Genomic DNA, 230686 nt, shown 5'->3' with positions numbered 1-230686 from the left:
TCACAAAATAAAATGGCTGAATTTTTGTCATGTAGTCTATTAATTCGACAATATTAGGGATGCCCCAATAACTTAATAAAATGATAAGCAGACTTAAGGGAAACACAATCAGTCGGTAATCCGAAAGCCTTAATAATTGCGCAAGTCCCAAACTAGCTACATATAAAAAAACAGTTACTTTAACAAAATTCCCGAGTACCCAGGAAGCCGTAATGATCACTTCAAAGTTTTCAAAAAATCCCATTACACTTATGGCACGGACGATCGAGTATACAGGATAAAATTGATTGACGGATGAAATACCTAATAAAGTGAGTACAAAAAAGTGAATATATAAAAGAAAAAGCATGATGAAAAGAGCGATTTTCATCCCTGACTTTAGACCCGTCTTGGGGCTATTGATATAAGGATAAATGAAGGCTAAAAGAAACAATTCACTGAACCAGGCTGTATGTACAAATCCTCCCTTCATAACCGGGAGGAGCCCATTCTCTAAAATAGGTAGCATAAAAGTAACATCAATATCCTTCAATAATAAAAGGAGCGACACAGATGTACTCATGTATAGTGTCGTGCAAATAACGGCGGACCTGGCAATCACTTCAATCCCGCCCCTCACCGCTAGTGCGCTGACAAACATGATGCTGATGGAAAATACAAGGCTAGGGGTTTCAAACATCACGTTGCCAGAGATGAAATCAGAATATTGTCTGATGATTAGCCCTGTATCATGAATATAAAAGGAAACGAGGAAAACACTAAATAGCTTTCCGACTGCTTTCCCAAGAATTTTTTCACTATATTGTATGGGATTCAACTTTGGAAACAATTGATGAAGCTTCCAGACGATGTATACCGTTATAAATCCGATTAAAGAACCTGCGATCGGCGTCATCCACATGTCATGCCGTGCAAATCTTCCAGCTATAGACGGAATGGAAAGAATACCTGTAGCAATAACGGTTGGAACCATCATTATCTCCATGTGAAGGTTTGATATTTTACCTTTTTCTAGCATGTCAATTTCACCGCCATTTGTACCTTATTCACCGCCGCCATTATTAGGACCAGGCTTTATGTTTGTTCCTTGTCTTACCGCATTAATTTCACCTGTCAGTTGAGGGCGTCTGTTCATTTTCCATAAGGGAGAACGAATGAGAGTATCCTTCAACGGATGTTTTTGTAGTGTAGCGATTGGACTCAAGTAGGGGAGCCCAAAGGACCGTAAAGTTGATAGATGGATCACGAGCAGAATTAACGCAAGCATGACCCCGATTAGCCCGACAAAGCCTGCTAGAATGATAATTGGGAACCTTAGTAATCGGATGGCTAGACCAATCGAATAGCGAGGTACCATAAAGGAGGCAATCCCTGTAATACTCACCACAATAATCATGGGTGCAGAAACAATCCCCGCCTGAACAGCTGCCTCTCCAATGACAAGTGCCCCTACGATACTGACAGCTGAACCGACTTGTCTAGGAAGACGTACTCCAGCCTCCCTTATGGCTTCAAAGGTAATTTCCATCATAATCGCTTCAACAATGCCCGGAAAGGGGATGCCTTCTCTAGCCGATGCTATACTTAGCAACAAGGCAGACGGGATCATTTCCTGATGAAACGTGACTATGGAAACATAGATGGAAGGGAGAAATAGGGCGATTACTAAAAAAAGAAACCTGAGAGATCGGATAATGGCCCCTATCCAAAAACGTTCGTAATAGTCTTCTGGGGATTGAAATAAACTAAAAAAACTCACTGGTGCCACCAAGGAAAAGGGGGTCCCTTCAATAAGCAAAACGGCTCTGCCCTCTAGTAAATTACCGCAAACCACATCAGGGCGCTCGGTATACAAAACTTGCGGAAAGGGAGAATAGGGATTATCCTCAATGAATTGTTCGATATACCCACTTTCCAACACTCCATCAATATTTATTCGATTCAGACGGTTTTCTATTTCCTCAATTAGAGCTTTATCTACTATTCCCTCTATAAAAGAAATTACCACCTTTGTCTTTGTATATTTTCCTATATAGACGGTCTTCATTTTCAAAGCAGGGTCTTTTATAATTCGACGCAATAATGATGTATTTACACCAAGAGATTCAGTGAAACCTTCTCTTGGTCCTCGAATGGATGTTTCCGCCTGTGGCTCTTCAATGGTGCGTTTTTCAAATTTCACTAAACCTAAGGAGAAAGCCTCTTCAAATCCATCAAACAACAAAACTGGGTTTCCAGTGGAAATGGCATCGATACAGGCGGAAATCGTCGTGACCCGGTTGATGTTTGAAATGGGTAATCTATTTTTTATAGAAAGCAGGAAGTCTGTTTCATCAAATTCACTTGTATCTAACAGTGTCTCAAGCACTTGTTGTTCTAACTGTTGAGTATCGCTTAATCCCTCTATATAGATAATAGCAGCGTCTTTCTTATCAACAATAAAGGTTCGGAAAATGACATCTGAACTTTCCTTGTACAGAGAGGAGAAGTATTGTATATTGCTTTCAAGTGTTTTCGATAAAGGGCTGTCCTGTGATAAAGTCTGATGTGGAGCTTTATGATCTTTCACTTCTTTCTTCATGAAAGGACTCCTTCTAACACGAATCACCTCATTTTCCTCCTTTTTCTTCACATATTATTAATTTCCTTATATTTTTGAAAAGTATTCAGAATGGAAGGATATTAAATCTTTTCTAATCGGATATTGTTTTTTAGATTTCCGCCCCCCATCCATTTGTCCTTTTTGTCACGAAGTGTTCAAATCTTTTTGACTTGTTTATGAACAGATTCCTTAAGAACTCCAAATTTAAAATCAATGAATTTATAATGACAATGTAAATAAGTTGATTACATTTATAATTGCTATTAAACCTTATTCAATCTTTCCCACTAACTAAGAACCTAGAAAAATTAAAAAATTAGCAATCATTCACAGGAGGAAATTATAAATGAGTATGTTTTGTTTTCAATGTCAAGAAACTGCAAAAGGAACAGGTTGTACAGTTGTTGGAGTATGTGGAAAAAAAGATGATTTAGCCAATATGCAAGATTTATTGATTTATACAATGAAGGGATTAGCGATTGTGAATACAATGGCACGTGGAATCGGGATTAATCAAAAGAAAACCGATGAATATATTGTAAATGGTCTTTTTATGACGATTACCAATGCCAATTGGGATAAAAATGAGTTTTTTCATACAGTAAGAAAAGGTTTAAACCTCCGGGAAGAAATTAAAGCGGCCATTACCAATGCTGGGTACACGTTAGACAATAATAGCGATTATGTTACATGGGATGCTGAAACCAATCATCAACTAGAAATGAAATCTGCTTCGCAGGAAGTTAGTATTTTAGCCACAAAGGATGAAGATATTCGTTCATTAAGAGAGTTAGTAACATACGGTTTGAAAGGAATGGCTGCCTATTTAGAGCATGCGGCAAACCTTTACTATGAAAATGATGAGCTAAATGCGTTTATGCAAAAAGCACTAGCCATGATTACAGATGATTCTGTAAGTATGGAACAATTGATTGAACTTTCAATGGAATGTGGAAAGTATGGCGTTCATGCCATGGAGCTTTTAGATACCGCCAATACATCCACATATGGTCATCCGGAAATGACGAAAGTAAACATTGGGGTACGTCAAAATCCGGGAATTTTAGTGAGTGGCCATGACCTGAAAGATATGGAACAGTTATTAAAACAAACGGAAGGCACGGGAGTAGATGTGTATACACATAGCGAAATGCTGCCGGCACACTATTATCCAGCCTTCAAAAAATATGACCACTTTGTCGGTAACTATGGAAATGCATGGTGGGAACAAACTCGTGAATTCGAAAGCTTTAACGGTCCGATTTTAATGACAACCAACTGTATTGTTCCGCCAAAGGAATCTTATAAAGGAAGAATGTATACCACTGGGGCAACGGCAGTTGAAGGTGTAACCTATATTCCTAAAAATGAAGATGGAACAAAAGATTTCTCTGTTATCATTGAGCATGCAAAGAATTGCCAGCCGCCAGTAGAAATTGAAACAGGTGAAATTGTTGGAGGATTTGCCCATAATCAAGTGGCTCAAGTAGAGGATCAAGTGGTAGAAGCGGTGAAAAATGGTGATATTAAACGATTCTTTGTCATGGCTGGCTGTGATGGCCGCCATAAGAGCAGAACGTATTATAAAGAGTTTGCCGAAGAGCTTCCACAAGATACGATTATTTTAACAGCAGGTTGTGCAAAATATCGATATAATAAGCTGGATTTAGGTGATATCAACGGAATTCCAAGGGTACTGGATGCAGGGCAATGTAACGATTCCTACTCTTTAGTTATGACGGCATTGAAGCTGAAAGAGGCATTCGGATTAGAAAGTGTAAATGAATTACCGTTATCTTACAATATCGCATGGTATGAGCAAAAAGCGGTGATCGTATTCTTATCTTTACTATACTTGGGTGTGAAAAATATTCACGTTGGCCCAACATTACCAGCTTTCTTATCACCAAACGTAACGAACTTCTTTATTGAGAATTTTGGTGTAGGCGGCATTTCCAATACGAAAGCCGACTTGGAAATGTTCATGAACAGCACCATTGAAATGCAAGAAGGAACATTAGTTTAATCATAAACGAAGGTCCCGACTGTTATAAAGGAGTAAAGAAAGGGAAAGTATCAATGGCTTTCCCTTTTAACTATTTTACTTCTAAGGAGAAGGCATAAAAAGCATCGCCATGAGATAAATTCTCTTCCTTTTCATCCATCCACCATACTCCATAAGAGTAATAATAAAGCCCTTTTTGTATAGGTGCAGAAAAATGATTATCCTTAACAACAATTTCAGTTTCTTGGTTATTGCTTATCTGCAAAACATGGAATTTATTTGGTTTTGGTTCATAATCCATCACGAAAGTTATTTTCTCTCCAGGTTTTACTTCTATTGGCTTTTTACTTTTTAATAGTTCAATTGTTCCAACAGAATCGACGCATTCACCTTTTCCATTCTCTTGCCAACAATAAGTACCAAGCACAGTTTCAAATCTTTTATTATTGATTTCTATAAAGGCTTTAGGCGGCTTTCCTCCTGCCGATCCATTATTTGAACAACCTATTATGGCAAGTCCAAAAAGAGCTATGAATATTAAAAACCATCTCTTCATACACATTCCCCCTTTTACTGTATATGACGGACTAGTTTGTATTAAGTTACGAGACAGTTTTGACGTTTATTTTGGATTTAAAAAAAAGGTGCATTAGAAATACACAAATTCATTCCAGGTTGTCCTTAAAAGTGTAAGAAATAATAAAACAGACTACACACTTGGTGCGGTCTGTTTACTTTATCATTTTTGGTTACCAATATGAACTTTTATCCATGATCGTTTGAACTCTCATTATGAACGTCTGACTCTTCCTCGACAAAATCCTCGAATACACTGTAATCCACAACAATAGGGTGTGGATCGTTTTTAATAAACCTTACAGCATTCAATCCGATCATTTGTGCTGCCATGGAAGTATTTCCGTCTGGTAAGATAGGCGCAATAGAAAGATCCGCGACCTTCAAGTTTTTGGTTCCAAAGACATCTAGAAAAGCATTGACAACCCCATTTCCAATGCTTGTCCCCATTTTACATTGTCCTCCGAAATGGGTGAAGATGGAATACGAGGCTCTAACATACGCTTTTAATATAGCCCGCTTTTCCTTCTCATCATCCATTTTAAATATTCTTTCATCAGGATAGACTACCTTATAGATACCATCCTTATCAAGCTTGCGAGCCTTAACAATCATTTTATAAGTCTCAATATATCGATCGACCATGAAATTTAAGTCAGCTTCATTTGACAGCGGGTTTAAATCAATTGATGGATATGCCTCTGGATCGCTATGGGCGACCAGAATGGTGCCCCGTGTTCTTGGATTTACATCTACAATTCCAATACTCATGACATTACTTTTATTTTTTTCGTTAAATCCCCATCCATTTATTTCCACTACCTGACTAGGTATAAAAAGTGGATTATACACACCTAATAATTGAAGGCGCCTTCCTCCTTCTGGGTTATCCACCTTTTTAAATGCCTTAAGTGTCAGAGGTTGATTAGGGTCAGCATCCCTAACCTGAAGAAGTCTGCTTGTTTCCACTCTAACCCCCATACCAACATAAAAATGCGTTTGGAAGTTGTGGCCTACTTGAGGGCTTTCCACCAAAGGAATAATTCCGGCATTAACTAAATCGTCAATTTTCCCAATCCCTGATCGTTGAAGGATGACGGAGGAAAATTGTCCGGCAGAGACGATAATGCCTTTCCGCGCGAACATGGTTTGCGACTCCCCGTCCTTAACAAATTCAACACCAACCGCGACTTGAATCCCATTTTCCTGTTGAAATAGTATTTTGTTTACAGTCGTTTTAGCAAAAATGATTAATTTTCTGCCGCCAACTCCAAATTCGTCAGCTTGGAATTCATTTCCTTGCGTTACAACACTGACGTTTAAATATCCAGTGGCCGTAGAAGAACGAACCAGATTGTTACCTTCCATTTTTTGAGTAAATTGACCTTTTAGTGAGGTGACATCTCTTATCCCTGTATTATAATCCTCCTTAATCGGGATATCAAAAACCTTTGAGGTGGCTTGTGTTAAGGTTTGAATAACTCCTTTTTTGGGAATATTTTGTTGTCCTACAAAAATAGGACCATGTTCCCCGCGTTCATGTTCGCATTGCGTTTTTCCTGTGTACGTTTCGTTTTCTATAAATAATGAGCGAACACTACTGTAACTCCAGGCAGGATTTTCAACTATTTCTGCCCAGGTATCATATAGATCGCTGCTTCCACGTACAGCGAACATAGCATTATGTTCAGAACTCCCGCCAATAGCTCGTCCACTTGAAGTGATCAGCTGACGTGAGATAATTTGCTGAATTTTAGTTGCGACATTGAAAGAAAATTTGTTATCTGTGGAATTTCCAAGCGCAACAAATAGATTAGGGTTGCTAAACTGATTCGTCATGTTAGTTCCTGCTTCCAGCACTAGAACACTAGTATTAGGGTCATCTGATAGTTTTTTTGCGACAATTCCTCCTGCCGTTCCTGCTCCTATAACAATATAATCAAAAACATTTCCATTTGTTTTATTTGTCAAAAAATCATCTCCTTTCTCCTAGTAAGTTATGTTGACTAACTAGTTAAAGAAATAATTTTTCTACCTATTTTTCACAAAATGTGCTATTAACTTATTTAATAATTTTCTTTAAAAATGATACTACTCTTCAACAAACCTTCTTCTTTGAATAAGAAAAATCACTCTAGAAACTCATCACTTAGACTAGGGACTGAGCTCATTCGAATGCCTTTTTTGCTTTTTTGACTCGTAAGAGGAGAGTTTAGAACAATCCTATTACTTAAGTTGTTAAATTTACAACTAGTCCAACATAAAGTCTTTATTTTTTAAAAGGTGGGCTCTGTTAAATTATAGTGTTGATATTTAAATATCTAATTCAAGGACAACAAATACGGTCCTTGATTTTATTCTTATTGAGGAGAAGTACCTCGATAGTAGGTATATTTCGTCACTCTCTCTATTAAAACTATTTCACAATTAATACTTTTTCAAAGCAATGACTGCATTATGCCCGCCAAACCCAAATGAATTGGAGATCCCTATTTTGAGATTTGTTTGTCTGGCTACGTTAGGTACATAATCTAAATCACATAATGGATCGGGGTGTTCTAAGTTAATCGTAGGCGGAATGATGCCCTCTTGAAGACTTTTTGCTAATGCAATAGCAGGATGCAGGGAAACAGTTTCTAAAAATAGCACTAGCGCCGTTCCATTTTTCTGTTTGGTACATACTTTGTGATTACGAGTGAAAAGAAGGCAATTAAAGGGGTTAAGTTTCATGATCAACGTTTTATTTGTATGCTTGGGGAATATTTGCCGTTCACCGATGGCTGAAGCTTTGTTTCGCAACTTAGTCAAAAAAGCAAATTTGACAAACAAAATCGCAGTTGATTCCGCTGCAACCAGTTCATGGCAAATCGGCTTCCCACCGCACGAAGGAACTCTTGATATTCTGAAGAAATACAATATCTCTTCAAATGGGCTTGTTGGACGACGACTAAAGAAAGAAGACTTTTGGAAATTCGACTATATTATCGGTATGGACGAAAGCAACATAAAAAATATTTACAGGATAACCGGGAAGCCTAAACATCCAAAGATCATTAGGCTGCTGGACCTGACCAAATATAGGAAAGATGTCCCCGATCCATTTTATACAGGTGATTTTGATGAAACCTATCGTCTTGTTTCAGCTGGCTGCCTGGTATTACTCAAGAAAATACGGAGCGAACAAAACTTATAACAACAAGGCATCCACTTTTTTATGTAAATAAAGAAAAATTGAATTGCATTTCTACTTCAACTAACCTCTTTTCATCTCCCATTAAGAAATGAGATAAATATAGCATTAACTATCCCTGATAATGTATTAGCAGTTCCATGACAAATCCAACTTGCTAAAAACCCGTACTTTAAATAGACAAAGCTAAATAGTATACCAGGTAAAAAATAGAGCGGAAATGAATAAAGGTCAGGTCCATGAACGAAAGCAAAGAAACATGAAACTAGTATCACCCAGCCACTTATTAATTTTTTATCTTTCCTTTCAAATACTCGGTAGTAAACCTTATTCGCTGCATTTACTAAGAATATAAAAGGTTTAGAAATAATTTTATTCACGTTTTTCTTTGTTTCGAGAGGCTTTTTTATAAACGTGTGATGGAGGGCTAGGTACGGCAAATAAACAATAAGAAGGAAGCGGAATAGAAATTCTTCACTAAAAGGTCCTATGATCCCTAACAATAAAATCTCGCCAGCAGTAGTAAGTTCTTGATGCCCTAAATATTGAGCATTACCAACCGATAATGGCTCTTTAGCAAAAAATGCTGGAAAATAGAAATAGGAATACAACAAAAAAAGCACCAATATTGCTAATAGAACGGGTAACAATACCACTCTATCAAAAGCCTTGACTCTAATGAATTGTATATAGAAGTGCTTCCTTAGGTCCGGAGAAACAATCCAGAAGTAAATTAACATAATTGAAGGTCCAAGAAAAATGTCTATATCGTTATCAGAAATACCTAAATTAAACCTATCGTTCAAAAACATAATTGTTAGCATTAGTAATATAGAGGCTAGAAAAAATAAAGATACATTCTTTAATATTCGCATGAATTTTTCACACCCTATGCCTTTTATACATAGTTATGTAGACAAGCTATTCCGTATAACATTTAATTGCAAACTTCTTTACCACACAAAAAGAAAGCCACCAAGAATTTTGGCAGCTGGTTCTTCAACTTTTACACCGTTACTTTAAATGTATTAGTTCACAAGAAAACTGGTATTTTTATGTTTTTTATAGGCCAATGGGGTCATGTTCACCGACTTTCGGAATTTATCAATGAAATAGCTTGTGCTGTTAAATCCTACTTGATAGGCAACATCTGTGACATTGGCTTCTGGTTGTTGTAGTAATACTAAACTTTTTTGAATTCGAAAATCGGTTACATAGTTCAAAGGGGATGTCTTTAAAATTCGTTTGAAGTATCGACAACATTCAGAGCGGCTTAATTGACCTGCTCGTGCAATATCTTCTAAAAGGATTTTTTCAGCATAATGGAGGTGAATCCAATGTAACATTTGCTTCATTCGGTGATTCTTCACCATTTCCGGCTGTTCATACTCTAATTGAATCCCATTCATTATGAGGTTTTTCCACATTAACGTGAGATGGTGGCTGATGTCAATTTCATAATATGGTGGAGATTCTTTTATCAACTGGTTGATTTTCATTAAAGAACTCAAAATATTATTCGCCCAAAGTTCCTTAGGAATCAAAGGTAAATATGGAATGTTAGTCGCCTGTATATATGGGGATACAAAGGTTGAATAAAGCTCTTGTGATAAAACGAACCTTGGAGAAACATTTAAACAAATATAGGTGCAGGCCGAATCATTCAGATCTTTGGCCATGTGCAGACAGCCACTATTTATAAAGAGCCCCTCTCCTTCTTGAACAATCAGATTTTCCTCATTTATTTGAAAAATAGCTTCTCCTTTTACAACGAGAACAAACTGAATTTCATCATGCCAGTGAAGCGGTATATATCCATTAATATTTTGGTTAATCGTGGTTTCGTAACATGCAATAGGTAAGACAGTTGTTCGATGTTCCGTTAATTCTTTTAAGCTTTGGTCGACCAGAAAGTCTTGCATTTGCATTTGCCCACCTCAATATATTTATATTTTTTTATTCAATTAGGGTATTATTTCAGAGATTTTCCCTTTATGATTGAAAATATTATAACACTATTTTTATATTTTAAGGTGGAGTATCTATCATGAATAGACAAAAGGGAATACTTCTTGTTATCACAGGAGCAGTATTTTGGGGAATTGGTGGCACCGTAGCAAAAAAGCTTTTTCATCAATATCAAATCGATGTAGATTGGCTGGTAACCACCCGCTTGCTTATAGCAGGGTTATTACTCTTAACCGTTCAATTTTTCGGAAAAGACCGGTCCCAGATATTTGGTGTTTGGAAAACTCGAAAGACTGCGATTCAATTAATTATCTTCGGATTAGTCGGAATGCTTGCGGTACAATATACCTACATGGCTTCCATTAAACATGGAAATGCGGCTGTTGCAACACTACTACAGTATTTAGCACCTGTTATGATTATCGTTTACCTAATTTTCCGTAAACAAACGGTTATAACACTAAGAGATTTGATTACTGTTATTCTCGCATTAGTTGGTTGTTTTTTCTTATTAACAAATGGCTCCATCTCTCAATTATCTGTGTCTACACCTGCCATCGTTTGGGGTGTTTTATCTGGAATCGCTCTAGCTTTTTATACGCTATACGCCGTTCCACTCCTTGCGCAATACGATTCCCTTGTCATTGTCGGATGGGCAATGATGATCGGTGGTTTTGCCTTAAGTTTTATCCAACCGCCTTGGCAAATGGACTTTACAAGCTTACCGCTCGAAGCTTATTTTTATTTAGTCTTCGTGATCATCTTTGGTACGATGATTGCCTTCTGGTTTTATATAGAAAGTTTACAAAGTCTGGCACCTAAAGAATCCAGTCTTCTTGGCAGTATTGAGCCGCTTGCTGCCGTTATAACAACAGTCTTTTGGTTAAAAGAACCCTTTGGTCCTTTCCAATGGGTTGGGACAGCTTGTATCATTGGATTGATATTATTGTTGGCGATGAAAAAAGAGTCTTCATCAACGCGTAAGCAACTTTCTAAACAGCAAAAGCCCCTCAAAATCAGCTAGATTGGCTGATTTTGAGAGGCTTTATTTTTACTAGAATAATCATTTGGCCTTGCTTTGTTATTTCACGATTACTGTTCCAACCATTCCTGACTGGAAATGGTACCGGCAAATCAGGTCATATGTACCTGGATTTTTCGGTGTCACTGTAATGGTTGCTTCAGTTCCCGGCTGGACTTCGGTGTTAATTCCGAGCTTTTCCACGGTGAAGGTGTGCTTTTTCTTCCCTTGGTTTTTCAATATTAACGTTGTCGTTTGTCCACTTTGCAAAGTGATGGCTTTCGGATTAAAGTAATCATCGTGAAGTTGAACCTCTATCGCATTCACTGTCTGTTCAGGCTGTGCTGCGACGCTGGATTTAGCGAATACCGAGAGTGAACCTGGAGCTGCCATCACCACCATCATCGCAAGTACAACCACCCATCCAGTTAACCACTTTTTCAAATACATAACCAAGCCCTCCTTTCTTAAGCACTATTGTTTTCCAATTCATACAATTTTATCAAATTAAATTGGGGTCCAACGTACTTCAACTTAGTACAAAAAAAGAGGATTACGCATGAAAAAGAGAAAATATTATTTCTTTACTATTGCTTTCATAGGATAAAATTCCGTTGTCATTATACCTGCAACAACGGCTGGATCTTCTGAGACAAGATTTGGAACTTGTTCCTCATTCTCGACTTCAATAATTGCTAGTCCGTGTGGGGCTGAAGGATTAAGAACTGGTCCGAATACCAAGGCAATCCCTTGATTCTGTTTGTCCATCCAATAGGAAATATGTTGTTGCATAATACTCCGCTCTTCTTCCGTCATATCCTGATGAAACGTTATTCTCGGCGGAGTGGATTTTAACATAAAATGTATTTTTTCTATAGGATTGCTAGAGCTGTTAGGCGACATTAACAATCTCCTCCATCAACATAAAATTGTTTTTCCCTGTTAACTAGACTTTCGATGTCAATTATTCCATAAAGCCCTTACGAATACAATGAACGACTTTTAGTGTTAGAACCTCTTAAAATTACATGACTGAGGAGTTGTTATTTTTTTACACTTATTAATTCTTTCCTTTTCATGATGGCATTTAATTTCTCTGATCCTAAGAGCATGATTGCAATGAAACCTGCAATGACAAATGGAAAGATTCCTATTGTTATGTGTGCTGCAAGGAGACCAAGCAAAGGCGGCAGGAACGTACTACCTGTATAAGCAACAGCCATTTGATACCCCATGATGGTCTGCGATTGTTCCTGCCCAAATCGTGTTGGCGTTTCATGCAACATACATGGAAAAATCGGTGCCAATCCTACTCCAACCATCATAAATCCAACAAGAGAGAACGTGGACGGCAATGGCAGGAATAGGAAGGCGGCACCAGCCAATGCGATTATTTGCCCCGCCCGAATGAGCGTCCGACTCCTTATTTTTAGGGTAATAAAGCCTGTTATTAATCTACCAAAGGTTATTCCACCATAATAGATGGACACCCATTTTGCCGCGGTATCTACCGATAACTCTTTCACATGGATCAAAAAGCTGCTTCCCCATAGTCCCATCGTTGCCTCTGCGCCACAATAAAACAAGAAAGAGATTAAAGCTAGCTTAACTCCCCTAATTTGCAATGGTTTTTGATTTTTACGATCTGCTCCACTAAATCTTTGGTCCATATTCTCTTGTTCATTTACTGAGCTCACCGTGCTGTTTCCTCCAACCTTGTTCCATAAAGGCAACGTGAAGAAAAGAATGACAACTAATACTAACTGTAGACCAGCGATGGCAAGATACCCGCTTCTCCAAGAATGCTGCCCTGAAATAAACTGAGCCATAATGACGGGACCAAGTGTAGCTCCCACTCCCCAAAAACAATGCAGCCAACTCATGTGATGTGCTTTGTAATGTGAAGCAACGTAATTGTTTAATCCTGAATCCACTGCACCTGCCCCTAAGCCCAGTGGGATGGCACAAATGAATAACCAAAAAAGCGAAGGTGCAAAATGAAAGCCGAGCAGTGCTCCAGCTGTCATTAAACAACTAAAAAATGTGACAATCCCTGTCCCGAAGCGTTTCAATACAGCTCCGCTAGCAAAACTTGAAATAATCGTTCCTCCTGCAATCGTCATAAAAAGCAATCCAGCCGTCTCAAGCGGTGCTCCAAACTCCGATTGCATCATTGGCCATGACACGCCCAACAATGAATCAGGTAGCCCTAAGCTAATAAATGCCAAGTAAATAATTAATAAAAAGAATGTTGCCATACTAGTCCCCCCTTTACATTTTTTCATATGGTATTGATTTTTCTTAACTGCTTATCCGGTAATCATGAGATCAAGCCCCAGACTTTGTAATCCCAATAAATAGTCTTGTTGCCAATCACTCAAGATAAGTTCTGGAAGATGTTCAGATGGGATATACTTTGAACTTTGATCAACAATTTGCTCTAAGGTATTTGCGTTGACTTCATCATCACAGAAAATAAATGTATAAGGATTAATGATAGCTACAAATGAAGCTACTAACCTACTAATGGCGTCAATCTCATAGTCTTCACCTATAAACGCTTTCTTCGTCCTGGTTTCATTTTGCAAAGCCTGGCCAAAATTTTTGTCATCGTACTGTGGAACGAATGAAACCTCTCCTGAAAAATTAGTACTTCCTCGTACCACGACTCCATTTACCATAATTCCAGCACCTGGACCATTATGACCTGAATAGATATAAACAAGAGATTTATCTTTCTTAATCCCCTTACTTTTGTGATATCCAAGCACGGCTGCATTCATATCGTTCTCAATGACAACAGGTATGAAGAAACGATTTTCTAGGTATCCCTTTAAGTCAATGTTCTGAAGATGTTCATACCCTGGTATATAAAAAATCCGTCCCTTATCAACGGAACCTGGTACACCGATGGCTATAGATCTTATCTTCGGATAGCTCCTTAGTATCTCGTCAACACATACAGTTAATAAACTTAAATCTCCAGCAGCTAAGAGACTTGAGGTTTTTCCAACATCCTTCACTTCACCTAAACAGTTAAAGACAATATAATTTGTCTCTGTTCTTTCTAAATAGATAGCCAACCCTAACATATATTCCGGATTATATGTATATCTTTTTGCCCTTCTTCCCCCACTCGAATTATCAAGACCAACTGAAATAAGTTCCCCATCCTTTTCCATTTGGGTTAAGAATTTGCTGATCGTAGGGAAACTAATCCCTAATTTTTCGCTAAGTTCAACTTTTGTTGCATTTCCAAGTTCTAGAAGAGATTTCCGAATACCGCGGAGGATTTCTTTCCCCATCGATTTTGGAGTCGTATTCACAAGAGTCACCACCTCTTAAAATAATCTTATTAAAGAACTTTAATAAGTATTGAACAAAAAACTTATTAAAGTTCTTTAATAAGTTATGTTGATAATATATCATATAAAATTTCCGAAAACAATGGAGTTTATTTAATGTTGGAAACTAGCCTTCCTTCTTTGCAAGTATAGGAAAAAACAAGGAAAAGATACCTATATTAAGTGTAACTCTACGGAACGTTTGTTGTTGACAAACGAATAAACCTCTAAGATGAAAATAGAGCAGGAGGAGACAATGATGGATAATAGTAAAGTTGGAGAGTTAATTTATCATTTGCGAAAGGAAAAAGGACTAACACAGAAACAATTAGCTGATCAAATGAACATTTCTGATCGAACGATTTCAAAATGGGAGCGTGGGTATGGCTGCCCAGATGTAACGCTATTACCAAGCTTATCTACCCTATTGGGAGTAAATATAGAAAATATTTTAGATGGTGAATTATCGTCGAATCAATTTGTAGGGGGAAATATGAAAAAGTCGAATTATTTTGTTTGTCCGTCATGTAATAATATTGTGTTAGCAACTGGAGATATCAGCATATCTTGCTGTGGGAGAAAGATAGAACGATTAGAAGCGAAGAAAGCAACAGTCGAAGAAAAACTATTAATTACAGAAGTTGATCATGAATGGTTTATTTCAAGCGACCATCCTATGACAAAAAATCATTATATATCATTTATTGCTGTTGCTACGGGTGATCAAGTTCAGATTATTAAACAGTATCCTGAATGGAGTTTCCAAACACGTATCCCAAAACGTAAACATGGCAAACTGTTATGGTATGATACCAAATTTGGTTTATTTTATCAGCTTTTATAAACAGGTTATGACTTAAATATTCATACTCGATTATTACAGTTCATTCGTATACAATTTTAGTCAATGTCGAACAAATATTTTAATAAACTCAATGTTTGTCCATGACCTTTTGAAACAAGCTATCATAATATAAAGTAATCCTTTAACTATAACATTTACAATACCTCTTACCTAGAAAGCGTCTAATTGACGCTTTTTTCTTTTCTGACGCAATTTAAGTGAAAGAACTTGCAATTACATACCATGCCACAGAAGTGCGATCCTTCACAATCTCTTTTTTAAAACTATGGGTTGATTACTTTTAGATATTTTAGTAAATTAATAATGAATCAAAAATGTATAAAGAAGAATTGTTTGGGAACGTCGAAAGGTAAATTTATCAACAATGAACAATGCTTCTTAATAACCCCCATACTCGGAATTCGATTTGGGGTGTGTCGGAAAATTAATTCCGTTACTAATTATCGTTGAATTATCAATGAAAACTGTATAAGAGTAGATCGTTCCCGTCTCTTTTCATGAAGAGGCGGGATATTTTTTTATAGAAAAGGAGAATTTACATATGAAAATGACTAAATCAATGGCAAACGTGCTACTATTGATAGCCTCTGCATTTTGGGGTTCAGGGTTTGTTGTAACGAAAATAGCTCTAGATGCAAATGCGTCTGCCGGACTCATAAATTTTTTCAGAGGCTTTCTCTTTGTTGCTTTGATCCTTATGTTTTTTTATAAAAAGATATTTAAAATGACCATTACGGACTTTAAAATTGGGCTAATTGCCGGATTGCTTAATTTTGGCGGATTTATAACACAGACTATTGGTGTTCAGTATACGACTCCATCCAATAACGCCTTTATTTCGGCAATATATGTAGTAATTATACCTTTCTTTGCCTGGGCTATTTATCAAAAGAAACTCCCAGGAAAAAGCTTTCTTTCCATCGCCTTATGTTTAATTGGAATGACCATATTAACTGGAATATTAAATAAAGAACTAAACATAAATATCGGTGACGTGTATTCTTTTATTTGTGCGTTTTTTTATGCAGCATCTATTGTTTATCTCGGCTACGGAGCAAGAGCAACTGATGTCAGCATTGTAGCTTTTATGCTTGCGGCTGTACAAGCCATAGGAGGATTGATTTTTTTCTTGTTCGTTGAGGATAACCAGCTTACTCATATCAATTGGTCTGTTGCATTAGTGCCATTGTTATATATGGGAATTATATGTTCGTTTGTTGGTCAAACTGTTCAGGTTTTAGCTCAAAAGCATACTTCCGCAACTTCTGCTGGATTAATTATGATGCTTGAAGGGGTTTTTGGAAGTATTTTTTCAGTAGTGTTTGGATTTGAATCATTTACAGTTCAGTTAGTTGTTGGAGGAATGCTTATTATGATTTCTATTATTCTTATGGAAGTGGATTTCAAGCAGATGGTGATCAAGAACAAAAGAACAGCTTAGATCATCAAGGTTCATAAAAATATGAATTTTAAGTTATCATCATTATATTCATCACATAATGATTAACAAGCGAATTAACACAATAATCATCATAAATAAATGCTCAGGGTGTATAAACTCTGAGCATTAATATTTGTATACATCTTTTAACAGAAACAAACTGCACCAACAATGATTAATAAAATAAACAACACTACAATGAGTATAAAATCATCGCACCTACGTGCAGGAAAACAACCTGCATAAACAGGAGCTCCATAGGAGTAAGGCAATGTAGGTTGGGGTAGGGCATTAGTAATCGGTAAGGCATTACTAATCGGAAAGGCATTGTTCATTTTTTTCACTTCCTTTCGAATGTATAAAGAGTAAGAATTACCTTACACTATATAATACACTCTAAGAGGAAATTGGAGCCCGTCTATACTATATATGGGCGTGACTTGGTGACGATCCACTAAGATCCTACAAAATTAAAAATTCACTTCATTTTTTAATTCTTGAACGGCATTTCGTCCTCCATAGATTCATATCTTATTCCAGAAATATATGTGTGATGCCTTGTTAGTTTCCCTGGCACTTATTTGAGACTAATAGAACAATTTTAATCATATTCTTATAAGAAAACCATACGAAGGGGTGTAAAGTTGATTGAAAAAAGTCAAGGTTCGTTTACTGCCCATTGTTAGTAAGTTAAATTTACCCACAGTTTTGAAAACAACTGTCCTTCCAGGTGACTCTATTGAACGATTATTCATTGCAACCCAGGTTGGAGAAATCTTTTACATAGGAAATGGAGTGATAAGGACATTTTTAGACATTCGCCCACAGATCATAAAACTAGGCAGTTCTGGCGGCGGATATGATGAACGTGGATTATTGGGGCTGGCGTTTCATCCTGAATTTTATCGTAACGGACTTTTTTATCTTCATTATTCAGCAGCCGGTTCACAAGGTCCCGGTGCCCTTTCGGGAGGTTTTACCCCTGATCCTTGTGATCCCAAAACTTTAAACTTGAAATGGATAAATAGAGAAAACCATTATGATCATATTGATACGGTGGAAGAATGGATTCTACCATCGAATGGTCAACCTCAAAAACGACGGACATTACTCAACATAAGAAGACCATTTTTAAATCATAATGGGTTCAATAGCTTAAACTTTTCCCCTGAAACAGGGAAACTTATATTAACAACTGGAGATGGTGGATCAGGCTATGATCCCTTTAATTTAAGTCAGGACAATATGGAAATAGCTGGTAAAATTATTGAAATTGACGTAGATAAGAATACATTTATCACTAACCCACCAGTTGTCACACGTTTTAATGAACTTCCCCCATCTATTTATGAAACGCTAACGTTATTGGCTAAAGGAGTACGCAATATACCAGGGATTTCATTTCAAAGGTTAAATAATCAATATATCAAGTATGTGGGAAATGTCGGACAAGATTTAGTAGAGTCGATTTTTTCATTCGTTCCCTATAAACCAATACCCGTTACTCAGCTTGTTCAATCTTTTTTACTGAAAACTGAACTTGACCAAGAAGGATTTATTAATTTTGGCTGGAGAGGCTGGGAAGGTGCTTTTCCTACTTCTATTAAAAGAGATTGCTCCGGAAATCCGGCTTTGGATGAGAAAACCATCGCTTATTTCAATGAAGCCGTAACCACTTCAGTGAAGCGTATTCAGCCTCTAACTAGTTATTATCATAAAGATCAAAGGCCCGATAAGTTTGGAGGAACTGCTCTTACAGGGGTGCAAGCCTTTATGGGGAATGGCATCCCTGAATTAACAGGAAGCGTTGTGTTTACCGATCTTGCCCGGAAAGAAGAATCTCAATCGGCGGTTAGAGGTGTTTTAGCTTATTCCAGGGTCAGAACGGATGGTAAACTAAATGATTATAGCGTGATCGAAACCGATTATAATTTTGGGTCTCAATCTGCTTATTTTGTTGGTTTGGGAACGAATCTGAATCAAACCAAACTTTATCTAGGGGTTTATGGCTCTATGAAAGTGACCGACTTTAACCAAGGTACAATTTTTGAAATTGTTTCTTAAATTCATACGGTTCAATAACTTCCCGTGAGCAGGAGGTATGCAAAATTAATAAGATCCATTTCTTAACCCGAGAAAACCTGAGACAAAAAAAAGTCTCAGGTTCTTTTAGGTCCTTTCAATAGTTACTCTTACAATCTTTATTAGGCACTTCATTTTGTTAGTTCTAGGTCCCATCGCTCTTCTACTAATTTCGCTCCAGTCCATTCATAATTTTGTTTTTCCTCTGTTTTTCTAAAATTATATTTTTGATATAGACATCGAGCAGTCTCTAAAATACTTACTGTCCATAGGAAAACATGTTCGTATCCTTGATTTTTGCAGAAATCGATAGCTGTGTCCATCAGTTTCTTACCTATACCCTTTCCATGATAATTTTCATCCAAAATAAACCATCTTAATTGGGCAACATCTTCATTGGATTTAGTAATCGCTATCGAACCTGCCATTTTACCATCTACTTCAGCAATCCACAATTCTCCCCCATCGGCATTAATCATAAATTCAGTTAAGCCCTTCATCACGTAATATTCAAACACGGGTCCGAACTTATAAGTATTTCCGTATAAGGTTCCATGAAGATGTGCTATGAAACCAACATCTCCCGATTGAAAAGTTCGAATGTTTACCCCTGATTGAGATGGACAATCTTTAGTAAAAATAGATTCTATGGTTTCCATAGAACTGATCAGCTTGGCCAAATCATGATTAGATATTTCTTGAATCATTTTTCCAACTTCACGATTTGCATTTTCAACTAAGTCATTAAAAATTTCTTTACCATGGTCAGTCAGATAAAGCAGGTATTGGCGTTTATCATCTAATGCTTGCTTTTTAAAAATAATGTTATCTTCCTCAAATTTTTGAACGATTCTGCTCATTTGCCCACGGTCAATTCCCAGATTTTCTCTGACTTCCGTTGCAGTACAACCATTTCTAAAATTGATTTCAGTTATAACACGTGCTTCTGTTAAAGGAAAAGGTTTATTATAGATTTCTTGGTCAATTTTCCCTAGAACATTTGCATAATACCGATTGAATTTCCGAATTTTTTCTACATATTGATTATTTTCCATCTATTTTCTCCTCAATATTCAGAATATTTCACATTAATAATAGTATACGAAAATTAGTTGATTAAGTCAACTAAATGCAGAATCACCTTAAAAGATACAACTATACAAAGAGTACAGAAAGTAAATTAAATATTTTACAAGGAAAAGAGCGCTCCTGCTTCTGGCAGCGAACGCACCGTTTGTTCAACAAGATTGATATGAATCCAAGAAACTACCCCATTGCTCTTCCTAATAAAATTATGCCCCCTCCATAGAAACAGCAGCTCGTTAAATAAGATTTATTTCATCTATAAGGAAATTACTGCTGAACTATTTCTCCTTGTTCTGTAATGTAAATAGCTTTTCGATTGTTATAATTGTCGTTCTCGGTCGCGTAATAGAATTTCGTCATTACAGGGAAATGATTCGTTTGGAGGTAGTCCGCTATTTTTTGGATATTTTCCTATTCGGACTTTTGTTCATCTGTCGTTTTTTGATACCAATCATCCTTTAAATATATTCGTAATACACTTTGATAACCTGAGTCATAATTAAGCGATTCCAAAGTAGGTATATGGGGACCCACTTCTTCCTCTAGCTGACGGTCAATTGTGAATTGAGATGGGTCTAAATCAGGGAACAGCGTTAAAATATATTGTTTAATGTGATCGACAGCAGGTGAAGTCCATAATACTGACGGAAACAAATCAGCATAACCAGATTCAGTTGACTGAGAAACAGAAACATCAAAAGCCATATCCGGATGCTTATTTGAAAAGGCATTTGCATGGTAGCCGGAACCAAGCGGATTATATCTCATTTTTTCGATTGAAAAGTCGTCTGAGTATTTGTCAGATAAATATTCAAGCATTGCCTCTTTTTGCTTGGCCTTCCCCCACGGTGTCCCATTAAACGAGATATAAACAAAGATTACTAACGAAATGATGAGAATAGAAACAAGAAATAATAACATTTTCCCAAACCTCACTGTCATCACTCCCCTTCATACAGTTTATTCGTGATTATTTTTATTAAACATTAAGATTAACGGCCAATCTTTGTCTCAAAAAGATAATTGTTAATAAATTCGATTTACGGATTTAAAATCCTTTTTTATTTAATCCTTAAGACCTACTATTAAATTATGAAAAAAGCCCTTATATATCCTTTTTTACAATTAAAAAGGCAAGTAACTAGTCTACCCTAGTCACCTGCCCCTTCGTTTCAAATAATAAAGAGTTCTTTTTATTTCTTTTTCTACTTTTTGAAAAAATGTTTCCATATTCTTGTTTGCTCCGCTCTCTAAAAAGCGTTGGCCCGCTAAGGCAATTGCCCCGGTTACCTGTGCCTCAGCTTTACAGTGCAGCTTAGCCGTCCTCTCGAGATCTTTAATAAATAGATCGGCTTTACCTGCGATTTCCCCGATATTACCTGTACCCCTCACATACAGCCGGTACAAGGAAGCGGACTTCTTTTCCTCGAGCCGAATCTTAAGAGTAAAGAGATCTTGAATCGGACCCATCTTTATCTCCAATTCCGCTTGGTATACACCATTTGAGGTTTCAATAATAGACTTACACCCCGGGATGGCGTTCCTTAGAACGTTTTCATCCTTTATATACTTCCAAACAATATTCTTTGGCAATCCGAACGTATACTCGTGCTCAATTTTCAAAGTTTCCCCTCCTCAACCATCGGCTAAAAAGTTCCATCGATATTATATAAAATTGCAATCATTTATTTATATTCAAAGAAATCCAGATTGTTAAAAAATAATCAAAAAAACACAATAAATAAGATGTCTTATCTTATCGAGTAACCAGCAAAAGGAAAATAATAATACTAAGCGGAATTTTTCCGCTTAAATGCAGAATAGAGCTCATTTCGGAGTAAATAAGGGGAGATTTTCCGGTTATGTAAACCAAAGTCTCCTATTTTCGTATTTTTTGAGTCAACAGGCGGAATCTCTCCGTCTATTTTAAGCTTTTTTTAATAATAATTTCCAACTAAGCGGAATTTTTCCTTCTATTTATCAACTCGGGTGCTTAACCTGATCCCCCTAGCGATAGGTGCGGACCCTCTGATCCTGGATACGGTAAGCAGCAGGTTATTAGACAGAAAATCTCATTTCTATGTAACTAAACTGTAAAACTAAACTCTCTTAATTGTAATACTAATCTAGTATTTCAACTCATAGTAATAGATTTATCGATAACCAACTAGGAGGACTTGAAAAATGAAAAATCTTACTATGGTATTTCTATTACTCACAATACTTTTATTTGCTTCCCCTGCTTTTGCTTTTCCGATTAAACAAGGAGACACACTGTCTAATAGTTTAAAAGTACATAAAATCAATCAACAAGAGAACATAGCTGCCAATCCACAGAAAAATGAATTGAATTTGCTTTCTATTCGTCAGAAAGCAGCTATAAAACGGCATACCTCTATTGAATCCCCCAAAAAAGAATCCGACAAAATACGTCTTTCAAACAATGAAATAGACCTTCTCGCTAGGTTAGTTCGGGCGGAGGCACAAACGGAGCCTTACAAAGGGAAAATTGCGGTGGCTTGTGTGGTACTTAATAGAATAGAAAGTAAGAAATTCCCTGACACCTTAAAAGAAGTTATTTATGCCCCTGGTCAATTTCAACCTGTTCAAAACGGTGAAATCAACAAGCCAGCTGACAAGGAATCTATTAAAGCTGTAAAAGCAGCTTTATCTGAACAACGCCATCTGGCACCAGGAGCTTTATTTTTCTATAATCCCGCTATCGCAACCAGTCGCTGGCTCGATACAAGAAAAACAACATTGGTTATTGGACAACATGTCTTTAAAAAATAAGAAGGAAACATCTTAACGTGTTCCGTTTCCTATCACAAAACTTGTATTTATAGTTAAAAATGTAAAGTAAAATGCTTATCAATTCGCACCGTATTTGCTGTGCTTTTTGTCTAGTCAAATTTAATAGCCTAGTTCCGTATGGACTAAGCTATTCCTTGTATTTGTTTTGAAGCCTATTCAGTTAATACACCCGATAGTTTATTACCCCTTAGTAAGATAAATGGACATTGTGAAAAAAATGGTAATCATCCATTAAAAATATTTATTTCCGTCAATATAAAAGGTAATGCTTTTTTTATATATTGTTCTGCTGAAAGAGAACTATTATTTTCCCAATCCACAGAAGCTCCGTAAATTCCCCAACTCAACACAGTAGTACCAATTTTTAAGGCTTCCGAATCCAAGTTAAGTTGTTGTTTTAATAATAGGGAATAAAATAATTCTCCCAGTTCTTTTTTTATTTTTTGTTCAATTATTGAATAAAAGGATTCCACACTTCTTCTACATTGTGAGCTATATTCTGTACGTTTTTTTGTAAGAAACTTAGTTAATGTAAAAAAGATATTTACAATAGTCTCTTCATTTAACCTATCGTAATGATTCAAGTGTTTCACAATGCTTTCTAATATTTCTTCTGTAATAGCCGCATCCATTAAGTCGTATTTATCTTGAAAATGAGAATAAAAAGTTGCACGATTTACGGTTGCTTCCTCCGTAATGTCCTTTATTGTAATGTCTTTGAACTCCTTTTTTTGAGCTATTTTCATAAAGGCATCCATTAACAATTTTCTTGTCCGTATAATACGTGGATCTACTTTCATCTCTTCCATATTTATCCCTCACTTTTCTATGAATAGACAACAATTTTATTTGTTTGTTGTTTAGGCGATAAAACACCAAAACTGATGATTGAGAATAAGTACCTTCTATTTTAGAATCGAGTATACAACATCCATTGTTTAAACAAAAGATGTTGGCTAGCTTATCTAAAACAACTAAGAAGGAAGTGTTTGTTTATGACACATAGAGTGATAAAAAGACAAGAAATTCTTGATGCGTTTAATTTTAGACGTGCTATTAAAACGTTTGACCCAACAAAAAAAATCTCAGAGGAAGACTTTAATATAATCTTAGAAGCTGCCCGACTTTCACCAAGCTCATGTGGCATTGAACCTTGGAAATTCCTCGTTGTCCAAAATCAGGAATTCAGAGAAAAGCTAAAAGAAATTTCTCCAGGCGCACAAGGTCATCTGCCAACTGCGAGCCATTTCGTTATCATTCTTTCAAGAACAAGTGAGAATACAAGGTACGACTCAGAATATGTAAAAAATCAAGTGCTTAATGTTATGGGTGTTCCAGATAAAATATCTGATCAAGTGATAGAGGGTATAAGAAATTTCCAAGTAAGTCAACAAAATGTGTTTGAAAATGAGCAAAAAGCGTTGGATTGGGCTAAAAGACAAACCTTTCTCCCCTTTGCCAATATGATGACTGTCGGGGCGTTACTAGGAATTGACTCTTGTCCAATAGAAGGATTTTATATCGATAAGGTGGAGAAACTCCTTGCGGAAGAAAGCTTACTAGAGGATGGTCACTTAGCTGTTTCGGCTATGGTCGCATTTGGATACCGAGCATATGAACCTGAATTCCCTAGAGGAAGAAAAGAGATGAAGGATATTGTGCAGTGGATTAATTAATGATTTCAGAATGGTTGGAAATAGAGTTCATTTTAAAAAAACAGATGCTTCATATAATTTCAATTATTCAATTGATTGAGTAGATCAATAACATATCTAATATTTAAGGAGGAAGTATTTATGGGTGCAATAGAACTAACAAAGGATAATTTTCAAAACTACGTTCAATCAGGAGTGACATTGGTTGATTTTTGGGCTCCGTGGTGTGGACCATGTAAAGTTCAACTTCCTATAGTAGAAGAATTAGAGGGAGAAATGAAAGATCAAGCGACAATTGCAAAAGTAAATGCAGACGAAGAACATGAATTAACTTCACAATTTGGCATAAGAAGTATTCCGACATTGCTACTATTTAAAGATGGCAAGGTGGTCGATACGATGGTAGGAGTAAATCAAAAGGATGTACTAAAAGAAAAAATATTAAAACTTGTTAATAATTAAATCCAAGGCTTATGGAAATTCATAATAGGAGGAATAAAAATGTATAAATCAGTTATCGTTGGTACAGGCCCTGCTGGGTTGACTGCAGCCATCTACTTAGCTCGTGCCAATATGAGGCCCCTTGTGATTGAAGGACCAGAACCAGGAGGACAGTTAACAACGACGACTGAAATTGAAAACTTTCCGGGTTTTCCTGAAGGAATCACAGGTACTGAATTAATGGACAACTTGCGAAAACAAGCAGAGCGCTTCGGAGCTGAATTTTATACAGGTTGGGTGAAAAGTGTGGATTTGTCGAAACGTCCATTTAAATTACAACTAGAGGGTAAGGGTGAAATTGTAAGTGAGACCCTTATTATCTCAACAGGAGCAAGCGCTAAATATTTAGGAATTCCAAATGAAAAGGAAAATATTGGTCGAGGCATTAGCACTTGTGCAACATGTGATGGTTTCTTCTTTAGAGACAAAGAAATAATAGTAATTGGAGGTGGGGATTCTGCATTGGAAGAAGCAAACTTTTTGACGCGTTTTGCATCCAAAGTAACCTTAATTCACCGACGTAAAGAATTAAGAGCTTCAAAAATCATGCAGGATCGCGCTCGTGCTAACGAAAAAATCCGTTGGTCATTAGATAAGACCCCAGTTGAAGTAGTCATTGATGAAAGTAGTGTAACTGGATTGAAAGTGTTAAATAATTCAACAGGTAACGTAGAAGTTATCCAAGCAAATGGGATTTTTGTAGCAATTGGTCATCGTCCCAATACAAGTTTCCTTATTGGACAAATTAATATGGATGATAATGGATATATCTTAACTAAACCCGGCACAACCGAGACAAATATTCCAGGAGTATTTGCATGTGGCGATGTACAGGACAGCCGTTACCGGCAGGCTATCACTGCAGCAGGAAGTGGTAGCATGGCAGCGATTGATAGTGAAAAATTCATGGAATCATTAGAACAATGATATCTGCAATGGGCATTTATAAAAAATGTCAGTCCATTCAGTGTAGTAATGAAGAACCAGACTATTCTAGTAAATAAGATAACATGTTGTAGTTCGCTTTGTAACCATCGTATTAATTCTAGTTAATCATACTGGAGGAATTTATATGTTGAATTGGAAAGAATTAACGACACTCAAAGAATGGGAAGAGGTATTTAATCGTTCTGATGAGAAACCGGCGGTGGTTCTGAAATATAGTACAACTTGTCCAGTAAGCGCGAGTGCAATGGAAGAATATGAGGAATACCTGGCAGATAAGCCAAATAGTAATGTTGATTACTACATGGTGAAAGTCATTGAATCGCGTCCAATATCTAATCGGATTGAGGAAGATCTTGGCATCAAGCATTCCTCGCCACAAATAATATTTTTCAAAAATCAAAAATCCATTTGGAATACTTCACATTGGTCGGCAACGAAAAAACATATGACAGCTGTATTGGATTAATCTTATAAATGCCCTTAAAGCCTTTAAAAATAAATAATCACCATAATATAGAAGAATAATTTGAATGAACCGAGGTGGAAATTTTACTCAATGGGCGGGAATGTAGTTAAGTGTTGCAGTATAAAGTAAATGGTTTTATGTAACCGAGCCCTATTAAGATTAATGAAGTAATGAAATACAAAAACTCATAGTTATACCAAACTATAAAAAAATGAGAGCTTACGATTTCCCTATTCGCAATCAAAAACAAAATTGTACTGATACCGCTAAAGTTTAATTTCTGTAATACTAAATTGAATTTCAAATTGAGCATATAAAAATTTTTAGGAGGAATTGAAATGGAAAAAAATCTATTTGACTACTTAGCATTCAACAGAACTCAAACATTAAAAGCTATGGAGGGCGTAACGGAGGAGTTAGCAGATCGAATTCCTGCAAATTTCCGCAATAATATCCGTTGGCAACTAGGACACATCTATACTGTTACGGAAATATTAGCGTTTTTACAATTAAAGCTTCCTATGAATCTGCCGGAAGGGTTTTTGGAGCGCTTTACAAAAGGATCTCCACTAGACGATATTGACAAGACAGTCCCATTGCCGACTTTACTGGAACTCGAGAGCCTATTAAAGGAACAGCATGAGCGAGTTCGCGAGGTATTGACTGGCCGCTTGGACGAAAGCACACCTGTTCTTACAACGTCAGAGGGACTTGATTTGCATAGTCCAAAGGAATTACTCACTTATAATTTGTATCATGAAGGAATGCATTTTGGAATCATCAAAACTTACAAAAAAATGTTATCCCAGTAACAACCGAAAGTGAGAAAAACCTCTTTATGGGAGGTTATCGAAATTGTTAGACAAATAAGAAAAGGTACAATCCACTTCTCTTTTAAAATAGAAGTGGATTGTACCTTTTTCTTATGTGCATTAATAATTGTAGTAGATGATTTTGACAACCTGTATTACTAACCCATATCGCTTCATTTTTATTTTCATCTTTATGTCTCATGAAAAAATAATAAACGAACATTCGATAGTATCAAAACGAGTATATAATTTAGAAACTTACAAAGGATAACATAATGGTAAATTAATTTAATCATAGTGCTTTTTAAAATGAAATATAGGCTTTAAGAAAATAATAAACGACTGTTCGATTAAAATGAAATTATGAATGATATTCTATTTCCCTGAAAAACTAAATTATTATTGCTTTCTTGGAGTGGTTATATTTGTTTAGAAAACAAAATCATAAGAATAAACCAATAAAAAATATAGATGAATTTTTGATACAAGCATCAAAATCTAGTGATTTCAAAACACTTCATTTAGATAAGCCTAATATTGAATTATTCTTTTTCAGCACATTAATCGATGAAGAAACACTTAAACATTTTCTTTTACTACCACTACAAGAGCACTCACCTTTTGAGAACCTAAAAGATGTAATTCAATATATACCAATAAGTGAAATTCACCTATGTTCCGAAAACCCAGAACAAGCGGGAGAAAAGATTCGCAAAGGTCACATTTTAATTCGGTTAAAAAGTGATAAAACAAATTTTGCTCTTGTTAATGTTAAGAACAGTAAACGTGGGCTTAGAGAAGACAACGATACAGAGAATGAATTTAGTGTTGTGGGACCAAAAATTGGCTTCATTGAAGATCTCGAAACGAATATGAAATTATTAAGACACCAATTTTCAGGCTCAAAATTAATATTTGAAGAGTTGACACTTGGTTCCATGACTACCACACGGGTTATTATTGGATATATAGAAGATATAACAAACTCAGAACATGTAAATACTGTTAGGCAAAGACTACGTGACCTGGATCTTGATTTTGTCGAAAGTGCCTTGATAGACCAAACAATCTCAGATCATTCGAATACCCCTTTCCCTTTATTCTTATCCACAGAAAGAGTAGATAGGGTGGCGTATACCTTACTTTTAGGCCAAGTGATTATTATCTGTGATGGCTCTCCCTATGTCGTTACAGGTCCCTCCACCATTTTTGATTTCTTTATCTCTCCAGAGGATTACTACTTACCTTGGATTGTGGGGTCTTTTTTTCGAATCATCCGTTTCTTTGGAGTGTTTTTTTCGATCTTTGCTACACCTATATATGTCGCCGTTCTCACACATCATTACGTTATTATTCCAAAGGATCTTCTCGGTCCAATCATTGAGTCTCGAGCGAATGTACCATTTCCTCCCTTTTTAGAGGTGATATTTCTAGAAATAACAATTGAATTACTACGTGAGGCTGGGGCCAGATTACCTACTAAGGTAGGTCAAACGTTAGGGATTGTTGGTGGAATCGTTATAGGACAAGCTTCAGTTGAAGCAGCATTGTCAAGCAATGTCCTTCTGATTATTGTTGCACTTTCAGCTTTAGCCTCTTTTACCACGCCCATTTTTAAAATGGCAAATACGATTAGGCTACTAAGATTTCCATTGGTATTATTAGCAGCCGGTTGGGGCGGATTCGGAATAATTGCTGGTTTTACATTGATGCTGGGTCATTTAATGCGATTAAAATCATTTGGCACACCATACTTAGCTCCAATATACCCTTTTAGAATTACTGACTTCAGGGATGGCCTTATTAGATCTCCATTTCGATATACAACTACAAGACCTAGCTTCTTACGCCCCAAAAAGAAACATAGGTATCAGGTTAACGAGGGTAAGGATGAATTTGACGATGAATAAAACTAATTTTTGTGTGTGCTTTCTGTTTATACTTTTGTTATTCCCATCAACAGGATGTACACGCGACAAGGTTATAGATGAAATTATAGTTATCGATAATATGGGATTTGATTTAGAAGACGGAAAAATTATTGGAAGCGCAACTTATCCAAGTTTTGATGTACCAGGCCATAAGGGGCCTGATGTTGTACATGGTATTGCTAGTACTAATACCGGTATATTAACTTCTTTTAACAACCAAGCCGCTTCTCCTATAGAGGTTGGTCAAACAAGGATAATTGTAATAAATGAACGATTAGCTCAAAAAGGAATCGGAGATTTAATTACTACCCTTAAGAGAGACCCTATTATTGGAAGTAATACTTATTTAGTCATATCAAAAGATAAGGCTGATCAGATTTTGTCTGTATCAGTTGATAAATCCCCATTCTATCTATCAAATCTAATAAAGCAGAATGAGGAAAACAACAATACACCTCCAACAAACCTCCATTCAGTTTTTTATCAGTATTATGGGACCGGACAAGATGTCTATATACCTTTTATTAAGATAAACAAGAATAAGATAGTTGAATTGGATGGATTAGCTATTTTTAAACAGGATAAAATGAAAATGAAAGTTAGCCAAAAGGACTCGATATTCTTCAAATTATTAAAAAGTAAAAAGAAAAATGGGAATTTTGAGTTCCCCTATTCAGTTAGCGGTGAAAAAAGGATGTTAGATATTCGAACGGTGAATGGTAAATCAAAATTCACTATAAGTGATCAAACATCTAAACAACCAAAAGTTAATATTACATTAAGACTGAGTTGCTTAATTAAAGAGGCACCTGAAGATATTAACCTGAGTGACCCCAAAAGAATGAAATCTATTCAGAACCAAATAGAAAAAAGGGTTTCCAAAAAAACGAAAGATTTAATTATCAACTTACAGTCCCAAAATACAGATCCCTTTGGTTTTGGAGACTTATTTAGAGGAAGAGATCGAAATTGGAACGAGAAAGAATTTTATAGGATTTATCCCGACATTAAATTCAAAGTTAACGCACATGTTAATTTACTACAATCGGGGGTAGGAAAGTGAATGTCACGAAGATAGATGAAAAATATTTAGTATCATCCTTTTATGTTTTTTTCCTTATCCATGCTTCCCAAACTGGTATTGGTATGCTGAACTTTCAAAGGGTTGTCGCCCAATATACGGAACAAGACGCATGGATATCTGTAATTATTATGGGTTTAAGCACACATCTTATAGTATGGATGATTTATAAGATGTTGTTACCCTCCTATGATATTTTAGCTATTCATGACCTATGTTTGGGTAGAATTCTTGGTAAAGTAATTTCAACTGGTCTCGTATTGTATTTTCTTCTATTGTCTGTTGTGGTATTTAGAACCTATATAGAAATTATCCAACTTTGGATATTTCCATGGATAAGTACTTGGGAGCTGGGCTTATTTATTGGGTTTATTATTTATTACTTTGTGTCTGGAGGATTTCGTATATTAACCGGGTTAGCATTTTTTGGTGTAGTACTGCCAAGTATTTTATTTTTCACTCTTTATTTTCCACTCAAGTATGCACACCTAGATAACTTAATACCAATACTTAATCATTCTTTTATTGATATATTAAAGTCTTCAAAATCAGCAAGCCTAGTATTTGTTGGTTTTGAAACTTTGGTGGTCTATCTTCCTTATATTAAGAATCCCGAAAAATCAAAAAAGTGGGCTCATATCGCTCTTATATATTCGACGTTTTTATATGTAGTAATCACACTCGTTACATTAGTGTTCTATAGCCAGGGACAGTTACAGGAGACACTTTGGCCAACAATTTCGATGACAAAAATCATTGAATTACCCTTAATAGAAAGGTTTGAGTATATCTTCATTTTCACTTGGTTTTTAGTGATCCTCCCTACTGTTTGCATTCCGATTTGGTCATGTACACGATTATTAAAAAAAATGTATAAAATGAGACCTAAACTATCTTTACCCTGTCTTATGATATTCATTTACATTGTGTCGATCTGTATTAAGAATCGTGCAATGGTAGATACCTTAGAAAATCTAACAAACGAAATAAGTTTTTACTTTGTTTTCCTATACATACCGGCACTTTTTTTCTTGTTTTCCATAAGAAGAAGACTTACTAACAGATAATTACTACTATACGCTATAAACTTTAAGAAATATCAAAATAAAATTCAATTTCCGTACAAATCTCTTTATGCCAATAAAAAATGAGTGTCACATTCATATCCGATTGGACACTCATTTTAATTTGCATTTTTAATGTTTGTAATAAGTAACGGACCTCGTTAGAAATATCATTATTCCCTTTTTTATAAAATAAACCCCTAATTTCAACGGGAACATTTTCTCATAAAAATTATTGCGAGAGTAGCTTCTGGTCAACTATATAGCCCGATCCGCCATTCACTCCGTGTCCAAGCCAGGTTGCGGCACCGAGCATATACACATTTGGAATAGCTTTCTGATGACCCGGTTGGCCTGGAAATGGTCTAAACAGATAACTTTGTGCCAAATCGTGTGCACCGCAGTATGAATCCCCCGGTCCTGAGTTCGGGTTATATCTGGCAATGTGTCAGGAGTGACGACTCTACTTCAACGCCAACACACGTTTCTCCACAGCATAGACATCAAGTGCAGCCTGTAATGCTTGTCCACGATTTACATTTACTCCATGACGAATCAACACTGCTTCTAATCCACCAAGAACTGACAATACATTTTCCTTTCGGCAACTATACCCCATTGTTCCAATTCTCCAGATTTTTCCGTGGAGTGGTCCAAAGGAGGATGCTATTTCTATACTAAAGGCATCAAGCAGCATTTTTCGAACGGATTCACCGTCTACCCCGTTTGGAATTTCTACACAGGTGACGCATGTCAGTTTATGTTCCGGATCGCCAAATAGGTTCAATCCCATCGCCTCAAGCCCTGCGACTAACGCGGTTTCGTGATACTTGTGGCGTTCAAATCGCTGCTCAAGCCCTTCCTCTAACACTAAACGCAGCCCCTCGTATAGAGCATAAATCATCGAAGTGGCCTCGGTATGATGGTTGAGTCTTCTTGGGCCCCAATAATCCTGGAGCATGCTTAAATCAAAATAGTTGCTCGCTATCGGATGACTGCTTCGCGAATAGCGAAAATCCTCCTCTGTCGCGATCCCGCGTTCGACCTTTTTACGGGCCGCAAGAATAGTTTCAATTCGTTCATTAAAGGTAATTGGTGCCATCCCAGATGGAACGGATAAGCATTTTTGCGTACCGCCAATTAAACCGTCAATACACCATTCATCGGTTTTGACATCAACACCACCGATGGAAGCGACCGCATCCACCACGAGTAACACGTCCTGTTCACGGCATGCTTGCCCAATCTCTTTCAGGGGCTGCATTCGACCAGTTGATGTCTCGCCATGAACAATCGCTAGTATTTTCGGCGCAACCCGCTCCATTTCATCAATGACTGTTTGCGGATCAAATACTTCTCCCCACGGACATTCCATTGTATACACTTCTGCACCATATCTTTCACAGATTTCCACTAACAAATGTCCGAATCTCCCAAAAATCGGCACAAGCACCCTGTCTCCTGGTTCGATGATGCTGCAAAGGATTGCTTCATTTCCGGAACGGGACGTGCCATCGATGGGAAAAGCCCAGCGATTCTTTGTTTGGAAAACTTGGCGTAGCATTTCCATAACTTGGTTCATAATGTCAGTAAAAGCTGGATCGAATTGCCCTAAAATAGGTGTGCTCATCGCACGCAATACTCGAGGGTCAACTTCCACGGGCCCTGGGGTCATTATCGTTCTCATTGGTGTGTGCAACTCAGAAAAAGCCATCTCTATCCACTCCCTAATATGCTAGTTTATATAAAACTTCAGTTAATAGATCAATTCCTGTTTCTAAATCTTCCAAACTCGTAAATTCTTTTGGTGAATGGCTGATTCCCTTTTGACTCGGGACAAATATTAAAGATGTGGCGCATTTCGTACCGAATACTTGTGCATCATGACCTGCACCCGAGATCATGTCTTGATAACGATAGTTCTTCCGCTCTGCGATTTCGCGAGTCCACTCACACATCTCTCCGTCCATCTTAACTGGCTGTACATCCATCCATTGGGAAATCGTCACTTCGATTTGTAAGCTTTCAGCAGATCGTTTAAATTCCGTGAAGATCTCATTGCAATATTGATCAATCACCTCTTCCTGATGATGGCGAATATCCAGGCTAAACTCTACCTCACCAGCGACCACATTCGGCACATTCGGTTTTACCTGTAATCTTCCCACCGTTGCCACTAATTGCGGGTCGATCGCTTTCGCTTTTTCCGTTAAAAAAGAAATAAACTGGGAAGCAGTAGTAACCGCATCCTTCCGATAGGACATCGGGGTCGTCCCTGCGTGGTTACTTTCTCCCTTTATCTGAATGGTATAACGGCGTTGTCCGACAATATGAGTGACGATTCCCACTTGTTTCTGATTTTTCTCAAGGACCATCCCTTGTTCAATATGAACCTCAACAAACCGTTCCACATCATCACGAACGGGAGATGAATACTTTTCAGGATCAAATCCTGCCTTTTTCATCGCTTCTAAAAATGGAATTCCTGCTGAGTCTTTCACCTCTTTTACTCGGTCAAGGGTGTACGTACCACAGATATTTCTTGATCCCCAAAAGGTAAGGGGAAAACGACTCCCTTCTTCTTCACTCAGAGAGACCACTTCGATCGTTTTCTTAGGGTACCCATATGCTTGAAAGAGCCTCCTTACCGCTATAAAACTGGCAAGAATTCCATAAGCACCATCGAATTTCCCGCCATCGATGACCGTATCAACATGAGAGCCGGTTAAGATTGTCTTCCCGTGTAAATCAGTCCCTGGTAATCGTCCAAATAAATTCCCGACACTGTCAAAGTACGTATGCAGTTTCGATTGTTCCATTATATTTTTTAATGCCAGCTGCGCCTCTAGCCAGGATGGAGAATACAAAAGTCTTGTTACTCCCCCGTTTTCTGTTTCTCCAATCGAAGCAAGCCATTCAATCATGGCTCCCACCTGACCTTTATCCAAGTTGTCTACTTGAATGTCCATTCACTTCACCCCTCACCATAAATACTTATATTCCTATTTTACAATCATTAAAAATGAACAACATTAGAGGAAACGTAAAAATTATTGTATTTTTTTATACAAATTAACTAAAGCATGCTAAAATAAATGAAATATTTTCAGTGTTTTGATTTTTTCACAAGGAGTGTTTTCCATGAAAGTACATGAAGTCTTAATAATCCCATATTTATCAGGAATGACGGTTATCGCCGGAGAATCTGGAACTACTCGTGAAGTGAAATCGGTCAATATGATGGATGCACCCGATATTATTCCATTCTTACATGAGAATGAATTTCTTATCACAACTGCTTATCATTTCAAAGATCAGCCCTCTAAGCTAACCGAGCTGGTTCAAGCGATGGCCGATCAAGGGTGTGCTGGACTAGGAATCAAGACAAAACGCTTTCTAGATAAAGTACCATTAGAAGCTATAAATCTGGCAAACGAGCTGGCCTTCCCCATTATTGAACTCCCATTAGAATTATCACTTGGGGAAATTGTCAATCATACATTACGGGCAATGCTTGATCAACGGGCTGCTGAATTGACGCTTGCATTAGAGATCCACAAGCAATTTACCAAGATCATTATGGAAGGAAAAGGGATTGAATTCTTACTGCAAGATTTATCTCAAGTGATCGAGCGTCCTGTTATATTATTGGATCAATATGTTAAGCCGATTTATCAACCTATGACCAACCTAGACTTGCCCTTCATTCTGGATGGTCTCAAGATTCCTTATTCGATGACTTCACCCTTTTCCATGTCAGTCCGAGCCACTAAACAGACCTGTACTTTATTCCCTGTACACATGAGTGAAAAGAAACAAGGATTTCTTATGATTATAGGGGAGATTGAGAAAACCAATCATCTGATTTCATTAACGATCGAACAAGCTACCAATGTAATCTCGTTTGCACTTATGAAGGAACATGCACTACGACAGAAAGAACAAAGTATACGAAATGATTTCTTTCTTCATTTTTCAGATGGTACGTTTTCTTCTCAAGAGGAAATCATCGGTCGAGCAGCGGAGTTTTCATTACCCAATGACCAGAAGTATATTTGTGCAGTGGGTCAAATCGACAGGGACGAACATCACCCTACCTATACTGAGCGCCTTGAAAAAGCAGATGATATTTATGATTTTATCGAAGGCGAAGTCTCTGTTATCACTCCCTACATCCACTTTTTCACAAAAGGTGAAACTTGTATTCTTTTGTTTGAAATTCAAGAAACCATCTCAACGTCCAGCAGTTACTGTGAATCTACTTTGCTTTCCCTTCAGGAAAAAGTATCTACTTACTTCCGGAATACGATATCCTTCGGGGTGAGTAATTTAAGTCATTCGTTTCTTGATGTAAAAAATGCTTACAAAGATGCGGTAGACGCCTTATCACAGGGGCAGCTTTCAAGGAAAACGGCCTATATCCAAACCTATCATACCAAGGATGTCATGGAATTATTGCGAATGGTCCCCAGAGATGAGTTAAAGAATTTCTATACATTTGCCCTAAGTCGATTGGCAAACACAAAAGTGGAAGATGAACAAACACTGCTAGATACGTTGTCTGTCTATTTAGAAACACACTGCCAAATTTCCGAAACGGCCAAACGGTTGTTTGTTCATCGTAACACGGTCATCTATCGAATTGAAAAGTGTGAAGAGATCCTTGGAAAAAGCTTAAAGGATTCAGAAACAACGATGCAAATTAGACTTGCCTTACGGATCAAATCCTTGTTTGAAGCTTATTTCGACTAACCTTTTTACCATAAGAAAAAGAGTCTCTTACCATTACAGAAAATATCGAAAAAAAAGCCATGTCCTCTACTATTCTTTAGTAGTTGGGCATGACTTGAGTTTTTCCTTTTGTTATCTATTTACTAAATTTGGCAAAAGAAAAGCTTAGATAACACGCGCTGTGACAATACCTTCAATTTGATTGATTTTTTCTAACAAACCAGGAATGACATCGCCATTTACTTTATTATCAATATCGATCATCGTATAAGCATAATCTCCGCGGCTTCTATTAATCATGTCAGCGATGTTTAGATTATAACTTGAGATTGCTAGTGTCAACTGGCCTACCATGTTTGGAACGTTTTTGTGGAATGCTGCCACACGGCGCTTTCCTGTATAATCAAGTGATGCGTTTGGAAAATTCACAGAGTTTTTGATATTTCCTGTTTCTAGAAAATCCTTCACTTGACGTGCTGCCATGACGGCACAGTTTTCTTCTGATTCTTGGGTAGAAGCACCAAGATGTGGAATCGGAATAACATTTTTCATTCCCAATACATTTTCATTCGGGAAATCTGTAATAAACTTACCAACCTGACCGCTTTCTAAGGCAGCAGCCATATCCTTTTCATTCACTAGCTCTCCACGGGAGAAATTTAAAATATGAACGCCAGGCTTCATGATGCTGAAAGTTGCTTCGTTAAACATCCCTCTTGTATCATCAGTAAATGGAACGTGCACAGTGATATAATCAGAATTAGCAAAGAGTTGTTCAATGGTCATTGCACGCTGAACATTACGGGACAAATTCCAAGCTGTATCAACAGAGATAAACGGGTCAAAGCCAATGACATCCATGTCTAAATCAAGAGCATCATTTGCAACCAGTGCACCGATCGCACCTAATCCAATCACACCTAGTGTTTTTCCTTTAATTTCTTTTCCAACAAATTGCTTCTTACCAGCTTCGACAAGTTTCGGAATTTGTTCGCCTTCCCCAGCTAAATTCTTTGTCCACTCGATACCGTCAAACAGGTTACGTGATGAAGCCATTAATGAAGTAAGAACGATTTCTTTTACCGCATTCGCATTTGCACCAGGAGTATTAAACACAACAATCCCTTGCTCTGTACATTTATCGACTGGAATATTATTGACTCCCGCTCCGGCACGTGCAATTGCCTTTAATTCATTGCCCAATTCAAGGGCATGCATATTAAAACTGCGAACCACAATAGCATCTGGATTAACACTGTCATTATCAATCGTGAAGGTATCCTGATTGAAGACCTTTAGCCCGCTCTCAGCAATATTATTTAACGTTTTAATTGTTTGCTTTTTGTCTAGGATAGTTGTGCTCATTTTATATTCTCCTCTACTCTTCTGTTATAGTTTTCAATATCTCTTTTTCTATAAGGATCTGTTTCTATTAGAATGAAGAAATTTTTAACAGTCTTTCCAGCCGGTCCTATCCCCCCCTAATATACAGAAAGAGGCAAGGATTTGTTTCCTTACCTCTGCCCAGGCGAACGGCTACGACTTATATGTGCTCCCTCACGGTAATCCGTGTTTCGCCAGTTACACATCGTCTTTTTTTATTTCTCTAAAAATAACAAATTTTTAGAGAATATTCAAGCATATTGAACTTTTAAAAGATTAATTTTTTTTTATAAAACTTATTGACTTCACAATTTTGTTATTTTGATTTCCTATTAATCTTCTCAATAATTCCCTTTAAATCCTCAAGAAAGGCTGCTACCCCCTCATCTTTTGTTGCCCAAGATGTCACAAGGCGAATGGCCGCGTGTTCCTCATCCACCTTTTCCCAGAAATGAAACCCATAGTTTTTCTCTAATTCTGTAATCAATTTATTAGGTAATATCGGAAAGATTTGATTCGATGGTGAATGGGTTAGAAATGGAATATTTGCTTTGCTGATTCCTTCTCTAAGTGTTGCTGCCATCTTATTTGCATGAGTGGCTAATTCAAAGAACAAATTGTCCCGGAACAGTTCAAGAAATTGAATGCCCAATAGTCTCCCTTTTGCTAGCAGCGCCCCTTTCTGCTTCATGTGGTACCGAAAATCTTCCTTTAATGAATCACGGCAGATGACTAGAGCCTCACCAAGAAGTGCCCCGTTCTTTGTTCCTCCGATATAGAATGCATCGACCAGTTTAGGGATATCGCTTAACTGCAGATCATTCTCTTCCGAGCAGAGAGCTGAGCCAAGTCGTGCCCCATCCATATACAATATAAGATGGTTCTTTTTGCAAAAATCACTTAACTGCTCCAGTTCATTTCGGGTATATATGGAACCTATTTCAGTTGAATTTGATATGTATACTAATTTCGGCTTGACCATATGCTCATCAGGATGACCATCAAGTACCTCTTGTACATCTGATGGAGTTAATTTACCATTTTCGGCTTCAATCGAGAGGATTTTATGGCCCGTCGCTTCGATTGCCCCTGTTTCATGGCCAAGAATATGGCCGGTACTAGCCGCCATGGCCGCTTCATGCGGTCTTAAGAAAGCTGAAATCGCAATCAAATTGGTTTGTGTGCCGCCTGATAAGAGATGAACATCAACATCCGGCTCTCCCATTCTCTCTTTTAGCAGTTCAACCGCTTGTCGAGAAAATTGATCTTCCCCATATCCATCATCTTGAACGAGGTTGGATTCTATTAATGCATTTAAAATTCTAGGATGTGCGCCTTCGCTATAATCGTTCTTAAAGCTGTACATGATTGTGCCTCCATATAATATTTGAATTTATCTCTTCCTTTCCATCGTAGCATAATATGAAAAAAGCTAAAAACAAGAGGAATATTAACGTCAAATAAAAAATTAAAATATAACGATCCTGTATCTAGTGAAACTCTTTGATAGAATGAAACGTATACGATATTTGAGGTGAAATAAATGTACATACAAATAGAGGAACCCACAGAAACTATTTCGGCTGATGCGGTAAAAATGTGGAGAATATCAAATTCTGTTGGGCATGGAATCGTCTTTCTTATTATTGGGGTTTTAATTGTTTGCACGGAGATATTGAACTGGTATGGATGGATTGGTGTCGTTCTTTATATAATTGGTGGAATAACCATCTTATCCGCGATCTATTCCATACTGATTGAACCAGTCTTTCTGCAGAAGACGTGGCGGTATAAAATTGACCCCCAATTTATTCAATTGAAACATGGGAAATGGCAAACACAACACACGTTAATCCCGATGGAAAAAGTTGAATACGTTCGCACTGAACAAGGACCCATCATGCGGCATTATCAACTATACAAAATAGAAATTGGCACCACTACTTCTAGTCATGTCATACCTGCCATTGCTTCGGAACAAGCAAAAAGACTACAAGCAGAAATTGCTGTTTATGCAAAAATCCAGGATTCACAAGTAGGAGGAGGAGAAAGAGCATGAACCAAACGGCAAAAAGGTATCACCCCGCCATTATGGTTGTTGAAACGGTAAAGTTAGTCAAAAATTCGATTTGGTTCTTTCTCTTTTTATTTGTGCTTAAAGCTTCCTCCACTTCGAATTGGGTCATTTGGGGCCGTTATCTCTTTCTCATTATTACATTATGGGGATTGGTTTCGATTCTATTGAGATGGTTTTTTCATCGCTATGAAATTGACCGGGATTCCATTGTTCTATATGAAGGGGTATTTGTTAAAGAAAAGCGTACATTTGCTTTAGACCGGGTCCATAACCAAACTTCGAGTACCACTTTTGTACATCAATGGTTTGGTCTTACTTCCCTAACTCTTGAAACAGGTACAAGTGGTGAAAATGCCTCTGCTGAGTTTCCCGTGATTACAAACGAAGAAAAAGAACGAATTATCATCCATTTGCAGCAAAAACAAGATTTGATTGAGGCGAGAGATGAAGGAGTAGTCGATCAAACCGAACGACGTAAGGTTCATTTCCGCTCCACCAAAAAGGATATCGTAAAAGCATCTTTCACTTCACTCAGTTTCTTAGCTATTTTCCCTTTATTAGGTGCGATTTATACCAATCTAGCGGATTATTTACATATCGAGAAAACTGCGAAGAATGCGCTTGATTACTTACTGATCCATTGGTGGGTAATGATAATTCTTTTTGTCATTGCACTTGGATTATCCGCTGTGTTAGGCTTTTTCAAAACCATGTGGAAGTATGGGAATTTTGTCATTAGTGACGATGATGAACGGATTTATATTGAAAAAGGCGTTGGCCGTTTTGTCAGCTTTTCCATCCCGAAACATAGAGTACAAGCCATAGTCGTTGAACAATACATTCTGAAGCGGATACTCGGACTCGCTGCTATCAAACTTATCAGTGCAGGGGGCTTCGAAGATGAAGGAAAGGAAGAAACCAGTTCATTATATCCTTTTATGCCTAAACAGGAAGCCTATCGGGTTTTACACACAATCCTGCCTGAATATCGGATTGAAGAACACATGGAGCGATTCCCTCTGAAAGTCCTCTGGCTTAAACTCCTCCATCCCTATTATTTAACGATTCTGGCGATTATTGGGTTATGGATTTTTAAACCGGAGTGGCTTTGGATCGCTGCTATTGTCTTTGTCATTTCCGTTTTACTTCGGATCCTAGACTACTGGTTTACTAGTTATCTGCGTGAAGGAAATACCATCCAAGTCAGAAAAGGCGGTTTAACAAATGAAACCTTTGTTACCCATCGTGAACGGATTCAACAGATTACGGTAAAACATACATGGCTGCAGCGTCGCTTTGGTGTAGCAACCCTCCAATTCACCACTTTTTATACCTGGTACAAGAAAAAATCCGCCTCATAACAATAAATTAAGTATAATTGGTACTATCAGATACTAAAAGTAACAGGGGGATTATTATGTCATTAGCAAATATAAATTTATACACTTGGAAGCCATTTTCAACATCGCCACCACCGCCATTTACTCTATCTGTCCGATCAGCACTGAATAAGCTTATATTAAAAACAGATTAAGAATCTGCGAAATATAAGCTGTTTCGCAGATTCGAAGGAGTAGACGATGAGATCTAACATACAGTTTATATTATCAATGATTATTTTCGGTACCATTGGTTTAGTGGTAAGGTGCATTGATTTATCTTCGAGTGAAACAGCTTTACTAAGTAGTTCAATTGGATGCTTATTTTTAACGTTTGTATTTTTTGTGATGAAAAAATCCATTCCGTGGAAATTAGTGAAAGCTAATGCTTCCGTCTTATTTCTTTCTAGTATTGCATTAGGAGGGAATTGGATTTTCCTGTATCAATCTTACGACTATACAACAGTTACTAACGCAACATTAGCATATTACTTCGCACCAGTGTTTGTCATGATCCTCTCACCAATCATCCTCAAAGAACAATTACCTAGAAAAAAAATTGTTTGTATTGGTGCAGCAATATTGGGGATGTTATTGATTGTTGGAAATGGCATAAGTGCATCTGGAAAAGGTGATCTACTTGGGATCTTTTTTGGGTTAGTAGCAGCTGCATTTTACGCTGTATTAATGTTAGTGAATAAATTTATTCAAAACATATCCAAGTTAGAGATTACAATCATCCAACTTGGAACAACTGCTTTGCTTCTCTTGCCATATGTGCTTTTTACGGAAGGATTCGGTATCGTGGAAGTATCAAGATCATCCATTCCCTTTATCTTGCTGTTAGGGATTATTAACACTGGTATTGGATTTTGGTTATTTTTCTCGGGTATGGAAAAGTTAAAGGGACAGAGTATTGCGATGCTAAGTTATGTAGACCCATTTGTAGCTATACTCATTTCAGGGGTAATCTTACAAGAACAATTGACTGTTATTCAAATGTTCGGCGGGGCATTGCTTTTAGGCTCCACATTTGTTAGCGAAAATAACGGTTACCTTTTTTTAAAGCATGCTGGAAATCGATCAAGCCGTATATGATAGGAAAAAGGAAGAGTCTGATGGAATTACAATAAAGGAAGGCCCGAAATCATTTGGTTTCGGGCTTTTTCTTGGTATATTTTGATTTTGAATTACATCACACTCGACTAATTGGTAGCTAATTTTTCTCTTTCTGGTGCATGTGGTACTTGTTCCATCCACCCCTTCTCAATATAGATTTTTGCTGCACTTTCAACAAAAGAAGCAATTTTCGTAAACGATTTAGTATAAACGAGCCCAACATCGTGTCTACCATTTACAGCTATCGAATTTCCAAATCCCCTTATTTTCATTGAAAACATATCCATTTTATGAAATAGCATTATCTTATCGGAAAAGGGAGAAAAAGTAGATGTTGTCACTAAATCATCAAGAAAAGATGGTGCAGGCAAATTTTCATCATGTAGTTTTTGCATATAGTTTTGAATATTTGTTGTTGTAAGATCTCTTCCTTTTTCAAATAATTTCCGAATCTTTTCATCCTTTGCCACTTGGGCAAAAGCCATAATTAATGCCTTACTCGTTACATTATTTTCAATATTATCGTAAAAGTGTGCGATTTCTAATGCGTGCAAAGGTCTTACATGTCCAAAGAAACCATTTAAAAAATCCTGATGAACAAATTCCACTTTATCTGGAATTGGAATTAAAGGCGGCTTAATTATTAGACCTTTATTCATTAATATTTCTTTGATTTGGTTCATTAAATCCATAGTACAATCCATACAATATCTGAAAAATTCACTTACATCCTTTCGATAAACAAGAGGGATGGCGACGTTATAAATACTCATCCCTGCTTTCGACGCATATTTAAGATAGTGAACATAAAATTCATCTTGAAATAACCGTGGAGCCCCTAGGTTTACGTCCTCTTCAGAAAATCCCTTCGGTATAGGGAAATTCTCCTTTTTAAAAATCCCTTCAGTGTTTTTCATAAATTCTACGCTTAATTTTAAGGCATTTTCTAACAAAGTCTTAATATCACTATCCTCAACATGTTGAAGATAATAACTTAAAATGCACTTTCCCATGCTGTTTCCCATATAGGTAGCCCACAGTTTACCCATTTCTGCTGACGTTAAATTTTCATTTATATCGGTTTTATATGTGTTTAATTTAATCGGCTTAATTGTTTTCATGAAGACTCCCTTAACCTACTTTTCCTACTAGTTTTTCCTTTATTCTCAGTCATATTCTAAGATAATATTTTATATCCCTACAACAGCACAAAAAGAACCAGCGGCCAAAACGGCGGCTGGTTCTTTAATTCTTACATCCGTCACTTAAAGTCATTTCCTAGTAATCAATTCTAACTGTGTTTATTCCCTGCTATTGAAAATAATCATACGTATTTTTTGCTAACAATAAAAAGGTAACGACGATAAAAAGGGCACGGACATAGCCACTGCCGCGTTTGATTGCAAATTTCGAACCCACAATAGCTCCAGCTACTTGTGCCAGACCCATTGGTATCCCGTAGGCATAATTAACTTGTCCTAGATAAATGAACATCAACAATGCAGAAATATTACTTCCAAAGTTTAAAAACTTGGCATTTCCAGCCGCCTTTAAAAAATTAAAGCCCATCATTAAAAAGGCAAAGATTAAAAATGAACCTGTTCCAGGACCAATAAAGCCATCATAGAATCCGATGGCAAAGATGGCCAACATAAACAAGATTTGATGGTGGATGGCGAATTTTTTGTCCGTCGAAATACTGCCCCAATCCTTTTTAAAAATCGTATAAATTGCTACCACTGCGAGCATGATTAGCATCAATGGCTTTAACAACTCGGGATTCATTAAATGAACCGTCCACGCACCAATCATCGAACCAATAAATGTTAGTGGAAACAATTTATAGACCGATTTTAAATTAAGCTCTCCTGACCGATAAAACATCACTGTGCTTGTTAAGGAACCAATTGTTCCAGCAAGTTTATTGGTTGCCACGGCAGCCGCTGGCGTCAAACCGGTAAATAACAAGGCCGGCAAGGCAATCAGCCCCCCGCCGCCAACCACAGAGTCAATAAATGCAGCTAAAAAGCCAAAAACAACTAAAATAAATAATAACGATGGATCTAAATCAAATAACATATAATCAGCCTTTCTTGTTGTCACAACTAACTAATTTTCCTTTTCGAAACCCAAGTGGATAAACTTCATCAGTTTAAATAAATCAATCAACCTTACCATTACACGCGTTCCACTTTCCCACTCTTTCCTAGCAGGGATTCCTTTGAAGTACGATACAGAGGAAAGTAACTTTATGTTTGGCGACCAGCCTTCAAGCGCCTTAGGATTATTTACATAAAAATACATCTCCGCACCTTTATTCCCTGTTTTTTCCACGGTTCGATTAGAGATATTTAGCATCATTTTTGACTCTGCATCAAAGTACACCTCGCCGCCTGGAAAAAAGAGCGACATTTTCTGAAAGATTTCTTTTAATTGACTTTCCTGAAAATAATAGAAAACCCCTGCAGATATAAAAAGTATACCGTCTTCCTTATTAAAGATTACATCATCAAACCATGACACATCAAAAAATGATTTGGCGATACTGATGTTCCGAGGTGTATCCGGGATAAGAGATTGGCGGAAAGCGATGGCATCAGGTAAGTCAAGGTTGTACCAGTTTATTGTCCCATTATCTACTCTTGAAAAGGTTGTATCAAGTCCAGAACCAATGTTAACAATGGTCGCCCGAGGGTGCTTATTGATAAATTTGCGTATGGTATCTTCCATTTTCCGTGCACGAACGAGATAGCTAATCCCGCCGTATTCACCAAAAGTTTTGGCTATTTCGGTAAAATCAAAGTGGCAGCCTGCAATGATCTCTATTGCTTCTTTGTCATATAAAATTTCTGGATTCTTCTCACTTGCTGTTGCGCGTCCCCAAAGGGGTATTAGCATCGTGCCCTGAACGGATTGTAAATCTAATTTCATACTATCTTTCCTCCATTTTTTTAAGCAGGTAATTAGCTTTATGCAAAGCATATTGAAGATCCAGCTGCTCTTCACTCGTTAGCTTCGACAAATCATTCATAAAATTTTGGTGAATTTTCGTCCATTTTTCTTGCTGTGAGGCTTTTCCTTTTTCCGTTAGCTCGATAACAAACGACCTTTTATCATCTTTATTTTGACTTTTCGTAATAAATCCTTGCTCAAATAAACGCTTAACTAAGTCGGTCATTTGCTGTTTAGGTATATTCAGTCCATCGCTTATTTGTTTGATTGTCAGGGCACGTTGATTCATAAATACGAATTCTAGGATTTGGTTCTGTAAATGCGACAGGTTACTAGCTTTTTGATTTATACGCTGAAAACTGTTAAATACATTCGGAATTAACTCGATATATTCTTTACTAATTTCAGACATGATCATTGATCAACTCCTATTATAGTAATAAATTATATACCAAATTGATAAAAAAACAAATATTTTTTTGTAATTAGTACATTATTATTTACTAATATCCCGTCTTTTTTGTCCAATTCAAAAACTCCCTTCTTAATTCAGAAGAGAGTCGTAAATGGTGTTTTTTTGTCTTAAATGTCAGCGTCTAAACTTCCGAACGAACCAAAGAATTCATAATGAATTTGTTCATCCGGTATCCCCCATTGTTTTAATGATTTATTGACCACTTTCATGAAAGGCTCTGGTCCACAAAAATAAAAATCGGCATCCTTGGAAGGCACCACTTGTTGAATCCAATCAAGAGTTATATACCCTTCCTTATCAAATCTTTTCATTTCCCGATCTTCTTCTGATGGCTTTTCATAAATAACAAATGATTTAACGTTCTTATGCTCTGCTGCCAAATCATTTACATGTGTTTTAAATGCATGAAAATGACTATTTATCGCGGCATGGATAAAATAAATTTCACGATCTGGTTTTTCTTTCACTGTTGTATTTAACATACACATCATTGGGGTAAGTCCGACCCCTCCACTAATTAATATTAATGGACGTTTTGATTCTATATCTAAATAAAAGTCACCTGCAGGCGCAGTAATCGGGATAATATCCCCCTCTTTGACATGATCATGAAGATAGGATGATACCACTCCGGCCGGTATGTCCCCTTTCGAATCCTCCCGCTTTACACTGATACGATAATAGTCTAAACCGGGACTATCAGACAAACTATACTGCCTAAGATGGGTATATTTTTCATCTGGACTCTCCATTTTCACCGTTATGTATTGCCCTGGGATAAAGGTAGAAATTTGTTTTCCATCCTTTGGCTTTAAATAAAAGGACGTAATCACATCGCTCTCCTTCACTTTTTTCTCGACCGTGAAATCCCTAAATCCTGCCCAACCTCCCGGCATCGACTCTGTGGTTTGATACATTTTATTTTCCATTCGGATAAACACATCGGAGATGACACCATAGGCATCTGCCCATGCGTCCATGATTTCATTGGTAGCTGCATCGCCCAATACTTCCTTAATAGCCCCCAGAAGATTTTCCCCCACGATGGGGTAATGCTCAGGCTTTATTTGTAAGCTCCGGTGTTTCTCCCCAATACGCTCTAGAACTGGCATGATCTGACTAAAATCTTCAATATTTGCGGCAGCTCCATAAACTGCATCTGCCAATGCTTTCGGCTGATGCCCCGTAATCTGGTGTGTTTGATTAAAAATGTTTAGAAGTTCTGGATGCTCTTTAAACATTCGCTTGTAAAATTGCTTGGTAATAGCCTCACCATGCTCTTTAACTACAGGTAAAGTTGCCTTAATAACCTCAAGTTTTTTCGGATCAAGTGCTTTTACTACCTTTAGCACTTCTTGCCAAGAATTCTTTTCTTCCATTTTTGTTACAGGCATTTTTTTGGACCCCTTTCTTCTTTCAATAATAAGGTTGTCCAAGTACCTATTCACTATGAAGGTAATTTCTGTAACGGAATGATTATTATTGTTATTGGAATAAGGTTTGTTTGAACTGTATCAGCAGTGGTACAAAAAACCGCCCTCACTTTATTGTGAGGACGGCATATAAGAGTATCAATGGTTTACACCATTATTTTACATATATCATTTGTAAATTCTACTGGGTCACTGATTGGTAGTCCTTCGATCAATAGGGCTTGATTGTATAATAACTTGGTGTACAAGTCCAATTTACCTTTATCATTTTCGAAAGCCTCTTTTAAGGATTGGAAGACTTCATGGTTTTTATTGATTTCTAATACTTTGTCGGCTTTGATATTTTGATTATCAGGCATAGCTGCAAGAATTTTTTCCATTTCAATTGAAATGTCTCCTTCTGTTGCCAGGCAGACTGGGTGGGACTTCAGTCTTTTGGAGATTCTTACATCCTTCACTTTATCCGCTAAAATGTTTTTCATATAATCAAAGAGTTCTTTGCTTTCTTGCTCTTTGGATTCGGAATCATCTTTGGTATCTTCCCCTTCGATTCCTAGGTCACCACTAGAGATTGATTTGAATTCTTTCTCTTTGTAGTTCATTAACATTTTGATGGCAAATTCATCGATATCCTCAGTAAAGTAAAGGATTTCGTAGCCCTTTTCTGACACGAATTCAGCCTGTGGTAATTTCTCAATTCGATCAATTGATTCACCGGAAGCATAATAAATGTACTTTTGATCTTCAGGCATTCTTGACACATATTCATCCAGCGTAACGAGTTTCTTCTCTTTAGATGAGTAGAACATGATCAAGTCTTGTAATAATTCTTTATTGGCACCAAAGTCGCTATAGACTCCGTACTTTAATTGACGACCGAACGATTGATAAAATTCTTCGTATTTTTCTCTTTCTTTTCTTTGCAGGCTTAGTAATTCGCTCTTGATATTCTTATTAATATTTTTCGCAATCAGCTTCAACTGGCGGTCATGCTGGAGCATTTCCCTTGAAATGTTAAGCGATAAATCCTCGGAGTCCACCATCCCTTTGACAAAACTAAAATGGTCAGGCAGCAAGTCTGCGCATTTATCCATGATCAGAACGCCATTTGAATAGAGTTCTAGGCCCTTTTCAAACTCTTTCGAATAGAAGTCGAAAGGCGTTTTTTCAGGGATGTAAAGAATAGCATTGTACCGGATGGACCCTTCTACGCTGATATGGATATGTTTGATCGGTTTATCAAAACCATAGCGTTTTTCCGCATAGAAGTTCTCGTAATCCTCATCAGTTAACTCACTTTTATTCTTTTTCCAAATTGGAACCATACTGTTGATGATTTGTTCTTCTTGATATTCCTCGTATTCGGACTCACTGCCATCCTTAAGTTTTCTGCTAGTAACATCCATTTTAATCGGATAACGAATGAAATCAGAGTATTTCTTAATGATAGATTTTAAGCGATATTCCTGTAGATACTCATCATAGTTTTCATCTTCGGTATTTTCTTTAATCTTTAAAATAATTTCTGTACCGACGGAATCTTTTTCAACCGGTTCTATTGTATAGCCATCGGCACCTGTGGATTCCCATTTATAGGCCTCATCACTGCCTAATGCCTTACTAATAACGGTAACAACATCAGCTACCATGAATGCAGCATAAAAACCCACCCCGAATTGACCAATTATGTCATAGCCATCTTTAATTTCATTTTCCTTTTTAAAGGCTAGGGAGCCACTTTTGGCAATTGTTCCAAGGTTCGTTTCCAAGTCTTCCTTTGACATTCCAATCCCAGTGTCTAGAATCTTCAATGTTCGGTTCTCTTGGTCTGGAATCAATTTAATAAAATAGTTATCTTTGTCGAAACGTAAAGAATCGTCAGTTAAAGCCTTGTAATAGATTTTATCAATCGCATCACTTGCATTGGATAGTAACTCTCTTAAAAATACCTCTTTGTGTGTATAGATGGAGTTAATCATCATTTCTAGTAATCGTTTCGATTCTGCTTGAAATTGTTTCTTCGACATAGAAAAATCCCCTTTCCACTTTAAAATGCGATTATGTAATCACTGATTTAGGCGTAAATCAGAACTATTAGCACTCTAACTTACCGAGTGCTAATTCCATATATTTAATATCATATTTTTCGTTAATCTGTCAATATGTTGGTTTTTTTCAACCTTAAGAAAATAACAACAGCCGCATAAAAAAGAAGGATTATTTTAGCTAAAGCTAAAATAACCCTCCATTCACATTGTTTTTGTGATTATTTATTTTGGTTTCTGATAGCTTCTCTATCTATCGATTGAGGCGGTTTTTCAAACCATCCATGATCAATCATAATTTTTGCCCCATTCTCCGCATAAGCACCAACCTGTAGAAGGTATTTTTCATACATTAAGGCTAAATCTTTCCGAAGTGAGGCAGCAATGGCAAGGCCAAAATCTCCAAGACCAATAGCACTCTGTGTATTCGTATGAAATAACATTAGTTTATCTGAAAAAGGAGCTTCCGTGCTAGCTGTTATCGTAGAATCCCATGTGGAAGGATAGGAATTGTCGTCCTCTTTTAATTTAATCATAAAATCTTCCACCATTTTCTTTCCTAAATCATACCCTTCTTTAAAATAGTCACTTAATTTTTTCGACTGAGCTACTTGGCTAAATCCTAAAAGCATCGTTTTAGCTACGTTTGATACCTCAATGTTAACCCCGCAATGGGCAATTTCCATGGCAAGCAGTGGACGCCGGTGCCCGAGTAAACCTCCAAGAAAAGATTTATCCGTAATATATTCTACCTTATCTGGATAGGAAATATATGGAGACCGAATAAATACCCCTTTTTCCTGCATCATTTTTGTATTTCTGTCATAAAGGGTTTCCGTTTGGTCATAAAATCTTTTGAATAAGTAACGCACATCTTCTCTAGAGGAAATGGATTTAGCTAAGCTATATGTATTCAATCCAGTCCTTCCCATATGGTGCAAGTAACGCATATACGTTACATCAGAAAATAGTTTTTTTGCCTGTAAATTCACATCCTGTTTTCCAAATCCATTTGGTAGAGGAATACCTTCTTTTGTAAATAACTCTGATATTAGATGGAGATGGTCATGAGCAGATTCCAGAGCGAATTCAATAACAGGGTTAATATCCTGATCTTCGGTCGTTTGTAAAAAATGACTTAAAATACAAATCGCCATTGAATCACCAACATATGTACTCCATAACATTGAAATTTCAGCCGATGTTATCTTGGGGTTATGGTGCTCCATTGATTTTCAACTCCATCAAAGAATTCTATAGATTTAAATACTGTTTTCTTTTAATGTTAACCTTTTCGGCATAAATATAATTGTAAATACAAATTTTATATTTTATTCTTTCACATAATTGACATATTTGTAACGATATTGACATATATTTTATCAATCGCATAGGAAGGAGGGTGAACCAATGGATAATCGAATTTTATTATTTTTTGTTTCGATTTTGTCTGGTTTTGCACTTATTAGAGTTCCTTTAGCCGATTCATTTCTTGAAAGCATTTCCCCGGTTACTGATATCATTGGCATACTGACCGTTCTTGTCTTCTCACTCGTCTTAATTTACAAGGGCGTAAAAGGTTTATTTAGTAAGTAAAGATATGATGGAAAGCACTCTAATGGGTGCTTTTCTTTTTTTGCCTTTCAATCCCTACTTTCGACGTATATTCTGATCATTTCCTTCATCACCAAGGGACATTTAGAGGTATTATTTACTTGGCACTGTAAAATGATTCTAGTTAGGTGCTGACTGTTTTCTTAGGTTGTTTACCGTGAATCATGATATTCTGTACTAAACATAAAAGGTGGAAAATCAAGGAGACGAATCATGAAGATATATTCGAATTTGGATAATGTGACCAGTTACAAATCGTTTAAAGAGCTGCGGAAATGGCAAAGAGAACGGAAAAAGAAAGTGAAAGATTTAACAATTAACATTGAACAATATCCTTTAAAAATGGTACGTGAAATAAAGGAAAATAAAAGTAGGACATCTTATACATGGGTGGGCCACTCCACTTTTTTGATCCAACTAAATGGAATCAATATTCTTACCGATCCTGTTTGGGCAAAAAGGATGGGGTTAGAAAAAAGATTAACCGAACCTGGCATCTCGTTAGCAGATCTCCCAGAAATTGATGTGGTCGTTATTTCTCATGGCCATTATGACCATTTGGATTTCCCTACCTTGAAAAAATTAAAAGGAAATCCCCAATACTTGGTCCCTGCTGGTCTTAAGTCTCTTTTCAACAGAAAAGGCTATTCGGATGTGACGGAATTGAATTGGTGGGAAAATTTAGAATATGGCGGGATAACGTTTCATTTTGTTCCTGCGCAACATTGGACAAGAAGATCTCTTACTGATATGAATACCTCTCATTGGGGAGGCTGGATATTTAAATCCCCTCAAGAAACGCTCTACTTTGTCGGGGATACAGGATATTTTAGTGGATTTAAACAAATAGCCGAGCGTTTTACTTCTATTGATACAGTGTTTATGCCTATAGGTGCTTTTGAACCAGAATGGTTCATGGCCCCTGCACATATCTCACCAGAAGATAGTGTGAAGGCCTTCATTGAATTAAAAGCAAAATCCTTCGTTCCTATGCATTATGGTACGTATCGGTTAGCTGATGACACTGGACCAGAAGCCTTAGAGCGTCTGCTCCGTGAATGGGAAAAACAGCAGCTTCCCCAGGAACAGTTAAAAGTACTGCTACTTGGGGAAACAGTCATTTGATCTGTTTCCACTCAAAATTTCCCTGCATTTCCCCTCGAATACATTCACTTAAACAGGTCACGATAAGTTTGTAAGACTTTTTTAAGGGAGTGACTTTTGTGGTGAGAAAAAGCTGGATGACTTTTGTTTTAGCAACGACCCTATTGGGTTTAACAGGCTGTGCAAATGACAATGATAATGCGGCCAATAATAATACCAACGATTTAGGTGTCAATAATGTTAGAAACAATGCTATTAATGGTGTGAATGTAAGGAATGTTGCTAACCAAAATTTACGTGTTTCGGCCCGTGCGACTCGAAACGTGGAGAGCTTAAATGAAGTTGATCAAGCAAATGTGATCATTCGCAACAATGATGCATATGTAGCGGTTCGATTAAAGGGGACTCAAAATGGGACTCGTGCACGTGGCGGCACAACGGGTACTGGTCCAAATATGAATGCCACTTATGGAAATGGCTATAATTCAGGTACGACAGGTACCAATGGCTCTGCCAATTTGCATGCTACAACAGGTAATATCAACAACGCTAATATTACTGGAACCACAGGAACAAGAACAAATGCACGCGGAATCAATACACTAGATCAAAAAATCAAAAACCAAGTTCGTGCAGCTGACCGCAGTATCGACAATGTTTACATTTCTTATGATACCGATACTTTCGGTCAAATGACGAACTATTCGAATGATATTCGGACTGGAACAAACAGAAACGACCTTTGGGACGACTTTTCAAATTTCGTAAACAGGATGTTTAGATAATTTGATGTGATTGGTCATCATCACCTGGATGATGACCTTTTTCTTTGGTTTTCAAAAGAGATTTGACATTATCCTCCTTTTTATTGGAAATCACATTCTACTTTCTTCACTTGATATTCTGATATAATAGAATATTCAAGGAGTGGATGGTATGAAACTAGTAAAATATCTTTTTGTTTGTATATTGCTCATTGGACTTAGTATTTCTGCGTGGATTTATTATCCGCAGTATCAAATACATCAGATGAAAAAACATTCGGTTGTGGTGAGCAAAAGCTCTAACCAAACCTCCTATCTTAATTATTATCGTAATGCAAAAATGGATCAAATTCATCATTTGGCCATTGGCGATTCTATCGTTCGCGGAGTCGGTGCACCAAAGGAGAAGAATTTTGTCAGTCTATTTTCTAGCAAATTGGCTGCACAAACTTCCAAAAGAATTGTCACACAAAACGAAGGAATCAATGGAATTACCAGTAGTGAATTAAACAGCCTGGTTCAGGAAGGTCGATTTGATGAATCGATCAAGCAGTCTGATATTGTCACGATTAATGTAGGCGGCAATGATATTCTACAACTGGCAAAGGGGCAAAATTTTCGTTCGGTGATTCAAGGCTACGACCAATTAAAGACCAATTTCTCGAAAAATCTAACAGACATTACGGCGAAAATAACCATGCTTAACCCAAACGCGACGATTATTTTTTTAGAATTATACAATCCATTATCACCTGATGACCAATTGTATCCATTGGCAGATAAAATGCTCCCGAAGTGGAATATTAATATATATGAAGCTGCAAACAAAGTCCCCGGGTCAATCGTCATCGAGACAACGAAGGTCATAAATGGGGCACATCTGCAGAATCTTTCTCCTGATGGTGTCCATCCAAACCTGGCTGGGTATACCGCCATTTCAGAGCAAATGATGGATCAATTTAAACATCAATATAGAAATAGTTCAGTATAAAACCGAAGGAAGACTCATTTCCTTCGGTTTATTGTGTTAACATAGACTATTGCCCTGCCCCTTTAACTAACGGGGCAATTCTATCAATCCGATTCGTCCATATGCCTCCAGTAAAGTGATCTGGAAGTCGTTTAAGATCTTCCGCTGAATCAAATCCTTCAGACCACCCTCCATCACCTGCTACCACTATGACTCTGGTATTTACTTCATCCATCCGATTTAAGAATTTATTCGGCCAGCCCCATAAAAGTGGTGCATATTTTTCAGGAACATGTAATTGTGTGTTCTTACACGCTGATGGGATATAACCTGTCCATCCCACTCCTAAATATGGGATCAAACAGCTTTTTAGTGTAGCCATAGACATCACTCGTAGATCTGGAAGCTCTTGTTTTAATGCAGCAATTGGTTGATCATCACCGTACACAGTAAGCTGATCAAGACGTTTATCCGCTAGTTTCGATAGAAATCCAGCAAGCATCGACCCCTCTTTTGAATCCGCATTTTTAATATGTATCAGAAAGGGTTGATCAGGGAATTGGGTCATCACTTCGTCAAGTGAAGGCATTAAGCCCACACCTTTTCCCCGGAACGGAAAAGTCTTACCATTATCAGCTGTATATCCGTAACCAATATCTAGCTTTTTTAATTCTGCCATCGTGTAGTCTTTGGTAGACCCTTTCACATTTGTGCGGCACTCAAGGGTTCCGTCATGGAACACGGCAAATTGACCATCTTTTGTTGGTTTTATATCTAATTCGACTAGATCAGCACCGTCATCAAAGGCAGCCTTCATCGAGGAAAGCGTGTTTTCTATGTAGGGATGCTCTGGTTTATAAATGCGCTCCGCTGTACATGTATCCCACTCGATCCCTTTCATAGTGAAAGTTTGGCCAAGCCCGCGATGTGCCAGCAAGAATGGCTCACCCTTACGATCCTTCGTTAATAAAGAGCTATTATTAAAGAACATAAATACAATTAATAAAATCAAAAATAGTCCGAGTCTTTTTAATCGTTTTTTGAATTTCATTTTTTTCCTCCATTGTAAACATTAAGGTTCCCCCCTTATTCATCATAATGGAAAGCAAAATTCTAGACAATTTTGAGCAACAAAAAAACACCCGCCACAATTCATTTTTCTAAATGAATGTGAAGGGCGTTTTATTGAATAAATCGACGACCGGCCGTCTAAATCCTGACAATCATTCTCTCTTTGTTTTTAAAATAAACCCATTCCTTGAACCCAATTTCCTTGAGACGCTGCTGAACTAGATCAAAATCGTCCCCAATTCGATGCGGATCATGGGCATCGGATCCAAAGGTTACTTTCACACCATAGTGCAGAGCCATTTCGAGAATATCGTCCGACGGATACCAGCCGCCAACGTCCTTGGTTTTTCCAGAGGTGTTGATTTCAATTGCAATATCATTTTCTCCAATCACTTTTAGGGTATGTTCAACCGCAGCTGTCTGAATTGAAGAAAAAGCAGGATAAAATCCTTTCATGGCATCAATATGGCCGAGGATTTGAAACAGACCACTTCGTGCGGATTGCTCAATCAGCGAGTAGTAATTTTCTTTCGACTGGATCCTTTCTTTTTCTGTTAAGCCGTTCCATCGCTTTTTATTAAAAATACTTACTCCGTCCACATAGTGAACAGATCCAATGATGTAGTCAAAAGGATACGGCTCAAAACAGGAGCGGTAAATCTCAACGGACTCAGGAAAGAAATCAGACTCTACCCCAAGCAGCACGTCGATTTTCTCTCTATACATTTGTTTCAATTGAAGGACTTCATTAATATATTCGGGAAATGCGCTTTTTGCCATGGCGATGTTGGGATGGAGTTGATCCTCCTCACTGCTGAAGTATGGAGAATGATCAGCAATACCGATCACATTTAATCCTCTTTCAATGGCGGCTTCGATATAATCTTGTATTTTTCCGCGTGCATGACCGCACCGCTCATGATGGGTATGTAAATCAAATTTCGAATGTAAAATTTCCACAATTTTCACCTCAACTATTAATATGTACATTCTCCAGAAAAGATTAGTCCAAATTAAAAAAGAAAACCCCTCCCATTGAAGACGTTTTCCTAGCAACACTACTTAAATATAGTTCTGATTGATTGAATTAAGAGGAACTTCCCGTTTATCTCTTCTTCTTTTTTGCCTTTTGGCTTTTTCCTTTTCATAAAAATGATACACAATAAAATAAGAACAAATACCAAGAATTAACCCAAATATGGACATTCCTATTAACGTATGAATTCCTCCATGAAGGATACTTACAAGCGTATGAAAATCGCCATGGATTAATTTTTTAAACGAAAACGAGGAATGGTTCCCGAAATGAACCTTCATTGGAAATAGAAATTTCCCTAATGTTTTTGCAAAAGGTAATAGAATAACCGGGAGCAGTGTTAATTTTCCGATCACATTTCCAATAATCGATGCAGGTAATGAACCTTTCGCTAAACGGACAATTGGAACAAATAATATATAGATAAGTGATCCTGTTGACAGAACCAACATTTCTAAGCCAAGGCCAAGTGCAAATCCTAAGGATACTTTTTTGGCTCCACCAGGAGACCTGAGCAGTTTAATTATATTTAACTTAAAAGCACGTCCAAAACGTTGAAAAAAATTATACTTTTGTTTAATGCTCATGTAGGTATCTCCTTACTAAGATAGATAAGTTTATTATACTCTAAATCAGCCATAACTACTATTCTAACAAATTAACTTTTTAATCAAATAAAGAGTGGCTCCCGAAAGGAAACCACTCTACCTCAATGTTTAGGCTTGAACCTCTTTATTTAAATAAATTGACAGTATTTCTTTGACAGAATTCCTTCCCCTATTTAATGCAGTATTATATGCTTGTTCTCTGATAAACTCCGGCAAATGTACAAGTGATTTTAATTGAGCGTAAGTCCCGCTTGGTTCGATTTCGATATCGATAATATTATAGCTCCACTCGATTTCAGCAGGAATATGGATCGCATTGATTCCCAGTTCAAGCGCCGGTTTGATGTCCGTTTTGAGTGAATTTCCAATCATCCAAGTACACTTTTTATCTGTGTTGATATTATTTAGAATCTGCTGCAGTACATCGGTGTTTTTATGTTCAAAAATAAAGATTCTGTCCTCAAAGTAATCCGTTAACCTCAATTGAGTAATCTTTCTCCTTTGGTTTGCTTCATCCCCTCCTGTAAATAATAACAATTGATGTCCGTCAGCTTGTAAGGTATCCAGGATTTCATACATATATGGAAACGGTTTTACCTTTCGTTGAAAAACACTTTGACCAATTTTTTGAATTTGATTAATTTCAGCTCCCTTCAGTCTTCTTCCAAATCTTAGGCAAAAATACCGATAGGTTGCCACTAAGGATTGCGTATATAAGGATGAATGCAGGCCGTTTTTTTCCACGCCTTTTATGTCAATTTCAGATTGCTTTTCGAGAATTTCTTGCTTTGATACCGATGTAAACCATTTCTTCATCACATTTGCAAATCTGTTTCTCGATTCTACAAAATATTTATTGCAATGAATTAAGGTGTCATCTAAATCCAATATTAAGGTTTGTTGATTCATGAACCAATTCCCCCTTTAATAATGGTGTAAACTAAGTATATGAGTTTACATCATTTTCATGATAAAATGAGCCTTTCCTAATTAAAGTTAGTGCGTTAGTATTGTAGGACTTTTTTACTACCAAATTAATAATATCAATATAATAGTAGCACTAAACAAAGTCAGTACCTTAAAAGACAAAAATCCAAATTTATGTAGTATAATAAAAAAATTATAGCTAACAGGAGTAGAGATCATTGGAAAAACAAAATAGCAAGTATCGATGGGTCGTTTTTGTGTCAATCTTATTAACGTATTTATTAATTGTGAGTCAACGAACGGCTCCTGGATTGATTTCCGACCAATTAATGAAAGATTTTAACATAACCGCTTCTACGATTGGATTATTGGCAAGTATTCAATTCTTTGCGTATGCTGGCTTACAAATTCCGGTAGGGATCTTGTCCGATCGATTTGGTCCAAATTTCTTTCTAGTGATTGGGGCACTGCTTACAGGGATAGGTACATTAATTTATAGTACGGCCTCACATGAAGTCGTATTTCTTTTGGCTAGATTTTTGGTAGGTATGGGTGATGCGGCGATATGGGTTAATTTAGTTTTAATCCTCAGTCAATGGTTTAAAGTAAGAGAATTTGTAGGATTACTGGGTGTCGCGGGAATGGCTGGAAGTTTTGGCTTTTTGTTAGCGACCGTGCCCCTTTCGTCATGGATAACGATATCCGGATGGCGCGTACCTTTTTTAACAGCAGGAATAATGTTGGTTCTTTGCAGCGTTCTTCTATATATCGTGCTTATTAAAAAACCTAAGAAAATGACGTGGAAAAGTACTGCTAGTAATAAGCCTAAGAAACCTCGTGAAAAAACACTGGTTTTATTACGCCGCATTTTTACCACCCGTCAGGCATGGGCCGCCTTCTTTTGTCACTTTGGTGCTGTTGGTACGTATGTAGGATTTATTGGTTCGTGGGCTGTCCCTTATGGGATGCATGTTTATGGGTTGTCTCGTTCAGATTCAAGTCAGCTGATTATGATCGGTCTCATCGGAGCAATTATTGGTGCTCCGTTAACTGGCTGGATTTCTAGCCGCTTAGACTCCATTAAACGAATCTATGTTGTTGTTCACTGTATTATTGCTTTATCCTGGGTGTCATTTTTAATCATGAACGGAAAGCCGCCCCTCCTGATGCTTACGATTATTTTCTTTGTTATTGGATATGGAAACGGGGCTAGTGCCTTAACCTTTGCGATTGTCAGAAAATCTTTTGATATCAAAGAGGTCGGAGTGGTTTCTGGTTTTGCCAATATGGGTGGATTTTTAAGCGCAGTTCTATTACCAAGTATTTTCGGGAAAGTATTAGACCATTTCCATTCATCTGCAATCAGTGTAGGCTACCATTATGGTTTTATCATCCCTGCACTTTTCTCCCTTCTAGGGTTATTGGGTGGATTAATTATCATTGAAAAACGAAAAGAAGTCGTTCACCAGACACAATTAAATTAACGAACGAAAAAACTAGGAAACAGTACGTAATTTTCCTAGTTTTTTTCATTCATTCAATTGAATAATTCATAACCCATTCGGTGTTTGGCAAGTAGTTTATTAGGAAATGGCGGCCTTCCACACTGTTTTTGATTGGGTAACGTGGATTTGGAGCAATGCTTAGTCGTTTATTATTGATGATAACCGTAATCGTTCCTTCTATTTGACCTTTGGATGTAGCTTTCTCATAAACAATTTTGGAAGGAATCCCTTCTATTTTTGCGTAATTTTTTTTAATGTATGCTGGTGAATCCGCCCAAAAAGAAGAAGCACTATATAAGGCAACGGCACCAAGTCCAAGAATACCTAAACGATAAATCCAAACAACTGATGAACCAATAATGGGTAATTTTTGCACCCTGTTAAAACCTTTCCAGTCGTTTTTTATTTTTAAACTATATAAAATGAAGGATAAACCCGCGCCTGTTAAACCAATCGTGACAAACGGGAAGATATTCGTATAGATTCCTAGTGGGACGAATAAGAAGAAGGTAATACCGAGTCCAAATATAACTGGTGCTTTCATATATTCCTCTCCTTTTAAGAATATATTGGATAACTTCTCCATTATTATGTGTAGATTAACCCTAAATTACTTAAGTTTAGATAAAATTTCCACATCATGATAAAATTATTTTTGGGACGTAACAAGTAAACATTTTATTTAGACAGAAGGGTCTTCTTTGATGAAATTTACTATTGACGATAAAAGGCTTCGTTTTTGTGTAACATTGGTAACCGCATTAATTGGAGGGGGTTTATTTTCCAGCATCCATTCACCGATTCCATGGCTGCTTGGACCAATGACCGCATTATTAATTGGCTCTCGGTTCGGAAAAGTTCAGTTTTACTGGCCAAGGATGATTCGAGATACCGGCTTAGTTATAGTTGGATATTCCATCGGTCTCTCGTTTTCAAAAGAAGCACTGCTGGAAATTGTGGCAAAACTGCCTTCTATGTTGCTGATGACGGTATTGCTCGTTTGTTGTTGTGCTGGAATCGCTTTTGTCGTATCCAAACTGTCTGGAGTCGATTATCCGACTGTCTTGATTGGCAGTATTCCTGGCGGGCTTTCTCAAATGATAATATTTGCAGAAGAATTAAAAGGAATTAACATTACAACCGTGACGTTTCTCCAAGTTGCTCGATTGATAATGATAATTTTCTTTGTTCCCTTTCTTATCTTTGGACCGCTGTTTAATAATACTTCCAACACAGTTCCTAACATAGTTACTGGTGGTGCTGTCTCCACTGGGCCCTTTTTTCCAACCATTATTTGGTTTGGGTTGATTTGTGTGGTTTGTGCATTTCTTGCTAGAAAACTTCACTTTCCTACGCCGTATTTATTAGGGCCAATAATAGGAACAGCCATCTTTAATTTAATTGGGGCACATGGGCCATCGTTACCCCCATCCTTGCTGGATGCCTCCCAATTATTTATTGGAGCTTACATTGGGCTATTATTAAAACCCGAGAAACTCGAACATAAAACAAAAATTATTTCGCTTGCACTCATAAGTGGGATGGTTATGATTCTTGTCTCTATTGGGTTAAGTATGCTGCTCGTTAGTTTTTATCATATTAGCCATGCCACTAGTTTTTTAGCCCTAGCACCTGGGGGCATGGATCAGATGGGAATTCTCGCGCATGTCATCCATGCCGATTTATCCATGGTGACGGGCTATCAAATCTTTCGCCTCCTTTTTATTTACTTTGTCGTTCCTCCCATTCTTAGGTGGATTTTTAAAGTCGGGATGGGAAAGACCGTAAATACTCCTTAGATACATGGTTTCAATTATTTGTATTTTTTTGGATACAAGTAGTTAAACTATATGAAAAACGGAGATAAAAAAATGGAACATAAAATAGCCATCATTACAGATATTCATGGGAATTATTCAGCCTTAAAAGCGGTTTTGGATGATATTGATAAGGATCAAACGACGGAACATATTTATTGTTTAGGGGATTTGATTGGGATTGGGTATGAGACAAACGAGGTTCTTCGGCTCTTGACTTCACGTACTGATATTTCATTTGTCATGGGAAACCACGATGAAGCGATTCTGGATATCATTGCTGGTAGAGAACCCTATAGCAGAGGGAAAGAGAAGGTCCATCATAAATGGATTGCTGCTCACATTGACAAGGAGTTTATTCCGTTTTTAGATGAGATTCCTGTGACTTTAGATGCAGTATACAATGATAAGAGATTGTTTTTTGTTCATTACCATTTAAGTGACCAACAGGTGTTTATCCCCTTAGATAAAGAACCAACCGAAGCAAAGCTTGATGAACATTACCGTACATCTACTGCCGATATCGTTTGTTTTGGACACCATCACGTGATCCACCACTTTAAATCCAATGGCCGACTATATCTCAATCCAAGCTCGTTGGGCTGCAATTATCAGCCATTAGCAGCCTATGCTGTGCTTACAATTGGTAATCAAGGAGAAGTTTCCGTTGCTTTTAGAGAAGTACCTTATGACAATAAAGAGTTCTTACTGGGTTATAAAAGACTGAATGTCCCAGATGGGGATTATATTTTGAAGGGTTTTTTTGGGGATCAGCATTTGAAATATATGTAAAAAAGGTAAAATAAGCTTCTGCCTAGTGCTGAAGCTTATTACTTTTCAGTGACCTGTCTTATTCTCACTAATTACATTTCGTTCGGGCTTGAATTTCGAAATAGGTCTAAAGACCCAAGGAAAATAGGAGGATTTACTTTCCCAGCTTATCTCTTAAAATACATAGAAGGAGGTTGAGATTCAATGTTTAAAAGAGTAATCATCCTTTTGGTGCTCTCATCAATATTATTAGCTTTAGTATTAGTAAGAAATCATACTTCAGCTCCTGTTAATGATTCAATATCTAATAACCAAGTTTCATCTAAATACACTACAGTAGAATATAAGATTACTAAAATTAAAGGGAATCAATATTATGGAAAAAGTGAGGACGGAACAGATATAATTTTTTCTTCTAAGAACATCCTTTCAGGTGAAAAGATACAAATTCATGAGGTCGTTATATGTTATTTCGATAAGAATAATTTAGGCAACGGGTTAGTCAAAGTCGAAAAGAAATAATATCTACATATTAATTAGAGAAAGGGTAATTAGTTTGAAAGAATATACAGTATGTTATACATTTGATCACGAGATAATTATTGAAAAATTGATTAAAGAATCTAATGTCAAAAAAGAAGATGTTGAACAAGAAGTCGTTGAAAAGCTGAATCAAAACAAATACCATATCGTAAAGAATGTCCAAGGCACGTTTAAGATTGATTCATCTTTAGTACGTTTTGTAAGGATTATAGATGTGAAGATATTGGTCTAATAAAACACTAAGTTTCACCTGCCTCGATGGCAGATGAAACTTATTAAATTAACTTTAACTCATTTACATAAATGAAATTTACATTTCGAAAAAGCTATGTCTCTCAACACAGCATACTCTGAGAGAAAAGTTTTTATACCATTCCCTTCTTCCTTTTCCTTGTGCGACCTTATGGGCAGCATTTTCCTTCCATTCTTTGATGGATTCTAAGGTATCCCAATAGGAAACCGTAATTCCTAACTGCTCATCCCTCGCACTCTCTACACCTAGGAATCCTTTTTGCTGTGAAGCTAACTCTACCATTTTGTCCGCCATTCTTCCATACCCCCTATCCCCTTCTGTTCGCTGTGAAGCAAAAATAACGGCGTAGTATGGTGGTTCTGGTGTATTTGCAATCCCACTCATATAAATTCCCCAATCTGTTTAATATTTACCTAAATTCATAGTTATCGTACTGTCTATTTAAAGATGCATGTTGATTTTCCTTATTCGACCCAAACAGGTACACGTTTCAAATATTTTTTATTTTGTAATGTGCTCATCATCTAACTCATATATTTTATATGAGCATTTTTTATGAATCACATACCAAAAGAAATAGGTGAGACCAACATGTACGCTGTTCATTTTATTGAAAACAATAATGTTTTATTAACTCAGCTGCTTCAACGTGTTCCAACCGAAGGTGAAGAGTTAAAAATTAAAGGGCGGAAAGCAACGGTATCCAGTGTTAAAAATGTAGATGAACTACATGTTCATGTTCAAGTTACCTTAGAGGTCGTTAAAAAAAGTAAATTTGTAGTCGATAATTCCAAAAAGAAAAAACGATAAAGATGAATATAGAACGTACATGTTAGATTTAATATCTAATATGTGCGTTCTTTTTATGAACACATATTCTTAGTATGGTCAGCCGTGTTTTATATCACACAAGCTGTAATATTCGGAAATCCTGCCTAAATTCATTAGAAATATACCCTTAAAAAAATGCTTTGCATAAGCTATATAGAATTTATTATAAAGTAGGTGAAATGAATGACTCACGGTCATGGTCAATCACAATCTCAGTTTATGCCTTGGGAGCAGTGGCATCACCAACATCCTCATGGAACTTGGCAACAATGGCACCAACAACATCCATATATGCCTTGGCAACAGTGGCATCACCAATATCCTCATGGTACACACCATCAATGGCACCAACAACATCCTTGGGTACCTTGGCAGCAGTGGCATCATCAACATCCACATGGTACATGGCAGCAATGGCACCAAATGTACCCGCATCGAGAAAAGTAATAAAGGACCGAATCCTTGGAGAGGTGAACTGATCACCTCTTTTTTATTTGATTGTGTAAGAATTTGTTTCTAAAAGGTAATCGCGCTAAAAAAATCGATTAGTTGATAGATTATTAAATACCCCCTCTACTATCCAAATTATAACATTAATCATCAAATATAATGCCCAAATAAGCAATCCTCAATAGTAAAATTTTTTTTAAAATTCAAATAAATAGTAGTAAAATCAATTATTGTGTTATATAATATAATCACAATTTAAAACCTGTTACATAACAGATAAACCAAATTTAAACATGGGAGAGAAGGGGTAACTGATATGAACAAAACTGATTCAATTGCACGTAGAATTCTGGGATGGAAGTTAAATCGATGGGATCGTTGGTATGATTATGATAAAGCTATGTTCATTCATGAATCTGATTTTCAACCTGAGCATAACCTAGACCATGCCATGCTCATTGTTGACAGATTAAAGGATTATGGCTATTCATTTACATGTAATGGAGAATCTGAGGCTAGCTTCAATGATATTCATGCCACCGGTAAAACCCTTTCACAAGCCATTACGAATGCTGCCTACGCCATCATTGAAAATAACGTGGAAGATCGCTCGACATTTTGGGCCCAATTATGCTAGTTGATAAAAAAGGAGTTGAGAACCTGCTAATGGCAGGAAATCAACTCCTTTTTCTATTTATTTTTTAATAACTTCTTTCAATTCATGATCCATAATCGGTTCCTGCCAACATCCTCATAATTCCATTGTCATATATACGCTATTGGGGTCCTCGGTATAATCCGAAAACGGTTGACAATGATGGAACCCGAAGCTGGCATAGAGCCTCCTGGCGGGCTCAAAAGCATCCATTGAACCCGTTTCTAAACTTAGTCTGTTGTATCCGCGCTTTTTTGCTTCTTCAACAATATGTTGGAGCATCTGTTTAGCTACTCCTTTTCTTAGGTGCAAGGATGAGGTTCGCATTGATTTGATTTCCCCATGTTGGGTATCAAGTTCTTTTAAAGCCCCACACCCAAGTAATTCCTTCCCTTCCCATGCACTCCAAAAAGTAATCTCCGGTTTTTGCAATTGATCAAGATTTAGGGCATGGATACTTTCCGGCGGTGAATTCTGTTTCATATTGTGAAGATGTTCACCTATCAATTTTGCAATATCTGTTCCGGTTAAATCATCGATTTTTATTTCCAAACAACATCCCCCTTAGGATCTTTTATTGGAAAATATTAACCTATTACCTGGGTTTTTGCTAGTAATAGTTCCGAATTTAGCGGAATTTTGAAACTAACTTCAAATTCATTTCGGATAGAGAATCTCATCAATAATCCCATATTCTTTCGCTTCCTCGGCACTCATAAAATAATCTCGATCTGTATCCTTTGCTACTTTTTCAAGCGGTTGGCCGGTCCGTTCTGAAATAATTTGATTGATGTGCTCTCTGAGCTTTAAGATTCTTCGTGCAGAAATTTCAATTTCCGTTGCCTGCCCTTTTGCCCCTCCTAATGGCTGATGGATCATAATTTCACTATTTGGCAAGGCATAACGTTTTCCTTTCTTACCTGCAAGAAGTAGCATCGCCCCGAAAGAAGCAGCCATTCCTGTACAAATCGTCCTCACATCAGGCTTAATGTATTGCATCGTGTCAAAGATGGCGAAACCCGCAGTGGTTAAACCACCTGGGCTATTGATATACAGTGAAATTTCTTTATCCGGTGCATCTGCTGCTAAAAACAATAATTGGGCCACGACACTATTGGCCGTATGTTCATTTATTTCATCACCAATTATGATAATTCGATCCTTTAACAGTCTGGAGTATATGTCATATGAACGTTCCCCGCGATTCGATTGTTCAATTACGTATGGAATGGTACTCATTCCAATCCCTCCTTGAAAGCGATTTGGCTAAGCAGCCATACAGAGAGTGCTTGAAGGAGTGAAAGTAGGTTTGGTACATATATTACCCGAAACAAGTTTAGGGGCTTCACTGGTAATTAATCGCGAACGAATCGATTGAATGAGGATGGTGGGATCTTGATTTTTCAATGCTTCATAAAATAGATCTGATAGCCACTCCCTTTCTTCCTCATTCCAAAATAAATCCACTGAATGAAACTGCCTCTCTTCGTTTGCCTTTTCAAGCCGCTTTTTGGCGCGATGAAGATTGGCCTTCACTGCCATTTCTGTAGAATTTACTATCGCTGCAATTTCCTTCAGTTGGTATTGAAACCCTTCTTTTAACAAAAAGATGATTGCTTGGTTGGGTGTGAAATTTCTGAGAAGTATTTCAACTGTTTCTGCGGTCGCATCCAATTGATGAAGTATAGCTTCATTCGCCAAAACAGGATCAGCCTCTATGGTTTCATTTTTTCTTTTTCGTAGCAGATCAATCCAATGATTATAGGCAATCTTGTTTAGTAAAGCTTTCGTCACCTTTTGCTGGCGGCCTTCATATTTTAGAGCCTTTATAAACGTCTCCTGTGCGATTTCGTCTCCATCCCATCGATTTCGGGTGAGAAAGTAACAATAGCGTAGAAGTTTTGGATAATTCTCCATCCAAAATTCCTCCGCAAACCCAATTTCTTGCTCTCCATCTATGCAGTCAATTTCTAGCTCGTGTGACATTGATTTCACTCCTTTTGCACTCTCTACCCTATAAACGTTTTAAGTTGGATGAAAAGATACGGGGGTAAAAAATTTTTATTTAAAGTTACTTTATGTTTGTGCTTTCTAATATAAACTTGACCATTTTAGAAAGCAAAAGAAAATCATTCACCATCATTATCTAAATCCTAATGTGTTAAGTCTGGTGAGTAAGTCTCTACTTTTGCTTGAGTGCCTTATTACCGATGGCTTTATTGACCGTTGGAGCGACATTTTCGCAGTAGCGGTAAATGGAGACTCTTCCATTAACCGTTAGTCGTCTTTTTACGTTGATTCGGTAAATAGGAAGCTCATAAAAATACTGTCAGCGTTCTTTACCTAGTACGAACTGGAACATCTTCATCTTTCCGGAGGATCAATCGTTGTTCTGGTTGTCCATCACTATGCATAAAAAAGCATGGCGGATAACATTTAAACAAAAGCCTACTGAAAACGTTTAACTACCTTCTATTATTTAAGAGACACTAATTTCTATTTTTAGTGTCTTTTTTATTTGAAAAAAATGGGAAAAAATAATGATGGACTATTTTTTGAAGCCTGTTATAATCCATATATGAAACTAATTTTATTTAAAGGTGGACATTATGGCGAACACTTGTAGATATGTTGTCAACGCACTTGGAAAAGGTGGAGAAACATATTATACGCTTTGTAAAGACAAGCAAGAATTACAAAAATGGATTAATACCAATCAAGAAAAACTAATTATGGAAGAATTAAAGATTACTGATAAAAATCAAACTTTCTTCTCTAAACTATTTAATCTAAAAAAACTATATTAATATTTTAACAGACGCCATTCTTCATAGAATGGCGTCATTATTTTTAAGATTAGAAGAATATCGTAGAGCAAAAAAATGTAATGGCAAGAACACCATTACATTTTTTTCGTTTCAATTGGTCACACTTTACTACTAACTGCTTTGTTGACAAATTTCCGTTTTTGGATGTAGATAAGTCTAATGGAAAGGGCTATTCCTGCGGCGAGGAGGCCGAAAGTTAGCCCGAGCCAGTAGCCTCTAGCTCCCAGCCCCGTGTAATGGGCAAGCAGGTATCCTGCCGGAAGACAGATTAACCAATAAGCGATTAATGTCATAATAAAGGCTAGGTTGACATCTTTATAGCCTCTTAAGGCTGCTTGTGCCGTAGCCTGAATCGCATCACAAATTTGAAAAAACAACGCAAAGATTAAGAAATTGGCCGTTAAATTAATTACTTCGGTTTCATTCGAATAAAAACCTGCTACTTGATATCGGAAAACCACGACAAATAAACCGGTGACAACCGCAATCAAGATCGCTAAATAAATCCCCAGCCAACTGTATTGTTTCGCATCTTTATAGCGACGAGCCCCTACCTCATATCCAACAAGAACCGTTTGTGCTGTCGAAATACTAATTGGTATCATATACAAAAAGGAAACGATATTTAAGGCTGATTGATAGGCAGCAATCGTGGTAACATTAAACTTACTTAATAGAATCGTAACCACTGCGAACATGCTTGTTTCAAAGAACGTTGAAAGGCCCATTGGTACGCCGATCTTTAGTATCTCCTTACATTTATCCCACGAAAATTCTTTGAAATCGGCAAATATCGGGTACGATGAGAAAGGTTCTTTGGTTCTGACGATAAACACAGTCATTACCATAATCCCCCAGTACGTTATTGAGGTTGCATAACCAGCCCCCGCCCCACCAAGGTCTGGGAAGCCTAAGTTTCCAAAAATGAGCACATAGTTTAAAAAGAAATTCAATGGCAGCGACAAAAGCATGATGATCATGATGACTCGTGTTTTGCCAAGGGCATAGATAAATGATCGTAGTACATTAAAAATAAATAATGGCAGAATTCCATAGCTAAGTCCGATTAGATAATGAAAAGCAGTATCTCGAACACCAGCATTCAAATTCATTTTGTCTAAAATAGGGTCTATCAAAAAAAATCCAAAGAGGATAACTACTAGCGCAATCAATATTGAAAGATAAATTCCATGCTTCACAACGGATGCAACTTCATGGCTCTTTTTTTCCCCAAAGCGTTGGGCGGCAATGGGTGAAACAGCAAGAAGAATCCCGCTTATCCCAGTAAAAATGGGACTCCAAATGGAGGAGCCAATCGCGACTCCAGCTAACGCCGTAGAGTTGTACTTCCCCGACATAATTGTATTAAAAAACACCATCGAAAACATGCCAAGCTGTGTAATTAAGATTGGAATTAACAAGATACATATTTGCTTTGTTTTTTCCTTTAAGGTAAAGGTTTGCTTCATATATAGATTCTCCTTGAAAAATAAAAATCCGAACCTTCATTATACTCTATATTGGATGAATATTCCTCATTTAATTTGGAGAGCCATTAAAGAGACCATATTATAAAAACACATTCAGAATGTTCCTATTTTTTTAAATAAAATGAGGGTGGATGTAAAAAATAAGAAGGTTACACCAAAAACTGAGGAGGTTTTGTATGCAACAGGATCAACAAACAAAAGAGAATTTAGGTTCCATTATGCAACCCGAATTTGCAGGAACGGATGTACAAAAAGTGAAACAAGAAATTCAAAAAGATGTAAGCCAAGGACAAGGTGCCATGACATCCCGTGAGGCAGGAGCAATGCGCGATTAAAAGAACATATCCTTTATCGAAAAAAAAAGGGAATGCCGTAGCAATTCCCTTTTTACACTTACACCTAGAAATAATTAAATGAAGTCAATTTATTTAATGACCAACCACTTTTCCAAGTCCACCCGGCTTGTTGTGCACGGCGAGTCTATCAATTAATTTATTGCTTTCAGCATTTAAGCCTACTAAATTTACAATTACTCCATGTTGATGGTACTTTAACACAACTTTATCAATTGCACCCACAGCAGAGTCATCCCAAAGATGGGCGTTGGAAAGATCGAGGTCAATTTCACTAACGTTTTCTTTATAATCAAAACTGTTAACAAAGTCAGTTACAGAAGCAAAGAAAAGTTGACCTGACACCTGATATATTTTTTTAGTCGAGCCCTTTGGTGAAAGACCTGTCACTCTTACTTTAGAGATCTTGGAAGCAAAGAATATGGCGCTTAAAATAATTCCTGCTAAAACCCCTTTCGACAAGTCATGAGTTTCTATAACGATAATAACCGTCACAATCATAACAATGGTATCCGTAATGGGGACCTTTTTGAATGACTTTAAGCAGGACCAATCAAAGGTTCCAATCGACACCATGATCATAACACCCACTAGTGCAGCCATCGGAATTTGGATGAGGAATTCTCTTAATGAAACAATCAAGATTAACAAAAACGCACCAGCGACAAAAGTGGATAATCTCCCCCTCCCGCCTGATCTAACATTTATGCCAGACTGTCCGATCATTGCACAGCCGGCCATACCGCCAAAAAATGCGGAAACAATATTGGCAATCCCTTGTCCAACGGCTTCTTTATTCTTGTCACTCTCGGTATCTGTCAAATCGTCGACAATCGTTGCCGTCAGTAGTGATTCCACAAGTCCAACAATGGCGATTGATAATGAATAAGGAAAAATAATCTGTAGTGTTTCAAAGTTAAAGGGAATATCAGGAATTAAAAATACAGGTAATTGCGATGTTAATTTCCCCATATCCCCGACTGTACGAACATCACTGCCTGAAAAAACAGCAATCGCTGTAATTACAATAATCGCAACCAATGGCGAAGGGACGGCTTTCGTAAAGCGGGGTAAAATATAAATAATTGCAAGCGAACCTGCAACCATGGCATACATTTGCCATGATTCCCCGACGAAATGAGGTAATTGTGCCGCAAAAATCAGAATCGCCAGGGCATTAACAAAGCCAGTCATGACTGACCGCGGGACAAATTTCATTAATCGCCCCAGCTTTAAAGTCCCCATGATGATTTGGATGACACCAGTTAGAATCGTTGCTGCCAATAAATATTGCAACCCGTGATCTTTCACTAGATTCACCATTAATAAGGCGGTGGCACCTATTGCAGCTGAAATCATCCCTGGTCTTCCGCCTACAAATGCGATAGTTATCGCGATACAAATCGATGCGTATAGCCCAACCATAGGGTCAACACCAGCAATGATCGAAAATGAAATCGCTTCTGGAACCAGCGCAAGTGCGACAACAATACCTGCTAATAGATCGCCTTTGATATTTCCAAACCATGAATATTTAATTTTACTTAAATTCAAACTTTGCACCTCTCCCTTTGTTTATCTATATTTATTTCTTCAGTATTAACACAACTATTTTCACACACTTGTTTAGATGACTTTCAACTCTCATGAAAGTCGGGTCCGTTGTCAACAGAACATAGTATATAGGAATGTGAACAATTTGTGAAATCCAATGTAATCGTTACCATTTAACTTTTTCGATCCTTTTCATCATTTTCATTTGGATTTCGTCCCAACTTCAAAAAGAAGGAAAATAAAAATAGGACCTCTAGGAAGAGCGTCCTATTTCTTTACGATTTTCGACGGATTATTGACTTTATACAAAACAGGAACATCCACTAAGAATTCTTCTTCCACATCTTTCCCTTTTCCAAGTTTCTTGGCAGCCACCTTCCCATCAAATTCAAGCTCATCACCGATAGCCAGTTCAAACTTTTTGAGTGTCTTGCTATGGCTGCACCAGGCTAATCCGACTTCAAGAGGATTTTCTTCAGAGACGACCTGTACATTTTCAAGGACGACCACCTCATCATTTTCTTCATTAAATGGATTGTAAACGAGTGCGAACTGTTTGACGCTAGCCGTAAAATGCACCTTATCAACCGGGAGATCAAGTTTAGGAGCCTTTGCTTTCTTCGGTTTTGGTTCCTTCGCTTTTGCTGCTTTTGGTGCCGCTTCCCGTTTAACAGGTTTTTCTGCCACTGTAGATGTATCTTCTGTCATGACCTCACCAAGTATATTCACCTCAGCTGGTGAACCATCTTTGTCAGGCGTTTCTTTTTCATCAAAAGTTAATAAGCTTTCTTTTCCAAAGCTTGATTGCTGCATTTCTTTTAAATAAGCGGGGTGGATACATGTAAGATTTCCGTCTTGGAACTCAATCACTAGGGTGTTAATGTCCATTGCATTTCCATAAGTTTCGTAACCCTTAATAGTCACCAGGCGCTGATAATTTCGATCCTTGTACCAGAATTCTTTTTTCGCTTCGCGCGCAGAGGATAATCCCCATTCCTTCAATTTCTCTTTATAATGGTCGTTGTCACGAAACGATTCATAGTCACCTTTTGGTGGAATATACTTTGTTAATTCAGATTGCTCCAATTGAGGCCGCTGGATGATCATCCTGCCACATCCTTCCGTTATATAGGTAGTTTCATTATATTTTAAAGTATGACAATAAAAAAGGGAAAAGGGCTTTTCCACTCCTTTTCCCAATTCTTTTATAGAAAGGCTGTGTTAAACTAGTCTGTTGATTTCCGTTCCAGGCACTTCGCTTTCCGCGGGCGTGCCGGGGAGCCTCCTCGTCGCTTTGCTCCTGCGGGGTCTCCCCTGCCCCGTACTCCCGCAGGAGTCTTCGTGCCTTCCACTCCCAATCAACAGGAGTCAATAATCAGCATTAACCTTTAACACAGCCGTAAGAAATTAAAAAAAGGCTCTAAAAGAGAGCCTTTTCAGTACATTTATGTGGTTTAGATTATGCTTTACGTACGTTAGTAGCTTGTGGTCCACGTTGGCCTTGTTCTACTTCAAACGTAACTGATTGACCTTCGTCTAAAGATTTGAAACCTTCGCCTTGGATAGCAGAGAAGTGTACGAATACGTCGTCTCCAGCTTCGCGCTCGATGAATCCAAAACCTTTTTCTGCATTAAACCATTTAACTTTACCTTGTTCCATTTGTTGTATCCTCCTGCTGTGTGCTGTGCACACAATAAAATTACTACCCTTGTTCAAATCTTCCAGACAAAAAGCAGTTACGCCTTTTATTCCTTACCGACCAACAAAAATAATTCTCCCTTACTATAACAGAAGGTTGTACACAATGCAAATGCATTCAAGGAAATTATTATTTCTATTGTAAAATTTTGTAGGTAATTTGCCCTAACCTTTTGTCCTTGTGGTGCCAAAGATTTGAATTAAACGTTCAATTTTCCTAGAAAAATCAGTCTAAAAATTATTTTAATATAAGTAAAAACATTAAAGACAGATGCGTACATATAATAATTTTTAAAAAATTGCATCCAAACTAAATCAATTGTTTCAATTGTTGTAAACATTAGGGTGGTAGTTTCATACTTTTAAGAAGGAGTTGGTGTAGAAGGAATGAGGTGAATAGAAATGATTAAAATTAATCAGGAAACGATTCACGTGGACGATCTCAGTAACATCCTTACAACAAAAGAACAGAAAGACATCATTACTAGAATGGACAAATCCAAAGAAATTTTTCAGTACCAGTCAATTAGTCAATTGGAATTTGTGCTGCTGTTTCGAACAAATACGCTAAAGGCCGCACGGGACCTTAATAATAGTAAGGTACAGTTTACGACCTTTGAATATGCCTTTTGCAATAAAAAGTATTGGACTCGATTAAATAATGGCGGTTTCCTCATAAAGCCAAATGTAAGCCCCACGGAAGCCCTTCTTGATGTCTTAAAGAATGGAAAGCTTTATGCGTTTGATTGTTCAACAGGAATTGCGATTGTCTTATATCTTGCTGCCCTTTATACCATTGGAAGCAGAAGGTTTAACCTCCTTTTTGACGGCCTTCTCTTATTGGATTGGCAATTTGATAACGATTTAAGGCTTACCCAAAAATATGGGGATGATTTCATCCCCGGTGATATCGTGCATTTTAATAATCCAGACGTCAATCCCAATGAATCCCATTGGCGTGCCGAAAATGTGATTTTCATGGCTGAAGACCAATACTATGGCCATGGAGTCGGGATTAAAAAGGCTGATACCATCATTTCCTTCCTAAATAAAAAAAGAAAGCCCAACGCTCGGATCCCTGCCTATCTCATGAACCTTATTACTAGACCCGTTTTGTCTAACATATATCAATCATAATAAGACCGCTGCCATAAAGCAGCGGTCAGTCTTTTGCTTAATAAAATGCCAAATCAATAGTTTACAAAAGCATCCTCAGCTTTGACGGTTTCTTTGATGACTTTGTTGTCTTTTAGCCACTGGGCTGTTTTCTCCCATGTTTGCGGGTCTTGGTAGCCAAATGGTTTTTCTTTGGCGTCCATTAGCGGGAGGAGGATTTCTAAACTTTTTGTTTCGACATCCTTCTCTAGTGGTGATGTTTTATCTTCATGGTTCATTAAGGTCGTTAGACCGTCTTCAGGATGATCTTGAACGTATTTTTGCCCCTTGGTGATTGCAGCCATAAACTTTTTAAACACCTCTGGCTTGTCTTTTAATCCCTTCTCACTTGCGACCAATACTAATTCATAATAATCTGGCACACCGTAATCAGCAGGATTTAAGGTACGCATTGGATGGCCTTCTTTTTCTAACAATAATTTCTCATGGTTAATATAACCGCCGATTAGGGCATCCGTTTTTTTCGTCGCCATCGCAGGAATAAGATCCCAGCCAACATCCACCATTTTTACCTTTTTATCATCTCCACCATCGGCTTTCACCATCGTTCCTACGATCGCTTCATCCAACGGAATCGATGGATAGCCAATCGTTTTCCCCGCTAAATCTTTAGGAGATTGAACCGGCCCATCCGCAGGCACCATAAGTTGATTTAGCGGGTGACGGACAATCGCACCAAATGATTGAACAGGGATGTCCTCACTGCGTGCCACGAGGACCTGTGGTTGATAGCTCATCGCCATGTCGATTTGATTAGCTGCTACTAGTTTAAGCGGATCATTGGTATCTGCTGGCATTTGGATATCAACATCTAATCCTTGTTCTTTAAAATAGCCCTTCTCCTCAGCAACAAATAGAAACGAATGAACCGCATTTGGATACCAATCCAGCATTAAGCTTACTTTTTGAAGCTTATCTTTCGAACTGCCACTTTTTTCGGCTGTTTCTTTCCCGCAAGCACTTAATATAAGTAACAATAGACTTACCAGAATCAAAAAACTCTTTTTCATCTTTACGTTCTTCCTCTCTAGTTGTAACGATTTTTATTTTTTAATACCTGTTTTTCCAATAAACCAATTAATAGAAATAACAAGATTCCCAACATCGATAAAAGGAATATTGATGCAAAAACGGAATCTGCCTGTAAGTTACCAGACATTCTCCGGCTAAAATATCCTAAACCTTCACTTGCACCCAGCCATTCACCAATCGTCGCCCCGACGACACAATAAACGACAGACAACTTCAAGCCTGAAAAAATCGCGGGCAACGCCATTGGCAGTTGAATTTTTTTAAAAATGGTCCAGCGGTTCGCTCCCATCGTTAACAATAATTCACGATATTCATTTCCACCTGTTTTCAATCCATCATACGTACTCACGACGATTGGAAAAAAAGCCGTTAAAATGGTCACGGCAATTTTGCTCCAAATCGAATAACCAAACCACATAATAAAAATCGGTGAAATAGCAATAAGCGGCACCGTCTGTGAGATCACAAGGAACGGGTAAAGGACTTTTTCAATTGAACGCGAAAAATGCATTCCAACTCCAAGTATCAATCCACCGATTACGGAGAGCCCAAAACCAATCAAAACTTCTTTGAGGGTAGCGGGCAAATGCTCTTCAAACAACAGCTGTTTGTTTTCTAGCAATGCCCCCCAAATGGCTGAAGGAGCAGGCATAATAAATGACGGAATCACGGCCTGCCTAACTGCCCATTCCCATCCACTGATAAGCAGGAGGACCACCAACAAAAACAAACCGTACTCTTCTGTCCATTTTTTCAAGCTAGCTTTCATTGTGAATCAGCATCTCCAATTCTTTTCTCATCGTTAAAAACTCAGATTGATAGATTAGCTGTGAACTTCTTGGCCTCGGCAGATTGACTTTAAGTTCTTTGATTCCCGTATCTTGCAGCACGTACACTCTGTCGCTTAATAAAATCGCTTCCTCAAGATCATGGGTAATAAACAAGACCGTCTTTTGTAATTCCCCCCACAGTCCTAATAACCATTTGTGCATCTTTCGTTTTGTCATCGAATCAAGAGCACCAAAGGGTTCGTCTAATAATAGAAGTTCCTTTCCCGTCATCAGCGTTCTTAAAAAAGCAACACGCTGCTTCATTCCCCCTGATAGCTCAGATGGATAGGAACTTTCATATTCTGCTAAACCAAACCGCGCTAACCACTCTTTTATTTCTGGCAATCTCGCTTGTTTACGCTCCTTTGTAACCTCAAGTGGTAATAACACGTTCTCTAAAACGGTTTTCCATGGTAACAACAAATCCTTTTGCGGCATGTACCCAACTCTGCCTAATCTTTTACCGGTCTTTTGACCATTAAACAGAATGTCCCCCTGATTTGGCTCCAGTAAACCAGTTACCAGTTTGAAAAGAGTGCTTTTACCTGATCCGCTGGTACCAATAACGGAAACAAATTCTCCTCGCCTCACATCAAGGGTAAGTCCTTGAAAAATGGGCTTTTCTTTTTCAAAAGAATAAGAGAGGCCATGAATGGATAACATCGTCGAGTTAGACAGGCCACTCGCCTCCCTGATAAACCATATCCCAGAACATATATTCAAACCGAGATGTTGTCAGGAAATGTTCTTCTAAGATGGCTAACTCCCGCTCTGGTTTTCCCTCTGCCAACCGATCTAATACATCAATAAGCCAAGTTGCTAATGAACCAAACTCATCAGAAGAGTACATTTTCACCCAATCTCCATAGAGGTGATGATCGATAGCATCAGGATAGTTACTTGCTAGCACTTTGCTAATCTCCCAATAGCTCCACATACACGGCAAGAGAGCAGATACTAGTTCTGCTAGTGATCCAGTTTGAGCAACATTGAGCATATATCTGGTATAGGCTAAGTTGATTGGCGTTGGAGTGGTTTCCTCCAGCTGTTGAGCGGTAATCCCAAACCTCTCTGCATACTGCCGGTGCAAATCCATCTCTCCATGCAAGGTCTCATCCAATAGTTTCGCAAATGCCGCCATCGTCTCCACGTCTGTTGCTTTAACAGCCCCCAAAGCAAATAGCTTCGAATAATCGATTAAATACACATAATCCTGTTTCATATAGCGAATAAATGATTCAACCGGCAACTCCCCTGTGCCCATCCCGACAACAAATGGATGTTGATGGGTTTTGCCCCAAATTTCACTTACTTTTTCAAAAAGTCTTTGGGTAAATTTCATTCCCCTACTGCTCCTTTCTCGTGTTGCACCACTCAGCGATGAAAACGGCTAACACTTTTGTAAAAGCTAATAATTGGCTAACTTCAACTTTCTCATTCACGGCATGTGCCTCTTCTAATTTACCCGGTCCAAAAATGGCGGTTGGAATACCGGCACGTCCCAGCCAACCTGCATCTGTAACCGTGGTGGACATCCCAACCTCTGGCTTTGCCGATAATAATTTTTCAAAGGAGTTCGCTAATAGCTTCGTTCCTGGATGTTCAGTATCTATTTCTAATGAAGGGAAAATTTCGCCTCTGTCGACAATCATCGATTTTCCACCCCACACAAATTGCGGCGGATTGTCACGAAGCCAGGGGTCTGCAGCTGCAACTGCTCCAATATGCTCTTCGATTTCTTTAATGACCTCTTCAAAGTCTTCATCTGGGTAAAAATGAACAGTAACCCAAAGCGCACAGCGATCAGCCACAAATGCTGCATGGCGTCCACCTTCAATCACCGCGGGATTAATCGTATTGGTACCAGGAGGAAAGCCTTCATAGCTTTTGGTAATTGCCCAGTGACGTTCTAACTCTTGAAGTCCAGCAATTATCTTCATCATTTTCTCAATCGCGCTTGCCCCTTGAACGCCGCCACCAGCATGGATCATCTTCCTTCTGATTCCATCATGGTAGGTCTCGTTGCTTTGAATGGTAATCCATCCCGTAATTACGCCGCCCTGCCCTTGAATATGTAAATCACTGGTATCTACCACAACCGCATAGTCAGCGGTATAACCTCTTTCCATGCATGCCAGGGTACCTGCCTCCCCAACCTCTTCGCCAATAACAGATTGAAATTGAAGATTGCCTTGAAGTGAAATTCCCAGTTCTTTTAAAAGTTTAATCGCAATCAGTGATGCTGCAAGTCCGCCCTTCATATCAGCGACACCACGTCCATATATATGGCCATCTTTGCAGTATGCTGAAAATGGAGACTCCTTCCACGCTGTAGAATCCCCCACTTCAGCGACGTCCACGTGACCATTTACAATTAAACTATTAAATTGATCAGGGGATTCCCCTAGTAAAACACCTACGACATTAGGATCTCTCGGATAGACATCCCACTTATCAGTGTGAAATCCCAGATCTTCTAAATATCCTTTTATAAAATCCTGCACCTCATTCGTATTCCGCGCAGGAGGACTTTCCGTTGGGAAAGCAATGAGTGTCGACAACAATTCAATTAATTCCGCTTCTCTCGCTTCTACTTCTTGTGAGATTTTACCAAGCAGATCCTCTTTCATTTGTTCACGCCCTTATAGTTAATTCCTGATGGTTGTGTCATTTTCATTAACAATCAATACTTTCTTTCTTAAAAAAACAGTTAAAATAAGGAACCCTAGCAGCGCCCCTGCAAACGAGCTGAAAATAAATAAGGGAATAAATCCAAATAATGTTGCCTTTTGACCAAGGAAAAGAGTAGCTATAGGGTAAGAAAGCATGGCACCAAGGATTCCTGTCCCTATTACTTCACCAATAAAAGCTAGATATAGTTTTCTAGTTTTCCAGAATAATAGTGAGGCGAGCAAGGCTCCTACCATACTCCCCGGAAAGGCAAAAAGCGATCCTGTTCCCAACAAATTTCTAAGCAATGAAACACCAAAGGCCTGAGCGACAGCATAATAAGGTCCTAACAACACCGCTGATATGACATTCATAAAATGTTGAATAGGAAAGACCTTTGTAAAACCGATTGGAATATAGAATAGGTTACTTGTAAGTGTTCCAATCGCAATCATCATGGCCGTCAACGTCAATTTGCGAGTCTTATTCACGGATTAGACCACCCCTTTAAACATCACACTATTTCTTAATGCTTTCGCAGCTTCCAAAGGGGATTCTGCCTGACTTATAGCCGTAATTACAGAAACTCCATCTGCCCCCGCATCAATCACGGACCGAGCATTTTGGATTGTAATCCCGCCGATGCCAACAATCGGCATTTCACAACCCTCATTTCTTAGCTTTTCAATCAGTGTCGTCCCTCGTGATGGCTTGGCATCCGCTTTTGTCCTTGTCGGAAACACAGGGCCAATTCCAAAATAATCTGCTCCTTCTTGGATCGCTGCCATGGCTTCTTCTGTCGTATGGACGGATACCCCAAGAATTTTGTTCGCACCGATTTTCTCTCGTACCATTTTTACCGATTCATCTTCTTGCCCGATATGAACACCATCTGCATCAATCTCCACAGCCAAGTCGATATCATCATTCACAATGAAAGGAATTTGATGGTTTCTGCAAAGAGTTTGGAGTTCTTTTGCCAGTGCATATTTTTCAGAACCAGTTCGTGCACTTTCCCCTTTTTCACGAAATTGAAAAAGCGTAATCCCACCTGATATTGCCTCCTTTAATACTTCAGCGGGTTCTTTCAAACAGTTGTTGCTGCCCATTATAAAATAAACACGTAACGCCTCTCTCAAATCAATCATGTCACGGGTAGCTCCTTTACAAGGTTTCTTTTTCCATACGCCCAATGGTTCGTAGGTCCATGTCCTTGACCAATCTCCAATTGATCTTCAATCGCAGCTTGAATAAAATCTTTCGCTGTCAAAACGGCTTCATAAACAGTCGCACCCTTAGCAAGTTCTGCGGTAATTACTGCCGAAAAAGTACAACCTGTACCATGTGTGTTCTTTGTATCAATTCGAGGACTTGTAAAGGTGTAATATTCCTTCCCATCAAACAATAAATCAGTCGACTCGGATTGGTTTTCATCGTGACCGCCTTTAATCACAACGTGTTTCACACCTAAATCATGGAGTCTTCTAGCGGCCTCCTGTTTATCCTCTAAGGTCAGAATAGTCATCCCCGTTAGGACTTCTGCCTCCGGGATATTCGGTGTAATTACTTTGGAAACTGGCAACAAGCTTTTTTTCATGGCAGAAATAGCTTCCATTTGCAGCAGTGATGCGCCACCTTTGGCAATCATAACTGGATCAACCACTACATTCTCCCAACCAAAAATCTTGATTTGAGCGGCAACCGCCTCGATGATTTCAGCATTGAAAAGCATTCCTGTTTTCACGGCATCGGCACCAATATCCGAGCCGATAGCTTCGATTTGCTTGACCACTGCCTCTCTCGACATTGGATAAACTCCGTGAACTCCTAATGTATTTTGGGCTGTTACTGCTGTTAACGCCGACATTCCAAATACATCTAATTCCTGAAATGTCTTTATGTCGGCTTGTATTCCTGCCCCGCCGCCACTATCTGAACCTGCAATTGTTAATGCTTTTTTCATTTAAATTACCCCACTTAATTAACTTTTTTGAAAGAACTATAAAGATTGATATCCTCATTTGAAACAAGTGATAATTGGTTTAAGAATTCGATTTGGAAACTTCCTGTTCCCTTTTCAGCTGTTTTCGCAGCTGCCTTTTCAGCGGCAACCTCATAGGATGTTAAAGCTCCCACGGAAGCTATAAGCAGGTCCTTCTCCACTCCTGCAAACGCCCCAATCACTGAGGTTAACAAGCACCCCATACCGGTCACTTTTGTCATGATTGGGTGGCCGTTGTTAACAAGATAGCTAGTCTCGCCATCTGAAACGACATCCACTTTTCCTGTGATGATGACCACACAATTCCAAGTTTCTGCTGCTTTGATCGCAAGGCTCACGATATCCTCATTCGCTGATGACCCCGCATCAACACCTTTAATTTCCCACTTTTCACCCAGGACATTTGCAATTTCAGCCGCGTTTCCCCGAATCGCTGAAACATTGACTTCCCTCATGATTCGTTGCGCAGTTTCGGTTCGGTACGTGGTAGCCCCAGCACCAACCGGATCAAAGATGACCGGTACATTGGATTCATTGGCTGCTTTTCCGGCAATAATCATCGAATCCACCGTTTGTGGGTTTAAGGTACCAATATTCAAAACCAGTGCACTAGCAATCTTAGCCATTTCCGCCACTTCTTCAGCAGCATACGCCATCACAGGCGAAGCGCCTAAAGCGAGCAGCCCATTCGCGGTAAAATTCGTTACCACGACATTAGTGATATTATGTACAAGCGGGTTTACCTCTCTTACTTTTTCCAACGTTTCATATAAATTAATTTTTTCCATTGTAATCTCTCCATTTCTTTTTATAAAATAGGCTGTGTTTGGCACTCTGTTGATTGGAGTGCCTGGAACGGAAATCAACTGACAAGTTAAACACAACCAAAAAATAAAAAAACCAGGTCCATTAATGGACCTGGTTAGTAAGTCAGAGAAAAAACATTCACTTGGCTACTTTCCTACGCTGGTATTACCCAGATCAGGTCCAAAGGGTTAAAAACATAGCGTTTTCTCTCAGCCTGATAACAGGGCACCCCTAGTAGATCGATTAGTTTATTAAATTAAGTACATAATAACGCTATGAAACTAGAATGTAAAGAAAATAGTTACATACGATTGGTAGTTTACATAATATAATTATTTTTTGCATTTTTATAATCAGGTTAACATAATATTGTTACTGTTTACTGTTATATGGGAACGTAACAATAAAAGCAGTCCCTTTCCCTTTTTGAGAATGAATTTCTAACTGTCCTGCTAATTTTTCCAAGCTTCGCTGTACTAAAAATAAACCAATTCCTCGATTTTCTCCCTTAGTTGAAAATCCTTTCACACATAAGCTATTTATAATTTCCTCATCGATACCTTGTCCTGTATCATGAACCTCCAACACAAGGATATTTTCATAATAATCAAACCTTACCGTTACTTTTTTAAGCGGCTGGTCCGCGACCGCATCCAGTGCATTATCAATTAAATTTCCAAGAATCGTGACCACTTCATGTGTTGTTTCCTGCCTGTGCGGTTCTGGTAACAATCCTTCTCCATCAATGATCATTTCACAGCCTTTTTCCCTTGCAAAGCTAAGTTTTCCTAAAATAAACCCTGCTAATACAGGATCTTTAAAACGACTGACGACAAATTCTACCTCAGACTGCTGGTGATTCACAATTTTGGTAATGTACGTCGAAACCATTTGATAGTCCTTCATATGGACCAAACCTGAAATTACATGCAGTTTGTTCATGAATTCATGTGATTGGGTTCTAAGTGCCTCTGCATATAACTTGACTCCGGTCAATTGTTCTGCTAACTCCTTGATTTCAGTTTTTTCTCGAAAGGTGGCAATTGCTCCAACAATCTTTCCCTTCACGATTACTGGGACACGGTTGGTTAGAATGGTAATATGATTGATTTCCTGCTCTTGATCTAATTGTGCTTCCCCAGTCCCTAGGACGGTGGAAAGTTTGGTATTTGGCATGTATTCGTCCACTCTTTTCCCTAAAAAAGGACCTTCAATACCGGCCATATGGAGGAGCCTAACCCCTTCATTATTAACGAGGGTGGTTATCCCATCTTGATCAACCGCCAGCGTCCCTTCCTTGGTTGATTCCAGCATCGCACTTCGTTCTTCCAACAGTTTGGCTATTTCACTAGGCTCCATGCCAAACAGAATCGATTTAATTTTTCTTGCCAAAAACAGAGCTCCTAGGATGCCAACTAAAACACCCACACCGACCCCAATCAAAATGATTCTTCTACTCTGTTCGATGGCCAGATTTACTTTTTCTAACGAGATCCCAACGGCAACGGCCCCTATTTGTTTATTTTTCTCATCAAATACAGGGACGAACGAGCGTAATGATAATCCTAATGTTCCTTCGGCAGTCGAAATATGCTCTCTCCCTTTTAATACCGGGCCTTCATCTCCACCGACAAAATGCTGGCCTAATAGATTCCGATTAGGATGTGATTTTCTTATTCCATTCATGTCCATGACGACGATGAATTCAACATGGGTGGACCGTTTGATATCATTCGCATATGTTTGGATGTCCTTCTCAGCTTTTTTATTCTGTAACCCATTTATCACAAGGGACGATTGGGCAACAATCCGCGCAATATCCGTGGCTTTCTCAGCTTGCCCTTTCTTTGTTTCTTGTGAAATTCTGTTAGTGATTAATATCTCGGTAACAAACAATGCCATCACAACTACAATGCAAACTAGCAGGGTAATCGTCGTCTGTAAACGGAGTTTTGGTTTTCCAATCCTGATGTTCCAGTCCAACATGCTCCCTCCCATTTCACAAACATCGTATTTTATATTTACACTCCATATCGGTTGACTGGTCTTCCCACACCCCCGTAATGGATATGTATCTTTACTTTTCCTTCTTTTTCTAAATAATCAAGATATCTTCGTGCTGTTACCCGAGCCATACCAATGCCTTCAGCTACCTCCTCAGCAGAGACGGGTTCCTTCTCTTGCGAAAGAAAGTCGGTAATTTTTGTTAAAGTGTTCATATTTAATCCCTTTGGCAGGTTGTCTCTTTCACATTCTTCTTTTTGATCAATGAATAAGATGTGATCCAGTTCCTCTTGTGAAAGGGCCTTCTTTTCCGCTAATTTCATACGATAAGTTTTATAGTTATCTAGTGATTTTTTTATGCGCTCAAAGGTAAATGGTTTCATTATATAATCGAACGCACCTTGTTGAAGAACTCCATGGATGGTTTCCATATCGCTGGCCGCTGTTATGGCAATTACATCAATGGAGTAGAGCTCTGAACGAAGTTCTCTTAGCATCTCCAATCCACCCATATATGGCATATAAATATCGATAATGGCAAGGTTGGGCCGGAGCTCTTTGATTAATCTCAGACCCTCAATACCGTTTGCAGCAACGCCGATTATCGAAAATCCCTCCACCCGATCAATAAATTGGCGGTGTACTTCCCGAACCATCGGGTCATCTTCTATTAATATTACCTTTAACGGAAACATCCCCTGCTCCCCCTTAAAGAACTCTCATTTATATTCTTATCATGGCCTATTTTATCAAAATAGTAAATTAATCGATGATATTTTTTCGTTGTTTTATTATGTAATTTTTATAACAAAAGGAACAATAAGACCAATATGACCAAAATCTTACGATTATCTGAATTTTCATTTATTCTGTCAATAGGTAGACTGAAAGCGTTAACAGTTCTAATTAAACAAAGGGGTGTACGGGAAAATGAGAATTAATTTTAAGAATTTGACCGTCCAAGTATTATTGGGGATTGTACTTGGAATTGTGATTGGATTTCTGTTTCCAAAATTCGGTACAGAATTAAAAGTTTTGGCAGATATCTTTATCAAATTAATTAAGATGGTAATTGCTCCGATTGTATTTTTAACGATTGTCATCGGTATTGGTAACATGGGGGATTTAAAAAAGGTTGGACGGATTGGAGGAAAAGCACTCCTTTACTTTGAGATTGTTACTACCTTTGCGCTTGCAATCGGATTATTACTCGTCAATATCATTAAACCTGGATCTGGATTTAACACAGACTCCGTAAAAGGCGGAGACATTTCACAATTTACTGAGCAGGCAAAGGAGTCCAGTCATGGATTTATGGAGTTTATTTTAGGAATTATTCCTGATAATTTTGTTGGGGCGATGGCAAAAGGTGATCTGCTCCCCATTTTATTCTTTGCGGTCCTGTTCGGAATTGCCCTTGCTTCATTAGGACAAAAAGGGAAACCAGTCGTTGCTCTGTTTGAACAATTTACTGAAATATTTTTTAAGATTGTTAATATGGTAATGAAATTTTCACCCATCGCCGCCTCTGGTGCAATGGCCTATACAATCGGTAATTTTGGGCTAGGCTCTTTAGTCTCACTAGGTAAATTAATGGGAAGCGTTTATGCAACGATGTTTATTTTCATCGTATTTATCCTCGGGGCAATTGCAAAGCTTTATGGATTTAATATTTTGAAATTTATCGCTTATATTAAAGAAGAAATTCTCTTGGTGTTAGGTACATCCTCTTCTGAATCTGCGCTGCCAAGAATGATGGAAAGACTGGAGAAATACGGCTGTTCGAAATCGGTGGTTGGTCTGGTTGTACCTACTGGCTATTCGTTTAACTTGGACGGGACTGCGATTTATCTTTCGATGGCCGCGCTCTTTATTGCTCAAGCTTACAATGTAGATATTACACTTTGGCATCAAATCACCTTGTTAGGAATTTTAATGCTGACTTCAAAAGGTGCAGCGGGTGTTACCGGTTCAGGTTTTATTACTCTTGCTGCGACACTATCTGCTTTCCCTGTCATTCCCGTCGAAGGGATTGCCTTATTACTAGGTGTTGATCGGTTTATGTCTGAAGCACGTGCGATTACTAACTTAATCGGAAATGGTGTGGCAACAGTGGTTGTTTCCAAGATGGAGAATGAGTTCCATCCTTCAAGTGAGATCCAAACGGCAAAAGAAGATAAATCAATAAGTGCATAATCCGGTGTAACAAAATGGCTTGGAGGATTTCCCTCCAAGCCATTTCATTTTTTATAATCAATGCCCTGTTTTTTGGTACAGTACCGAATACTCTGGACTTTCTTAACTTTTTGCCAGTTCCATCAACTCTTTCAGTTCATTGGTAAATCCTTTGACCGCCCGATTTTCAACGACTGTCACTGGAACACCCAAAAAGCCATATTTTTCTACTTCCTTTTGGTATTCTGGATTGACTGATAAATCTCTTGTTTCGAAAGGAATTCCTTCCTCACTAAGGACTTTTTTGACCATCGTGCACTCAATACAGTCTTTAGTAGTATAGACAATTACCTGCTTGTTCATCGTTTCTGTTCCCCTTTTGTATTATATTCAGAAGACTCTTTTGTAAAAAAGATATGCTCCGCCTCTAATGATTCCCCGATATTAATGATACCAAATGAATAATTTTCCTGCCTTCTTTTGTCTGTTGGCGAACCAGGGTTGAAAATAAGGATACCTTGTTCATACTTTTTAATCGGAATATGTGAATGACCGAAAATGATGCAATCTACTTTTTCTTCTGCGAATTTCTGAACGGCTCTTTTTTCAGTTGTTCTTCCGGTGCCATGACCATGGGTAATACCAAGTTTATATCCGCCTGCCTCTACGATTCGTTTCTCTGGAAACATGTCCTTGATGTCTTCATTGTCAACATTACCAAAAACCCCTACTACCTTTGCAAAGGTTTTAAGATGGTTATAAACATCGATTGTTTGCCAATCCCCTGCATGGATAATCAAATCTGCAACCTTTAGTTCTTCCACTAATCGTGGCGGGAAGGATTTAGCCCTTTTTGGCATATGAGTATCTGAGAGTACGATAATTTTCATAGCAGCGACTCCTATTAATTACTAATTATTAGATTATATCCCAAAAGGATGTCTTTTTCATTTAATACATTGCCAATAATCATAAAAGGCAAGTTGGGAAATAGATGCGAAGCTTTATTAAAAAATGTATCGATAATTGTCTAATCGTGCGCTTTCCCAAGGAATAATAGTGTTTAAGTCACCTATATTTTATTTCCCACGAAAATCCTTACATACAAAAATCTGATTATTCAGTCAATAAAAGCCGAACTACAACTCCTTTTTTTATACCCAAAATAAAAAAGTGTCCGCCAATGACGGACACAATGATCAAAGTGTTTATTAGTGGTGCCTGACACCAAGGTTTTTTATCTCATCATTACCCCTGTTAAGAAGGTGAGAAATACGTGTGTTCCCAGTTTGACGGTTGGTTGGACATGGGTGTCTTTTTGGGGATCAAGGCAGACGATGTCCATGGCTTTGACTTTTGGATGCTTAGCTGCGGTTAAAACCCCATCTAAGAGTTCCGCCGTTGTCATCCCCCCCGGCGTTGAAGCCGGTACTCCTGGAGCATAGGCAATATCAAGAACATCCATATCGACTGTTAAATAAATCGTATCCACCTTTTCAGCCAACTCGTCTAAACATGCGGTAACCGTCTCTTCTATCCCTTTCTTCCTAGTTTCCCGGAGCGTGAAATAATTGACCCCTTGTGCATCAGCATATTGCTTTAAATCTTTTGTGTTAAAGAATCCATGCAGACCGATGTTATACATATTCCTGCCTTCGACCACACCGCTTTCAATTAGATTCCGCATCGGTGTTCCGTTAGATGGGCCGTTATGGGACATGTCTCGTAAATCGAAGTGGGTATCGAACTGGAGAATCCCAATTTTCTCCTCGGGTTTTGCTTGCTGCATACCTTTGACCATCATCGCAGTTATCGAATGATCGCCGCCAATTGCACAAACTTTAGATTTCTTAAAATGCTCATGAAGGGCAGCAGACGCTTCAATGATATTGTCATGGCAGCGACGGATATTGGTAACATGCATAGGGACATCACCGGCATCCAGTGCTATCATTTCCGACAAATCGATATCCTCGTCTAGGTTATAGGTAGTAAACCCCTTCCACGCGCGTCGGAACGCCTCAGGAAATTCCGAGGCACCCGAGGCGCTGATAGATGATCGGGACAGTGGAACTCCAACCACAACAAAGTCTGCCTCCTTGCTTTTTTCAGGATCAGACTCAGACGTTAGCGGCTGGATCCATTCATGCACCTTCGCCATCCCGGCTCCTTCATCTGGTCTTACCCATGTAAAACTAGGGGGATTTAACTTAGGAAAGAGAAAGCTCTTCAACTAACTGACCTCCCCTGACAACCACCTGACCATTTTTCACCACCGTATCGGTATGATTCACGCCATAAGAGTATTGCAGTTTCATATAATTCCCGACGTTAAAAATCGTAATATCTGCTTTTTTACCCACTTCCAAACTGCCAATTTCTTTGCCGCGGTTAATGGCATGGGCCGCATTAATGGTCGTTGCCGTAATGACTTCTGCCGGTGTCATCCCCATTTTTAGACAGCCTAGATTCATAATGAATGGCAGGGATACCGTAGGTGATGACCCAGGATTGCAATCTGTGGACAGTGCCACCGGTACACCCAAATCGACCATTTTACGGCCATTTGCCGACTCCGCCATTAAAAAGTAAGCTGTCCCCGGGAGCAACACACCGACTACCCCTTTTACAGCCATCGCTTTCATACCTTTTTCCGACGCCTTTAATAAGTGGTCAGCCGAAATGGCCCCAACCTCAGCCGCTAATTCCGCTCCTTCATAGGGCTCAATTTCATCCGCATGAATCTTCGGAATCAAGCCATAGCTACGACCGGCCTCTAGAATTTTCCTGGATTGCTCTGGAGTAAACACACCGTGTTCACAGAAGACATCATTGAACTCAGCCAATCCGAGCTCTGCCACTTTTGGAATCATTTCCTCAATCAACAAGCGAACAAACTCATCCGGATTTGGTTTGTACTCATTCGGAACAGCATGAGCGCCCATGAAGGTTGAGACCACATCAATCACATGCTTCTCATTGAGCTGTTTTGCTACTTCGAGCTGCTTTAATTCGGTTTCCCATTCCATCCCGTAGCCACTTTTCGCTTCAACCGTTGTGACGCCGTGACGCAGGAATTGATTCAAGCGCTCATAGCTTTCCCGAAAAAGTTCTTCATGTGTCGCAGACTGTGTCCTTCTAGTGGTCGCATAAATCCCGCCGCCGCTATTCATAATTTCCATATAGGTAGCACCTTGCAGTCGCATGTTAAACTCATTTTCCCTGCTGCCTGCAAAAACAATATGTGTATGTGGGTCCACAAGTCCTGGAGTTACGAGTTTACCACTCGCATCCACCACTTCGACTTCACCCAAACGATCTGCATATTTTCGGGCAAGTTCCTCATCCGGACCAACAGCTTGAATCACTCCGTCTTCCAACCAAACACTGCCATTCTCAATAATGCCAAGCTCAGACATGGCCACCTTTACACGGGGAGCCTCGGAACTCCCCTGTAATGTAACGAGTTGAGAGGCATTTCTGATAAAAATTGGTGTACTCATTAATCTTCCATCCCCTCTGTCTTAGTCTTGTTGTAGCATAGGCATTTTAATGCCCTTTTCTTTTGCCGTCTTAATCGCAATCTCATATCCCGCATCGGCATGGCGGACCACACCCATACCAGGGTCCGTTGTTAATACACGTTCTAATCGTACTTCCGCATCCTTCGTGCCATCAGCTACAATAACCATTCCGGAATGCTGAGAATATCCCATGCCAACACCGCCGCCATGGTGTAACGAAACCCAGCTCGCGCCGCCCACCGCATTGATCATCGCATTTAAAATCGGCCAGTCGGAAACTGCATCACTTCCGTCTCTCATCGCTTCTGTTTCACGATTTGGTGATGCTACAGAACCTGCATCTAAGTGATCACGGCCAATAACGATTGGTGCAGATACTTCTCCCGAAGCAACCATATCATTGATAACTTTACCAAAACGGGCACGATCACCATATCCAAGCCAGCAAATCCGAGCAGGAAGACCTTGGAAGCTTATTTTTTCTTGGGCCATTTTTACCCATTTGCATAGATGTTCATCATCTTTGAACTCACGAAGCAATGCTTCATCAATTTTGCGAATATCCTCCGGATCACCTGAAAGTGCTGCCCAGCGGAAAGGACCTTTTCCTTCGCAGAATAACGGGCGGATATATGCTGGTACAAAACCAGGGAAGTCAAATGCATTTTCCACTCCCTCATCCTTCGCAACTTGACGAATGTTGTTACCATAATCAAAGGTAACCGCACCTTTTTGCTGCATCGTTAGCATGGCCTTCACATGCAGTGCCATGCTTTGCTTGGAAAGTTCTACATACTTAGTTGGATCTTCTTTTCGTAATCCAGCCGCTTCTTCTAATGTGAAACCAACTGGAACATAACCATTTAATGGGTCGTGTGCAGAAGTTTGATCGGTTAATACATCTGGATTAAAGCCTTTTTCAATCATCAATGGCAAAATTTCTGCGGCATTTCCTAATAATCCAATCGATAGTGCCTTTCCAGCCACTTTTGCCTCGTGTGCTAATTTCAAAGCTTCATCTAAATCCTTAGTTTTCACATCAAGATAAGCAGTTTCAATTCGGCGGTCAATTCTAGTCTCATCGACATCAATCGCTAAACACACTCCGTCATTCATTGTTACTGCCAACGGCTGAGCACCGCCCATGCCGCCAAGTCCAGCAGTTAGTGTGATTGTGTGTTTTAATGTACCGCCAAAGGCTTGACGCGCAAGCTCGGCAAACGTTTCATACGTACCTTGGACAATTCCCTGGCTGCCGATATAGATCCAGCTCCCCGCTGTCATTTGACCGTACATCATTAGACCTTTTTTATCTAGCTCGTGGAAATGCTCCCAATTTGCCCAAGCAGGAACTAAGTTGGAGTTAGCAAGAAGTACACGCGGGGCATCCTTATGCGATTTCCATACAGCCACCGGCTTACCCGATTGAATCAATAAGGTTTCGTCATTTTCCAATTCTAACAATGTTTTCACAATGGCATCATAGGACTCCCAATTCCGAGCGGCCTTACCAATCCCGCCATAAACAACTAGATCCTCTGGTCTTTCTGCCACTTCTTGATCCAGGTTGTTCATCAACATCCTTAGTGCAGCCTCCTGAATCCAGCCTTTCGCATGTAATTCCGTACCTTTATAATTTTTTATCACTCTTGATTTCGCTGTGTTTGTTTCCATCCATTCCACTCCCTTTTTCATTATCAATCTATTTTTATTATAAAAATAAAATCTTCTGAAAAATACGAAAGGAACATTAGATATAGGGCAATATTTATAGGTTTAAATAGAATTTATTTAGGTGGTTTGTTCAAATAACCAATAAAACTTTCATAAATGTATATTATTTTTAGGTTTGATTTATGTAAAAAGACCGCTCACTTTGATGATCGGTCTACAGTTTGATATTTCAAATTAATTATTAAATCAACCATACTCGTCCGTTTTATATAATCGAAATTCTTTAGGCGAAGCACCTATTAATTCCTTAAACATCCGGCTAAAATAATTGGCATTTTGATAGCCCACCAGGATTGAAATTTCTTTAATCGGTTTATTTGTTTCAATCAGCAACCTTTTCGCTTCCTTTATTCGAATCGCTGTTAGTGATTCCGTAAAGCTAGAGCCTGTTTTCGTGATCAACAAATGGCTGAAATAAGAAGGGTTACGGTCCACATAGGCTGCCACATCCTCAAGCCTGAGCATGCTGTTTGAAAAATTTTCCTCCATAAAGGTTATGCCGCGTTCAATTGGATCTTGTATCTGATTTCTATTACTGCTCTCAGTACCCAAAAATAATTTTTGAATAAATAAGATGAGATTTTGAACCGTACGATAAAGGACACGATCATATAAAATCGAATTGAAAATATAGCGGTATTCCTGTTCATAGCTTTGATTCTCGTCTAAATGATACGTCTTCATATATCTTCTAACCTGGGCCAGGATACTCGTTAGTCTAATTCGGACCAAACCTGGGTCAGGGTAAGGATCGTGCAATTGCAAAAATTCATCATACAGCCAATTTTTTATTTTTTCTAAATCAACGTTAGTTAACATGTCGACCCAAGTTCGTTGTTCAGGCGGAGCTAAAAAAGGATCGATATGGACCCATGCGGGTGAGTGTCCAAATTCAACCACTTGGCGGTACCCTTTATAATAGGTCAACTCCAGCATTTTCCTCGTTTGCAGATATTTTTGATTCAAAGTAACGGCTGATGAATTTCCCTTATGAACTACGACCGCTAGAGGCTCAGAAAATTCCTCCTCCCACTTTCTCATCGCTTTTTGACATTGCTCCGTGATATCATTACCCGTCTCAGAAAACAAAACAACGACCATGTCGTCTAATGCAAAAATCCCGTGAACATCCTTGAATGGATATTCTGCTAAGAACGAATGCAAAGTCCGGTTGGCAGTGATACTTTCCGTTTGAAAAGCAGCTACATGGTATATTTCTGCTCCTGGGTCTTGCGATAGTAATAAGGCTTCATATGATATATCTTTATAGGAATTTGCATGGTGAATTCCATCCGCCTGACTTTTGGACCTAAGCTTACGTGCGGCTTTTTGAAAGGCGCTTTTCACCTTGGTTGCCGAAAAAGGTTTTATCATTAAATCTAATGCTTGCATATCGATGGCAAGGCGCGCTTTTTCGAAAGTTCCTTCTGCGGATGTTAATAGTAAAATGGGGTCATAAATCTGCATCAGGTCACGAAAGGTGGACCAATTTTCCTTCGTGATCATATCAAGTTCTATTAAGACAACATCAGGCTTCTCCTGTTCAAACCATACGACGAATTCCTGATAATGAGAAGCTGACAATATAGTGGTAACGGGGATGGAGGAGGTTTTCAATAACCATTTTAATCCTTCACGTTCGTTCAAATCGCGATCGGCAATCAGCCACTTTCCTTCCATCTTTTGTCCCTCTTTCATTCATAGACTTTTGATTGCTTAAGCCATTTTCTAAGCATTTTGGTAAATAATGCTTATCAGTGTTACTGCTCCCTATTATATCGATTAGAAATGATAACACCGAAAATTACTCCAATTAAGATCGCCATTAAATGCGTGGAGCCAGTTGATAAAGACAAAAAATTGATTGTTATACCATAGCTTTTATTTACTAGGCTTAATAGGATCTGTTCCATTATCGGTTTGTATATCATCAGATACGGTAGAATCACCAAAGGAATTGCCAGCCACTTGTGACCAGTTATGTATTTCGTCAATAGTAAATAAATGATGGCAAATAGTATAGCAAATCCATAAACAAACCAATTCAAATATAGGAGGATCGGGCTAGGCCGATCAAAAATAGCTACTACATTAAGATACAAGATCCAAAAAATCGCAATAATAATAGCAAGAATCTGTGTTTTCAGCAAAAATTTCATTGGTAACAGCACCAGCCTCAACTCAAATATGTTATTTTATTTCTACCATAACGCAAATACCTCATCTCCACAAATAAATACTCTATGAATTGAGACACTTCTAATAAACAAAAAAAGGACAAAAACAGTTACTCTAAAGTTTTTGTCCTTTTTATATACCATTTTTTAGCCTACGTTTAGGCCGAAGTCTGTTGCGATACGGGCTAGGCCGCCTTGGTAGCCTGAACCTACGGCCGAGAATTTCCACTCACCATTGTGACGGTACAGTTCGCCAACGATGATAGCAGTCTCAATCGAAAAATCTTCTCCTAAATCATAGCGAATGATTTCTTGGTTCGTTTCTTCGTTAACGATGCGGCAGAATGCATTAGATACCTGACCAAAATTCTGACCACGAGCTTCTGCATCATGAATGGTAATTACAAAAGAAATTTTTTCAATCTGAGCAGGGACCGCGCTAAGATTCACTTTTACTTGCTCATCATCCCCATCCCCTTCTCCTGTGCGGTTATCACCCGTATGTACTACAGATCCATTTCCACCTTCAAGTTGATTGTAGAAAACGAAATCCTTTTCAGACGTAACTTTTCCATTAGATGCTAACAAGAAGATACTTGCATCTAAATCAAAATCATTTCCGCCATCATAACGATTGGTATCCCAGCCAAGACCAACAATAACCTTCGATAAACCAGGATTTGTTTTTGTTAAATCAATTTTTTGACCTTTAGATAAGGAAATAGCCATACAAACACCCTTTCAATCTTAATATTATCAATGTTTCACTTTAAGTTTACAAAAACAAGGAATATTTTTCTACTTTTTAATCACCTTCTTCTTATTAAATACAAGATTCACTGGTTTTGAGCATCAAAAAATGGTTAAGATAACTATTATTAATTGTTTATGCTATAATGAACTGCTAGCAAAACGGGAAACCCGTTTATTTCAAGTAAGGCAAGGAGAGATCTTCTAAATGATTAAAATTGAAATCCCTAATCCTGATATAGTGATTACGAAAAAAAACCAAGTTGGAGAAAAAGTGGAGGCGCCGCTTAGCAGCGTTTATGGTTTTACAGATTACAATAAAATTCCAAGAGACAAAGGCGGGATTATTCTTTTTTCAAACGCAAATGATGAATTACTGTTTGTCGGCAAAGCTAGGAAATTACGCCCCCGCGTAAAAAGACATTTCGAAGATTCTGTATCACCGATCAAATTGCACCGTGATGAAGTTTATAAAATTGCAGTATGCGTTGTGGAAGATCCAATGGAAAGAGAAATTTACGAAACTTACCTCATCAATACGTTACATGCTAAATACAACATTGATAAAGTGTTCTATAAATAGTTGAAAGAGCGGGTTCGAAAACGAAACCTGCTCTTTTTTTTAACTTATTTCTCCGTATTTCAAAATCATTTCTTTTTCAATATGACTTGCCCGAATGCCAAACCTCGGTTTAACCAAATTTACCTCTTCACCTAGCAAGATTTTAACAGCCAAATACGGGATGTTGATCCCCGATAAGCAGCTAAAGTGCATGCCGCCGCTCATACGCGGATTGACTTCCAACAGCTTGGGTTCACCATTGTTGTTGTATTTGACTTGAATATTAAATACATATGGCACCTTAAATTCTTGGTGAAAATCGTGAGCCAATTTTATGAGTTCAGTCTGCTCCACAATCTCCCTTATCCTTCCATCCCCCTTCATTCGAGGTATGGCGGAATACAATTTATCTTGGGAGGACAGGCAATCGATACTATATTCTCTGCCTTCTAAAAATTCCAACACCATTAAGTCAGGGAATGTTTCTTGCTGACCTAAAATTTCGCAGGCATAGTGGTAAGGAATACGGTAGCTCGTTCCATGATTGAAAAGCTGGGTAATCGAATCAATCTGGTCTTTAATGACACGAAATCCGTTCGCACCTTCACCAATCACTGGTTTAAAACACACAGTATGGCTTTTTTCCTTTAATTGTTCATACGCTATTTTAAACGCTTCAAGATTATTAACGACGTGATAATCAGGGATCAACGAGTTTGCCGGTCCACGCGTAAACATTTGATACGTCTCAGCTTTATTATCCATGGTCTCCATGAGACTAGCATCTGGGCAAACTAACACCTTCACTCCCAACTTCTCAAATTGACTTAGTCGTTTGGAGATGAGGACATTTTCCTTCCGCGGGATAAAAATATCAATCTCGTGCTTCTGACAAAAATCAAGACAAAAATCAATATATTCTTCCCCAGATATATCCGGCTCGACGAAGGCATAATCACAATTTTGTAAATACAGGGCATCCTTGTTCGGACTGGTGCCATAAATAATAAATTTTCGCTTTTCTTCGTTATCCCGAATCATGTCAATGAAATGGGAAACCGTTGTAAACCATCTGTTAAACCAAATCTTCATTTCAATCCTCTTTCTTGTTGTAATAAGACCTCACTCATTATTGTCCTTCTGGACATTTTTTATAAGCAAAATTTGACAAAAAATTCATTTCCTACTGCAATTCTTCGAAAAATAACCCCTATATTCTGTATAAACGCAAAAAAAACGTTCTGCACATGCAGGAACGCTTCCTTAAACTGAATATAGAGCGATCATTGGACTAGCGTTTCCATATTATTTAATATTGCAGCGAATTCCTTAATCGCTTCATAATCTAAATTTATTTGGTCAGTCGTTGTTCCGGCCACCTTTTTTACGATTTGTTTTTCAAATGAAGTTCATTTCCGACATTTTTTTCCATTTACGAACTCAAAATCTTAACCTTCAAGTTCCCAATTTTTCATCCAAATTTGGTTATAATGTTCTAATAATATTGGTGAGTCTACTTCTTGAATCAAAGTTAAAGCATATCTTCTTAATAAAGAACATAAAAACGAAAAACAAACACTCAAAAAGTAATGAGTTACTATCTTAATGCCAGTAAATATGCATAATTGGGACCATATAATCCAAGTAATAGATTTTGAATTTAAAAAAGAGACAATCGCCCGAACGATTGTCTCATTACTATTTTTAAGGATGAATCTTAATGATTTATCATTATTAATTATTTACATGTACTTTTACACTTTTCTCGATCATGGAATAGATGTTTTTATGGTTGTTTTTTGCAATTTCTACATAATTACTTGTAACTTTTAGCAAGTCGTTACGACGCTCTCTTACAAAGTGTACATAATTCTCACTATTTTCCACAAGGTTATTATCAAATCGATCCATTAGATCGAAAGATAATTTAATTGGGGTTAACGCTAGATTCTCTACACGATCAGATACATCTCGAAATTGGTCTGTAAGCTCTGGAAAATCAATCTGTAAGGCATCATTTTTTTCATAAAGGGCGCTTACACTATCAACGATTTCACTGTTGGTCCTTTTTGATTCTGGATAAAGATTTAAAAAAGAATTTCTAAAGTCTTTATTGAACTTAATCGTTTCTTTTACAGTCTTTAGATAAACTTCTTCTCCACTTTCTTGTAGTTTCTTTGCCCAATCTAACGATAGCGCGAATTGATTCCATATTGTGTCTACAAATGGCATGACTTGATAACCCTCTTCCTTAACTACAGCTTTCTTTACTTGCTCACTTTTTTTTGACGTTGTACTCATTTTCATTCCTCCTCTTGTCACTGGTGCCTTTCTCTATTGGATCCTTACTTTTAAATGAAGGGATAAAGAGCTTTAGTAAATTAGAATACGTTTTGAGGAATTGATCTAACATTGATTGGTAGGTTTCTAATTGATTTGCATATCCCTTTAAGTATGTAACTCCTACCTCTGTGATTTTGTAACACCTCTTTGCCGGACCATTTCCCCTAGTATCCTATTCAGATGAAAAAAGGTTTTCCTTTTCAAGTTGACGAAGGAGCCGATATAAGCTTCCTTGATCAATCGGATGAAACCCAAATGTTTCAAGCTTTTGAAATAGCTCGTATCCATGAAGTGACATTCTACTAAGAATTAATAATATAAAGGCAGAACAAAACTCTTTGATGGTTGAATGGTTTTATTGGCGCTATCTTTTGCATTTGGATTATCTCCTTAGTTCTTCTATATATGTAATTTACACCTATAGGGATATTATGTCAATCATTTAAATTATTTGATTTTTAAATTAATTATTCATAAAAATTCTGTTTTATCCATCTATTATTCTCTTTCATCCTCAAATAGAATGTTATATCCAAAAATTCAGACAAGTGCAACAAATATACTGTAAAATAATCTCAAATAATCAGTCTGTTATAAGACAATAGTTCAGAAAGGCGGACATTGATTAGGATCAAGTCATATCAAAAGATTTCTAGTTCGATTTAAGTTGAACCCTTAGTGATTTTGGATAGTTTACTGCAAATAGAAAAGTATCTTTTGAAGTAACAAAATAAAGATGAGGAAGACTTATTATGAGCGAACAAGAAATGAAGGAACTGAAAGCTTCTAATCATAAAAACTATCAAAAACTATTTCCGCCAAGTGTTTGCTTCTATTGTGGTTCCATTATAGAAGATGAACATGAATCGTCCATGACGAAGTGCCAAAATTGTTTAAGTAAGGAGAAGAGTAGATAAAGAAAAAACACGAACTTGTTTTGAAAGCGCTTGATTTAACAAAACTATAGAGATTTTTCCTTAGAGAAAGGTTAGTTACATTTAATAAATTCAACAAAAAGGAGATGAATTGAATGTCCAAAATTCTTGTAGTTAATGCTGGAAGTTCCTCATTGAAATATCAACTATTGCACATGCCAGAAGAATTTATAATAACAAAAGGTATGGTGGATCGGATCGGTTTAAAAGATTCAATGTTTACTATTGAAGTTCACAACAAGAAAATGAAATTAGTTCAAACGATCAATGACCATCTGGAGGCAGTTAAAATCCTATTGCATAAGCTGATCAATTTAGAAATTATTTCATCGCTTGATGAGATCGATGGGATTGGTCATCGAGTTGTTCATGGGGGCGAAAAATTCAGTGAATCGGTACTGATCAACGATGATATATTAAGAGAAATTGAGGAAGTATCGGAGCTCGCGCCGCTTCACAATCCTGCCAACCTTATCGTGATAAATGCGTTTCGTGAACTATTGCCTGATGTACCTTCAGTAGCAGTATTTGATACTGCTTTTCATCAAACGATGCCAGAACAATCTTTTCTTTACAGTTTACCATACGAGTATTATCAACAATATGGCATTCGTAAATATGGATTCCACGGGACAAGCCATCAATATGTATCACAACGTTCCGCAGAGTTGTTAAAACGTCCAATAAGAGAGCTTCGTCTAATTTCCTGCCATCTCGGAAATGGAGCAAGCCTTACAGCGATAGATGGAGGTAAATCAATTGACACGTCGATGGGATTTACGCCGTTGGCAGGGGTGACCATGGGAACACGTTCAGGTAATATTGATCCAGCACTAATCACCTATATCATGGAGAAAACAGGTCAGAGCGCTGAGAAAGTGGTGAGTATTTTAAATAAGGAAAGTGGCTTGCTGGGGATATCTGGTTATTCAAGTGATCTCCGAGATATTCAGGAGGCAGCAGAGAAGGGACACAAACGGGCAGAGCTTGCGCTGCAAGTGTTTGCAAAAAGAATTCAGGAATATATCGGGATGTACGCGGTAAGGATGAAGGGTCTTGATGCGATTATCTTTACTGCTGGTATTGGAGAAAACAGTGACCTTATCCGCGCTCGTGTATTGGAAGGTCTAGAATTTATGGGAGTGTATTGGGATCCTAGCCTTAATAAAGTAAGCGGCAGAGAAACGTTCATTAGTTATCAGCATTCACCGGTCAAAGTGATGGTCATTCCGACTAATGAAGAAATCATGATTGCAAGGGATACGTCTCGTTTAGGTATTCGTGAAAGTTTACTGGTTGTATAGAATTTTATAATATAAAAATATTTTTTATCTTGTTTTCGGTAAACTTGTAATCTACCAGATGAAAAAACTAGCGTAAAGGATTTCCAATTCATAGTTCATACAAGGAGGATTATGATGGTAAAAACGAAAGGCTTAGAAGGCGTCGTTGCAACAACTTCTTCTGTCAGTTCGATTGTCGATGATGTGTTAACGTATAGGGGGTATTCAATTGATGAACTAGCCGAATATACCGATTTTGAAGAAGTTATTTTTTTATTGTGGTATGGCAATCTTCCAACATTGAAGCAGTTAGAGGTATTTCGAAAAGAACTAAATGAAAATGCCTTACTTCCAGCCGAATTAATTACACAATTGAAAAGTTATCCTGTCAAAAATATTCATCCTATGGCAGTCTTAAGGACTTGCGTATCGGCACTCGCACTGTATGATGATGAAGCCGATGACAACGATGAACAAGCGAACATTCATAAAGCAATCCGTATACAAGCGAAAGTACCGTTGATTATCGCGGCTTATGCTCGAATTTGTGAAGGGAAAGAACCTATTTTACCAGATATTTCACTGAGTTTTGCTGCCAACTTTCTGTATATGTTAAAGGAGTCAATACCTGATCCAACGTCGGAGGTAGCTTTTAACAAAGCACTTATTCTTCATGCTGACCATGAACTAAACGCCTCAACCTTTACTGCTCGTGTATGCGTTGCCACATTGGCAGATATGTATTCTAGGGATTACGGCTGCAATTGGAGCACTGAAAGGGCCGCTTCATGGAGGAGCAAATGAGCATGTTATGAAAATGCTGGCTGAAATTGATGACATCGATTCTGTTGAGCTTTATCTGCACCGAGCATTTGCAAACAAAGAGAAAATTATGGGTTTCGGGCATAGGGTTTATAAAAATGGCGATCCGCGTGCGAAACATTTACGGGAAATGTCGCGGCTTTTATCCAAGGTGACAGATGAAGATAAGTGGTATAACATGTCGATAAAGATTGAAGAAACCATCTTAAAAGAAAAGGGATTGTTGCCAAACGTTGATTTCTATTCTGCGTCGGTTTATCACTGCTTAGGGATAAAACAAAACCTTTTCACACCTATTTTTGCGATGAGCCGCACGTCAGGCTGGATCGCTCATATTTTGGAACAGTATGAAAACAATCGCTTAATTCGCCCTCGTGCTGAATATATCGGATTGAAACATCAAGCATATGTCCCGATTGCGGAACGTTAGTTGACATGGTTGACTATAAAACAGTCAGTCTATAAAATTCTGGAAATAAGCATGAAGATTATTTCTTTCGAGCTTCAATTAATACTAGCTAATCTTTAAGAACGGAGGACTTTCTGTGAGTGAGCAAGAAGAAACGTTAATTTTTAAAACTTCTATCATTCTGGGAAAAGATACTAGTCAAATGCCGTTAAACGATATTATTCAAGAACTGGTTCATGTTATCAAGGCAGAAATGAACGACGATTAATAATAATAAATAAGCTAGATAAGACATTTTTTAATAATGTGTTTTGTCTAGCTTTCTTTTGTCTAGTTTGATTATCTTAAATTTTATAATATACCCGTTAAAAATTGACCTTTAGAAGCAGCTATTTAATTTTTATATCCACTACCTATTCGATTACGGATTAATGAATGTCCTTTTTCTTAAACCGACCACCATAAACTGCAGAAACATCTGAAGTAATGGTAAATGCTTCAGGATCTATCTCCTTAATAATATCTTTTAGCTTTGTATCCTCTAGCCTTGTAAAAGCACATAGAATAACACGTTTATCTTCACCGCTGTAAGAACCTTCTCCATGGAGAAAAGTGACGCCACGCCCTAATCGTTCTGTAATGGCATCTGCTATCTCATCGGTGTTATCACTAATGATATATTTGCATTTCATATCACCTAATCCTTTTACCACGATATCAATGGTTTTAAACGCAATAAAATAGGTAAGCATTGAAAACAAAGCATTTTCTATAGAAAATACAAAGGCAGCCAATGAGAAGATAATCACATTCACAGCCATGATGATCTCCCCGACTGAAAATGGCACCCTTTTTTCAATTAAAATAGATAATGTTTCAGTACCATCTAAAACTCCTCCATTTCTGATTGCTAAACCTACCCCAATTCCACATATGACACCGCCAAAAACAACTGACAGAAGCTGATCATGTACCATTGGGTCTATATGATGCATGAATGAAGTAATCACAGAAAGAGCTATGATTCCATAGAGCATACTAAAAGCAAATGTTTTACCGATTTGCTTATAACCTAAGAAGAAGAAAGGTAAGTTTAAAATGACTAAAAATATACTAAGGCTGATTGAAGTAACGTGACTTAAAATCATGGATAAGCCCGTCACTCCACCGTCAATTATATTATTCGGAATTAAAACAGCTTCTAACCCGTAAGCCATAATACTGGCACCAATTGTAATAAAAAAAGACCTTTTGACAACATTTCTTACAGATAATTTTTTATGATTTATTTTCTTTTTTTCTTCACTTGTATTCATAAAGCTTTACCCCTTATATTTATATATTTTAAAAATCACAGAGAATATGTGTTTTTTTCAAGACATAGCTTGTTAGATAGTATATAAAAATTCAATTAAACATGAGTAAAAAATTATTCATTTGTCATGAAAACACAAAAGGAGCTTGTTACCAAATAGGCATAATAATCCCATGGTGACAGGCTCCTCCATATTAGCACGTAATTTTATTCTTTGAAATTGTATCACATAAGGGAGAAATATTCACTTTTGTATAATTAAAATATGTGTACTGGTAGTTCGACTAACGCACCCGTTGGAATTATAAGGTCAGCCAGATAAGAAAATATTACTGGTTGACCTTATTTTATATTCGGTCCGGTACTTTTTATTTTAAAAAAACTCATCTTACTCTATAATAACCACAAAATTATTGAAGAATCTCCACATTTGCCGTTTTCCGTAAATATCCCACTGGCAATGGAGTCTTAAAAGCAAATTGGGTGAATCGAACTAAATTTTCGATTCACCCAACTAATATGTTTTAGGTTATTAATATAAGATATCAATGAAAGACTGAAAAATATAAGTGCCCCATTTGTTTCCTTCGAACTATTAATGAATCAAAATTGGACCAACTAATTCTTTTGGATTTTCGCCTAATGCCAACTTGCTAATGTTGACATAGGTTACTTGTTTATACTTTTTTAGAACCTGTTTTAATTCAGAGAATTTTTCGTCTGTTTTTAATTTTTCAATTTCACGATGGTAGATGGACATTACGTAGTCATCCAGGGACTTAGGGTAGAAATCACTTGTGTTTTCATCCATAATGACTGTTCCCATATACTGATATCCACAGTGCAATTGACGTGTTAGTTTTACGATATTGATAAATTTTTTATAAATAGAAGGTTTTGTTGCATGTAAGTTTTCGATAGCAAGTTGTGCATTTCTCAATTCAGTGTAATTTGATTGTCTGATCATAAGATCTTCCCCTTTGTTTCACTATTAATCCCATGGTTTATCTAGTGTAAGTCTGGCCACAAGTTCTTTATTTTGTGTTCTTTTTAACTTACGAATTTCTTCGCGCTCTTTTCCCGTTTCATAAAGAAATTTCTCTTCCTCTGTTTCTGGAATGACTTCAGGCACTTCCAACGGTCTTTTATTTTCATCTAGAGGGACAAAAGTAAAAAATGCAGTAGCAGCAATTCTTCGTTCCCCGGTTTCAAGATTCTCTGCAATCACTTTACAGAAAATTTCCATTGATTTTGTACCTGTATAGCTGACAAATGACTCGATACAAACTGAATCACTTCGTCGGATTGGTTTAATGAAATTAACGGAGTCTGTCGATGCAGTAACACATTCCTTTACCCGTGAATGCCTACGGGCGGAAAGAGTCGCGCAAGCATCCATCTTCTTCATTAGAACTCCACCAAATAATGTAGAATAATTGTTCAAATCGTTAATGAGCACTTGATCGGTTTGAACAACACGTGTGTTTTTAATTTTTTTTGCTTCCATTTATTTTCTCCCTATATATATATAATGTTTTTGAAGCGTTCGCTTCTCATACATCACATAGGTGATTATAATATAACCACAGTGGAAAGGTACAATGCCAATAATATATGGAATTCATAACAAAACTGTATGGAAGCGTTTTTGGCAGGAACATTAAAAGACAAGTAAACCATTCCCATCATATTCCAATTTAATCTAGGTCCAGTACTAGAATTTATAAGAAAAACATGAAAATAGAAAATTAACTGATCCTCATTTGTTCATTATTTCAGGAAATATCTAACTGGTTTAATTAAGATAACATCTCCCAACACTAAGAAAAGCGGAAGAGAAGTATGAAGAAATTGCTCAATATAGGGTGATAAAATGGAAGCGAAAAAAATTAGTGAAACGCGTGTAATTCATACCGATCAGGTGTTGCTTAATGATTTGAATAATTATGATACATTATTTGGCGGGGTTCTTATGAAGAAGATGGATGCATGTGCGACACTTTCGGCTCGCCGGCATTCACGAGTAAAGCAATGTGTTACGGCATCGACAGACTCCGTTAATTTTCTACACCCCATTCAGCAAAGCGATTCGGTTGGTATCGAATCATTTGTTTGCTATACAGGTAAAAGGTCGATGGAGATTTTCTGTAAAATAATTGCTGAAGATCTCGAAACAGGGGAACGGAAAATTGCCGCTACAGCTTTCTTTACTTTCGTCCCTCTAGATGAAAATAAAAGACCATTGGAAGTGCCAAAAGTTATTCCAGAGACAGACGAAGAAAAATTTCTTTACGAAACCGGAAAAGAACGCGAAAAAATCCGCAAACTCAAAAGGGAGCAAAATAAAGAACTGGTATCCAGACTCTCACCGAAAAAAGCATGTACTTAGGGGGTTGAAACATGTTAGTCTCAGCAAATTATGAAGATTTGATTGACGCAAAAATGGCCATTGAACACTTAGGTGAAACAAAACCATCAATTTATCATATGTTCTTAAATATCATTGAACTAACTCGTAAACTTAATTTTGGATACCAATATATGGGAGCATTACTCATGGATGAAGACCCAAGCGAATTTAAGCCGGTAGGACAAGATGATTATGTTTTGTCCGTTTATCAAAAGGAAATCGAAAAGTTAAAAAGGGACCAAAAATTTTCTGAACTAAAACAGTTGCTAAAAGAGTATGAACAAGTGAGTTATGCTAATATCAGCAAGTTAGCATTAGGAAACCCGCCAAGGGAACTAGCCGGTCCAACTGTGATTCATTAATAAAACGAGGCTGTGAGGAAATTCCCCTCCAAGCCTCGTTTTGTTTGTAGACACGGCATAAAAATCCATTGCTGAAATCTTCAATAATAGATTATGAATCACGGTAAGGATGCTTCCGACAGCTTCACTTTTGCAAACCGGATAAATTCTTTCTCAACCTGTGACATGTATGCATTCGTTTTCCAGATCAAGGCTAAACTCCATCGGATTGTCGGGTTGGTTATTGAGATTGTTTGAATATCATGTGTTAAATCCATACATATACTCTCAGGCAGCAAGGTAATACCCAAATTAGAAGCAACCATTTCTTGGATAAAATCTAATTGTGATGTTTCCGAAATAATGGTCGGTTGAAAACCAATTCCTCTGCATGCAGCAATAACCAGACTCCTTAATTCAAAATCTCGGTTAAACATAATAAAATTTTCTTCTTTCAGCTCTTGCAATGACACTTCCTGTTTGCCGATAAAACGGTGGGAGGCGGGTATAACCAGTTTTAGTTTCTCATTAATAAACGTATAATAGTCAATACTTTCATTTTTGTCAGGGAGAAAGACAATACCAAAATCAAGTAAACCATTGACAATCTTCTGTTCAATTGTCTTTGATCCGTCCTCTTCCAATTGGAACGTAACTTCTGGATATTCTTGATGAAAAGAAGCAAGAAGTTTTGAGAAAAAAGTAGAATTGGTTACTGTAGGGAGCCCGATACGGATGTGTCCTTTTTTTGGCATTAACATCTTATCCATTTCCTCATCCAATTGCTGCAGCTGTTCTTCAATTTTTAATGCATGTTTTTTTAGGACACGTCCTGCATCAGTTAAGATCAACTTTTTCCTAGTTCGAACAAAAAGCTTTGTACCAAGTTGGTCTTCCAATGATTTGATAGTTCGGCTAAGGGCAGGCTGGGTAATGAAAAGATTTTCTGCTGCACTGGTAAAACTACCAGTACGCGTAATTTCAATAAAAAATTGCAACTGTTTAATTTCCAATTATAATCAAACACCTTATATTTCTTTTTCAATGCTAGACTAGTTTACCACAAATTTTTCTTTAAAGACACGCACTTGTGTCATACCCAAAAGGGAAACTTATTAAATCTTAAGCTTACTCATATGTGGCTTTTAATTAATTAATTTATATTCAGAAGCGATTAATTCGTATCCTTTTGATTTCGCCTTGTGTTTAATATACCATCCTTCTTCAACTAAAACAGCCATCAAATATTGAACTGTATTTTGTGATCAGTTTTTCTAAGCCATATATTGCCCCTTCAATTTTGGAATTTTGAATTCTATCATACAAAGCATAAATATCGCATTCATCCATATGGATAAAAACATGGTTCCAATTTAGGGCTACTCTCGATTTTACCCTAGAAAATTTCCAATACTCTGCTGCAAAAAGAAGAAGACTCCATTTGAGCCTTCTTCTTTAGATGTGGTTATTCTGTTTGATTGCCCCCTTAACCAAATAAACACGTTCTGGGCGCCCGACCGTTCCGTAAGCTAAATCCGCATCAATTTTTTCCTCTGACATGAGATGCTCAAGATACCTTCTAGCGGTCGTTCTACTTACACCTATTTCTTTAGCAACTATCTCGGCCGTTAAGCCATCAGCAACCTTAGATAGGACCTCGAGTACCTTTTCCAGCGTCAGTGGATCAATTCCCTTAGGCAGATAAGGTTTGTCGCTTTTGGTTCCCTCTATTTCTTTTCGCAGCAGCTTGTCCACCTGTTGCTGTGTGACATGGAGATTTTCATTCTTCAATTCTGCTAGCTTTGTATAATATTCTTGATACCTCAGCAACGATTGTTTAAACCTCTCAAACACCACAGGTTTAATAATATAATCAAAAACACCAATACTAATTGCCTCTTGCACTTTATGAATCTCTTTTGTGGCGGTGATCATGATCACGTCCATTTGCTTCCTTTGCTGCTTTGTTTCTTTAAGCAAATCAATTCCATTCATATCCGGAAAATAGACATCTAACAAAAGTAAGTCTGGCTGTAATAAATCAATATACGTCTTTGCCTCTAAATAGCTTGCCGCAATTCCTACTGTTTGGAATCCTGGAATCTGCTCGATAAACCGTTTTTGAATTTCTGCAATCCGTAAATCATCCTCAACTATTAACACTTCTATATTGGGTTTCAGATTCATTTAAACACCCCCTGTGTTTTGGAATCACAACTGTGAAAATCGTCCCTTCGCCTTCATGCGAGGAAAAAGTTATATATCCCCCTAAACCTGCAATCGCTTCTTTTACAAGGCTTAACCCGATTCCGGAATTGCTTTGACGGTTTTTCGTAGAAAAGCCATTTTGGAAAATTTTTTCACCAATGCTGTTGTTTATGCCTTTCCCGTTATCTTCAATTTCGATGATCAGGTCTTTTCCTAAGTCGGTTAAAAACAGAGAAACTCTTTTTTCTACCTTCCCATTTTCTCTCACAGCATCAAAAGCATTATTAACAAGGTTCCCGATAATCGTCACTAACGTATCCCTGTTAATTTCATCAGGCAAATCTCTAAAACTACTTTCACGATCGATTGTAAGATGAATCTTCAATTCACTGGCTAAACTAACCTTTCCTAAAATAAATCCAGCAATAATCGGATCAGGAATTTCCCTCATTAAGAAGCTAATAAATCCTTGTGCGACATCCACTTCCCTTGAAATGAAATCAATCGCCTCCTTATAGGAACCAAGCTGGATCAAACCTAGCAGTGTATAGAGCCGGTTGGAATACTCATGTGTCTGAGCCCGCAGGCCTTCAGCATATGCTTTAACATGAGACAATTCCTGAATCAAATTAGATAACTCTGACTTGTTTCTGAAGCTGGCAACAGCTCCAATTACCTCGTCTTTTTTATTAAAAATAGGGATACGATTCACCAAAAATATCTCACCCCAAATCGTAAATTCCCGATCATATTCTGCCAACCCTGTCCGAACTACTTCATATAGATGAGTATTTTCAATAACATCATCAATCTTCTTTCCACGGAGGAGAACGTTTAATGGAACATTGAGAATTTTATGTGCAGTTTCATTGACGACGGTTATTCGTCCATTCGTATCGATGGCGATAATCCCCTCATGGATGGATTCTAATATGGCATGTTTTTCCTGGTACATCCAGGCGATTTCTTTCGGTTCAAGTCCAAAAATAGCTCTTTTTATATTTAACGAGATTAATAATGCAGCTAGTAATCCTCCTAGTAAAATAATCATGGTGGTGATAAAAATTTTCCTTCGTATCTTTCCTACTTCTTTTTCAATATCTGTTTGAAGATAGCCTACTGAAACAACACCAATTACTTTGCCCTCACTAAAAATAGGCGCTTTCCCTCTTAGAGAAGGACCGAGAGTTCCGATTGATTCAGAGATAACCGATTCTCCTTTAAAGACTCGCTGATTATCTCCACCTACCATTTTTTTCCCTAAACGGTTAGGATCGGGATGAGAATAGCGAATTTCCTGGCGATTACCGATAACTATAAATTCCGCACCAACCTGTTTGCGAATTTTTTCGGCGATTGGTTGAATAATGGCAGAAGGGTTTTTATTAGAAAAAGCTTTTTGTATCTCAGGCATATTTGAAATGGACTGAGCCACAGATAAAGCCTTCGTTCCTTTTTCATGCTTAAGATTGGATTCCATAATATTTTTAAAGGTTAGTTCGAAAATCCCGCCGATGAAGATAATTACTATAAAAATTCCTAGCATTAATTTCGTATGTAATCGCATACATGCACCTCTACTTCTATCATATAGAAAAAAACTCCTTAAAAAAAGGAGTTTTTTGCAATAATCAGAACTTTTAGAATGTCATCCTTCTTCATTTATGACCACATTTTTTCCTCTCATCTTCATTAATACCGGGATTACCAACCAAAGAACCGTCATAATTAAGAATCCTAATGAAATCGGACGAGTGAAAAATGGTCCAAAATCTCCATTGAAAATCGTTAAAGCCCGACGCAGATTATTCTCAACCATTGGCCCTAAAACAAGACCTAACACTAATGGGGCAATCGGGTAATCATGTTTATTTAAGAAATAGCCAATGACACCGCAGCCTAATAATAGTAACAGGTCATAAACTGAGACTTGTACCGCATAAACGCCGAAAATAGAGATTGCAATAATAAGAGGAATTAAATACCGCTTTGGGGTCTGAATAATTTTTGCAAACACCTTTACGAGCGGCAGGTTAAGTATGAGCAACATGATATTTCCAATAAACATACTAGCAATCAACCCCCACGCAACTTGGGGATGATCTTCAAATAATAACGGACCTGGCTGAACATTATACATCATCAGTGCCCCCATCAGGATGGCGGTTGTACCCGAGCCTGGAATTCCTAAGGTTAATAATGGAATCATTGCTCCGCCTGAGGCCGCATTGTTTGCCGATTCCGGCGCTGCCACACCAGCAATGGCCCCCGTTCCAAATTTAGATGGGTCTTTAGCTATCTTCTTTTCTAAAATGTACGAAAAAAAGGATGCTAGAGTCGCTCCCGCTCCGGGTAAAATCCCGATAAAGAAACCTAAGATGGAACCTCTAGCGATTGGTGCGGCCGATTCTTTCAACTCTTCTTTAGAAGGGATTAAATTATTAATCTTTGCCATTTGTGTATCTTCTTCTTCTTTTTCTAAGATCGTTTTGAATACCTCTCCTAGGGCAAACAAGCCTACCGCAATCGTTAAGAATTCAATGCCTTGATATAACCAAGGGATATTAAAGGTAAACCGCCCAATCCCTGAAACATTGTCAATTCCGATTGTAGCAAGCAGCAGCCCACTTACCGTCATAATCAATGCTTTCGTAACAGACTTACCCGCCAACCCACTAACAGCCCCAAGGCCTAAGAGCATAAGCGAGAAATATTCAGCGGGTCCGAATTTAAGGGCTAGATTTGACAATGGTTTCGCCAAAACAATTAGGGCAATTAATGTCACGATTCCCGCCACAAACGACCCAATCGCGGCAATTGACAAGGCACTCCCTGCCCTTCCTTTCTTAGCCATTTGGTAACCATCTAATGTGGTCACGACGGACGATGACTCTCCTGGAGTATTTAATAGAATAGAAGTAGTCGATCCTCCATACATAGCCCCGTAGTATACACCAGCAAGGAGAATAATAGCGCTCGTAGCCGCTTGCTCAGGAGGAAGACTTCCCGTAATGGAAGCGGTAACAGGAATAAGTAAGGCAACACCGCTCATCGGGCCAATCCCTGGTAACACACCAACAGCTGTCCCAATTAATACCCCAACAAAAGCAAAAATCAAATTATACCAAATAAGTGCAGAACCAAATCCGTGCAACAAATAATCCAGAGTATTCATTCTATCTCCTCCTTTCATCCTAAATAATATGGTGCCTGACACCATTATCTAATCAATTAAACCAAATGGGCCACCCTGGAAGTGTTCCTTTTAGAACTTCGACAAAAATGAAATAAACAAAGGCAGAGAAACCTCCAGAAATGAATAGTGAGGTAAGCCATTTTCCTCGTTCCATTGTTTGAAAGCAGACAAAAAGAAATAGGAAGGTTGTGATCACGTAGCCCACGGATTCTAGCGTCAAAATATAAACGAGAGTGGCAATAAAAATGATGATAAAAGGCTTGTACTGCAATTTTTCTTTTTCCTTCTCCTGCTTTTTTCCACTAAAGGTTTCATAAAATAAGCGAATACTTAAGATCACTAACAGACCCCCGAGAAATAATGGAAAGATATCCGGACCCACTACACTCCCATATGAGGAGCTGGCAATATTCCTGCTTCCGATAATAAATAAGGTTCCTACAGTTAGAAACAATATAGCAGCTATACGATCAAATTTAATGTCCATTTAAATCCCTCCAATCCGTTTACATTAAAATATGAAAGGGAAGGAGAAAGTCCATCCTTCCCTCTTTAATTACTTCTGCATTCCTAATGCTTCTAATAATTGTTGAACTTGTGTTTCTTGGTCTTCTAAGAACTTTTTAAAATCTGCACCGTTTTTATATTCTAATTCCCAGCCTTGTGTCTCAACTTCCTTCTTCCATTCAGGTGATTGGACTAATTTATCGATTGTTTTTTCCCAATATGATTTTGCTTCCGCTGACATTTTTTCAGGTCCAAAAACTCCACGCCAAATTGTAAATTCTGCATCAACACCTTGTTCCTTCGCAGTTGGAACATCTTTAAAATCACCAGCTAAACGTTCAGATGAAGTAATTGCAAGCACGCGAACTTTACCAGCTTTAAGGAATTCTTTCACACTAGAGGCATCTGTTCCAATGACATCTGCGTTTCCTCCAAGTAATGCTGTAATGGCTTCTCCACCGCCATCATAGGAAACATATTTAATTTTAGTTGGGTCCACCCCGTATTTATAGGCTGGTAGAATCGAAACTAAATGGTCCATTGAGCCCGGTGCGGAACCTCCTGCAAATGTTAACTTTGCAGGATCCTTTTTAACCTCTTCCAAAACTGACTTTAGATCTTTAAATTTGGAATCAGTTTTGACAACTATCGCGCCATAGTCTTTCGTTAACTGTGCTAATGGAGTGGTATTTATATAACCGTACGGGCTGTTTCCTTCTTTCTTTAAATTGTTGATAATAATTGGCGGTGAATTGACAAACAACATATCGTTATTTTCTGCCTGCTGGGTGGCATATTCTGCCATAAATACGGCTCCACCGCCGCCAGGCTTGTTCTCAACAGTTAATGGTTGTTTTACTAGCTTTGTTTCGCTTAGCACTTTTGTGAACGATCGAGCGGTTAAATCCCAGCCTCCACCTGCTCCAGAAGGTGCGACAACACTAATCGCTTTAGTTGGATAACCAGTTCCTGCCTCTTTTTTCCCTGAGCTCGCAGTTTCTTTACTGCTGCAAGCCCCCAAACTTAGTGCCAAAGCTCCTGCACACATAACTGCTGAAATTCTTTTCATCGAAAACATTTCATTTCCCCCTTTGTAAACGTTTTCTTAATTTTACAAAAATTTTTAAGATTTCATAGATTATTCATTTAAACGGCATTAAAAACTTAATTACCATTTTGTTCATAAAGTTCATGGTGTAAATATTGAATGATCAACACGTGAAAAACTCCTGCAATTACGGTGCAGGAGTACTGTTTTTTATGAATAGAATACTTTTTTTATAAAGTCTCCTATTTCACCTAAAGCCTTCTTCGCCTCTGGTAATCGATCACCACTAATCTGCCAAACATGCCACATTTTGTCCCATATTTTAAAGGTGACCTTTACGCCAGTCTGCCGTGCTTTTTTTGCCAGCAGCTCCGCGTCACTTTGCAAAATTTCATGATTCCCTGCTTGGATAAATAAGGGCGGGAAACCAGTAAGGTCTGCAAAGACAGGTGAAATAAGCGGATGATCGAGGGGAGTCTTATGCCCTGAATACATTAGCGCGGCATCTTTAACACCTTGAATCGTTAGATAAGGATCCACCACTTTATTTTTCCGATAACTTTCCCCGCTGCTGGTTAAGTCGACCCATGGTGATAAACAAACTATTGCCCGTGGCAGCGGCTCATTCTGATCTCTTAAGACTAAGGCGGCTGCTACACTTAAGCCCCCGCCTGCTGAATCACCTGCAAAAATAATATTGGCTGGATCATACCCTTGACGCAAGAGCCAGCGGTACACAATGACTGCATCTTCAATGGCAGCAGGAAAAGGATGTTCCGGTGCGAGACGATATTCTGGAAAAAGAACCTTCATACCAGCTGCCTTCCCGATACTAGCTGCAAGTGGTCGATGGGTATTAGCTGAGCAAAATGCATATCCTCCACCATGTAAATAAAGGATTACTTTTTCTTCCGAACTGTTTTCGGAGGAAAGCCATTCAGCGTACAATCCTTCAATTTCCAATTTCTGAGCCTTACAGTCTTTCGGCAGTTTAGCTAGCTTTCTAGCAACCGTGTCCAGCATTTGCCTTTTTTCCTGCATTCCCCTTTCTGAAATACCCTTCCTTAACGCTCGTTCGACAGAAAGTTTAATTCCTTTCTCAATCAAAAAACTTCGAAAACTTGCCATCTCCCAACCTCCTTTAAACCCAAATTTTGCTAATATCATTATACTAGAAAAACCTTCCAATAAAATAGTTAGGATTTTATTGTTTTTCGAAAATTTTGTAAAAATTCGTACGAATTCTTCCATTTCCTCCTGCCTGTAGTACAATGGAAGTATCTGTTAGACTTTTTCGGAGGTTTTTCATTTTATGAATCGATTGACCGACCATTTAATTATCATTTCATTTGATTGCCTTTCAGCTTTAGATTTTCCACTATTAACCGAACTCCCACACTTTCATTCCATTTTAAAAAATGGTGCCTTGGTCAAAAATGTCAAATCAATTTACCCATCGGTAACCTATCCTTGTCACGCAACAATTGTGACGGGTAATTATCCGAGGCGGCATGGGGTCATTAATAATACCCTTATACAACCGGGAAGACGATCACCCGATTGGAATTGGTACCGGGATTGTATACAAGGAACCACATTGTATGACGAAGCGAAAAAATCAAATTTGATTACGGCTGCCCTATTGTGGCCCGTAACAGCAAATGCAAATATCGACTACAATATGCCAGAAATTTTTGCGAACCGGCCATGGCATAACCAAATTCTTGTTTCGCTAATAAGTGGCAGTCCCCGTTTTCAGTGGGACCTTAATCGAAAATACGGACATATCCGTAAAGGGCTGAATCAACCGGAATTGGATGACTTTGTCCTAGAGTCAACTGTCGATACGATTAAAACTAAGAAACCAAATCTATTAATGGTTCACTTTACCGATTTAGATACACAGCGTCATTATCACGGCTTCTCATCCGAGGAAGCTATGGCGGCAATCGAACGTCATAATTACAGGCTTGGCAGGATTATTAGTGCCTTAAAAGAAAGTGGGATTTATGAAAATTCCACGGTGGTGGCATTAGGTGACCATAGTGCCTTAGATGAAAATAAAGCGATAAACCTCAATGTTTTATTCCATGAGCAAGGTTTGATCACCTCGAACGGAAAAGGGAAAATAATTAATTGGAAGGCGTATTGTAAAAGTTGTGATGGGTCTGCATATATTTACATTAAAGACCATCACGATACCACAACCTTACATGAAGTAAGGCAATTAGTAGATTCCTTACTTCATAATCCAGAAAACGGTATTGAATCCGCTTTAACCGGTGCACAAGCTTCAGAAAAAGGAGCAGATGGAGCTTGTGCGTTTATGCTTGAAGCACAAAGAGGATATTTCTTTTTAGAAGACTACGAGGGGGAATTTATCAAAACCATTACGAAGGAGGATGTCAGCAAGGATCATAAGTACACATTAGCATGTCATGGCTATTCACCTGAGAAAGAAGAATATGGAACTATTTTTATGGCAGCTGGTAAAGGAATTCAATCAGGCACCCTGCCTTCAATCCGTCTCATTGATGAAGGCCCCACATTTGCCCGTCTTCTTGGATTAGATTTAGGCCAGACAGATGGAAGGGTTATCGAAGAGATTTTGAAATTTTAAAAGGGGGAAAAATATATGAGCCGGATGTCAAAGCAAGAAAAGAGCTGGGTTTTATATGATTGGGCAAACTCTGCTTATTCCATCCTCATTACCACAGCCATATTTCCATTATATTTTAAAGCAGCGGCGAAAGAGGCAGGACTTGCAGCTTCGACTTCCACAGCTTATTGGGGCTATGCTAATTCATTTGCTACCCTGCTTATATCACTTTGTGCCCCTATTTTAGGAAGTATCGCCGACTTCAAAGGATTAAAGAAACGTCTTTTTACCTTTTTCTTTACATTAGGAATTGTTTTTACCTTGCTGCTTGCAGTGGTCCCAAGTAATCAATGGCTTTTTTTATTAATTTGCTATATGGTTACTGTAATTGGCTTTGGAGGGACAAATATTTTCTATGATGCCTTTCTTGTCGATGTAACGACAGAGGATCGGATGAATCAAGTATCCTCACGAGGCTTTGCAATGGGTTATATCGGCAGCACCATCCCTTTTATCATTAGTATTGCACTTATTATATTATCCCAGCAAAATATCATCCCCGTATCTGTGACTGTCGCAAGTCAAGCGGCCTTTGCGATAACCGCCCTATGGTGGGGATTATTCACGATTCCAATGCTTAAAAATGTCCAGCAGGTTTATTATAAGGAACCAGTGCCAAACCCGATTTCCAATGGCTTTAAACAACTATTTGACACCTTTAAAAAAATCAAACTATATAGACCCTTGTTTCTGTTCTTAATTGCTTATTTCTTTTATATTGATGGCGTCAATACGATTATTACCATGTCGACAGCCTATGGTTCTGACCTAGGCATTACATCTACTAACCTATTAATAATATTATTTGCTACACAAGTAGTGGCTGCACCATTTGCCATTTTATATGGGAAACTTGCCGATAAATTCAAAGGCAAAACAATGCTGCTCGTGGGAATCTTTGTTTATATCGTTATTTGTACGTATGCCTATTTCTTAAAGACCACATTAGATTTTTGGATCTTAGCGATGCTCGTGGCATCCTCACAAGGTGGAATCCAGGCCCTAAGCCGTTCCTATTTTGCCAAACTCGTTCCAAAGGAAAATGCCAATGAGTTCTTTGGTTTTTATAGTATTTTTTATAAATTTGCAGCGATATTAGGGCCATTCCTGGTTGGATTCACGGCTCAGATTACTGGAAATACAAACAGCGGTGTGTTTAGCTTAATTCTTCTTTTCATTATCGGAGGCACCATCCTACTGCGCGTGCCGGAATCAGCAACTATCACAAAATCGAATTCACTTTCTCAATAAAAATGACTAAGACCTCAATTTTGAGGTCTACTTTTTTAAAAAGTTGGTTTATGCGATTCGCTGATTAAACTCAAAAATTCGCCAATTGAACCCGATAATTTGCTGGGAATAAAAAAAGAACATACCAAAGGCACATTCTTCGTCGAAAAAATTATTTTTTCATTAATTTTTGAATAGTAATTAAAACCTCATCCAAGACTTCCAAATCACCTTCCTGTATTCTTTCAACAACACAGCTCTTTAGATGTCCTTCAAGCAGGATTTTGGCAACACTATTTAAAGCGGACTGAGTGGCCGATATCTGGTTAATGACATCATCACAATATGTATCTTTTTCAATTAAGCCTTTAATGCCGCGAATTTGACCTTCAATACGGTTTAATCTTGTGACAAGATTATTTTTCACTTTATCGGAATGATGACTTTTACGATCACTTTCATCAAGTGAGCAGCAAGGATCATCAATAAGCTCATTTTCCTTTCCGACTTCATTTGACATTGCTCCGCCTCCTTTTTGAGATGATTATATCATACACCATTTATTTTCATTTCACATATGAATGAAATATAAAAATATTTGACTGTAATCCACGGAAATATTTTTTAACTTTTCTGATTATTTATTCTAGCTTTATTTCCTTATCTTCATATATAATATTTTCATAACTATTTTGAAGGGTGTTGGTTAATTTGGCAAACAAAGCTGATGTGAAAAAAATCTCTGTTAACTCAACAATTTCATTAAAAGGAATTGTCAAAGCCATTTTCAACGATACCGTTCATGTGCAGATTGGCGGTAAAATTATCACGCTTCCAGCATCTGAATTGCTGATTGAAAAGCCTGTCCAATAGTTCATTTATCTTGTAAATCCAAGCAATAGCAGTAAATTAGTATTTTACTAAAGAAAAGCCCTTCACATCTTTTGTGAAGGGCTGTTAAAATAAGCAAAACTTATTTCCAATCATTTATGATCTATTCTTCATCGGAAACACGCAATTGCTCTAATACATCTGGTGGAAATACCATCCGGCAAATAACTTTTGAAATCTCTCGGTAGTCTGTACTTTTCCCACTAACGATTACGGTTCCGTGACTATTCTCCACTAAAACTAATATGGACCAAGCGACAGCTTCTAAATCCAAATCCTTCCACGTTAATCCATTTTCTTCGGCTTGCTTTAAACCGAACAAAATTTTTGAATAAATTTTCCTTCGTGCTTCACCTAAAAATTCAGCCAGACCAGGGTCTTTCAGCATCAATTCAGGCAGGACACGCTGCAGACCTAACTCACTTAGTCGTTTATTATGAGCTTCTAATAATGATGCTAACAATGATTCCGGATCCCTTGAAACCCAGCTCGGTTCAGGTGGGAGAAGCTTGTCAATTTTATCTTCTAATACCGACATTAATAGCTGGCGTTTATCAGAGAAATACCGATAAAAGGTTCCGGTCGCCACCCCGGCATGGGCTGCGATTTCCTTAGCCGTCGTTTGCTCGTACCCACAAGAAATAAATAGATGCAATCCACTTTCAAGCAATGCATTCCTTTTTTGCTGAGCCCTCTCCTGCTTTGGGAGAAAAGGGAATTCACCAATTAATAGGTCATCATTGTCCGGCATTTTATCACCTCATTTATATCATACCACTTTTTTAAAATTTGAACCACAGTTCATGTTTTCGTTGACAGACCCTTCTCTCCATGCGATACTTGAACTACGGTTCATGTTAAATTGCTATTATTGTATAAACACCCCTTTATAAAATAGTTGGATCGTAACATGACCGATTTTTTATTAAATAATCCTCTATCTATGCAGGAATTCATTATATTTTTCCGAATAATTTAATGTAATATTAATTATGCTTCTAACATTTCGAAAGGCGTTGATATTGTGGCAAACCAATCTGAATCCAAAAAAATCTCTGTTAATTCAACCATCTCCTTAAAAGGAATTGTAAAAGCCATTTTCAACGATACGATTCATGTTCAAATTGGTGGTAAGGTTATTACATTGCCTGCCTCTGAATTCGCAATCGATAAAACTATAAAGTAATTTGTATAGTAAGGAAGCCCACCACGGTAGTGATGGGCTTTTCTCATGGAGTACTTAATTTCTGGTAACAAACACAGGACTCGATATGGTCATTCACCATTCCAGTCGCTTGCATAAATGCATAACAGATAGTCGAGCCAACAAACTTAAACCCGCGCTTCTTTAAATCCTTACTTAATTTATCACTTATTTCCGTGACTGCAGGAACATCTTTCATTTCTCTAAAGTGATTTTGAATTGGTTTACCACCAACAAAGGACCATATGTACTTACTAAATGAGCCAAATTCGTCGACGACCTTCAAAAACGCATGTGCATTGGTAATAACAGCTTTGATTTTGAGTTTATTTCTGACAATTCCTTCATTATTTATTAGTTCCTCGATTTTCTTTTCGTTATAGCGTATAATTTTTTCAGCCTCAAAGTTATCAAAGGCCTGTCGATAGTTCTCTCGCTTCTTTAAAATCGTATACCAGCTAAGACCTGCCTGAGCCCCTTCAAGATTTAAGTATTCAAATAAAAGCCGGTCATCATAGACTGGAACTCCCCATTCATGATCATGATAGTCAATATATAATGGATCCTGATTTACCCAACCACAGCGATTCATTATCAAGATTCCTCCCATACTCCCTTGATTGTTTCTTTAGTATTACATATTTTTTCAAATAGAAAAACCTCCCTCAGCAAAAAGGAGGCTAAAACATATGACATTTACTTCTAAAAATATCAAAAATGGACATAAATATTCACCTTTAGCATGTTGGTTTTTCTCTATTTTATTTACCAATCTCATAATTAGATTCAATTATTAAAAGTTTTTATCCTATTTTTATAGTAAGATAAGAGTATATATAGTAAAGAAAGGACTCAGCTAAGAATGAATTATAAAATGATTGTTTTAGATCTCGATGATACGTTACTACAGGACGACCATACAATTTCCCCAAGGACAAAGAAGGCGTTAATGGATGCCCAGGAAGTGGGAGTTAAGGTAGTATTAGCATCAGGGCGACCAACCTATGCCATGTATGGTATTGCTGAAGAATTGAATTTAAAGAAGTACGGAAGTTTTATTCTTTCTTTTAATGGTGCAAAAATAACAAACTGTCTAACCGGTGAAGAGCTTTTTAGCAGCACGTTGTCCCCAGAAACAGTACATCATCTCTACGAATTAAGTCGTCGTGAGAATGTTTGGATGCATACCTATGTCGACGACACCATTGTAACCGAAGCCGGGAATCAATATACCGATATTGAGAGTGAAATTACTGGTTTAGAAATCTTTGAGGTTGACAGCTTAGTAGATTCTGTGAAAGAACCTGTTGTTAAGGTGTTAATGCTTGAAGATGAAATGGAGCTTGCCAAAGTGGAGAAAAAACTTCAACAGGAATTAGCTGGTCAACTAAGTGTAATGAGATCAAAACCTTTCTTTTTGGAATTCACCGAAGCAGGTGTAACAAAAGGTACGAGTCTCAACCACTTGATTGGACAACTCGGAATTAAACGCGAAGAAGTTATTGCTATAGGAGACAGCTACAATGATTTAGCAATGATAGAGTTTGCAGGACTAGGTGTAGCCATGGGCAATGCACCAGCCGATATTAAGGAAAAAGCTAATTATGTGACCGACACCAATATGAACGATGGTGTGGCAAAGGTCGTTGAAAAGTTTGTGTTGAAATCAGTACAGCTAGTGTAAATCAATATTCATACATCAAACGCATGAGGTTTATAACAAAACCACATGCGTTTTTTTGTAAACAATACACCAATTGCCTCTGACCTAGCCCAATCATGTCCCCTCTTATGAATATTAAGCATAAAATATCACATTCAAAAACATAAAAGGCGGAGAGAGGTATGGGATTATTCATCAACAAAAATCATCATCCGGAGGTCTACAAAAATAAAGGACAGCTGCAAACAAAAAATCAGATGATTTCAAGACAGGATTTTCTGTCAGAACTCGTACAAGAACAACAAAAAGCGAATACAGCACTTAATAAAGCGCTATCTGAAATAGGCTTACAAACACAGTTACAAGAAAAAACACAATTCACTCAATGGAACTCTATCGAATCACAGCTGAATGATTTACGTAATCGTTTGGAACGAAGCGAGGCTGTGAATCATCAACTTGTCAAACAAATGAATGAACAATTGGAAATACAAAAAGAGGTTTCAGAAAAAATGACGAAACAAGAGGAGTTTCAAGGGGGAGTTTTACAGCGCCTGGACAACCAAGAAGCACTTATGGACAAAATTTCCCGGCAAATCAATCATATTCGTTCGATTTTGTTTGAACGAACGAATTATTTAGCCGCGAAAATAGACGATGGCTATAAAATTACCTCTTCCTATGTGTATAAATTAATGACAGGTACAGAGCAGCCATTAACATTTTTGTTGATGAATCAAAAGAAAGAAGAAAATCACACACAAATAGACTGAATCCACTTAACTTTATAATTAACCATTTTCCAAAATAAAACACCTCCAGTCGTCAAATCACATCGACATTGGAGGTGTTTATTTTGATTTTAATTAAGCCACACGCTCATTCGTATTGTTAGACGTTGCAGATTTTGTTACGAAACTAACAGCAAATGTAACTACTAAATTGATAATTAATGCAATAACACCCACATTTAGATCCTTAACAAATTGCGGTAGTGCTGGGAAAAGAGTCCCAACGGTTGAAGCACTGATTGTAATGTAGGCAACCGTAAAGACCCCTACTGCGATACCTGCGAAAGCACCTGCTTTTGTAACTACGTTGTTTTTCGCTAAGCTGAAAACCAATGCTGGGAACAATTGTGTAACAAGACTGTAACCCATTAATAACAAGGTTACTAAAGTGTCCCCGCCCTTAAATGTAAAGTATAAAGCGATAATTGCAACAACAGGAACTAAGTTCTTCGCTAACTTTGATACTTGTTGATCAGATGCCTTTGGAACAAAAACCTTATAGACATTTTTCGCTAATAATGTAGCTGCAGACATCATAATCATTGATCCTGGAACGATTGCAGTTAATAAACCAGCCGCTCCAATTAACCCGACTACCCACGGATCAAACGTCTGCATTGAAAGTTTTAATAGTGCAAGGTCACCGTCTGCCCCTTCTAACCCTTTCACCTGAAGGATGGCAGCAAAACCAACGAAGAAGACAAATAATAACACTAACTGATATAGCGGCATGATAATCGCATTCTTACGGAAAACCTTTGAACTTTGTGCAGAATAAATGGAACCGAAAGTGTGCGGCCACATATAGAAACCAAGTGCCGTTAATAATACAGTTGATATGAACCAGGAAACACTTAAACCAGTTTCAGGCATTGCAAGGAATCCCGGTTTTGCAGCTTCAATTGCTTCGAACATTGGTTGGAAACCGCCATAGTAATGAATTGGCAGATAAATCCCTAAGAATAAAACAATCCCCAAAATCATGATATCCTTAATAACGGCTGTCCATGCAGAACCATGGATTCCTGAAATCATTACGTAAACCGTTACAGCAATAACACCAATCCAAATCGCTGCAGTGGATGAGATCGAACCACCTGAAGCTTCAGCAACGATAATCCCTAAACCTTTTAATTGAAGGACAAGATATGGAATAAGCGCGACTACGCCAACTAGCGAGACAAAAACACCAAGTAACGGGCTTTTGTATTTACTAACAAAAAAGTCAGATTGAGACATTAAATTGTTATCTTTTGCATATTTCCAAATTGCCGGAAGCAACCAATAGGACATAATATAAGCTAAACAGCCGTATCCTAAAATATAATAAGTTGGGCCCCCTTTGCCATAAGCCCAGCCGCTTCCGCCTAAGAAAGTAAACGTAGTGTAAATTTCCCCTGCCATTAACAAGAAGACAAAGATGGTGCCGAAGCCGCGGCCCCCAACAGACCATTGTTCAAGACTCATATCCTTCCCTTTTTGAGCTTGAACACCTAGGAAGATGGAAAACGCTAAAAATCCGAAAATGATAATTAATGCCGTATTCATTAGATCTCCTCCTCTTTATTTGCTGGGTCCATTTTAAACACAAGCGCCATGATTCCTGAAGTAATAACTACCCAAAGAACAATGTAAAAGAGAACAAAAGGCATTCCGAACACGTAGGGAGTGACCTTATTGACGAAAGGAACTCCGCCAAGTAATCCAATAAATGGTATGATTGCAAGAAGTTGATGTAATTTCATAGATAAACCCCCAATTTTAGATAATATTTGATGCCTTCTTTCTATTTATATAGGCTGACCTTCGTGGAACCTTTTTTCTATATAAATTCCACGAAGGAACTAAATTACGTATTTTTTAAGCTAAAAATTTAAAGGTCGCATGCAGGAACGTTTTTACTCCAATTTCTAGGGCGTCTTCATCGATTGTAAAACGTTCGTGGTGATGTGGATAAGTAATACCTTTCTCCTCATTACCTGCTCCAACATAAAAGTAACAGCCTGGAGCTTTTTCCATAAATGCAGAGAAATCTTCTCCACCCATATTTGGCCTCATCATATCAAGCGCCTCTTCACCAAATACTTCTCGTACGGTTTCTTCAATGACTGCAGTCACTTCGTTATCATTGATGACCGGGCGATAGCCAAACTCATATTTGAATTCGTAAGATGCTTCATGTGCTTCAGTAATACCCTTGACCACGCGTTCCATTTTAGCTGGAATCGATTCGCGAAGTGTTGAATCAAAGCTTCGTACTGTACCCCAAAGTTTTACAGAGCCAGGAATAACATTATGAGTTGTTCCTGCAAGAAATTGGGTTACTGAAATAACTAAACTATCTAGTGGATCCGTATTCCTTGAGACTATATGCTGAAGGTTGGTCACTACTTGCGCTGCGACAGCAATGGAATCAATTGTTTGATGTGGAAGTGCGGCATGCCCGCCTTTACCATTCACTGTAATCCAGAACGTATCGGGTGAAGCCATCATCGGACCGTACACAACTCCAACTTTGCCTTTTTCAATTGGTGACCATAAATGTGTCCCAATTACTAGGTCCACTCCGTCCATGACTCCTGCTTGAACCATTTCTTCAGCTCCACCTGGGAATAACTCTTCCGCATGCTGGAACAAGAAACGAACTTCACCTTTAATATGATCCTTTAATCCTGAAAGAATTTTTGCGGTACCAAGCAGCATCGCAGTATGACCGTCATGGCCGCATGCATGCATTACACCTGGAGTTTGGGAAGCAAATTCAAAAGTGTTCTCCTCTTGAATTGGCAGGGCGTCCATATCCGCACGAATTGCAAGTGTTTTACCTGGTTCAGCACCGATTAAGCGAGCCACCACACTTGTTTTAGTCGGGCGGGAAATCTCCAAGTTTCCAAACGATTGTAAAGTATCATAGATGAATTGCGAGGTTTTTTCCTCTTGGAATGATAATTCAGGATTTTGATGTAAATGCCTTCTCCAGGCAATGACTTGTTCTTTTGTTTCTTCTGCTAGTTGATTAAGATTGACTGTTGTAGTGATACTCATGCTCGACATCTCCTATTAGTTTGTTGTTATATTCACTTTGTTAACCGCTAGACTTAGAACTGTATGATATAGAATATTTGCTCCGTCTCTGCAGTCTTCTTTTGAACTCCATTCTGCTGGGTCATGACTAATTCCATTCTTGGAACGGATGAAGATCATCCCCATTGGACATAGGTCCATTAATTGCATCCCGTCATGACCTGCGCCGCTTGGAAGATAATTACTTTCTAAGCCTAATGTATCAAAGGCGTCTTTTGCTGCATTCTTTACGATATCAGAACATGGAGCCGGTGCAACCCGCTGTAGATCTTCAATCGTTAACTTAACACCTTGATTTTCACAAATTTGCTCGGCCTGTACTCTAATCTTTGCCTCTACCTCATCGCGAACGACTTCACTAATATCACGAAGATCTAAAGTGAATTCAACCCGACCTGGAATAATGTTGATTCCACCTGGCTGCACCTGAACTTGTCCGACAGTGCCAACGGTGGTTCCAGTCTTTGCCGCTTCTTCCTCAATCACGAGCATAATTCTTGCTGCAGTTGTCAATGCATCATGTCTGATCGACATCGGGGTGGCTCCTGCATGACCAACTTCCCCTTCTAAAATAAACTTAAGCCATAATGGACCAGCTAATCCTGAAACAATCCCGGCTGAGAGATTTTGTCCTTCAAGGACTTTCCCTTGTTCAATGTGAAGTTCGACATACGCCTTCACTTCTTCAGGCTTGCGGGCTGCTTTACCGATCGCTTCCGGCTCGAGACCATTTGCGACGAATGCATCAGCAATTGAGATCCCCTGTTTATCTTTATTAAGTAATTCTTCTTGTGTAAGTGTCCCAGCGATCCCCCTGCTGCCAATCATTCCAAAACTGAATCTTGCCCCTTCTTCATCGGTAAAAGCAATGACTTCAATTGGATGTTCTGTCTCAATCCCTTGCTCATTCATGACTTGAAGGGCTTCAACAGCCGATAGAACACCAAGCGGTCCATCAAAATTCCCGCCATTAAAGACTGAATCAATATGTGAACCTGTTAATACCACTGGCGCGTTTGGGTTTATCCCTTCCTTCCTGCCTATTAGGTTTCCAACTTCATCCTCACGTACTTGCAAACCAGCTTCTCTCATAAATGCAGCTACAAGATCTTTAGCTGCTCGTTCTTCCGGAGTAAAAGATAAACGAGTGACACCATCAGATTCGGTTTTTCCAATTTCACTGAGAAGTTGCAAACGACCCCATACTCTCTCTTCGTTAATCACTGCTTCCATCCTTTCTGCCACATTCCTACTTGTTTAATGCTTTAATAGAATGGCGTATATTATTAATGTATTTATAATTATAGAACTTATCAGAATATTTGTTATGTTATTTTTCACAAAATTCTTAACAAACAATTTGTGTAAAAACACAAATAAATAACAAATACCATCCTAACTCCTTATAATTCCTAACAAAAACCACACATTTTATTATAGAGTTTGTTACAATAAACAAAAGATATTAAATTTTTCATATTATTCTAAGATCATTAAATTGTGAGGTGCATGATGAAAGACACACTTAGCCATCGTCAGTTGCAATCATTAATCCATGTTTCCAATGTGTTAAATTCATCACTAGATATTGATACGATTATTGATTCCATTATGGTTCAAACAGTGTCAGTTATCGATGCAGCGCACGGGGGGGTTCTATTCCTATATGACCCTGGTCAAGATCTGCTCATTCCAAAGTCAGACAGCAACTTTACATCTGAAATTACAAGGGTAAGGTTGAAACCAGGTGAATCGATGACAGGCTTAGCTTTTTCCGCGCAAAAATGCTTAATATTTCACAACCGGACAGAAGTTGAAAAGGCAACTGCCACATTATCGGAGAGGAATCATGCACTCATGGATCAATCGATTCCCACGCTGCCTTATTCAACCATTTGTGCTCCAATCTTATCAAAAGGAGCATGTATTGGTGTGATTACGCTTGACTCCTTTGATTCGTCGCTTCACTTTATTCCAGAAGATATACACCTTCTAACAGCGATTGCCCATCAAGCAGCTGTAGCCCTTGAGAAAGCAAACCTTTATAGTGAGCAAGAAAAAGCCGTAAGACAGTTGGAAGATTTAAATAATACGATTTCAAAACAAAACGAGATGTTATCCCGCTCCGTTGATATCCATAATCGATTAGCTGCACTTGTATTGCATGGCGAAGGTCTCGATTCAATAATCACCTATCTGCACGATACATCCGGGAACACGGTCTTATTATTTGATGACCTTGGTGAGTTGATCTCTTCCGCTTTTAAATGCAAACTGACCAACGATGAATTATTTGCCATTCGAGATTTAGCACAGGACTCGATTCGAACACCTGGTAACGTCCGTTCATTGCTTGAAACAAACATGGATGAGGAAAGGCATTGTATTACCATTCTTCCCATTGGAGCAAAGCCGACTCTTTTTGGTTCACTTATTATCGTTTCCCCTGAAAAGATGCGTGATGTAGAAATTGCTGCCTTAGAGCATGCTTGTACGGTCATCTCACTTGAATTAGTAAAGGAGCAAGCTATTTTTGAGGCACAGGAAACAATCAATGGAGAACTCATTGATGTTCTATTTTCCGGTAAAATGGATGGCAACATCCTTCAAAAAGTAAAACAGCTGGATTTCGACCCATTAGGGGATTATTTAGCTGTGATGATTCGACTTGATGAAATGGACAATACTCCTAAAAAGAATAGTATCATCCGCCATCTTGTCCAAATGGCCAACCGGGTATTTTTAAAAAATCCGTTAAAAGGAATGGCCGTACGGAATCACGATCAAATTGTTGTTTTGCTAACTTTTCAACAAAAAGCTCCCTCCGCCTATACACATCAGCGCGTGAAGGAACTTGTTTCAAAATTTCAGCAGGAAATCCAGATAAAAAATTGGGGAACAACGGTTTCTATCGGGATCGGCAGAATCCATTCCAGTTTATTAAAGGTTACGAAATCCATGCAGGAAGCAGCGAAATGCTTACAATTCCTACAAAGCTTTGGAGGAAGAAATCAGGTCATCAGTTATAAGGAACTTGGGGTTCAACGACTTCTCCTCCAAAATACTGAGGAGGAACTCATCGATTTTATTCTCGAAGTGCTAGGACCGCTATTTGAATACGATCAATCTCGAAAAGGAGAACTCCTCCCTTCGTTATTCGCCTATCTTGAACACAATCAAAATGCGAAGGAAGCAGCAGAATCCATCCATGTTCATACTAACACTCTGATGTATCGCTTAAAACGGATTGAAGAGATTCTTTCTACTGATTTATCTGATAGTCAACAATTTTTAAATATTCATCTCGCCGTCAGTCTCTATCCTTTTTTAAAAGATAAGCTGACACAACAGGTGTAATATTGATATCAAATAACTAGGCGCCCCTATTTTTTTAGGGGCGCCTTTCACTACTCTTTAACTAATTTTTCTTTCTGAACTTTGCACAGGGTTCTCTAGTTTAGTCCAATCTATAGTATTTTCTAGGACAATCGCTAGCAAAATTCCTACGAGTAATCCGCTAGATAGCAGTGGTTGAACCAACATTGGCAGCGAGGAAAACATTTCAGACGGAATATTCATGATGGCAATTCCCAGCAGCACTGGAGCCGCAATGCGATAGATCGTTCTCTGGTTAAAAAGAATGCCATTCAGATTGGTAAGTGCACCGCTGAAAAGTTGTAAATAAGCGACAAATAAAACTGCATCGCCTACACTAATTGGTAATGTTGAAAACAGGTTGCTTAATGCAGGGACCAAGCCAAGGACAATAAACAAAGCTCCACCAATGATGATAGGTGCCCGCTCAAATATAAGCGTAGACTGTAAAAATCCGAGCGAAGAAATATATGGCGCATATGGGACCATCCCAAACAGCCCCGAAACAATCGAATTTATCCCGGTTAGCACAAATGAGCGTCGGTATTGGTTATCTGTTGTTGAAGTCTTTAAGATGGGCTCAACCCCTCTTATCGACGCCATGGTATTCGTTGTATTAACTAAACCAGTGATCACCGTCATAATAATGAGACCCAAGCTAAAACTAGGTTTTCCCCAAGGAAATAAATGAAAAAATTCCGTAGACGTACTCACATTCTCAGTTGTTGTTGGGAAAAATAAAGCGTGAATTACCCACCCTGTTACAATCCCAATGAGGATGGAAAAGTTCCGAATCACACCAGGCCCCTTCAAATTAATCCAGACAACGAGGATGATTAACAGGATTGATAATCCTGCGGTTGGAATATCAATCTGTTCGCCATTACCTAAGCCAAGCATTCCTTTGGTAAAAATGACAATCAGTTGGCTCGCGAGGAGAAAAAGGACCGTACTCATCACAACGGGTGTGAATAAACGCTTTAATACTGTTCCCATCCCTAACACACCAAGGATCATAACTAGAACTCCTGAACCAATAATCCCGAGCGCAAGTCCACCTCCTAATTCTTCCAAACTAATGCCAGCGGAAGAAGCCGATGCACAAAGACTTAAGATGGCCCCCCACCACAAGCCTGATTGCCCCTCCATCAAGGGATACTTATGCCCAAACAATGCTTGCAAGATACAAGCTGTCCCTGTATAAATAAATGCTCTTTGCATCGAACTTGCTACTTCCCCTGCTGATAAATTAAAGGCATCTCCAATCGTTAACGGGATGACCACAGTATTTGCAAACATGAAAAATAACCATTGTAGACCAGCCATGAACATGGTGGTCGAGTGCTTTCGGCTCAACTGCACATTCCTCCTTTATATATTACTCCCCTTAAACCACCGTAATAATAATTCCTAAAATAGTAATCACACATGCCGTTAGCTTCGCAGGAGTGATCCGTTCCTTAAAATAATACCACGCCAAGAATACAGCAAATAATGGTGAAGTGAAAGCCAAGGAGACAACCAGTGTCCCATCAGCAAACTTTAAGGCTGTAAACAGGCAGACCCATTGGATGATGACGGTGAGTCCGCGTAAACTTAGATGTTTATGCAGGCTCGGAAACCATACTTTTGGACGATAAATCAGATAAGTAATCAAAGCAATCCCACAAGCCCGGTAAAAATAAAGTGTCACTGGATTAACCCAGCCATGAACAAGTAATTGCTGAGAAGGCACCATACTCACACCAAAAACAATCGCTGAAGCAATCCCTAATAAATTCCCTGGTTTCCGAAGCTCAAGAAATGGGGTCAGCGGGTTGCGGCCTTTTAAATTTAAGAAATAGACGCCCACCATAATAAACAAAACAGACACGAGCACAAATGGATGGAAACCATACAGAATAGAGTTTGGTATAAACGTGAACAATGGAGTTAAAGCCATGTAAACTGAAAGGACAGATACCTCGATTTTGTTCATTGCTTTAAAGAAAAGCAAATTTCCGAGCATATCCAGCAGGACAACCAAAATTAATAACGAAATCGAGATCGCGTTTGCTTTGAATAAATAAAGCCATGGCAATGTTAAACCAAGAAACACACCAATGTAGGCAAATGAAGTAACAATGAAACTATTATTATCCTTCATTTCTCCAACAATCTTCTTGGCATAAAGCGCATTTAGTGCATTAAAAAAAGAACTGATTAATGACAAAAACAGCATGCGAATTTTCCTTCCTCTTGTTGAATTTTAACATAATTTCGGTTTTCTAAATATTTAATAGATTACAACAAAAGATTGTCAAAGGAAAGAAGGAATTTATTTGTCTAGTCTTCTAACTGAAAAAACCGTCCATGGAAATCTCCATGAACGGTCTATTTTACTATTCACCTTTAGTAAAAATATCAGTTAAAACTGGTACAATTTGCTTTTTACGAGAAACAACACCTTTTAATGTAGCCGTGTTATCCGCTAGTGTTACATTATAGGCTTTTTCAACGGCAGCTGTTTTACTTCCTAACGCTAAACCAACTGAATCATTTGTTAAAATATCTGTTACCACGAACAAGAATAAGTCTAAGTTCTTTTCTTCGATAATGGTAGTGATCGCTGCTTCTAATTCCTCTTGGCGAGCAAGAACATCGGCAGTATCAACGACATTCACTTGAGCAATTTCTACTTTACTTGAACCCATTTCAAATCCTTTTGCGTCTAGACTTAAGAGTTCGGAAATGGATTTATCGCGAACATCTGCCCCAGCTTTGAGCATTTCAAGTCCATAAGTATCAGCGTCTACTCCAGCAATTTCAGCTAACTCGCGTGCTGCTGCCACATCCTCTGGCGTACAAGTTGGAGACTTAAATAATAAAGAGTCAGAAATAATCGCAGAAAGCATCAAACCTGCAATTGGTTTACTGATTTCTTTGTTGTTTTCTTTATACATTTTATTTAAGATCGTTGCAGTACAGCCGACAGGCTCGCAGCGGTAATACAATGGATCGCTCGTTTCGAAGTTCGCAATACGGTGGTGATCAATAACTTCTAGGACACGAACATCCGCGATATCATTTGCACTTTGCTGGCGCTCGTTGTGATCAACTAAAATAACTGAATTCACTTCACTAGCTACCGCTTCAACCAAACGTGGAACCTCTGCATTGAATTGGTTAAGCGCAAATTGTGTTTCCCCGTTAATTTGTCCTAAACGGACAGGTTCAACATCCATCCCTAATTGTTTTTTTAAGTCTGCATAGGCAATCGCAGAACAAATTGTATCGGTGTCAGGATTTTTGTGACCGAAAATAAGTACTTTTTCCATTTGTATTTCTCCTAGTCCTATTATTTTATGTAGGTCAAGCCCAATCGACCTGAGATTGGCCCTAACGAAAATTATATAATAATATGATTAAGGATTCAAAAAATTTTTATTGATTCATTTTTTTGACCATTTGGACTTGCTCTGTTGTTTTTACAAAGCCTAAATCTTGCAGTATTAAAATGACAGGATTAGATAATGACGCATTTATGGTCATGAAATTAATGGGATTCTTATTTTCTCTTGATATCGTACTCAATATTGACTTAATGGATTCCTCTTTCAACTCAGCGAATATTTCAAGCTGATAGAGCACTACCTTCTCCAACTGCCCTTCTTGATTCCAAACCCTTTTGAATAAAGAGTAGCCTATTGGATACTGATTCTCGTCATAATAAATCTGCGCTTCCCCTGACTTAACACTCTGCCACTGACATTGCCAAGGAAGATTTTCTTTGTAAAAATGGTAAGTTTGGAGCTGTTCGGGCCGAATCGATTCGTGTGAAATCGTTTTGGCCTTCAATTCTACTGTACCACTAAGATAAACAAGGGAATCAGTAATCTCATAGCCAAATCGTTGATATAATCGAATCGCCCTTTCATTTTCCTTTATGGCTTCAAGTGTGGCAACTTTGACTTCCTCTTCAGCATACACGTTTAAGACTGCCTCCATTAACAACTTGGAAACACCCTTCCCCCGGTATTCAGTAGCAATTCCTGTTCCCCCATTCCAGGCTGTTTTTTGTCCGTCGATGACGCGAAAACCATTTAAAACAATCGCTACTGGTTTTTTTTCGTCAAAAGCTACCAATGAATGTTCTAACGATAAGCCTTCATTAACAAACCGGTTAAAGAATAATTCAGGTGTCATTTCTAATTGCACAAAATAGCCTTCAAACCCTCGATTCCAAGCCGTTATTGTATCTTGGATGGTACATTCTGTAAGTCTTTTAATTGTGATATTCATACAGTCGTTCAATTTTCTAGTATCCTCCACTGATTTCACTCCCATTGGTATGGTTAATTACTATGTAAAATTTTTTAAATTGTCATTGAAAAACCATTATGATTTACAACACATCCATAATGGTTTTTACTGTTATCCTATTTTACTGTCAACGGAACCACCTTTTGTCCAATTGCTGCAATTAATTCTTTTGGCATAGGAAAGCTCAACGCGGCTGGATCCTTCAAAACTGCTGGAATCGCTAGTTGTAGTGCCTCTTCGGTAATATTGAATTGCTTGAAATCTGCCGGTAATCCTACCTTATACTGAAGCAATTTAATTTTTCCAATCACTTTGGCTAATGCTGTTTGTGGGGTGTCCCCCTTTACGTCTACATTCAAGGCCTGGGCTAGTTCAGCTGCCTTAGAAAGATATAAATCAGGGACCAGCTCCATGACCACCGGTAAAAAGACGGCATTTGCAAGTCCATGCGGAATCCGGAACAAGGCACCATAGGCGTGTGCCATATTGTGGACAGGAATTGCGTTTAAGGCAAAACTAAAAGCGGTAATCCCCATCAAGCTTGCTTGTAATAAATCCATTCGGGCATCAAGGTTCGAACCATCCGCAACGGCAATCGGCAGATTTTTTTCAATCAGGCGAATGGCGTGGAGAGCATAGGCGTCAGTTAGGCCTGTTGCTGTTGGCGATGCGAGTGCCTCAATGGCATGTGTTAAGGCATCAAATCCTGTAAATGCTGTAATCATTGGTGGAAGTCCGACGGTTAAATCCGGATCCAAGATCGCCATATCGGCATTAATAAATGGATTGATGATATTCGTCTTCATTTGGATATCTTCGTTAAAAATAACGGCAATCGGTGAAACCTCTGATCCGGTACCCGCTGTTGTCGGGATAGCTATATGTGGAATTGGCATGTAGTTGGCTTTTGGAAAGGACTCATACAATAAGCCGCCTGGAATCGACTCTTTTATATCTGTTAATCCTTTGTGGAGAGCGTATTTTACCCCTTTTACAGTATCAAGAACACTGCCCCCGCCAACGGCTAGTAGGGAATCCGCTCCGATTTCTCGTGCGTAGCGGACGGCTTCATTGATACATTGGCTTTCGGCATCCTGCTTAATATCTAAAAATTGCCCCACCAATTCAGGTCCAGAGCCATGACCTGTCAGCGTAAAAATTTCGGCTACTTTTTCAACAATGCCTGCTGCCTCTAAGCCTCTGTCACTTAAGAGAAGTATGCGTTTAGCGCCCAGGCCTGCAAAAAGACTTGGGACCATCGCTCTTGAATTTGAACCGCTATATATTCCCGTACGTAACATAAACTGTGATAAGGTTGTTTTCAAATTCATCATCACCTCTTCATTAGTTTTGTCCAAACAGAATTCCATACCAATTACGTCGCTCTAACTCCGGTGACATCGATGTGTGTACATGCTTTACTTGGGTATAGGCATCGAGTGATTGCTGTCCCATTTCACGGCCAATTCCGCTTTGTTTGTACCCGCCAAACGGGGCATCACTACGGAGCATATGCCAATCATTTATCCAGACGACACCCGCTTGCAATTTTCTAGCGACTGCGTACGCTTTATTAACATCGCGTGTCCAGACTCCTGCGGCTAAACCATAAATGGTGTCATTCGCCATTCGAATCGCATCATCCAGGTCAGAATAGCGAATCACACAGAGGACTGGTCCGAAAATTTCTTCTTGGGCAATTTTCATATCATTGGTGACATTCGTAAAAATCGTTGGTTCGATAAAATGACCTTCTTCACAGCCAGCTACCTTTATTTCCTTGCCTCCACAAAGAAGGGCAGCCCCTTCTTGTTTACCTGTTTCAATATAAGAAAGGATCATTTCCTTTTGCTTTTTTGAGATTACTGGACCAACATCGGTGGCAGCATCAAGTGGATTGCCGAGTTTTAATCTCCTAGTGAGGGAGACTAACCCTGCAACGACTTGGTCATAAAGCTTATCCGGGACAAAAAGCCGTGTCCCTGATTCACAAAGCTGTCCGGAATGGAGAAATACTCCAAACAGACTTCCAGGCAGAGCAATATTAAGATCGGCATCATCTAGAAGGATATTTGGTGATTTACCACCTAATTCCAATGTGGTTTTCTTAATTGTGCCAGCTGCAAGTCCCATAATACGTCTGCCAACCTCTGTCGAACCAGTAAAGGCCACTTTATCAACCTTTGGATGGTTAACTAAGGATTCACCGATTTCCGCACCCGGACCTGAAACCACATTGATTACACCTGGAGGAACCACGGCTGAAATAATTTCTGCTAGTTTTAGAGTCGATAGAGGTGTATAGCTGGCAGGCTTGATGACAATCGTATTCCCCATCGCTAGTGCGGGAGCAATCTTCCAGGTCGCAATCACCATCGGAAGGTTCCATGGAGTGATGGCAGCACATACTCCGATTGGCTCACGCCAAATAAAATTATGGGCAGGTCCCGGGAATGGCGGAACAGGAAGTGTTTCTGAGAATGGGTAGTCTACCGTAAAGTTAGCTAATGTTTGGAACAAGTCTACCATTTGAAGAATATCACTATTGCCAATTCGGCGTACCGTTCCGCCAGAACTTATTGCTTCCAGGTATGCCAGTTCTTCGGCATGTTCAGCAATTTTATAGGAAATAGCATAAAGCACTTTGGCCCGGTCTTTTGGCTTCATGTTTCTCCAGTCACCTTGGTCAAACGCTACGCGTGCTGCATTTACAGCGAGGTCTACATCTTCCTTTATCCCTTTCGCCACCCTTGCAACTAGTTCACCATTTGCCGGGTTAAACACATCAAATGTTTCATGACTGCTTGCAGGCACCCATTTTCCGTTAATAAAGTGGGGAAATGTTTGGACATCTACCTTTACCGTCATTGTAATTCCTCCTATTCCGCCTTAAAGTACTCCAGACTCACTTCTGAAAATCTATAAATCTCCTTATAGCAAACCTCGACTGCTAGCTGTTAATATGGTTCTTTTTTCCACCTAATTTCTCCTCTTTTTTTCCTTTACGGTTTGATGACAATTTCTATGTATTTAGCTAGCAGCTCTATTCTATCGGCGAATTTTTTGACTCTATCAGCGAATTTCTCGACTCTATCGGCGAATTCTCCGGTTATATCAGCGAATTGCTAAAAAATACTAGACTATCCCCGTTAACTCGGGAATTCCCTCAATTTAATGAGCGAAATTTCCGGCCCGCAGTATTATGAGCGAATCCTCCACTACAATGAGTGAATCCTTTACATCGCATGTGCGCCCCCATCGACCACCAGGACATCACCTGTTACAAAATCGGATGCTGGTGCAGCTAGGAATAGGGCAACACCTTTAAGATCATTTTCAGAACCAAACTTTCTTAATGGTGTACCTTCAAGAATTACCTCTCCCCCATGATCAAGCAACCCCTTAGACATTTTCGTCGGGAAAAATCCTGGGGCGATCGCATTTACATAAATACCACTTGGCCCCCATTTAACTGCCAAATCCTTCGTAAAAGTAATCACTGCCCCTTTGCTAGAGTTATAGCCAATGGCATTCATATATTTGGGATTACTGCCCTTTAAACCCGCTACTGATGCAATATTAATTATTTTTCCGGATTTTTGTTGAAGCATGACCTTACCAACCGCTTGAGACATTAAGAAAGTACCTGTAACATTAATATCCATTACCTTTTTCCATGCTTCGAGCGGCATTTCTTCGACCGGTGCACCCCAGGTTGCACCACTATTGTTAACGAGAATATCAATTCGCCCAAATCGCTCTACTGTTTTGTCGACGACATTCTTAATATCCTCTGGATTTGTGACATCACATTTTAAAGCCAAACTCTCTACACCCACTCTTTTTAACCCTTCACTAATTTCCACACAAGCTTCCAATTTTCTTGAACAAACCACTACATTTGCGCCAGCTTCAGCAAAGCCTTCAGCGATCTTCTGTCCCAATCCTCTTCCTCCGCCAGTAACAATAGCTACTTTTCCTGTTAAATCAAATAACGCTTTCACATTCATCCATCGTTCCCCCTATTCCGTTTCATTAGATAACAATAAACCCAGCACCCAAAAGAGATCTCTTGGTGCTGGGTCAGAATTCATTCATGCTTCATATTGTTGATACAAAACTTTCCCTTTTAACACTTCATTCCCATGTTGATTCACAGCCTGCACCGTAAAGCTCAGGATTCTATCCTGCTTTTCTTTCAATGTTGCCTTTAACGTGATTACGTCATTTAAAAATACCATCCCTTTGAAGCGAATAGAGTAATCCTTCATAAAGCCTTCATCATAATACGCAGTAAAAAGCTTGGCAAGATTCCCCATCGTCCACATTCCGTGAGCAATGATTCCTGGTAATCCGGCCTTTTTTGCCTCATCATCAATGGTATGGATTGGGTTAAAGTCTCCAGATGCACCTGAATATTTAATAAGGTCCATCCTTGAAACAGGCTCCAGTTGAATTTCTTTAAGAGACTCTCCGACCTGTAACTGTGTGAGTGTACTCATTTAACCAACACCTTCCTCACAGCTTCTGATATGACCACCGTAGAGGTTGAACTAAATATTAATCCACCTTCTGTATCCTCCCCAAAGCTTTCAAGAATCAGAAATCCCATTTCTCCGAAGTTCCCTTTTTTCTCAAAATAATTCTTCACACTGGAATAGCAAAAGATCTCCTCACCAACCCTTAGGGGACGTTCATAGTGAAAGGTTTGTTCACCATGGATTAAGCCTTCATTTGGCAGATTTATTCCTGCAATGTCACCATAATCAAATGTCATTGGAAAGGTTGGCGGGGCATTATTGGTTTGATATCTAGACTTTCTTCCCGTTTCCTCATCAAAATAAATTGGATGGAGGTCCCCAATTGCTTCTGCAAATCTCTTAACAGCTCCTCTTTCAACGACATTTTTAACCTTGTTCGATTGTTTACCTATCTGTTCTTTAAACAATTCACCCTCACCTCATCTATTTAGCATTTTGGTCCGCCCGCAACATAAATCACTTGACCATTAACGAACGATGAATTTTCATCCGCAAAAAAGGCAACTGCATTGGCAATATCTGCTGGCTTTCCACTTCTGCCAACTGGGATACTTGCCACACTCGTTTGAATGAGCTGTTCAAATGGAATCCCGATTCTAGCAGCAGTTTCTTTGGTCATCTCTGTTTCAATAAATCCAGGGGCTACCGAGTTGGCAGTAATCCCGTATTTCCCTAACTCGATTGCGAGTGTTTTTGTAAAGCCCTGCAACCCCGCCTTGGCGGCAGCATAATTGGCCTGACCGCGATTTCCAAGTGCAGAAGTTGATGAAATATTGATTATACGGCCATATTTATTTTCGACCATATATTTTTGTGCAGCACGGGCTGCATTGAATGACCCTTTTAAGTGCACATCCATGACCATTTGCCAGTCTGAATCTGTCATTTTAAATAATAGATTGTCACGGATTACACCCGCATTATTAACTAAGATATCAATGGATCCGAAAGCATCATAAACCTCTTTCATCACGGTTTCAACTTGCTCCGCATCCACGACATTTGCAACTTTCGAATACACGTCAACACCTTTTTCTTTCAATGCAATGGTTGTTTCACTTAACGCCTCTTCATTTAAATCAATTAATGCAACCTTAGCCCCTTCTTTGGCAAAAAGCTCAACGATTCCTTTTCCAATTCCACGGCTTCCACCCGTTACAAAAGCTACTTTTCCAGCAAATCTTCCTGTCATTTTTATTCTCCTCCGGTATAATTCTTATTCGAAAATTACTAGTTAATTCCATTAAACTATCGTATGCTTAACCATGCTAAAGCATACCTACCGGTTGGTATGTAACTTTATTTTATTCTGAACTTTCAGATAATACAAGTGTTTATTTACATTTAATAATTTCAGTTTCAATGACTATTTTCCTGTTTTTTTACAAATGATAAATATGATATTCAATAGAATATCTTCGTTTCAAATCCTTTAATGAGGTGATTTGATGAGCTATAAAGATCAATTAGATCCGCACTCTGAGCTTTTTCATTATGGTACAACGAGAGCGAAGCATACCAAAGCACAGGTTAATGGACAAACAAAAATGTCTCAAAACCAGATCATTCTAAGGAGTAATGCCAAAGCCCATCGCTGGTAAGGGTTTGGCCAAGAAACGAGTTATGGCAGTTTAGAAATAAATTGTCATAAAATGAAAAGGCCTTTTCTCGGAGTACAATTTCGAGAAAAGGTTTTTCTTTTTTCAATAATCATCGTACGTCGTTATTGATAATGTTAGTTCCAAAAGATAATATAAAATCTATTAGACCATAAAAAACTGGAGTGGTAATTGACATGTTTGATGACTTTACGATTAGAGATGCAAATTTGAGTGATTTGGCAGCCATTATTGATATTTACAATACAACCATAGCAAGCAGGATGGTTACAGCCGATTTAGAACCAATTTCAGTGGAGAATCGGTTACAATGGTTTCATGAACATTCACCTGCTTTTCGGCCATTATGGGTTGTGGAAGACAAAGGTGTAATTTGCGCATGGGTAAGCTTCCAATCCTTTTACGGGCGCAAAGCTTATAATGCAACGGCGGAAATCAGTATTTATATTCATCCAGACTTTCGAGGGAGAAAACTAGGTAAATTTTTAATTCAAAAGGCAATAGATGCTTGTCCAGGCTTAAACATCAAAACCCTGCTTGGCTTTATTTTTGGTCATAACGAACCTAGTATCAAGCTTTTTAAAGGATTTGGTTTTGAGAAATGGGCCCATCTTCCAAATATAGCTGAACTAGATGGCGTTGAGAGAGATTTACTTATTCTTGGGAAAAGAATCCAATAATTAAAGGGATTCTACAATTTCTACCATTGTATTATTCCAATATAATGGTTTTTCTAGTACTATAGACCATGTACCATATTTATTGAACAGAACTGGAGATTTCCATGAATAAAAAAAGGCTGATCCTGTTTTACTTAATTACAAGTATTATTTGGATCTTTGGGTCCAATTATTTAATTGAAAAGTTTATACCCTCTTCAATAGTTTATGCATTTGAAAGGGTAAAAGAGATTTTATATATATTGGTGACCGGAGGATTTCTTTATTTTTTTATTAGTAAAAAAGAGGAATTATCTGCTTCCCAGGAGGATCAAAAACGGTTATCTACACTAATTAATTCAATGGTTGATTTTGTTAACTTTAAGGATGGACAAGGACGATGGATTGAAGCCAATGAATTTGGGTTACATTTGTTTCAACTTGAGAATGTAGATTATCGAGGGAAAAAGGACTCTGAATTAGCCAATTATACTGACTTTTATGGTGATGCACTCAGATATTGTGAAATTTCTGATGAAGAAGCATGGAATAATCGGTCCATTACTCGGATTGAAGAAGTCCTTCCTGTCCCAGACGGGTCAGTAAAAATCTTTGACACGATTAAAGTGCCTTTATTTAATAGTGATGGCAGTCGGCATGGCTTGGTAATCATCGGTCGTGATATTACCGAGAAAAAGGAAATGGCGTTAAAATTGGCAGAAAGTCAGCAACAATATAAATCACTGTTTGAATACAGTCCAGATATTGTTTATATGATGGATTTGAGTGGAACTGTTACCAATTTAAATTCACAATATGATGTCATTACCGGTTTTAAACGAGAAGAAATGATTGGAAAAAATATAATAAATTTATTACCGAAAAGGTATATCAGATATCTGCCTGAATTTATATCCACGGTTGTTGAAGAAATTAAACCAGTCTTGTATGAGATCAACATTCCACATGCAAACGGGAATCGGATCATCTTACAATGTACCTCCCTCCCAATCATTATAAATGGGAAGATTGCTGGAATTATTGGCTATGGCAGTGATGTCACCAAATTAAGAGAAACAGAAGAACGTCTTAGAAGGACGGAAAAGTTATCGATTGTAGGTGAATTATCTGCAAGTGTTGCTCATGAAATTAGGAATCCACTAACATCTTTAAAAGGGTTTGTTCAGCTTTTACAAATAGAAGATAGTAAGCACGATTACTATTATCAAATTATGTTAGACGAATTAAACCGAATCAATCATATTGTTGGAGAACTTTTATTATTAGCCAAACCGCAAATATTAAAATATACCCAAGCAGTCCTTCAAAAGATATTGAAGGATGTCATTTCATTGTTGAGCACCGAAGCCAGTTTATACAATGTCCAAATCGAATCCTCCTTTCCAGAGAATGAAATTTTGATTGAGTGTGAACCCAACCAACTCAAGCAATTATTTATCAATCTTATTAAGAATTCGATTGAAGCTTCACCAAAGGGTGGAACTGTTTCAATTCATTTAGAACAGTTAGAAGTAAATAAAGTAGTAATCAATATTAATGACACTGGCTGTGGAATTTCAAAAGAAAGATTAGAGAAAATTGGCGAACCATTTTATTCTTCAAAAGAAAAAGGAACAGGGCTCGGATTAACGGTAAGTTTCAAGATTGTTGAATCACACCAAGGCACGATACATTTCAACAGTCAAAAGTATCAAGGGACATCTGTCCAGATATCCCTGCCTGTTAAGCAAAATACTCACCGATTGGCCAATGAAAAAATATAATAAATAATTTAAGCCCGAGCTATCATGCCGGGCTTTTCTTTTTCTTCTTATTCCGGAAAAAGGCAATCATTAGTAAGGAAGACGGGATGATTATTTGAAATGGCCAATGCAAATAAAGTGGGACCATAACCAACCCTTCCTTTATATGTTCTGCATAATTGGAAGCAATGGTAACTGATGCAAATAAAACGATTAGACCTAAAGGAAAGCCAATTTTGCGTTGATTAGGAATTCGAAAGATATCCGCTGCACCAGCTACTGCTGCATAAAAGTAAATTGCAATTTTGAAAAAACCGCCAATAATTAGATAGAGCATAAATAATACGTCTAAACGTTCAATAAAATCAGCAATTTGAATTCGGCCAACAGTGGTTAAAAGTGGGAAAGTAGATCGATGAAAAAGAGCCACTCCTAATACAGAAATATTTACGATTACTGTTATGGTAATATTTATCCCACTTAAGATCATCCCACTCAAACAAACAATCTTAGCCTTCTTTTTATCCCTTAAGAATGGAAGCAGCATCGTAAAAACGACCATTTCTCCAAAGGGAAAGGTAATGGTTTGCGTTAGAAATGTTTTTATGACAGGTTTCATCCCGTTTTCTAAAATTGGTTTTAAGTTTTCTAAATGGATCAAACCAGAAAATACAATTAAGAGCATTCCTAATATTGCTGTCACATAGACAACTCCAAAGAAAATTTCTCCAACCCTTGATATTACTTCAAATCCTTTATGGATAGCATAAATTATCGTAAGAATCATTAAGGAATTGATTACAAATAAAGGAGTACTGTTATAAATGGTCGAAGATAATAACTCTCCAAAATCCCGTAAAACTCTTGATGCACAATATAAAAAATAAACAACATATAATACTCCAATTAACCGGCCAAACCATTTCCCAATTATTTCTTGAAGATAACTAGTTAAGGGCAGGTCAGGATAGTACACAAATAATCGATAATACACATAGAAGACCATTAATCCACCGATTAAACCCATCAATACAGCAATCCATGCATCCTGTTTGGCACCTGCTGCAATCCCCACCAGAATTGCACTGCCCATTTCAAACAATACAACTAGGACAAATAATTGGGTTGTACTTATTTTTACTTTTTCCATTTAAGTATTTTCCCCCCTTTAGAAGGGTTATTTAGTACAGCTATTCCAAAATCCATTTCGCCTTAAGCTGAACTTGTTCTTTTCTTTCGATCACGAAAAAACGCAATGATTAGTAAGATGGATGGGATTATAATTTGAAAGGGCCAAGATAAATACAGTGTAACAATATCTACCCCCTCCTTAATAAATTCTGCAAAATTAGATGCAATCGTTATTGATGAAAACAAAACGATAAGTCCAATAGGGAATCCAAGCTTTCGTTGATTTTTAATTTGAAAGATATCAGCAGCCCCTGCTACCGCTGCATAATAAAAAATGGAAATTTTAAAAAAACCACCAATGATTAAATAGAGCATAAATAATACATCTAAACGTTCGATAAAATCGGCAATCTGGATTTTTCCTATCGTGGTTAATAAGGGGAAGGTGGAACGATAATAGAGGCTCACTCCTAATACAGTAATATTAACAATCGATGTAATAGTAATATTTATTCCAGCCAAGATCATCCCGCCAATACAAACAATTTTAGCCTTACTTTTCTCATTTAAAAACGGGAGAAGCATCGTAAAGACAACCATTTCACCAAAGGGAAAGACGATGGTTTCTCTTAGTAATGTTTTTATTATGGGTTTCCAACCATTTTCTAAAATTGGTTTTAAGTTTCCTAAATGAATCAAACCAGAAAAAACGATTAACAGCATGCCTAAAATAGCTGCAAAATAGACCACTCCAAAAAATATTTCGCCTACTCGGGCTATTACTTCAAACCCTTTATGGAGCCCATAGATAATAGTAATAATCATCAATGTATTGATTACAAACAGAGGGGTGCTATTGTAGATCGTCGTAGTTAATAACTCCCCGAAATCTCTCAATACCCTTGAAGCAATATAAATAAAATAAATAATATATAAAAAGCCAATTATCCGTCCAAGCCATTTACCAACTATTTTTTGAAGATAACTAGTTAAAGGCAGGTCAGGAAAGTACATATATAAGCGGTAATAAATGAAAAAGACAATGATTCCGCCAGCTAATCCGAACAAAATAGCGATCCAGGAGTCCTGTTTCACTTGTGATCCAAGTCCAAGAAGAATGGCACTCCCCATCTCAAACATAACAATCAGAACGAACATTTGGAAGGAACTAACTTTCGCCTTTTCCATGTATTACCATTCTCCCACCTTTTAAAAAAAGCGTTATTTATTAATATCAGACCAAAACGGATTCGTCCGAACCCCTTCCCGACGGACGTAAGAATCCACCTTAACATTCACCTCAAGGTCTGCAAAATAATTGTTCCAATCCCCTTTCAGCTTTTTCCAAATGTCAGGATTGGCTTTATGAACCACATCACCAAACCCGAAGATGTCGGACTTTAGCCGCTTTGCCTCCTTCACAGTTGACTGTACTTCCTTCTTAATCGATTTCTCTGTTAACTTTTCAATTTTCCCCATTGTTTTTGGATCCATCAAGTCAATAGCTGTATTTGCTTCACTTATCCAGCCCTCATTCTCAATCTTTATATTGATAATGGGTTTTCCATTTTTAAATGCCGTTGAAACCTTGGTTTTTGACCGAATAGGAACCACACTAAGGGCATTTTTCTTCCCATTCCATTTAAGCGTAATATCGGTACTTTTTGCTTTATTTAAAATCCATATGACCCCACGAGACTTTTTATTTTCAATCCAATCTATCAATGCCCCATCTTTCATAACTGCCAGCCCATCTGCCGCGAGAAAAGCGTCGGTTGTCGTTTTTTGCAAATTTATTGCCTTGTTGGCTTCTTCTTTCATACCAATTAGTTTATACCCATTTATAATTGGTTCTTTCCCGTTTCCGACGATTCCGTCAATCAAATCATCAATACTTATACTCATATTCTCGCCTTTCATTGCTTCTGTAAATTTTAACTCTTTAGTAATTTTGGTTACAGGAAGTTTATCAAGAATAGTCAGAGTAGTGACGATTTCCTCTGCGCTAGCATCTCTTGAAATAACGATCTCTGTTGTAGTTCTAAACTCTGGGTCCCTTGCGAAGGCGTCTAATAAATTAAGCATCAATGTTCTATCTTTAGCTACTTCTTCACTGACAACCACTAAATTGGTGTGCGCATAATATAAACGGCGCGAGACCTTTTTCGTTGCATTTCTCGCTGCTTCTGTAATCGTCCTCCCCTTGCTTTTATAAACGGCAATCGGCAGACCTTGACCTCCTCCAGTTTGTCCTGCTGAAACGTTCGCAGGATTAACAAGCTGAAAGGAGACATGGTACAAATTATCGTCTCCCCGATCAATACCCAGTGCCATCACAAAGGCCAAGTCTGTGAGTTCTTTCTGATTCCAACATGCACTGAGGATTGGTATAAACATTATTAATACCAACATCACAAGCAAGAATTTTTTCATTATTCTTCACCATTTTTAGATTGATTTTCCGATTGCTTTGGGGGTTCAGGCTTTTGGTTTTCCCCGGTTCTTTTCATGTTCCCTTTACTAATAAACATAGGCCTATTTTTCATAGCCCAGACAGGAAAACGAACAAATGCATCTTGTTGATTATGAAGGTTAAAAGGTGCCAGCGGCATCATGTACGGAATTCCAAATGAACGAAGTGAACATAAATGGATCGTCATGAACATTAGCCCTAACATGATTCCATAAAATCCCAATACTGTCGCTAATCCCATTAAAACAAAGCGAACTAATCTTGCTGCAATCGCCATAGCAAAAACGGGAGTGGAAAAATTTGCGATGGCGGTAATCGAAACCACAATAACCATTACTGGCGAAACGAACCCAGCCTGTACTGCGGCCTGCCCAATAACCAGGGCCCCTACTATCGAAACGGCTTGGCCAACAGCCCTTGGAAGTCTTAATCCCGCTTCCCTTAATATTTCAAACGTTACTTCCATAATTAATGCCTCAACAAAGGCTGGAAATGGAACACTTTCACGTTGGGCCGCAATAGCGATTGCCATGGTTGTCGGAATCATTTCTTGATGAAAGGTAGTCGCGGCAATATAAACGGATGGTCCAATTACGGCAATAAGGAAGGCTAGAATTCTTAATATTCGTATACCAGTTGAAATGTCAAATCGTGAATAATAATCATCTGGTGCTTGGAAAAATTGAATAAAGATAGCTGGAACTGTCACAACAAATGGAGTGCCATCACAAATGATCGCAATTCTCCCCTCTAATAAATGGGATGTAACGACATCCGGTCTTTCTGAATGGTACGTTGTTGGGAATGTTGTCCAAGTTTGATCCTCAATTAATTGCTCTACATAACCAGAACCGAGGATTGAATCGATATTGATTCGTTGAAGCCTTTCTTTAACTTCTCCAACAATTTTGTCATTGGCAATTCCATCAATATATAAGATGGCGATATCCGTTTGGGAAACAGTACCTATTTTCATGGAATCTACCCTTAAGTTAGGACTCTTTATACGACGGCGGATCAAAGCCGTATTCGTCCTGAGTGTCTCCGTAAACGAATCTTTTGGACCTCGAATCGACAATTGGGTTGAGGGCTCTGAAATGGCCCGTTTTTCCCATCCTTTGGTTTCACCGCTAATTGCTTTGTTACATCCTTGCAAAAAGATGACGGTATTTCCAGAAAATAATGAATCAAATACTTGATTCCAATCTTCAATGGTCTTCACATTGCCCAGTGCCATGGCTTCATCCATCATGAATTGAAAAATATCAATGGGTCCTCCGGGTATTTCTATTTCTATCACTGATTCTAGAATATAGTCGGCAATGGCTTGGTCATTAGCTAATCCGTCAATAAAAACAAGGCCGCCTTTATGGGAACCAATCTTAAACTCGCGGATGTTCACATCGCTACTATTGCCAGTTTCCTCTTTTATACGAGCGATATTTTCTTGATAATCTCTAAAAATAGGCAAATCCTCTGGTTTTTGCGGATCTTGTTTTTGCTTATAATTATCGTCCTGTCTCTTTTTTTGTTTAGTTTTGAGCATTTTAGACAAAATCGACACAATACCCGCCTCACTTACGATTATTTATATCTTTTTACCCATTATTGGATAGATTGCCCAAAGGTTACCACTTTATCCCATTGAAAACGGTTAAAACAAGCATAATAAACATTTTTAAACTGGAATAAGGAACAGCAAAGAATTAAACAATAAAGATATATGACCCCAAAAGGTGTGATGAGGTTGAAAATATTTTTTGTAACAGGCTTATTGGCGACTTTTAGTGTAATCCTAATTGTTTCACTAGATCTTTTAATGGGTATAAGTATTTCAGGAATTATTTGGAAGGCGGTAAACCCTTTTAAAGTAATGGAACCCGCTGAATATGTAATAATTTTTTTATTTCTATTGTTTTTCATCATCGATACCTTTGGCGGTTATTTAAATAAGAAAAAGAAAAAACAAAATCCCACGAATTAAAATGAATAAGAGCCTCCCTTATAATGGAAGGCCCTTATCTGTCTTCGTTTTTGGTAATTCTTTTTCTCCTCTACGGAACAACCTTTTAATTAATACAACAGTACCTAGTACTAGTCTACTTAACCATCTCCTTTTACCTTTTATATTTGGCCCATACACATACCGATTCCAAAAATAATAGATAAATTCCTCAACTATCAGCAATAGGACGAACAATAGTGATGAAATAATGATCCAAAACCACATTGTAAGAACTCCTTTTCAAATAGATAATAAATCTTATTCGAAAAACATAATAGAAAAGCTATCACAAATTTTCGTATAATTTACTTTGTAAATATCTGTATATTCTTATTTTAGCAAAAACTCACTAAATTGTGGACTTTTAGGTAAATTTTGTTGTATTTTTATTTTGAGTAACGAAATTTTTTAGGAGGGAATTAATAAAATGGAATATCGTCGCTTAGGAAACACTGGCTTAAAGGTAAGTGAAATAAGCTTAGGAAGCTGGCTTACATACGGAGGCTATGTAGAGGAACAAAATGCAGCCGCTTCGATTGATAAAGCCTACGAATTAGGGATCAACTTTTTTGATACGGCCAATGTTTATATGCGTGGGGAAGCTGAAATCGTAGTAGGAAAGACCCTAAAAAAATATGTACGTGATTCTTTTGTATTGGCTACTAAAGTATTCTGGCCAATGGGTGATGGTCCGAATGATAAAGGATTATCTCGTAAGCATGTAATTGAACAATGCCATGCTAGTCTTAAACGTCTTAACACTGATTATGTAGACGTATATTATTGCCATCGTTATGACCCTCATACACCGCTCGACGAAACTTTACGTGCACTTGATGATTTAGTCCGTCAAGGAAAAGTCTTATATGTTGGAGTAAGTGAGTGGACGGCTGAACAAATTACCGAAGCTGTTCATCTTGCCGACAAAAAGCTGCTTGACCGTATAGTAGTCAATCAGCCGCAATACAGCATGCTGCAACGTTATATTGAAAAAGAAGTCCTGCCTATAAGTGAAAAGCATGGAATTGGGCAGGTTGTCTGGTCCCCGCTCGCCCAGGGTGTCCTGACTGGCAAGTATAAAAAAGGCCAACAAGCTCCTACCGGGAGCAGGGCTTCACAGGAAAAATACAGCAATCTTTTTGGCTTGTTAACGGATGAGAACCTTGATAAAGTAGAACTTTTAAAAGAGGTAGCCCAAGACAATGAACTTTCCCTCGCTAATCTTGCCCTTGCTTGGATCTTGCGGCAAGAGAATGTAGCCAGTGCACTTGTCGGTGCAAGCCGTCCTGAGCAATTGGAGGAAAATGTTAAAGCGTCGGGTGTTAAGCTTAACGATGAAACTCTGGCTAGAATTGAAGATATCCTTAGATAGATAAAGATGATGCCTCTGGTTTCCCTTTCCAGAGGCATTTTTTACTCAAATTGTTTTCTCAAGGTTTGGAGTTTTTTCGTTAATTCTGTAAAATTTATTTCCTGCTAAGAAGAAAACCACACTACCCAGGGTTGTGATCGTGAGAACCCAAAACATGATTTGGCCTTGAAACTGACTAAGTAGAAAGCCGCCAATAATTGGCCCTAAAAAATTTCCAATCTTCCGAAATTGTGCTGCCCCGAAATAAGTTCCACGCAAATGTTCGGGTGCCATTTGATCAATCATCATGCTGTTGGAAGGGAAAATTAAAATTTCACCTATGGTTAGGAACACAATGGCTAGGACGGCAGATACCCAGCCGTTTACAAAACTAAAGACAACTAATCCTGCTGCCATAAATACAGCACCGACAACCATTACCTGCATTAACCGGTACTTCTCAGCAATGTGACTAATGGGCATTTGCAGGAAAACAACCATTACCGCATTTATTGTAATCAGTGTTGAAAAAATGACAATGCCATTTTCGACTGTACCTTCAAGTATTTGCGGCAAGTTGGAATCAATTTGTACATAGCCCATATTGACCAAAATAATACCAATGATTAGATACCTTAATGCTTTATCCGTTCTAATAATTTTAAATGCATCACCGAAAGAGACACCCTTTTTGTTTTGTCCAGGCTGAGTTAGGACTAGTCTCTTCATCAGGAACACTAGCACCATTGCATACAATAGATAAGTGGTTCCAGTTATTGCAAAGGATAGCTTTGCTGATGTACTGGCTAAGTATGCTCCAACTAACGGACCTACCGATGCTCCAATATTCATGGCTGTATATCGTAACGAATATACCTTCATCCGCTTTTCTTTATCGGTTAAATCCGCCATTAGGGCTTGAGCGGTTGGCTCAAAAAATGAGTTGGACAGTCCGTTTAATGCGTTTAAAAGGATAAACCAGCCCTCACTATTCGCAACCGTAAATCCATAATAAACAAGGGCGACCGTAAATAATGAGATGAGCATGACAGGTTTACGTCCAAACCGATCTGATAAATGACCGCCAATAAAACCACCAACTGTTGCCATTAATGGACTCATCCCTACGGTTAAGCCGATGACGATTGGCGACAGATCCATATGCCTGGATAAGTAGATAGATAGGAAAGGAAGAGTCATAAAAGAAGCGCCTCGTGATAAAACGGTTCCTATTAATAACACCCAGACGATTGTATGAAATTGCCTGATATAGTTTTTTACTTTTACCATATATATGTACTGCCTCTCAGAAATTTTTTAGTCAATATCTAGTAAATCAATTTGTATGACTAATGTAAAGAATTTTCTCACTGTTCTAAGAACAAAAAAGCCAGTCCCGATTATGGAACTGACTATATTACACTAGTTTGGATCCTTGTATGTTAACGCTCGTTCACTATCCTTATATCCCTTTGTGGTTGGATCCTGTACTATTCCTAACAACGACAACACAACAAAGACGGCATTAACAAAAGTTAACACACTATTCTGTATCGAATCAGTCAGCTGAAAATCAATGATTCCAAAGGAATTTAAACACTCTAGCAGCATCTGAGCCACAATCATAATTTGAGATACAAATGCGATTACCCAGTTCTTGTTTCTTAATCGGACTTTCCAGTTAATCATCTTCCCCATCCTCTCCCTTTATAGTTAACAATCTTTCTATTAACATATGCTTGGATGAGGTAATGGTTGTCCGCAAGTATCAAAGGTTTTAATCTTTACCCATTACATTACACTTCTCTTCTCATAGCTTTTAAGACATCGACCTTTGTTGCGCGCTGTGCTGGGCGTAATCCTGAAATGATAGTTACAGCGTAACAAATTACCACACAGATAATCGGTAAAACAAGCGGAATATCACTAAAAATTAGGTCTAATTCTGTTTCTTGGCCAAACGCCTGTTTGATAATTAATGGAATGGCAAAATTAACCGTATAGCTAATCCCATACGAAACGATCGTCCCAATAAGAGCGCCGATTAGCCCAATATAACTGCTTTCAAGCAGAAAGATTCGTTTAATGGTTTTCGGGTTGGCACCGATTGCTTTCATGATTCCAATATCAGGGGCCCGCTCAGTCACCGCCATCGTCATCGTATTGTAAATACCAATGGAAGCAATGAGAATAGCAATTGTACCAATAAATATTAGGCCAGCCTTTGCAATCATAAACACCATATTGACCTCTTTTAATTCATTGACAACAGAATATGTTGCATAATTCTTTTCTTTTAATTGGTCAGAGATACTTTGGACTGCTTCCATGTTTTTTGCATAAATCTTTACTTCATCATACATATTTTTATTGTTTACAAGATCTTCCGGTATCTCTTTTGTATTAATATCCAACATGTATCCTTTGGGTGTCCCCGTAAACCTCTCAATTTCAGTTAACATCTCATCAGAAATAAAGACACTACTATCCTGTGCCCATTCTTTTGTTGGCTTTTTAGAGATACCCACTATTTTTAATGGGATCTTTTTTTCTATTTGTTTTCCCTCTTTAAACTGTTGGACAGTTAATACAATGTCTTTTCCAAGTAATTCTCCTTTATAAAGATACTCACCTTTAATCTGCCCTTTTTCATTATACAAATCTTCGCCCGCATCCTTGTCAGCAAGATTAGTTAAGAAATTATAGCCAATGACCACTTCATTTTTCCCATTTGGTAAATGCCCTTCCGATAATTCAAAACCAGCTTTTAATTCAGCTGGAAAATTCGCCACAAAGGTTGGTGCCGATTCTTGATATTTTCCAATTGAAAAAACACCCTCCTGCTGTAACATTTTCCTTCTTGTCACCGCTTTTACATCGTTTATCTTTTCAAACAATTGGACATCTTTATCATTTAATGCGCGATACACCCCTTCATCTTTTGTTTCCTTACCATGAACATCAATTTGGGTTATGACCCTTCGTTCGGTGATTTCCTTTACCACCGATTTCTGTAATCCAAACCCTACTGAGGCGAGTACAATTAAGAAGGCACAACCCATCGCTGTGGCAAGAATCGTCATAAATACTCTTGTTCTATTTTTCTTCATATTCTGGCGGACGAAGCGAAATTGATCTCTTAGTTTCATACCAGCACCTCCTCAGCCATGCGGCCATCTATTAACTCAATCTTGCGGTTCCCGATCGCAGCCACTTTGTCATCATGAGTGATAATCAAAAAGGTAATTCCCAAATCTCTGTTTAATTCTTTAATAAACTTCAATAACTCTTCCTCTGTTTCACTATCAAGGCTGCCTGTTGGTTCATCGGCAAGAATAATCGGGGGATTTACAATTAAGGCACGAGCGATACTTACCCGCTGCTGCTGCCCGCCTGACAGCTCTCCAGGATAATGATCCTGATAATCTAGTAATCCCACTTTTTGCAGCATACTTTCGGTTTGCACTTTTCTTTCCTTTTCATTTACACCTTTTAAAATCAACGGCAATTCTACGTTTTGAAAAGCGGTCATGCTCGGTATTAATTGAAAGCTTTGAAAAATAAATCCTAGATGATTAATTCGGAAGTCCGCGAATCTTGATTCATTTAATTCCGAAACTTTTTCCCCGCTAATCCAAATTTCACCCTCTTTCGGATGAATAAAACCACTAACCAAGTTAAGGAGCGTGGATTTTCCAGAACCGCTTCTCCCGACAATAGTGACGATTTCACCCTTTTCTACACTAAAAGAAATATCTCTCAGTACTGGAATAATCGTTTGTCGTCCTTTTTTTCCAATCACAAAGTCATGGCTTAGATTTTTTATTGTTATCATAATTTCCTCCTGTTTCCCAATCACTTCACACTAATAGACGAAGCCTACTCACTTAACCCCTACAAAGTTAATAAATTTTTTTATAACTGGTTGGATTCTCTTAAGTTTTTTTGGTTACATATGGGAATATTACTTGCTATATGGGCTTTTACTAGTCTTTTTGATTGATAATATTTATAATGAATGAAAATTACATTTTGAAAGTAAGGAGATCACATGGAGAAATTGCATCCATATTGGGAAAAGATTGTTCGTTTCTGGAAGAACAAACATTTAACACAAATATCATTATTACTAATCCTAGTCGTTGTTTTATCAACCATTCTTTACTTCGGTTGGATTGCGATGAGAGCAAATGTAGAATCACTAAAGCAAGGGCTCAGTCAACCGACCGTTATCTATGATAAAAAAGGGAAAATCGCTAGTAATGTTGCCACCAATCGAACCAAGGGAGTAAAAATCGAGGAGCTGCCTAAGTATGTCCCAAATGCCGTGGTGGCAATTGAAGATGAACGATTCTATGAGCATGGCGGCTTTGATATTAAGGGTATTGCTCGTGCCTTTTTCAGTAACTTGTTTGCGGGCAGAATCACGGGCGGCGGCAGTACGTTAACTCAGCAGTTAACAAAAAATGCCCTGCTATCTCCTGAACGAACCTATAAGCGAAAAGCAGAGGAATTATTTTTAGCCGTAAAAATTGAAAAAGTTTATACAAAAAACGAGATATTACAGATGTACCTTAATCAGGTTTATTTCGGGAGCGGATCCTGGGGTATCAGTAACGCTTCAAAAAAATATTTTGATAAAAATATTAAAGACGTTTCTGTCAGTGAGGCCGCAATGCTAGCCGGATTGCTGCATTCACCGAATTACCTAGATCCATATAACAACTACGATTTAGCTATGAAAAGAAGAAATACTGTATTAAGTAAAATGAAAGAACAAGGGATGATAACTAGTTCACAATATAACACAGCGAAAAAAGAAAAAATCCGTCTTAAGGATGGCGGCGGAAGCAATGTGGAAAGGAAATATCCATATTATGTGGATGCAGTCCTGAATGAAGCAATCAATAAATATGGTTTAACCCAAGAAGAAATCCTAACTAGAGGCTATCGAATTTACACCGCGATGGATCAAAATCTTCAGACTGATCTTGAAAAAGTCTATAGTGAGGACTATTTGTTCCCGCGCAGTAGAGGGGGAAAACTTGTTCAAAGTGGCTCTGTTCTAATGGACCCTGCAACAGGCGGAGTGAGTGCCCTAGTTGGAGGACGTGGTGAGCATATATTCCGAGGCTTTAATAGGGCAACACAATTACGAGCACAGCCTGGATCATCAATCAAACCACTGGCAGTATATACACCTGCCCTTGAAGAAGGCTACAAGTACTCATCCGAGCTCGTCGACAAACCAATCAAGTTCGGAAATTATAAACCAGAGAACTTTTCAAAAACCTACGAAGGAAAGGTTGAAATGTACAAGGCGCTTGAAAAGTCACTGAATATCCCTGCAGTTTGGCTTTTAAATAAGATTGGTTTAAATAAGGGAATCGATTCATTGAAAAAGTTCGGTATCCCTGTCGAAAAAGCAGATAAGAACCTCGCCATTGCACTGGGCGGAATGAGTACAGGGGTCTCCCCCTTACAAATGGCTAACGCCTTTTCAACTTTCCCAAATGGCGGAAAACGAGAAGACAGTCATTTAATTACTAAGATAGTTGGTCCAACTGGAAATGTGATTGCGGAGCATGAAGCAAAAACCACAAAAGTAACATCAAAAGAAGTCACAGATGAAATGACATCGATGCTCTTAAATGTAGTAGAAACAGGAACTGCAAGGCGAGCTCGTATCCCTGATGTCCAAATAGCCGGAAAGACGGGGTCAACCCAGCTGCCTTTTAATAATATTAGTGGAACGAAGGACCAATGGATGGTGGGATATACGCCAAATTTGGTTGGCGCCATCTGGATAGGGTTTGACCAAACCGATCGGGAACATTACTTGCCAAGCCCTAGCTCGGCTAATGTGGTGCCTATCTTTAAGGAGATTATGAAGAAATCCGTTCAACATCTTCCTAAAGAGCGTTTTGATGTTGTTTCAATCAATGACCAACTCGCAGGAAAAAGCACTTCAATGGAGAGTATCAATGAACAGGCAAAGAAAATAAGCAAAGAATTAAATGAAAATGCTCAAAAAATCGGGCAAAAGATCAAAGAAAATGCTCCAGGTTGGAAAGAAAAATTGGATCAAGTTTTATATAAGGTTGGCAAGGGAGTTAATTCTTTCATTGAAAGAATTCAGCAGTAATAGAAAATAGCACCCCTGACGGTGCTATTTTCTTATTTCTATGGTATATAACAATTCCCCTGTGATTTTTCGGATAATTTCTTCTTGATCGGGTTGAAAACACACAATGAAACAGGTGGATGGGCCAGCTGATTTAATGATATCAACAGTAGTAACCACCCGTTCTTGTGTTATCATTTCATTTGGGAACATTTGATTGAGTTCATACAGGATCCCTTTAGAACCTACCGGCCACAGCATTGCTCCCTTAATCAAACTCACCTCATGAAAAATAGCTAGCGGTGCAACCTGGTCGTTTAGTTCGATTACTTCGTTGCCAACTAGCGGCAAACCAATAACAGCTATTTTCAAGTGTTTAGTGAAAGCAAGATCAGTTATTTTAGCAGACGACTTCTTTCCCAAGACCATTAACCCTATCGCAGATTGCAGAAGTTGAAAGTTACTTTCTGTACTTCCAGTTATCCTTACATCTGAGAACTTTAGTTCAGACAGTCCCTTTTCTATTCCACTAACTAACTGATCCCATGGTTCATTACCGCAAAAATTATGGAGCAGCACTGAAACAGGTTCCCCTCCTGCTGCAATACATTCCATTACGGCAACTCTGAATGCGTAATAAGCGACCGTATCATAGGAGATATGAACATGGTCCTGCTCCTTCATTCCAATGGCTCCGCTATTATCACATGCAATAATAAGGGAGTCCCCATCACTAAAAGGAATGGTTACGATATCCCTCATTGTTTAACATCCTGATTGTGCAATCTATGAGATACAAGTGAATTGAGACGGGGAATTGCAACCATTGCGATGACCGTATTAATGACGGAACCAATAAGCAAGGAAGGAATAATCCCCAAATAAAATCCTACATTCATTAAATAAATAAATGGTAACGGAGCAACCAAGGAATTTCCAATGATGAAAACAACACATGCTAAAAATTTATTATTTTTATACATGACCCCAAAAAACCAAACCAACAGGGCCATTTCACCAGCAATTAAAAAGTGCAAGGGCCCTAATGGGAACCCACCGATTAACGCCGATATTAGATGCCCAAATGCCCCCACTATTGCACCTGCCCCTGCTCCAAACAAAACTGATGCCAAAAGTGCAGGAAATGCATCCAGTGCGACGCTCCCGACTATCGCTGGAATCTTAATCATAGCTCCGACCACAGACAATGCTGTTAACATGGCCAGACCGCTAACCCATTTTCCTTTCATTTACTTTTCCTCCTTCCGCTTTCCATCTCTAAACACATTGGCACTGCGAACATATTCCACATCACTGACCTTTAATCGGAAGTTGATTACTCTTGCCAGCGCAAAGAAATAATCTGATAGACGGTTTAGATACATCAACGCAAGTTCAGATGTTTTCGGATCAGCTTTTACTAACTTAACTACTAATCGTTCTGCACGTCTAGTCACTGTTCTAGCGATATGAATGGATGCTGATGGTTTGGTTCCACCTGGTAAAATAAATCGCTCTAACTCAGGCGCTTCTTCAATGAACTCATCGATTTTCTTTTCAAGGTAATCAATAGATTCTTGGTGAAGCTTTAATTCTCGCTTGGCCGTCACATTTGCAAGGTCCCCGCCACAATCAAATAATTCATGTTGGATTTTTTCAAGATCGGCCAGCACGTCCTTAAATAAATGGGGGTCTAGTTCTTGAATGGCCTGACCGACAAAGCAATTCACTTCATCCACTGTACCGTATGCTTCAACGCGGGTATCATCTTTATCTACTCTTCCACCGATGATGCTCGTTTTTCCTTTATCACCTGTTCTTGTGTAAATTCTCATCTTTTCCATTCCCCTTTACTTTATTGTTTGGTTTAATCCATACCAAATGACGTCAACTTTTTCTGCTTTGGAGGCGATATCTTGATAAGCCCAACCAGTTACATCCCGCCATCGTCTATTTTCTGCCTCCATTGGAACAATTCCTTTGGATATATCAGTTCCAATCACAATTAACTTACGCTGCTCGGCTGTATTTTCCCAAGTGTCCCATTCCTCCAAACAATTTGCCCAGAATTCCCGACACTTATCGGTATCGAATCTCGCAGTTAAATCTTTTAGCCAAATTTCTACTCCTTCAAGTATGATCACTCTTTGGTCGAAATCAATTAGATTTTTCGGTATAGAGCGGCCATCATAAGCTGAAACCCAATGTTTATTCTCATAACAGCTATAGGTGTTCTTTACCCATGCCCTTTTGCCGTTAAAGGCACCTCCAATAATAAAATGCATCGTTCACCTCTCCTTAGTGCTTCTCTTTCAAAAATGAGTTCGTACCCTTGATCATGATTTACTTGCCAGGCCCAAAATTCTTTTCGGTCCGGTGCAAACCTAGATAACAGATAACGAATAACTCCACCATGAGTAATTACCGCACAGCTCTTTAGGTTTGATCTAAGAACCTCGTCGGTAATTTTTGTCCAGCCAGAGTCTACCCTCTGGGTAAATTCCTGATACCCTTCACCTTTTGGCGGAATATGTAAATTAGGAGCTTTCAGCCAGTTGCGATAGTGAACATTTTCTTTTAATTCTTCGTACGTTTTCCCTTCCCATTGACCGAAATTCATTTCTCGTAATTCTTTGATAAGTTTTATACTAGCATTTGAAAATAATCTTTCTCCTGTCTTAACACATCTTTGCAAATCACTAGAATAATAATGCTCATAATTTTTTGAACTGACGCGATCCTTTGTTTCAGGTGATAAGGGGGAATCACTCCAGCCCAAATAGGCTTTTCGTTTATTTTCTTCAGTTACTCCATGACGAAATAGTGCAATAACCACACGGTCATCCATAATAGTAACTCAATCCCTTCCACCGCAGCGCCTAAAACATCCCCGGTAATACCGCCAAACCATTTCATAGCTTTTCGGCGAAAAAGAAATGTACAGCAGGCTGCAATCAGAATTAATATACCTATAATGAAGAATTCTTTACTAAAAAAACTAACTAAAATCAGTAGACAGATTAGGTAAAAAGGATACGGCCAAAGTGACTGCGGTTTCGCTGCTTTTTGGAACAACGCTCCGAGACCTTCATTTTTGGCTGCCCTCACGGTTAACAACAGTACTCCCATAACACTTTTACTTAAAAACGGAATCATTGCAATAATGATAAAAAGTACGTTTTCAACATTCACTGTACTTTCATAAATAAAAAGAAACCGACAACTTAATAAAACTAAAATGGATAGAACTCCGAATGCACCTGTCCTAGGATCCTTCATGATTTCAAGCCTTTTCTCTTGATCTTGATAGGAAAAAAAAGCATCACTCGCATCCATCCAGCCATCGAGATGGATTCCTCCCGTCAAGAAAATTGTTGCCAGCCATAGTAAGAAGGCTGCAGCAAGATGGCTAAATGGAGTGAATTCCGAACAAAAATAGAAGATTGCTGAATAAATGATCCCTTGTAGTAATCCTACCAGCGGAAATGCCTGCACTGCCTTTTTAAGATGTTCCTGATCCATTGGCAATTCTAATTTGATCGGGATTGCCGTAAAAAATTGAATATCGATTAAAAAACCTTTCCAGAACTTCATCATTTTGTACCCCATTGATGGATGAGCTTTTTCATCAGATCCCATCTAAAGTGACTTTTCATCTCATCTGCCAAAATATCAAATCGTTTATCTTTATACACGCTAATAGATTTGACCCCTTGGACTGGCAGTGCTTTCTTTTTCCGGATCATGTTTAACCATTGATTTCTCCACTCATCATTATGAAAAAGATGGTGAAGATATGTACCAATAATTTGACCGTCATTTCCGAAATACCCCTCATCATCCCCGTTGGCTAAGGTTAAAAATGGTTTAGCCTCATTAGAAAAGGTAGTCTTTCCTAAATGGATTTCATAGCCCTCTAACCGTTGATGTGCAGGCAATCCAGTAGCTTGATGATACTGGGCATTGACAGGACTAGTTTCTTTATCTTGATAAAAAGTAGTCGTCGCTGGGATCAAACTTAATCCTTTAGCATGAAAGTTAGGAATATTTGTGTCGCTGCCAGATTTATCAATCAATTCTTCGCCAAGGATTTGATACCCACCACAGATCCCTAAAATAAAACCACCATTTGCCACATGTTTTTTGATTAAAATATCTAACTGTTTATCTTGTAAATTTTGCAGATCACGGATGGTACTTTTTGTACCAGGTATAATAATTGCATCAGGTTGTCCGAATTCACTTGCATGCTTGACCCAGCGGATTGTTACATCTTCTTCAAATAAGAATGGCTCCAAGTCACTATAATTTGAAATAAACGGGAGGTGGATGACAGCAATATCTAGTGTCCCTTTTTTCGGATAGGCAAATTGGGTCCTGATCGATAATGAGTCCTCGCTATCAATCATATGATTTTCCACAAACGGCAATACACCTAATACAGGCACACCTGTTTTCTCTTCAATCCACTGAACTCCGTCCTCAAATAAGCTGAGATCACCGCGAAATTTATTAATAATCACACCGACGATTCTTTCCCTTTCATTAGGGTCCAGTAATTCAAGCGTGCCGACAATACTTGCAAACACTCCACCCCGATCAATATCAGCAACTAGGACAACTGGTATATCCGCCAATTCAGCCACCTTCATATTAACAAGTTCGCGGTCCTTTAAATTAATTTCAACTGGACTTCCTGCTCCCTCGATTACCACTACATCATATTTATCAGCAAGATGCTGTAGGGATTCCTTAATCACTGCTAATCCCTTTTCATAAAAGTGATCCCGATACCCGCGCCCTGAAAGGGTATCAATCGCTTTCCCCAGGTAAACAATTTCAGCATCCTGTTCGGAACGGGGCTTTAATAGAATCGGATTCATCCATACCGATGGCTCTGTTCTAGCAGCCTCTGCTTGAATTCCTTGAGCTCTTCCAATCTCCTTACCTTCTCTCGTTACATATGAGTTATTAGACATGTTCTGCGATTTAAATGGGGTAACCCTTACCCCCTCGTTAGATAGGATTCGGCACAGGGCTGTGACGATTAAACTTTTGCCCACATCTGAAGCTGTCCCCTGAATCATGAGTCCTTTCATGATATAGCCCCCTTGATAACGATCGGAATTCCAGCTTCAACTAAAAACACTTGGTCCGCCTCCTTGACTAAGTACTGATGGACTTGTCCAAGTAAGCGCCCATAAGTGAACACCATCTCATTGCCAAAGAGGGACTCATTTAAAACCTCATTACTCACGATTAACATCGTTCCCACACGTTCTTTTATAGAAGTAATCCCGGTGAGTATCGTATCTTTAACGGTGGTTAAAAATCGTTCATCACACTTTTGCTCCGAAGAAAAAAGTTCATTATTTAATAGTGTGGTAAGACAATCTAGTAAAACCACATCCTCGGCTTTAAAATCTTTTGCTATCTTTCCTATTTGAACGGACTGTTCATATGTTTTCCACTGATAGGCCCCTGTTAAGCGATCCCGTTGGTGTTTTTCAATTCGTTCCTGCATTTCTGAATCAGAAGCAACACCCGTAGCAAGATAACAAAGTCGACCACCAGTTTTACTTGCCAATTTTATTGCTTGCTTCTCTGCAAAACTGCTCTTCCCGCTCCTCACACCACCCGTTATGAAGATGAATGTTGATTCCGCCATTTAGCTAACACCTCCATTAATTGATTATTTTCTTCATGACTCTTTATAGCAAAACGCAGCCATCTTCCATCCAAGCCTGGAAAATTAAAAGTATGGCGGGGAATGATGCCCTGATGAAGAAGAAACTCAAATAATGTGAACTGATCCTGTAAATGCGGGTCCTGTAGTAAGTAAAAATTTACATCAGATGACGAAGCAATATAGTTATTGTGATAAAAAAAAGAAAAAAGCCTTTTTCTCTCACAATCAATATATTCCTGTGTTTCTTTAATAAAAGCTTCGTTTTGAAGACAAAGCTCCCCAGCTAATAACGCAATGGTATTAGTGCTCCAATGAGATTGGAGCTTGCTCAGTTCTGAAACTATTGCTGGTTGTGCGACTAAGTATCCCAAGCGGATACCTGGTATCGCAAACATCTTTGTCAATGAGCGAATAATGATTAAATTTGAAAACTTGTTTATGTATGGAACAACTGATTCATATTCGATTAAAAAATCAAAAAATGCTTCATCTAAGATGACAAGGCAATCTCGTTTTTCACACTCTTCTATAATCGAGATCATTGTTGACGGCGGATAGTGAATACCGGTTGGGTTATTAGGATTGCACAAAAACAAAGCATCCACATCTACTAGACTAGAGCGTAAATCACTAAGATTCAATGTAAAGTCTGGCTCAATTAATTGATGGTAGACAATTTCACATTGATTGACCCGACATACTTCTTCATATTCTGAAAAAGTCGGCTCGACGAGAAGGGCTCTTTTTCGAGCAAGCATTCGTCCAAGCAGCGTAATCAATTCTGCTCCACCATTGCCAATTAAAATAGTATCCCTCTCGGTCTGTTCTGCTTTTGAAATCATGTCCGTAAGCTTTATGGCAAACGGATCTGGGTACACATGAATTTCTCGAAAAAAATCCACCCACTTTTCCTTTAGTGAAGGTGGTGGGCCAAGTGGATTAATATTTGCGCTAAAATCGATAAACTCCTTTGGGAGCGCTAACCCCATAGCTTTATATAAATATTGCGGATTCGATCCATGTGATGGCCAACTCAAAGAGTATTCCCCCTATCCATAATAGTAGTAAAAACAGAAAAACCGTCCTGCTAAGAATAGAATTGGCGCCAAGGATCTGTGATGCTTGGATTATTTGAAACGGGTCACCCATTTTTGTGCGGTTAGATAAGATTCCATTGTAATAGTTGATACCACCTAGCTGGATCCCTAAAATAGCTGCAACAGCCGCCTCTCCCCAGCCACTGTTTGGGCTTGGATGCTTTTTCGCATCACGGAACAAAATCATCCATGCCTGCTTAAAACTTGTCTTTTCTGGTCGTCTTCCAATCAGCATGGTCATGCCTGTTAATCGACTGGGAATCCAATTCATTACATCATCCCATTTTGCAGAAGCCCAGCCAAATTCTTTATATCTATCGTTCATGTGGCCCACCATTGAATCACATGTATTTGTGGCTCGATAAACCATCGCCAGTGGTGCCCCGCCAATGAGTGCCCAAAACATGGGGGCAGTCACACCATCACTTGTATTTTCAGCCACCGTCTCAATTGCCCCCCGAGCAATTTCACCCTCATCAAGGTTTTCTGTATCACGGCCAACAATATAAGAAAGTTTTTTCCTCGCTTCAGAAAGTTCCCCTACACTTAATGGTCGATAGACTTCTAGTGCCGCTCCCTTTAAACTCTTTTGAGCAATAGTTGTTGATATAATGATACTTTCTATTAATATCCCAACAAATGGCTGAACAAGATAACTTGCCAAAATTACAACGAATACAAGTGAATAAACAAAGAGTAAAATAAAAAGGAGCATTCCCACCCCTTTCCATTTTTTAAACTTTCCCTTATTTAATCGTTTTTCAAGAAATGAAATCATTGTACCAATCCATTTAACAGGATGGGGCCAGTGGGGTGGATCGCCAATAAACATATCGATAATATACGCAATGGTTATCGCGGCTAAATGATAAACTATCATGTTCGTTTCCTTTTGCTTGATTTTTGAATCGCTTCTGTCGTGCATTGATAAACAGCTTTGCTAATGAGCTTTCCTAATGGGGTAATCGTTCCTGCATATTCCAGCACCTCGCCAGATTGGGTAGCAGCAATTAATATACTATCGGTCGAGGTTCCAGTCGCGAAGGTTCCGGTCAATTCATCCATTACCTTTAGATCATTCATTGCCTTAACCTTTGTTTCAGTGGCAGTCATGATGCTTTGAATAAAGGCTTCTTCAGTTAACTCCCCTTCGATAAATATCCATGTATTAATGGTTCCAGGTACCATGTCAAATGAATGTAGTTCACTTTTGGAAGCATCAATCGCATTTCCAACCCCTGCTGTTACCACTACAAATATCGAGAAGCCAGTACCCGTATATCTTTTGTAAACAACATCTTCCAAAATTACTGCTGTCATCATGCCCACTGTTTCCGACGGTTCAAACCCTTTTGATTTTAGAAATAAGGCCATCTCTCTGCGATGGTCACTGCATTCGTAATCCTTATTGACATGTCGATTCACAAACGACTGATGCCATCCAGTCCCCGAACCAATTACTCCTGAGGACATGGTTCTTAACGGCATTGGAGAAGTTAATTCAATCCATTCTTCTGACATCTGTAACCTCGACTCATCAATTGTAAACATGATATTGTTGTGATTTACTTTTGGTAATAATGCCATCTGTGGCGCAGCGACTCTAGGATGAGGGTGTTTTTGAATGTCGGTATGGTAGACGTCTCTGATTCGTTCTTCACGAAGTACCTCATTAGGAATGTGATTGATATTAATCCGTCCGTTTTCAAGGAGGAGCAGCCGGTCACAATAAAGCCCCGCAAGGTTTAAATCATGAAAAATAGAGATGACCGTTAAACGATTTTCTGATGTCCATTGTTTTAAGAAATCTAACAATTCCTTTTGATAGGATAAATCTAAATGATTTGTTGGTTCATCTAATAAAAGAATTTCAGGCTCCTGGGCTAAAGCTTGTGCAAGAAAAACTCTTTGTTTTTCCCCTCCTGATAACTCCTGAATATTTTTGTTTTGGAATCTTGAAACACCAATTTGCTTCATTACTCTTTGAACAACTTCTTCATCGCCGGAACCCCATGATTGAAACAAACCCTTTTGATGGGCATAACGCCCGAGTGAAACGGTCTCTTTCACCGTATAAGAGAAAGATTGTGAGGAATGTTGGGACAGGACAGCAATTATTTTGGCCAATTGTTTTGCCTTGTAATGCTGGAGCCGTTTTCCGTTGATAAGGATTTCACCTTTTTGGATTGGTAAAATACCGCTTAGCATTTTTAAAAGGGTTGTCTTCCCACTTCCATTCGGTCCGAGGATTCCAAAAAGTTCTCCCTTTTCCACTTCAAAAGAAATCTCCTCCAGTACTGCTTCACTCGTGTATCCGCCAGAAACCTGTTGAACGCTTAGCATTCATTAACCACTTCTTTCCATCCTTTTTCTTTGTAGCAGGATTATTGCAAATACCGGAGCCCCAATTAAAGCAGTGATAACACCTATGGGTAATTCTGTTGGAGAAATGATCATTCTTGAAATCAAGTCGGCTAAAATTAAAAAACCTGCCCCCGTTATGATAGACAAAGGAAGAAGCTGACGATGATCAGGACCCCATAATAATCTCGACAAATGTGGAATGACCAGACCAACAAAACCAATGGTGCCTGACACCGCAACGGCTGCCCCTGTTAATATCGAGCCTGCAGTCAAGATTAAGAGCTTTCTTTTATGTACATTAACACCAATATGTTGTGCCCGTTCTTCCCCAAATGACATCGCATTTAGCTCCTTGGCATTAAAAAGCAATAAACATGAGCCAATGATGAAAAAGGGTAAAATAATTTTTATGTAATCCCAGCCTCTCATTGAAACACTTCCCAAAAGCCAGCCTATAATCTGCCGGAGTTCATCCCCAGTTAGTGCAATCATAAGCGAAATTATGGCTCCTAAAAAGGAACTGAAAATAATACCTGTTAATATAATGGTTTCCACTCGCATCGATTGTTCGATTTTACTTGCAAACATGAGAACTAGGAAGATTGTAAAAAAAGAGAATAAGATACTTAACAATGGTAATGTAAAGGATCCTATGAAGGGAATGGAAAGCTGAAAAAACAGGGTCAACACCGCCCCCACAGACGCTCCAGAGGATACACCTAATGTATAAGGATCTGCTAACGGATTTCTAAGCAGCCCTTGAAAGGCTGCCCCTGCAATAGCAAGGGAAGCTCCGACAAGACCTGATAAGATCACTCTAGGCAACCGAATATTTAAGACAATACTCGTATACATTGGGTCAAATTTCTCCAAGGAAATGAGCCCGAATAACTTTGCACTAATAATCTTTATGATAGTTAAGATTGGAACCGAAACCGTTCCTATCGAAATACCTATTAATATAGAAAGAATTAGGAAAATTCCAGCTATACAATAGGCTAAATACTTATTATTTAAAAACTTCAGGATAGACAGCCTTCGCAAGATCTTCTACTCCTTCAACAATCCTTGGGCCTGATCGAGTCACACGATCAGAATCCACATCAACTACATGCTGATTCTTTACAGCGTTGACCGTTTCCCAGCCCTTCCTTGTTAATACTTGATCGACAGGATTCTTAACATAGAATCCATAGGTAGTGACGATAACATCAGGATTTCGTTTAATCATGGCTTCTTGGTCAATTTTGATCCAGCCTTCTTGATCGTTAGCAATATTTTCAGCATTTATTACACTTAGCATTTGATCCATAAACGTATTCTTTCCAGATGTATAAATTTCTGGAGCTGGTGAAACCTCAACCAATACCTTTTTCTTTTCTTTTATCTCTCCAGCCTTTGCTTTAATTTCTGCTAATTTATCTTTCATCCCAGTGATGATTTCATCAGCTTTTGCTGTTTCACCAGTGGCTTTCCCAATCAAATCTATAGAATCAAAGACTTGATCAAAGTTTTGCGCGTCATTAACAACTAAAACAGGAATCCCTGCATCTTTTAACTGCTGAAGCCCAGCTTCAGAACTAGAAGCCCAAGAGGCATGTGCTAACACTAAATCTGGCTTTAAGGAAATAATTTTTTCTAAGTTTATTTCTTGGCCGCCAACTTTCTCCTTTTTGGCTGCCGCTTCTGGATAATTGTCGAAATCGGTTACTCCCACTACTTCCTTATCAAGACCTAAGGCAAAAACAATTTCAGTATTACTTGGGATCAGAGAAACAATGCTTTCTGGTTTCTTTTCAATAGTAACTTCCGCTTTGGTTGCATCTGTAATCGTAAGTGGATAGGTAACTTCCGCTGTTTTCTTCTCTACACTAGTATTTGAATCTTCCTTTACCTGGTCTTTCTTTTCAGCACAACCCGCTAACACTCCTACTGTCAATAATACTACTAACAGCAATGAATACAACTTCTTCATTTTTCTCCCTGCTTTCTTTGTAAAGTATCATGTATGTAACAAAAAATAAATTTTTTCTTGTGCTAAACAAAATACGTGGATAACAACAAAAAACATCTCCAAAATGAAATGGAGATGTTGGTTTGATAGATTCAGGTTACTAGCATAAGTAAAGAGAGTCTAGCCTTCAACACCTTCCTATCCTCGTAGGTTATTGGCGCACAAGAATTAGGCAGGTTTCCTGGCTCATGATCATCGCTTCCTATGCCTTCCCATCGTATACGACAGTGACACAATATAGGTTGCTCCCATTTACAGTGGCGGGACCGCGTTGGCTTATACCAACTTCCCTTTTAAGCTTAAAATCATATGAGAAGATTTTAGCACCTAAATTTAAAATAATATTTTTTTGTTATTTTTATTATAGAAAATGAGAAAAGATTTGTATATGATTTTTTACAACAAGTTATTGCTCAATATTTCTGCATAAATTTGCCATTTCAATCGCAGCCGTTGCTGCATCCCAACCTTTATTTCCTGCCTTTGTACCAGCTCGTTCAATGGCTTGTTCGATTGAATCCGTTGTTAACACTCCAAAAATAACAGGAATGCCACTTTTCAAATTGATCGCAGAAACACCCTTTGCTACTTCATTACAAACATAGTCAAAATGTGGAGTTGAACCGCGAATGACCGTTCCAAGTGTAATAACCGCATCGTATTTATTACTATTGGCCATTTTTTGAGCGATTAATGAAATCTCAAATGCCCCCGGAACCCACGCAAGGTCCACATCTGACTCACTAACTCCATGTCTTTTAAGTGCATCCTGTGCACCGCTTAATAATTTACTAGTAATAAATTCATTGAAACGTCCAACAACTATTCCAATTTTTAACCCAGAACCAACTAAATTTCCTTCAAAAATATTTCCCATGTGTATGCCTCCATCAAATGTTTTGTGTAGTTTAGCTTTAGAGCGGTAATCTATGCTTCCCGCTTAACCATTCGTTCATTTTTCATTCTATATTCAACTAGATCTTTAATCGTAATCATTTTAAGGTTCATTCTCTCTGCAATTTTGAAAAGATCAGGAACGCGGGCCATCGTCCCATCCTCATTCATAATTTCACAAATAACCCCTGCAGGCTTCGCACCGCATAATTTGGCAAGATCAACGGCTGCTTCTGTATGCCCATTTCTATTCAGAACTCCACCTTGTTTAGCAACGAGTGGAAAAATATGTCCTGGTCTTAAAAAATCACCGGCTTCTGATTCGGGGTCAACCATACTCAAAACTGTTGCGGATCTTTCAAAAGCAGAAATGCCAGTGGTAGAGAATTTATGATCGATACTGACAGTAAAGGCAGTTCGTTTCGGATCTGTGTTGTTGGTAACCATTGGATGTAAGTCAAGCTTATTAGCTAAATCCTCGTCAATAGGCACACAAATTAGGCCTCGGCCGTGAGTGGCCATAAGATTTATGACCTCAGGTGTAGCTTTTTCAGCAAGGGAAATAAAGTCCCCTTCATTTTCCCTGTCCTCGTCATCACAGACAATGATAACCTTACCTTCCTTTAGGTCCGATAATGCTTCATCAATTGTATTAAACACAGTTATCTCCCCTTTCAATTTTATTTAAAAAAATCCATGCTCTTCTAAAAAATTAGCGGTTATCCCCTTGCTGCTTTTTTGCGGAGGTTGATTAGAAAAATTAGTTATAAAATGACCAACATATTTTCCTATCATATCGCATTCTAAGTTTACAATATCCCCTGAACCCTTCTGTCCAAGAATCGATTCTGACAATGTATGCGGGATAATGGATAATGTAAAACTATTCTCTGAAACGGCAAATACGGTTAAGCTTGTCCCATCCACCGCAATCGACCCTCTTAAGATTACATATCGCAATAATTCCTCTTCGGCTTCAATCTCATAGTAAATCGCATTTTCAAGTGATTGTTTACTTTTTATTACACCTGTTCCGTCAATATGTCCTGAAACGAAATGACCGCCAAACCTTCCACCCGCTGCCATAGCCCGCTCAAGATTTACTTTGGACCCTCGTTTTACCATACTTAAACTGCTAGCTCTGACCGTTTCCGGCATCACATCTACTGTGAACAGTTTACCCGTAAAGGATGTAACCGTCAGACAAACCCCATTAACCGCAATACTGTCCCCAAGATGGACATCGTTTAGTATTTTATTCGCTTCTATGTTCAATACAAACGACTCGCCAGTCCGCTGGATGTTTGCGACTACGCCAATTTCTTCAATAATTCCAGTAAACATATTGTCCAAACTCCTTACTATGTTTCCCTTTGATTCTGCCCAAAAAATTAAAAAAGACCCTAAAGACAGTTTGTCATCAGGGTCTTGAAAAAAAGACAATAGAAAATAAAGGCTTAAAAATAGGTACACTTCACCCTATTGTTAATCCAATCTTTTCCTTCTCCCATCCAGACTTTAACTGTCGGCCCTGGAGTTTCACCAGATCCACCGCTTAACATATTAATGTTAACCGGGTCACGGACTAAGAAGCATAGCTTCATCACCGCCGGTTAGGAATTTCACCTGACCCCGAAGGAAATTATTTAAATATATACTTATATGTTATGACATTTCATTCTAATAGTAAAGCTATTAGCTTAACTATATTGCACTAAAAACGCAATTAATAACCAGAACTTAGCTTACCGTCATATTTTTTACCAACTTACTTATTGTTTATAAGTCTTTACAGGTAAATAAATATCAAAATGTAATTCACCAGTCTCATTTTGATGTTTATGCTCTTCTTTATACACTTCCAAACTTAGGGCATTGTGATCATGTTCATATCCATATTCTTCCATCCAGGCATAGATTTGTTTATATGTACTTTCCACTTTTTCATGACTTCCTTGATGTGTAGCAAATACATAATTTTTACTTGGAATCGTAAAACCAACCATACCATCTGGGATTTCCTCAATTTTTTCAACTGGAGTTGTAACATAATAAGTAAATTCTGTTTCTCTGCTGTGAAAAGGTGCGATCAAAACAGGGTCTTTGGTTTGATATGATACTTCTTCTAGCCGATCAATCATCTTTTTAAATAGACCTGGGAGTGTACTGATTTGTGAATAAGTTCCGTTCCATGAAATTCCAACAACCTTCATTTCTTCTTTTTCTATTACTTGGATACTCATGCTAATCCCCCTTTTGAATTATCATATTAATATAATTCTCACCGTCACTCTTAAACTCCTGCAAAAATAATTCGACTAAATTCATTCCAAATAGTCCACACATGTATAGGTATTAAAATTAACGGACGTTATTCCAAAAATGAGAATTAACGTCCAAATTTTTTTAACTATCTTTTTAAATGATGTGGTAAATTTTATTATTTGGATGAAAATAGCATATAATGGACTTAGCACATTAATAGGAGGATTTTTTTATGAGTAATGAAAATCAAACAAATCCACAGGAAGAACCGAAGAAGAAAATTAGTTTGCAGGAGGCGATGAAGCAACAACTTCAAAATAAGAAGAACAAATCTACTTCTGGAACATCTGGTTCAAATAACTCGATGGCAACTAAAAAGTTACAAAGCCAGCAAACGAAAAAAGTAAGTAATTCGCGGAGAAAAATGGGTGTCTAGTGGTCAGAATCGAGTAGATATTTCCCCAGGTGCACTCGTCAAAATTGTCCTAAAAGCAGATCAACGAAGCGGGAAACTAACAGAGGGGACCGTCAAGGATATATTAACAAAGTCGAGTTTTCATCCTCACGGCATAAAGGTCAGGCTTACGGATGGACAAATTGGCAGAGTTAAGGAAATAAATAATTAGTTTAGAAAGTCCACTTTGCACAATGATGCAAAGCGGGCTTTTTTAATGGAAGTAAAAAACAGACCCAAAAGGCTTGGGTCTGTTTATTGGCGGGTCATTATGATTTACGGACGTTTACTGCTTGTGGTCCACGTTGGCCACTTTCAATTTCAAACGTTACCTCTTGACCTTCGTCTAATGTTTTGTATCCTTCGCCTTGAATAGCAGAAAAGTGAACAAATACATCTTCTCCACCTTCACGCTCAATGAATCCAAAACCTTTTTCACTGTTAAACCATTTTACTTTACCTGATTCCATTCTTTGTAGCCTCCTAGCATGTAACTATTACATGTAAATTGCAAATTGATTGCATAATTATTTTTACTCATTTCCTTTTTACCTATACCATAACAATTTTAAAAATTTTAATTGGATATAAAATCTTTATAAAACCCATTTGTGGATTGCTTTTGCAACTCCGTCTTCCTCATTTGTGGTAGTTACCCAATCCGCAGCTTCTTTCACAAGATCTTGTGCATTTCCCATTGCAACTCCCATGCCAGCTGCCTTGATCATCGCCAAATCATTAAGACTATCACCTACGGCCATTACATTTTTCATATCCAATCCCAGCCTGTTACAAACAATCTCCAGACCCTTCGCTTTATTAATGCCGGCTGAATTCACTTCAATATTTTTCAACGTAGAATTACTAAGTTCAAATTCACCTTTTGCCTGTAATTCTTTCATGATTATCTCTCTGGTTTCATCATCATCGATATTAAAGCCAAATTTCATCCATTCTAAAGTATGCAAGTCCTCCGGCATTTCATTATGCCAATTGCGTTCCGTGCTAATCGCCCAAAACTTAGTCTTATGTTGTAGCGATAACCTCCACATCCACTCAACAAGTTCAGACTTTACCAAGTTCCTCTCTACTAATTGACGTTGATCATCCCATATTTCACTACCATTTACGGTGACCAAATAAGAATCAAGCTCCAATGAATCAGCATGCTCTCTGCTCGTCAAAAGTGAACGGCCTGTACTAAGAACCACATAGATTCCTTTTTCCTTAGCAGCTTTGATGGCTTCACGATTTGCTTCCGATACCTGTCCTTTATTATTTAAAAGCGTACCATCCATATCGAGCGCAACAAGTTTGACTTCAATGTCACTATTAAAATTATCCATATGTATATCAAGCTCCCTTCCATACTTTTCCTATAATAAGATAACATCATTTCTAAAAACTAATCAAACATTAAGTTTACATAATATAGTTATAATAAATACTTAGACAAGTACCTTGCAATATTCTTATAATCCTTTAATAAGTAACCTATAGGCACTCTATTGCATATAGTACCCATAAGCCAAGAATAGAAAGGTGTTTAATGATGCCATCGGTTGTTATCAATTTATATTATCTAAAAATAAACAGTATTTCGGGCAATGGCTCCATAACTATAGGGGAAGCATCTCATAACAGTCCCACAGCCAATAGTAAATTACAAGGAATTAATGCTTCATATGGAGATACTTCACCAACTGAGGCAATGATGGAAAACCTGTTAAATGATCCAGACGTAAATGATCAAACCTCTATTGGAACTACTGATTCTACTAATATCAATACACCATTTCAACCTGTACCACCAATCTAAAATTATAGGAGTTATCTGATATGCCATATCAAATAAATATTTTAAATTTCAAGATAAATGGAGCCACCCAAAACGGGAATGTTGATATCGGTCCTACTGTGCATAACAGCCATACTGCAAATAGTAAATTTGTGGGAGCAAATTTCTCTTTAGGTGATTTATCACCAGCTACTTCTTTAATGTACTCAGGCAATATAGATACAGATATTAGTGATCAGGATCAAATAGCTAACCCTTCTATGCCTATAGCTAATCAAATTTAAAGGAGCAGCAATATGGATATAGAAAAAATGAGAAAATGGCTAGAGATTACTAACGAGTATAGAGAGAGCAATTTTTGGTCTAGCGTACTAAAGCAAAAACAACCAGATGAATTTTTTAGAGAAGTATCGCTTAATCCAAAATTTGACTTATACCAAAATGATTATTATAACTTTATTATTTTTGAAATACCTGGGGTAAATCCAGAAGATGTTTCGCTTAGCTTAATTTCAAATAATCATTTAAAAATTAATGGCAGAATAAAACCTGTTTTACCATTAGAAATGGAAATGAAGAGAGAACGCGAATATGGTGATTTTGAACGAGTAATTGACCTACCTGAACCAACACAGGCTCATTTAATACATTCACAAATTAATAATGGACTACTTCATTTATCTTACCCTCGAAAATAGAACTGACTAGAGTGTTTATCTCCAATATCATAAAGACTTTTTGCAAATGATTTCCCTTCTATGATTGTAGAAGGGTAAACTTGTTTTGTGATTAAATCATATGCACACTCCTTTTATTAGTATGAAATTACTTACATTGTTCATGGTAATTGATTATATGAAATAATTACTAATTATTTCAAGTTTTAAGAAAATAACAATAATAAAAAAACGCCTGTCAAAGACAAGCGTTTTAATGTGGTGCTATTAATGATGGTGATGGACGCCCATGGTTGGGTTAGTAATCAGCCACTCTTCTTTCGGTAATTGGAAATATTGAATCCAAATACTATTTAGGTTTGGGTCATTTTTATCAATAATGAAATCAATTTCTTTATCGCTTGTGACGACAACATCATTTTCTGTTGGTGTATCAAGCTTTAAATCATAATGGGCATGGTCACCATGAATACTTGTGACATATACACGAAAAAGTTTTCCTTGTGCTTCTTCTTGTTCTAACATTTTTTTCAAAGCTTTTGCTGCATTACGATTCACTTTTACCTTCATTTTTGGCTCTCCTCATCTATGTATTCCTACGTATTATCCCACTTTTTTGCAAAAATAGACAATGATTAGTTTTGAACTAAAAATACTTAATTTACCAGGTAAAAATTTACATACATTCTTTTCCTCGATAGGAATTTTAAAACCTTAACAAATTTGTCACAAATTAATCGAAAAACGTGTATAAACATCACAGCATTATTGTTAATATAGGTTTTAGAAAAGACTAACGGACTAATTACTATTAAATAATAACTAATTTAAATTAGGCTTAATCAGTGCATGGAAGCAAAAAAAGAAGTAATTCAGTCTTGTTTGTGAAAGGTTTCACGATTATAATCGTAAAAGTGAACATTTGGAAGGGAGAAAAATTCATGTTTAAAAAAAGCTACTTAATTCCACTGTTAGCTTTAGTACCAACTATGCTTTTAAGCGGATGTACGAATATGGTCGTCTTTGATCCAAAAGGACCTGCCGCACGTGACATTCTAGATTTAATTAACTGGTCACTTATTTTTATGTTGCTAGTGGTTGTCGTTGTTTTTGGTTTATTTGGATATATTATCTGGAAATATCGGGCTAAGCCTGAAAATGCAGATTACGAACCACCTGAAGAACATGGAAGCACAAAATTAGAAATAATTTGGACTGTCATTCCTATTCTTATTGTCATTGCTTTAACGATTCCTACTGTTAATACAATCTATAAGTTAGAAAAAGTACCTGCTGGATATGAAAATAAAAAACCAATTACCATTAATGTGACTTCTGCCGATTGGAAGTGGATTTTTAGCTACCCTGAACAAGGGATTGAAACTGTGAACTACGTGAATATTCCTGCTGGCACACCTGTGCAGTTTAAGTTAACTTCTGCAGGTACAATGCAGTCATTCTGGGTTCCTGCTTTAGGCGGTCAAAAGTATACCATGAACAAGATGGAGACAGAGCTGTACCTTACAGCTGACAAGCCTGGTGAATTTTTAGGAAGAAATACAAACTTTAACGGTAAGGGCTATGCTGAAATGGAATTTACGGTTGAAGCAAAATCCCCCCAAGCCTTTGAAAAATGGGTAAAAGAAGTTAAAGAAACTGCTCCTAAGTTAACAGAAAAGAAATACAATCAACTTCTTAAGCCTACACACTTAGGACGTGAAACATTTATTGGAACACATCTTGCCTGGGTAAACCATGCGGATATGAATTCTAAAACTTATACAAATCCTGAATTGTATGAAGTACATGGCGTAAAAGGAAAGATTTTCAAAGAGAAAGAAACAAATAGTCATTCTATGGACATGGAAGGTATGGAAAGCATGGACAAGAGTGAGAAATCAGATGGAGGTGAGCACAATGAACATTAATTGGCATGACTTTTTTATTGTTGGCAACCCATTAATACTAGGTTCCCAGATTGCTATTCTCTTAACAATGATCGGAATTGTGGCTGGAGTTACCTATTTAAAAAAATGGAAATGGCTCTGGAGAGAATGGTTAACAACCGTTGATCATAAACGAATTGGGATTATGTATATCCTCTCTGGTGTATTAATGTTTTTCCGTGGCGGTGTGGACGGCCTCTTAATGAAGGCTCAAACCTCACGTCCAGAAATGAAATTTTTAGATGCACAACATTACAATGAAATTTTCACTACACACGGTGTCATTATGATTTTGTTTGCAGCAATGCCATTATTAATTGGCTTAATGAACGTGGTAATCCCACTGCAAATCGGTGCTCGTGACGTCGCATTCCCACAACTTAACGCGTTAAGCTTCTGGCTGTTCTTTAGTGGTGCGATGCTGTTTAATATTTCGTTTGTTGTCGGTGGTTCTCCAGATGCTGGTTGGACTGCATACTTCCCTCTTGCAGGTAAAGAATTTACTCCTGGGATCGGGAATAACTATTATGCGATTGCCCTGCAAATTGCTGGGATTGGTACCCTGATGACGGGTATAAATTTTATTGTCACTATCTTAAAAATGAGAACTAAAGGCATGACACTGATGAGAATGCCAATGTTTACTTGGACTTCATTCATTGCTTCGGTGATTATTGTTGCTTCATTCCCAATTTTCACGGTTGCACTTGCATTAATGACGTTTGACCGGATCTTTGGAACACATTTCTTCACCTTAGCGGGTGGCGGTATGGATATGATGTGGGCTAACCTTTTCTGGTTATGGGGTCACCCTGAGGTATATATCGTTGTCCTACCCGCATTTGGAATGTTCTCTGAAGTTATTTCAACATTTTCAAGAAAAATGCTTTTTGGCTATAAATCAATGGTTTTCTCGATTGTTGGTATTGCGTTTTTAAGTATGCTCGTTTGGGTCCACCACTTCTTTACAATGGGAGCTGGACCAGGGGTTAACTCCGTTTTCTCCATTACGACGATGATGATTGCTATTCCAACGGGTGTCAAAATGTTTAACTGGTTATTCACGATGAGAAAAGGTCGAATTGAGTTTTCCACTGCGATGCTTTGGGCACTTGCATTCATTCCATGCTTTATCATCGGTGGTGTAACTGGTGTTATGCTCGCAATGGGTGCGGCCGATTACCAATACCACAACACCCTATTCCTTGTCGCTCACTTCCACTATGTGTTAATTCCTGGTGTTGTGTTTGCGGTATTTGCTGGACTTTATTACTGGTGGCCAAAAATGTTCGGCCATATGCTCAATGAGAAAATTGGTAAAATACATTTTTGGTTTTTTACCATTGGATTTAACTTAACGTTTATGCCAATGTTCTTCCTAGGATTAGATGGTGCGGTGCGTCGTTCGTACACTTATTCTGCTGAATCTGGCTATGCACCATTATTCCTATTATCTACTATTGGTGCAGTTATCTTAGCAATCGGCTTTGGCGCACTTTGCTATAACATTTATTGGAGTGCACGCTATGCAGACCGTAATATTTCAAACGATCCATGGGATGCAAGAACGCTAGAGTGGGCAACTGCTTCACCTCCTCCATTCTATAATTTTGCGAAATTGCCTGAAGTGAAATCTGTTGATAGCTTCTGGTATATGAAAAAGAATAACGAAGGATTGACGTTGAAAGACGAAGAAATTGAAGAAATCCATATGCCTAGTAATTCCGGCTTACCAATCTATATGGGCGTAATCTTTGGCATTGCTGGTTTCTTCCTAGTCTTTGAATGGAAAATTGCGGCTCTTGTAGCCACTGTTGGAATACTTATTGGGTTAATAATTCGTTCATTCGATTACAACGATGGTTTCCATGTTCATGTTGACGAAATAAAGGAAACGGAAAAAGCATGGCGTAACGTCGACAAAGGGGGGAACAGCCATGTCAGCTAATGTAAACACTGCCTTACCACTCGAATATCAAACAGAACAGAACCGAATGAATATTCTCGGTTTCTGGATTTTCCTAGGAGCGGAGATTATTCTCTTTGGGACTCTCTTTGCGGTATTTTCTGTCCTTAGTGCGAGATATGCTGGAGGTCCAACTCCAAAGGACCTTTTTGAAATAAAAGATGTTATGGTCGAAACGATCCTTTTATTAACTAGTAGTTTTACTTGCGGTCTTGCCATTTATGAGATGCGCCGTCATAACCGGAATGGATTATTGTTATGGTTTATCATTACCCTTCTCCTTGGTGCTGGGTTCGTGTTCATGGAGATCACAGAATTTATCCATTATGTTCATGAAGGAGCTACCATGCAAACAAGTGCTTTCCTATCTAGCTTCTTTGTATTACTTGGAACACACGGTCTGCACGTGAGTATGGGTATTGGCTGGGCGACTATGGTTATTATCCAAATACTAAAACGAGGTTTAACACCTGTTACTGCTCGTAAAACTTTTATCATCGGTCTATATTGGCACTTTTTAGATGTTGTCTGGATTTTCATTTTCACATTTGTGTATTTAGCAAGGATGGTGGCATAAATGGCTAAAAATACAAAAGGATTTCCACTTACGCATGTGTTAGGTTTTATTATGTCATTAGTACTAACCTTCGCCGCACTTGGCGTAGCACTGAAAACCAATCTTCCATTTAAAACAATACTCTGGATTATCGGCTCTTTAGCTGTAATCCAGGCTGCCCTTCAGCTATATATGTTCATGCATATGAACGAAGGAGAAGACGGCAAATCCCAAATCATCAACGTCGCTTACGGATTCTTCATCGCCTTCGTAACCGTTGCTGGTTCAATCTGGGTTATGTCTTTCGGAATGTAATTAAGAAAAGCGTAAGCGCCCTGGTCAGCGGCGTATGGCCTGGAGCGCTCCAACTGAGATAAAGGAAACACGAAGAGCCGGAGGCGATTCGATGTTGACTTATCGTAGGGCGGAGAGCGAAGGACACTAGCCGTTAGGGCGCTGGAGCTGGACAATTCTCAAAGTTAAATTTTATACTTTCTTATCTAATATAAAAAGGTGTCAGGCACCATGTGAAGAATTCACATGGTATCTGACACCCTTTTTTTGTTCTTATTTTTTTATTCCACCATTACTTTTTCTCTTTCTTCTTACTAATTGGAAAATGATAAAAGCTATGTACAGCGGGATTGCCACATAGATGAAATACGGAAAGCGATGCTGCTCTTTTTTGAAGACGAGGTATATCGCATACCCTAGGAAAAGCGTGACGATAATTCCGTATTTGGGTAATGGGACATCTTTCAAGCTTGGAATTTTTATCGTGCTCACCATTAAATAACAGATGATAAAAAAGGCAATGGGCAAAATGAACTCTGGCATTTTACCTTGGAATAAGGTAAGCAGTGTTAGTAATCCTCCCCCTGCAGTGATGGGAACACCGGTAAAATAATGATTTGAAGATTTAACAGCATTAATATTAAACCGGGCTAATCGGTAGGCTCCGAATAAAGGAAATAATCCTGAAATGGCCATCCCTGCCACACCAAACTCTGAGAAATAGGAATAATAAGCCATCATTGCCGGTGCAACACCAAAAGTTACCACATCTGCTAACGAATCTAACTCTTTCCCCAACTCACTATCCACTCGTAACATTCGTGCAATCCTGCCATCCATACTGTCGAGCATCATCCCTATTAATATTAAAATGGCAGCATTTTTGTAATCCCCCTGGGCGGAATACATGATGGATAAATATCCGAAAAACAAATTAGAAATGGTAAATAAATTAGGAATACTGTTTCTGATAATATGTATCACTCCATACTAGATAGGAAATTTAGGCAATATTCTTTTCACGTCGTTGTCTTTTATTATAACGCTTAACCTGATAATACTGGAAAAATATAATAGCTGTTGTAATCCAAAAGGCGCTTGCAAAATATCCACCAATGATATCACTGGGATAATGGACACCTAAATAGATTCGACTGATGCCAATGGCTAAAATCATCACCATGCTTACAAAGATTAGTGCCCATCTTCCTAACGCACTTGTAATATGCCGCCATAATAAGAAGGTAATAATTCCATAGACCGTAAAAGCATTCATTGCATGACCGCTTGGGAAACTAAAACCTTCAATTTCAATTAAGCGATGAAACTCAGGGCGTACGCGTTGAAAAAAATTCTTTAAAATTCCATTTAATATCGCTGAACCCACAATGGCCGCTACAAATAAGATTAATTCTAAGCGATGATGGAGCACTTTATAGAGAAAAAGTAAAAGAAAAAGGCTAAGAACAATGACAAATGGAGCCGAACCAATAAACGTAAAGAATTTCATTACAGATGTAAGAAACGGTGTTTCCATATCTTGAACAGCGTCGATTACGATACGATCAAAATGAATGATTTTTTGGTCACTTATTAATAAGGATATCAGACTAAAGCCAATAATGGAAACAACACTCAGGCTAAAGGCGATTATAAGATATGTTTTTAATTTCATCAATACAAACCTCTCTAGAAAATTGGATTTTTGATTATACTTTATAGGTTGCTCATTGTTTCAACTTCTACAACTTTTAACCTTACAATGGTATGTAAAAAAGCCATAAGAAAGGCAGCTTTGGTTGAGTCCGCCTTTCCTATGAAGGTGAAAAATAATTATAGTGTCTTGGGTTCTTCTCGCACTGGTTCTACGCTTTTATCTTTTGAGAAAAACCAGCCGGCTGCGGCGATACCTACTAATACAACATAAAAGGTTACTTTCCAAACTGTTGAATGCGCAAAATCTTCACTTAAAATCGCTAACATAGGATGTGATAACGTGTAGACGGCAAGCTTCACTCCAACCCAGCCCACAATTGTAAATGCAGCAATTTCTAAACCTGGTCTTTTTTCCAATAAATTCACAAACTGATTCGCTGCAAAGCGCATAATAATTAAACCAATTACCCCTCCAGCAAAGATTACTAAAAATTTACCACCATCCAGACCACCGATATTTGGAAGCGGTGTGTTTGGCAGGGCAACGGCCATTGCGACAGCAGCAAGGATCGAATCAACGGCAAACGCAATGTCGGCCACTTCAACTTTTAATACAGTCACCCAAAAGTTGCTCTTTTTTGCCCCTGCCCTCTCCTCTTTATCTTCCTCCTTCCCTTTAATGACCACCTTGCGGAAAATATGATTACCTGCCATGAACAGCAAATAAAGAGCACCAATGGCTTGAACTTGCCACACATCCACAAGAAACGAAATCACAAATAAGGAAGCAAAGCGGAACACAAAGGCACCTGCCAAACCGTAAAATAATGCCTTCTTACGTTCATCTTCAGGTAATTGTTTCACCATAATCGCGAGTACTAGCGCGTTGTCTGCGGCTAAGAGACCTTCTAATGCCACCAAGATTATTAACACCCAGCCGTATTCCAGTAAAAGAGCTAAATCCATGAATATTTCCTCCTTAAAGTTGATTTTTTTCAAAAAATACTCCCTTACGCCATAAAAATAGGCCTTTACCGATTACAGTAAAGGCCTAAAAGAACACAAAAAGACCTTTACAGTAAAGTAAAGGTCTTGCTAACAACGTAAATGTTGCCAATAAAGCCGGAGTAATTAATACTCGGAATGACGACTCTATTGTAGCAGCTACTCCCCTTTAAAAAGGAAATATTTAATTACTAATAGTTTATTATAATGCAAGGAAAATGTCAATGTTTTAGAGTTTAATAGCTAAATATCACACAGTTTTACAGTTTACAATCCGTAAACTTCAGTGTATTTTTTTTCAAGATATTCAACAAGATATTCCGTGTTTAATTCTTCCCCAGTAACCTTTACAATCAATTCGTTCGGTCTATACAGCTTCCCGTATTGATGGATCTTTCCTTTTAACCATTCTTGGATAAGATCAAAACGTCCATTTTCAATATGTTTGTAAAAATCTGGAAGGTCTTTTTGAATCGTACGGAGAATTTGAGCTGCATAGAGATTCCCTAATGAATAGGACGGAAAATAACCGATTCCTCCAAATGACCAATGAACATCCTGTAATACGCCAACCGTGTCGGAACTAGGTGTTACACCGAGATAATCTTGCATTTTTTGATTCCAGACTACAGGTAGATCCTTAGCTTCAACCTCTCCGCTAATTAAGGCTTTTTCAATTTCATACCGAAGCATGATATGCAAATTATAGGTTAATTCATCGGCCTCAACACGGATAAATGATGGCTGCACCGTATTTACAGCACGATAAAATTCCTCAACAGTTATATTTTCGAGCTGCTTTGGAAAATACTCTTGAAGTTTCGGGTAAAAATACTTCCAGAACTGCTTACTGCGGCCGACCATATTTTCTAAAAATCTTGATTGAGATTCATGGATCCCGAAGGATGCTCCACTTTGAAGAACTGATTCCTCAAACTGTGGATTGACGTGCTGCTCATAGATCCCATGTCCTGCCTCATGGATGGTACCAAATAATGCAGAACGGACATTTCCTTCTAGGTAACGAGTTGTTAATCGTACGTCACCTGTATTAACGGTTTGTGCAAAAGGATGGACCGTTTCATCCAATCTGCCCGCTTCAAGGTCAAAGCCTATTATAGGCAAAATATAGCGGTTAAATTCTTTTTGCTTTTCAATGGAAAACGACTGTTCAAAAATTTCTGCCTGTGTCCGCTTTCCATTTTGTTGAATGCGTTCCAGTAGATTAACACTAGTATCTCTTAATTTTGCGAACAGCGGATCGAGTTTTTTCACCGTTAAACCAGGTTCAAACTCATCCAAGAGAGCATCGTATGGATGGTCCTCATACCCATAGATATCCGCGAATTTTCGCTTATAATCAACTATTTTTTCTAAGTACGGAAGGAAGCGGGCAAAATCGTTATTTTCCCTTGCCTCTTCCCAAGCATCATTTGCTTGAGCCGTTAAGATGCTATATTCCTGAAATAGGTCGGCAGGAATGCTCTTTGATTTTTGGTAGTACTCTTTATATTCTCTAACTTTCGCTCTTGTCACTTCATCTAAAAATGCCAAGTTATCAGGAAGTGTTAGCTCCGCTAGCAGTTCTCCCATTTCCTCAGAAACAGAAAGCTTAAAAATTTCGGTCCGAAGGGTCCCCGTTGCCTTGGCAAAGATACTTCTCCCTTTTTTTGGTGCCATGACTTTTTGATCCCAGTCTGCTAAACCAATGATACTTGAAAAATGAGTAATTTTTTCATCCAAAGCCTTAAATTGCCCTAATGCCCTAAGTACAACTGGATCCATGACTTTCTGTTCCATAAACTAGACCTCCTATCAATCTCTCGTTTCTAAAGATGTTTGTTTAAGAATCAACAACATCCCTTTTTGATTATAAAGTAAAATTAAAAATTTGGGCAAAAATTAGAATATTATTTATTGACAAAAAATTCACTATTCCAGAAACATGTCGAATTTTATTTACACTTCAGAATGAATTGGAATAATTATCATACTGCTATATACAAATGGGCAGTATATATATGTAATTTATATTGGTTATGTAAAAAGGATGTGCAGGAAATTGGAAAAGCAGAAAAAAAATAAGTCCCACTTCCCTATTCGTTTGAATATACTATTTTTCAGTGTTTTTTTCTTATTTTCCGTACTAATCCTCCGGCTTGGTTTTGTGCAAATTGTTTATGGCGAAAATTTCAAAAGAGATTTAGCCAGAAAAGAAGATATCACAATTAGTAGTCCTGTTCCAAGAGGACGAATCCTTGACCGAGATTACAGAATAATCGTTGATAATGTCCCTAAAAGTGCCATTTCCTACACCAATGAAGGATTTAGCCAAGAAGTTATGCTCGAAACAGCTGAAAAATTAGCAAAACTGATTTCGAAAAAAACAAACAAGGTGACAGAAAGGGATAAACGTGATTTCTGGATTATGACGAATCCAGAACGCGCGAATGCTAAAATCTCAAAAAAAGAAATGGACCTATATTATGCAAAGAAATTAACAGATAATGATATTTATAAATATAAATTAGAGCGCATCACAACTGATGAATTAAAGGAATTGACTAAAGAAAAACTTGAGGTTATTGCACTATTTAAAGAGTTTAACAGCGGCTATAAGTTTACAACCCAAATCATAAAAAATGAGGATGTTACTGCGCAAGAATTGGCCGTTGTTAGCGAGAATCTGCAATCACTTCCTGGCGTGGATACAACCACGGACTGGGAAAGATGCTATGCTTTCAATGGAACCTTAAAGTCTGTGTTAGGAAAAGTTACTAAATCTGATGAAGGATTGCCTGCAGAGCAATTGGAGTATTTTTTAGCAAGGGATTACAGTCGCAATGACAGAGTGGGAAAAAGTCAACTTGAGTGGCAATATGAAAATGTTTTACATGGATACAAATCAAAAATAAAAAATGTAACCGATAAAACAGGAAATGTGATTGAAAACCACCCCGTATCAAATGGTAAGAAAGGAAAAGACCTTGTCTTAAGTATTGATATGGATTTGCAAAGGAAGATTGATCGCATCATTGAAGAAGAACTTTGGGCGGCGAAAAGATATCCGGGAACCTATCTAACTGACCGAGCATACGTGGTTTTAATGAACCCAAAAACTGGCGAAGTCTTAGCCATGTCTGGCAAAAAAATAGTTAGAAATAACAAAACAGGCAGAGTAGAAATGGAAGATGACGCTCTCGGTACATTTACTACCACCTATAACGTTGGTTCTACTGTCAAAGGAGCTACTATTTTGACTGGATATAAAACAGGCGCTATTGCACCAGGTACAGTGTTTGATGATGCTGGTTTAAAAATCCGGGCCACTCCTTTAAAAAAATCCTATGCCTACTTAGGAAGATTAAATGAAATTAATGCCCTAAAATTATCTTCCAACGTTTATATGTTCCATACAGCAATACGAATTGGAAAAGGACATTATGAGTACGATCAACCTTTAAATATAAGTCCAAAGGCTTTCGATTCCATTCGAGACTCATTTGCTTCGTTCGGTCTCGGAACAAGAACCGGGATTGATTTACCGAATGAGCAATCTGGATTTAAGGGTCAGAGTTATCTCCCAGGATATTTGCTAGACCTTGTGATTGGACAATATGATACCTATTCAGCCATGCAGTTAGCACAGTATGTTTCCACCATCGCAAATGGCGGATACCGAATGCAGCCCCATGTCGCCAAACAAATGCTCGAACCAAAGGAGGGAACACGAGAACTTGGTCATGTTGTAAAAGAAATCACCCCTACGGTCCTAAATACAATTGATATGAAATCAAATTGGCTGTATCGCGTCAAATTAGGTTTTAAGAAGGTTATGCAAGAAAGGGGCGGAACAGCTTATAAATTTTTCGGCAATGCCCCCTACTCTCCTGCCGGTAAAACAGGAACAGCAGAAGCGTTTTACGACGGACCTGAACGGTACCGATTTGGGAAAGAACCACCCCCAGTGATGAACCTTAGCTTGGTAAGTTATGCTCCTAGTTCGAATCCAGAAATTGCAATGGCAGTTATTGTACCATGGGCTTACCAAGGCAAAAAAGACAATCGGGCGAATCTGAAAATTGGACGCCGTGTTTTAGACACTTATTTTCAGATGAAAAAAGATAATCATTCTTAGGGTGCCAATGAATGGCATCCTTTTTTGTTCCATTTATCCACTTACATATTTTTCCTTAGAACTGATTTCACTGCCCTTTCAATTTCTGCATAACCGGTGCAGCGACAGATATTTGACTCCAGCCATTCCTTAATCATGTTATCATCTGCATCTGGATGCTGCTTGATTAACGAATGACAGTTCATAATAAATCCCGGAGTGCAGTAGCCGCATTGGAAGGCAAAATTATCGACAAATGCCTGCTGAATGGGTGTATTTTCTAACCCCTCAATCGTTGTTATCTTCTTACCTTCCGCTTCAACAGCTAACATTAAACATGATTTCATCGGCCATCCATCAATATTGACTGTACAAGCACCACAATCCCCGTTCAAACACCCAGGCTTTGCGCCTGTAAGTCCAAGTTTACCTCGAATTGCATATAAAAGTGTGTCGGCAGACCTTACCATGATGCTGCGCTTTTCTCCGTTTATGTCCAATATAATCGTGTGTGATTTCACTGCTCCCCCTCCTTTCTGCAATTAATCTATCATTCTCAAGAACCAACAGGAGCCAATGCAGAACAAACATCTGACAAAACATTCCGTAATACAAAAAGTCTGTATTCAGCTGACCCTTCAACATCATCTAAAATTGGCTTCGGTAACTTAGCAAGGGCATCAGTAATTCTTTGAGTCAACGGAAGTTCTTTATTATTTAAAGAAGATTCCAACTCCTTTGACCGAAACGGAAATGGGCACAAGCCGCTGATTGCAACCCGTATCTCCTGCCCCAATTTTAATGCGGCTACTGTAATTAATGGATAGCCAGTATCCCATTGTTGACGGCGTTTGATACTAATAAATGGCGCAGCAATAAACTGGGATTCTGTTGCTAATCGGACAAGAAATTCTCCTTTTTTTAATTGAAGCTGCTCTTGAAAGATGTCATTAATTGGCACCACTTTTTTCCCTTCGGGGCCAACAATTAATACTTTGCTGTCCGCTAGTAAAAATGGTAAAACAGCTTCTCGGTAAAAAATTCGTGCACATATATTCCCACCTAAAGTAATTTTCCCCCGTGCTGTATGGTCCGCAACTTCACTTGATGTTTTCGTTAATAATGGAAAAAGATTTGCCTCTTCGATCTCGGTTAGTGAAAGAGTACTGCCTAGCAGCAAATGATCACCGCTTACCCGCATAACCTTGGATTCAGGGATATCCTTTATGTCAATAACCGCCTCGGTATACGCTAGTTCGATTCTTCCAAGAGTGATTAATTCCGTCCCTCCTGAAAAAAACATTGGTTTCTTTCCACCTTTATCTAAATACTGATATAAATCGACTGCCTCTTTTAATGTTGCAGGTTTAAAATAATCAAACTCAAAGGGAAGCATTTTTCTGCGCCTCCTTTGCCTTCCAAATTAATTCAGGAATAAGCGGCAGATGATGTAGTGAAACCCCGGCAGCTGTAGACAAAGCATTACCGAGTGCAGCAGGCATGCCCATTAATCCATGCTCCCCCACACCTCGAGCCCCATACGGACCATCTAATTGCGGTGTTTCTATAAATCCCACTAAATATTCTGGATTTTCACCATAGCGAAGTGGGCGATACGTTCGGAGTTGGGGATTAAGAACCCTGCCGAGTTCGTCAAAATAAAACGTTTCCCTGCCAGCAAAAGCTAATCCCATGCTCATCGCACCCATTACCTGGCCCAATGCCGCTTTTTCATTTAAAACTCGCCCAATGTCGACCACGGTACAAGCTTTCAATAGCCGATAGGTATTATCTCTTTTATCAAATTCAATTTCTACACCATAGGCTGCAACTGTCCACTCAGGGCCCGGCTTACCAGCTCCAGTCTCAGGATCCAAAGGGGTAAGATGACGCAGGATATAATTCCCTCTGCCAATAATTTGTCCGCCGATTGAATTTCCATTTGGATATTGATAACCATAGCAGATGTCTTTAATCGGAATTCCGATGGATGGATCATCCCTCAAAAAGACTCGACTGTTAGCTACCACAAGATCTTCTGTCGGTGCTCTTAATACGGTCGAAGCAATTCCCTTTAATTGCTTGATCACATCATCCGCCGCTTCGAGCAGTCCCCTTCCTGCCATAAATGTTCCTCTGCTAGCGACAGTTTTCCAATGCTCTGGTGTTGTTTGCGTATCCACTTCCATCCGAACATGTATCTTATCCACACTCATCTTCAGCCTTTCTGCAAGCATCTGAGCAAGGACAGTCTTCGTTCCGGTTCCAATTTCAATTACACCAGAAAGTAAATTGATACTTCCATCTCGGTTAAATGTTAATATCACTCCTGAAGGAGCATTGGGATCAATCGTCGATGTTTTCCAGCTGCAGCTGACGCCCTTTACTCTCACAAATCGCTCGTTTACATCTTTAACCGTACCTTCATCCCATTTGATTAAATCTCTTACTCTCTCAATACACTGTTGTAAGTTACCGACATTACTTTTATTTAATCGCACCCTTGTCGGGGTGGTGTGTCCAGGTTTAATCGCATTTATATACCGAAGTTCAAGCGGGTCCATTTTTAATTTTTGTGCAAGTAAATCCAAGGTTCTTTCAATGGCAAAGGAAAGTTCGGAATGGCTAAAGCCTCTAAATGGTGATGCATATGGGTGGTTTGTATACATGCAATAGGAATCACACCAGACATTTGGAATGTTATATGGTCCGGTACAATCGGCAGCACCTGCCCTTGTAAGATCTATCGCTTTATCGGAATAGGCTCCTCCATCCCATAAAAAACGTATTTCTGCTGCTCTAATTTTACCGCTGCTGTCTGCTCCAAGCTTAATCTTTGCATCTAAACCAATGTGACAAGGAGAAGTTAAGATATCTTCTTCTCTCGAATTGAAGATCTCAACAGGTTTACCGCCAACAGCTTTTGAGGCTAGATAGGCCAGAACTTCCAGCTGAACGGCAGCTTTTCCCCCATAGGCACCACCTACAAGCGGTGTGTGGACAATAATCTTCCCCATATCCTCACCAAAATAATCAGCAATCAGTCTTTTCACCATAAATGGAGCTTGAGAGGAAGTAGTAATCATGATATTTCCATCAGGCAATATCTCGGCAGTGGCACATCTTGTTTCCATTGCCGCATGGTCAGAAGGAGAAAAAGAATAACTTGCTTCTACCAATGTGTTAGTCTCCGCCCACCCTTTTTCCATATTACCTTTACGAATTTTTATATGGGAAGCAATGTTGGTGTCAGGCACCGGATGCGAGTCATCCTCTTTTTTATATTTACTTAAGTCTTCATGGACTAAGGGGGCTCCTTTTTCAAATGCTTGGGACGGTGAGTTTACGACCGGCAACAATTCGTATTGGACTTTAATCAGGTCAGCAGCCATTTTAGCCTGTGTTGGTGAATCAGCTACAACAAGTGCAACCGTTTCACCATGGTAGCGAACCTTATCATATGCAATAGGGGGCCGGTCCCGGATGGCTTCCCCTGTTAATGGGTATTCCTTTCCAGCAAGGATGGCCCTAACCCCATTAATCTTCCAAGCTTCGGATGTATCAATCTCCACTATCTTCGCGTGGCCATAAGGACTAATGACCATTTTGCCAGATAACATCGGATTGAAATGATAATCATGTGTATATTTTGCCCGCCCTGACACCTTATCAAGAGCCTCTTTGCGAATGACGCTTTTCCCAATAACCTCCAATTCCATCCCTCCCCCCACATATATGTGGATATCTATCCTATTTATATTTATGGGGGGCTATTCCTAGAATGAGTAAATATCCAGTTTGTGTAAAACCTAACATCAATCATATTTAATGTACATTTCAACAAATTCAAACAATTTCTTTTTTTATTCTATTGAAATATACTATTAATTGGTATGATGTTACAGATATTGCAAAAAGTATATTAATTCTATTTTTAGTAAAGGAAGACGTTATGAAGAAAAATCGAACATTATTTCTAACAGCGGTTGCCACAGGAACGATGTTAAATCCGCTTAACTCATCTATGATTGCATTAGCATTACACAGCATTCAGAAAGATTTTCACCTTTCCTTTTCAACGGTTTCCTGGCTAATATCCAGTTTCTATTTAGCTAGTGCAGTAGCACAGCCAGTGACGGGAAAGCTCGGTGATATCTTTGGCCGAAAAAAAACCTTCTTAACAGGACTTATTGTAGTTGCCATGTCCGCGCTCGGTGCCCCGCTTGCATCCTCCTTTCTGATGTTACTTGCAATGAGGCTGCTTCAATCAATTGGATCTAGTGCCATTTACCCGTCCGGAATGGCGTTAATTCGCGACCATATTAAAGAAAGGCAAGCTTCAGCCCTTGCCGTTTTATCAATATTTGCCTCTGCGATGGTCGCACTTGGGCCGACAATCGGTGGTTTCTTAATTGTGTTAGGGAATTGGCCAGCTATCTTTTGGGTCAATTTCCCATTTATTCTCCTCAGTTTAATATTAGGTTGGTTTATGTTTCCTAAAGATATGAAACAGGATAAGTCTCATATCAAGAGATTACTTTCTCATCTTGATTTTCTTGGAATAGGTTATTTTGCTGCAGGAATGGTCTTCTTTTTATGGTTCTTGTTATCTTTTGATGCGAATATACATTATCTTTCCGGAATTGTTGGAATCATCTTTTTCGGATTATTTGTTCGGAGAGAATTAAGGGTTACAGAACCATTTATCGACATTCGCATTTTCAGAAAACATCCTAAGCTTTCAATGGTGTATATCCAGTTTATCTTTTTGAATATTTTTTTCTATTGTTTATTTTTCGGTTTGCCTAGTTATTTTCAAGAAGGTTTGGGTTTAGGTGTTGAATTGAGCGGTATGTTAATGTTATTTATGTCCGGTGTTAGCATAATTATTTCATCTGTCACTGGAAAATGGATCGATCGTTCAGGTGTAAACCAGCCGATTATGGTAGGGGCATCTCTATCAATCTTAGGTGCGCTGTCTTTTAGGTTGTTTTTTGTTCAATCCTCTTATCTTGGTATTGGGATTATATTATCAATCATGGGCTTAAGTTATGGTATTGGAAATGTTGTACTTCAAGTAGCGATGGTTAAGGAAAGTCCAAATGCAATCATTGGGACAACCTCCGGCCTATTTCAAACTTGCCGATATTTAGGTTCAATTCTAGCATCAATCATTTTAGGGTTAATTTTTGGAGAAAACATTACTGCGGAAAGTATGAAAATCATCGGGGAGGTTTTACTGGTTATTGGAATCATCAGCTTTTTAATGAGCTTATGGTTTTCACGAGAGACGTTGAATTTTAGAAAAATGCGGCATGTATAATAGCAAAAATATATGTAACAAGAAACAGCCTCGTGTGAGAGCTGTTTCTTTTAATTTATTGGCAAAACATAAAATAACACACAAAAAAAGTGGGCTGCACTTGCGGCCAACACAAACACGTGCCAAACCGCGTGGTGATACTTAAACCCTCGCCAAACATAGAATATGGCACCTAGTGTATAAAGGGCACCGCCAATAATTAAATAGGTCATACCCTGTGGAGAGAGATTATTTACTAAAGGTTTCCATGCAAAAACAATTAACCACCCCATGACTACATAGAGAAGCGTAGAGGTAAAAAGGTACTTTTTCACAAAAAAGCATTTAAAGACGGTGCCAGCAATCGCCAGTCCCCAAACAACTCCAAACAGTGTCCAGCCCAGCGCCCCTTTAATTACAATTAATAGAAATGGTGTATAGGTACCGGCAATAAAGAAGTAAATAGAAGAATGATCAAAAATCTCAAAAAGATCCTTTACCTTTCCTTCCGGGAAGCTATGGAGCAATGTTGAAGACATATAAAGAATAAACATTGTTACACCAAAGATTGTAAAACTTACGATATGCCAGACGTTCCCGTACAGGGAAGCATATATAATCAATATAACTAAGGCAGCAATACTAAGCATTACTCCTATTCCGTGTGTGATTGAATTCGCTAGTTCTTCTTTCTTTGAAAAAACATGTGTTGCAGCCATTAGAATTCACTCCCTACCTTCAATTACCTTAATTAATATTGATGAAAGTAACATGATAATGACAGGAGGACAATGTATATTTGTCATTAAATATAGAAAAAAGTGTAACTCATCCTTGAGTATCAATATCCTTCCTATTATTATCAATCATTTTCTTAATATTTTCTTTCGGATTCCAGCAATTAAATTTGTAGGTCGTTTTTGTTTCAAAGCCTAAACGACTACAAAAATAGTGCATTCCCTCTGCCCTTTTCTCTGCTTTAAAATGCCTGCATGTGGCGCAACAATGAAAATCTCTCATTTTATCACCTTTTCTTATACTATTAATCTTTCGTTCATAATTTATTAATATTTATCCCTTATCCTATAAATAGGTTCACGGAAGAACCTTAAACCTCCGCCCCCTTAAAATATAGATTAGTTTTGCATACCCAGCCAATAGCTGGGTAATTTTTTTCTTATGGAAAAAGCACGCATTCATTCTTAAATGCGTGCTTTTGTTGCTGTTTAGACTTTCGTTATTGACGGAAAGAAGGGTTCTGATAGTTTTGAAACGGCTGTGCTTGGAAAACAGGGTTCATATACGTTTGGGTTTGAAATCCAACTGATCCCGCTTGTCCAGATAGTTCTCTCTCCATTTGATTACACTGCGCAATTACCTCTTGGCATCTTTGGATTGCTAACTCATGCCCTTGAAGGCTTTGCTGAATGGTTTGAACTGCCATTCTTTCCTTTTGCATCATTTGCTCTAGCAACTGTGTATTTTGTTGTTCATTTTGAAGCATTTGTTGGTATTGATGATTTGCTTGTTGTGTCTGTTGGATTAATTGCTGAGCAAGTTGACGGCATTGATTAATGTGTGTAATCGAATGTTGAATGGTTTGCATGTGTGCGTTACCTCCAATGTTTTGGATGTGAAAACCATTTATCGTGGAAAATTAGGATTGAATTTTCAACCCAAGAATAGATTCTACATAAACCATCGATAGCATTCTCAAATATATCTTCCAAATAATAATAAGAATACCTATTCCGTTAAAAAGAAATCATAAGATAAATCGCCGTTCCCCACATAATTAGGGCGGAAATTTTATTTAAAATAAGAATAAATCTCCCTGAAGAATCTACCTTACCTACCAATCTCCCTACGATCGACAGGCCAAAGAACCAAAGCCAGGAAACCAAAATACAAACCACCATGAAGGTAATTTTGGCTGAGCCCGAATAGGATAAAGAACTAGTACCAATTACTCCAATGGTATCCATGATTGCATGAGGGTTTAATAAAGAAACTGAAGCAGCAAACATAATCTGTTTTCGGGGTGAAAATGTATCACCTGTTGTTTTCTCGTCTTTAGGTTTACTTTTCCACGTAGAATTTCCCATGTATAGTAAGAAAAGAATTCCCCCAAGCACTAACGCCATTTTAATCCAAGTAATCCCTAAAACAACCGCCGAGACACCAAAAACAGCTAATGAAATAAGTAGTGTATCACAAATGGAAGCCGTCAAAACGACTGGTAGGACATAAATCCAACGCGACTGCATCGCCCCTTGATTAAAAATAAACACATTTTGGACTCCAAGTGGCAGAATGAGCCCAAAAGCTAGAATAAATCCATGTATTGCAGCACTTATCATTTTTTATCTCTCCATATGTATTTTCAAAAGGAAGTATACTTCCTCTAAACCCTGTCAATAACAATACCAATTAAGAAAAAAAATCGGGGTGTTATGTGATGCAGGGTATTTATTTTATCAATGATCGTATTTGTTTGGATGGACTTAACAAGGAAGAAAGTATAGCCATTCAAGAACAATCTTTAAAAAATTTTATCAATGAGCAAAAAATTCAAGTCGTAAAATTCAATCCTTATCAATTGAATGACTATTACACCATTCCACATGCGCTTCTTTACGACTTAAAAAAGGAAAAAGTAAGCATCGATTGTTTTTTATACTATTCCTCACAGGTGATGGAAGATTTCATTTACAGTTATCCAGCTAAATGGCTTATCCTAAAAAGCTTTTTCAAGGAAGTCATCTCAGTTGAAAAACAAAATGATTTAAACATTCGAGAAGTCGTTTAATCCATTGATTTATTTGCTTGTTTTCGATAAATAATTATAAAGTTAATGATAAAAATAATAATCAAATATACTCCATATATTCCAAAAGAATAGAGCTTGTTGTTACTAAATAATGCACCAGCATACGATAACAGAAGAATATTTGGTATTTTCCCAATGAATGATGCCGTAAAAAAAGTTAGCCATTTGACATGACTTAAACCACACACGATATTAACAACCGGTGCCGGTATGATTGGAATTAATCGACAGGTTAAGATTGCCACAAAGGAATTCTTGTTTAAAAACTCATCGTATTCTTGAACCTTCGGATATTTCATTAGTTTTTGCTGAGCATAATCATGAAAACCATACCTAGATAGGAAAAAGAATGCCATTGTTCCTACCATGGCTCCTGTTAAGGATACAATCACCCCTTGAGAAGTTCCAAATACCGCACCAATTGTTCCTGCTAGAACTGGAAATGGAATGACAGGAAAAAAAACACAAATTGCTACTAATAGCATACTAATCAAAATAGATAGGGCTCCCCCTTGTTTCAAAAGCTGAAGTAATTCATCCTTTTGAAATAAACCTATTGCTATGATTAACAGTAGAATCCCTATACTTAATACTCTTTTAAACATCCGACAACTCCATTCACTTCATTTTTTGATTAATCCTATCATACTATATTTTTAATTTTGGAAAAATAAAAGAGCCCTTCGTGTTGAAAAGGCCCTCTCCTGCTTATCTATTAAAATGCTGTTCTCGCACCAAGGTATTTTGGTTTCCAATAGGAATTTGTCATATCTGCGATGGATACACCTTTTGAACCCGCTTGAATGAATTGGTTGTTGCCTAAATAAATCCCTACATGGGTAGGACCTGGAGCATATGTTTCAAAGAATACTAAATCTCCGGGTTTTGGGGTGCTGACAGACTTCATTCCGGACCATTGAGTGGCTGCCGTCCGAGGAATTGATACTCCTACCTTATTAAACACGTAACTCGTTAATCCACTGCAATCAAAACCACCAGGTGTATTTCCGCCCCATAAATACGGTGTCCCAATGTATTTTTTGGCTTCATCCATTACCATTTGCGCCTTTGATACCGTTGGAGCAGGCACTGGTGTTGAAATCCCACTTGTAGTAAGTTTCAAGACTTGTCCAACATAAATCGTATCAGTTGTAAGATTATTCAGTGATTTAAGCTGAGCAACGGATAATTTATTACGAGAAGCGATTAGGTATAATGTATCCCCTTTTTGAACGGTATAGGATATCGTTGCCGTTTCATGGCTGTGTGGTGCTAATAAGGTCAGCTTTTGATTTACATTAAGAGAATCAGATGTTAGGTGATTCCAAATTTTCAAATCTGCTACAGTGACCTTATTAGCTTGTGAAATTTTCCAAAGTGTGTCTCCTGACTGTACGGTATAAATGTTTTCGTGTGCACTTGCCGTTCCAGCATATGTAGAAAACAGGATCCCCGCCGTTGCTGCGATAGATAATAGATGTTTTTTCATCGTTGAACCCCTTCATTTCGTTCTTGTAATACCATCATAAACGAATTTTAAGGGTTGTTTGAATCCCCAAAGATATGGCTTACTTGGCAAAAAATAATAGTATTGGAAAGGAAGACCTTTAATATTACAAACAGACTGTTCCTCAATCCTATTTATGTAACGATTTGCATAAGAATTTTATTTTTAATAATATTTTTGAAACATAAATGTAATAAAAAAGATGATTAAGGGATTAAGAGAAATCTGATTATTCATACGAGTAATGTAGAAATATTGTAACAATCCTACCATGCACTCTAGTCTGTTAAACCTATAATAAACCTATAGAAACAATCTTTATAGTTTTATAAATCATAATGATTTGGGTGATGATGATGCAAGGATTAGGGAAAGGACATCCTCATGCTATGGGGCATCCTCATGGAATGCGAACTGTAATTGATTATGACAAGAATCCATTTATTGTTATTTGGGAAGTCACAAGAGCTTGTCAACTTAAGTGTGTTCATTGCCGTGCTGATGCGCAGCTTACTCCAGACCCACGCGAACTAACACATGATGAAGGAATTAATTTAATCGATCAAATCTATGAAATGGACAATCCAATGCTCGTATTTACAGGCGGGGATTGTATGATGAGAGAAGACCTTTATGCGCTTGCTGATTATGCGATCAAAAAAGGCATGCGTGTTTCGATGACACCAAGTGCTACTGCTAATGTTACCAAAGAAAAAATGAAAATGTTCAAGGATGTCGGACTTTCTCGCTGGGGCTTTAGCTTAGATGGTCCAACCCCAGGAATACATGACCACTTCCGTGGGACTCCAGGGTCATTTGATCTAACCGTTGAAAAAATTAAGTACTTAAACGAATTAGATATGCCGCTGCAAATCAATACCGTCATTTCTCTTTATAATTATGATTCGCTTGAACAGATGGCAAAGCTTGTCGGCGAACTTGGCGCAGTCATGTGGTATATCTTTCTGCTAGTTCCTACAGGCAGAGGACAAATGGACGCTTGTATCTCTCCTGCTGAACATGAAAAAGTGTTCCGTTGGTTATATGAATTGAGCAAAACGGCTCCCTATGATATCAAAACAACGGCAGCCCAGCATTACCGCAGAGTTGTATTGCAACAAAAAACACGAGAACAATTGATTGAAAAAGGCGAAATTCATTACGAAGATTCCATTACAACTGATTTTGCTTCTATGCATGATGGTTTAAAGCGTGCACCTAAAGGTGTAAATGATGGCAACGGCTTTGCATTTGTCTCTCATATTGGTGATGTCATGCCAAGTGGATTACTTCCAATCGTTGGTGGAAACATCCGTGATACCCCGCTCGCTGAAATTTACCGAGAGGCCAAAGTATTTAAAGAACTACGCAAGCCAGATCACTACAAAGGAAAATGCGGCATCTGTGAATATAACAAAATGTGCGGCGGCTCTCGTTCGCGTACCTATGCAGTTACTGGGGACTATATGGAAAGTGAACCCTTCTGTGTTTACATACCACAAGCGATGAGGAATAAAGAAACTTCACCTAGTGTGTAATATTTAAAGATAAAATTAAGAGGTATTCTACTTTTAGAATGCTTCTTTTTTATTCATTTGCCCCTTATCTACAATGTATATTTTTTTACCTCTCAACAACTTCTTTCTTAATATACTCCTCTTTAGAAGGTATTTTTCTCCTAAATTATACCATCCTATAAAAGAGGATGGTCATTCAAGATAAGGAGTTATTATGATTAAGACAATTGCTGTAAATAAAAATTATGAATTGGTTAACGATATCAAAATCGATGATTTGCTTAAAGGGGAATATAAATGGTATTGGGTTGATTTTCATCTGCCAACTGATGAGGAAATCGAATATCTACGAGATCCTTTTCATTTCCATCCATTGGCGATCGAGGATTGTATTAATCATTTACAAAGACCTAAGTTGGATTATTACGAGGACCACACTTTTTTTATTACACAATCCCTAAATCACCAAACACTTAAAAGAGACGAGATTGATTTTTTCTTAGGTGAAAACTTTATCGTTTCCTTTCACCTTAGCCCTTCAACTGAAATCGAGGCAGTATGGAAACGATTTACTGAGTCCACTAACATTAAAAAGTGGGAGCCAACACATGTACTATACCTTGTACTTGATAAAATGGTTGATAGTTATTTCCCACAAGTCTTTAAACTCGAAGAACGATTAACTGAGATTGACGAGAATCCTAGAGGAAGATCCATGGAGGCATTGCTGGAGGATTTATTTGATACAAGGCACCATCTACTATCATTGAGGCACACCATTTCACCGATGCGCGATCTTATATACAGAGTCCTAAATTCACAGCGACTTACATTCATCCAGGGAAAAAGGGAATACTTTTCTGATATTCATGACCATTTACTGAAGTTAACAGAAATGATTGAGGCAAACCGTGAACTTACCACAGATATCCGTGACAGCTATATTTCACTTAACTCACATCAAACCAATCATGTCATGAAGGTTTTAACCGTGATCACCACGATTTTCATGCCCCTCACTTTCATCGCTGGATTGTACGGAATGAATTTTCGCTATATGCCTGGGCTATCGTCGAAATATGGTTTTATTTCTACGCTGATTCTAATGATTTTAGTTGCAATGGGCATGTCTCTTTGGTTTAAGAAAAAAGGATGGTTTAAATAATAAAAGCAAATGCATCTGATCAGGTGCGACAGGCATGAAATAAGGACTAGCTCCTGCCGCTAGTCCTTTCTTTTCCCAAGTCGCTGTTTATTTCCACTCTTCATAGTCAACAATACCACCTGTTAAATCAATCGTATTCCGCTCGCCTTTATAATAGGTTTTTCCATCTTTTTCGAAAAGTAAATTTTCATAGGTATATACCTTTTGCCCATTTGGCAGATGAATTACCACCTTTGGTCCTGGGTTTTCAATCGGAGCTTCAATTTTAATTGTGTTTTGATAATAGTGCCGAAATACAAAGAATCCGACAGTTACTACAAAGCACATGATTATTAAAATAAATAAACTTTTTATGAAGGAATGTTTCGGTTTGGGATGGTATAGTTCAGTTCTGGTCAATTTTTTATCCTCCAATTGTGTCTGACGCAATATAATTTTTTCCAAATAGTTCGAATACTTCATTAATGCCCAAACCAAATTTTTTTAATCCATATGAAAAAAATTAACACTTGGTAAGTTATGCAATGTCATTGTAATAGTTAACCACAATTGCGAATAAACACATGAAAGTCATAATTATGTATAATAGTATGTAAGAGATATATAGAAAGGAGCAGTTGCTGTGGTAAACACAAATACCAAAGAAACAATGAAATTAATAGCTGATTTAGTATCCATTCCAAGTCCATCCGGAAATACGAATGAAGTGATTACCTATGTTGAAAAATTCCTAGCTGAATTACAAATTCAAACCTATCGAAACCGTAAAGGAGGGCTAATCGCAACAATTGCAGGAAAAGATTCAAGTAAACATCGGATGCTGACAGCACATGTGGATACACTTGGGGCAATGGTAAAAGAAGTGAAATCTAATGGACGCTTAAAGATCGATCTAATTGGCGGGTTTAAGTACAACTCCATTGAAGGCGAATATTGTCAAATTGAAACAAGCAGCGGAAAAAGAATTACGGGCACCATATTAATGCACCAAACTTCTGTCCATGTCTATAAAGATGCAGGAAAAGCGGAGCGCAATCAGGACAATATTGAGATAAGAATCGATGAAAAGGTACATAATGCTGAAGAAGTTCGTGCACTTGGAATTGAAGTGGGTGATTTTGTTTCATTTGACCCCCGCGTAGAAATCACACCAAGTGGTTATATAAAATCGCGTCATTTGGATGATAAAGCAAGTGTGGGTATTCTTCTACAATTAATGAAACAAATTAAGTCGGAAAATATTCCCCTGCCCCATACAACGCATTTCTTAATTTCCAATAATGAAGAAATCGGATATGGTGGAAACTCAAATATTACTCCCGAAACTGTCGAATATTTAGCAGTAGATATGGGGGCAATGGGCGACGGACAATCAACTGATGAATATACTGTTTCCATTTGTGTGAAGGATGCAAGTGGACCGTATCATTTTGAATTGAGAAAGAACTTAATGCGACTTGCCGAAGAGAATAACATCGATTATAAATTAGATATATATCCTTTCTACGGTTCAGATGCGTCAGCTGCAATCCGCTCAGGTCATGATATCGTCCATGGCTTGATCGGTCCTGGTATCGATTCATCCCATGCATTCGAGCGAACACATGAAACTTCCATTGAAAATACTGCAAAACTACTGTATCATTACGTGCAGGCGGATTTAATCCAGTAGGAGATGAAAATATGTTTTCAAATATTGGTGTACCAGGATTAATTTTGATTTTAATCGTAGCTTTAGTCATCTTTGGTCCAAACAAACTCCCTGAAATTGGCCGTGCCTTTGGCCGTTCGATTCGTGAATTTAAAAAAGCCACTGATGGAATTGCGGAAGATATAAGGGAAGAAATAAAAGAAGATATCAAGGAAACACAACGAGGTACAATTAATTTAAAGAAGTAATTCTCAACTCCAGGGAACATCCCCTTCAATCACTTGAAGGGGATGTTTATTGGACATTATTTTCTCGTAAACGATTGAACTTGATTCATTAATTTTTTCCGGGATTTTGGATTACGGAGTAAATATGCCGCACCTAGAGCAACAGTTGTCATCATTAGATTTTTTCTCTTCATTTTGAAGCCTCCTCTATGTTTGTCACTCTTAAATGTTCCCTTAATTACGTCCTTTTAACATGTAATTATTTACTATTAGAAAATAAAAAAACTAATTCTCCTGTTTGAATTAGTTTTTTTGGCTAAAAACTTATTATTTTATAAGTAATTCCTTAATTTTTTGATTATGTTGTTTACTTTGTTCTAACAATTGATTTAATAGTAATGCTGCTTGTTTGTTATCCTTTTTTTCAACTGACATCTTTAGTTCGTGGAACGTTTTCCAATGAGACATTTCTTTTCCACCGTGTGCTTGTTTGAAAAACTCTTCCTTTGTTATCTTTCCAGCATCCAATTGTTTTTTTAATTCTACAATTTTTGCCATTTTTTCCTTTTTCCATTTTTCACGTTTAGCAGCATTTTCAGGACTCATCCATTGGTTCATTAGGGTTTTCTTCTCGGCCAGGACTGCCGTCCATTCTGCTTTCTTCTCGGGTGTATACTGATCTACCCAGGAAAGAAGCATTTTCTGTCTTTCTTCCATCTTTGCTTGCCAATCTTTATGCATCATGTTGCGATGCCCTTTTTCTTCACAATTACAAGGGGCTTTTTCCCTCTGTTCACCATTGGAGGTATCTGGTGTGGCTGGGGCGGCGGCAGCCATTCCAGGCACTGACATTAATATGCCTAATGATAAAAGTAACAATTTAAATTTCATAAGTATCTCCTTCCTCAAACGTATTTAGTAAATTTCATCTCTGGTACGAAATTATCATTCCCAGTAATTGAAAAAAAATTTACCAATTTGACAAATTTTTAGTAAAAATACTCTTGTGGAATTATTTGAAGTGGAGTATTCTATGAATAGAAGATATGTGAAATATTTCACAATACAAAAGATTTCTCTTTCTAATATGGCCTTCAATCCCCCAAGTAAAGGCAAATCCCCATTCCAATAGGAATGGGGCTGTTTTTTATTTATTAAAGGCATTTTCCTATTCCCATTCTAAAATCTCAAGACGATTGCCGAAGGGGTCATGGAGGTGAATTCTATTTGCTCCTGGAAGAAGTTCATCTTCTGTAAATGCCACTCTCTTTTCACGTAGATGAACTTTTAATTCTTCGATCTTCTCAACAACTAAGGCAGGATGTGCTTTTTTTGCTGGTGAAAACGGTTCTTCTACACCGATGTGAAGTTGAAAGGTCCCAAATTCGAACCAAACACCGCCTCGTTTCTTTAATTCTGCAGGTTTCTCTACTTCGAATAATCCGAGGATTCCACCAAAAAATTCCCTCGCGGCTTCTTCACATCCCTTAGGGGCAGCAAGTTGGATATGATCGATCTTTTTTATAGCAAATGACATAAACACTCCTCCATTTGTCAATTCTCCTCTCTTATATTTTAATAATTTTATAATTTTCTTTCAAGTTCGAAATTTCTTTGTTTTAATATACATCTCTTTTGGTAAAGACAAAGAATGAAACGGAGATGGCTCCTGCCCACCAAACGAAGAGGACTAGGATTGAGAATGAAAGGTTCATTCCTTCGATCGGTGGTGCTGTTCCTTTCATATAATCAGTTAACCGCAAATTGACCATAAAAAGGTACTTGGCGGATTCCCATGAGGATACCATGTTTGTTAAAATGGCTCCTGAGATTAATGAGGCAAGCATTACACCCATACCAGCTGCTGTACTTCGAATCAATACTGACAGCATAAAGGAAAGGGTACCAACAACAATGGATACAAACCAGACTAGTCCAAAGTCCATTAACAAAAATTTCCACTGACCCATCAATTTGACTTCAGACGTATTTAATCCAGTCTCAGTCACATTAAATCCTGTCAATATTGGGGCACCCCACCCCTTGTAACCAAAGACTAGACCGGAAATTAAATAGGAAAGAACCCCTGCAATCGCAATGATTAAGGAAATCGCTAAACACAGGGTAAAATATTTACTCAAGAGCACCTTCCACCTCTTGACAGGCCTTGTCAACAGCAGCTTGATCGATCCTAAGCTATGTTCAGAAGAGACCAGATCACTGGCTATCACCATAACCATTAAGGGAATAAACAGATCAATCGAGTTTTCCAGAAAAATTCTCATAAACGTTGGGGCACCTGGCTCAGATGGATTGATATCATGATCGAGATAATATTGTTGCTGCTGGAGAGAGATTTGCAGCTGTTTCTTCCATTCATCTGTTATTCGGCTGCTGCTTAAACGATTCGTCGTATCAACGATCTGCTGTTGTAATATTGTTCGCCAATCACTGGTTCCTAGTTTTTCACGTTGTGTTTGTACTTGTTTAAATTGTGCATATGTAAATAGCATGACAAGAACGCCAATAATGATAGCAATAACAATGAGTCGTTTCTTAGCAATCAGTTTCATCATTTCATTCTGAATTAACTTATTCAATCATGTCACCCCCGGTTAGCTCGAGGAATAAATCTTCCAGGACTGGCATTTTTCGATTCATTTCCATCACGGAAACACCGGCTTCAACCAATTGCTTATTCCATAGAGGAATCTTTTTTTCATTAAATTCCGTCAAAATAGTACCTTCATCTGTTTCTTCAATGTTTGTTAGAGAACGTAATACTTCCCTTCCTCGATCAAGTGGTTGTATATGCCAAACCACTCGTTCTCGATTGGAAAGCAATTGTTGGACCGTATCCGTTCGGATGATTGTCCCTTTGGATATGATCGCGACTCGATCACATAAAAGCTGGATCTCACTTAAAAGATGGCTTGAAACTAGAACACTTAAACCTTCTTCCTCTGCAAGATAACGAATAAATTGGCGCATTTCCCGAATCCCTGCCGGATCCAAGCCGTTTGTTGGCTCATCAAGGATTAACACTTTTGGATTTCCCAATAATGCTTGAGCAATCCCAAGACGCTGTCTCATCCCTAATGAATAAGTTTTTACCTTATCATGAATTCTTTCTGTTAGACCGACAAGTTCAGTCACTTCTTTAATCCGTTCTTCACCGATTCCTTCGATCATTCTGGCAAAATGAAGAAGGTTATTATAGCCTGACAAATAGGGATATAATTCTGGATTTTCCACAATACAGCCTAGGTTTGTCATTGCTTTTTGAAAATTCCCCTCAATATTAGAACCACAAATAAGAATACTGCCCGATGTTGGTTTGATTAATCCGACAAGCATGCGGATAGTAGTTGTCTTACCTGCTCCATTTGGTCCTAAAAATCCAAATACCTCTCCTTCACAAAGATCAAAAGTAAGTCCCTTAATAATTTCTTTTTTTCCAATCACTTTTTTTAAATCTTTAACGGATAATGTAATTTTTTTCTCCATCGATTTCCCCTCCTTACCAGGTGAGCAGTGAGGCAACTCGTTCGGCAATTAAACGATACCCTTTTGAGTTTGGATGAAACTTATCTGAATATAGATAATCATTTACCTTTAACTCAAACAAGTCGAAGGTTGGAACAAATACAATTTTCGGAAAAGAACCACTAACTTCAGCACTGTCATAATTCCAATGGCGTACCACCTTTGACATTTCTTTTCCTTGATCTAAATCAATAAACGGATTATACAATCCAATGAAAAACACATTCGCATTTGGATTGTTTTTGCGTATTTGTTTTAAAACAAATTTTAAATTGTCCAAGTACTTCTTTTCAATGGAAGCAATATCTTCTGTTTCAAAGTCCATTAATGCTTGGCCCCCTCGGAACAAGTCGTTCCCGCCAATCGTGACCAGCACCATATCAGCTTTCCCGATTTGGCGGCCTACTTCGGTTTCCTGGACTTGTTTCCTTAGTGAATCAGACCTTTGTCCATTAATGCCGAGATTGGTAAGTTGAACTGGACGTTTTGTTTTTTCCTTGATTTCATCTGCCAAAACACCGACATACCCCTTTCCAGTCTCATCTCCCGTTCCTCGAGTTAAGGAGTCACCTAGGGCCACGATGTTTAATTCTTTTTTATTTTCTTCCTTGGAAACACTCTTTACTTCCGGAACCTTCTCCGGTTTTCCCGCATAATACTCGCCTACTGCCCAGCCAAGCCCGACCAGCCAGAGGAGGCAAAACAACACAGCTATGCCTGTAATCGAACGAATGACATTCTTATTCATGCAAATAACATCCTTTCTGGCCATTTCTATCTTTCATTTAATCATAGTTGCGATATGAATCAAACTTTCAATACTTGTAATTACTGAAAAATTCCATGGTGGCGATGATCATTAACATTAATCATTACTTACACAATAAAAATAAAGGAACCTCAAAGAGAATTCCTTTGTTTTGTTCATTTATTTGGATCCCATTTCCATAACAACATTCCTAATTTTCTTAAACAAATATATGACGCCAATTAGAATAAAAAGGACGATAATTGTTAGAAACACGTATCTCTTAATGGCTTCAAAAAATATATCCCATTGTGGTCCAAGGCTTTTTCCAATAAAAATAAAACTCGAAACCCAAAGGGTCGATCCAATTCCCGTATATAAAGTATAAACCTTAATTGGAACACGAGTGATCCCTGAAAAATAACCGATGAAATGTCTAAATACGGGGATGAACAATGATATGAGTAACAGTTTATTTCCATATTTTCTTATCCAATTTGAAATGGCCTCTAATCGCTCTGACTCTATATGAATCCGCTTGCCATGCTTTTCAAAAAATTGCATACCGAGCTTAAATCCCACCCAATAGGAGAGCAGCATACCTAAGGTACATCCTAATGCTGAGGAGAGAATACTACCGAACCAATTGAGTTGTTCAAGAAAGGATAGAAAACCTGCATATGCCAGCACTGCTTCCATCGGGATTGGAAGCGCCAATATTCCTAGCGCAATCGAAAGAAAAAGAACAAGGTATCCATACTCGTTCATAATTGTGGTTAAATATTGCAATGATGAAAGCTCCTTTCTCTTTTTGGATTTATATCAATTAATTTTCATTAATCAATATTGGTATTTTATCCATTCTTCTCTAATATAGTATCGCTTTCCATCAATTTATTGGTATTTTAAAAATAGTATTTGCAAAAGCATTAAAAAAGCCGATTTCCAGCAGAAATCGGCTTTTTTTACTATTCTTCTAGATTCCCCATTGGTCCAAAGAATTCAAAGTGAATTCGATCTTCAGTTACACCAATTTCCTTTAATGATCGATTAATTGCTTTCATAAATGGTACCGGTCCACAGAAATAAAAATCCGCATCCTTTGAATTGACTTTTTCTTGCAGCCAATCGCGAGTTACATATCCTTCCACATCAAATCGATTATTTTTGCGGTCTTCTTCTGTTGGTGAATCATAGAAGAAATATGAATTGACATTGTCTAATTTCGATAATTCCTCTACTTCAGCTCTTAAAGCATGGACATTTCCATTGGCAGCGGCATGAACAAAAGTGACGTTCCGTTCTGGCTGAACCTCTACAACTGTCTTTAACATACTCATCATTGGTGTTAAACCAACCCCCCCACTAAGTAACACGACAGGAGTATTTTTTTCAGTATTTAAAACAAAGTCGCCTGCTGGAGCACTAACTTTTAAAATATCACCTTGATTCACACCATCATGTAAATAGTTGGACACCATACCATCTGGATTTTCAGTTCCCGCCTCACGTTTCACGCTGATTCGGTAATAACCCTTACCCGGAGCATCTGATAGGCTGTATTGACGAATATGAGTAAAGTTTTCACCAGCTATTTCTAATTTGATACTAATATATTGTCCAGGGGTAAAATCTGCAATTGCCTTATGATCTTCAGGTGTTAAGTAAAACGAGGTAATCACTTCACTTTCCACTACTTTTCGATCAACAATGAAATTGCGGAATCCACTCCAGCCTCCTTGTTTATTTACTGTTTCATCATATAATTCTGCCTCAACACTGATAAAAACATCGGCAATGACATTATATGCTGCTGCCCATGCATCAATAATTTCATCTGTTGCTGCATCACCTAGTACATCCTTAATGGCTAGTAAAAGATGTTTCCCAACAATTGGATAATGCTCTGGCAAAATTCCAAGACTTCTATGCTTTTCCGCTATTTGTTTTACAACCGGAAGAATTACCTCCAGATTATCAATATACATGGCAGCGGCATAGACCGTTCCAGCCAATGCCTTTTGTTGTCTACCTTGTTTTTGATTGGCATGATTAAAGATATTTAATAATTCAGGATGGTTAGCAAACATCAATTGGTAAAACCGAGTGGTAATGGCTTCACCATGTTTTTCTAATACAGGTACAGTAGATTTAATAATTCCAATTGTTTTTTGATCTAACATGAATAACACTCCCTATGTAATTTTGTAATTACTATTCTCATAGTGATTATATGAAATTTCATACGCGTATTAAGTGATTCAAATCACACATCGCTATTTTTGAATAATTCGAACTAGGTACATTAGTCACAAAATGTTCACTTTTGAATATGACAAATATAACTTGTCGTAAAATATGCATTCTTGTAATGTTGATTCTAGTTATCATAATATATCAAAAATACACAAATTTTCGGCCGCACTTTTGCGGTTTAGATACTTAAGTTAGGGATATTTACCCGAGGAAGAGGATTAAGATGAACAAAGCAAAAATTGCGTGGATCACTGACACCACGGCTTCTCTCAGCAAAGAATTTATTGAGCAAAATAATATTCATGTGGTTCCACTAAATATTGTCATTAACCAAGAGTCCTACAAGGAAACAATAGATATCACTCAAAAAGAGTTTTACGAGCGAATGAAAAAGGAAGACTCGAAATTCCAAACCTCCCAGCCAGGACTTGGTGATTTTGTGGAACTTTATACAAAGTTAAAGGAAAACTATGATTTTGGAATCGCTATCCATGCCTCCAGCTTACTATCCGGAACATTTCAAACCTCTGTGATGGCAGCGGAAATGGCTGATTTTAAATTGGTACCTATCGATTCCATGACTGGCTCCTACCCACTCTCATTTTTAATAAAAAAAGGGATTGAACTAGTAGAACAAGGCTATGAAATCAGTGAAGTGGAGGCCAAACTTAATGGATTACGCGAGCACACTCGTTTATATTTAGTCCCATCAAATTTGGACCAACTCAAAAAAAGCGGCAGAGTATCCGGAGGCCAAGCCATCCTAGCCTCCCTATTTAATATCAAGCCTATATTAGCAATTGAAGATGGAGGCGCTAAAATAAAAGATAAAGTTAGAACAGAAAAAAAATCCATTGCATGGTTAATAAATAATTTAAAAACCGATTTGGAAACAAAAACTGTTAGGAAAGCAGCTATTGTCCATGCTAACGATATCGAACGGGCAACTGCGTTAGAGAAATTAGTCAACGAAACTTTTCCGGAAATTGAAACGGAAATAATGATGCTAATTACTGATGCCGGAGTGCATACGGGGGTTGGAACTCTAGGACTTTCGTGGGTTTGCGAATAATAGAAAAAAGGACTGATGAATTCAGTCCTTTTTTCTATTATTCGGTTGCAAGAGATTCAACATGTTGTAACGTTAGAAGTTATTTGTGCCCGTTACATCGAAAAAGAGATGATTACGGGAACAATTGGACTCAAGTCGTTCCCCTCCCATTATTAAATGTGTAGGCACTAAATGCAATTAATTCTTCTAATATTATACTCTATTTCAAAAATATGTTAGAGTTTTCCTCCACTTTAATCTATTATTTATATAAGAAGTTTAAAAATAACATGAAATGGGTTTGAAATGATGAAAAATAAGAAAAGAGTGTTTGTATTGTTAGGTGTTCTTGTTACTTTAGGTTTGATTTATATCGGATTTTTACAATTTAAAATTAGTCAATATAGTCATAAAGACGTTCCTAAAAATGCAGACTATTTGATTGTTCTCGGGGCAAGGGTGAAAGGCACCGTCCCTTCCCTTGCATTTGCGAGTAGAATTAATGCGGCAGCAGATTATTTAAAGAAAAATAAAAATACAATTGTCATCGCATCTGGTGGAAAGGGACCTAGTGAAGATATCTCTGAAGCGGAATCGATTAGGAGAGAACTGGTCGAGCAGGGCATAAGCGATGCTCGGATTATTTTAGAGGATAAATCGACTGATACGTATGAAAATATTAACTTTTCTAAAAGGCTTATTCCTAAGGGTGAAAGGCTTGGTCTGGTAGTGACAAATAATTTTCATCTCTACCGTGCCGTCTCCATTGCTCGAGACTACGGACTAGAGGTGCACGGACTTCCAGCAGAAACTCCATGGATCGCCGTGCCAAAATCCTATTCACGTGAATATTTAGCCATTACAAAATTTTATTTAAAGAGATATATCCTTGACTAATTTTTTAAAAAAAGAGTACTGTGATTCAGTACTCTTTTGTTATTAATCTTTGGTTGTTTTTGCATAAATACATGTATCTCGTAATCCTTTACCATCAGCAGAAAGTCCATCATTTTGTAAAATCCCCTCTAAGTTAAATCCTAGTCGTTCAGGAATGGCCCTGCTCTTGATATTTTGGGAGTCGCAGCGGATTTCCACCCGATTTGCTTTAAGTTCGGTAAAGGCAAATTTAGTAATTGCCTCGGTTGCTTCGGTAATATACCCTTTCCCGCTATAGCGAGAATCAATCCAGTAGCCAATCTCAAACTTCGGAATACTCCAGTTGATTCTGTGCAAACCTGATGAACCTATGAATCCCCCTGTTTCCCGATTAAAAATATGTAACCTCAAATCCTCACGGGTTAGAAACTTGGCATGTGCATCACGAATATTAATTTCAACATCGTCCTCTGTTTGCTCTAGATGGGCCCAAGGCATCCAGTCTTTTAGTTCGGTTAAGGACGCCTGCATGGCTTGGTAAACAGCTTTACCATCTCCGGGTAAAGGCTTGCGTATTTGCAATCTCTCTGTGTAAAACTCTTCTGAAAAATCTAATAGTATTGGTTTCATAATTTTGCCCTCCTTGTGATTTAAAATATTCGTTGCTGGTTTTGTAATTCCTTTTTCAAAAAAAATGACCTTGGAATGGATTCGCTGATTGGATGGGAAAATTCGCTGATTAATTAAGAAGATTCGCTGATAGAATAGTGGAATTCGCCGATAGAATCATTAAATTCGCTGATAGGAAAAGCCGCTGATTAACAGCAGAAAAAAATTTGCTCATTTAACTGTGAAATTCGCTCATCGATTCCAAAAATTCGCTCATTACCCAAATATCGCCTCGATATGGTACTAAAAAAGACTCTTCCCATACAAGGAAGAGCCCCAAAATTGCTGTTTTTAGTATGCTTTTGCCCAATAAACCATCTTGTCAGCATCTTTTCCACAGCAGACACATTTTTCCGATACTTGTTCTTGCTCAAATGGAATACATCTTGATGTTGCTCCAGTATCTTCTTTGATTTTTTCCTCGCAGGCTAATTCGCCGCACCACATCGCCTTAATGAAACCAGGTTTCGCTTCAAGTGACTCTTTTAATTCACCTAGAGATAAAGCAACTGAGGTTCTTTCTTCTCGGTGATTTAGAGCCTTATTATAAAGATTTGTTTGGATTTCATCTAATAACTCAACAAGCTTTGTTTCTAATTGATCTAGTGGAACGAACACTTTTTCTAAAGTATCGCGTCTTACTAAAACCACTTGCTTGTTTTCGATATCTTTAGGTCCAACTTCTAGACGGACTGGAATACCCTTCATCTCATATTCATTGAACTTCCAGCCTGGTTTTTTATCGCTGGCATCAATATCGACACGAGCAACTTTTCCAAGGGACGTTTTCAAATCATAAGCAAAATCAAGGACGCCTTCTTTATGCTGCGCAATTGGCACAATCATCACTTGAGTTGGCGCTGCTTTTGGTGGAATTACGAGACCACGGTCGTCGCCGTGAACCATGATTAATGCACCGATAATTCTTGTTGTAAAGCCCCATGACGTTTGATGCACGTACTGAAGCTTTCCTTCTTTGTCCGTATACTGTATGTTAAAAGCCTCAGCAAATCCTGTACCAAAGTGGTGAGAAGTACCTGACTGTAATGCTTTTCCATCGTGCATTAAGCTTTCAATGGTAAAAGTCGCTTTTGCACCGGCAAACTTTTCTTTTTCCGTTTTTTGTCCTTTTACAACCGGAATTGCAAGGATTTCTTCACAGACAGCGGCATATACATTTAGCATTTTAATGGTTTCTTCCATTGCATCTTCGTCAGTCGCATGGGCAGTATGACCTTCCTGCCATAAAAACTCTAATGTCCGCAGGAACGGACGAGTTGTTTTTTCCCACCGTACAACGTTTGCCCATTGGTTATAGAGCTTAGGGAGATCCCGGTAAGAATGAATAATGTTGCTATAATGCTCACAGAAAAGAACTTCAGATGTTGGTCGCACAACCAATCGTTCTGCTAATGGTTCAGACCCGCCATGTGTAACCCATGCCACTTCAGGTGCAAAACCTTCGACATGATCTTTTTCTTTTTGAAGCAAGCTTTCAGGAATGAACAATGGCATATAAACATTCTCATGCCCAGTTTCCTTTATTCGCCGATCCAGCTCATTTTTTATATTTTCCCATAAAGCATAGCCATACGGGCGGATAATCATTGAACCACGCACACTTGAATAATCAATTAAATCAGCCTTAGTGACGACATCTGTATACCACTGGGCGAAATCATCGTCCATTGCCGTAACATCTTTTACAAATTCTTTTGCCATGTTTGACACCTCATTATTTTTTTAAAATAAAGATATGGGCGTATCCGCTTTTCTGCACAAAAAGACCTTGATCCTAAAAAGGGACCAAGGCCTGGCGGTACCACCCTAAATTCATAAAGCAAAATTGCTCTATACACTTTCCTTGATAACGGACATGATCCGCATGTATCTTTAAATTCGATACAGAACTCGGGTGGCAGGTTCAAATGACCGTCTTAAGAAACCTCACACCAATGGTTTCCTCTCTTGGTAAGACCATTTCACTTTACTAATCCCCGTCATAGTTTCAATAGTATTTTTGAAAATTATATATTTCAAAATGAAAAAAGTCAATTTTTTTATGGAATATTTTTCTGATGTCAACAAATTACCTTCTCATTGACTTTAAACATGTGTATAAATCGGTTAAAATGCTAGTAATTATAAAAAATGGGGTGGTGGTTTCCATGGATAAAGAAAAAGATGATCTCCGACAAGAGGAAGAAGAGAAAGAATTTTTGCTAGAATATATCAGGATGCAAAATGAGGCAATGAAACGGATTTATAAAAATACCCTTGATAAAGAAAAAAAGGAATAAATACATCTCCCAAAAACTACACATGACTTATCTTCCCTCAACAATATTCATAAAACGTTCATATTAATCACTGAATATACAAATTTAAACGGCTTATTTGCATTTATAATACTCTTATGTTGTTAATCAATCACACGTAAGAGGAGACCAAAAATGAATATATTTACGATCATTACGGCAATTATAGTTTCCACTGGAACCGGATATTCCATCTATTCTGTCTACCGCCATAAAAATAAACTAGCTACTACCTCTGGAACAATGATTAGTATGGTTATTGCAGTGATTACCGGTTTACTGACCGGCAGTATCATTGGCATCATTTCAGGTGAGATTTTTCTAGTAGTCGGAGTCAGTATGATTATCGGATTTGTCATTGGCTTCTTAGCAGGCCACCCAATCGGGATTTTAGCTATCTTAATGGGCTCTATTTCTGGTCTAATAGGCGGAATTATCGGCGCCATCCTTGGTGCATTTATTCAATTTATTAATCCAACAATTCTATTAGGAATCTTGTTAGGATTCTATATCCTGATTATTGGATTCGTGATTATGTATATTTTCGTTGAATCCAATAATAAATTATCCCTTGATACACAGGAACTTTCGCCATTTGCGATTATCGCTGGAGGAATTGTGCTGGTATCGTTATTTCTGTTTATGTATAGCAGTGATTTGGTAGAAATTCCGGGTCAAAGTAAATCAAACCAAACAGAAACTGCCCAAGCCGCTGAAAGTCAAGAAGTTCCCAAAACGGAAGTGGATGTAACAAAGGAAAGCAAGCCGCTTGTTAAGATGGAGGTCACCACCCAGGGGTATACCCCAAATGTCATTCGTGTCAAAAAAGGTGTTCCGGTTGAACTAGATATAAACAACCCGCTTGATAGTACGAATTGTATCTCCACCTTTATGATTCCTGAATTTAATATTAACAATGTCAACTTAAAAACGGGTACTACAAAACTAACCTTTACTCCTGATCATTCAGGCACATACACCTTTAGCTGTGGAATGCAAATGTTTAAAGGGACAATTATTGTAGAATAGACTGGACAAAAAGCACACGAATTTCTGAAGTGACACCCGTCAAGTAGACAGTGGAAATAAATAAATGACACTAAGCGGCTTGAGCCCTGTATTCTAAGGGGCTTAGGCCGTTTAGTTTTTTTTGTAATCGTTCATAATTATAAAATTTTATGTACTCCTCAATGTCTTTCTTCAGCTCTTCAAAGGTGCTGTACTTGTTCAGATAATACTTTTCACTTTTCAATGTTCCCCAAAAAGCTTCCATTGGTCCATTATCGATACACCTTCCGACCCTCGACATACTCTGAACCAGCTCTGCCTTATCAATTTTCCTTTTAAAAGTAGGGGAAGTGTATTGAAATCCTCGATCACTATGGAGGATAGGTTTTGCTCCTGGGTTAGTTTCCAAAGCTAAATCGAGGGTTTTAAATACCAATGGATTATTATTTGAATTGCCTAATACATAACTGACAATGGATCCATCGTACAAATCTAAAATCGCACTTAAATAAGCTTTTTGTGAGACTCCATACTTCAATTCAGTTACATCTGTTAACCATTTTTCATTTTGCTTCTCTGCGTGGAACTCTCTGTTCAAGATGTTCTCAGCTACATGTTGTGGAGTGCTTGGCTTATACTTTTTCCTTTTGCGTCTAATAACGGATTGTATTCCAGCTATTCTCATTAATCGATACACTCGTTTATGATTAATGGACTTTGGTAAGGTACGATTTAGGTTCATCGTAATGCGGCGGTATCCATATATACCGTCCACTTTCTTATATAGACGTTTTATCTCCTCCAGGATTTCCTCATTCATCTTTTCATTCTCAGGAGGGGTGCGATTAAGCCATTTATAATAAGAAGAGCGTTGAATTCTCGCAATTTCACATAATAGCACAATGGAGAATTTCTCTTTCTCATGAAGTTCTTGAATAGCTGTATATTTATCGGCCAAACGGACCTGGCTTATCTCTTTAACCGCCTCCTTTCGAGTTCCTCCAACTTTTTTAAGAATGCATTCTCCGCCCGAAGGCGTTCATTTTCCTGCTCTAACCGCTTCATTTCGCGCTGTATTTTCTCTTCAGGGGTTAACTCTGATTCCGTTTTACGCTTCCCCCTCTTATCTTCTAGACCGTCCGGTCCTTCCTTCTCAAACTTCTTTATCCATTGATACACCTGTTGATAGGAAACATTAAAGTGATCAGATGTTTGTTGATAGTTTTTCCCGTTCTGTATGCAATACATAACAATCTCAAATCGTTCCTCTAATGTCGTGGATCGGCCTTTAATCATAGAGTTCTTCTCCCTTTTCGTCTCTTCTATTTCTCTATGATCATTATAAATCCTAATCCATCCTTGTAACACTGAACGACTTGATATTTCATACTTACGTACAATCTCAACTTGAGAGAATTGACCCGAAAGAAAGTCATTAACCGCAGCTGTTTTTACTTTCTTCGAATACCGCTTCCATTCCCCCGAACCCTGAAGCCATTCAGTTCCATATGTCTGAAATTGATAAATCCAATCATTCAGAGTTCTAGAAGATATGTGGTGTTGTTTACAAAAGTCTGAAACTGAGATTTTTCTGTTTTCATAAGCCGTTATTATCTCAAATTTTTCTTGTGATGAATATTTCCCCATAGAAAAAGCCCCCAAAAAAGTAAACAGATTTTTATTATTTCATCTGTCTACTTTATCGGGAGCATATCATTCTATCGTGTGCTTTTACATTATTAATCTATTCAAATAAGCTTTCTGCCTGCCGCTTCTTTCGCTTATTTTCTGCAGCGATAACTTTCATAGAAAGATAGATTCCTGTCCCTGTTAGAATCATTAAGGCAACGGCGGTTAAATCTATTAACCATTTCACATTTGTATTGCCAATTCTACCTTCATGAAGGCCCCGGATGATTGACATAATCGACCCTTGCCCCGGCCTTTGTCCACGAATTCCCTCCGGCAGGTTTCCATTTTCCCTAAAGTCGCGTTGCCCTTGGAACTGACCGTTTCCATTCTGACCATTAGCTTGTCCTTGAAATGGGCCGCCGCCCTGAGGTCCTGAATTTTGTTGATTTCCTTGTTCAAAACCGCCATTCATTCCTTGGGGACGCTCGCCTTGGTTAAATTGACCTGGCTGGAAATTCCCCTTTCCACCTTGAAACTGTGTTTGACCGATTAACCAAGGTTCATTCATTAACAATCCTGTTAAGGACTCGATAAAGATGAAAATGGAAGCAATTAAGCCTATCCACAGATGTGTCTTTCTCGTACTCTTCATGTTAAGACTTCTCCCTTCAGTTTTCCATGTAAAAATCTTTGCCTGAATAATATCAAACACATTATGAAGGGGGTTCCTTAAGTTTTTCTTAAAAAATAGATCTACCTTGATCTTTTTGAATAAAAAAACCCAAAAAATTAATTTTTTTGGGTTTTGGGGAAAATGATTTCAATTGTCGTTCCTTTACCTGGCGTGCTTTGCACCCTTGTCTTACCATGATGTTTCTGAATAATCCATTTTGCAATCGATAAACCGAGTCCTGTTCCTTCAGCAGCCGTCCTCGCCTTGTCACTTTGATAGAAACGGTCAAAGATTTTCGGAATATCTTTTTCTGGAATACCAATCCCGGTATCCTTTATTTTAAGAAAAATGGAGGAATGATTTTGTGAACATGAAAGCCGTATTTCCCCGCCTTCATTTGTATATTTCATGGCATTGTCTAATAATATGACGATTAATTGATGAATTCTTGCTTTATCAGCAAAAAATCGCACAGGTTCCGTTTCTTGTAAATAAAGCGATTTTTCTTGATACAATGCAATTTCTTCATATTGTTGAAGAATTTCTTTTAACAAATCATCGAGTTGGAATTGTTCCTTTTTGACCTCAATTTGATCAGAGTCCGATCTAGCAAGAGTTAATAAGTTGGTCACTAATTTAGAAAGCCGTCTTGATTCATTGGAAATCGTTGATATATCAAGAATCCGATCCTGAATAGTTGCTTTTGGAGCCCGAAATAGGACTTCCGTTTTTGCCTGGATAACCGCTAATGGGGTTCTTAGCTCGTGCGAGGCATCAGATACAAATTCTGTCTGCTTCTGCCAAGCTTTTTTAATTGGGACTAATGCCTTTCCCGCTAAAAAATAACCTGATGCAACAGCACAAATAATTCCAACACCCATCCCAATTAACATTATTAACAAAAGTCTATTCAATAATTCTTGTTCAGAATTCACATTGCGAATGAATTGAACGGTTATTATTCCTAATTGGGGATGTTCCACCTTAAAGGCAATATACCTAAATGAAAAATCCTCAACATCCACATCTGTTAAAGTATTAAATTCTGTAGGCTTGATTAACTTCTCATTACCTTCAAAAATGTCCGCATCCCGATTTTGTCCCAACAACAACTGGTTGTCTTCATCCCAGATCAGGGTTAATATCCGTGGGTCCCGCCTAATAAATTTTGGAAATTGCCCTCCAATCCCCCCATTACCTTCTCGAATTCCACCTGGTCCATCCGGCTGCTGTTGTAAATGTTCTATCGATTCGAGCAGGGATTGGTTGACATCTTTATATAATTTATTACTTGTATAAAAATAAATGACGGTCCCTAGTATACTTATAAGAACGATAAATACTAATGAATTTAGAAAGGTTAATTTAATAAGTGTTTGCCGAAACATGTGAACTCCTATTCTTCATTCAACATATAGCCAACGCCGCGAATCGTTTTAATATCACTATGATAGCCTGATGGTTCTAATTTTTTACGGAGATGATGCATAAATACCTCCACAATTGCGATGGTTGTATCTGAATCAAACCCCCACACCCGGTCATAGATTTGTTCTTTTGTGAGAATGGCTCCCTTGTTTTGAATTAAATATTCTAACAGTTCGTATTGCTTTGCTGTCAGTTTGATCTGTTTCCCATCGACAACAATGTCTCTTTCCTTTCCTAACAATTCAATCCCGCGATACTGAATCGTTTGATTGGTTGTTAAGCTGCCGCTTCTTCTTAACAAGGCACGGATTCTCGCCTTTAATTCAGCAGCTTGGAAAGGCTTAACCAAATAGTCATCCCCGCCGCTGTCAAGTCCCTGAACACGATCTTCAAGCGAATCTCTTGCAGTTAGGAAAAGGACTGGTATATTTAAGCCTTCCTTCCTAATAGTCCGTAACACTTCAAACCCATCAATCTCGGGGATCATTACATCCAATACAATCACATCATGAATATTCTGCATTGCCAAAAACAATGCATCCTCACCATTCGAAGCTTGATCAACTTCAAACTCATCGGATAAAAGCTGTACGATGGATTCTAATAAAGGTAGATTATCTTCTACAACTAATAAGCGCATTCTCTTTCTCTCCTAAGCATCGTATAAAAATAATTATAGCAAACAAAGCACTCCCAACATACTAGCTGATTATTGTTCACCATTCACTAATAACGAGGAAATTACCGTCCATTTAATTTCCACCCCTACCTCCAAAGCTACGGTTCATCCCTCCCGCATTGCCTAAACCACCAAAAACACTACCTTGTGTATTTGTCGTTAAAGTTTTAGACGAGCTAGCTTTTGCTAATTGAGGTAACTTAATCGTTTCACCTTCTGACAACCCTTTTGTTATTTCCACATAATCTTCATTTGCTAAACCGGTTTGAATGGTTTTTTTCTTAGTTTCAGAGGTGGTATTATCTGCGCTCTTTGAATTGATGATGACATATTTCTCCTTGTTTGATGTATATACCGCCTCAAGCGGAACATAAAGAGCATCTTCCTTACTTACCGTTAAAATCTGTGCTTCCGCACTCATCCCGACTTTAAGTTGATCTGGTTTGTCAATATGAATGGTAACAGCGAAAGTGGAAACTCCGCTTGAGGATGTTCCTTCTTCAGAAATAGCTGAAACTTTGCCAGTAAATGTTTGATCAGGAAACGCATTAATTATTAGGTTAACGGACTGTTTCTTTTTTATTTTGGAAATATCAAGTTCATCAATTTGGACCACGGTTTGTAATTCGTTGTAATTGGTTACATGGGCAACAACTTGTCCATTCGTAACACGCTCGCCTGCTGAAACTGCAAGGCTCGTAACAACTCCAGTGGCTGATGCTGTTACAGGATCACTTCCATCCGAAAAGGTAATTAATTCTTCACCTTTCTTTACTTTCTCACCAACCTCTACTAACACCTCGTCTATTTCACTATTATCAAACTTTGATTTAATATCTTCGCTGGTTACCGCCTGTACAGTTCCCGAACCGCTGATGTTGACGTTTAACGTACCTTTTTGAACAACTGCCGTTCTAACTTGCGCAGACACGGTTATTGAACTTAGCGATAATGGTTTCCATTGATATCCGACAAAACCGATAACTAGGACGCTACCTGCAATTACTATCCATTTTTTCATTTTTACTAACTCCTTTTTGCGTTCCTGAATTCCGCCCAGGATGCCAAAATTTCTAACTTACAACCAGTATTATATTTAATCCTTAACTTTTCCTTAAAAGTTCTTAAGATTTGCGAGGAAGCACCGAATTGAAAAAAGTTTATATCGATTGACAGCAATTTTTGGTTATTATATAGTTTAACAAGTGAATAGTTAAACAGTTTAACTATTTTTCATAAATTTAGAGGTGAAAACATTCATGGATAAAAACGTCATTCAAGAGTTAATTGACCGGTATGTTTCCGTATCTTTTCAAGTCCACAAAAAAGCCGAATATTTAATCAAGGGGCAAATTGGCGACGAACTCACAAACGACCAACATTACATACTAAGATATATTCATCAAGCAAAGGAATGCACTTCTACGGAGCTAGCAGATGCTTTCGAAGTAAATAAAAGCGCCATCACCGCCATCATTAATCGAATGGTCGATCGCGGTCTAATCCAAAGAACACGTGATGAATGCGACCGGAGAGTGGTTTACTTAACCCTAACAAAGGAAGGTTACACACTCTACGAGGATTGCCAAGAAAAAGTTCAATTCCTAGTTGAATCAATCATTACCCAATTTGAAGAATCGGAAATTACTACCTTTATAAATACGTATGAAAAATTGGCAAAAATTTTAGTCAACAAGAAAAACGAAGAACTGGGGGAATAAATAGTGAGAGCGATAATAAAAGGAAAATGGTTTATATTACTCGCGTGGATCCTCGTTATCACCGCCCTATTTATGGTGGCACCAAATATGGAAACGCTAGTTCGGGAGAAAGGGCAAATTACTGTTCCAGAAGGATACTCCTCAACTATTGCCGAAAAAATCCTCAAAGATGTTCAATCAAGTGAAAACAGTGGCAGTAATCTACAAACGGCGTTGGTTTTTCATAGTAATAAAAAGTTAACCAAGGCCGATTTCGAAAGTGCGGAAAAAGCCGTAAATCAGCTTGAAAAAAACAAGGAAAAACTAGGGATTTCCGAAATTTTAACCCACTTTAAGCAATCCGAATTAAAAGACCAACTGGTATCTGAGGATGGAAAAACCATTCTTGTTTCCGTAAAGGTGGATGTAAATGGCCGTGAAGCCAAAGAAATTGCAGATGAACTATATAAAGAAATTGATGATGTAAAACTGGAGCATTACTACACAGGTAACTGGGTAATCAGCGATGACCTTGTCACCAACTCGCAAGAAGGATTGAAAAAAACTGAAGGAATTACTGTAGGATTTATTCTAATTGTGCTTCTACTGGTGTTTCGATCGGCAATAGCACCAATTATTCCATTGGTTACGGTGGGGTTCAGTTATCTTACGGCTCAATCGATTGTTTCTTTATTAGTGGATAAAGTTAACTTTCCACTCTCAACCTTTACACAGATTTTCTTAGTTGCTGTCCTTTTTGGTATTGGAACAGACTATTGTATTTTACTGCTTAGCCGTTTTAAAGAAGAAATGGCAAAGAATGATAGTGTAACAGAATCGATTGTGGAAACCTACCGTACCGCAGGAAAAACAGTTTTATTTAGCGGGGTTGCCGTTATGATTGGGTTTGCTTCGATTGGCTTTTCGACCTTTAAGCTCTATCAATCAGCAGCGGCGGTTGCCGTAGGTGTAGCAATCCTATTAATCGCCCTTGTTACAATTGTCCCATTCTTCATGGCTGTGCTTGGCAAAAAATTATTTTGGCCATCCAAGGGCAAACTGGAGCATAGTGAAAGTAAATTTTGGGGATTTGTGGGCAGGTTTGCACTCGCACGTCCATTGATTGCCTTTATTATCGTCGGGGTCATCTCTATCCCCTTCTTATTCACTTATAAGGATCAATTATCGTTTAATTCACTTGAGGAAATCAGTGATGATTTTCCATCAATAAAGGGTTTTAATATTATTTCTGAATCATTTGGACCAGGCGAGTCTATGCCTACCCAAATCGTCATTAAAAACGATGACCAAATGAACACTTCGGAATATATGGCTATCACGGAAAAAATAAGTCAAGAGCTCGCACGTGTCAGCGATGTGAATTCCGTCCGTTCCGCAACCCGTCCAACCGGGGAAACAATTGATGATTTATATCTATCCAAACAGGTGTCAAGTCTCGGGGAAGGCCTCGAGCAAGGTAACGATGGAATTAAAAAAATCAGCGATGGCCTGGAGGAAGCTGGCAGCCAGATGGCAGCCAATCAGCCGAAAATGAAGGAAGCCACCGACGGAATCAGCGAGTTAATAAATGGAACGAATAAACTAAAAACAGGGATGGGCGACATCCAAAGCGGGCTGACAGTTATTGAGAAAGGAATTAGATCTGGTTCCGCCGGCTCTGCTCAGATAAAAGATGGTTTAGCCCAGGTTAAAGAAAAATCAAAAGAGGTTCTAGCCGGAAGCAAACAATTACTCGCTGGCTATAAAAAGGCAAGTACAGGATTAGCTACCCTCCATGGGCAATATGAGAAAGTAGCAACGGGATTAGGTTCCTTGAACAAAACTCTAACGGCTACAAATCAATATTTTTCAAATCTAGAACAACAATACAGTGATATCGGTCAAAATCAAAACTATCAAGCTATTAAAATGACTGTTCAGGGCTCGCAAACCGCAACAAAAGAATTAGCTGGCGGGTTACAGCAATTAAATACTGGGCTTAAAGGTGCACAAGAAGGTATAGAATTTGCCAACAGTAAATTCACAGAAATTACTGTTGGCCAGAAAGCCCTAATTACCGGAATGGAAGGCCTGTTAAAAGGGATTTCCGATCTTGAAACTGGACTTGACAAAATGGCTGCAGGACAAGGCAAAGTCATTGCAGGACTTCCCCAATTTACCGGTGGACTTTCCGGAATCAATAATGGGCAAAAACAGCTCCTAACAGGATTTCAAGATATGGGAAATCAGATCACACAGCTTTCAGATGGCTTAACTCAAAGTGCTGATGGTTTAAATAAAGTGTCGGACGGACTGAATTCGGCTCAAGATTACTTATCTGAAGTATCCAATCAGAAACAAAATGGATTTTATATTCCTCAGGACGTGCTAGATAGTAAAGACTTTGAGCAAGCACTCGACGCTTACTTGTCAAAAGATCGAAAAGTAATGACGATTGATGTGATCTTCAGTAAAAATCCATATTCCAATGAAGCGATTGACCGCGTTCCAGAAATAAAGCAAGCAGTCAAACGCGTGATTAAGGATACCAAACTCGAAAATGCTAAAGTGGCAATTGGCGGTGTATCCAGTATGCATAATGACCTTGATTCTATTTCAAAAGCTGATTATTCAAGAACCGTTGTTCTCATGCTTGTTGGGATTAGTATTATCTTAGTGATTTTGCTTCGTTCACTCATTATGCCACTTTATCTGATTGGCTCACTCGTCCTAACCTACTATACTTCGATGGCCATTTCAGAAAAAATCTTTGTTAATTTATTGGGTTACTCTGGAATAAGTTGGGCGGTGCCATTCTTTGCCTTTGTTATATTAGTAGCCTTAGGAATCGATTACAGTATTTTCTTAATGGATCGCTTCAACGAATATCGAAACATGCCAGTTGAAAAAGCCATTCTACTGTCTATGAAAAAGATGGGTACCGTTATTATTTCAGCAGCGGTTATCTTAGGCGGTACATTTGCCGCAATGATGCCATCAGGTGTTTTATCCTTGTTGGAAATTGCAACGATACTATTAATCGGATTGGCCTTGTACTCCCTGGTCGTACTTCCATTGTTTGTCCCTGTAATGGTAAAAACATTTGGAGAAGCCAACTGGTGGCCTTTTATAAAAAATAAAGATAATTCCAATCTTATTGAATAATTTAACTACGCTGGTCCAATGGATCAGCGTTCTTTTTTAAAGAAAACGTGCAAATTAGTTTCTCTCATTTTATTTTGAAACTTTTTCATCATTATTTCGTACATATAACTAGGATAGGAAGTTGGAACATCTAGAAATTTTTCCCTTTTTTAAAAATACATTATAATGTACATAGGAACAAAATCGTTGAGGAGTGAAATAAATTGGGTGTTACACTTAGCAAGGGACAAAAAGTGGATTTAACCAAATCTCACCCTGGCCTGCAAAATGTCGTAGTAGGGCTAGGATGGAATATTAATCAACAGGGTTCAAACTTTGATTTAGATGCATCTGCCTTTTTATTAGGTGAATCTGGAAAAGTGAACAGTGATCAGGATTTTGTGTTCTATAATAATCCAAATGGTGCAAACGGATCCATCATCTACAGTGGTGACAATCGTACTGGTGCAGGAGCACAAGATGATGAGCAAATCAGGATTGATTTAGCTAGGGTACCTTCCCACATTCATCGGGTTGCCTTCACCATTACTATCCATGATGCTCAAATGAAAGGGCAAAATTTTGGACAAATATCAGATTCTTATGTGCGCATCTTTAATGAGCAAACGCATGAGGAATTATTAAGATTTAACTTGGGCAGAGACTTCACGGTAGAAACAGCCATTGTCGCTGCTGAATTGTACCGGCATAATGGCGAATGGAAGTTTAATGCGATAGCCAGTGGTTTCCAAGGTGGCCTTGCAGCACTTTGCCGGAACTTTGGAATTGCTGTTGATGATCCACCTTCGAGTGTCCCAACACCGCCAAGTTACCAACAAAATCCTAATGCATACCAACAAAGCCAATCAAGCCCTAATCTGTTCCAGCAGAATAGTCCATACCAGCAAAATTATACAAATCCAAATCAGCAGCGCACCCATCTTCAGCCTGAATCATTATATCAACAGCCTGCCTACGGATTTCCGACACAGTCGTATCCTGCGACAGTAAATTCTCACCAAACATATGGTGGAGATGAGATCATTTGTCCGCGCTGCCACTCGTCAAATGTGAGGACAGGAAAGAAAGGATTCGGTCTGGGTAAAGCAGCCATTGGCGGACTCATCCTTGGTCCTGTCGGTCTCCTTGGTGGATTCATCGGGAAAAATCAATTAAAATTTTCATGTAATAGCTGTGGAAATTCCTGGTCCCCATCGCAAACTGATTACGCTGAATGGGCAAACAATTCGAAGAGAAAGGCACAGGAACTTTTTAATCGCTACAAAAGTCAGGATGTCCTTGAAGCAGTGGTTGCTGCCTGTGCTTTAGTGGCCATGGCAGATGGGTACTTGGATGCTTCTGAACGTCAAAAAATGATTGAGTTCGTCCATCAAAGTGAAGAATTACGTGTTTTTGATACGACGAAGGTCATCCAAAAATTTAACTTGTTTGTTTCTAGAATAGAAAATGACCGGATGATGGGTCGTGCGGAAGCCTTCCGTGCTCTTGGAAAAATTAGAACCAAACCCGAAATTGCTCGTCTTGTCGCCCGGTATTGCATCGCCATTGGCTATGCTGATGGAAATTTTGACAACAATGAAAAGCAAATGGTTAGCGATATCTGCCGTGAGCTTGGACTTAACCCTGCAGAGTTTTTATCTTAACCGACGAAAGCCTCCATTCCATCTCGGAATAGAGGCTTTTTTGTTACTTGTTCCAAATTCGCTTATTTTCCAAACGCTTGGTTAGACCCATTGAATCTAGTTTTTCTAAAAATGGAATCATATATTTCCGTGAAAGTTCTAGAACATCTTTCGCCGCTCCGACATCAAATTCTGCTCCTGTTTGACTGCGCAATTTAGCCACTGCTTGTTGAAATACATCTCCATGATATGCAAACTGGGCATCCAGCAGGACTAGTACTCCTTCCTCTTCTAAAAAGCGTCTTAAATCTGCCTCCAGAGTGCCAGGGATTCCGGCATCAGTAAAATACTCTTTTAGAGAACGAACTTTTAACCCATCCTTTTTTATTTCGGCAATCAGATTTTCAGTCCGCTTTGCCCAATTTTTGGGCACATGAGGCACAAAATTGGCTATCGAAACAAACTGCCCTCTTCTATTAAAGATATGATTGGTAATTCCATTCTCGATAACAAAATCCAGCAAATGTTTTGGAACTCTTTTTTGAAGGGTTTGCACCAGCTCAGCTTTATTGATCCCTATTTTCATCGAATGGAGAAGATGATAATCCTGTAATCTATCAAAAATATCTTCCTCAATTGAATTAATCAACAATTGGAGCGTATAGTCTTTCCCGTCAAAAAAGACAAATTCTTTCTCATTTAATTTTTCAGTTACTGTGAATTCGTCTAAAGAGGTCCGTTTGATTAACTCATCCAGGGGCAGGCACTTTGCTTCCATTAAAGCAGCAGTAATCCGCTCTTTCGGTGAACCGACCTTTTTCTTTTCCAGTTCTTCAATCGTCTGGTTACCAAAACGATATTTGTCACCACGTGGATCAATCACCCAGCCCCCGCCTATCGTTTCTTGCGGACTCGGACGACGTAAAATAAAGCGATCCCCGCGTTTTGTTAAAATTTCCTCCTCAAGTCTCAGTTGACAAAGGATTTCGCCATTTTCCTCCTTGATTTCATTGCGATCAAAAAAGACTATCCGGCCCATTACCTCCGCGGTTCCGATATGAAGCTTAATCGGCATTCGCTGTTTGACCATGTGCTCAAGGTCTTCAACGACACGAATCGCTACATCCAGTGTCTTCGTGACAAGGAAATGTTCAGAGGAGACAAGCACATCTCCCCTCTCAACATCTTCCTTAGAGACACCTGATAGGTTAATAGCAGTGCGTTGTCCTGCGAACGCCCTTTCAGCCGGTGAATGGTGGACTTGAATCTGACGTGCTCTAACCTCAAGCCCTTTGGGCATAATTTTCAGGATTTGTCCTTCGACTACTGTTCCTTCATACACTGTTCCTCGAACTACAGTACCTTGGCCCTTTATTGTAAATACCTGATCAATCGGGAGACGGAATGCCCCTTTCACATCACGCATTTCTTGTTCTTTTAATTTTTGGATAATTAATGCTTTCATCTCATCGATGCCTTTTTTGGAAAGACTGTCTACCAAAACAAACGGTGCATCCTCAAATACAGTTCCAGAAAGTTCCTCTAAAATATCATCTTTAACAAGTTCGATAAATTCTTTATCCACTCGATCAATTTTTGATATGGCCACCAAACCATTTTTTACCCCTAAGAATTTCAAGATGTCTAAGTGCTCTCTCGTTTGCGGCATCACACCTTCGTCTGCTGCAACAACGAGCACGACCAAATCAATCCCTGCAACTCCAGCGATCATTTGCCGGATAAACCGTTCGTGTCCTGGCACATCAATCACTGAAATTTGGATTTCATTATCTTCATATAATGGTGCAAAGCCAAGCTCAATGGAAATTTGACGTTCCTTTTCTTCTTTTAATCTATCTGTATCTACATTGGTTAACGCTTTGGTTAAAGACGTTTTCCCGTGGTCGATGTGCCCTGCCATACCAATTGTAAAATATCTTTTTTCCAAGGATGCCACCTACTTTATCGTTCTTCCCTTCTAATGTATCGATTTTGGCTCTATTGTTCAAGGGTAGATTTTACGACATCTTTGTCTTCGCTTTTCAAGATATCTCCACATTCATTAGTCCATTCTTGAGAAAAACACTTTAAACTACGAAAAACCAGATTCATCTGGTTTTTTTATTTCACCTGTTCATTTGGTCGTAGAAAACGATAAAAGACAATTAATAGCGATTGAATGAATAAATAAGTACAAACAGAGTAAATAATACTGTTTCCATTTTTATAATGAAAAACACCCATGCTATGGTAAACCCACTCTACCCCAATAGCGACCGCAGTAAAACTTAAAATAAAAAACACTAAGTAGCGATCCTTTATTTGAAATTTTTTATAAAGGTATAGAAAAAGATAGGAAAATGGTGGATAGAGGAAATAAACTACTATATCCATAACTGTGTATGCAGGACCATCCATGATATCATAAAAGTCAAACGGCTCAGATCCAAATGAATTATCGAAAAGACCTGCAGCAGTTAAGCTATAAAGGAAGATGAGAATGGTTAATTGATTTGAAAACACTTTTGGCAAAAAGAAAAAAATGCCCCAGGATACTAAAACCGCACAAATAACAAAATAATCATTCTGACCAAATTTATGTTCTACCAACATCATCCTTGCATTTCACCTCCTGCTCTTGCAGTCCTTTAAACCAATTAAATGCATACATGGCAAAAAACAAATAAAGCAGATAATAAATAACTGTAAAAATATGATTCCACTTTTTAAAGGTATATAACTCACTGCTTAAATTTACTTTATCAATCCCAAGGATTATTAGACAGTATAGTAAAAGGAGTAAAAACTGTTTTATTAAAGTACTATTATTTATATACATAATGAGATAGGAAACAAATAATGGGCTGAAGACACTCCGAAATAGAAGAAATGCCAAATATAATTTCGGAGTAGTTGTGGTTTTCATCCATTTAAATGTTTCAAATAAACCTAAATAGGTATGAGTGTTAATGAGACAGGTTAGCAGGACAAGAAATAATAGCTCCTTTCTCGACCCTCGGTTCTCCTGACGATTAAAGATAAATAAGCCCAGCATCATCCAACTTAAGACAAAATAAAATGTAAATACCATGAAATCCCCTCTTCAAAATTCAGCTCGATTCCTAACATCCTAGTCATTTCCATATTTAATTAAAAATAGAAATTTTTTCACATTAAATATTTCAAAAAATAGTTTAAATGAAGGAAAATGATAGCACTTTGTCAAACTTTCTTTATGAGAAATTAACAAATTCGGAGGGTTTGCCCTAGTTGAAAATATCCGGGGGGATTTATTTGAAATTTGATGTAATTGTGGTGGGTGCAGGCCTAGCAGGGTTGGCGGCAACGGCTGAACTTGCAGATGCAGGAAAAAGAGTACTGCTTTTGGATCAAGAACCGGAAGCCTCTCTTGGCGGCCAGGCTTGGTGGTCATTTGGAGGTTTATTTCTTATCGATTCTCCCGAACAAAGAAGAATGGGGATTAAGGACTCCAAGGAACTTGCTTGGCAGGACTGGTTAGGGGCTGCAGGTTTTGACAGAGAAGAGGATGAGGATTATTGGGGGAAAAAGTGGGCTGAAGCGTATGTTGACTTTGCAGCCAGCGAAAAAAGAGAATGGCTGACAGGAATGGGGGTTCGTTTTTTCCCCGTTGTCGGTTGGGCAGAGCGAGGTGGATACACGGCTGAAGGCCATGGCAACTCAGTCCCACGCTTCCACATTGTCTGGGGAACAGGTCCGGGTCTTGTTAAGCCCTTCGAGAATCGAGTCAGACAAGCAATGAGGAACGGAATTGTCGATTATCGCCCACGCCATCGTGTGAATAAATTAATGAAAGAAAATGGTGTCATCACCGGTGTTAGGGGTGACATTTTGGTTCCAAGTAATGCTGCTCGCGGGGAGGCTAGCTCCCGAGAGGTAATTGGGGATTTTGAGTTTCATTCTTCATTTGTTGCGGTTACAAGCGGAGGGATTGGCGGTAACCATGAACTCATTCGAAAAAATTGGCCCGAAAGGCTCGGTAAGGCTCCACAAAAAATGATCTCAGGCGTTCCGGAACATGTGGATGGAAGAATGCTTGGCATTACGGAAAATGCCGGCGGACGAATCGTCAATCGTGACCGAATGTGGCATTATACCGAAGGAATTAAAAACTGGGCCCCAGTCTGGCCGAACCATGGCATTCGGATCCTGCCGGGTCCATCCTCGCTTTGGCTTGATGCCAAGGGGAAGCGTTTCCCTGCGCCCAACTTTCCTGGTTTTGATACCTTGGGAACACTCGAAGTCATTATGAAATCAGGCTACGACTACTCCTGGTTCATCTTAACCCAGAAAATTATTGAAAAAGAATTTGCCCTATCTGGGTCTGAGCAAAATCCTGATTTGACCGGGAAAAGTATCAAAAAAGTGTTAGCTCGTGTCCTCCCAGGACCTACTGCACCCGTAAAGGCATTTATGAATAAGGGAGAAGACTTTGTGATTGCGAATACCCTGTCTGAACTTGTAGCCGGGATGAATAAACTTTCAGGTGATAACTTGTTGTCTCTCGAGGAGATTGAGCGACAGATTCTTGCTAGAGACCGGGAGATTGAAAATAAATTTACCAAAGATCTTCAAATTACGGCCATGCGTGGAGCCAGAAATTATCTTGGGGACAAACTGATCAGAGTGGCACCCCCTCATCGAATTCTCGATCCCAAAATGGGTCCATTAATTGCAGTACGTTTAAACATTGTCAGCCGAAAAACACTAGGCGGTCTCCAGACCGATTTATCCGGCAGAGTCCTTGATGTAACTGGAAAACCTGTGCCCGGTCTATACGCAGCAGGCGAAGTTTCAGGTTTTGGCGGAGGCGGCATTCATGGTTATCGCTCGTTGGAAGGAACGTTTCTCGGTGGCTGTTTGTTTTCAGGGAGGCAAGCTGGACGCGCCATTTCTAAAGAATTATCATAAGTATGATGACGTTATTAAAGGAGGTGAGAATATAATATGTCTTCATTAGTGTTCATGGCGCTCTATCGTCCGAACCCAGGAAAAGAGGAGGAATTAAAAGAACTACTTAAAGTACATATCCCAACACTCCGCGAGGAAGAGTTGATTACAAGTCGAGAATTATTAACCCTACAAGCAGAGGATGGGACGATCATTGAAATCGCAGAATGGCGGTCAACAGAGGCCATTGAAAAAGCACACCAATCTTCTAAAGTCATGGCAGTTTGGAATAAAATTGGTGAACTATCCGAATTAACGAGTCTTTCCACGCTTGCTGAAGCTCAGCATCCGTTTCCTAATTTTAAGCCTTTATAAGTTATGTACTAATGAATTAAATAAATCCTAACCAACACTAAAAGCAGTGAGATTTAATTGAATCCACTGCTTTTAGTTTAGATTAACATTAATTTGTAAACACAAACTCCGTTCTACTTCCTGTCTGATCGGCCCTAACTTCGAGTCTGACGTCAATTCGTTCTTTGAGTTCCGGAACATGCGAGATAATACCAACTAAACGGCCGCTGCTTTGAATATCCATTAATGCTTCGATAGCCTGATCCAGGGATTCAGGATCTAGCGTTCCAAAACCTTCATCAATGAACATCGTTTCTAAAGAAACCCCGCCGGCATAATTTTGCACTACGTCTGCCAGACCGAGTGCAAGTGATAAGGAAGCTTTAAAACTTTCCCCGCCCGATAATGTTTTGACATGTCGTTCCTGACCCGTGTACTGGTCAAACACAAGCAATTCCAATCCGCTTTGAGTATTCCCTTTGGAACGGTCGGTTTTCCTCAGCAATTGAAAACGCCCGGAAGTCATTTTTCGTAAGCGGCCATTTGCTTCACGTAAAATATCATCCAAGAATGAAGCCAGTACATACCTTTCGAAGGTAATCCGGAAGTTATTCTGGCCTTTAGCAATCTCAAAAAGATGACCAATTAACTTATAACGTTCTTCAAGAAATTTCATTTGTTCATTCAATTTTTCCACACGGTTGTGTATTTCTTCGTTATCCCTCTTTTTAACAAATAGATTGGTTTGCTGCTGAGTAAGAGCCTCGATTTCACTTGTGATGTTTCCAATTTCGTGCTTCAATCCATCGACATCTGGTGTTTTTACATTCATTAACTCATCGGTTAATTCTTTCAACCGGTCAGAAACTGAACGTAATTCTTCTCGATAACTGCGGATTTCAGTTTCAAGACTACGAATTTCTGCTTCCGTGCGTTTTGCTTCAGCATAAGTACCATATTTTTCAAAGCCCTGCTCTGAGAGTTTGTTAATAAAGATTTCTCGTTCGGAATCCAGCTCCTGTTTTTTACTCTCATGATGCTTTTTAGCATCTAATAATCTTGCTGTTTCATTTGAAAGTTTTTCTCTCACTTGCTGCAGGCGCTGCTGTGCCTCTTCCAACTGTTTTACTAACATTTGCTGCCGGTTTTTAGAAACCGTAAGTGCTTTTTCGTATTCCACTTCCGAGCGTAGATTCTCTGGAACGACTTTCATCATCCGAGAAAGGGTAGTCTTCTTTTCAGTGAATTGAACGGTTAACTCATTGATTAAAGCTGAAACCTGCTGTAGTTTGTTTTGCATATCTACTTTTTCAACTTCTATGGTTTCTAATTCCATCTTCACTTTATCAAGATTCTTTATCTGTTCCGCAAGCTTTCCTTGCTTCTGAACCAGCTGGTTCTTCGCCGTCAATGCCTCCATTTTTGCATCCTCTAAAAGATCAGCAGTAAAATCTGCTCGGATTGAACGAATTTCGTTCATTATTTCTGCTACAGCTTCCCTTTGCGCTGCCTCAGCTGACTGACTCTGGTAAAAGGCTGCTTCATCTGCAGACTTTGCTTTTTCCCAGTTGGCACTTTGAGCCTTAGCTGCCTTCATTTCCTCTTCTGTCGGAATACTACCACTATTTTGTATCGCTGGTGATGGATGGTGCTCCGAGCCGCACACTGGACAGGCTTCACCTGTTTGAAGTTTTACTGCTAATATTGCGGCCTGGCCGTGCATCCATTTACTCTCTAGTTGTTCCACCAATGCTTTTGAATCTGTATATCTAGCAGTAGTATTTTCATATCTCGCAGTGATCGACCGTAAATTTTGTTCAGCTTTTTGATGGCGGGCAAGCAATATTTCGTATTTGTCTAAACGATCAATTTCTAAATCCAGTTTATCGATTCTGCCTGTATTTTCTAGATAGATAAGTTTCCCTTTTTCAATTTCTTCCTTTTGACGTTGTAGATTCACTTGTTTCACTTCTAGTTGTTCGAGAAATTGTTCTGTTTGATTAAGCTTTTGTTGCGCAGCTTTTAATTCAGCATCCTTGTTTTGTGTTTCTTTAAGTAATGTTGCAAACGAATAGACATCCTCCCTCATATTGTCTAATCGATTTACCTCATCAAGGGCGGCTTGGCGTTCTCCTTCTCGTTCGAGTTCGTTTTGTAAATGTTGTTCATGCTGTTTTAAAAGTCCTTCCAATTTCTCGATTTCCATCTGAATGGATTTCAGATTTCCATCAAGTTGATCCACTTCGCGCTTTAAGCGGTGGCATAGTTCTTCTTGCTGTGCTAAAACGGCGGCCTTATGGGCAAGCTGCACCTGCTTTTCTTTCCCGTTATACACTTCTTCCTGAGAATCAAGTCTTGCCTTTTGCCCCTTTAACTCCTCTTTTAATTGAAGCTTCTTTAATACTCCCTCTGCTTCAATCAACAGCCCCTTCAGATTGTCCTGTTTCTGGGCTTTTTCTTTTAATTGGAGATTCAATTGTTCTAACACTTCAGCCATACCAGCAATTTCTGTTAGTAAAAGCGGCATGATGATCGTATCGTTCACACTGTCTGCATCCAAATATTCACGGAGTTCTTGATTGGTTACAGCTTGTATTCGTCGAATCTGCTCATTTCTTGCTAGGACTTGGTCCTCAACCGACTTTTTTAGTTCAGTTGCTTCAACCTTTAGTTTCTCTTCCACCATTTTATATAATTGGGTATGGAACAACCGCTGTAAAATGACTTCTTTATCCTTACTGTCTGAGGTGAGAAGTTTACGGAATTCACCCTGCGGAATCATTAAAATCTGCCGGAACTGATTGGCATCAATCAACATTATTTCCTTAATTTTTTCTTCAACATCATTGATTTTCGAAGCGAGCAGTTTCTTTTCACCATGTTCTGTCCATATATATAACTCTGCTTTAGCACCTACTTGTGTATAGCCGTCGCCTTTATCTTTCTTCTTCAATTGCTGAGGTGACCTCGTAATCGAATATGCTTTGTTACGAAGAGAAAAATCTAGTGAAACCTCGGTTAATAACTCGTCTTTGGCAAACTGGCTGCGGAGTTCAGGACCATTGCGGTCCTCCCCACTTGCTTTTCCATAGATCGCATAACTAATGGCATCAAAAATGGTTGTTTTTCCGGCGCCGGTTTTTCCGGAAATAACAAACATTGTCCGATTACCTAGTGCGGTAAAGTCAATTTCTTCAAAGCCAGCATAAGGGCCGAAAGCTTGCATCGTCAGTTTTAATGGCTTCATTTCAATCCCTCCTCCTTTAGCACTTTTTCAATGACTTCTATCATCGCCGTTTTTTTATCAAGCGAAAATTCGGAGGTTGTCATTTCTGTGTAAAATTGTTCAAACAACTCAATTTCTGATTTTTTTTCACTTCTAATCGAGGTGAATGATTGTTTTTTCTTTAAGTCAGTTAAATCTAATTTTCGTTCAAGATGGAGGACGTTGGGGTACACTTGACGTAATTTATTAATCGGGTCGATTAAGGCACCTTCATCAAGGAGAGTGATTTTTAAATAATCATGGATCGCTTCTTTTTCATAAAAACATGGATCAAGTAATTCTTCCAGATGCCCTTCTATTTCCCGCATATCATGTTTTGGTGTCAGCGAGCGGTACCGGTGTGTAAAGTTACCTTTATCATCCATTTCAATAATCGAAATCGACTTTTTCTGTTTAGCTTCCGAGAAAGAATATTTTAAAAGGGAACCTGAATATTTCACTTTATTGTGGTTAATGGCATCAGGACTGTGCAAGTGACCAAGAGCTGTATAGGAAAAGGGTTCGAACAATTCTGCCCCAACACAACCAGAACCTCCTACAGACAAGATTCGTTCAGAATCAGATGTTTGACCTCCTAATACAAAGGCATGTCCAACCAAAACATTAGGCTCATTCGGATTAAGATTTTCTTCCATTTTTCCTACCAGGGCTTTCATTGCCTCTTGATGGGAATGGATGGAATCATCCCCGAGTAATTGACGGACTACACCAGGCTCAGCATAGGGTACTAAATAAAAATTCACACCGTTAACTCGAACAGGAGTAAAGCTGTTTGTTAATTTTCCTGATAAATAAAATTGGCTGTGTTTATACCAGGAACTTCCAAATGAAAGTCTTTCTGCGCTATCATGGTTCCCAGCAATCGCCACAACCGGTGTTTCTAATTCAACATTAATTTTAAAGAGAATTTCATCGAGTAATTCTACAGCATCAGTTGGCGGGACCGAGCGATCATATAAATCTCCTGCGATAACAACAGCATCCGGCTTTTCTTCCGCAACAATGGCCACAAATTGCTCAAGTACTTCACGCTGATTCTCTGTCATATAGACCCCATGAACGAGTTTGCCTAAATGCCAATCAGCTGTATGGATAAATTTCATCTACTCACCCCAATTTATTATTCTGCATCTTTCCAATACTACTATTATAGCAAAATACAAATGGAAATGAGGTTGGAAATGCAAGCAGATTACTGGAATATTGGGTATTTTATACTAGGCAGCAATTATAAACTTGGAAATACAAAAAACAGCCCGGATCTAGTCCGGGCTGTTATAGTAGATAACAAATTATTTTTTAGTTACGTTAGCAGCTTGTGGTCCACGAGCTCCTTCAACAACTTCGAAAGAAACTTCTTGGCCTTCTTCTAAAGTTTTGAAACCTTCTGTTTGGATAGCAGAGTAATGAACGAATACGTCGTTACCGTCTTCAGCTTCGATGAATCCAAAACCTTTTTCTGAGTTAAACCATTTTACTTTACCGTTTTTCATGAAAAAAAATCCTCCTATTGGCTTATACACGTAAGCCATGTGTAAATTCACCAAATTACAACGTGATAGCTTTACCTTCATTTCCTCATCCAAACATCGGTTAAAACTTTGAACAAGCTGTGTAACATAAATCTAATCTCGTGCAACGGCTGACTAAATTTTAGCATTCTAGTAGTCTATATGTCAACATAGGACAAACCAATATACACCTACAGTTTTCTACATTTCTCAACTGTTTTCTAGTAGAATTCGAGTCATTTCGACATCGCTTACAAAAACCATCTTTCAGAAAATGAAAGTGTTTTCATAAAAAACGAACGATTAGTTAGCTATTGTTATTTTGTGATTATGTCGATAAATTTTTTCGACTTTTTTCTTAATTCAGGTCTTGGGGATCGCTCTTCGGACACTCGCTTGCTTATTTGGTTCTCTCTTGTCCAAAGTTGGCTCGGCTTCGGACACTCACTTACTTTTTTGGCCCTTCCTTGTCCGAAGTCCCCTCGACTTAGGACACTCGCTTACTTATTTGGCGCTCTCTTGTCCGAAGTTGGCTCGGCTTCGGACACTCGCTTACTTATTTGGCCCTTCCTTGTCCGAAGTCCCCTCGACTTCGGACACTCGCTTACTTATTTGGCCCTTCCTTGTCCGAAGTCCCCTCGACTTCGGACACTCGCTTACTTATTTGGCCCTTCCTTGTCCGAGGTCCCCTCGGCTTCGGACACTCGCTTACTTATTTTCCTCTCCCTTGTCCAAAGTCCCCTCGGCTTCGGACACTCGCTCACATTATTTAACCCTCACTTGTCCGAAGTTGGATCTACTTCGTACACGCTCTTACTTCCCTGGCTGTTCCTAGTCCATAGTTGGATTACTTACCTTTTAGTGTATCTTTCTCAATAAAGAAAAAACCGAAGAATTTAGTTCTTCGGCAACGCTGGTTCTTCTTCATCATCTTTAAATTTATCTAGAATTGTGATTGTATCGACAAGATGGTTGTTAAAGATTTGTCTTGCAACAGCTAACAATTCGATAATCATCGGGTCCTTTAGTGTGTAGATGACCTTGTTCCCTTCCTTTGTTCCAGAAACAATATTTTTTGCTCTTAGGACAGTTAGTTGCTGTGAAACTGCCGACCCTTCACTACCTACTAGGGTTTGAATTTCATTGACATTCTTATCCCCTTCAGCTAAAAGCTCTAAAATGCGGATTCTCAATGGATGTGCTAGTGCTTTGAAAAACTCCGCTTTAAATTGCTGCATTTCAAGATTCAATTCGTCCACTCCCATGCAATTTTAGAAAGTAGCAGTAAGCTTTGTTCTGCTTCCCTCTACAGCCTCTGCTGCTGATAGTTTTTTACATTCCCTAAACGCAAAATGCTTACAGCCGAGGCATTTATTTTTGTTAATATGCTCAAGGGCATATTGAATGGCTTCTCCAGTATGTTCAAAGAAATGTTCCTCACCGATGATTTGATATAATCCTGTCTTTATCAAAACACTTTCCGGCTGCGGATTTAAGCCCGATATCATGATTATACCACTTTTTGAAAAATGGCGAACAATACTAGATAAAGTCGCTTCACCGGTTGTATCCATTAATGGAACCCTACTCATACGCAACAAAAGAATCTTCGGCCGATAATTGATGGTGCTCATGATTGTTTTCTCAAAAGTTTCCGCTGCCCCGAAAAATAATGGCCCTTCCACATTAAAAATACTAATTTGTGGACAATCATTTGTATCAGAGACAATACCTGATTCGACTTTTTCATGCTTGTGTTTCCGGTTCGGTAATGCTTTCGCCGTAACCATGACGTCGCTCATTCGTTTGGCAAAAAGGATGGCAGACATTACTAAGCCCACCTCTACTGCCGTGGTTAAATTTACAAATACCGTTAATAAAAAAGTAACCAATAAAACCAGTGAATCTGTCGATTTTGTTTTTAATATATAGGAGAAAACTTTTCTTTCACTCATATTCCACGCCACGACCATCAAAATTGGCGCCATACTCGCTAACGGGATATACGATGCATAAGGTGCAAAAAACAATAAGACCAACAAGACAACTACCCCATGAATCATTCCAGAAAACGGTGAAATTGCTCCATTCTTTATATTTGTTGCAGTCCGTGCAATTGCCCCTGTTGCTGGAATCCCGCCAAATAAAGGGGTAATCATATTGGCAATTCCTTGTCCGATTAACTCTTTATTGCTGTTGTGTCTGCTATTCGTCATTCCATCTGCCACCACGGCTGATAACAATGATTCTATCCCACCGAGCATCGCAATGATGAAGGCTGGCTTTAGCATCTTAACAATCGTCTCAATGTTCAGGTCCGGAATATGGAGTTCAGGTAAAGTACTTGGAATTTGTCCATAGGCAGTGCCAATCGTCGAAATTTGTGTTGGGTAGAACAATGTTGCAATGACAGAAGAAACCACTAAGCCAATCAGCGGACCAGGAACTTTTGGCGCTATTTTTGGTGTTAGAATGACCGTGGATAAACAAATTGCAGCCGTTAATAGACTAAACATATTAATAGTGCCTAAATGAACAAGAATTTCTTGGACATTTCTAATAAATTCCTCGTGTTTCTTTATACCCTCCAAACCTAGGAAACTAGCAACTTGACCAGTAAATATTGTCACGGCGATTCCTGTGGTGAATCCAATCGTTACAGGTCTAGGAATATACTTTATTAAAGAACCAAGTTTAAAAATGCCCATTAACATGAGAATAAACCCTGCTAGAAACCCAGCGATGAGGAGATTTTCATAACCGTAGGTCATTACAATACCAAATAAAATTGGAATAAACGCACCGGTAGGGCCGCCTATTTGATATTTCGATCCGCCACATAAGGAGATAAGAATCCCTGCAACAATAGTCGTATAGATTCCATACTCTGGTTTCACACCCGAAGCAATAGCAAACGCCATCCCCAGTGGAATCGCGATTACCCCGACAATCAATCCAGACAGGAGATCCTTTGGCACACTCCTTATGGAATAATTATGGAATCTTTTATCAATTAACATATTAACCCTTCTTATCTTCTTATTTTTGTATATCTGATTATTTGAATATATGATAATTTATCTCCCGTTTCAAGTATTTCCGTTAAAAATTTATTTTTTAAGAAATTACTTGTTTGACCGACTTTGCCATGGTATAATAGCTAAGCGATGAGCTGAGTTGTGTAAGTCGAGAAACATTCCTTTATGGAACGCACTATGTGGAGTGTGGTT

The 230686-nt window shown here is 38.3% G+C and carries 230 protein-coding genes, 3 pseudogenes, 4 riboswitches and 1 other annotated feature (1 of these 238 running past the window's edge); of the genes and pseudogenes, 79 read left to right on the top strand and 154 right to left on the bottom strand.

Annotated features, from left to right (window positions below):
- Together AC4QJR_RS11955 and AC4QJR_RS11950 are read right to left on the bottom strand one after the other, a co-directional pair.
- Window positions 1-1018 carry the 5' portion of a GerAB/ArcD/ProY family transporter gene (locus AC4QJR_RS11955; protein ID WP_496526313.1) on the bottom strand. The gene continues 74 nt to the left of window position 1, outside the view, so 1018 of the gene's 1092 nt are visible here — the first part of the coding sequence; the start codon lies at window positions 1016-1018; the stop codon falls past the left edge of the window.
- 24 nt (window positions 1019-1042) lie between these two features.
- Window positions 1043-2581: a spore germination protein gene (locus AC4QJR_RS11950; RefSeq protein WP_496526312.1), complete on the bottom strand. Its 1539-nt coding sequence runs from the start codon at window positions 2579-2581 to the stop codon at window positions 1043-1045.
- A 367-nt stretch (window positions 2582-2948) separates the two neighbouring features.
- Between AC4QJR_RS11950 and hcp the strand changes: the two genes are divergently transcribed.
- The gene (hcp, locus tag AC4QJR_RS11945) at window positions 2949-4628 is read left to right on the top strand and encodes a hydroxylamine reductase (protein WP_496526311.1); all 1680 of its coding nucleotides are present in this window, start codon (window positions 2949-2951) and stop codon (window positions 4626-4628) included.
- 70 nt (window positions 4629-4698) lie between these two features.
- On the opposite strand, the gene AC4QJR_RS11940 is transcribed toward hcp, so the two are convergent.
- The 3 genes and pseudogenes from AC4QJR_RS11940 to AC4QJR_RS11930 form a co-directional block, all read right to left on the bottom strand.
- Entirely contained in the window at window positions 4699-5163 is a 465-nt protein-coding gene (locus AC4QJR_RS11940) for a hypothetical protein (RefSeq protein WP_098575459.1), read from the bottom strand.
- A gap of 209 nt (window positions 5164-5372) precedes the next feature.
- Window positions 5373-7154 (bottom strand): GMC family oxidoreductase, encoded by a 1782-nt coding sequence (locus tag AC4QJR_RS11935; protein WP_496526310.1) that lies wholly within the window; start codon window positions 7152-7154, stop codon window positions 5373-5375.
- A gap of 456 nt (window positions 7155-7610) precedes the next feature.
- A pseudogene (locus AC4QJR_RS11930) lies at window positions 7611-7799 on the bottom strand (beta-ketoacyl-[acyl-carrier-protein] synthase II); the annotation flags it as partial.
- A 112-nt stretch (window positions 7800-7911) separates the two neighbouring features.
- On the opposite strand from AC4QJR_RS11930, the gene AC4QJR_RS11925 reads away from it, so the two are divergent.
- The gene (locus AC4QJR_RS11925) at window positions 7912-8376 is read left to right on the top strand and encodes a low molecular weight protein-tyrosine-phosphatase (protein ID WP_496526309.1); all 465 of its coding nucleotides are present in this window, start codon (window positions 7912-7914) and stop codon (window positions 8374-8376) included.
- A gap of 71 nt (window positions 8377-8447) precedes the next feature.
- Here AC4QJR_RS11925 and AC4QJR_RS11920 read toward each other — a convergent pair whose 3' ends face one another.
- Together AC4QJR_RS11920 and AC4QJR_RS11915 are read right to left on the bottom strand one after the other, a co-directional pair.
- Window positions 8448-8984, bottom strand: a complete 537-nt coding sequence (locus AC4QJR_RS11920) for a CPBP family glutamic-type intramembrane protease (protein ID WP_496526308.1) — start codon at window positions 8982-8984, stop codon at window positions 8448-8450.
- Window positions 8985-9401: 417 nt separating this feature from the next.
- Window positions 9402-10301, bottom strand: coding sequence for an AraC family transcriptional regulator (locus tag AC4QJR_RS11915; protein ID WP_496526307.1), 900 nt, complete (start codon window positions 10299-10301; stop codon window positions 9402-9404).
- Between the two features lie 119 nt (window positions 10302-10420).
- Here AC4QJR_RS11915 and AC4QJR_RS11910 point away from each other — a divergent pair, with 119 nt between their 5' ends.
- Window positions 10421-11365, top strand: coding sequence for an EamA family transporter (locus AC4QJR_RS11910; protein WP_496526306.1), 945 nt, complete (start codon window positions 10421-10423; stop codon window positions 11363-11365).
- 57 nt (window positions 11366-11422) lie between these two features.
- Here AC4QJR_RS11910 and AC4QJR_RS11905 read toward each other — a convergent pair whose 3' ends face one another.
- From AC4QJR_RS11905 to AC4QJR_RS11890, 4 genes are all read right to left on the bottom strand, one after another.
- Entirely contained in the window at window positions 11423-11812 is a 390-nt protein-coding gene (locus tag AC4QJR_RS11905; RefSeq protein ID WP_496526305.1) for a cupredoxin domain-containing protein, read from the bottom strand.
- A 126-nt stretch (window positions 11813-11938) separates the two neighbouring features.
- The gene (locus AC4QJR_RS11900) at window positions 11939-12265 is read right to left on the bottom strand and encodes a YciI family protein (RefSeq protein WP_496526304.1); all 327 of its coding nucleotides are present in this window, start codon (window positions 12263-12265) and stop codon (window positions 11939-11941) included.
- A 140-nt stretch (window positions 12266-12405) separates the two neighbouring features.
- Window positions 12406-13620, bottom strand: coding sequence for an MFS transporter (locus AC4QJR_RS11895; RefSeq protein ID WP_496526303.1), 1215 nt, complete (start codon window positions 13618-13620; stop codon window positions 12406-12408).
- A gap of 51 nt (window positions 13621-13671) precedes the next feature.
- Entirely contained in the window at window positions 13672-14667 is a 996-nt protein-coding gene (locus AC4QJR_RS11890) for an ROK family transcriptional regulator (protein ID WP_496526666.1), read from the bottom strand.
- A gap of 295 nt (window positions 14668-14962) precedes the next feature.
- On the opposite strand from AC4QJR_RS11890, the gene AC4QJR_RS11885 reads away from it, so the two are divergent.
- On the top strand, window positions 14963-15550 hold the full coding sequence (locus AC4QJR_RS11885) for a helix-turn-helix domain-containing protein (protein ID WP_496526302.1): 588 nt from the start codon (window positions 14963-14965) through the stop codon (window positions 15548-15550).
- Window positions 15551-16112: 562 nt separating this feature from the next.
- Window positions 16113-17012 carry a DMT family transporter gene (locus tag AC4QJR_RS11880; protein WP_496526301.1) on the top strand — a complete coding sequence of 300 codons (900 nt, stop codon included), beginning with the start codon at window positions 16113-16115 and terminating at the stop codon, window positions 17010-17012.
- Between the two features lie 146 nt (window positions 17013-17158).
- On the opposite strand, the gene AC4QJR_RS11875 is transcribed toward AC4QJR_RS11880, so the two are convergent.
- Window positions 17159-17284 (bottom strand): YjcZ family sporulation protein, encoded by a 126-nt coding sequence (locus AC4QJR_RS11875; protein WP_496526665.1) that lies wholly within the window; start codon window positions 17282-17284, stop codon window positions 17159-17161.
- A gap of 376 nt (window positions 17285-17660) precedes the next feature.
- Between AC4QJR_RS11875 and AC4QJR_RS11870 the strand changes: the two genes are divergently transcribed.
- On the top strand, window positions 17661-19076 hold the full coding sequence (locus AC4QJR_RS11870) for a PQQ-dependent sugar dehydrogenase (protein WP_496526300.1): 1416 nt from the start codon (window positions 17661-17663) through the stop codon (window positions 19074-19076).
- Window positions 19077-19225: 149 nt separating this feature from the next.
- Here the strand turns inward: AC4QJR_RS11870 and AC4QJR_RS11865 are convergent, their stop codons facing one another.
- From AC4QJR_RS11865 to AC4QJR_RS11855, 3 genes are all read right to left on the bottom strand, one after another.
- On the bottom strand, window positions 19226-20149 hold the full coding sequence (locus AC4QJR_RS11865; protein ID WP_496526299.1) for a bifunctional helix-turn-helix transcriptional regulator/GNAT family N-acetyltransferase: 924 nt from the start codon (window positions 20147-20149) through the stop codon (window positions 19226-19228).
- A 442-nt stretch (window positions 20150-20591) separates the two neighbouring features.
- Window positions 20592-21116 (bottom strand): YfjL-like protein, encoded by a 525-nt coding sequence (locus AC4QJR_RS11860; RefSeq protein ID WP_496526298.1) that lies wholly within the window; start codon window positions 21114-21116, stop codon window positions 20592-20594.
- A gap of 219 nt (window positions 21117-21335) precedes the next feature.
- A complete protein-coding gene (locus tag AC4QJR_RS11855) occupies window positions 21336-21803 on the bottom strand; it encodes an SRPBCC family protein (protein WP_496526297.1) in 468 nt (155 codons plus the stop codon).
- Window positions 21804-22364: 561 nt separating this feature from the next.
- Here AC4QJR_RS11855 and AC4QJR_RS11850 point away from each other — a divergent pair.
- The gene (locus AC4QJR_RS11850; protein WP_496526296.1) at window positions 22365-22973 is read left to right on the top strand and encodes a cell wall hydrolase; all 609 of its coding nucleotides are present in this window, start codon (window positions 22365-22367) and stop codon (window positions 22971-22973) included.
- A gap of 245 nt (window positions 22974-23218) precedes the next feature.
- On the opposite strand, the gene AC4QJR_RS11845 is transcribed toward AC4QJR_RS11850, so the two are convergent.
- Window positions 23219-23803 (bottom strand): TetR/AcrR family transcriptional regulator, encoded by a 585-nt coding sequence (locus AC4QJR_RS11845; protein ID WP_496526295.1) that lies wholly within the window; start codon window positions 23801-23803, stop codon window positions 23219-23221.
- A gap of 186 nt (window positions 23804-23989) precedes the next feature.
- On the opposite strand from AC4QJR_RS11845, the gene AC4QJR_RS11840 reads away from it, so the two are divergent.
- The 8 genes from AC4QJR_RS11840 to AC4QJR_RS11805 all read left to right on the top strand — a co-directional run bounded on the left by AC4QJR_RS11840 (window position 23990) and on the right by AC4QJR_RS11805 (window position 31455).
- On the top strand, window positions 23990-24670 hold the full coding sequence (locus AC4QJR_RS11840) for an NAD(P)H-dependent oxidoreductase (RefSeq protein WP_496526294.1): 681 nt from the start codon (window positions 23990-23992) through the stop codon (window positions 24668-24670).
- 120 nt (window positions 24671-24790) lie between these two features.
- Window positions 24791-25111 (top strand): thioredoxin, encoded by a 321-nt coding sequence (trxA, locus tag AC4QJR_RS11835; protein WP_496526293.1) that lies wholly within the window; start codon window positions 24791-24793, stop codon window positions 25109-25111.
- 39 nt (window positions 25112-25150) lie between these two features.
- Entirely contained in the window at window positions 25151-26077 is a 927-nt protein-coding gene (gene trxB, locus AC4QJR_RS11830) for a thioredoxin-disulfide reductase (RefSeq protein ID WP_496526292.1), read from the top strand.
- Between the two features lie 145 nt (window positions 26078-26222).
- Complete coding sequence (gene ytxJ, locus AC4QJR_RS11825) at window positions 26223-26564, top strand: bacillithiol system redox-active protein YtxJ (RefSeq protein ID WP_496526291.1); 342 nt, start codon at window positions 26223-26225, stop codon at window positions 26562-26564.
- A gap of 338 nt (window positions 26565-26902) precedes the next feature.
- Entirely contained in the window at window positions 26903-27376 is a 474-nt protein-coding gene (locus tag AC4QJR_RS11820; protein ID WP_496526290.1) for a DinB family protein, read from the top strand.
- 425 nt (window positions 27377-27801) lie between these two features.
- Window positions 27802-29286 carry a spore germination protein gene (locus AC4QJR_RS11815; protein WP_496526289.1) on the top strand — a complete coding sequence of 495 codons (1485 nt, stop codon included), beginning with the start codon at window positions 27802-27804 and terminating at the stop codon, window positions 29284-29286.
- Entirely contained in the window at window positions 29279-30370 is a 1092-nt protein-coding gene (locus AC4QJR_RS11810) for a Ger(x)C family spore germination protein (RefSeq protein ID WP_496526288.1), read from the top strand. The genes AC4QJR_RS11815 and AC4QJR_RS11810 overlap by 8 nt, the downstream gene beginning before the upstream one ends.
- Window positions 30367-31455 carry a GerAB/ArcD/ProY family transporter gene (locus tag AC4QJR_RS11805; protein WP_496526287.1) on the top strand — a complete coding sequence of 363 codons (1089 nt, stop codon included), beginning with the start codon at window positions 30367-30369 and terminating at the stop codon, window positions 31453-31455. Before AC4QJR_RS11810 ends, AC4QJR_RS11805 begins: the two co-directional genes overlap by 4 nt.
- Before the next feature lie 460 nt (window positions 31456-31915).
- Here the strand turns inward: AC4QJR_RS11805 and AC4QJR_RS11800 are convergent, their stop codons facing one another.
- Together AC4QJR_RS11800 and allC are read right to left on the bottom strand one after the other, a co-directional pair.
- A complete protein-coding gene (locus AC4QJR_RS11800; RefSeq protein ID WP_496526286.1) occupies window positions 31916-33166 on the bottom strand; it encodes a pyridoxal-phosphate-dependent aminotransferase family protein in 1251 nt (416 codons plus the stop codon).
- A 13-nt stretch (window positions 33167-33179) separates the two neighbouring features.
- The gene (gene allC / locus AC4QJR_RS11795) at window positions 33180-34421 is read right to left on the bottom strand and encodes an allantoate deiminase (RefSeq protein WP_496526285.1); all 1242 of its coding nucleotides are present in this window, start codon (window positions 34419-34421) and stop codon (window positions 33180-33182) included.
- A gap of 172 nt (window positions 34422-34593) precedes the next feature.
- On the opposite strand from allC, the gene AC4QJR_RS11790 reads away from it, so the two are divergent.
- Window positions 34594-36204, top strand: a complete 1611-nt coding sequence (locus AC4QJR_RS11790; protein ID WP_496526284.1) for a PucR family transcriptional regulator — start codon at window positions 34594-34596, stop codon at window positions 36202-36204.
- A gap of 144 nt (window positions 36205-36348) precedes the next feature.
- Here AC4QJR_RS11790 and AC4QJR_RS11785 read toward each other — a convergent pair whose 3' ends face one another.
- Both AC4QJR_RS11785 and AC4QJR_RS11780 read right to left on the bottom strand, forming a co-directional pair.
- The gene (locus AC4QJR_RS11785; protein WP_098575426.1) at window positions 36349-37548 is read right to left on the bottom strand and encodes a phosphoglycerate dehydrogenase; all 1200 of its coding nucleotides are present in this window, start codon (window positions 37546-37548) and stop codon (window positions 36349-36351) included.
- Window positions 37549-37698: 150 nt separating this feature from the next.
- A riboswitch (ZMP/ZTP riboswitch) is annotated at window positions 37699-37778 on the bottom strand.
- Window positions 37779-37882: 104 nt separating this feature from the next.
- Window positions 37883-38932 carry a threonine aldolase family protein gene (locus AC4QJR_RS11780; RefSeq protein ID WP_496526283.1) on the bottom strand — a complete coding sequence of 350 codons (1050 nt, stop codon included), beginning with the start codon at window positions 38930-38932 and terminating at the stop codon, window positions 37883-37885.
- 177 nt (window positions 38933-39109) lie between these two features.
- On the opposite strand from AC4QJR_RS11780, the gene AC4QJR_RS11775 reads away from it, so the two are divergent.
- The 3 genes from AC4QJR_RS11775 (at window position 39110) to AC4QJR_RS11765 (ending at window position 42120) form a co-directional block, all read left to right on the top strand.
- Entirely contained in the window at window positions 39110-39625 is a 516-nt protein-coding gene (locus tag AC4QJR_RS11775; protein WP_098575424.1) for a PH domain-containing protein, read from the top strand.
- Window positions 39622-41004: a PH domain-containing protein gene (locus AC4QJR_RS11770; RefSeq protein WP_496526282.1), complete on the top strand. Its 1383-nt coding sequence runs from the start codon at window positions 39622-39624 to the stop codon at window positions 41002-41004. Before AC4QJR_RS11775 ends, AC4QJR_RS11770 begins: the two co-directional genes overlap by 4 nt.
- 219 nt (window positions 41005-41223) lie before the next feature.
- Window positions 41224-42120, top strand: coding sequence for a DMT family transporter (locus tag AC4QJR_RS11765; protein WP_496526281.1), 897 nt, complete (start codon window positions 41224-41226; stop codon window positions 42118-42120).
- A gap of 107 nt (window positions 42121-42227) precedes the next feature.
- On the opposite strand, the gene AC4QJR_RS11760 is transcribed toward AC4QJR_RS11765, so the two are convergent.
- The 7 genes from AC4QJR_RS11760 to AC4QJR_RS11730 form a co-directional block, all read right to left on the bottom strand.
- A complete protein-coding gene (locus tag AC4QJR_RS11760; protein WP_496526280.1) occupies window positions 42228-43262 on the bottom strand; it encodes a DUF3231 family protein in 1035 nt (344 codons plus the stop codon).
- 190 nt (window positions 43263-43452) lie between these two features.
- On the bottom strand, window positions 43453-44220 hold the full coding sequence (locus tag AC4QJR_RS11755; protein ID WP_496526664.1) for a TSUP family transporter: 768 nt from the start codon (window positions 44218-44220) through the stop codon (window positions 43453-43455).
- Between the two features lie 30 nt (window positions 44221-44250).
- Entirely contained in the window at window positions 44251-45072 is an 822-nt protein-coding gene (locus tag AC4QJR_RS11750; protein ID WP_496526279.1) for a class I SAM-dependent methyltransferase, read from the bottom strand.
- 1 nt (window position 45073) lies between these two features.
- Window positions 45074-45511 carry a MarR family winged helix-turn-helix transcriptional regulator gene (locus AC4QJR_RS11745; RefSeq protein WP_496526278.1) on the bottom strand — a complete coding sequence of 146 codons (438 nt, stop codon included), beginning with the start codon at window positions 45509-45511 and terminating at the stop codon, window positions 45074-45076.
- A 164-nt stretch (window positions 45512-45675) separates the two neighbouring features.
- Window positions 45676-46947 carry an NO-inducible flavohemoprotein gene (gene hmpA, locus AC4QJR_RS11740; RefSeq protein WP_496526663.1) on the bottom strand — a complete coding sequence of 424 codons (1272 nt, stop codon included), beginning with the start codon at window positions 46945-46947 and terminating at the stop codon, window positions 45676-45678.
- 200 nt (window positions 46948-47147) lie between these two features.
- The gene (gene htpG / locus AC4QJR_RS11735) at window positions 47148-49028 is read right to left on the bottom strand and encodes a molecular chaperone HtpG (protein ID WP_496526277.1); all 1881 of its coding nucleotides are present in this window, start codon (window positions 49026-49028) and stop codon (window positions 47148-47150) included.
- Window positions 49029-49267: 239 nt separating this feature from the next.
- Window positions 49268-50275, bottom strand: a complete 1008-nt coding sequence (locus AC4QJR_RS11730) for a DUF3231 family protein (protein ID WP_496526276.1) — start codon at window positions 50273-50275, stop codon at window positions 49268-49270.
- A 181-nt stretch (window positions 50276-50456) separates the two neighbouring features.
- On the opposite strand from AC4QJR_RS11730, the gene AC4QJR_RS11725 reads away from it, so the two are divergent.
- The 4 genes from AC4QJR_RS11725 (at window position 50457) to AC4QJR_RS11710 (ending at window position 53519) form a co-directional block, all read left to right on the top strand.
- Complete coding sequence (locus tag AC4QJR_RS11725; protein ID WP_098575418.1) at window positions 50457-50642, top strand: hypothetical protein; 186 nt, start codon at window positions 50457-50459, stop codon at window positions 50640-50642.
- 231 nt (window positions 50643-50873) lie between these two features.
- Window positions 50874-51785, top strand: a complete 912-nt coding sequence (locus AC4QJR_RS11720; protein ID WP_496526275.1) for an MBL fold metallo-hydrolase — start codon at window positions 50874-50876, stop codon at window positions 51783-51785.
- Window positions 51786-51883: 98 nt separating this feature from the next.
- On the top strand, window positions 51884-52549 hold the full coding sequence (locus tag AC4QJR_RS11715; RefSeq protein ID WP_496526274.1) for a YhcN/YlaJ family sporulation lipoprotein: 666 nt from the start codon (window positions 51884-51886) through the stop codon (window positions 52547-52549).
- A gap of 151 nt (window positions 52550-52700) precedes the next feature.
- Window positions 52701-53519 (top strand): SGNH/GDSL hydrolase family protein, encoded by an 819-nt coding sequence (locus tag AC4QJR_RS11710; RefSeq protein ID WP_496526273.1) that lies wholly within the window; start codon window positions 52701-52703, stop codon window positions 53517-53519.
- Window positions 53520-53565: 46 nt separating this feature from the next.
- Here AC4QJR_RS11710 and AC4QJR_RS11705 read toward each other — a convergent pair whose 3' ends face one another.
- The 4 genes from AC4QJR_RS11705 to AC4QJR_RS11690 form a co-directional block, all read right to left on the bottom strand.
- A complete protein-coding gene (locus AC4QJR_RS11705) occupies window positions 53566-54549 on the bottom strand; it encodes a glycerophosphodiester phosphodiesterase family protein (RefSeq protein ID WP_496526272.1) in 984 nt (327 codons plus the stop codon).
- A gap of 158 nt (window positions 54550-54707) precedes the next feature.
- The gene (locus AC4QJR_RS11700; protein ID WP_496526271.1) at window positions 54708-55529 is read right to left on the bottom strand and encodes a histidinol-phosphatase; all 822 of its coding nucleotides are present in this window, start codon (window positions 55527-55529) and stop codon (window positions 54708-54710) included.
- A 102-nt stretch (window positions 55530-55631) separates the two neighbouring features.
- Window positions 55632-56192, bottom strand: a complete 561-nt coding sequence (locus AC4QJR_RS11695; protein WP_098575413.1) for a DUF2062 domain-containing protein — start codon at window positions 56190-56192, stop codon at window positions 55632-55634.
- A 129-nt stretch (window positions 56193-56321) separates the two neighbouring features.
- Window positions 56322-57122 carry an HAD family hydrolase gene (locus AC4QJR_RS11690; RefSeq protein ID WP_496526270.1) on the bottom strand — a complete coding sequence of 267 codons (801 nt, stop codon included), beginning with the start codon at window positions 57120-57122 and terminating at the stop codon, window positions 56322-56324.
- A 236-nt stretch (window positions 57123-57358) separates the two neighbouring features.
- On the opposite strand from AC4QJR_RS11690, the gene AC4QJR_RS11685 reads away from it, so the two are divergent.
- Window positions 57359-58624: an MFS transporter gene (locus tag AC4QJR_RS11685; RefSeq protein WP_496526269.1), complete on the top strand. Its 1266-nt coding sequence runs from the start codon at window positions 57359-57361 to the stop codon at window positions 58622-58624.
- Between the two features lie 49 nt (window positions 58625-58673).
- On the opposite strand, the gene AC4QJR_RS11680 is transcribed toward AC4QJR_RS11685, so the two are convergent.
- Window positions 58674-59189 (bottom strand): hypothetical protein, encoded by a 516-nt coding sequence (locus AC4QJR_RS11680; protein ID WP_496526268.1) that lies wholly within the window; start codon window positions 59187-59189, stop codon window positions 58674-58676.
- Window positions 59190-59349: 160 nt separating this feature from the next.
- On the opposite strand from AC4QJR_RS11680, the gene AC4QJR_RS11675 reads away from it, so the two are divergent.
- From AC4QJR_RS11675 to AC4QJR_RS11660, 4 genes are all read left to right on the top strand, one after another.
- Window positions 59350-60444 (top strand): AbrB family transcriptional regulator, encoded by a 1095-nt coding sequence (locus AC4QJR_RS11675; protein ID WP_496526662.1) that lies wholly within the window; start codon window positions 59350-59352, stop codon window positions 60442-60444.
- A gap of 72 nt (window positions 60445-60516) precedes the next feature.
- On the top strand, window positions 60517-61254 hold the full coding sequence (locus AC4QJR_RS11670; RefSeq protein ID WP_098575408.1) for a metallophosphoesterase family protein: 738 nt from the start codon (window positions 60517-60519) through the stop codon (window positions 61252-61254).
- A gap of 183 nt (window positions 61255-61437) precedes the next feature.
- The gene (locus AC4QJR_RS11665; RefSeq protein ID WP_098575407.1) at window positions 61438-61755 is read left to right on the top strand and encodes a hypothetical protein; all 318 of its coding nucleotides are present in this window, start codon (window positions 61438-61440) and stop codon (window positions 61753-61755) included.
- A 34-nt stretch (window positions 61756-61789) separates the two neighbouring features.
- Window positions 61790-62008: a hypothetical protein gene (locus tag AC4QJR_RS11660; protein WP_496526267.1), complete on the top strand. Its 219-nt coding sequence runs from the start codon at window positions 61790-61792 to the stop codon at window positions 62006-62008.
- Between the two features lie 78 nt (window positions 62009-62086).
- Here AC4QJR_RS11660 and AC4QJR_RS11655 read toward each other — a convergent pair whose 3' ends face one another.
- Complete coding sequence (locus AC4QJR_RS11655; RefSeq protein WP_251461514.1) at window positions 62087-62413, bottom strand: antibiotic biosynthesis monooxygenase family protein; 327 nt, start codon at window positions 62411-62413, stop codon at window positions 62087-62089.
- A gap of 207 nt (window positions 62414-62620) precedes the next feature.
- On the opposite strand from AC4QJR_RS11655, the gene AC4QJR_RS11650 reads away from it, so the two are divergent.
- A complete protein-coding gene (locus AC4QJR_RS11650; protein WP_496526266.1) occupies window positions 62621-62839 on the top strand; it encodes a hypothetical protein in 219 nt (72 codons plus the stop codon).
- Between the two features lie 238 nt (window positions 62840-63077).
- On the opposite strand, the gene AC4QJR_RS11645 is transcribed toward AC4QJR_RS11650, so the two are convergent.
- Window positions 63078-63266, bottom strand: a complete 189-nt coding sequence (locus tag AC4QJR_RS11645; RefSeq protein ID WP_496526265.1) for a hypothetical protein — start codon at window positions 63264-63266, stop codon at window positions 63078-63080.
- A 360-nt stretch (window positions 63267-63626) separates the two neighbouring features.
- Here AC4QJR_RS11645 and AC4QJR_RS11640 point away from each other — a divergent pair, with 360 nt between their 5' ends.
- The gene (locus tag AC4QJR_RS11640; protein WP_496526264.1) at window positions 63627-63947 is read left to right on the top strand and encodes a BC1872 family protein; all 321 of its coding nucleotides are present in this window, start codon (window positions 63627-63629) and stop codon (window positions 63945-63947) included.
- Between the two features lie 114 nt (window positions 63948-64061).
- Here the strand turns inward: AC4QJR_RS11640 and AC4QJR_RS11635 are convergent, their stop codons facing one another.
- From AC4QJR_RS11635 to AC4QJR_RS11625, 3 genes are all read right to left on the bottom strand, one after another.
- Window positions 64062-64517: a GNAT family N-acetyltransferase gene (locus AC4QJR_RS11635; protein WP_098575401.1), complete on the bottom strand. Its 456-nt coding sequence runs from the start codon at window positions 64515-64517 to the stop codon at window positions 64062-64064.
- Between the two features lie 105 nt (window positions 64518-64622).
- The gene (gene clpP, locus AC4QJR_RS11630) at window positions 64623-65204 is read right to left on the bottom strand and encodes an ATP-dependent Clp endopeptidase proteolytic subunit ClpP (RefSeq protein WP_166260093.1); all 582 of its coding nucleotides are present in this window, start codon (window positions 65202-65204) and stop codon (window positions 64623-64625) included.
- Window positions 65205-65231: 27 nt separating this feature from the next.
- The gene (locus AC4QJR_RS11625; protein WP_496526263.1) at window positions 65232-65951 is read right to left on the bottom strand and encodes a sigma-70 family RNA polymerase sigma factor; all 720 of its coding nucleotides are present in this window, start codon (window positions 65949-65951) and stop codon (window positions 65232-65234) included.
- Between the two features lie 623 nt (window positions 65952-66574).
- On the opposite strand from AC4QJR_RS11625, the gene AC4QJR_RS11620 reads away from it, so the two are divergent.
- The gene (locus AC4QJR_RS11620; protein WP_098575398.1) at window positions 66575-66772 is read left to right on the top strand and encodes a hypothetical protein; all 198 of its coding nucleotides are present in this window, start codon (window positions 66575-66577) and stop codon (window positions 66770-66772) included.
- A gap of 119 nt (window positions 66773-66891) precedes the next feature.
- Here AC4QJR_RS11620 and AC4QJR_RS11615 read toward each other — a convergent pair whose 3' ends face one another.
- Window positions 66892-68262, bottom strand: a complete 1371-nt coding sequence (locus AC4QJR_RS11615; RefSeq protein ID WP_496526262.1) for an MATE family efflux transporter — start codon at window positions 68260-68262, stop codon at window positions 66892-66894.
- Window positions 68263-68459: 197 nt separating this feature from the next.
- On the opposite strand from AC4QJR_RS11615, the gene AC4QJR_RS11610 reads away from it, so the two are divergent.
- Window positions 68460-68618, top strand: coding sequence for a hypothetical protein (locus AC4QJR_RS11610; RefSeq protein WP_180230183.1), 159 nt, complete (start codon window positions 68460-68462; stop codon window positions 68616-68618).
- Between the two features lie 93 nt (window positions 68619-68711).
- On the opposite strand, the gene AC4QJR_RS11605 is transcribed toward AC4QJR_RS11610, so the two are convergent.
- The 3 genes from AC4QJR_RS11605 to AC4QJR_RS11595 form a co-directional block, all read right to left on the bottom strand.
- The gene (locus AC4QJR_RS11605) at window positions 68712-70190 is read right to left on the bottom strand and encodes a SulP family inorganic anion transporter (protein WP_496526261.1); all 1479 of its coding nucleotides are present in this window, start codon (window positions 70188-70190) and stop codon (window positions 68712-68714) included.
- Window positions 70191-70457: 267 nt separating this feature from the next.
- On the bottom strand, window positions 70458-71297 hold the full coding sequence (locus tag AC4QJR_RS11600; RefSeq protein WP_496526260.1) for a hypothetical protein: 840 nt from the start codon (window positions 71295-71297) through the stop codon (window positions 70458-70460).
- Between the two features lie 352 nt (window positions 71298-71649).
- Window positions 71650-71850, bottom strand: coding sequence for a cold-shock protein (locus AC4QJR_RS11595; protein ID WP_026567057.1), 201 nt, complete (start codon window positions 71848-71850; stop codon window positions 71650-71652).
- Window positions 71851-72291: 441 nt separating this feature from the next.
- Between AC4QJR_RS11595 and tgl the strand changes: the two genes are divergently transcribed.
- Window positions 72292-73026, top strand: a complete 735-nt coding sequence (gene tgl, locus AC4QJR_RS11590; RefSeq protein WP_098575395.1) for a spore coat transglutaminase TGL — start codon at window positions 72292-72294, stop codon at window positions 73024-73026.
- A gap of 53 nt (window positions 73027-73079) precedes the next feature.
- Here tgl and AC4QJR_RS11585 read toward each other — a convergent pair whose 3' ends face one another.
- The 11 genes from AC4QJR_RS11585 to AC4QJR_RS11535 all read right to left on the bottom strand — a co-directional run bounded on the left by AC4QJR_RS11585 (window position 73080) and on the right by AC4QJR_RS11535 (window position 83105).
- On the bottom strand, window positions 73080-74075 hold the full coding sequence (locus AC4QJR_RS11585) for an ABC transporter substrate-binding protein (protein ID WP_375377036.1): 996 nt from the start codon (window positions 74073-74075) through the stop codon (window positions 73080-73082).
- Between the two features lie 17 nt (window positions 74076-74092).
- Window positions 74093-74866 carry an ABC transporter permease gene (locus AC4QJR_RS11580; protein WP_496526259.1) on the bottom strand — a complete coding sequence of 258 codons (774 nt, stop codon included), beginning with the start codon at window positions 74864-74866 and terminating at the stop codon, window positions 74093-74095.
- Window positions 74856-75590: an ABC transporter ATP-binding protein gene (locus AC4QJR_RS11575; protein WP_496526258.1), complete on the bottom strand. Its 735-nt coding sequence runs from the start codon at window positions 75588-75590 to the stop codon at window positions 74856-74858. Before AC4QJR_RS11575 ends, AC4QJR_RS11580 begins: the two co-directional genes overlap by 11 nt.
- A 7-nt stretch (window positions 75591-75597) precedes the next feature.
- On the bottom strand, window positions 75598-76269 hold the full coding sequence (tenA, locus tag AC4QJR_RS11570; RefSeq protein ID WP_496526257.1) for a thiaminase II: 672 nt from the start codon (window positions 76267-76269) through the stop codon (window positions 75598-75600).
- A 4-nt stretch (window positions 76270-76273) separates the two neighbouring features.
- Entirely contained in the window at window positions 76274-77557 is a 1284-nt protein-coding gene (locus tag AC4QJR_RS11565) for an acetylornithine deacetylase (RefSeq protein WP_496526256.1), read from the bottom strand.
- An 18-nt stretch (window positions 77558-77575) separates the two neighbouring features.
- Window positions 77576-78088, bottom strand: coding sequence for an energy coupling factor transporter S component ThiW (gene thiW / locus AC4QJR_RS11560; RefSeq protein WP_496526255.1), 513 nt, complete (start codon window positions 78086-78088; stop codon window positions 77576-77578).
- 3 nt (window positions 78089-78091) lie between these two features.
- Window positions 78092-78745, bottom strand: a complete 654-nt coding sequence (thiE, locus tag AC4QJR_RS11555) for a thiamine phosphate synthase (RefSeq protein ID WP_251461542.1) — start codon at window positions 78743-78745, stop codon at window positions 78092-78094.
- On the bottom strand, window positions 78742-79560 hold the full coding sequence (gene thiD / locus AC4QJR_RS11550) for a bifunctional hydroxymethylpyrimidine kinase/phosphomethylpyrimidine kinase (RefSeq protein WP_496526254.1): 819 nt from the start codon (window positions 79558-79560) through the stop codon (window positions 78742-78744). Before thiD ends, thiE begins: the two co-directional genes overlap by 4 nt.
- Before the next feature lie 14 nt (window positions 79561-79574).
- Window positions 79575-80387, bottom strand: coding sequence for a hydroxyethylthiazole kinase (gene thiM / locus AC4QJR_RS11545; RefSeq protein WP_496526253.1), 813 nt, complete (start codon window positions 80385-80387; stop codon window positions 79575-79577).
- Between the two features lie 153 nt (window positions 80388-80540).
- A riboswitch (TPP riboswitch) is annotated at window positions 80541-80649 on the bottom strand.
- Between the two features lie 129 nt (window positions 80650-80778).
- Window positions 80779-82392 (bottom strand): DcuS/MalK family sensor histidine kinase, encoded by a 1614-nt coding sequence (gene dcuS / locus AC4QJR_RS11540; protein ID WP_098575385.1) that lies wholly within the window; start codon window positions 82390-82392, stop codon window positions 80779-80781.
- Between the two features lie 35 nt (window positions 82393-82427).
- Entirely contained in the window at window positions 82428-83105 is a 678-nt protein-coding gene (locus AC4QJR_RS11535) for a response regulator (protein ID WP_098575384.1), read from the bottom strand.
- A 235-nt stretch (window positions 83106-83340) separates the two neighbouring features.
- Between AC4QJR_RS11535 and AC4QJR_RS11530 the strand changes: the two genes are divergently transcribed.
- The gene (locus tag AC4QJR_RS11530; protein ID WP_098575383.1) at window positions 83341-84606 is read left to right on the top strand and encodes a dicarboxylate/amino acid:cation symporter; all 1266 of its coding nucleotides are present in this window, start codon (window positions 83341-83343) and stop codon (window positions 84604-84606) included.
- Window positions 84607-84708: 102 nt separating this feature from the next.
- On the opposite strand, the gene AC4QJR_RS11525 is transcribed toward AC4QJR_RS11530, so the two are convergent.
- The 8 genes from AC4QJR_RS11525 to AC4QJR_RS11490 all read right to left on the bottom strand — a co-directional run bounded on the left by AC4QJR_RS11525 (window position 84709) and on the right by AC4QJR_RS11490 (window position 92749).
- Window positions 84709-84948, bottom strand: coding sequence for a glutaredoxin family protein (locus AC4QJR_RS11525; RefSeq protein ID WP_098575382.1), 240 nt, complete (start codon window positions 84946-84948; stop codon window positions 84709-84711).
- The gene (locus AC4QJR_RS11520; protein ID WP_496526252.1) at window positions 84945-85475 is read right to left on the bottom strand and encodes a metallophosphoesterase family protein; all 531 of its coding nucleotides are present in this window, start codon (window positions 85473-85475) and stop codon (window positions 84945-84947) included. Before AC4QJR_RS11520 ends, AC4QJR_RS11525 begins: the two co-directional genes overlap by 4 nt.
- A 347-nt stretch (window positions 85476-85822) precedes the next feature.
- Window positions 85823-86818: an agmatinase family protein gene (locus AC4QJR_RS11515; RefSeq protein WP_496526251.1), complete on the bottom strand. Its 996-nt coding sequence runs from the start codon at window positions 86816-86818 to the stop codon at window positions 85823-85825.
- A complete protein-coding gene (gene hutI / locus AC4QJR_RS11510; protein WP_496526250.1) occupies window positions 86796-88088 on the bottom strand; it encodes an imidazolonepropionase in 1293 nt (430 codons plus the stop codon). The genes AC4QJR_RS11515 and hutI overlap by 23 nt, the downstream gene beginning before the upstream one ends.
- Before the next feature lie 21 nt (window positions 88089-88109).
- Window positions 88110-89783 carry a urocanate hydratase gene (gene hutU, locus AC4QJR_RS11505; RefSeq protein WP_098575378.1) on the bottom strand — a complete coding sequence of 558 codons (1674 nt, stop codon included), beginning with the start codon at window positions 89781-89783 and terminating at the stop codon, window positions 88110-88112.
- A 246-nt stretch (window positions 89784-90029) separates the two neighbouring features.
- Window positions 90030-91523: a helix-turn-helix domain-containing protein gene (locus tag AC4QJR_RS11500; RefSeq protein ID WP_496526249.1), complete on the bottom strand. Its 1494-nt coding sequence runs from the start codon at window positions 91521-91523 to the stop codon at window positions 90030-90032.
- Window positions 91524-91603: 80 nt separating this feature from the next.
- On the bottom strand, window positions 91604-92002 hold the full coding sequence (locus AC4QJR_RS11495) for a hypothetical protein (RefSeq protein ID WP_496526248.1): 399 nt from the start codon (window positions 92000-92002) through the stop codon (window positions 91604-91606).
- 165 nt (window positions 92003-92167) lie between these two features.
- Window positions 92168-92749 carry a TerD family protein gene (locus AC4QJR_RS11490; RefSeq protein ID WP_496526247.1) on the bottom strand — a complete coding sequence of 194 codons (582 nt, stop codon included), beginning with the start codon at window positions 92747-92749 and terminating at the stop codon, window positions 92168-92170.
- Between the two features lie 229 nt (window positions 92750-92978).
- Here AC4QJR_RS11490 and AC4QJR_RS11485 point away from each other — a divergent pair, with 229 nt between their 5' ends.
- Complete coding sequence (locus AC4QJR_RS11485) at window positions 92979-93353, top strand: nucleotide excision repair endonuclease (RefSeq protein ID WP_026567028.1); 375 nt, start codon at window positions 92979-92981, stop codon at window positions 93351-93353.
- Between the two features lie 39 nt (window positions 93354-93392).
- Here AC4QJR_RS11485 and AC4QJR_RS11480 read toward each other — a convergent pair whose 3' ends face one another.
- The 3 genes from AC4QJR_RS11480 to AC4QJR_RS11470 all read right to left on the bottom strand — a co-directional run bounded on the left by AC4QJR_RS11480 (window position 93393) and on the right by AC4QJR_RS11470 (window position 95973).
- Complete coding sequence (locus tag AC4QJR_RS11480) at window positions 93393-94424, bottom strand: ATP-grasp domain-containing protein (protein WP_496526246.1); 1032 nt, start codon at window positions 94422-94424, stop codon at window positions 93393-93395.
- A gap of 642 nt (window positions 94425-95066) precedes the next feature.
- Window positions 95067-95633 carry a polyhydroxyalkanoic acid inclusion protein PhaP gene (phaP, locus tag AC4QJR_RS11475; RefSeq protein ID WP_496526245.1) on the bottom strand — a complete coding sequence of 189 codons (567 nt, stop codon included), beginning with the start codon at window positions 95631-95633 and terminating at the stop codon, window positions 95067-95069.
- A 214-nt stretch (window positions 95634-95847) separates the two neighbouring features.
- On the bottom strand, window positions 95848-95973 hold the full coding sequence (locus AC4QJR_RS11470; protein WP_251461568.1) for a helix-turn-helix transcriptional regulator: 126 nt from the start codon (window positions 95971-95973) through the stop codon (window positions 95848-95850).
- 454 nt (window positions 95974-96427) lie between these two features.
- On the opposite strand from AC4QJR_RS11470, the gene AC4QJR_RS11465 reads away from it, so the two are divergent.
- The 4 genes and pseudogenes from AC4QJR_RS11465 to AC4QJR_RS11450 all read left to right on the top strand — a co-directional run bounded on the left by AC4QJR_RS11465 (window position 96428) and on the right by AC4QJR_RS11450 (window position 99392).
- A complete protein-coding gene (locus tag AC4QJR_RS11465; protein ID WP_179195757.1) occupies window positions 96428-96592 on the top strand; it encodes a hypothetical protein in 165 nt (54 codons plus the stop codon).
- A 113-nt stretch (window positions 96593-96705) separates the two neighbouring features.
- A complete protein-coding gene (locus AC4QJR_RS11460) occupies window positions 96706-97914 on the top strand; it encodes an acetate kinase (RefSeq protein ID WP_375377015.1) in 1209 nt (402 codons plus the stop codon).
- 114 nt (window positions 97915-98028) lie between these two features.
- Window positions 98029-99145: pseudogene (citZ, locus tag AC4QJR_RS11455) on the top strand (citrate synthase).
- 115 nt (window positions 99146-99260) lie between these two features.
- Window positions 99261-99392, top strand: a complete 132-nt coding sequence (locus AC4QJR_RS11450) for a hypothetical protein (protein WP_496526244.1) — start codon at window positions 99261-99263, stop codon at window positions 99390-99392.
- Between the two features lie 160 nt (window positions 99393-99552).
- Here the strand turns inward: AC4QJR_RS11450 and AC4QJR_RS11445 are convergent, their stop codons facing one another.
- The 3 genes from AC4QJR_RS11445 to AC4QJR_RS11435 all read right to left on the bottom strand — a co-directional run bounded on the left by AC4QJR_RS11445 (window position 99553) and on the right by AC4QJR_RS11435 (window position 101946).
- The gene (locus AC4QJR_RS11445; RefSeq protein ID WP_098575371.1) at window positions 99553-100440 is read right to left on the bottom strand and encodes a YitT family protein; all 888 of its coding nucleotides are present in this window, start codon (window positions 100438-100440) and stop codon (window positions 99553-99555) included.
- A 594-nt stretch (window positions 100441-101034) separates the two neighbouring features.
- The gene (locus AC4QJR_RS11440) at window positions 101035-101406 is read right to left on the bottom strand and encodes a hypothetical protein (RefSeq protein ID WP_098575370.1); all 372 of its coding nucleotides are present in this window, start codon (window positions 101404-101406) and stop codon (window positions 101035-101037) included.
- A 24-nt stretch (window positions 101407-101430) separates the two neighbouring features.
- Window positions 101431-101946, bottom strand: a complete 516-nt coding sequence (locus tag AC4QJR_RS11435; RefSeq protein ID WP_098575369.1) for an acyl-CoA thioesterase — start codon at window positions 101944-101946, stop codon at window positions 101431-101433.
- Between the two features lie 366 nt (window positions 101947-102312).
- Here AC4QJR_RS11435 and AC4QJR_RS11430 point away from each other — a divergent pair, with 366 nt between their 5' ends.
- Both AC4QJR_RS11430 and AC4QJR_RS11425 read left to right on the top strand, forming a co-directional pair.
- Window positions 102313-102828: an acyl-CoA thioesterase gene (locus AC4QJR_RS11430; RefSeq protein ID WP_098575368.1), complete on the top strand. Its 516-nt coding sequence runs from the start codon at window positions 102313-102315 to the stop codon at window positions 102826-102828.
- Window positions 102829-102839: 11 nt separating this feature from the next.
- Complete coding sequence (locus AC4QJR_RS11425) at window positions 102840-103211, top strand: hypothetical protein (RefSeq protein ID WP_098575367.1); 372 nt, start codon at window positions 102840-102842, stop codon at window positions 103209-103211.
- A gap of 98 nt (window positions 103212-103309) precedes the next feature.
- Here AC4QJR_RS11425 and AC4QJR_RS11420 read toward each other — a convergent pair whose 3' ends face one another.
- The 7 genes from AC4QJR_RS11420 to AC4QJR_RS11390 form a co-directional block, all read right to left on the bottom strand.
- On the bottom strand, window positions 103310-104203 hold the full coding sequence (locus tag AC4QJR_RS11420; protein WP_496526243.1) for a LysR family transcriptional regulator: 894 nt from the start codon (window positions 104201-104203) through the stop codon (window positions 103310-103312).
- A gap of 442 nt (window positions 104204-104645) precedes the next feature.
- On the bottom strand, window positions 104646-105377 hold the full coding sequence (locus AC4QJR_RS11415) for a response regulator (protein ID WP_251461584.1): 732 nt from the start codon (window positions 105375-105377) through the stop codon (window positions 104646-104648).
- Window positions 105340-106965, bottom strand: coding sequence for an ATP-binding protein (locus AC4QJR_RS11410; protein WP_496526242.1), 1626 nt, complete (start codon window positions 106963-106965; stop codon window positions 105340-105342). Before AC4QJR_RS11410 ends, AC4QJR_RS11415 begins: the two co-directional genes overlap by 38 nt.
- Before the next feature lie 81 nt (window positions 106966-107046).
- Window positions 107047-108573, bottom strand: coding sequence for a tripartite tricarboxylate transporter permease (locus AC4QJR_RS11405; protein ID WP_496526241.1), 1527 nt, complete (start codon window positions 108571-108573; stop codon window positions 107047-107049).
- A gap of 52 nt (window positions 108574-108625) precedes the next feature.
- Window positions 108626-109081: a tripartite tricarboxylate transporter TctB family protein gene (locus tag AC4QJR_RS11400; protein WP_496526240.1), complete on the bottom strand. Its 456-nt coding sequence runs from the start codon at window positions 109079-109081 to the stop codon at window positions 108626-108628.
- Between the two features lie 69 nt (window positions 109082-109150).
- Window positions 109151-110179: a Bug family tripartite tricarboxylate transporter substrate binding protein gene (locus tag AC4QJR_RS11395; RefSeq protein ID WP_098575361.1), complete on the bottom strand. Its 1029-nt coding sequence runs from the start codon at window positions 110177-110179 to the stop codon at window positions 109151-109153.
- A gap of 180 nt (window positions 110180-110359) precedes the next feature.
- A complete protein-coding gene (locus AC4QJR_RS11390) occupies window positions 110360-111277 on the bottom strand; it encodes an alpha/beta hydrolase (protein WP_496526239.1) in 918 nt (305 codons plus the stop codon).
- 184 nt (window positions 111278-111461) lie between these two features.
- Between AC4QJR_RS11390 and AC4QJR_RS11385 the strand changes: the two genes are divergently transcribed.
- A complete protein-coding gene (locus AC4QJR_RS11385; RefSeq protein WP_496526238.1) occupies window positions 111462-112769 on the top strand; it encodes an alkaline phosphatase family protein in 1308 nt (435 codons plus the stop codon).
- Between the two features lie 15 nt (window positions 112770-112784).
- Window positions 112785-114059 carry an MFS transporter gene (locus tag AC4QJR_RS11380; RefSeq protein WP_496526237.1) on the top strand — a complete coding sequence of 425 codons (1275 nt, stop codon included), beginning with the start codon at window positions 112785-112787 and terminating at the stop codon, window positions 114057-114059.
- A 151-nt stretch (window positions 114060-114210) separates the two neighbouring features.
- Here AC4QJR_RS11380 and AC4QJR_RS11375 read toward each other — a convergent pair whose 3' ends face one another.
- Window positions 114211-114558, bottom strand: coding sequence for a metal-sensitive transcriptional regulator (locus AC4QJR_RS11375; RefSeq protein WP_375375790.1), 348 nt, complete (start codon window positions 114556-114558; stop codon window positions 114211-114213).
- Window positions 114559-114749: 191 nt separating this feature from the next.
- Between AC4QJR_RS11375 and AC4QJR_RS11370 the strand changes: the two genes are divergently transcribed.
- A complete protein-coding gene (locus AC4QJR_RS11370; RefSeq protein ID WP_180230179.1) occupies window positions 114750-114911 on the top strand; it encodes a hypothetical protein in 162 nt (53 codons plus the stop codon).
- A 121-nt stretch (window positions 114912-115032) separates the two neighbouring features.
- Here the strand turns inward: AC4QJR_RS11370 and AC4QJR_RS11365 are convergent, their stop codons facing one another.
- On the bottom strand, window positions 115033-115680 hold the full coding sequence (locus AC4QJR_RS11365) for a TetR/AcrR family transcriptional regulator (protein WP_251460748.1): 648 nt from the start codon (window positions 115678-115680) through the stop codon (window positions 115033-115035).
- A gap of 273 nt (window positions 115681-115953) precedes the next feature.
- On the opposite strand from AC4QJR_RS11365, the gene AC4QJR_RS11360 reads away from it, so the two are divergent.
- Complete coding sequence (locus AC4QJR_RS11360) at window positions 115954-116115, top strand: hypothetical protein (protein ID WP_180230178.1); 162 nt, start codon at window positions 115954-115956, stop codon at window positions 116113-116115.
- 43 nt (window positions 116116-116158) lie between these two features.
- Here AC4QJR_RS11360 and AC4QJR_RS11355 read toward each other — a convergent pair whose 3' ends face one another.
- A complete protein-coding gene (locus AC4QJR_RS11355; RefSeq protein ID WP_496526236.1) occupies window positions 116159-116725 on the bottom strand; it encodes a DNA-3-methyladenine glycosylase I in 567 nt (188 codons plus the stop codon).
- A gap of 270 nt (window positions 116726-116995) precedes the next feature.
- Between AC4QJR_RS11355 and AC4QJR_RS11350 the strand changes: the two genes are divergently transcribed.
- Window positions 116996-117817 (top strand): Cof-type HAD-IIB family hydrolase, encoded by an 822-nt coding sequence (locus AC4QJR_RS11350; protein WP_496526235.1) that lies wholly within the window; start codon window positions 116996-116998, stop codon window positions 117815-117817.
- Window positions 117818-117978: 161 nt separating this feature from the next.
- The gene (locus AC4QJR_RS11345) at window positions 117979-118569 is read left to right on the top strand and encodes a hypothetical protein (RefSeq protein ID WP_496526234.1); all 591 of its coding nucleotides are present in this window, start codon (window positions 117979-117981) and stop codon (window positions 118567-118569) included.
- A 93-nt stretch (window positions 118570-118662) separates the two neighbouring features.
- Here the strand turns inward: AC4QJR_RS11345 and AC4QJR_RS11340 are convergent, their stop codons facing one another.
- From AC4QJR_RS11340 to AC4QJR_RS11325, 4 genes are all read right to left on the bottom strand, one after another.
- Window positions 118663-120135: a sodium:solute symporter family protein gene (locus tag AC4QJR_RS11340; RefSeq protein ID WP_496526233.1), complete on the bottom strand. Its 1473-nt coding sequence runs from the start codon at window positions 120133-120135 to the stop codon at window positions 118663-118665.
- On the bottom strand, window positions 120135-120332 hold the full coding sequence (locus AC4QJR_RS11335) for a DUF3311 domain-containing protein (protein WP_098575351.1): 198 nt from the start codon (window positions 120330-120332) through the stop codon (window positions 120135-120137). The genes AC4QJR_RS11340 and AC4QJR_RS11335 overlap by 1 nt, the downstream gene beginning before the upstream one ends.
- A 115-nt stretch (window positions 120333-120447) precedes the next feature.
- A complete protein-coding gene (locus AC4QJR_RS11330; RefSeq protein WP_098575350.1) occupies window positions 120448-121632 on the bottom strand; it encodes a M20 family metallopeptidase in 1185 nt (394 codons plus the stop codon).
- Between the two features lie 15 nt (window positions 121633-121647).
- A complete protein-coding gene (locus AC4QJR_RS11325; protein WP_496526661.1) occupies window positions 121648-122895 on the bottom strand; it encodes a Zn-dependent hydrolase in 1248 nt (415 codons plus the stop codon).
- A 285-nt stretch (window positions 122896-123180) separates the two neighbouring features.
- Between AC4QJR_RS11325 and AC4QJR_RS11320 the strand changes: the two genes are divergently transcribed.
- Window positions 123181-125028: a helix-turn-helix domain-containing protein gene (locus tag AC4QJR_RS11320; protein WP_496526232.1), complete on the top strand. Its 1848-nt coding sequence runs from the start codon at window positions 123181-123183 to the stop codon at window positions 125026-125028.
- A gap of 57 nt (window positions 125029-125085) precedes the next feature.
- Here AC4QJR_RS11320 and AC4QJR_RS11315 read toward each other — a convergent pair whose 3' ends face one another.
- The 10 genes from AC4QJR_RS11315 to fabG form a co-directional block, all read right to left on the bottom strand.
- Complete coding sequence (locus AC4QJR_RS11315) at window positions 125086-126408, bottom strand: uracil/xanthine transporter (protein WP_496526231.1); 1323 nt, start codon at window positions 126406-126408, stop codon at window positions 125086-125088.
- A 25-nt stretch (window positions 126409-126433) separates the two neighbouring features.
- Window positions 126434-127267: a DMT family transporter gene (locus AC4QJR_RS11310; protein WP_098575347.1), complete on the bottom strand. Its 834-nt coding sequence runs from the start codon at window positions 127265-127267 to the stop codon at window positions 126434-126436.
- A 160-nt stretch (window positions 127268-127427) separates the two neighbouring features.
- Window positions 127428-128363, bottom strand: a complete 936-nt coding sequence (locus tag AC4QJR_RS11305; RefSeq protein ID WP_098575346.1) for a manganese-dependent inorganic pyrophosphatase — start codon at window positions 128361-128363, stop codon at window positions 127428-127430.
- 106 nt (window positions 128364-128469) lie between these two features.
- Entirely contained in the window at window positions 128470-129357 is an 888-nt protein-coding gene (locus AC4QJR_RS11300) for a GNAT family N-acetyltransferase (RefSeq protein WP_496526230.1), read from the bottom strand.
- A 107-nt stretch (window positions 129358-129464) separates the two neighbouring features.
- Entirely contained in the window at window positions 129465-130679 is a 1215-nt protein-coding gene (locus tag AC4QJR_RS11295; protein WP_496526660.1) for an iron-containing alcohol dehydrogenase, read from the bottom strand.
- 13 nt (window positions 130680-130692) lie between these two features.
- On the bottom strand, window positions 130693-132216 hold the full coding sequence (locus tag AC4QJR_RS11290; protein ID WP_496526229.1) for an aldehyde dehydrogenase family protein: 1524 nt from the start codon (window positions 132214-132216) through the stop codon (window positions 130693-130695).
- Between the two features lie 368 nt (window positions 132217-132584).
- Window positions 132585-133358 carry an SDR family oxidoreductase gene (locus tag AC4QJR_RS11285; RefSeq protein ID WP_496526228.1) on the bottom strand — a complete coding sequence of 258 codons (774 nt, stop codon included), beginning with the start codon at window positions 133356-133358 and terminating at the stop codon, window positions 132585-132587.
- Between the two features lie 84 nt (window positions 133359-133442).
- The gene (locus AC4QJR_RS11280; RefSeq protein WP_098575342.1) at window positions 133443-133850 is read right to left on the bottom strand and encodes a MaoC family dehydratase; all 408 of its coding nucleotides are present in this window, start codon (window positions 133848-133850) and stop codon (window positions 133443-133445) included.
- Window positions 133847-134296 carry a MaoC family dehydratase N-terminal domain-containing protein gene (locus AC4QJR_RS11275; protein ID WP_496526227.1) on the bottom strand — a complete coding sequence of 150 codons (450 nt, stop codon included), beginning with the start codon at window positions 134294-134296 and terminating at the stop codon, window positions 133847-133849. Before AC4QJR_RS11275 ends, AC4QJR_RS11280 begins: the two co-directional genes overlap by 4 nt.
- A 20-nt stretch (window positions 134297-134316) precedes the next feature.
- A complete protein-coding gene (gene fabG / locus AC4QJR_RS11270; protein ID WP_496526226.1) occupies window positions 134317-135081 on the bottom strand; it encodes a 3-oxoacyl-ACP reductase FabG in 765 nt (254 codons plus the stop codon).
- A 256-nt stretch (window positions 135082-135337) separates the two neighbouring features.
- Between fabG and AC4QJR_RS11265 the strand changes: the two genes are divergently transcribed.
- From AC4QJR_RS11265 to AC4QJR_RS11255, 3 genes are all read left to right on the top strand, one after another.
- A complete protein-coding gene (locus AC4QJR_RS11265) occupies window positions 135338-135490 on the top strand; it encodes a YpzG family protein (protein WP_098575339.1) in 153 nt (50 codons plus the stop codon).
- A 194-nt stretch (window positions 135491-135684) separates the two neighbouring features.
- Window positions 135685-136188 (top strand): GNAT family N-acetyltransferase, encoded by a 504-nt coding sequence (locus AC4QJR_RS11260; RefSeq protein ID WP_098575338.1) that lies wholly within the window; start codon window positions 135685-135687, stop codon window positions 136186-136188.
- Window positions 136189-136292: 104 nt separating this feature from the next.
- Window positions 136293-137951: a PAS domain-containing sensor histidine kinase gene (locus AC4QJR_RS11255; protein ID WP_496526225.1), complete on the top strand. Its 1659-nt coding sequence runs from the start codon at window positions 136293-136295 to the stop codon at window positions 137949-137951.
- A gap of 22 nt (window positions 137952-137973) precedes the next feature.
- Here the strand turns inward: AC4QJR_RS11255 and AC4QJR_RS11250 are convergent, their stop codons facing one another.
- From AC4QJR_RS11250 to AC4QJR_RS11235, 4 genes are all read right to left on the bottom strand, one after another.
- Window positions 137974-139080 carry a GerAB/ArcD/ProY family transporter gene (locus tag AC4QJR_RS11250; RefSeq protein ID WP_496526224.1) on the bottom strand — a complete coding sequence of 369 codons (1107 nt, stop codon included), beginning with the start codon at window positions 139078-139080 and terminating at the stop codon, window positions 137974-137976.
- 62 nt (window positions 139081-139142) lie between these two features.
- Complete coding sequence (locus AC4QJR_RS11245; protein WP_098575335.1) at window positions 139143-140249, bottom strand: GerAB/ArcD/ProY family transporter; 1107 nt, start codon at window positions 140247-140249, stop codon at window positions 139143-139145.
- Between the two features lie 33 nt (window positions 140250-140282).
- A complete protein-coding gene (locus tag AC4QJR_RS11240; RefSeq protein WP_496526223.1) occupies window positions 140283-141494 on the bottom strand; it encodes a Ger(x)C family spore germination protein in 1212 nt (403 codons plus the stop codon).
- Entirely contained in the window at window positions 141494-143080 is a 1587-nt protein-coding gene (locus AC4QJR_RS11235; RefSeq protein WP_496526659.1) for a spore germination protein, read from the bottom strand. Before AC4QJR_RS11235 ends, AC4QJR_RS11240 begins: the two co-directional genes overlap by 1 nt.
- 201 nt (window positions 143081-143281) lie before the next feature.
- On the opposite strand from AC4QJR_RS11235, the gene AC4QJR_RS11230 reads away from it, so the two are divergent.
- Window positions 143282-143518 (top strand): YczF family membrane protein, encoded by a 237-nt coding sequence (locus AC4QJR_RS11230; protein WP_496526222.1) that lies wholly within the window; start codon window positions 143282-143284, stop codon window positions 143516-143518.
- An 18-nt stretch (window positions 143519-143536) separates the two neighbouring features.
- On the opposite strand, the gene AC4QJR_RS11225 is transcribed toward AC4QJR_RS11230, so the two are convergent.
- On the bottom strand, window positions 143537-143764 hold the full coding sequence (locus tag AC4QJR_RS11225; protein ID WP_496526221.1) for a hypothetical protein: 228 nt from the start codon (window positions 143762-143764) through the stop codon (window positions 143537-143539).
- A gap of 202 nt (window positions 143765-143966) precedes the next feature.
- Between AC4QJR_RS11225 and AC4QJR_RS11220 the strand changes: the two genes are divergently transcribed.
- Window positions 143967-144911 carry an aldo/keto reductase family protein gene (locus AC4QJR_RS11220; protein WP_496526220.1) on the top strand — a complete coding sequence of 315 codons (945 nt, stop codon included), beginning with the start codon at window positions 143967-143969 and terminating at the stop codon, window positions 144909-144911.
- Window positions 144912-144956: 45 nt separating this feature from the next.
- On the opposite strand, the gene AC4QJR_RS11215 is transcribed toward AC4QJR_RS11220, so the two are convergent.
- The 4 genes from AC4QJR_RS11215 to AC4QJR_RS11200 all read right to left on the bottom strand — a co-directional run bounded on the left by AC4QJR_RS11215 (window position 144957) and on the right by AC4QJR_RS11200 (window position 148725).
- Entirely contained in the window at window positions 144957-146180 is a 1224-nt protein-coding gene (locus AC4QJR_RS11215) for an MDR family MFS transporter (RefSeq protein ID WP_496526219.1), read from the bottom strand.
- Between the two features lie 132 nt (window positions 146181-146312).
- Window positions 146313-146579 carry a phage holin gene (locus tag AC4QJR_RS11210; RefSeq protein WP_098575329.1) on the bottom strand — a complete coding sequence of 89 codons (267 nt, stop codon included), beginning with the start codon at window positions 146577-146579 and terminating at the stop codon, window positions 146313-146315.
- A gap of 107 nt (window positions 146580-146686) precedes the next feature.
- Window positions 146687-148039: an ABC transporter permease gene (locus AC4QJR_RS11205; protein WP_496526218.1), complete on the bottom strand. Its 1353-nt coding sequence runs from the start codon at window positions 148037-148039 to the stop codon at window positions 146687-146689.
- Window positions 148036-148725 (bottom strand): ABC transporter ATP-binding protein, encoded by a 690-nt coding sequence (locus AC4QJR_RS11200; protein ID WP_496526217.1) that lies wholly within the window; start codon window positions 148723-148725, stop codon window positions 148036-148038. The genes AC4QJR_RS11205 and AC4QJR_RS11200 overlap by 4 nt, the downstream gene beginning before the upstream one ends.
- A gap of 216 nt (window positions 148726-148941) precedes the next feature.
- On the opposite strand from AC4QJR_RS11200, the gene AC4QJR_RS11195 reads away from it, so the two are divergent.
- Window positions 148942-151035: a transglycosylase domain-containing protein gene (locus AC4QJR_RS11195; RefSeq protein WP_496526216.1), complete on the top strand. Its 2094-nt coding sequence runs from the start codon at window positions 148942-148944 to the stop codon at window positions 151033-151035.
- 24 nt (window positions 151036-151059) lie between these two features.
- On the opposite strand, the gene AC4QJR_RS11190 is transcribed toward AC4QJR_RS11195, so the two are convergent.
- From AC4QJR_RS11190 to AC4QJR_RS11110, 17 genes and pseudogenes are all read right to left on the bottom strand, one after another.
- Window positions 151060-151776, bottom strand: a complete 717-nt coding sequence (locus tag AC4QJR_RS11190; RefSeq protein ID WP_496526215.1) for an ATP-binding protein — start codon at window positions 151774-151776, stop codon at window positions 151060-151062.
- Complete coding sequence (locus AC4QJR_RS11185; protein ID WP_496526214.1) at window positions 151773-152264, bottom strand: ECF transporter S component; 492 nt, start codon at window positions 152262-152264, stop codon at window positions 151773-151775. Before AC4QJR_RS11185 ends, AC4QJR_RS11190 begins: the two co-directional genes overlap by 4 nt.
- On the bottom strand, window positions 152265-152849 hold the full coding sequence (locus tag AC4QJR_RS11180) for a cob(I)yrinic acid a,c-diamide adenosyltransferase (RefSeq protein WP_496526213.1): 585 nt from the start codon (window positions 152847-152849) through the stop codon (window positions 152265-152267).
- A gap of 15 nt (window positions 152850-152864) precedes the next feature.
- Window positions 152865-153299, bottom strand: coding sequence for a bifunctional adenosylcobinamide kinase/adenosylcobinamide-phosphate guanylyltransferase (locus AC4QJR_RS11175; RefSeq protein WP_098575322.1), 435 nt, complete (start codon window positions 153297-153299; stop codon window positions 152865-152867).
- Complete coding sequence (locus tag AC4QJR_RS11170; RefSeq protein WP_375375771.1) at window positions 153251-153862, bottom strand: histidine phosphatase family protein; 612 nt, start codon at window positions 153860-153862, stop codon at window positions 153251-153253. Before AC4QJR_RS11170 ends, AC4QJR_RS11175 begins: the two co-directional genes overlap by 49 nt.
- Complete coding sequence (cobS, locus tag AC4QJR_RS11165; protein ID WP_496526212.1) at window positions 153820-154611, bottom strand: adenosylcobinamide-GDP ribazoletransferase; 792 nt, start codon at window positions 154609-154611, stop codon at window positions 153820-153822. The genes AC4QJR_RS11170 and cobS overlap by 43 nt, the downstream gene beginning before the upstream one ends.
- Entirely contained in the window at window positions 154608-156113 is a 1506-nt protein-coding gene (locus AC4QJR_RS11160) for a cobyric acid synthase (protein WP_496526211.1), read from the bottom strand. Before AC4QJR_RS11160 ends, cobS begins: the two co-directional genes overlap by 4 nt.
- Window positions 156110-156682, bottom strand: a complete 573-nt coding sequence (locus AC4QJR_RS11155; RefSeq protein WP_496526210.1) for a bifunctional adenosylcobinamide kinase/adenosylcobinamide-phosphate guanylyltransferase — start codon at window positions 156680-156682, stop codon at window positions 156110-156112. The genes AC4QJR_RS11160 and AC4QJR_RS11155 overlap by 4 nt, the downstream gene beginning before the upstream one ends.
- On the bottom strand, window positions 156655-157740 hold the full coding sequence (gene cobD / locus AC4QJR_RS11150; RefSeq protein WP_496526209.1) for a threonine-phosphate decarboxylase CobD: 1086 nt from the start codon (window positions 157738-157740) through the stop codon (window positions 156655-156657). Before cobD ends, AC4QJR_RS11155 begins: the two co-directional genes overlap by 28 nt.
- Window positions 157697-158680 carry an adenosylcobinamide-phosphate synthase CbiB gene (cbiB, locus tag AC4QJR_RS11145; protein WP_496526208.1) on the bottom strand — a complete coding sequence of 328 codons (984 nt, stop codon included), beginning with the start codon at window positions 158678-158680 and terminating at the stop codon, window positions 157697-157699. The genes cobD and cbiB overlap by 44 nt, the downstream gene beginning before the upstream one ends.
- Window positions 158677-160143 (bottom strand): adenosylcobinamide amidohydrolase, encoded by a 1467-nt coding sequence (locus tag AC4QJR_RS11140; protein WP_496526207.1) that lies wholly within the window; start codon window positions 160141-160143, stop codon window positions 158677-158679. The genes cbiB and AC4QJR_RS11140 overlap by 4 nt, the downstream gene beginning before the upstream one ends.
- A 3-nt stretch (window positions 160144-160146) precedes the next feature.
- Window positions 160147-161208, bottom strand: coding sequence for a FecCD family ABC transporter permease (locus AC4QJR_RS11135; RefSeq protein ID WP_496526206.1), 1062 nt, complete (start codon window positions 161206-161208; stop codon window positions 160147-160149).
- A complete protein-coding gene (locus tag AC4QJR_RS11130) occupies window positions 161174-162139 on the bottom strand; it encodes an ABC transporter substrate-binding protein (RefSeq protein ID WP_098575313.1) in 966 nt (321 codons plus the stop codon). The genes AC4QJR_RS11135 and AC4QJR_RS11130 overlap by 35 nt, the downstream gene beginning before the upstream one ends.
- A gap of 193 nt (window positions 162140-162332) precedes the next feature.
- A riboswitch (cobalamin riboswitch) is annotated at window positions 162333-162524 on the bottom strand.
- 60 nt (window positions 162525-162584) lie between these two features.
- Complete coding sequence (ribH, locus tag AC4QJR_RS11125) at window positions 162585-163055, bottom strand: 6,7-dimethyl-8-ribityllumazine synthase (RefSeq protein WP_496526205.1); 471 nt, start codon at window positions 163053-163055, stop codon at window positions 162585-162587.
- 56 nt (window positions 163056-163111) lie between these two features.
- Window positions 163112-163732: pseudogene (gene ribB / locus AC4QJR_RS11120) on the bottom strand (3,4-dihydroxy-2-butanone-4-phosphate synthase); the annotation flags it as partial.
- A 24-nt stretch (window positions 163733-163756) separates the two neighbouring features.
- Complete coding sequence (ribE, locus tag AC4QJR_RS11115) at window positions 163757-164416, bottom strand: riboflavin synthase (RefSeq protein WP_098575310.1); 660 nt, start codon at window positions 164414-164416, stop codon at window positions 163757-163759.
- A 151-nt stretch (window positions 164417-164567) separates the two neighbouring features.
- Window positions 164568-164716: riboswitch (FMN riboswitch) on the bottom strand.
- 128 nt (window positions 164717-164844) lie between these two features.
- Window positions 164845-165315 carry a GyrI-like domain-containing protein gene (locus AC4QJR_RS11110; RefSeq protein ID WP_098575309.1) on the bottom strand — a complete coding sequence of 157 codons (471 nt, stop codon included), beginning with the start codon at window positions 165313-165315 and terminating at the stop codon, window positions 164845-164847.
- A 254-nt stretch (window positions 165316-165569) separates the two neighbouring features.
- On the opposite strand from AC4QJR_RS11110, the gene AC4QJR_RS11105 reads away from it, so the two are divergent.
- Window positions 165570-165773, top strand: coding sequence for a hypothetical protein (locus AC4QJR_RS11105; RefSeq protein WP_496526204.1), 204 nt, complete (start codon window positions 165570-165572; stop codon window positions 165771-165773).
- Complete coding sequence (locus AC4QJR_RS11100) at window positions 165766-165963, top strand: YwbE family protein (protein WP_496526203.1); 198 nt, start codon at window positions 165766-165768, stop codon at window positions 165961-165963. Before AC4QJR_RS11105 ends, AC4QJR_RS11100 begins: the two co-directional genes overlap by 8 nt.
- A gap of 97 nt (window positions 165964-166060) precedes the next feature.
- On the opposite strand, the gene AC4QJR_RS11095 is transcribed toward AC4QJR_RS11100, so the two are convergent.
- Both AC4QJR_RS11095 and AC4QJR_RS11090 read right to left on the bottom strand, forming a co-directional pair.
- Complete coding sequence (locus AC4QJR_RS11095) at window positions 166061-166261, bottom strand: cold-shock protein (protein ID WP_026566955.1); 201 nt, start codon at window positions 166259-166261, stop codon at window positions 166061-166063.
- A 126-nt stretch (window positions 166262-166387) separates the two neighbouring features.
- A complete protein-coding gene (locus AC4QJR_RS11090; RefSeq protein ID WP_496526202.1) occupies window positions 166388-167137 on the bottom strand; it encodes a Cof-type HAD-IIB family hydrolase in 750 nt (249 codons plus the stop codon).
- A 206-nt stretch (window positions 167138-167343) separates the two neighbouring features.
- Between AC4QJR_RS11090 and AC4QJR_RS11085 the strand changes: the two genes are divergently transcribed.
- From AC4QJR_RS11085 to AC4QJR_RS11075, 3 genes are read left to right on the top strand one after another with little or no spacing between them, the layout of a single operon-like run.
- Window positions 167344-167610, top strand: a complete 267-nt coding sequence (locus AC4QJR_RS11085; RefSeq protein WP_496526658.1) for a spore germination protein — start codon at window positions 167344-167346, stop codon at window positions 167608-167610.
- A 20-nt stretch (window positions 167611-167630) separates the two neighbouring features.
- On the top strand, window positions 167631-167873 hold the full coding sequence (locus tag AC4QJR_RS11080) for a spore germination protein (protein ID WP_496526201.1): 243 nt from the start codon (window positions 167631-167633) through the stop codon (window positions 167871-167873).
- 12 nt (window positions 167874-167885) lie between these two features.
- Window positions 167886-168287: an Hsp20/alpha crystallin family protein gene (locus tag AC4QJR_RS11075; protein ID WP_496526200.1), complete on the top strand. Its 402-nt coding sequence runs from the start codon at window positions 167886-167888 to the stop codon at window positions 168285-168287.
- 246 nt (window positions 168288-168533) lie between these two features.
- Here the strand turns inward: AC4QJR_RS11075 and AC4QJR_RS11070 are convergent, their stop codons facing one another.
- On the bottom strand, window positions 168534-168836 hold the full coding sequence (locus AC4QJR_RS11070; protein ID WP_098575302.1) for a heme biosynthesis protein HemY: 303 nt from the start codon (window positions 168834-168836) through the stop codon (window positions 168534-168536).
- 371 nt (window positions 168837-169207) lie between these two features.
- On the opposite strand from AC4QJR_RS11070, the gene qoxA reads away from it, so the two are divergent.
- Genes qoxA through qoxD form a run of 4 tightly spaced genes read left to right on the top strand, consistent with a single transcriptional unit; the run spans window position 169208 to window position 173049 of the window.
- Complete coding sequence (qoxA, locus tag AC4QJR_RS11065) at window positions 169208-170194, top strand: cytochrome aa3 quinol oxidase subunit II (protein WP_098575507.1); 987 nt, start codon at window positions 169208-169210, stop codon at window positions 170192-170194.
- On the top strand, window positions 170184-172160 hold the full coding sequence (qoxB, locus tag AC4QJR_RS11060; protein ID WP_098575301.1) for a cytochrome aa3 quinol oxidase subunit I: 1977 nt from the start codon (window positions 170184-170186) through the stop codon (window positions 172158-172160). Before qoxA ends, qoxB begins: the two co-directional genes overlap by 11 nt.
- The gene (qoxC, locus tag AC4QJR_RS11055; protein WP_026566947.1) at window positions 172150-172755 is read left to right on the top strand and encodes a cytochrome aa3 quinol oxidase subunit III; all 606 of its coding nucleotides are present in this window, start codon (window positions 172150-172152) and stop codon (window positions 172753-172755) included. Before qoxB ends, qoxC begins: the two co-directional genes overlap by 11 nt.
- Window positions 172756-173049: a cytochrome aa3 quinol oxidase subunit IV gene (gene qoxD / locus AC4QJR_RS11050; RefSeq protein WP_098575300.1), complete on the top strand. Its 294-nt coding sequence runs from the start codon at window positions 172756-172758 to the stop codon at window positions 173047-173049.
- Between the two features lie 252 nt (window positions 173050-173301).
- Here qoxD and pssA read toward each other — a convergent pair whose 3' ends face one another.
- The 4 genes from pssA to AC4QJR_RS11030 form a co-directional block, all read right to left on the bottom strand.
- On the bottom strand, window positions 173302-174012 hold the full coding sequence (gene pssA / locus AC4QJR_RS11045) for a CDP-diacylglycerol--serine O-phosphatidyltransferase (RefSeq protein WP_180230176.1): 711 nt from the start codon (window positions 174010-174012) through the stop codon (window positions 173302-173304).
- Between the two features lie 19 nt (window positions 174013-174031).
- Window positions 174032-174703, bottom strand: coding sequence for a phosphatase PAP2 family protein (locus tag AC4QJR_RS11040; protein WP_496526199.1), 672 nt, complete (start codon window positions 174701-174703; stop codon window positions 174032-174034).
- A gap of 158 nt (window positions 174704-174861) precedes the next feature.
- Window positions 174862-175650: a TerC family protein gene (locus AC4QJR_RS11035; protein ID WP_496526198.1), complete on the bottom strand. Its 789-nt coding sequence runs from the start codon at window positions 175648-175650 to the stop codon at window positions 174862-174864.
- 306 nt (window positions 175651-175956) lie between these two features.
- Entirely contained in the window at window positions 175957-177489 is a 1533-nt protein-coding gene (locus AC4QJR_RS11030) for a carboxypeptidase M32 (protein ID WP_496526197.1), read from the bottom strand.
- 262 nt (window positions 177490-177751) lie between these two features.
- Between AC4QJR_RS11030 and AC4QJR_RS11025 the strand changes: the two genes are divergently transcribed.
- Window positions 177752-179827, top strand: a complete 2076-nt coding sequence (locus AC4QJR_RS11025; protein WP_496526196.1) for a peptidoglycan D,D-transpeptidase FtsI family protein — start codon at window positions 177752-177754, stop codon at window positions 179825-179827.
- A gap of 41 nt (window positions 179828-179868) precedes the next feature.
- Here the strand turns inward: AC4QJR_RS11025 and AC4QJR_RS11020 are convergent, their stop codons facing one another.
- The 3 genes from AC4QJR_RS11020 to AC4QJR_RS11010 are packed head-to-tail and all read right to left on the bottom strand — an operon-like array spanning window position 179869 to window position 183525.
- Window positions 179869-180327, bottom strand: coding sequence for a (2Fe-2S)-binding protein (locus AC4QJR_RS11020; protein ID WP_496526195.1), 459 nt, complete (start codon window positions 180325-180327; stop codon window positions 179869-179871).
- A 35-nt stretch (window positions 180328-180362) separates the two neighbouring features.
- Complete coding sequence (locus tag AC4QJR_RS11015; protein WP_496526194.1) at window positions 180363-181202, bottom strand: FAD binding domain-containing protein; 840 nt, start codon at window positions 181200-181202, stop codon at window positions 180363-180365.
- Window positions 181189-183525, bottom strand: a complete 2337-nt coding sequence (locus tag AC4QJR_RS11010) for a xanthine dehydrogenase family protein molybdopterin-binding subunit (protein ID WP_496526193.1) — start codon at window positions 183523-183525, stop codon at window positions 181189-181191. Before AC4QJR_RS11010 ends, AC4QJR_RS11015 begins: the two co-directional genes overlap by 14 nt.
- Window positions 183526-183677: 152 nt before the next feature.
- Here AC4QJR_RS11010 and AC4QJR_RS11005 point away from each other — a divergent pair, with 152 nt between their 5' ends.
- The gene (locus tag AC4QJR_RS11005; protein ID WP_496526192.1) at window positions 183678-185129 is read left to right on the top strand and encodes an MFS transporter; all 1452 of its coding nucleotides are present in this window, start codon (window positions 183678-183680) and stop codon (window positions 185127-185129) included.
- A 50-nt stretch (window positions 185130-185179) separates the two neighbouring features.
- Here AC4QJR_RS11005 and trhA read toward each other — a convergent pair whose 3' ends face one another.
- The 3 genes from trhA to AC4QJR_RS10990 all read right to left on the bottom strand — a co-directional run bounded on the left by trhA (window position 185180) and on the right by AC4QJR_RS10990 (window position 187468).
- Entirely contained in the window at window positions 185180-185827 is a 648-nt protein-coding gene (trhA, locus tag AC4QJR_RS11000; protein WP_098575292.1) for a PAQR family membrane homeostasis protein TrhA, read from the bottom strand.
- A 518-nt stretch (window positions 185828-186345) separates the two neighbouring features.
- Entirely contained in the window at window positions 186346-186714 is a 369-nt protein-coding gene (locus tag AC4QJR_RS10995) for a hypothetical protein (RefSeq protein WP_496526191.1), read from the bottom strand.
- 148 nt (window positions 186715-186862) lie between these two features.
- Window positions 186863-187468, bottom strand: coding sequence for a LysE/ArgO family amino acid transporter (locus tag AC4QJR_RS10990; protein ID WP_496526190.1), 606 nt, complete (start codon window positions 187466-187468; stop codon window positions 186863-186865).
- 98 nt (window positions 187469-187566) lie between these two features.
- On the opposite strand from AC4QJR_RS10990, the gene AC4QJR_RS10985 reads away from it, so the two are divergent.
- Window positions 187567-187917 (top strand): hypothetical protein, encoded by a 351-nt coding sequence (locus AC4QJR_RS10985; RefSeq protein ID WP_496526189.1) that lies wholly within the window; start codon window positions 187567-187569, stop codon window positions 187915-187917.
- Here AC4QJR_RS10985 and AC4QJR_RS10980 read toward each other — a convergent pair.
- Together AC4QJR_RS10980 and AC4QJR_RS10975 are read right to left on the bottom strand one after the other, a co-directional pair.
- Window positions 187914-188543 carry a TVP38/TMEM64 family protein gene (locus tag AC4QJR_RS10980; RefSeq protein ID WP_496526188.1) on the bottom strand — a complete coding sequence of 210 codons (630 nt, stop codon included), beginning with the start codon at window positions 188541-188543 and terminating at the stop codon, window positions 187914-187916. The two genes, AC4QJR_RS10985 and AC4QJR_RS10980, sit on opposite strands and share 4 nt — an antisense overlap.
- 110 nt (window positions 188544-188653) lie before the next feature.
- Window positions 188654-189427: a C40 family peptidase gene (locus AC4QJR_RS10975; protein ID WP_496526187.1), complete on the bottom strand. Its 774-nt coding sequence runs from the start codon at window positions 189425-189427 to the stop codon at window positions 188654-188656.
- A gap of 425 nt (window positions 189428-189852) precedes the next feature.
- On the opposite strand from AC4QJR_RS10975, the gene AC4QJR_RS10970 reads away from it, so the two are divergent.
- Both AC4QJR_RS10970 and corA read left to right on the top strand, forming a co-directional pair.
- On the top strand, window positions 189853-190983 hold the full coding sequence (locus AC4QJR_RS10970; RefSeq protein ID WP_496526186.1) for a TIGR04053 family radical SAM/SPASM domain-containing protein: 1131 nt from the start codon (window positions 189853-189855) through the stop codon (window positions 190981-190983).
- 193 nt (window positions 190984-191176) lie between these two features.
- Window positions 191177-192127 (top strand): magnesium/cobalt transporter CorA, encoded by a 951-nt coding sequence (corA, locus tag AC4QJR_RS10965; RefSeq protein ID WP_496526185.1) that lies wholly within the window; start codon window positions 191177-191179, stop codon window positions 192125-192127.
- Between the two features lie 87 nt (window positions 192128-192214).
- Here corA and AC4QJR_RS10960 read toward each other — a convergent pair whose 3' ends face one another.
- Entirely contained in the window at window positions 192215-192526 is a 312-nt protein-coding gene (locus AC4QJR_RS10960) for a hypothetical protein (RefSeq protein ID WP_098575283.1), read from the bottom strand.
- Between the two features lie 250 nt (window positions 192527-192776).
- Here AC4QJR_RS10960 and AC4QJR_RS10955 point away from each other — a divergent pair, with 250 nt between their 5' ends.
- Both AC4QJR_RS10955 and AC4QJR_RS10950 read left to right on the top strand, forming a co-directional pair.
- Complete coding sequence (locus tag AC4QJR_RS10955; RefSeq protein ID WP_496526657.1) at window positions 192777-193799, top strand: M42 family metallopeptidase; 1023 nt, start codon at window positions 192777-192779, stop codon at window positions 193797-193799.
- A gap of 11 nt (window positions 193800-193810) precedes the next feature.
- A complete protein-coding gene (locus tag AC4QJR_RS10950; protein ID WP_496526184.1) occupies window positions 193811-194026 on the top strand; it encodes a twin-arginine translocase TatA/TatE family subunit in 216 nt (71 codons plus the stop codon).
- Between the two features lie 306 nt (window positions 194027-194332).
- Here AC4QJR_RS10950 and AC4QJR_RS10945 read toward each other — a convergent pair whose 3' ends face one another.
- From AC4QJR_RS10945 to hmpA (AC4QJR_RS10915), 7 genes are all read right to left on the bottom strand, one after another.
- Window positions 194333-194896 (bottom strand): hypothetical protein, encoded by a 564-nt coding sequence (locus AC4QJR_RS10945; RefSeq protein ID WP_496526183.1) that lies wholly within the window; start codon window positions 194894-194896, stop codon window positions 194333-194335.
- Between the two features lie 277 nt (window positions 194897-195173).
- Window positions 195174-195542, bottom strand: a complete 369-nt coding sequence (locus tag AC4QJR_RS10940; protein WP_496526182.1) for a VOC family protein — start codon at window positions 195540-195542, stop codon at window positions 195174-195176.
- Window positions 195543-195624: 82 nt separating this feature from the next.
- Complete coding sequence (locus AC4QJR_RS10935) at window positions 195625-196605, bottom strand: ABC transporter permease (RefSeq protein ID WP_496526181.1); 981 nt, start codon at window positions 196603-196605, stop codon at window positions 195625-195627.
- Window positions 196598-197512: an ABC transporter ATP-binding protein gene (locus AC4QJR_RS10930; RefSeq protein WP_251460629.1), complete on the bottom strand. Its 915-nt coding sequence runs from the start codon at window positions 197510-197512 to the stop codon at window positions 196598-196600. Before AC4QJR_RS10930 ends, AC4QJR_RS10935 begins: the two co-directional genes overlap by 8 nt.
- A gap of 13 nt (window positions 197513-197525) precedes the next feature.
- Window positions 197526-198299 carry an SGNH/GDSL hydrolase family protein gene (locus tag AC4QJR_RS10925; protein ID WP_496526180.1) on the bottom strand — a complete coding sequence of 258 codons (774 nt, stop codon included), beginning with the start codon at window positions 198297-198299 and terminating at the stop codon, window positions 197526-197528.
- A 180-nt stretch (window positions 198300-198479) separates the two neighbouring features.
- Entirely contained in the window at window positions 198480-199088 is a 609-nt protein-coding gene (locus AC4QJR_RS10920) for a DedA family protein (RefSeq protein ID WP_496526179.1), read from the bottom strand.
- 179 nt (window positions 199089-199267) lie between these two features.
- On the bottom strand, window positions 199268-200482 hold the full coding sequence (gene hmpA, locus AC4QJR_RS10915) for an NO-inducible flavohemoprotein (protein WP_496526178.1): 1215 nt from the start codon (window positions 200480-200482) through the stop codon (window positions 199268-199270).
- Between the two features lie 296 nt (window positions 200483-200778).
- Between hmpA (AC4QJR_RS10915) and AC4QJR_RS10910 the strand changes: the two genes are divergently transcribed.
- Window positions 200779-201627 (top strand): DegV family protein, encoded by an 849-nt coding sequence (locus AC4QJR_RS10910; protein WP_496526177.1) that lies wholly within the window; start codon window positions 200779-200781, stop codon window positions 201625-201627.
- A gap of 285 nt (window positions 201628-201912) precedes the next feature.
- A complete protein-coding gene (locus AC4QJR_RS10905) occupies window positions 201913-202503 on the top strand; it encodes a YdcF family protein (protein ID WP_496526176.1) in 591 nt (196 codons plus the stop codon).
- A 42-nt stretch (window positions 202504-202545) separates the two neighbouring features.
- On the opposite strand, the gene AC4QJR_RS10900 is transcribed toward AC4QJR_RS10905, so the two are convergent.
- On the bottom strand, window positions 202546-203112 hold the full coding sequence (locus tag AC4QJR_RS10900) for a GNAT family N-acetyltransferase (RefSeq protein ID WP_496526175.1): 567 nt from the start codon (window positions 203110-203112) through the stop codon (window positions 202546-202548).
- A 330-nt stretch (window positions 203113-203442) separates the two neighbouring features.
- Window positions 203443-204882, bottom strand: coding sequence for a proline--tRNA ligase (gene proS, locus AC4QJR_RS10895; protein WP_496526174.1), 1440 nt, complete (start codon window positions 204880-204882; stop codon window positions 203443-203445).
- 67 nt (window positions 204883-204949) lie between these two features.
- Window positions 204950-205164 (bottom strand) — a binding site (T-box leader).
- 155 nt (window positions 205165-205319) lie between these two features.
- Here proS and AC4QJR_RS10890 point away from each other — a divergent pair.
- Together AC4QJR_RS10890 and AC4QJR_RS10885 are read left to right on the top strand one after the other, a co-directional pair.
- Window positions 205320-205451, top strand: coding sequence for a hypothetical protein (locus AC4QJR_RS10890; protein WP_285851280.1), 132 nt, complete (start codon window positions 205320-205322; stop codon window positions 205449-205451).
- A gap of 153 nt (window positions 205452-205604) precedes the next feature.
- The gene (locus AC4QJR_RS10885) at window positions 205605-206498 is read left to right on the top strand and encodes a cupredoxin domain-containing protein (RefSeq protein ID WP_496526173.1); all 894 of its coding nucleotides are present in this window, start codon (window positions 205605-205607) and stop codon (window positions 206496-206498) included.
- 70 nt (window positions 206499-206568) lie between these two features.
- Here the strand turns inward: AC4QJR_RS10885 and AC4QJR_RS10880 are convergent.
- From AC4QJR_RS10880 to AC4QJR_RS10860, 5 genes are all read right to left on the bottom strand, one after another.
- A protein-coding gene (locus tag AC4QJR_RS10880; RefSeq protein WP_496523681.1) for an IS3 family transposase occupies window positions 206569-208124 on the bottom strand; the annotation gives its coding sequence in 2 pieces (ribosomal slippage) (window positions 206569-207479 and window positions 207479-208124; 1557 coding nt in all).
- A 97-nt stretch (window positions 208125-208221) separates the two neighbouring features.
- Window positions 208222-208761, bottom strand: coding sequence for a PepSY-associated TM helix domain-containing protein (locus tag AC4QJR_RS10875; RefSeq protein ID WP_496526172.1), 540 nt, complete (start codon window positions 208759-208761; stop codon window positions 208222-208224).
- 137 nt (window positions 208762-208898) lie between these two features.
- Window positions 208899-210170 (bottom strand): sensor histidine kinase, encoded by a 1272-nt coding sequence (locus AC4QJR_RS10870; protein WP_496526171.1) that lies wholly within the window; start codon window positions 210168-210170, stop codon window positions 208899-208901.
- A gap of 8 nt (window positions 210171-210178) precedes the next feature.
- On the bottom strand, window positions 210179-210850 hold the full coding sequence (locus AC4QJR_RS10865; RefSeq protein ID WP_098575264.1) for a response regulator transcription factor: 672 nt from the start codon (window positions 210848-210850) through the stop codon (window positions 210179-210181).
- Window positions 210851-210962: 112 nt separating this feature from the next.
- Window positions 210963-211910, bottom strand: coding sequence for an efflux RND transporter periplasmic adaptor subunit (locus AC4QJR_RS10860; RefSeq protein WP_496526170.1), 948 nt, complete (start codon window positions 211908-211910; stop codon window positions 210963-210965).
- A 238-nt stretch (window positions 211911-212148) separates the two neighbouring features.
- Here AC4QJR_RS10860 and AC4QJR_RS10855 point away from each other — a divergent pair, with 238 nt between their 5' ends.
- The 3 genes from AC4QJR_RS10855 (at window position 212149) to AC4QJR_RS10845 (ending at window position 217397) form a co-directional block, all read left to right on the top strand.
- Window positions 212149-212610 (top strand): MarR family winged helix-turn-helix transcriptional regulator, encoded by a 462-nt coding sequence (locus tag AC4QJR_RS10855; RefSeq protein ID WP_496526169.1) that lies wholly within the window; start codon window positions 212149-212151, stop codon window positions 212608-212610.
- Window positions 212611-212613: 3 nt separating this feature from the next.
- Window positions 212614-215754, top strand: a complete 3141-nt coding sequence (locus AC4QJR_RS10850) for an MMPL family transporter (RefSeq protein ID WP_496526168.1) — start codon at window positions 212614-212616, stop codon at window positions 215752-215754.
- A 203-nt stretch (window positions 215755-215957) separates the two neighbouring features.
- The gene (locus AC4QJR_RS10845; RefSeq protein ID WP_496526167.1) at window positions 215958-217397 is read left to right on the top strand and encodes a TerD family protein; all 1440 of its coding nucleotides are present in this window, start codon (window positions 215958-215960) and stop codon (window positions 217395-217397) included.
- 43 nt (window positions 217398-217440) lie between these two features.
- Here the strand turns inward: AC4QJR_RS10845 and selB are convergent, their stop codons facing one another.
- From selB to AC4QJR_RS10830, 3 genes are all read right to left on the bottom strand, one after another.
- Window positions 217441-219324 (bottom strand): selenocysteine-specific translation elongation factor, encoded by a 1884-nt coding sequence (gene selB, locus AC4QJR_RS10840; protein WP_496526166.1) that lies wholly within the window; start codon window positions 219322-219324, stop codon window positions 217441-217443.
- 173 nt (window positions 219325-219497) lie between these two features.
- Window positions 219498-219992, bottom strand: coding sequence for a hypothetical protein (locus tag AC4QJR_RS10835; protein WP_496526165.1), 495 nt, complete (start codon window positions 219990-219992; stop codon window positions 219498-219500).
- Window positions 219973-220467 (bottom strand): hypothetical protein, encoded by a 495-nt coding sequence (locus tag AC4QJR_RS10830; RefSeq protein WP_496526164.1) that lies wholly within the window; start codon window positions 220465-220467, stop codon window positions 219973-219975. The genes AC4QJR_RS10835 and AC4QJR_RS10830 overlap by 20 nt, the downstream gene beginning before the upstream one ends.
- A 203-nt stretch (window positions 220468-220670) precedes the next feature.
- On the opposite strand from AC4QJR_RS10830, the gene AC4QJR_RS10825 reads away from it, so the two are divergent.
- Both AC4QJR_RS10825 and AC4QJR_RS10820 read left to right on the top strand, forming a co-directional pair.
- Entirely contained in the window at window positions 220671-222326 is a 1656-nt protein-coding gene (locus AC4QJR_RS10825) for an FAD-binding dehydrogenase (protein ID WP_496526163.1), read from the top strand.
- Between the two features lie 36 nt (window positions 222327-222362).
- Window positions 222363-222680, top strand: coding sequence for an antibiotic biosynthesis monooxygenase (locus tag AC4QJR_RS10820; RefSeq protein WP_251460606.1), 318 nt, complete (start codon window positions 222363-222365; stop codon window positions 222678-222680).
- A gap of 88 nt (window positions 222681-222768) precedes the next feature.
- Here the strand turns inward: AC4QJR_RS10820 and AC4QJR_RS10815 are convergent, their stop codons facing one another.
- The 5 genes from AC4QJR_RS10815 to AC4QJR_RS10795 form a co-directional block, all read right to left on the bottom strand.
- Window positions 222769-225906, bottom strand: a complete 3138-nt coding sequence (locus AC4QJR_RS10815; protein WP_496526162.1) for an SbcC/MukB-like Walker B domain-containing protein — start codon at window positions 225904-225906, stop codon at window positions 222769-222771.
- Window positions 225903-227048, bottom strand: a complete 1146-nt coding sequence (locus AC4QJR_RS10810; protein ID WP_251460603.1) for an exonuclease SbcCD subunit D — start codon at window positions 227046-227048, stop codon at window positions 225903-225905. Before AC4QJR_RS10810 ends, AC4QJR_RS10815 begins: the two co-directional genes overlap by 4 nt.
- Before the next feature lie 189 nt (window positions 227049-227237).
- A complete protein-coding gene (locus tag AC4QJR_RS10805; protein WP_007083969.1) occupies window positions 227238-227438 on the bottom strand; it encodes a cold-shock protein in 201 nt (66 codons plus the stop codon).
- A gap of 914 nt (window positions 227439-228352) precedes the next feature.
- Window positions 228353-228706 carry an ArsR/SmtB family transcription factor gene (locus AC4QJR_RS10800; RefSeq protein WP_098575252.1) on the bottom strand — a complete coding sequence of 118 codons (354 nt, stop codon included), beginning with the start codon at window positions 228704-228706 and terminating at the stop codon, window positions 228353-228355.
- A gap of 21 nt (window positions 228707-228727) precedes the next feature.
- Window positions 228728-230476 carry a SulP family inorganic anion transporter gene (locus AC4QJR_RS10795; RefSeq protein WP_496526161.1) on the bottom strand — a complete coding sequence of 583 codons (1749 nt, stop codon included), beginning with the start codon at window positions 230474-230476 and terminating at the stop codon, window positions 228728-228730.
- Window positions 230477-230686 lie beyond the last annotated feature (210 nt).

The organism is Neobacillus sp. BP17 (assembly GCF_059579525.1).
Note: the sequence above shows the minus strand (reverse complement) of the source record. Positions and strands in the feature narration are given on the sequence as shown.

Bases quoted from the DNA above. Each gene is read 5' to 3' on its own strand.
- AC4QJR_RS11950 (WP_496526312.1), bottom strand. From the start codon at position 2,581: ATGAAGAAAGAAGTGAAAGATCATAAAGCTCCACATCAGACTTTATCA.
- hcp (WP_496526311.1), top strand. From the start codon at position 2,949: ATGAGTATGTTTTGTTTTCAATGTCAAGAAACTGCAAAAGGAACAGGT.
- AC4QJR_RS11940 (WP_098575459.1), bottom strand. From the start codon at position 5,163: ATGAAGAGATGGTTTTTAATATTCATAGCTCTTTTTGGACTTGCCATA.
- AC4QJR_RS11925 (WP_496526309.1), top strand. From the start codon at position 7,912: ATGATCAACGTTTTATTTGTATGCTTGGGGAATATTTGCCGTTCACCG.
- AC4QJR_RS11915 (WP_496526307.1), bottom strand. From the start codon at position 10,301: ATGCAAATGCAAGACTTTCTGGTCGACCAAAGCTTAAAAGAATTAACG.
- AC4QJR_RS11910 (WP_496526306.1), top strand. From the start codon at position 10,421: ATGAATAGACAAAAGGGAATACTTCTTGTTATCACAGGAGCAGTATTT.
- AC4QJR_RS11905 (WP_496526305.1), bottom strand. From the start codon at position 11,812: ATGTATTTGAAAAAGTGGTTAACTGGATGGGTGGTTGTACTTGCGATG.
- AC4QJR_RS11900 (WP_496526304.1), bottom strand. From the start codon at position 12,265: ATGTCGCCTAACAGCTCTAGCAATCCTATAGAAAAAATACATTTTATG.
- AC4QJR_RS11895 (WP_496526303.1), bottom strand. From the start codon at position 13,620: ATGGCAACATTCTTTTTATTAATTATTTACTTGGCATTTATTAGCTTA.
- AC4QJR_RS11890 (WP_496526666.1), bottom strand. From the start codon at position 14,667: ATGGGGAAAGAAATCCTCCGCGGTATTCGGAAATCTCTTCTAGAACTT.
- AC4QJR_RS11885 (WP_496526302.1), top strand. From the start codon at position 14,963: ATGATGGATAATAGTAAAGTTGGAGAGTTAATTTATCATTTGCGAAAG.
- AC4QJR_RS11880 (WP_496526301.1), top strand. From the start codon at position 16,113: ATGAAAATGACTAAATCAATGGCAAACGTGCTACTATTGATAGCCTCT.
- AC4QJR_RS11865 (WP_496526299.1), bottom strand. From the start codon at position 20,149: ATGGAAAATAATCAATATGTAGAAAAAATTCGGAAATTCAATCGGTAT.
- AC4QJR_RS11850 (WP_496526296.1), top strand. From the start codon at position 22,365: ATGAAAAATCTTACTATGGTATTTCTATTACTCACAATACTTTTATTT.
- AC4QJR_RS11845 (WP_496526295.1), bottom strand. From the start codon at position 23,803: ATGGAAGAGATGAAAGTAGATCCACGTATTATACGGACAAGAAAATTG.
- AC4QJR_RS11840 (WP_496526294.1), top strand. From the start codon at position 23,990: ATGACACATAGAGTGATAAAAAGACAAGAAATTCTTGATGCGTTTAAT.
- trxA (WP_496526293.1), top strand. From the start codon at position 24,791: ATGGGTGCAATAGAACTAACAAAGGATAATTTTCAAAACTACGTTCAA.
- trxB (WP_496526292.1), top strand. From the start codon at position 25,151: ATGTATAAATCAGTTATCGTTGGTACAGGCCCTGCTGGGTTGACTGCA.
- ytxJ (WP_496526291.1), top strand. From the start codon at position 26,223: ATGTTGAATTGGAAAGAATTAACGACACTCAAAGAATGGGAAGAGGTA.
- AC4QJR_RS11820 (WP_496526290.1), top strand. From the start codon at position 26,903: ATGGAAAAAAATCTATTTGACTACTTAGCATTCAACAGAACTCAAACA.
- AC4QJR_RS11810 (WP_496526288.1), top strand. From the start codon at position 29,279: ATGAATAAAACTAATTTTTGTGTGTGCTTTCTGTTTATACTTTTGTTA.
- AC4QJR_RS11800 (WP_496526286.1), bottom strand. From the start codon at position 33,166: ATGGCTTTTTCTGAGTTGCACACACCAATGAGAACGATAATGACCCCA.
- allC (WP_496526285.1), bottom strand. From the start codon at position 34,421: ATGGACATTCAAGTAGACAACTTGGATAAAGGTCAGGTGGGAGCCATG.
- AC4QJR_RS11790 (WP_496526284.1), top strand. From the start codon at position 34,594: ATGAAAGTACATGAAGTCTTAATAATCCCATATTTATCAGGAATGACG.
- AC4QJR_RS11785 (WP_098575426.1), bottom strand. From the start codon at position 37,548: ATGAGCACAACTATCCTAGACAAAAAGCAAACAATTAAAACGTTAAAT.
- AC4QJR_RS11780 (WP_496526283.1), bottom strand. From the start codon at position 38,932: ATGTACAGCTTTAAGAACGATTATAGCGAAGGCGCACATCCTAGAATT.
- AC4QJR_RS11775 (WP_098575424.1), top strand. From the start codon at position 39,110: ATGTACATACAAATAGAGGAACCCACAGAAACTATTTCGGCTGATGCG.
- AC4QJR_RS11770 (WP_496526282.1), top strand. From the start codon at position 39,622: ATGAACCAAACGGCAAAAAGGTATCACCCCGCCATTATGGTTGTTGAA.
- AC4QJR_RS11765 (WP_496526281.1), top strand. From the start codon at position 41,224: ATGAGATCTAACATACAGTTTATATTATCAATGATTATTTTCGGTACC.
- AC4QJR_RS11760 (WP_496526280.1), bottom strand. From the start codon at position 43,262: ATGAAAACAATTAAGCCGATTAAATTAAACACATATAAAACCGATATA.
- AC4QJR_RS11755 (WP_496526664.1), bottom strand. From the start codon at position 44,220: ATGTTATTTGATTTAGATCCATCGTTATTATTTATTTTAGTTGTTTTT.
- AC4QJR_RS11750 (WP_496526279.1), bottom strand. From the start codon at position 45,072: ATGAAATTAGATTTACAATCCGTTCAGGGCACGATGCTAATACCCCTT.
- AC4QJR_RS11745 (WP_496526278.1), bottom strand. From the start codon at position 45,511: ATGATCATGTCTGAAATTAGTAAAGAATATATCGAGTTAATTCCGAAT.
- hmpA (WP_496526663.1), bottom strand. From the start codon at position 46,947: ATGGAAGAAAAGAATTCTTGGCAAGAAGTGCTAAAGGTAGTAAAAGCA.
- htpG (WP_496526277.1), bottom strand. From the start codon at position 49,028: ATGTCGAAGAAACAATTTCAAGCAGAATCGAAACGATTACTAGAAATG.
- AC4QJR_RS11730 (WP_496526276.1), bottom strand. From the start codon at position 50,275: ATGGAGCACCATAACCCCAAGATAACATCGGCTGAAATTTCAATGTTA.
- AC4QJR_RS11725 (WP_098575418.1), top strand. From the start codon at position 50,457: ATGGATAATCGAATTTTATTATTTTTTGTTTCGATTTTGTCTGGTTTT.
- AC4QJR_RS11720 (WP_496526275.1), top strand. From the start codon at position 50,874: ATGAAGATATATTCGAATTTGGATAATGTGACCAGTTACAAATCGTTT.
- AC4QJR_RS11710 (WP_496526273.1), top strand. From the start codon at position 52,701: ATGAAACTAGTAAAATATCTTTTTGTTTGTATATTGCTCATTGGACTT.
- AC4QJR_RS11705 (WP_496526272.1), bottom strand. From the start codon at position 54,549: ATGAAATTCAAAAAACGATTAAAAAGACTCGGACTATTTTTGATTTTA.
- AC4QJR_RS11695 (WP_098575413.1), bottom strand. From the start codon at position 56,192: ATGAGCATTAAACAAAAGTATAATTTTTTTCAACGTTTTGGACGTGCT.
- AC4QJR_RS11690 (WP_496526270.1), bottom strand. From the start codon at position 57,122: ATGAATCAACAAACCTTAATATTGGATTTAGATGACACCTTAATTCAT.
- AC4QJR_RS11680 (WP_496526268.1), bottom strand. From the start codon at position 59,189: ATGAAAGCACCAGTTATATTTGGACTCGGTATTACCTTCTTCTTATTC.
- AC4QJR_RS11675 (WP_496526662.1), top strand. From the start codon at position 59,350: ATGAAATTTACTATTGACGATAAAAGGCTTCGTTTTTGTGTAACATTG.
- AC4QJR_RS11670 (WP_098575408.1), top strand. From the start codon at position 60,517: ATGGAACATAAAATAGCCATCATTACAGATATTCATGGGAATTATTCA.
- AC4QJR_RS11665 (WP_098575407.1), top strand. From the start codon at position 61,438: ATGTTTAAAAGAGTAATCATCCTTTTGGTGCTCTCATCAATATTATTA.
- AC4QJR_RS11655 (WP_251461514.1), bottom strand. From the start codon at position 62,413: ATGAGTGGGATTGCAAATACACCAGAACCACCATACTACGCCGTTATT.
- AC4QJR_RS11650 (WP_496526266.1), top strand. From the start codon at position 62,621: ATGTACGCTGTTCATTTTATTGAAAACAATAATGTTTTATTAACTCAG.
- AC4QJR_RS11645 (WP_496526265.1), bottom strand. From the start codon at position 63,266: ATGTACCATGTGGATGTTGATGATGCCACTGCTGCCAAGGTACCCAAG.
- AC4QJR_RS11640 (WP_496526264.1), top strand. From the start codon at position 63,627: ATGAACAAAACTGATTCAATTGCACGTAGAATTCTGGGATGGAAGTTA.
- clpP (WP_166260093.1), bottom strand. From the start codon at position 65,204: ATGAGTACCATTCCATACGTAATTGAACAATCGAATCGCGGGGAACGT.
- AC4QJR_RS11625 (WP_496526263.1), bottom strand. From the start codon at position 65,951: ATGTCACACGAGCTAGAAATTGACTGCATAGATGGAGAGCAAGAAATT.
- AC4QJR_RS11620 (WP_098575398.1), top strand. From the start codon at position 66,575: ATGGCGAACACTTGTAGATATGTTGTCAACGCACTTGGAAAAGGTGGA.
- AC4QJR_RS11615 (WP_496526262.1), bottom strand. From the start codon at position 68,262: ATGAAGCAAACCTTTACCTTAAAGGAAAAAACAAAGCAAATATGTATC.
- AC4QJR_RS11610 (WP_180230183.1), top strand. From the start codon at position 68,460: ATGCAACAGGATCAACAAACAAAAGAGAATTTAGGTTCCATTATGCAA.
- AC4QJR_RS11600 (WP_496526260.1), bottom strand. From the start codon at position 71,297: ATGATCATCCAGCGGCCTCAATTGGAGCAATCTGAATTAACAAAGTAT.
- AC4QJR_RS11595 (WP_026567057.1), bottom strand. From the start codon at position 71,850: ATGGAACAAGGTAAAGTTAAATGGTTTAATGCAGAAAAAGGTTTTGGA.
- tgl (WP_098575395.1), top strand. From the start codon at position 72,292: ATGATTAAAATTAATCAGGAAACGATTCACGTGGACGATCTCAGTAAC.
- AC4QJR_RS11585 (WP_375377036.1), bottom strand. From the start codon at position 74,075: ATGAAAAAGAGTTTTTTGATTCTGGTAAGTCTATTGTTACTTATATTA.
- AC4QJR_RS11580 (WP_496526259.1), bottom strand. From the start codon at position 74,866: ATGAAAGCTAGCTTGAAAAAATGGACAGAAGAGTACGGTTTGTTTTTG.
- AC4QJR_RS11575 (WP_496526258.1), bottom strand. From the start codon at position 75,590: ATGTTATCCATTCATGGCCTCTCTTATTCTTTTGAAAAAGAAAAGCCC.
- tenA (WP_496526257.1), bottom strand. From the start codon at position 76,269: ATGAAATTTACCCAAAGACTTTTTGAAAAAGTAAGTGAAATTTGGGGC.
- AC4QJR_RS11565 (WP_496526256.1), bottom strand. From the start codon at position 77,557: ATGAAAGAGGATCTGCTTGGTAAAATCTCACAAGAAGTAGAAGCGAGA.
- thiE (WP_251461542.1), bottom strand. From the start codon at position 78,745: ATGATTGATTTGAGAGAGGCGTTACGTGTTTATTTTATAATGGGCAGC.
- thiD (WP_496526254.1), bottom strand. From the start codon at position 79,560: ATGAAAAAAGCATTAACAATTGCAGGTTCAGATAGTGGCGGCGGGGCA.
- thiM (WP_496526253.1), bottom strand. From the start codon at position 80,387: ATGGAAAAAATTAATTTATATGAAACGTTGGAAAAAGTAAGAGAGGTA.
- dcuS (WP_098575385.1), bottom strand. From the start codon at position 82,392: ATGTTGGACTGGAACATCAGGATTGGAAAACCAAAACTCCGTTTACAG.
- AC4QJR_RS11535 (WP_098575384.1), bottom strand. From the start codon at position 83,105: ATGTTTCCGTTAAAGGTAATATTAATAGAAGATGACCCGATGGTTCGG.
- AC4QJR_RS11530 (WP_098575383.1), top strand. From the start codon at position 83,341: ATGAGAATTAATTTTAAGAATTTGACCGTCCAAGTATTATTGGGGATT.
- AC4QJR_RS11525 (WP_098575382.1), bottom strand. From the start codon at position 84,948: ATGAACAAGCAGGTAATTGTCTATACTACTAAAGACTGTATTGAGTGC.
- AC4QJR_RS11520 (WP_496526252.1), bottom strand. From the start codon at position 85,475: ATGAAAATTATCGTACTCTCAGATACTCATATGCCAAAAAGGGCTAAA.
- hutI (WP_496526250.1), bottom strand. From the start codon at position 88,088: ATGAGTACACCAATTTTTATCAGAAATGCCTCTCAACTCGTTACATTA.
- hutU (WP_098575378.1), bottom strand. From the start codon at position 89,783: ATGGAAACAAACACAGCGAAATCAAGAGTGATAAAAAATTATAAAGGT.
- AC4QJR_RS11500 (WP_496526249.1), bottom strand. From the start codon at position 91,523: ATGGAAGGAAAGTGGCTGATTGCCGATCGCGATTTGAACGAACGTGAA.
- AC4QJR_RS11495 (WP_496526248.1), bottom strand. From the start codon at position 92,002: ATGAAATTTTTGCTGAAAACACAGATTCTTGCTATTATTATTGCGATT.
- AC4QJR_RS11490 (WP_496526247.1), bottom strand. From the start codon at position 92,749: ATGGCTATTTCCTTATCTAAAGGTCAAAAAATTGATTTAACAAAAACA.
- AC4QJR_RS11485 (WP_026567028.1), top strand. From the start codon at position 92,979: ATGATTAAAATTGAAATCCCTAATCCTGATATAGTGATTACGAAAAAA.
- AC4QJR_RS11480 (WP_496526246.1), bottom strand. From the start codon at position 94,424: ATGAAGATTTGGTTTAACAGATGGTTTACAACGGTTTCCCATTTCATT.
- phaP (WP_496526245.1), bottom strand. From the start codon at position 95,633: ATGAGTACAACGTCAAAAAAAAGTGAGCAAGTAAAGAAAGCTGTAGTT.
- AC4QJR_RS11470 (WP_251461568.1), bottom strand. From the start codon at position 95,973: ATGTCACTTCATGGATACGAGCTATTTCAAAAGCTTGAAACATTTGGG.
- AC4QJR_RS11465 (WP_179195757.1), top strand. From the start codon at position 96,428: ATGAGCGAACAAGAAATGAAGGAACTGAAAGCTTCTAATCATAAAAAC.
- AC4QJR_RS11460 (WP_375377015.1), top strand. From the start codon at position 96,706: ATGTCCAAAATTCTTGTAGTTAATGCTGGAAGTTCCTCATTGAAATAT.
- AC4QJR_RS11445 (WP_098575371.1), bottom strand. From the start codon at position 100,440: ATGAATACAAGTGAAGAAAAAAAGAAAATAAATCATAAAAAATTATCT.
- AC4QJR_RS11440 (WP_098575370.1), bottom strand. From the start codon at position 101,406: ATGATCAGACAATCAAATTACACTGAATTGAGAAATGCACAACTTGCT.
- AC4QJR_RS11435 (WP_098575369.1), bottom strand. From the start codon at position 101,946: ATGGAAGCAAAAAAAATTAAAAACACACGTGTTGTTCAAACCGATCAA.
- AC4QJR_RS11430 (WP_098575368.1), top strand. From the start codon at position 102,313: ATGGAAGCGAAAAAAATTAGTGAAACGCGTGTAATTCATACCGATCAG.
- AC4QJR_RS11425 (WP_098575367.1), top strand. From the start codon at position 102,840: ATGTTAGTCTCAGCAAATTATGAAGATTTGATTGACGCAAAAATGGCC.
- AC4QJR_RS11415 (WP_251461584.1), bottom strand. From the start codon at position 105,377: ATGAATCTGAAACCCAATATAGAAGTGTTAATAGTTGAGGATGATTTA.
- AC4QJR_RS11410 (WP_496526242.1), bottom strand. From the start codon at position 106,965: ATGCGATTACATACGAAATTAATGCTAGGAATTTTTATAGTAATTATC.
- AC4QJR_RS11405 (WP_496526241.1), bottom strand. From the start codon at position 108,573: ATGAATACTCTGGATTATTTGTTGCACGGATTTGGTTCTGCACTTATT.
- AC4QJR_RS11400 (WP_496526240.1), bottom strand. From the start codon at position 109,081: ATGGACATTAAATTTGATCGTATAGCTGCTATATTGTTTCTAACTGTA.
- AC4QJR_RS11395 (WP_098575361.1), bottom strand. From the start codon at position 110,179: ATGTTTTCGATGAAAAGAATTTCAGCAGTTATGTGTGCAGGAGCTTTG.
- AC4QJR_RS11390 (WP_496526239.1), bottom strand. From the start codon at position 111,277: ATGGCAAGTTTTCGAAGTTTTTTGATTGAGAAAGGAATTAAACTTTCT.
- AC4QJR_RS11385 (WP_496526238.1), top strand. From the start codon at position 111,462: ATGAATCGATTGACCGACCATTTAATTATCATTTCATTTGATTGCCTT.
- AC4QJR_RS11380 (WP_496526237.1), top strand. From the start codon at position 112,785: ATGAGCCGGATGTCAAAGCAAGAAAAGAGCTGGGTTTTATATGATTGG.
- AC4QJR_RS11375 (WP_375375790.1), bottom strand. From the start codon at position 114,558: ATGTCAAATGAAGTCGGAAAGGAAAATGAGCTTATTGATGATCCTTGC.
- AC4QJR_RS11365 (WP_251460748.1), bottom strand. From the start codon at position 115,680: ATGCCGGACAATGATGACCTATTAATTGGTGAATTCCCTTTTCTCCCA.
- AC4QJR_RS11355 (WP_496526236.1), bottom strand. From the start codon at position 116,725: ATGAATCGCTGTGGTTGGGTAAATCAGGATCCATTATATATTGACTAT.
- AC4QJR_RS11350 (WP_496526235.1), top strand. From the start codon at position 116,996: ATGAATTATAAAATGATTGTTTTAGATCTCGATGATACGTTACTACAG.
- AC4QJR_RS11345 (WP_496526234.1), top strand. From the start codon at position 117,979: ATGGGATTATTCATCAACAAAAATCATCATCCGGAGGTCTACAAAAAT.
- AC4QJR_RS11340 (WP_496526233.1), bottom strand. From the start codon at position 120,135: ATGAATACGGCATTAATTATCATTTTCGGATTTTTAGCGTTTTCCATC.
- AC4QJR_RS11335 (WP_098575351.1), bottom strand. From the start codon at position 120,332: ATGAAATTACATCAACTTCTTGCAATCATACCATTTATTGGATTACTT.
- AC4QJR_RS11330 (WP_098575350.1), bottom strand. From the start codon at position 121,632: ATGAGTATCACTACAACAGTCAATCTTAATCAACTAGCAGAAGAAACA.
- AC4QJR_RS11320 (WP_496526232.1), top strand. From the start codon at position 123,181: ATGATGAAAGACACACTTAGCCATCGTCAGTTGCAATCATTAATCCAT.
- AC4QJR_RS11310 (WP_098575347.1), bottom strand. From the start codon at position 127,267: ATGCTGTTTTTGTCATTAATCAGTTCTTTTTTTAATGCACTAAATGCG.
- AC4QJR_RS11305 (WP_098575346.1), bottom strand. From the start codon at position 128,363: ATGGAAAAAGTACTTATTTTCGGTCACAAAAATCCTGACACCGATACA.
- AC4QJR_RS11295 (WP_496526660.1), bottom strand. From the start codon at position 130,679: ATGAATTTGAAAACAACCTTATCACAGTTTATGTTACGTACGGGAATA.
- AC4QJR_RS11290 (WP_496526229.1), bottom strand. From the start codon at position 132,216: ATGACGGTAAAGGTAGATGTCCAAACATTTCCCCACTTTATTAACGGA.
- AC4QJR_RS11285 (WP_496526228.1), bottom strand. From the start codon at position 133,358: ATGAATGTGAAAGCGTTATTTGATTTAACAGGAAAAGTAGCTATTGTT.
- AC4QJR_RS11280 (WP_098575342.1), bottom strand. From the start codon at position 133,850: ATGAGTACACTCACACAGTTACAGGTCGGAGAGTCTCTTAAAGAAATT.
- fabG (WP_496526226.1), bottom strand. From the start codon at position 135,081: ATGACAGGAAGATTTGCTGGAAAAGTAGCTTTTGTAACGGGTGGAAGC.
- AC4QJR_RS11265 (WP_098575339.1), top strand. From the start codon at position 135,338: ATGAGCTATAAAGATCAATTAGATCCGCACTCTGAGCTTTTTCATTAT.
- AC4QJR_RS11260 (WP_098575338.1), top strand. From the start codon at position 135,685: ATGTTTGATGACTTTACGATTAGAGATGCAAATTTGAGTGATTTGGCA.
- AC4QJR_RS11255 (WP_496526225.1), top strand. From the start codon at position 136,293: ATGAATAAAAAAAGGCTGATCCTGTTTTACTTAATTACAAGTATTATT.
- AC4QJR_RS11250 (WP_496526224.1), bottom strand. From the start codon at position 139,080: ATGGAAAAAGTAAAAATAAGTACAACCCAATTATTTGTCCTAGTTGTA.
- AC4QJR_RS11245 (WP_098575335.1), bottom strand. From the start codon at position 140,249: ATGGAAAAGGCGAAAGTTAGTTCCTTCCAAATGTTCGTTCTGATTGTT.
- AC4QJR_RS11240 (WP_496526223.1), bottom strand. From the start codon at position 141,494: ATGAAAAAATTCTTGCTTGTGATGTTGGTATTAATAATGTTTATACCA.
- AC4QJR_RS11235 (WP_496526659.1), bottom strand. From the start codon at position 143,080: ATGCTCAAAACTAAACAAAAAAAGAGACAGGACGATAATTATAAGCAA.
- AC4QJR_RS11225 (WP_496526221.1), bottom strand. From the start codon at position 143,764: ATGTGGTTTTGGATCATTATTTCATCACTATTGTTCGTCCTATTGCTG.
- AC4QJR_RS11220 (WP_496526220.1), top strand. From the start codon at position 143,967: ATGGAATATCGTCGCTTAGGAAACACTGGCTTAAAGGTAAGTGAAATA.
- AC4QJR_RS11215 (WP_496526219.1), bottom strand. From the start codon at position 146,180: ATGGTAAAAGTAAAAAACTATATCAGGCAATTTCATACAATCGTCTGG.
- AC4QJR_RS11210 (WP_098575329.1), bottom strand. From the start codon at position 146,579: ATGATTAACTGGAAAGTCCGATTAAGAAACAAGAACTGGGTAATCGCA.
- AC4QJR_RS11205 (WP_496526218.1), bottom strand. From the start codon at position 148,039: ATGAAACTAAGAGATCAATTTCGCTTCGTCCGCCAGAATATGAAGAAA.
- AC4QJR_RS11200 (WP_496526217.1), bottom strand. From the start codon at position 148,725: ATGATAACAATAAAAAATCTAAGCCATGACTTTGTGATTGGAAAAAAA.
- AC4QJR_RS11195 (WP_496526216.1), top strand. From the start codon at position 148,942: ATGGAGAAATTGCATCCATATTGGGAAAAGATTGTTCGTTTCTGGAAG.
- AC4QJR_RS11190 (WP_496526215.1), bottom strand. From the start codon at position 151,776: ATGAGGGATATCGTAACCATTCCTTTTAGTGATGGGGACTCCCTTATT.
- AC4QJR_RS11185 (WP_496526214.1), bottom strand. From the start codon at position 152,264: ATGAAAGGAAAATGGGTTAGCGGTCTGGCCATGTTAACAGCATTGTCT.
- AC4QJR_RS11180 (WP_496526213.1), bottom strand. From the start codon at position 152,849: ATGAGAATTTACACAAGAACAGGTGATAAAGGAAAAACGAGCATCATC.
- AC4QJR_RS11175 (WP_098575322.1), bottom strand. From the start codon at position 153,299: ATGCATTTTATTATTGGAGGTGCCTTTAACGGCAAAAGGGCATGGGTA.
- AC4QJR_RS11170 (WP_375375771.1), bottom strand. From the start codon at position 153,862: ATGGATGACCGTGTGGTTATTGCACTATTTCGTCATGGAGTAACTGAA.
- cobS (WP_496526212.1), bottom strand. From the start codon at position 154,611: ATGATGAAGTTCTGGAAAGGTTTTTTAATCGATATTCAATTTTTTACG.
- AC4QJR_RS11160 (WP_496526211.1), bottom strand. From the start codon at position 156,113: ATGAAAGGACTCATGATTCAGGGGACAGCTTCAGATGTGGGCAAAAGT.
- AC4QJR_RS11155 (WP_496526210.1), bottom strand. From the start codon at position 156,682: ATGGCGGAATCAACATTCATCTTCATAACGGGTGGTGTGAGGAGCGGG.
- cbiB (WP_496526208.1), bottom strand. From the start codon at position 158,680: ATGATAGTTTATCATTTAGCCGCGATAACCATTGCGTATATTATCGAT.
- AC4QJR_RS11140 (WP_496526207.1), bottom strand. From the start codon at position 160,143: ATGCTAAGCGTTCAACAGGTTTCTGGCGGATACACGAGTGAAGCAGTA.
- AC4QJR_RS11130 (WP_098575313.1), bottom strand. From the start codon at position 162,139: ATGAAGAAGTTGTATTCATTGCTGTTAGTAGTATTATTGACAGTAGGA.
- ribH (WP_496526205.1), bottom strand. From the start codon at position 163,055: ATGGGAAATATTTTTGAAGGAAATTTAGTTGGTTCTGGGTTAAAAATT.
- ribE (WP_098575310.1), bottom strand. From the start codon at position 164,416: ATGTTTACTGGAATTATTGAAGAAATTGGCGTAGTCGCAAACATCCAG.
- AC4QJR_RS11110 (WP_098575309.1), bottom strand. From the start codon at position 165,315: ATGAGTATCCAAGTAATAGAAAAAGAAGAAATGAAGGTTGTTGGAATT.
- AC4QJR_RS11105 (WP_496526204.1), top strand. From the start codon at position 165,570: ATGAGTAATGAAAATCAAACAAATCCACAGGAAGAACCGAAGAAGAAA.
- AC4QJR_RS11095 (WP_026566955.1), bottom strand. From the start codon at position 166,261: ATGGAATCAGGTAAAGTAAAATGGTTTAACAGTGAAAAAGGTTTTGGA.
- AC4QJR_RS11090 (WP_496526202.1), bottom strand. From the start codon at position 167,137: ATGGATAATTTTAATAGTGACATTGAAGTCAAACTTGTTGCGCTCGAT.
- AC4QJR_RS11085 (WP_496526658.1), top strand. From the start codon at position 167,344: ATGCCATCGGTTGTTATCAATTTATATTATCTAAAAATAAACAGTATT.
- AC4QJR_RS11080 (WP_496526201.1), top strand. From the start codon at position 167,631: ATGCCATATCAAATAAATATTTTAAATTTCAAGATAAATGGAGCCACC.
- AC4QJR_RS11075 (WP_496526200.1), top strand. From the start codon at position 167,886: ATGGATATAGAAAAAATGAGAAAATGGCTAGAGATTACTAACGAGTAT.
- AC4QJR_RS11070 (WP_098575302.1), bottom strand. From the start codon at position 168,836: ATGAAGGTAAAAGTGAATCGTAATGCAGCAAAAGCTTTGAAAAAAATG.
- qoxA (WP_098575507.1), top strand. From the start codon at position 169,208: ATGTTTAAAAAAAGCTACTTAATTCCACTGTTAGCTTTAGTACCAACT.
- qoxB (WP_098575301.1), top strand. From the start codon at position 170,184: ATGAACATTAATTGGCATGACTTTTTTATTGTTGGCAACCCATTAATA.
- qoxC (WP_026566947.1), top strand. From the start codon at position 172,150: ATGTCAGCTAATGTAAACACTGCCTTACCACTCGAATATCAAACAGAA.
- qoxD (WP_098575300.1), top strand. From the start codon at position 172,756: ATGGCTAAAAATACAAAAGGATTTCCACTTACGCATGTGTTAGGTTTT.
- AC4QJR_RS11040 (WP_496526199.1), bottom strand. From the start codon at position 174,703: ATGAAATTAAAAACATATCTTATAATCGCCTTTAGCCTGAGTGTTGTT.
- AC4QJR_RS11035 (WP_496526198.1), bottom strand. From the start codon at position 175,650: ATGGATTTAGCTCTTTTACTGGAATACGGCTGGGTGTTAATAATCTTG.
- AC4QJR_RS11030 (WP_496526197.1), bottom strand. From the start codon at position 177,489: ATGGAACAGAAAGTCATGGATCCAGTTGTACTTAGGGCATTAGGGCAA.
- AC4QJR_RS11015 (WP_496526194.1), bottom strand. From the start codon at position 181,202: ATGCTTCCCTTTGAGTTTGATTATTTTAAACCTGCAACATTAAAAGAG.
- AC4QJR_RS11010 (WP_496526193.1), bottom strand. From the start codon at position 183,525: ATGGAATTGGAGGTTATTGGGAAAAGCGTCATTCGCAAAGAGGCTCTT.
- trhA (WP_098575292.1), bottom strand. From the start codon at position 185,827: ATGGCTGCAACACATGTTTTTTCAAAGAAAGAAGAACTAGCGAATTCA.
- AC4QJR_RS10995 (WP_496526191.1), bottom strand. From the start codon at position 186,714: ATGCAAACCATTCAACATTCGATTACACACATTAATCAATGCCGTCAA.
- AC4QJR_RS10990 (WP_496526190.1), bottom strand. From the start codon at position 187,468: ATGATAAGTGCTGCAATACATGGATTTATTCTAGCTTTTGGGCTCATT.
- AC4QJR_RS10985 (WP_496526189.1), top strand. From the start codon at position 187,567: ATGCAGGGTATTTATTTTATCAATGATCGTATTTGTTTGGATGGACTT.
- AC4QJR_RS10980 (WP_496526188.1), bottom strand. From the start codon at position 188,543: ATGTTTAAAAGAGTATTAAGTATAGGGATTCTACTGTTAATCATAGCA.
- AC4QJR_RS10975 (WP_496526187.1), bottom strand. From the start codon at position 189,427: ATGAAAAAACATCTATTATCTATCGCAGCAACGGCGGGGATCCTGTTT.
- AC4QJR_RS10970 (WP_496526186.1), top strand. From the start codon at position 189,853: ATGCGAACTGTAATTGATTATGACAAGAATCCATTTATTGTTATTTGG.
- corA (WP_496526185.1), top strand. From the start codon at position 191,177: ATGATTAAGACAATTGCTGTAAATAAAAATTATGAATTGGTTAACGAT.
- AC4QJR_RS10955 (WP_496526657.1), top strand. From the start codon at position 192,777: ATGAAATTAATAGCTGATTTAGTATCCATTCCAAGTCCATCCGGAAAT.
- AC4QJR_RS10950 (WP_496526184.1), top strand. From the start codon at position 193,811: ATGTTTTCAAATATTGGTGTACCAGGATTAATTTTGATTTTAATCGTA.
- AC4QJR_RS10945 (WP_496526183.1), bottom strand. From the start codon at position 194,896: ATGAAATTTAAATTGTTACTTTTATCATTAGGCATATTAATGTCAGTG.
- AC4QJR_RS10940 (WP_496526182.1), bottom strand. From the start codon at position 195,542: ATGTCATTTGCTATAAAAAAGATCGATCATATCCAACTTGCTGCCCCT.
- AC4QJR_RS10930 (WP_251460629.1), bottom strand. From the start codon at position 197,512: ATGGAGAAAAAAATTACATTATCCGTTAAAGATTTAAAAAAAGTGATT.
- AC4QJR_RS10925 (WP_496526180.1), bottom strand. From the start codon at position 198,299: ATGAATAAGAATGTCATTCGTTCGATTACAGGCATAGCTGTGTTGTTT.
- hmpA (WP_496526178.1), bottom strand. From the start codon at position 200,482: ATGTTAGATCAAAAAACAATTGGAATTATTAAATCTACTGTACCTGTA.
- AC4QJR_RS10910 (WP_496526177.1), top strand. From the start codon at position 200,779: ATGAACAAAGCAAAAATTGCGTGGATCACTGACACCACGGCTTCTCTC.
- AC4QJR_RS10905 (WP_496526176.1), top strand. From the start codon at position 201,913: ATGATGAAAAATAAGAAAAGAGTGTTTGTATTGTTAGGTGTTCTTGTT.
- AC4QJR_RS10900 (WP_496526175.1), bottom strand. From the start codon at position 203,112: ATGAAACCAATACTATTAGATTTTTCAGAAGAGTTTTACACAGAGAGA.
- AC4QJR_RS10890 (WP_285851280.1), top strand. From the start codon at position 205,320: ATGGATAAAGAAAAAGATGATCTCCGACAAGAGGAAGAAGAGAAAGAA.
- AC4QJR_RS10885 (WP_496526173.1), top strand. From the start codon at position 205,605: ATGAATATATTTACGATCATTACGGCAATTATAGTTTCCACTGGAACC.
- AC4QJR_RS10875 (WP_496526172.1), bottom strand. From the start codon at position 208,761: ATGAAGAGTACGAGAAAGACACATCTGTGGATAGGCTTAATTGCTTCC.
- AC4QJR_RS10870 (WP_496526171.1), bottom strand. From the start codon at position 210,170: ATGTTTCGGCAAACACTTATTAAATTAACCTTTCTAAATTCATTAGTA.
- AC4QJR_RS10865 (WP_098575264.1), bottom strand. From the start codon at position 210,850: ATGCGCTTATTAGTTGTAGAAGATAATCTACCTTTATTAGAATCCATC.
- AC4QJR_RS10860 (WP_496526170.1), bottom strand. From the start codon at position 211,910: ATGAAAAAATGGATAGTAATTGCAGGTAGCGTCCTAGTTATCGGTTTT.
- AC4QJR_RS10855 (WP_496526169.1), top strand. From the start codon at position 212,149: ATGGATAAAAACGTCATTCAAGAGTTAATTGACCGGTATGTTTCCGTA.
- AC4QJR_RS10835 (WP_496526165.1), bottom strand. From the start codon at position 219,992: ATGATGTTGGTAGAACATAAATTTGGTCAGAATGATTATTTTGTTATT.
- AC4QJR_RS10830 (WP_496526164.1), bottom strand. From the start codon at position 220,467: ATGGTATTTACATTTTATTTTGTCTTAAGTTGGATGATGCTGGGCTTA.
- AC4QJR_RS10820 (WP_251460606.1), top strand. From the start codon at position 222,363: ATGTCTTCATTAGTGTTCATGGCGCTCTATCGTCCGAACCCAGGAAAA.
- AC4QJR_RS10815 (WP_496526162.1), bottom strand. From the start codon at position 225,906: ATGAAGCCATTAAAACTGACGATGCAAGCTTTCGGCCCTTATGCTGGC.
- AC4QJR_RS10810 (WP_251460603.1), bottom strand. From the start codon at position 227,048: ATGAAATTTATCCATACAGCTGATTGGCATTTAGGCAAACTCGTTCAT.
- AC4QJR_RS10805 (WP_007083969.1), bottom strand. From the start codon at position 227,438: ATGAAAAACGGTAAAGTAAAATGGTTTAACTCAGAAAAAGGTTTTGGA.
- AC4QJR_RS10795 (WP_496526161.1), bottom strand. From the start codon at position 230,476: ATGTTAATTGATAAAAGATTCCATAATTATTCCATAAGGAGTGTGCCA.